Genomic DNA, 230,686 nt, shown 5'->3' on the forward strand with positions numbered 1-230,686 from the left:
AAGAGCTTTCGACTCCCCCAATCTGTTGGATGACATACTGAGTGCAATGATTACAGATGACAGTCCGTACGCGGCTATGCGCAGACAGTTTGTACATAGCTGGGCGACTGAGGAAGCACCTGAGGCCCCGCAAACGAACAAACTACTCCAACAACTGAGGTACCATCGGGGAGTGGTGACCGGAAGCCTTGTTGCCAGCCTAGAGGATTTGAAACTAGCGGCGGAACGACTAACTACTACAACCGCGGCGATGGAGTCTTATTCTGTACTGGACGAACACATATCAACTGACTTCTACCGTCAAAGCCGATTTGTCGAACACTTCCAATTAACCAACATCAGGTCATGCGAAAACGTGAGCCTAAAGACGTCATTGGGCGCAGGGGGCTCAGGGACATGGCTGGTTTTACTGGGTGAAAATGGCACCGGAAAAAGCACAACCTTACAAGCCCTTGCATGTGCGTTGGCGGGACAGACCGCCGTTGACGCCCTCAATATCAAGGCGTCTGACCTACTCCGCAACGGATGCGAAACTGGTACAGTAAGTGTACAGCTGACAAGTTTCTCCAAACCCATTGTCATGACGCTTAACTCGGTGAACGACAGCATTACAATAGATCCTCCAGAACCCAAAATTATGGTACTGGGGTATGGTGCTACCCGGTTACTGACTCGGAACGAGAATGTACCCCCCCTTCGCTCTTCAGTTCACATTGCCAACCTGTTTAATCCGCTTGAACGCCTAAGTAATGGGCGACCCTGGCTGTATGAAACAGATAAACAGGAATTTAACCGGGTGGCGCGTGCTCTTTCAGCTCTCCTACCTCGACCTGATGGAGCACAGTTTCTTCGTGAGAATAACCAGATCGTCGTAGAGTCAGCCGGCGTTCGTGACACCTTGGAAGCGCTCAGTAGCGGATACCAGGCCGTGCTCGCCTTGGCGTTGGATATCCTGAGCGTCTTGCGAAGGGGTTGGGAAGATGCCTCATCAGCTGAAGGTATAGTACTGATCGACGAAATTGACGCCCACCTCCATCCACGCTGGAAAATGCGCATCATCCAGCGCCTACGGGAGGTTTTTCCTCGTCTGCAGTTTATTGCCACAAGCCATGAGCCGCTGACACTGCGCGGTTTGGATAGAGATGAAGTAGCCGTATTGAAACGTTCACTGACTGGCTCAGTGAAGATCATAACGGCCGAAACCGATGATTTACCTTCCCCTCGACACATGACAGTCGGCCAGTTACTGACCTCTGACTACTTCGGCCTGCACTCAGCAGAAGACCTCGAAGTGGATACGCTGTTTGAGGAGTATTATGGGCTGTTAGCTGCAAGAGAAAGAAGCGCCGCAGAGGAGACGCGACTTGACGAACTCCGTGAGGAACTCGAGTCGGGGCGGCAATTGGGATTGACTGAGCGTGAACGCTTGGTATTCGAAGCTGCGGATGCCTACATTGCTGAGCGGGTGGCCAGGCGGCAAGCATTACCAGAGCAGATCAGAATCGGCGCACAAAACCGCCTGCAACAGTTATGGGCAAACCTGGATGAGACCACTGAAACTGAGTCGCCCCGACAACTGGGGAACGATGGGGACGTATCTCAATGATCAGGGTTGAACGGGCGAATTGTCCGCCTAGTTTGAGTGGGCCAGACTCGAAAGGCTATCGAGAACGCGCCGCTGCAATCCTCGCTCAGGCAACAGGTCAAAAAATAAAGTTCAACGCTTACAGAGAATCTGATGTCGTTCTTGCGCTGCGCGAAATGTTCAATAAAAAATGTGCCTACTGCGAGTTCAATTATGCTGCAGGCTCCTCCGAAGATATTGAGCATTTCCGCCCAAAAGGTGCCGTTGTTATCAATGGTCAGCTCACCAAACCCGGGTACTACTGGTTAGCTGCCGAATGGAGCAACCTCCTGCCATCGTGCATCGACTGCAACCGCAAGCGCTCCAAAGAGTTCGTGGTTTCCAATCAAACGTCATCAGGAAAAGCCAACCTGTTTCCAATCGTGAATGAAACGCACCGGTGGCGCAGCCATACCGTTACCAGCGCAAGCGAACAACCCTTGTTGCTCAACCCTTGTGATGATTATCCTGACCAGCATCTGGAGTTTCTAAGTGATGGTTTGGTACGACCAGCAATCGATGCTGCCGGCCAAGCCAGCGTCAAAGGAGAGACTTCGATAGAGGTCTTCGGTCTGTTGCGCGACGATCTTGTCAAACAACGAGGAGCCAAGCAGCTCATGATAAGAGCTGCGATCGAACGAGCCCTCGAGGCCGCAGAGATCGCCGAAGAAACTGACGATGGTCCTAGAAAACAGAGAATGATAAAACTGTCTGAGAGACTGCTGATGGACGCCCGTGCTCACTTGAACAAGCAAGAACCTTACCTGGCAGCGGGCGAGGCGATATTCCGTGAGTATGGAATTCCCCACATACCCTAAAATTGATTCCTCAAATAAACATCCTACGTTGAGAGGCGAAGTGAGCGACAACTATCAACTTGAGGAGCTTTCGACCCCTTGAGGCCAAAGAGGCCAAAGAGGCCCACATGAAGCTGGGGCATATCGGTAACTGTCAATGGGCCGTGGGCCGACTCAGACGCTCAGCCCCCGTCATGGAGTGGCAATATAACGCAGCTGATTACGCAGTGCCCTTGGAGCGTAAATCTCAGATCCGTGCGGCTCGTTCCATTTGTGCGCGGAGAGAACCACTCCGTACGCACCTTCCAAATCAGTCCCTCCGGATGAGTGCCTGTGTGCCGAGTCCCTGACAGCCAGGGATAGAACGAATCAGTGCCTCCGCGCAGGCTAATCATCCACTTCAAGGGTGGTTGTCTACAGAAATATTGGTGCTCGGTCTGTCGGCATGGCAACCACCGCGCCTAAAATGGCTGCTTTCTCAGATGCCCCCTTCAATGGAACTGAATGATGCTCCCCGAAATTGATTTTTTCGAGATCCGCTTGCACCGCAACTCGCAAAGTGCTGCATTTGAAGAACTATGCTGCCAGTTAGCTGGTGATGAACAGCTCACCTCTGAGGTTGTCGGCTTCAATCGGAAAGGACCAGGAGCTGACGGCGGCATTGAATGCTTCGCGCTGCATTTGGACGGCTCTGAGACTGGTTGGCAGGTTAAATACTATCGAGACATGGCCTCAGCGATCAGCTCGCTGGATGAATCGTTGGACAAAGCGTTGACTACGCATCCAAATATGACCCGCTTCATCGCATGTTTTCCCATCGACCTAGCCGACTCTCGCAAGCCTAACGTAACAACCGCCCTCAGCCGATGGGAGAGCTGGCGAACAAAACGCATAGCTGCCGCTGAGGCCGCGAATCGGCGCATAGAGATCGAGCGATGGGACGCCTTTGAAATCAAAAAGCGATTGACCGCTTCGAACCCAGCGTCGGCTGGACGCGTCCTGTACTGGTTTCATCAAGTCCTATTCACGTCTGATTGGTTTTCCGAAAAATTTGAGCGCAGCAAAGCCGGGCTTGGACCGCGTTACAGCCCGGAAAATCACGTAGACCTGCCAATCCGCCGAGTGATCGAAGCAACCGCTCTGGATCCTCGCCTCTATGAAGAACTCTCTGCATACAGCAGATCCATCACGCGGATGATTACTGAAACACAGACAGTCGAGGCTGATGTGCTCGCAGCTTGTGATGCAGCCATCCAAGCGTTGAATGAGGGGGCCAATTCGCGTAGCAAATCTGTCTCAGTTGCAAAACTACGAAATTTGGTGAAATCGGCACACGAAGCCACCATACGTTGGCATCACGCAGTCAGAGACTCATCGCCGCTCGGAACGCCAAACTCGCCAGTTGAAGAGATTTCAAACCTGCTATCGGTGCTCAACCACATTGCGCGAAATTTGGCGAAGGAACACTGGGATCACGTTGACACCCGCGCGCTACTGGTGATCGGAGATGCCGGTTCAGGCAAATCGCATTTACTCGCAGACGTTTGCGAAGGCGCTGTCAACAATGGGCGACCAGCAGTCTTAATACTCGGTGGGAAGCTACCTGACGGTGAACCATGGGAAGAGATCCTCAAAGACCTAGCAATCTCCGAGCCTCGCCAACCCAACCTCTTTTTAGGGGCACTAAACGCCGCGGGTGAAGCTGCGGGCACCCGCGCGTTGTTGATGATTGACGCAATCAACGAGCGGAACGGCCGAGCAATCTGGCCAGACCGCTTAGCTGGATTGATCCATGATGTAAGCCAGTTTGAGTGGGTGACTCTGATTCTGTCATGCAGGTCCACGTATCAATCGCTGATAGTGCCAGATGAGCTTGATTCCAAGAAGCTGCCGAGAGTGACGCACGAGGGGTTTTCGGAGCGCCAAGCTCGTCAATATTTGAAGAGGCGCGGAATTACACTGGCTGAGGAGCCGCACTCCATCGAGGAATTGCGGACGCCGCTTTTTTTGAAAACCTGCTGTGATGCTTTGCTCCTGGAGGGCGGAGAAGTGCTGGCGACCAGCTTGGGCGGCGTCACAGCGGTGTTCAAACTCTACACTGACGCGGTTGTGAAGCAGGTTACTAAGCATATGGGGTTCCAGCCACGCCGTGGCCTGGCTGAACGAGCGATCAATTTGCTCGCCGATGAGATGGCGCAAACAGCTCGGGAAGATATACCTGCCGACCGCGCATATGAAATTATCGATAGCGTATTCACTTCCGGTGATGCCGATTCAGATCTGCTATTCCAGCTTGAGAATGAGGGTTTGCTGAGTATCGAACCTTCTCAAGATTGCGATGATAGGGATGAGTATCGCTTCACATTCCAACGAATGAGTGACCACGCGATTGCGCACAGCCTCCTTCGGTGCAGTGTGATAAATGGAGATGCTTCGACCGCGTTTTCAACCGACACAGAGCTGAGGCGCGCCATTCAAGACGACTCTTCCGATATCGCACCTGGCTTACTAGAAGCCCTCGCGGTGCAGTTACCAGAAAAATACGGTGTTGAACTTCTGGACATGCCAGACTTGGCACCTTTGTGGTTCGTAGACAACGCATTTGAAAAAAGCCTACTCACTCGAAATCCGAAGAAATTCAGTGATCGAACGTGGGTACTAATCAATGAAGTCGGAGGCGTGCAGCTTCGCTATGAGACAATCATCGCCGGATCTACTGACCCAACCCTGGATCACAACGCCCATTACCTCGACAAGGAATTGCATGCCTCTTCGTTACCAAAGCGAGATGCGACTTGGTCGACACACATCGCCCAAGATAGCGAACACACGGTACGATTAATCGAATGGGCTCGAGGAGCAGACCAAGATCTTATCCACAAAGAACGGGCAACACTGACAGGTGTCCAGCTTTGCTGGTTCCTCACCACACCAAATCGAAATGTGCGCGATACCGCCACCAAAGCTTTGGTAGCTCTTCTAGCCTCTCGACCGGTGCTGGCGAAAACTTTGTGGTCGCGCTTTAAGAATGTGGACGATGCCTACGTCACCGAGCGGCTGCTGGCATCGATTTTCGGTGCAGCATTGCAGGGGTGCTGGGGCCGCGAAGACTTGTTCAAAGTGGTTCGCGAGATCCATGCAGATGTGCTCAGCAGCGCAGATCTTCTTCCCAACGCCCTTTCCCGTGATCATGCGCACGGCCTAGTTGACTACGCCGATCACTTGGGCGCCCTTCCTGATGGATTTGACATCCGGCCCTCCCCTCAATTCTCCGATGGCGCTTGGCCGATTGAATATGTCACCGAAGCTGAGATTGAGGGCTACAAGCGATCGTACAGCAGAGGATCAAGACACTCGGATGAGATCGTAAGCTCTACCGTCAATGATGGTGACTTTGCACGATATCAGCTCGATTATGCAGTGCGTTGCTGGAGCATGGGCCATAGGAGATCAGGATTCATCCCCACAGCGAACGAGCTTGCTGATAAATGGTACGAAGGCTTCCGCATACAAGCATCAACGGAAATGCTGGCGGCTCATGAAAGGCTAGCCCTCGTAATGTCAACGACAAAGGACGCGCCCTATTGGGAAAATCGCAACAAAATTGATCAAGCCAAATCCTCGTTCCGTGACGCGGTCGGAGAAGACTTGTACGCGCAATGGAGTGCGGAGGCATCTGTATGGCGGCAAGGGGGCATGTATCAAAGTTTTGGTAGAGGACGTGAGAAGCCCGCAGAGTTCAATCTAGCCTGGGCACGGCGCTGGGTCTGTAAGCGTGCACATGACCTTGGGTGGTGCGAAACGCTGCACGGTTCCTTCGATGCCTCAATCCACTCGGAAAGGAATGAACATACCGTCGAACGCATTGGAAAAAAATATCAGTGGATTGCGCTGTACGAACTCTGCGCGAAACTGGCGGATAACCTCATTCCGCTGCCGGATGAAGATAATGAGGCTGACATCAAGCGGCTGCGCAACATAGATCCATCGCTTTTGGTCGATCAGACGGAGGACGATGGCTGGCGCCATTTCGAAGACCCATGTTTTTGGACGCCTGAGGGACCAGATCTGAAGAAAATGTCAGTGGATCAGGCCCTGGAATGGCTTAACGATGATCATGACATTTTTGATGAGATTGAAAATGTGGAGGTTGCAAACCCTGCCGACAAAACGAGCTGGTTGGTGCTTAATGGCTTTCAGCTTTGGCGGGCCAAAGAGGGACAAGCTGAGAGAGAGGCTTGGCGTAGGCTTGCATGCTTCGTCGTCCGTAAGAGTGATCTCAAGGACACCCTCACGCTAATGCACGGTCTCCATTTTCAGGGTAGTGGAGATATCCCATCGGCATCGAGCGGCGGGCTGCGTTCTTACCTCGGCGAGCACCCGTGGGCGCATCGCAAAAGCGAATGTCCCACAAATGATGGCTGGGTGGAGGGATGGTGCCCCCAAGGCATCAGGAACAAAGGAGTCGCAGTTCGCCCCACGACCGCCGGTTACCTAGCGGAATCATCAGGTTACGACGCGTCCGTCCAGACGAACGTGAACCTTAATCTGCCTGCTGCTTGGCTGATGGACGCGTTGAGCCTCCGATTAACAGATGGCCTAACCATCAAGTACGTTGATGATAACGGTACCGTATGCTTCATGGACCCGTCAGTGAGCATGACCGGTCGCAGCGCTGCCCTTATTGACCGCGATTGTTTCTTATCCCTTCTGGACAAGGAGCAGCTCGTGGCGATCTGGGCTATAGGTGGCGAAAAAAATGTGTACGGCCGACCGGGTGCAGAGGGATTTGGCGGAAGAATGACGTATTCGAGACTTTTCTATTCCGACGGCAGCGAGATCATCGCTTCGGAACGGTACCGCACATTTGAAGCAGCCGATGCCGCTCAGATCGAAGCTTTGAGTGAATCGACCTCAGTTTAGTAGATGCTTATAAGTATACTTCTGGCCGGTTAGCGACCCTGTACGACGACTGATCCATTCTTGTCCTCCCTCAACGCGGAGGACAAGCCTTGAAAATTACTGTTGCCTACAACCATCGCGCTGCTCCGCAGCCATAGTAACTACAGGGGCCAATCGTTTAGGGAAATGCCTAGCTCTCCGCCAAATCCCGCTATGGCATTACACTGAAAGCCATCCGAATCCATCTTGGTCTCTCTCAGAAATCGCCACTTGCGATCGCTCCCAAACCTGATGCAAATGGGGGCAAAATTGGGGCATATTTTAACTTTTTCTGCCTGAAAATATTGTTCTAGAGCCCAGTCAAAATGTTCTTCGGCTTGCCTGAGAGCTTATGATCCGCACGTTGAGAGCAAAATTTTTATGTACTTAAACCAATCCCTCTCGGTACTCACCTCCAGGCTCACGTGTTGAGGTGCTCTACCGAGCAGAGACGCTGCCCAACGGCGAGGCGGATATGGCGATCACACGAATGAGACAAGCGCTGGGGCTCGAATCGTAGATTCCGATCGGCTTTCACGAGTCGCCTACTGCTGCGGCTCGTGAAGTTCTCGCCATGCCTGCCACCACAAACCAGTAACCAACTCAGTACGTAGGCCGTGTCAGTGCCTTCTTCTGTCAGATCGCTCCGAAATGGTTACTCCTGCATCATCCACTCCCGAGGCATGTTGCCCTGCTGCCGTCCATTCATGGAACACCAATCATCGAGGCTAGTGGGCAGCGAGATCATCCGGAACTCATTGGGCGCGAGCGCAACCTTGTAGACCGGGATGTCGATTTCGCTGCAGATGTTCAAGATCTCAAGCGCATGTGCATCCGAGATTTTAGCACCGAGATGAACAGCCTTGAGGGGCGCTCGACGGTTGAAGCCTTTGACCTCTATATCGCCATCTGGAATTACCCAGCGCCATTCACGTTCGTATTGCCAATCGACAGCCTTGCACAACGATGCAGCAATGCCAAAAAGCTCGTTGTAGTCCTTGCCCAAGCGGTGAGCTTTGAGGATATGAGTGATGTCGAACAGCTTTTCTGTGTAGGCGACCGGCCAGAGTGTGAGGGTTGGAAGCTCATTCCGATGAAGGCTTGTGAAGTCATACTCCATGGCAAAACCGGTGTGGTTATGGCCATAGTGACTCCACATCAGCACCGAGTCCAAGCGCTCACTCAGGCTGCAGATTTTATAGCTGCTTTTGAGCTGATCAATGAGATTGGGGAGCTGCCCAGCTTGGTGATTCGGCGCCAAAACCCCAACTTCGTGAATCCATTGATCAACATTCAGAGGGCATGGCTCTTGAGCCAATGCCAGTGCTACTACCGCTGCAATGGGATCATCGGACACAAGAGCGGTGGCGACCTGCTCATCGCTGAAACCAAGTTCATCGAGTTTTTCCCACGCAGCGAGCTTACGGTAATTTATCCAGAACGCCGTGTCGTATGGGTCGTTGAACTCATTGGCCACGCTCAGATAGAGGGTTTTCTCAGCCAAATTCTTGAATGCGTGATCGCCGCATTTTCTGATTTTGAAAAGCCTATTGGGCGTGTGCAGAGTTTTCCCGTTGACTAGCTTCGGGATGTCCATATCGCCAATGGTCGCTGACGCAAAATTCTCAATGAAATCTCTTACCCAATCCCTATCCACACGAATTCCTTTGTCTACGTGGCTCGCTTGAGCCGGAGAAATTACCACATCTAGAGCCACGCTCACCCTCACCGCCCGGTATAATCCGGGCCATGATTTCTCTGCCCGATGACCTTCCTGATGATCCTGTCTTGCTCAAGCAACTGCTGCTTGAAGCGCTCCATCGCCAGGAGGAATCGGCCCAGGCTTATCAGACCCACATCGTCGATCTGAAAGAACAGATCAAGTTATTGCGCGACCGTCTGTTTGGGCGCAAGTCCGAGCAAACCGTTGAGCCCAATACGCCGCATCTGGCGTTGTTCAACGAGCCTGAAAGCAAATCCATGCCGTTGGTTGGTGGCGCCGATGAAGAAGTTGTTGAGCCGACACCACGCCGTGGTAAACGCAAGCCGTTGTCGGCTGATCTGCCGCGTATCGAAGTCATCCATGAACTGCCCGAACACGAACTGACCTGTGCGTGCGGTTGCCGCAGACATGCCATCGGCGAAGAGACCAGCGAGCAACTGGATATCGTGCCGATGCAGATCCGCCTCATCAAACATATCCGCAAGGTCTACGGTTGTCGGGGCTGTGAAGAGGCCCCGGTCTCGGCAAACGCTGGCTCGCTGGATTACTCAGTGCAGCGAACACTTCCAGCCGCTGATCAATTTGATGTGTGACCGCCTGCTGGAAAGTCCGGTGATTCACTGCGATGAAACCCGCGTCCAGATACTGAAAGAGCCAGATCGAGATCCGACCAGTCAATCCTGGATGTGGATGCAAGCCAGCGGTCCGTCGGATCGAAAAGTTGTGCTGTTTGATTACACATCCAGCCGTGCGCAGGAGGTGCCGCTGCGCTTGCTGGACAGTTATCGCGGTTATGTCATGACCGATGATTACGCCGGTTATAACGCCTTGGCGTTGCAACCGGGCGTGGAACGTCTGGCGTGCATGGTCCATGCACGACGCAAGTTCGTGGACGCACAAAAAGTACAGCCCAAGGGTAAACCGGACGAGCAAATATTGCGCTGACGATGATCAACAAGCGGTACGGCATCGAACGCGAGCTCAGGACGTCAACGACGAACAGCGGTTTATCGGTCGTAAGGAGCGAAGTCTGCCGATCCTGGCGCAACTGAAAAGCTGGTTGGATAAAACTCAGTCGCAAGTGACGGCACAGAGTGCGCCGGGCAAGGCGGTGCATTATCTGGCGAATAACTGGAGCCGGCTGGAACGCTATGTCGAAGCGGGTTACTTACCTATCGACAACAACGCGGCTGAAAGAGCGATCAAGCCGTTTGTCATCGGGCGCAAGGCCTGGCTGTTCAGCGATACCGTCAACGGTGCCACCGCCAGCGCAAATCTACAGCCTGGTCGAGACCGCCAAGGTCAACGGCCAGGAGCCTTATACGTGGTTGCGCCACGTACTGGAACGGTTGCCGCACGCCTCGTCAGTAGCAGACTACGAAACCCTGCTGCCGTGGAACTGCTCGCCAGAAATGCCCCGGTAAACTGTTATCCCACTATTGGGCAGGTGAGGTTAGTGAATCGCATACATCAGATTTTGGCTTGGAATGTGGGCTTCATGGCGCGCTTACGATTGTTCAGGGCTCCTGCTCGGCAGACGAGTATGAGGAAACCCAGTTCCAGCTGGCGAGCATCGAGCAGGCATTGTTTGCCGGCTATACGGTTTAATCAGGTGGGTGATCAATTCCGCGACACCGGAACCTTAGCATGCCAGTATTTCGGTATCGCAGATTGTCAGGATTGCAGATTCAAGAGCTGGTGATAAAACGTGACCGGAACTTGATTCAGTAGCCGCACCTCTTTGTAGTAACGAATGTGAGGACTGCTTCGGGTCAAGATCCTCGCAAGCGACGAATGAGTCCCCCGTTCAAATCCATCATAAGAAAGACTCTGAATAAACTTGCAATATCTATCGGACAAGTTCGCAAAATTAGCAGCGGCAGCATAGACAATGATAAGTACCGTGCTGCAACCAACCGAGTTATAGAGGTGAATCCTGTTCATGTGCTCGCGGATAACGTTTCGCTCAACCGCTTTCAGCCTAAAGGCCTCTATAAGGGCTATATATCTGTCGCCCTTGTCCATTATCCAGGCATCTACTTCTCCGACCTCATCACCTGACGCAGAACTGCCGCTACGGGACTGGTCGCGAACCGTCCAGCCAGCGAAATTCATGCGATGGCGCATCAACGAGACGAGCCAGTCATTGATTGAGTTCTCTTTTACGAGAGAACTCACCTTGGAAGGTGTCACTTTATATGAACGCCTCAAATGCATGCGCCGTAACAGCAACTCCAACCCAATGTGGTCAATCACATCAAGCAGATATTCGTCTAGAGTACTGGCACTGTTACTGAAAATTTTTACTTGATCAACGGCTTGCATATTACAAATACTATGCCATGCATTTAGCGAATCTGCCTCCGATGAAAAAAGGCCATTGGTGCCCAGAGCAATCGTACTTGCCTCAAATAACTCGCCCTCGAAGCTCGAAGCCCTTTTGTCTATTTCTTCCGGTAGATTCTTATGAAGCCGTCGCACACGTTTCATGCGGTCGAGCGCTTCACCTGTGCGCCCGACATATTTGAGATACTCACACCTTAACAATGAAATTTCAACGTTGTCCTGCTGTTGAATAGAGGCCACACTCCAGAATCTCTCGAACACCTCCAGGTTAAGTATTTCAAGACTTAGTTTCAGAATATAATAGAGATCCATATTTTCCAGCGAGGATAACTTGAGGTTTTCATAGGCACGCACCCATCGCTCACAGTACAAGCGCCTCTCGATATTACCGCCGGTTTTTGCTTTTTCGAGCGCCGCCCTGACAAGCCCGCTCATCTCCCTGATTGCTCGTGGCCGGAGCGACATGTGCTCAAAACGCCGAAGCGCACTTGACACATCAACATCTATCTCAGCGGTCGCCAGGAGATATTCGCAATAACGCTCGACTTCTGATGCGTGCATATCATCGCTACATCTCAACGCCTTCAATTTTTCGAATCGCTCGACAGCAGACAGACTAGCGTCGTCAAAGACCTGTTTGAGTTGAATTTGCGCGGACAAATTGTTTAACCGTGTGTCATGCGATTTATGGCTACTCTTCCTCGCATACTCAATATAATAGCTCGCCATTTCGTGCTGACCATTATTGGCTGCCATGGTAATCAACTCGTAAATTTGCGGCATCCAATGAAGTTTTTCGGACACAGCCGCTCTATTGGATATCTCCGCTTCGATCAGCGCTTTACGCCTCGGCGCCTCGGTTCTTTCAAGCAATGTAAATATCGCCGTCAGTGGAACGTGCTCGCTCGAAACGAGCTTCACTAAGCGATCAAACATGCTGTCTTGAAATAGATTGGCTGCCGCGCAGATCTGTTGCCACACTCTAAGCGGACTGTGCTCAGAATTGTCTATGAAGTAGTCCAGCGCGCCCGAGTAACGACCATTACTAAAGCCAAATTTTTCAACTATTGAAACTATTTCACCTTCGCCACCGGATACGCTCTCCAACTCCGTTTCGGCAGCATGCAGCGTCAGCAGCAACCTCAGGTGCATTCTGACACCCGCGATAAAACTCCTCAGCTTATTGGGGTCATCGCTCACGTCATCTATGCACAGGTCTTCGAACACATAAATCAACTTCGCCTGTTGACCTTTTGGCAAATTGCGATATAAACAGGCCCAATCAAGCTCATCGAAAGCGACAGGAGCCTCGCGCTCATTGCACTTTTTCTTGACCAATGTATTCAGCACCGTCAAGTAACTTTTTGCCAACTGCGTAGAAACAGATCGAAGCACGGATGCCTTATTACCCTGCATGCCTACAGTTGCTCTCAGCATCCAAAAAAGGGCAATCCACTCCCCTAGCGGGACTTGGCCAGGTATTTTATTTCTTTTCTCCAGACGAGACTTGAGAATTCCCATGAACGGCTCAACGTTATGTGAAAACAGTTGAGCCTGCGAACCCGAGCAATCCACATAATGAATGGACATGATCGCTTTATTAAAGGAGGGTAAACAGGTATCGTCAATGGATTTTCCATGCGAAGAACCGCATAACTCACCCTCTACAAACCACGCAATAGCTTCAGCTAAATTTTCCAGCCCGCTCATCACTTGCGCAGCATTCAAATAGTCGGAATAGGAGTCAACGTATATCTCTAACGCTTGAGTCCACAGAAGATTTTTCCAGATCTTGTCATAGGCAACCTTTGACGAATTCAGCTGACGGATTCGCTTTATATTCCCATAAATCTCGATCAGGCCAATGTGATTAGTGGGGAAAAACGAAAGCAACATGCACAGATATTTTTTATCTATTGCAGACTCAAGCAACATCCCGATCAGTCTTGGCAGTTTCGGCGCACACTCAAGCAGCTTTTTGGCCAAGGGAAAACTGCTATCTTTACTGTACAGATTATTCTCGTTTCGAATGATAGTGGCAACCAGGCTCCCACTTATTTCTCCACCGCTATGGTTTCCCCATCGCGTGGTATCGGCCCACCATTGAGCCTTTTCATATAGAGAGTCATCTTCGCCTGCAGGATCCAACAAGCCTTTGATCAACCCCAGATCCAATTGATCGGGATGCTTGCGTCGGCCTGCTCCTTCACTGCTGGCAATTTGTCGCACGCCACGCTGGGCAAGCACCACATCTACGGCACATACGGACCAGTCATCATTCAGGGATTGGTCGTTCAATAAATAATCAACACCTGCTTTCAGGAATTCTTCCTTATCGATCTCAGGCCTATCAAAGGCTAAGTCAAAGATGTAATTCCACCCCGTCACCAACCTCATTTTCAGGGTATAGGTCGCGAACGCTTCGTCTACAGTGCAGTGGTCTAATTTCCCCGGACACCTCGATAGGTGGAGAATGCATCTATCGAGGATTTTTTCATGACTGGCAAACGCAGAACATTCGACGACAGCTTCAAACTGCAAGTGGTAAAGATGATCAAGGACCAGGGACTGGCCGTTCCGCAGGTCTGCCGCGACCTGAATATTGGTGAGACCGCCGTCCGGCGCTGGGTGCAGCAGTACGAGGCTGAACAGCTGGGAGATGTCGGAATCGGCAAACCGTTGACTGCTGAGCAACAACGTATCCGGCAGTTGGAGCAGGAAAATCGCCAGCTCAAGATGGATAACGATGTATTAAAAAAGGCTACCGCCTTCTTTGCCCGCGAGCTGAAGTAACGTATCGCTTGGTTCGGCAGCTGCAACAGAAGGCTTATTCGGTGGCGCATGTCTGTCGGCTGCTGGGCATCAGTCGATCCGGGTTCTACGAAGCCAACAAGCGTGCTGAAGTGCCAACATCAATTTGTCCCATGGCTCTGCAACTCAAGGCATCGTTTGCCGCAAGTGGCGGCTGTTATGGCAGTCGTCCGTTGCGTAAAGTGTTGCACGCCAAGGGCATGGAAATAGGCCTTTATAAAATTCGTCGCTTGATGCGTGCCAACGGTCTGCGTTCGGCTTGGAAGCGTAAGTTTGTGCATACGACAGATAGCAACCACGACCTGCCGATTGCTGAAAATGTGTTGAATCGCCAATTTGAACCCGACGCAGTAAACAAAGCTTGGGTGGCAGACATTACCTACATCCGGACCCGAAGCGGCTGGTTATACCTGGCCGTGGTGCTGGACTTGTTCTCACGCAAGATAGTCGGCTGGTCCATGGCCCCGAACATGCCGGCTGAGCTGGTGTGTAGTGCAATGCAGCTGGCGATTGCTCAACGTCAACCACCACCGGGTCTGGTCGCCCACTCGGATCGTGGCAGCCAATACGCGAGCGCAAGCTACAGAGCGCTGTTGGCAAGAAATGAAATGCAGCAAAGCATGAGCCGTAAAGGTAATTGCTGGGACAACTCAGTGATGGAGCGCTTCTTCCTGAGTTTGAAAATGGAGCGGGTATGGCGGCGCGATTACGCCAACCACGCCGAAGCGATACGTGACATCACTGAATACATCGTTGGGTTTTACAACAACGAGCGGCTGCACTCGAAACTGGGATATCTGCCACCGACCGTTTACGAACGGGCAATGGCGTCTAAACCTCCTATCGAGGTGTCCGGAATTAGTTGACCACTACAAGGATCGAATTTCCCGGGAACTCTGAATTCGTCCCCTGTATCCAGAACCAATCGCGAGTAGTACCAGTAGCCTGCGTAACCTCCTCCAGAGACAGTAGACAGGATATCGACCTTCTTCATTAGCCCAGTGGTGTGCATGCCTTGAAGCACCCCCATTGCAAAACTGGAAGCTTTGGTTCCTCCTCCTGCCAATGCTAAACCGAGGTTTGGAGGTGCTCTCCTACCTGCCCCTTCTCGTTCATTACGAAATAAGTAATCCATATGAGCCAACTCGAAATAGCCGCTCTTGACCTCATAGCGAGCATTTTTCTTCAACCAGTCATCTTGCGTCGGAACTGCAGCACACCCGGATAGGAGAATGAAATACAACGGAACGTAGACGCTAGGGACTTTGCACATTGCGGTAAGCATCCTTCCATGGGGGATGCGCAGAGCATAGATGAAAGTTTGCGTCATACACTGAGCGCGAGGGCTTAAACAAATAGACACCTCGGGCCTTTGGCACACCAGCAAAATACGCTCGCTTGGTAGATTGCCGCCACCAGGGGCGGACCATTACTCTGCCATATCAGCAGCTGCTGCTCTATGTCTAAGGATCAAGGATGAACCACTCTCTTCTACCGAAACCTGGTGCGTCGCTTCGTTCACTCATAACCTCCACTGGATATCGGCCTCACTTTGTTCAGCGCGGTACCGTGAAAGACCTGGATGACCAGGCTTTGGAGGCGCGCAGAGGAAGGAACTATGACTTGCTAACGCAGAGTGCAGAGCAATGGATCGCAGCGATAGACAAGGACGGCGACCACGAATGGCGGCACCTAGTGCGTTCAGGTTGGGCGCGTTATGCGATGGTCCTCAGGTACATGGCCCGCCAGGCAGATACCCGCACACTCAGACGACCTGCTCGGCTGATTGCCTTAAGGCTTGTGCTCGTTGAAATCGCAGCGATCATCAAACGAGCGACGGCAGAAATTCCTTCGATGCACCGCACCCGCTGGTGGGAAAGCCCTTTTGCTCATTGGTTGCAGGCGGCGCGGGCCCAGACTGGGCTGCCGGCGCGTCTGATCCGCGACCAACTCGGCAATCACCTCGACGTAGACGTGCGGACACTTGAGCGTTGGCAAAATGGTGAGCCGATCGGCAAGCTGAGTTGGCCCTACTTGGAGGCAGTGCGTGCAGCCCTCCAAGGCTGCTCGCTGAGTGAGGCACAAACCAAGCGCCTAACCGGCTGGCTCGCTATGGTCGTCTGGGTACAGTCCTTCAGCCAATCATTACGCAAGAAAGTAAGCGCCATGGTCGACCAACTGGAATTGCCCAAGCTGCGAACCCTTGATCAGGTTATCGAGGATCTGCACGGCACAGCGGCGCCGTTTGACGACGATCTGCTGCCGCTGGTTGGTCCTGTAGTCGCACGTCTCAATCAACTGCTTAGAGACGCCAAACAACACCGCGATGCCATCGAACAACGCCTTAGCTTGCTCCACTCCGTGTGTGAGGTCGGGGGGCCAACTGCAGCAGCGGAATATCGGCCACTGTGGTTGTTGATGACTGCGCGGTACTTCGCCAGGGTCGAACGCAAAGAGCAGGCGCTGTCCTACTTTGAGCAAGCTCATCAGGCCGCCTGGTGGCGCGGCGGGCCAATCCAGCACGATATCCTTCGAGAGGCACTATGCTATGCGGTAGGGGTTAACGATAAGGTTCGCTCCAACCAGTACTGGGACGACTTGTACCTGCTCGGTTTGAATTCGGGCCCTAAATCTGAGCTGGACAACCAGCATATGCGACGGCTATCGCGAGAATTCAACAGAGTATTCGCACCGCTCAAAGCCGTAAAGCGCATCTCCGCGCCCTATCGCGGCATTGTTATGGACCAACCTTTCATGCTGTCAGCGAAGGACCTGGCCAACCCCAATCGAATCAGCGCCGAAGCGGAAGGCAGTGTTCGCTACAGCGTATTTATGAGGGCGATCATGTTCGGGACCCTGGCGGACGTGAAAGCACTGGTAGCGAAGGGTGCCAGCATGGACAGAGTGGTCGAGGAGTCAGGCGAGCATCCGCTTGTTACCGCCTTGCGAAGAGCCGAAGACACTAAAGACCTTGACGTAGTGAGGTACCTGCTGACCCTACCGATCGAGTCAAAGACGATTAACCTTGAAGCATCAACCCGCCGGCAGACTGCACTATGGCTGGCTATAAACATCGGCGATCCCGAGATCGTCGTGTCTCTACTTGAGAAGGGCGCCGACCCGGCGCAGGCCTGCTACACCTCTCCGAGTTCACTCATCTACGCCATGGGCAAGCTCGCTGATTGCCTATTGCCGGATATGGTTCATCAGCGAGAGGCCTATCTTGCAGGGCGAACACCTACAGACATCTACGATGCCAACGCGCGTGCGATTTTCGACATCGAGCTGGCTCCCAACAGACAGGCGCAATATGCGTTCCTTAACAACCCGATCGCTGCAAAGTTCCACCAGGAAGTCATGGATCACTATCGAGGCGAGGCGCCGGCCCGGCGGGCAGTAGTGATGGCCTTGCTGGCTAACGACGCGGATCCGAACTGCCGCTATCCAGACACGAATGGCCACGAGGGTTACTGGACGCCCACACTCAACGCAGCACAACTGGGGGATTTGGCGGTACTTAAAGCCATGATCAGTGCAGGTGGTGACCCCTGGCTATCCTTGGATAACGACTCGCCGCTAGCACAAAAGGATGCCCTCTGGGCTGCGACACTCTACAAGCAGGACCATGTTGTCCAATACCTCATGGGGCACCTGCCGAGCCGGACCTAAGGCCCCCGGGCATTTTTCCATTTTTCTTTCTCTTTCCTGTCGAGCCCCTCCCCCCGTCTCTGCAGCATCGTTCGCGCATCCAAACGCAGTAGAGGCGGCACCATGCACTTGAGCAACGACAAAAGTATCAACCAATTGGCCCAGGACCTGTTGAAACAGGGATGGACGCTGATCAAGGGGCGCCACGGCAAGCTGGTCCCACCGTGCGGCCGCGGGCTGGTCATCGTACCCGGCACACCAGGTGACCACCGAGCCTTTCTGAACTTTCGCCGTGACGTGCGGCGGCGCCAGCATGGCCACGCAGAACGGTATCAACATGACTCCCATGGAGTTCAGCCATGAAACCAGTGGTTCTGGTATCGCTGGACTGGCGCCGCCCTCAGGATGGCCGTACCGGCCTTGGCATCGCCTCCATCGCCGCTGCCCTGCAAGCCGCGGGTGTTCCGTTGAAAATCGTTGATGCCCAGGTGAATAGCACCAGCTTCTCGCTTGAGCAGGTTCAGAGCCAGCTCGAAGAGGCCATTTGCGAGGTGGGGCAACCTTGCCTGGTCGGGTTTGGGGTCTATGTATGGAACGACGATGTAGTGCTACAGCTGACACACCAGATCAAGCGGCCCGGAGTGGGCGTGGTGTTAGGGGGGCCGCAGATCTCATACATGAAGTGTGGCGCGCTGGAGGCGGCGTACCCGCAGGCAGATGTTTTTGTACGTGGCCAGGGCGAAATGGCGATGGTCGCGCTTACCACCGGCGGACCAACGGTGAGCTGCGGTATCCACATGGCCGACACTCCTGACCTCGGCGGTAAAGCCGATCACGACTTGCTTGTTCTGCCCTCCCCTTGGCTGTCCGGTACCGCGCCGCTGCAGCGAAACATCCGCTGGGAAACTCAGCGCGGATGTCCATTCAAATGCTCGTTCTGCCAGCACCGCGAGCCCGGTGTCAGGCTAATAAACCAGACATTCCATCAAGACCGCCTCGATCGCGAACTGGCCCTTTTTGCAGCTCACGGGGTTGAACGGATATCGGTGTTGGACCCAATCTTCCACGCAAATCCACAGCGTGCCATCGATATTTTGGAGCAGGCAAAGACCGCGGGGCTCACGGCGCATCTCGCCCTGCAGTGCCGCTTTGAAATGTGCACTTCTGCATTCCTGGACGCACTGGATGGCCTATCCGTGACCTTGGAGTTCGGCCTGCAGACCACCATCGAAGGTGAGTACCGGGCGATTGGTCGCCCCAACCGCATGGATGTGGTGGAACGGACAATCCGCGATCTACAGGCCCGCAGTCTGGACTTCGAGGTGTCCTTGATCTACGGGCTGCCGAACCAGACCTACGACTCTTTCCAGCAAAGCGTCGACTGGTGCTTGCAACAGCAAATCCCGCGAGTTCGGGCCTGGCCACTTATGTTACTGCGCGGCACGCCGCTCTACGAGGAACGAGAACGTCACGGCTTTGTGGAGCGAGGCGATCAGCACATACCCATCGTAATCGCGAGCAACAGCTTCACCGAAGCGGATCATGCCCGGATGGAGCACATTGCCCGCATGCTTGAGCGGAGGAGCTGACATGGCTGCATTCATTGCGTTGGAGGGGTTGGATGGTGTGGGCAAGTCCACACTGGTGAAGGGGCTCGCTGAACACTTCGCCGGCGTGGCCATGAGCACCCCCGGTGATGCCCTTGCACAGGCCAGGCCTCATGTACTCACCGCCTTTGCCCATGACGAATTGGCAAAGGCACTGTTCTATGCCGCCAGTGTCTCCAGCCAAGGTAATGCAGCGCGACGGCAGGTCGAACAAGGGCACTGGGTCGTGATGGACCGTTACTGGGCCTCCACCATTGCTTACGCGAAAAGCCGCGGCGTGGTTGCTGACTTAAAGAGCCTTTCAAGGCATTTTCCCGTGCCCGATCTGACAATCCTGGTGCACCTTGACGAAGATGAGCGCCGAGCACGGCTATTCAATCGTGGCGCGACACCTGAAGATCTAGAGACGTTGAACCTAGCTTTTCGCAACCGAGTGTTTGCTGATCTGCAAAATCGTTGCGACGGTATGGCCGACGTTAGCGGGCTAGGTGTAGCAGATGCCGTTCGCAAGCTGGTGAGCTACATAAACTCGACACTATCGTCACCTCCGGTCGACGCGGCGAGCGCGCCTTCTAATTGACGGAGTTTCAAGCCCAGTGAATGGCAAGGCTTCTGAGTTTGCGAGCGGAATGCTCGGTAGTGTGTTTCGAGGAACAAGAGCCTCGGTCGCGGTGTGAGTTGAAAGATCCGCTTCCCGTACTAGCGCGTGTAAGCAGGGTTCTTGAGGATGTCGGCGCCACGCTTTCTTTGAGACCTACCTGGCCGGACCGAACAACCGATGTCTGGGTGCGAAGCCTTCGCAGATCGGCCCGCAGCAGCTCGAACGCTTACGCTGAAAATTTTGAAGTCAGCGCTGTGATTAAATGGGTCGCTCAAGGCTGGCCTCGCGATGCTGCTGGTACGCCATGACCCAAAGCCGTAGCGAGGTGAGAGCTATCTGGAACTGGTCCGGTACATGCCTGACCCCCCTGCTTCGGTTGATGAAGGCAAGACCAGAAACACGATGTTCAACTTTGCGTACCACTTCAATGCTGAACAACCGCTCCTAAGGCGCTTTCCGCGGCCAGGCGCCTGGCATTACGCTCCTGCTGCCGACGGACACGCAGATCGATGCCCCTAGCAACCATCCAGTGCCCTGGCGACATCACGCAGAGCACGAGCATCTCGCAAGTCAATTTCAGGATAGGTGTTGAGAAACAGACCCGACAACTGCGCTTAAGAATATCGACTTATTACTCATATCCTCTTCCGAACGACCAAGGACTCGCCAAATACGGGTTGCTCATCCAGCATACGGAGGCGCACTGAATACCAGCCACTGCCACACTGGAGTCCGTCGGAGATCGCCATTCGCGATCGCTCGCACACCCGATGTGAATGGGGGCAAAACTGGGGGCACAATTAGTTTATTTCAGGCTAAAATCACCGATCTAGAGCCTAGTCAAAATGTTCTTTGGCGACCCTGAGAGTCTTTAGGGGTCGTCGGGCAGGCTGTTCGGCTGATCATTTCTGCCTTTCCACAAGCCATGGAGCTCCATTCACTTCCAGTGGTTTGCTAAATTGGGGGCACATCTGAGGGCATGCATTGGATGGTTTGAAAAGGACGCCCCCAGGGCTTGCTCAACGTCCCGAGAATGCCACATTAGTAGCTATCTGGAATAAATGCACATGTCGGTCCTGCGTATAGCTGTTGTAGTTGGATGCATTTGGGTAGGTTCGGTGTTGGCAGCGGAGCCGACCGAAAAAGTCGTGCGGATTGCACAACTCGTGATAGACCCTGCTCAATTGGCGGCTTACCAAACGGCGGTCAAGGAGGAAATAGCTGACTCTGTTCGCCTTGAGCCAGGCGTGCTCGCGATTTATTCGGTGGCGGAAAAGGACCACCCGAACCGCCTTCACTTCTTCGAAATCTATGCAAACGAAGCGGCCTACAAAAGCCACATCGCATCTGCCCATTTTCAGAAATACGTGAATACGACAAAGTCGATGATCGTGTCCAGAACGCTTATCGAAACCGACCCGGTGCAACTCAGCGCACAGCAAGGTCAATGATTGGGCAATTATTTGCTCGGATTGTGCAATCAGGCCCGCAGGCACAGCTCTATAGTTAGCCGTTATTAAGAGCAAGCTGCTGCTCACACATTCCGGAGAGCTGTCCTATCATGAGCGTCCTCACCATCAATGGCCGTGAATACACGGTTGACGTAGATCCCAGCACCCCCATTCTCTGGACCCTGCGTGACACCTTGGGGATGACCGGCACTAAGTTTGGCTGCGGCGCGGCGCTGTGCGGCGCCTGCACTGTTCATCTGGATGGTCAGGCCATTCGATCCTGTGTGACGCCAATAGCAGCGGCCGAGGGTCGCAAGATCACCACCATCGAAGCGGCGACAAATGGCAGCGACCTGGTCGGTGCTGCCGTGCATGAGGCTTGGGTCAAGCACGACGTGGCGCAATGTGGCTACTGCCAGAGCGGTCAAATCATGAGCGCGACGGCTTTTCTAAAAGTCCAACCCAAAGGCAAGCAACCCACCGCTGCCGAGATCGATTCAGCCATGGCGGGCAATATTTGCCGCTGCGGTACCTACGCCCGTATTCGCGCGGCGGTGGCGGATGCCGCCAAAGTCCTTGCCTGACCGGAGCTCACCATGCTGAACGAAATCTTTTCCCAAGAGCTTCCGCGTTCCCTGCAACACCTACTCGAACGCGACCAAGCCGACGGTGCCTTCACACTTCCACGCCGCAGTTTCCTCAAAATCGTCGGGATTGGCGGCCTGGCTCTGGGTGCCTTTCCGCACTTGGCGCTGGCGCAGGAAGCCACTGGCGGTGACGCTGCGCTGCTCAAACCGAGTCAGCAACCCTCTGCATTCGTGCAGATCGACTCCAGCGGACAGGTCACTGTAACGATCAACCGGCTGGAGTTCGGTCAGGGCGTTCAGACCGGACTGCCGATGATTCTCGCTGAGGAACTCGATGCCGACTGGAGTCTCGTGCGTAGCCGCAACGGCAATAACAACACGGCCTACCAGGACCCGGTCTTCGGCATGCACCTCACCGGCGGCTCCAATTCGATCAAAAACAGCTACACCCAGTACCGCGAACTGGGGGCGCGCGCTCGGGCCATGCTGCTCGCGGCAGCGGCCGCACGCTGGAACGTGGAGGTCACGCGCCTTAGCACTCAAGCGGGCATGGTGCTTGGCCCGGCAGGCCTTAAAGCGAGTTACGGGGAACTGGCAGAGGCTGCGATGGCGTTGCCCGTGCCCGACAAGGTCACGCTCAAGGATCCCAGGGATTTCCGCATCATTGGCCAGGCTACTACGCGCATCGATGCCAAGGCCAAGAGCAGTGGTCAGCAGGATTTCGGCATCGACATGCACTTGCCCGGACAGCTCACTGCCGTCGTTGCGCGCCCACCGGTGTTCGGTGCAAAAATCGCCTCTCTGGATGACAGCGCCGCACGCGCAATTAAGGGGGTAAAAGCCGCGTTGCGAGTACCTCTGGACGGCGGCGCCGAAGGTGTCGCGGTGATTGCCGATGGCTACTGGCAGGCGAAGCTTGGACGCGACGCATTGAAGCTGCAATGGGACCTGGCCACCGTCGAGAAGGTAGACAGCGAACAGCAACTGATCCAGTACCGGGCGTTAGCGGGTCAACCGGGCTTGGTCCACTTTGACGCCGACATGGCACCGCTTGCTACAGCCAAGCATCAATTGGAGGCAGAGTTCGTATTTCCCTACCTGGCTCATGCGCCCATGGAACCGCTGAACTGCACCGTGCAGATTTCCGATAAGGGCGCACAACTGTGGGTTGGCACTCAGTTTCCGGGGGGGGACAGTGCCGCAGCGGCCAAGGTACTGAATCTGAAACCCGAGCACATTCAAATCAACGTGCAAACGGCCGGCGGTGGTTTTGGCCGGCGTGGCGTGCCCACCAGTGATTTCATCGTGCAGGCGTGTGAAGTCGCTAAAGCCGCACGGTCAGTTGGGCTGAATGTTCCCATACGGACTCTCTGGAGCCGCGAAGACGATATCAAGGGCGGCTATTACCGCCCCATGCACCTGCATCGCGCGCATATAGGCTTTGACGACAGCGGCACGGTGGTGGCGTGGGACCATGCCTTGATCGGGCAATCGATCCTTACCGACACGATGTTTGGAGGCCAGATTAAGAACGGCATTGACCCGACGGCGACAGAAGGCATGCGTGACCCTTATCCCCTACCGATGCGGCTGACAGTCCACCATCCCAAGCTCAACGTACCCGTGCTGTGGTGGCGCAGCGTGGGCTCTACCCACACGGCCTTTGTGATGGAGACATTGCTCGACGAGATTGCGCGAACGACGAAGCAAGACCCGGTGGCATACCGAATGAAGCTGTTTGGCGAGCAAAGCCCGCGCCATCGCGAAGCGCTGCAATTAGCGGTGGACAAGAGCGGGTATGGCAAACGTCAACTGCCTGCCGGACACGCGTGGGGCGTTGCGGTCCATGAGTGTTTCAGTTCGGTAGTGGCTTATGTGGTGGAAGCCTCAGTGCAGAACGGTCGCCCGGTGCTGCACCACGTGACCGCCGGTGTCCATTGCAACCTGGTCGTCAACCCACGCAGCGTTGAGGCCCAAGTGCAAGGCGCGGCGCTGATGGGCTTGTCGATGTGTTTGCCAGGCAATGCCATCACCCTGAAAGACGGCGTCGTGCAGCAAAGCAACTTTGCAGACTTCAGCGTTCCGCGCATCACCGACATGCCCGAGTTCGCGGTCCATATAGTGCCAAGCGCCGAACCGCCCACCGGCATGGGCGAGCCTGGCTTGCCGGCACTGGCCCCCGCTTTTGCAAACGCCATTGCCAGTCTGACGGGTAAGCCAATACGCGAACTGCCTTTCAAGCTGGCATAAATCGACGAAGCGAAGCCAGACCCCGTCAACGTCACCCAGCGGTTCGAGGTGGGGGCGTTGGCCGGGAGAAATGAGGGGGGTTATGTGCCTGCCAGTGGATACGTGCGAGGGAGCCGAACAGGACGCTGCAAACGTCCTGGTTAGAGGCTCCTCTCACACGCCACTGATTCCGTCACAGGCGAATCCGCTTGATGTCGCGCTGAGGTGGTTCTCCGAACAGGCGACGGTATTCGCGACTGAACTGCGATGAGCTTTCATACCCCACCAGCCCGCCCGCACTGCTTGCATCGATATTTTGGCTGAGCATCAACTGGCGAGCCGCCTGTAGCCGTAATTGTTTCTGATACTGCAGCGGGCTCATCCCGGTCACGGCCCGAAAGTGTTGGCGAAACGTGGAAGGACTCATGTGCGCTTGTGCCGCCAGATCATCCATACGCAATGTCTGGCGGAAATTCACTTTGAGCCAGGCTAATGTCTTGGCAATTTGCTGGCTCGGTGAACCGGCAGCAATCACATGCAGCAGCTGCGGGCCATGGGTTCCGTTTAACAGCCGGGCAATGATCTCTTCCTTGATCAGCGGAGCGAGGGGCTCAATCCAGTGGGGCTCTTTGAGCAGGTCCACCAAGCGCCTCAGCGCATCCAGCACCCCCACATCCAAAGGCTGTACGGTCACGGGACGAAACGCGTCATCTCGCATACGCTGCGATAACCCCATGCGCTCGGCGACCTGCATCACGGTGGCGCTGTCGAGTGCCAGCATCATGCCGAGGAATGGCTTGAGCACGCTGGCTTGAGTGACATGGGAAGTGACCGGGAGATCGACACTGGTCACCATCGACTCGCCGGGTGTATAGGAGAGGACTTCACTGCCGACGATCACCTGCTTGCCGCCTTGCAAGGTCACGCCAATTCCCAGGCCGTAGATACAATGCATGGCCGCCGTAACGGCTTTACGCCGATGCAGGCTCAGACCGGGAATGTCGGTAATGCGGTCACCATCGCAAGGAACCAACTGGCTGACCGATTTAGCGAGACGCGTGATGTCAGTCATGACTTGGTCGTTTGACACATCGCTATTCACATTCAAATCCCAAAAAAACCAGACTTAGAGATGGGCACGGCTCACGCCGTTACTCACCCGAACAATGTCGGCCATGACCGCAAGTGCGATCTCTGCCGGGGTCTTGCTTCCCAGTTTGAGTCCGATCGGCGCATGGATGCGATCAAGCGCATCGTCGTCCAGCCCGCCGATTCGTCTGACCCTTTCCATGCGCTTTTCACTGGTGCGCCGGGAGCCCATGGCGCCGATATAAAATGCGGGTGTCCTGACGGCTTCGAGCAAGGTCAGGTCGTCAAGTCGAGGATCATGAGTCAAGGCGACAATAGCCGTCGCTGCATGGCATCCGCCTTTTGAAATATAGCTGGCGGGCATCACCTTCATTAGCTTTACGTGTGGCATGGCAAACGTTGAAGTCAGTTCTTCACGCGGGTCACACACGATCACTTCATAGCCCAGGGAGCATGCAAAACTGGCACAGAACTCGGCCACCGGTGAGAGGCCTGCGACCAGCAGGCGTCGGGCCGCCCCCACGCGAATGCGCACTTGATCAGCGTCTACAGCGACAGTGGCGTCGACACTCACACCGACCTCAATGTGTCGACGGCACGTTCCAAGGGCGATATGGCGAACCAACAGATGCTGCCCCTGCAGCGCGCGCAGCAACACCGCGAAGTGCTCCTGCGCGGCGCAACCAGGTTCGAATTTTTCTACCAGAACATCCAGAACCCCGCCGCAAGGCAACGCCCGCGACGGTGGCAATCCACTCTCGCCATAACGAACAATCTGGTTGAAGTCGTCAAACTCATGTCGACCAAGCCGTTGCAGAAAGTCGTCTTCCACGCATCCACCCGACAGCGAGCCACAGAACGCACCGGACGATAACGCGACCAACATAGACCCAGGGCCACGCGGCGCAGAGCCAAAGGTTGCCAGGACCGTACACAACCACACTTGATGGCCTTGCTCGATCCACTTGAGGGCTTGCTGAATGACCTGCACGTCAAGATTTTGCATGGTGGGTCTCAAACCGATACTTCAACGAAGACCAACGCCTTTTAGGCGGACGGAAGATCAACCTCAGTATGGGTCTTCGAATCTGGCGATAATTGCCTGATCAAACGACAATATTGCCTATTTTGATTAAAGACTTGGAGGTAGCGCGCTTGTAATCCTATGTTTCAGCGATTTCAACTGCTCAAACTGATGAAGGGCATTGCCGCATTCGGTGATGTGCACGAATAACCACCCGCAAATGCCCTGCCCGTCAGTATCAGGCACCGCCAGCCAAAGGCGTGATCCTCACGGTTGCGGCACGTGCTCGCTCACCGATCATGGGATCCAGGTAAGGACTGGCCCTGTACTTGGCACGGTAGGCGTCATCGATACGTCGATTAACGTCACCAGTGACGGCTTCAAAGTTGACCTTGCGCGTCATACCCGCGGCGATAATCTGTCCTGCCTTTTCGCGGACGGCGGCCTTGTACCAGCGTGAGGCGGTTCCACTGTAGGCACGTACGTACAGCGCGCCGTCCACTTCAACACACACCCCGCAGACCTAGATATTTCAATATATTTCAGAAATGAAAGCTGCCCGAATCAATCAGAACGCCTGACACCTACAGCGCATAAAAAATGTAGTCAGTTGGCAGCTGGTCATCAAACGCCAAGCCCACCTGGTGAAGCTGCTGGCGCAACGCCGGAGCATCGACGCGGACCTTCCAGTTAGAACGAGCAGGCCCCACTTTTCCAGCATCGTAGCGGGCAATCGCCTCGGCGAGCTGCAGTCGATCTGGCGAGTACACCGCCAGCGCATTTCCTTTCCATGCAGCCACGTTCAGCCCCAAGGTTTCACACAGCGCAATTTTTGCCTGCGCATCCTCTCTGTCAGCCTGGCGGGAGCGTTCAATCTGATCAGCAAGAACCGGATCAAAGATCCGATCTGTAAACAACACCTCACCCTCCTCCCAGACTTCGGGCGGGCAAATCTTGTTTTCCGGATCAAGCGCAATGAACGGATTGATCTCCGCCGGATATATACGGCACACCAGCGGCCGCTCTTCGTAGATACCGCAACGACCGTCATCGCCGAGGCTTTGGCATTGCACCAGCGCATTGCCCGCAAACACTGCAACGGCCCGCACATGGGAATTACCGCAAGGCACCTCGACTGCGCGTCCTGCGGCGTGGGCAAACTGTTGCGGCCCAGCAGTCCAGATGGATTGCTCAAACGCCTCCAGTATGATCGCGACCTCATGCCCTCTTTCCAGCCACTGCCTTGTCTCGTTCAACGTCAGTGGAACCAACCGCCCTTTGCAGCAGATCCCGCAGCCATTGCACGCAAACCGGATGCTGTTGTTTTGCATATCGCTACTCGCCTGTATGTTCGACTTTCCACAGAAACACCCGCCACCTGCCTACAGCGCAGGCAGGTCTTGAGGCACCTTGGGAGTATGTGAAATGCAGAGCGGTTGTGTTTGCTCGATCGAGTGGCATCTTTGCTCGATTCAAGCGATCTCAAATACGGGAGATTGAGGAGCGGCGGGAGCTACTCGTCGAGTGGGCTGGGCCTCCACACTGACGTCGATTCAGAACGCTACTTCAGACGGGGCAATCCCACACATTTCAGCGAGCACTTGCACCACTAAAATGTGGTCGCCGCGTTGTGGCAAGCCGGACACCGTCACAACGCCGACACAGCCGCACCCTTTGACCTGGATAGGAAAGCTGCCTCCGTGGCAGGCGTAGTCGCGTGACGGCAAGCCCATCAGCGCCTCCAGAGGCTGCCCCTCCTCTTCACACGACAAGCCCACGCCATAGGAACTTTTACCCATCATCTCGACAACGTTTCTTTTACGCCGCGCCCAATCAGCATTGCTTGCAGCAGTACCCGGCATGGCGTAAAAAAATACGGTTTCACGGGCAAGCCTGATCTCGATGGCCGTAGCCACCGCGGCTTTCTCACAGGTTATCTTGAGACGCTCGCCCAATGCCCAGGCCGAGTTTTTATCGAACGTCTCAAATTGAATAACGTGTTCCTGCAGCGCAATGCGCAGAATATCTCGCTGCCTATCCGTAGCCATATGCTGATTGCCTTTCTCAGGGTGGGGCTGGTGTCAGAAATGAGCCTAGAGCCCATGTGGCTGAGGCACGCTGACTGAGGTTCGCAGCTGCGCACCACGGCCAAATCTACGTTACGGTGCGCCCTGGAGCTTGAACCAACCCGTGGTGGCCTCGATTACGCCCCACAGTTTTGGCGGAATTGCGATCTGCGAAACGCGTGCCGGGTTCAGCGCCGTTTGAATCTGATCGTCGTGGCCTTTTTCTGCCAGTTCCACCCAGTCAGGATTTATGACAAGGCCCTGTCCAACCGCGACGAGCGACAGGCCGAGTTCAAGCGCTTCCTCGGCTTGGCGGGGCGTCTTGATCTGCCCGGCGGCAATCACTGGAATGCGTCCGTCGACATGATCCAGAATCACCTTCGCCGTGGTCTGGTCGCCCTGTCCGTCGACAGGCACCGTTTCCAGCACGCTTCCCAAGGAGACGTGGAGATAGTCGATACCGCTTTCGATCAGTCCATCGACAAGCACGCAGGTGTCGTCGATGCGCAATCCATTTTCGCCAGATTCATCTGGCGAAATGCGATAGCCGAACAGGAACGGTCGATCAGCGTGTGCCTTGATGACTCGATGAACCTCCTGAACAACCGCCAATGGAAAACGCAGACGGTTCTCTAGTGAGCCGCCCCACTCGTCATCGCGCTGATTGAACTTTGGAGAAAAGAAGTTCTGGATCAGAAATCCATGGGCGCCATGCAGTTCTATACCATCAAATCCTGCCTCGATGGCACGACGCGTCGCCTTACCAAACGCCTGGATAACGTCGTGGATTTCTTTCTTGGTCATTGCGCGCGGGGTAGCGGAAACGCTGAACGGCCCTGCGTCAATACTCACTGCACTGGCGCTGACAACGTCCGGCACCAACTCCAAAACGGCCTTGTTACCTGCGTGGAACAACTGCAGCACTGCCGTTGCACCACCGCTCTTCGCGGCCTTGGCCAATCGCTTGAGACTGGGAACGAATGTATCGTCGAACGCTGCAAATTCGTCGGTGAATCCAATACCGTTGGCGAGCACGTGCGTGCAACCGGTGATCACCAGACCGATACCGTTTACCCGACGCTGGTAGTAAGCAATTTCCTCGTCGGAAACAGTACCGTCCGCGTTGCCGGCCCACGTTGTCATGGGGGCCATCGCCACACGATTGCGCAACTCGATTCCGTTTTCGAACACAAACGGCTCGAACACCTTACGCGTAACCTGATTCATTTGAGTACCTGATACAAATGGGTTGATCAATGACGCCCTTCTCTACCCCGCGCCAAAACGCGCCGGGTGGAGGAAAATCGCTACTGGACGTCTTCAGCGGCTTTCACATTCTGACGGTCACTGGGTGACGTCGACGGCACGCATATGCATTGGGCTCATTCGACCACCGTGCACTTTTAGCTTTGCCAGAGCTGCATCCATTTCCACCAGTTCGGCGGCCGTCAGCTTCACGCTGACGGATGCCAGGTTCTCTTGAAGGTGATCGAGCTTGCGCGTGCCTGGAATCGGGACGATCCAGGGCTTCTGCGCGAGCAACCACGCCAGCGATATCTGGGCAGGAGAGGCATGCTTTTCCTGTGCGAACTTCCTGAGCAAAGTAATGATCGGCTCGTTTGCTGACAGGTTCTCAGGCGTGAATCGTTCAAACCCGGAACGTAAATCGGTGTTGGCGTCGAACCGTGTACTGCCATTCAGTGTGCCGGGTAAAAAGCCCATGCCCAGCGGGCCCCAGCACACGAAACCGATACCCAGTTGTTCACAGGTATCAAGTACTCCGTTGTGCTCGACGCTTCTCTCCATGACGGAGTATTCGGTTTGGACCGCAGTCACACGCTGAACGGCATGCGCTCGGCGAATGGTGCTTGCACTTGCCTCCGAGAGACCGAAGTGCAACACCTTGCCCTCTTTTATAAGGTCCTGGACCGTACCCGCAACATCCTCGATCGGTACGTTTGGATCGACTCGGTGTTGATAGTAAAGATCGATACGGTCGGTGCGCAGCCGCTTCAGCGAGCCCTCAAGCACCTTCCTGATATGTTCCGGGCGGCTATTGAGTGCGCCGCCGGCATCCATGTCGAAACCGAATTTTGACGCGACAACTACCTCGTTACGAAACGGGGAAAGCGCCTCACCTACCAATTCTTCATTGGTGTACGGCCCATACACTTCGGCCGTATCAAAAAAAGTGACGCCCTGTTCATGGGCCGTGCGGATGACCTTGATGCCCTGCTCTTTGTCTGCAGGCGCCCCATAATTGGCGCTGATGTTCATGCACCCGACACCGAGTTCCGAGACTTCCAGCGAACCAAGCTTGCGCTTATTTGTGACCCGCACTCCGCTCACTGAGCCGCCAGCGCCTTTTGCGCTATCCGGTGAGGCTGCCCAGGACAGCGGTGCAACACTCAAACCGGCCCCAACGACCGCCCCGCCAATCAAAACGTTACGGCGACTGAAACCTGGATGATCCTGGAATGCGTTTTCTGATGTGCCTCTATTATCCTGCTGCATGATCGGGTCCTATCTGTAAATTGCTGCCATGGGATAGACATTGGTTAAACCCGTCGATACCCCGGGTGAATCCTGGTTTCAGTATGCGGCGCACCTGCCGGGATCATTTGCCCGTTTTGTCGGCATCACTGCCTATTCCAAGGATTCTTCTGAGCATTTCAGACAGTCAGCGGACCGCGCGGTCGTTTACAGAGGGTGAGTCCGTAGCCTGATAAAGCCGCTGATTGACGAGCAGCATGACTCTACGGCTGCCGGCCGCGCAGTTGGCAAGTCATCATCGAACGACAGGATGCCCTAGGCCCACCTCGGCACCGATGGCGTGCGTCGACCCGCCGTTTAAATTCGTTGCTTTAGGCAGTATTTCAAACGAAGTCTGCAACCCGTCAAACAACCATAGAGAGACAATAATTCCTCATACCGGAGGCAAGCAGACGCACGTTCGACTGTCCTCGGCCGTTACACATGAGGAACATCGCACGGTGTCCTGCTCATTGCCGGAGCGCTGCGCCCTACCTCACGTTCAAAGAGGCACCACCGATGAGCAAAGTATGGTTTATCACAGGTACAACACGCGGCCTGGGCACCGAAATCGCTAAAGCAGCGCTTGCGGCAGGCGATAAGGTCGTGGCTACAGGCAGAGATGCGCAGGCGGTGATTCAAGCTGTAGGTCACCACGACGAACTGCTTGCAGTGGCGCTGGATGTGACGGATGAAACACAGGCAGCGGCAGCAATCAGGACTGCCGTTGAACGTTTCGGCAGGGTCGACGTTATTGTCAATAACGCGGGCTACGCCGTTCTCGGTGCCCTGGAGGAACTCTCCGACTTCGAGGTTCGTGAGCAGTTCGACACGAACGTGTTCGGACTGCTGAACGTGACCCGAGCGGCATTGCCCGTGCTTCGCGCACAGGGACAAGGCCACGTGATCAACACTTCCTCTGTGGCTGGCTATCACGGTGGTGTGGGGGCCTCGGCCTATTGTGCGACCAAATATGCGGTCGAGGGCATCACTGAATGCCTGGCACTTGAGGTTGCACCCTTGGGTTTACACGTGACTGTTGTCGAGCCCGGGTATTTCAGAACCGAGTTCCTCAGCACGAACTCCGTACGATTCGCGAAGCAGGTCATTGAAGATTACGCAAAGAATCCAGCCGGCTCGCGTGAAGCGGTCCTAGCGGTACATGGCAAGCAAGCCAATGATCCGAAGAAGCTGGCGCAGGCCCTGATTATCTTGGCCCACACTGAAAAGCCTCCACTGCGCTTCACCGCTGGCAGCGACGCTATCGGCTATTTAGAAGACGAACTTCAGAAGCGTCATGAGGAACTGGCGGCGTGGCGTGATCTCTCGGTGTCTCTCGCTCACGACTGATATCGTACTGTCCAACGCGGGGCTCTGAAAGGCATTCGGTTCGCCATTCAGTTTTTGCCCGCCCCGCGCATTGCCATTTCATGGTGGGTTGTTATCAAGTCATAACCGCTCAAGTCTTGGCAGGCGCCAACTCAGACCGCCGCGCACCGCGAAAGGCAAACATGAACACCAGCACCACACCCAGGGAAAAGAACGCCGGGAACAACCAGATGCTCTGCCACTGGTGACCCGCAGGGGTGGCGTAGTAATCAGAGACATGGCCCGCGACCCAGAAACCGATCAGCATGCCAACGCCGTAGGTGGCCAGGGTAATCAGGCCCTGGGCCGAGCTTCTTCCCGAGGCCGCGCAGGCCTTCCGTTTCATTGGGGGCAAAAATGGGGGCATCACTAGTTTTTTACAACCTGAAACCACCGCCCTAGAGCCAAGTCAAAATGTTTTTTGGCGACCCTGAGAGTCTTTAGGGGTCGTCGGGCAGGCTGTGCGGTTGATCATTTCCGACTTTTCATAGGCCATGGAGATCCATCCATTTCCAGAGGACCGGTACATTGGGGGTATATCTGAGGGCATGCTTTGGATGGTTTGAAAAGGATGCCCCCAGTCTAAGATCAAACTGGACGGGCAGCGTATTCCGCGCCGTGGTACTGGCCGATGGCAAGCCCGCGCCCTTTGCCGAAGTCGAGATCGAATACCTCAACCACTCCGTCGATGTCGAGAACAATGCTTTCGGCCAGCAAGACTACGTCACGGCACCGCAAGCCTCGTTCAAGGCCTTGAGTACCTACACAGACGACCAGGGCGTACTGATCATCGGCCTGCCCCGGGCCGGCTGGTGAGGTATTGCAGCGCTCAATATAGGTAACAACAAAACCTACAAGGGCAAACCATTGTCCCAGGATGCGGTGTTATGGGTGCAAGCGCGGGACATGAAGTAAACGACGTGCAACCACAATGCTTCACCCTGTCCCTATGACAAATGATGATATCGATACGGGTAATCACTTTAGGTTCAGGCAGCACTCGACATTAGCATCTCCATTCACTTCAGCCCCCTGGGCGTCGCTGTTTGGCGGCGCACTCATCGGCGTGCCAGCAGGCCTGTTCCTCCTGCTGAACAGCCGTACTGCCGGTATCAGTGGCCTGCTGGCCTCACCCTGGGTCTGGTCGAGCGCTCCAAGCGCCTGGATGCGGCATTTGCCGGCCAAGCGCCCGACCGCGAACGCTGGTTCCCGCTGGAGCAGCCGGACGCCGCACGCGGCTATCAGATGTTCGCCCTGCCCTACGCTGGTGGCGGCGCTTCGGTGTATCGCCAATGGCAACTGCCTGGGCCTTGGAAGCTGTGCCCGGTGCAATTAGGGCGCGAAAGCCGCATCGCCCAATACGGCGCTGCCTAGCTCAACGCGACCGGGTTCCGGCGAAGGAACCCTCAATCGCCAAAGCGTTGAAAAATCCAAGGCAATTGCTCGGGTTGGTAGCCGTTGATCTTTTCTCCCACCGAGATAAGCGCATTGTTGACGCTGCGTGGGGTAGTGCCCATTCCAGGTAGTTTTTCCGCCGTAACTCGGCAGGCCTGCGCTTTGCTGAGTCCCTGGTCATGGTGAAGATCCCAGGCGAATAGCCCTCGAATCAACGGCGCAACGCTGGTGAGTGTCTTGAACAATTTATGCGCCTGTACAGGCTCGAATAAGTCGACAAAATCCGTGGCCGGCGACGGTTCGTCGAGCAAGCGTTGCAGTCTGACGTAATCGCCTTTTGCACGGGCATCCGCTAAACGCCGTGCACGAATCATTCCTCTGCCGGAATAAGCGGCGTTCACGATTTCCCTTCTGGATGGCGCTGGAGTTTCGGAGTCAAACACCACAATTACACTATCGGTGACCCGTTTGCCGTTGATGATCACTTCATCCACGTCAGTGGTGAAGCTCCTGACACTGCGATTGGAAACAGGGATGGGAGACTGCCCGGGGCGGTTATAGAACGTATGGACCTCAATCATCCGTGGCGGCTCATGGTCCTCGTCCATTCGGCTCTGCTTGCCATGGTATGAGAACTTTCCGGTGGTGATACCCATTTCCTCACGCCCGGCTGAAGAGTTGATGAATACCCACCAATCCCACATCAGCTCAAGTTCGTTTTCTACGGCCAGGTCGGCAAGTCGGAAGCCCCGCGTGAACTGCAACCTTGACCAAACTTCATCAATCTGGCTTTCGAAGCGATTCATCGTGTCCCGCAACAACTGAGCCTGGTGTTCGTCATCAGCCCCATCAGCCGGGTCGTACTGCCACTGAAACGCGTCCAAAAGGATCGCAGCCCCCCTTATGCCTTCGATGGGCTCATCCATCACTTGGCCGGGGGTATCGATGGCCTGGGCTATTTGATCATGCAATTGAACAAGCATCCGGTGTGCATCCCCGGTTACCAAGCGCTCTTTGCGCTTAGCGAGCTCAATCCAGAACAGTTTGTCCCACTTGTCCTTTGTCTCGACTTCGTCATCCGTGTATTCGTCTGTTCGCATAAATCACACCATGCTGGGTGCTACCCAGGTTGGGATGGCCGATAAGCAGCAGAGTGAATAACCTGCAACCGGCTAGCTCACTCAAACTCCAAATCCGGGGTTTACAAGGGGCTTGCGTACAGAAGGAGCGGCCCAAGCCACGCCTTCTCCTCACACCATCAACATGACGCGAGTCGAATACAGAGGTCCCTATGTTTGGTTTTTTCTCAGGCATCCAGAAAGAAATAAATCGCGGCTTTTACGGCCAGCTTGCCCGGCGTGACCAAGACGCTTTCTTGCAACATCTCTATGACAAAGGCTACTCAGTCCCGGAGATCAGCAAAGAAATGGCGGTCACTGCCCCCAACATTTACAACCGCATCACCGCGCATCGCGGGCGCGGCCCACAAGCCAATTGAGCCTGCTTGGCCGACCAGGTGAAACCACGGGCTTGCGCCTCGAAAGCAAGCCCGTATCCCCGCGCGCTTGCGCCTTAACGCCTCAATCAGGCCCGGCAAATGATTGGGCGCAGCCAAGCATCGCGGTTTCTGGTGCGCAACCACAGGTGGACCTGCGCGTGATCGGCGTGTTGTGGCTCGGCATCGACGGCAATCAGGCAGTTCCCGACATCAATCGCTTTACCCATCAAAATATCGCGTTTGATCAGGACCGTGTCACCATCCCCCGGTAGTTCGTAGCAACCGTCGAGGGTCGACACGAACCACTGGCGCTGGAACCGGGTGATGCCCAGAGGCTCACCGGGTACTTGTGCAATGGTGCGGGTCACGTCACCCGCAACGCTGACGACCGAACCGCCCGCCGCAATGGCCCACAATTCCCCTCTCGGACCTTCGACACCGGCAATCATATTGATGAACGCGCCGGCCTCAGTCGGCCATGGTCCATCAATTCGCTGCCAGGTCCCGCCCACCGGCCGACGCAGGATCAGGCCCGCATACCCCAGCGCGTATATTGCGTCTTGCGTCTGGACAATGTTGTTGACACCACCCAGCGTTCCGACAACGTGATCGTCGTGTTCAAGGCGAGCAACATGGCCCGATGTCCAACGATACAACCGGCGGCTGAACGTACCGATCAACAAGCCATCGCTCGCCCAACACAGGCATTCAGCAAGCTCGACGTTCTGGCCATCCGTGGCCACATAACCCAGTGTGCGGGAGTACCACTCATCGCGCGCGTTGAGCTGTGGATGGGGCGTAACCTGCCGCCATCCAGCCACCTGTCCAAGGTCGGTGTTGGTGATCAGCTCATCTTCGCTAGTGATCGCCCAGACTTGGCCGTCACTATCACTGACGATGGCCTGGATGGCATCTGGCACCCAAACCTGTGGTTGCAGGCGTAAATGCTCACCGTCCAGTTCCCCCCTGATAATCCAGGACGATGTATGACCGCTTTCGTCCGACACGTGTACGGCAAACCAGGGCACCCCGGCGGCCATTGTCAGGTCGGCAAGCTGGTAGCGCCGGGTGCCATGGGCGGGTGTTGATGGGTTTATGTTGTCGCTCATGTCACAGGCACCGGTTGTTGGGTCACTGTAGAAGGTACGTCGTAGAACAAAGGCAACTCCCTGTCCATGGGCCAGCCGGCCGCCGTGTAAAACTCACGCGCCTCAATCAGGAGCACCATGGCGACAGCGCGGCCGACACTTTTGCGTTCATTCCACGTCATGAATCCTGCCTGCGCCAAGGCAAAACCTTTGACGTTGAAACGTTTGAATTCATCCGAGTTGGCAAGGCCACTGTTCCTGACGGCCACATCCACACCCAGATCCGCGGTGGTATAGACATGGGTCATCCACTCAAGCACATGCTCCAGGTACTCGCCAGTCGTTGGGTTTTTCGCGGGCAGTGTCGGATCGCCGCGCAGCCGTTTGCGTGTGTGTTTCTGGGCGTCCGTCACAAATTTATGCTGCGATCCTCTGTTCTGTGAATCCTGCATAAACGTCGCGTAGCTCTGGTCAAGGCTGAAAGACTGCCCCCTGTGCAGTGACCCTCGCAGTGCCTTGTCGGGGATCAAGTGATCGGCATCGTAGCCACGGTAGATATTCAACACCTGGGCGTTGGCCGCGGACTTGACCTGGGAAATGATTTTGTAGCCGCCCGCCAAGGTGGGCATGCGTAGCAGTTCACGCATCGCTTGCTTGGTGCTGGCATCGAGCGCGTCGGTGCGCCAGTCGAGCCCATTGATTTTATTGGCCAACGCGACCGCGGCTTCGATTTCCGCACGCAGCACGTCTGCCTGTAGCGGGTAGGCCGCTTCAATGACGCTGGGCCGCAGGTCCGATACACTGTACGCCGGGTTGGACAGGATTCTGGAAATCACCTCGCGCGCTTCACGCTCACTCAGTGTGTGCCCATCAGTACGCGGGTAGGTAATGCCCGCGACGTCGAATGAGTCAACGAACGTGTGCTGTTGCGCTTGGTGCGCAGCGACGAACGCTGCCTGGGCAACTGCGTCCGAGGGGTCGCGCAATGCGGCCTCATAGGCGTTTCGCATCAGGGTCATGGTGGCAAAACTGCTATTCATCGGCAGTGCCCTCCGCGCGCGTGTTCGACGTATTGCCACGTACCAGATCATCGATGTGCTTGCCGAATGTCGAGGGCCTACCGTGTCCACGCGCTTGCATCCACGCCAATAAATGATCGACTGTCGGCTCAAGCAGCGAGCGGGTGCGTATGCCGTGGTCTTGCACTATCACTTGCAAGCGAGGGCTTTGCTCATCGAGCACTGCCTCCATCTCTGCCGACGCCCAATTGCGCGTGTGCTGGTGCAGGCCATCGGGGTCCAGCGCAAACCAACCTGGGTAGCTGCCCGGCTTGCCTGTTATCACCTCGACACCAATTTCAACCTGCCGGACAGCCGGTTTACCCGGCCACGTCAGGGGGTAAATCCGGCGTACAGTCTGAAACTGTCCATCTCGCAGGGAAGAGGCCAACATCAGTTTGGACATCAGGTCGTAAAGTTGCCGCTGCCTCGGGGTAAGCGCGGCCATCTTGGGGCTGTCGCCCTCCAGGCTGATGTCCAGAGGCACCAGTGCTCCGTGGGCACCGCTGCGGCCGCCGTCCGAAACCGGGTGGGCTTGCGCGCCAGGCGCGGGATCATCATCGTGCTGCTCGGCCTCAGCGGGTGAAGGCGAACCGGCAGGCGCGCCCCACGTATTCAGCTCGACGGCGGGCTGCAGGGAAAACAGCGCGACCTCAGCGCCTTGCGCATCGACCGTTGGTGCATGGGGGCCCGCAACCGGCTGCGCGCCGCACTGATCATCAAACTGCGCCGCCCAGGTGTGCACGAACGCAAGGTAGTCCGCCTCCCCTGCATCCGGCAATTGGGACAGGTGAGTCAGCGCATCGTCGAAGGCCATCAACAACGCATTGGCGCTGATTGTGTTCAGCCAAGGGTTGTTCAGCACCTTATCTGCCTGGCGCCGTCCGGACTCGGTCAGGAACAGGCGCCCCTGCGCATCCAATGCAGCCCAACCATTGTCGTTCGGTGCTGACTCGGGCTCGTCCTGCCCCTCGCGCATCTCATACAGTTTTTGCAACGTGCTCATGGTGCTCGACGGCATCCAGCCAAATCGCCTGAACGCCTCTTGCAGGATCAGGTTAGTGCCCAGGCTTTGAGCAGGTGCCAGCAGCAAGTCCTCATGCTCGAGCAGGCAAGGTGTCGGTGAAACCACCGCGTCGCTCAGTTGGTCGATCAAGGTGTGAACGCTCTCTGTGCGGTCACTGCCCCACGCGCGCCAGGCTTCGCTGCCGCGCCGCACCATCAAGCGAGCCGGCACGAGGGTATCGTTCACTTTCAGGTTTATCGCGACACCCAACCGTTTACCGGGTAACCCCGGGGAGTCACCATGGCCCGCCAGTACCCTGAGCAAGGGCCCTTTGACCCGTCCGCCCCCGACAATACCGTGACGCATGTAGACCGAGCCGATGAGGTTGTCCAGCACCCGCTGGGCAATGGCTCCATATGCCAAGCCCATATTCAAGGCCCGGCAAGCGCTGCCAGCTCGCTCGTCGGCGGTAGCGCCCTCGACCTGTACACACCGACCCTCCTCAAATGATCGGGCCATTTCGGGGGTGGTCAATGCATAAAACCTTACCCGACGCACCCTCTGGATATGCATGAACCACGGTGCTTCCTTGAGTACCTGGATCATGTGCCAGGCGATCGCTTCGCCTTGGGCATCATCGTCCGTCCCCAACACCAGCTCAGTGCATTGCAGTAAACGGCTGCCGGTATTGCGTAGGGACGCCGCCAGGTCACTGCCCTCGCGCTCGCTCAATTGCCAGTGCGGTTTGAGCCCATCACGCCAACTGATCGCACCGGGGCCTGGGAGGTCACGAATATGACCGCCACAGCCGAACACCTGAGCACCGCCAGGTACCAGTTCTTGAATGATTTTCGCCTTGTGCAAGGATTCGACAACCATCAGCGTGGCGGGACCGAGCTTGCACGCTGGCACCCGCGGAGCGCAGGTGAGCCGCTCATGCTCTGGCTCACGCACACCGGCCAAGCATCGTCCAACCACAGCCGAAGGCAAATCATTGTGCGGGTCCATCGCCTGCTGGGAAAAAAACAGATCGGAATGGCCAAACATAATGAAGCTTTTCTGCGCACGACTGATCGCTACGTTGAGCAGGCGCCCATCGTCACGATCGATAAACACCCGCTCACGATGATTGGTATCGGTTCGACGGCTGGCGCGGCTTTCCCGATTCACGGCACTGAACAACACCACAGGTTTCTCCGCCCCTTGAAGGGTATGAACCGTGCCGATGGTCAAACGCTCACTCAGGTCAGCGTCATCAGGGTCGAGTTCTTCGCGCACCCGACGCTTTATCGCTTCGACCTGGCCTCGAAATGGCGTGACGACCGCGACAAGTTTTTCCAACCCTATCGGCTGCTCCGGGTGGCCTTCGACCCTGGCGGCCCACTTCGCCAGGCGCGGTCCGTGCTCTTTAAGCCAGTCCACGATGGCCTTGGCTTCTCCAGGGTTGGACCATGAGTCGCCTTTGCAGGGCTCATCGTTCGGGCCACCGGTCTGATAGAACCCGAGCGGCGGTAGCGGGAACGTTGCCTTCATGCGTTTGCGCAACTGCATTTCAGCTTCGCCCTCGAGCAAGGGCAACTCGGCATCCGCGAACAGTCCTGCCAGCGGGTTGGGCACTTTGGGTTCCAACTCTTTGCTGAGCAAGCCGCCCTCGGCATCACGGTCGTGATCGTGGTACAGCAAATCGATACACACATTGATGATCGACTCTGCACAACGGTAGTGCTCACGCAGGAGCAGCCCGTCCCGTAGCCGTCCGTCCGGCATGGCCTCGGCAAACGATGCCCCGGTTGCGGCAAGCTTCATGATTGAACCCGTGGCGGAGTCCGCGCCACGCACGAGCAAGGCGCCCAAAGACGACGGATCGGCCCAACGGTCCTGCACCTGGCGCGCATCGACCTCGGGTGTTACCGAAGACACGGGGGAGAGCTGCTTCATATCGCCGACCACCACGGCTTTTTTAGCCAGGCTAAGCACCGGCACACCCAGCTCCGGCGCAGCTTGCCCCGCCTCATCGATAATCAGTAAATCCAGGAACGCGAACAGCGGCCTACGGCCCTCTCCCAGTAACCGTGGGGCGCTATGCAAGGTGGCGACAATGCACGGAAACAGCATGGCTGCGTGCCTGAGTGCGTTCTTTCGGCTGCCAGGCTCGGGGGTTGCGATCACACTGGCCAGCCAACGCGTCTCCCAGTAACGCGCGGCCAACTGGAAAATAATCGGCCGCCACACCACGTCCAGCAATTTCTGCTGCTGCGCCTGGCGCGCCTCGGGGGTTGCCGCCACACGCAAATCCGCGAGGATGTCGATGGCCCAGGAAGATGCCCATGCCTCACTGGGAAAGCGCGCAGCCAGTTCACCGGGCTCGATCAACGCGTCGATGTCAGCCTGGCGCTCGATTGCCGAGGCCAACCCACTGCGCAATACCTGGGTCAGCGTGTTCAGGTGCTCGCAGAGGGTCGACGCCGTAGGCGTTGTCGAAGCACTCTTCTGCATGAGATAGATAAAACGCGTGGCATCACTGACCTGATGTTTCTGCTCAACGCTAAACAACGCATTGAACAACTCTGGCAGCTCGCGGAAGGCATCTTCAAAGTGCCGCGCCAAAGCAAGGGCTGCCGCAACACCGTCTTCGTACGATTGCTTGAGGCTGGAGGACCCGACGCCCAAGATGCGCAACTGCTTTTGCCGGATCTCAAGCGTGGTGAACTTGCTGCGATGGGTTTTCCCCTTGGCCTTGGACGGTGCGCTGGCGGTGAAACCCAATAGTGGCTTGCCCGTAGGGTCCAACCAACGACGTGCCAGGGCATGCTTCCTGCCTACGGCACCGTTGAACGTGCCCATCACATTCTCGACACTCTGGTTGGTCGCCCCGCACACAAACGTGACGGGGCAATGTTCGCGGTTATCATAAGCCGCCAACACCCATTGGTTGGCGATCATCGCACGCAGCATGGCCGTCTTCCCGGTGCCCGGCGGCCCACTGACCGCAACCACCCCGACCTGCTCACCCAACCGGCCGAGGGCGTGCAATGCGCGGCGCTGCGATTCGTTCAAGGGGTCTGCGCCGCGATTGACGTCTGGCTTGTCGAGGTGTGTGGCCTTATCGACCATGGCCACGTGCCGGATCGTCACCTGCGGCGCTGCCATGCCGCCTGCCTGGACAGCCGAACGGTGTCGTCCGGCGCCTATGAGCTGCTCCAGTGCGCCGATGGACGGCGCATTGGGGATCGCTTCATAGATGTTGGCGAGCGCACGTGTTGCATAGCCAGGCTGTCGCGGCACCGCAACCCATTGCCCCGTGATCGGCGCCATTCCCATCTCAACCCCATCCGCTTGAACGTGGGCGAACAAGGCAAAACAGGCGTCGACATAACCGCTCAAATTGGCGCTTTGGCTCAACGTCGCGAAAAATAGCTTGAGCTCGTCGCGATAGCAATCGAAGTGGCCAATGGCCGGCGGCAGGTCGTTGGCCGCCATCAATGGCTGCGGTTCAAGCCATTGGCGGACCACACGCGGTCGGCAATCGTTGGGATCGCGTGGTAGGCATATTTGGTTTTTGTCGTTCAGGTCGAAAGGAAACCAGAACGCGATATTCAGCCGGTCGGGCTTGAGGCGTTTTTTTTTCGCGCCCGGCGCAGGCTTTTTATCCGGGTCGGGCCACGTGACCTGGACCTCATTGCTTGATGAGGTGGTTTGATGGAACACCAGCGCCATGGGAATACGCGGATCGTCATCCGGCTCGTCCGCCTCCTGCGCACCCTCTGCGTCGTCCTCTGAGGCCTCAAGTGCCTGCGCTTGCTGTTTTCGCCGGGCCTCTGCGGCACGCTCAGTGAGAATGCCCAGTGCCAGCGCCCGACGCTTGCCGAAACCGAGATTGAAGTTGGGCCAGGCCAGCCCCGCGAAATTTGTCACCGGGATGCGGACATCGGTGGCTTGCAGGCCACCCAAGTCATCGGCAATCAGCGCTCTGTGCCAGTAGTCCAGCACATTCGCGGGCAAACTCCCGACGGGTCCTGCCTGAGGGTCGACCTCCATCGAGTGCAGAACCTGTTCCTTGGAAACCGCTACAGCAGCAAAATCCTTGCGCAACCGCTTGCTCAAGTCCATGAGACGCCTAAACATTTCTTACACCCTATAAATCCGAACTGCATACGAAGAATGGCTCGTAGCGGCCAACAATGATGGCCCATTGCCTTGGTCGCTGCAATTCAAGCCGGGCACGTATAGTTAACGAGTGACCTGTTCAATGCTATACAACTCGTGTTTAGGTCAAACGCACCGTCAACCACCCGAGACTTTCCCCGCCCATGCACGGACGCCCCCTCCTCATCGCCCTATTCTTCACCGGTACTGCCATGGCTGCAGAACCCTCCCGCTACACCTACGACGAAGCCCCCACCGATGGCTTCATGTACGCCGTGCGCTATCAGCAAGCCAAACTGGCCTGTGGTTCGCTGCCCGAAGATCTCGAGGCGGACTATGCTAAAGCGATGCGGCTGACTGGCGAGGCCAGCCCTGCGTTTAAAGCTAGCTATGCACAGCGCTTGGCAACCCAGCCAAAGTGGAGCAAACCGGCGTCGCCTGAAGAACAGGCGCTTGCGTGCGAACAAAGCCAGCACACCTTGCGCGTAACGGTGCAGCTCGCCCGGCAATGGTTTCCCGGTGGCTGGTAGCCACGTGTTTTAACCCATTGATCGGCCCATTGATCGGCATAGGTATCTACACAACAATTGGACCTGACCAATCCCGAAGCCCTGGCTTTTGATTTGGCTTTTGATCTTAGGCGCCCCGTTAACCACGCTGGCCGAACGCAGGCTAGGCGAGGTGCCGAGTGGTGGGGCAAGAGCATTTGCTTACTTTTGCGCTTCTCAAAAGTGAGCCGCCGTAAGGACGGAACCCATATCAGCCATCACCTAAATAACGGATATGTACTCCGACCAAAAAGCTCCAGCGCCATACACACAGCTATCGCAGGCAAGCCAGCTCCCACATGAGAGCGATGTACACCCAAGAAAACCTAGTAGCATGATGGGCCGCCTTCGCGAGCAAGTCGAATCGTCGCACCGCCGCTCCCACAGGTCCGGCGTAACACTCAAAGTTGTGTAGATACCTACCCACTGATCGGAGGTCCACGATGAACCCACACAGCACCGCCCTTGTCCTGATCGAGTTCCAGAACGACTTCACCACACCCGGCGGGGTGTTTCATGATGCGGTCAAAGACGTCATGCGTATTGGCGACATACTGGCCAACACTGCAACCACGGTGCAGCAGGCGCGCAAGCTGGGCGTGAAGATCATCCATTTGCCGATCCAGTTCGCCGAGGGTTACCCGGAGCTGACCACGCGCGACTATGGAATATTGAAGGGTGTGGCTGATGGCAGTGCTTTTCGCACCGGCAGTTGGGGGGCCGAGATCACCGAGGCTGTGGGCCGTGAGGCCGGCGATATCCTGGTGGAGGGCAAGCGTGGGCTGGATGGTTTTGCGACGACGGGGCTGGACCTGGTGCTGCGCAACAACGGCATCCAGAACCTGGTGGTGGCAGGTTTTCTGACCAATTGCTGCGTCGAAGGCACAGTGCGTTCAGGCTACGAGAAGGGCTACAACGTGGTCACCTTGTCCGACTGCACGGCAACCTTCACCAGCGAACAGCAGCAGGCCGCCGAGCAATTCACGCTGCCGATGTTTTCCCAGGTGCTGCAACACACACAGTTCCTGGAAACCCTCAGCCGTTAAGGGTGATTCCCGAATAGACCGGCGCAGGCACCTTGTGCCGGCGCGGTCGCTGTTGCCAGGCAAGTTGCGCTTGCGCCCGGGCGACGGCTTCCAGGACTTTGTGCGCCCATTGTTCATCATCCGGACGCACGACAACCACACGAAAACCGTGGTCGTAACCTTCGATTTGCACGCCTTCGGAGTCGTCCACGTGCAGGTCGATATCAAAGGCGGTCGGCAGCTTCGAAGGCGCGTTCGACAACCCGCGTGCAGCCAGCGCATGGCCATTGCGCAACGGCTCACCCAGCCAACGGTGCACACATTCCGGCAGCTTGCTGTCTTCAGCGGCGCTGTGGTGCGGCTGGCAGGCCAGGGTGTCATCAATATCAAACGAAATACGCACGCGCTGTTGGTTGAGCACGTTCTTTACGGTGTCGAGCGCTGGATTCCTTCCCATCATTGGCCACCCTGGTACACGGGCGCCGGTGTGTCCCTGAGGAAAAATTGCGCCGGGTCAGGGGCGTTATCTTCCAGGAACGCTGGATATTTTTTCTTGATCTTGGGCAATTCGTACAAAGCCTTCACACCATGCTTGGCGGAGTTGCGAATAACCGAGGACGGGTTGAAGTAGCCCTCGGCGTTGTCCAGCGTCAGCACAAACGGTGGCAGCCCCGCATGACCCTGGTACACATCCGAAACAAGAAACAAATCGATTGCACGCAGATGGAAGGCTGCTGCCGACGCATTGCAGCATAAAAATACTGCAACGCAACGCCGAGGCAGGATGAGGACTGTCACAAGAACATTAAATACTGACTTCAGGGCGTACACTGAAAGCTAGCCAAAGCCACACTGGTGTTTATCAGGAATCGCCATTCACGATCGCTAGCACAGCCGATGCAAGTGGGGGCACAAATGGGGGCACAACTCTTTTTTTTCGACCTGAAATAACCGTCCTAGAGCCAAGTCAAAATGTTTTTCGGCGACCCTGAGAGTCTTTAGGCGTCGTCTGGCAGGCTGTTCGGCTGATCATTTCTGCCTTTCCACAAACCATGGAGCTCCATTCACTTCCAGTGGATTGCTACATTGGGGGCATATTTGAGGGCATGCTTTGGATGGTTTGAAAAGGATGCCCCCAGCCTGAGGCCAAGCAGGCTATTGATGAGGATGGGTGGACTGAGGGAGATATGAACCCTCGACCCTACCCCGTAAAAACAACCGAAACGCATCGAGTCGTCGAGAGCTACTCCGCTTCGCTACATTTACCCGGCGAACCGTCGCATTCATTAGAATCAAGCGTTTTACTTTCCTTATATTTATCTATGAATTTCTTACTTTCCGCCCCCCAGTCATTTTTATGCAAGAACCAATCATCCGAGAGCGCAATATGAGTGAGATTCCGCATAGCCCTATCGAAATCAGAGAACAGATCATCGACGACATTCAATGGAAGTTCAACTCTAACCAGATGAGAGCTGGTCGCAGTTCACGGTGCCACCTGGAGCTCTGGCGCAGTGCACCCAACGCCCAGTGATCCAAGTGATGAGCAAGCACTTAGCAGTGGTAAGGCCAGCAATGAAACCAGTTTGTATTTCAGCGACCCTTGCATCTAACGCCCCTTAAAAGGGCGCGCAGCTTAAAGCGCAATGGCGCATCACACTAGCTTGCCTTTTAAAGAAGGTGTGTCCAATCATGGCTGAAATCCGGCAGCGCTCATGCGCTGCAAGCTGCCAGGAACATCCGTGGTCTCGTATCTTCCCTGAGAGACGTACGAAAGATCTCGAAACGTTCCAGACAGTCTTTGAAGCGAAGTTTCAATTATGGCCAACTGGCACCACTGCCCTTCTCTCTCCTTTCGCTTCAGCAATGAACTCCGCTTCCCAGCTTCATTGCATGCTCGGTTCTTGGCGATCTTAAATTTTATTTAAAATCAAAATACTCAATCATCATTCTCATTGGCGTCATCATATCCACTTTCAAGAATCCCAGCACCTCAAAAAACCATGAAAGATTATCTCCCATTACAGAAACATCATCTTCATCATTTGACAGCAGGCAGATAGCTAGCCGCGCCAGTAATACGTCCTTATCTTGAAAGTCACGTATTGCGCCTTTCTCATCGATTTTCGCCCACCAAACCGAAGCCTCGGCCTTACAGGCTTCAATTGGGATCTTGCCATTTACATAGTCTTTTGCAAGACGCAAAGGATCATTCTCACAATCAGAGAATTTGATACCCAATGCATCCACAACCTTGACCAAAAATCCGATCTGTTGCTTAAGCGCTTCGCGATTGTCAGATGGCCGAATAATCGCGCCAACGTTATATTTCTTAAAATCAATTTGATTCATACGACGTTAACCTTGAAATGTTGTAAAAGGTCGGCACACGAGGAGCAAGGAGCCTTGTTTGTGCCATGACCATTTCCGGAACCACCAATATTAACGGTCCGAATGGTTCCTCCAGCAGGATCAATGCCTGCATTCATAGCTTTATCCAAGCAAACCACCTCTGCGCATCCGCCGTGCCATTGGGCGCGTTTATCTGCTGGCGTACCCATCAGCCCCGCCGTTACCTGGGAATTATGCGGCACTTCTTCACCGCTTACACCCGTAATAACGTGGTCTCCTTGGCGAAACTCAGATGCCGCCCCAGATGTTTTCCCTCCTGCTACCGCTGCGTCTGCTGCACCCTCGGCAGTGTTGGTTTTTTTGGAGCCAGATGTAGTGCCTTTTCGAGACAGTCCCAAAGCATCGGTCCAACCTGTCGGATTCGGTGCGTACTGATAAAGGTTCAACCCGGCATCGTAACTGAGCGGATCCTTACTGATGAACCGCCCTACCGTGGGGTCATAGTACCGATGTCGGTTGTAATGCAGTCCCGTCTCATGATCATGATATTGGCCCTGGAAGCGTATAGGGTTCATCACCCCATTCTGCCGCGCCCATCCTGAGTGCTGTTCCGTCGCCTGCCCCCATGCCTTGTATTGCGCAGCCCAAGCCACGCTGCCTTGATAGTCAGTCAGTTCTTGGGGCGTACCTAAGTGATCGCACTGATACCAAGCCAACGCATCAAACGGTAACGCGCTAGCCTTGTGATTCCACAGCGGATCTTCATCAAGGCTGTATTCACCACTGTAGTCCGGCTGGCCCATGAGGTTGATCGGTGCGTGGCGCACAGCTTGAGCGACCGGGACGAAGGTGCCTGGTTCGAATATGTAGTGAACCGTTCGACCCGGTTCACCATCGGCCTGCGCTGAGCTACTTTCCCAGGCGAGGTTGTCGCCGTCCCACCCATACAAGGTGAAACCGCAACCCAGTTCTCGCTGTTTGCGAGCATGCTCATTACGGTTCCAGAGCGAACCAGCTTCCGGACGCTGTTTGTAGTGTGCAAGGGAGTTTTTGCGCAGGCGCCGCCCCAAGGCGTCGTAAGCAAAATCGACGGATAATCTTGAGTCCTCGAAATGCACCAACCGATCAAACAGATCCCATTGCAGGTCACTGCGCTGACCGTTATGCCAACGCTGGATCTGGTTGCCGCGCTCGTCATAATCGTAGTGGGTGCCAGCGTACTCACGCAGCAGGTTGTCGACTAGCTTGCTTCGCGGTGGCGTTAAATCCAGTGGACGGCGAATTTCATTCGTTTTTTCGTCAAGTAGGTTACCTGCCGGGTCAAAAGCGAACGTTTCTACGCCTTGACGTGTAGTCGCGCTAAGCAGACGACCGACCGGATCATAACGATAAGTCAGAGGGCCACGGCGGCTATCATTGATGTCGGTCAGTTGGCCTACAGCATCGTATTTGTACTCGCGCTTGAGCAGGGTAGATTTGTCATCGCTGCGCCCCAAAACCTGTTCCTGCAAGCGCCCTGCCGGGTCCCAGCTTTGGGTCTGCAGTAGATGGTTACCTTGATGACGGGCAATTTCGCGGTGTAAATCATCTCGCTCATAGCCGACCAGTTCGTGCTCATCCAGGCGCATGCCCAACAAGTGACCGCTGCCGTAAGTGAGCCAACTGACGCGATGCCCGTCCGGGCGAATGGTGGCTACACGCTGGTTGAGCAAGTCGTACTCATGCTGCCAAATCGCGACAGTGGCTTTTTCAAGACCGAGGTAATGCTGGTGTTCGCGCAGCAAATTACCCGCTGAGTCATGGAACCAATGCAGCAGACTGTCGGTGTTCTTGGCCAATACCAAACGACCGTTACCATCGTAAGCGAAGTTCTCGACTTGTGATTTTTCCCCCAAAGTAGCGCAACGTTCAGTCAAGCGCCCCATCGGGTCAAAGCTCATCGAAATCACACGTTCGCCATTGACCGATTGTGCCAAGCGCCCCGTGACAGGGTCGTACTGATAGCGTGTGCTCCGCCCATCAAAGCCGCTTTCTTCCAGAATGCGACCGACCGGGTCGTAATTAAAATGCGCGCGTTGCTCGTTTTCGTTTTCCAGGGCCGTTAACCGACCGAGACGGTCCCAGCGATAGCGCAAGGTTTGCTCAGCGGCGTCGACGCGTTCGGCAATCAGACCAGCAGCGTTGTAGCTCCATGTCGTGCAGCGATCCAGTCCATCAACATGGGCCAGCAAACGACCTTCAGCGTCGCGCTCAAAACGCTCCTCAGTCTTGTCCGGGTGCTTGATCAGCACCACTTGCCCGGCCTTGTAATCGTATTCGGTGGCGTTTCCGGCAGCGTCAGTAAAGCAGATCATCTGCCCAAATTCGTTGTACTCCCAGGCGCTGGTCTTGCCTGAGCAATCAACGTATTCAACTACTTGCCCGGAATCGTTGTAGCCCAAGGTCTTTTCGTTGCCGTTGGCATCTTTGATCGCCGTAGGCAGACCTGACTTGTTGTAGGCGTATTCGGTTTTGTTCCCCAGTGGGTCGATGGCTTCGACTAGATTGCCCATGTCGTCATAAGCCCTTTGCCACTGGCCACCCTCGGCATCACTGATCTTGATCAGCTTATCCTGGTCGTCATAGGCGTAATGCATGACGGTATGATCGGCGCGGGTATGCTCAAGCAAATTACCGCGATCGTCATAACGGTAACGGTTGGTGCTGCCATCGGCTTGTACGTGGCGCACGACGTTTTTTGCGTCGTCACGGAAAAGCCATTCCGAGCGTCCGTCAGCATGGCGAATGCGGTAGGTGTAGCCAAGGATGTCGTAGTAGTGCCAAGTTTCGTTGCCGTGGGCATCGGTGACGTAGGTCAGACGAATGTTCTCGTCCCACTCCAAACGCGTGTCGAAACTGCCATCATCGGCCCATTCACGGATGGCTTTCGCGTTGGAGCCCTGCCCGTCCCACTCAAGGTTCATACCTCGGCCGGTACGGTCGGTGTAACGAGTGACCAGGTGATGCTGATACTGATACGACCAGGCCGAACCGTTCTCATCTTGCCCCTGAGTCAAATCGCCATAAGCGTCGTACTGATAGGCGCACAATTGGCGATGCGGTACGCCGTCACGAATTTCCCAGATACCGACCAAGCGGCCTTGACCATCAAGCATCGTGCCCAGGTGCGAATGCACTTTGCTGATGTCGTTTTCCTGATACGTGATCAGGTCTGAGAGTACCGACTGCTCGCCATGGCGATGCTCATAATGCAGCATGACCCCGGCGCCATTGCGCCGCGAAATGTTGGTCAGCACATAGCGTTGGCCAAGGCGTATGTAGGTATCCTTGCGCTCAAAACCGCGGCACAGTAACAACTGATCTTCGCTGGCACGAATCAGCGTGACGTTCTCAATGGCGTCGTAGTGGAACAGACCGACTTTGGGTAAAGGATAACTGTGGTCGCGACCGTCAGCGCCGTAGAACGTCAGGCCATCATCCACGCAATCAAATCGTGTGGTGAATTCGCTGATCCAACGCGCACCGAGCTCGCTATGGTCGAATGCCCCCAGGCGAGAATTGTAGGTGCGCGTCCACTCAAGAGGAAAAGGACCCGGAAGGCTGAAATCGGTATGGCTGAGGCTTTCAGAACCCAGAGCAAAATTGATGCTGCGACGAGTGCTGGAGCAAGCGCAGTTTTTATCCGGGTTGGGCGCATGCGCTGCCGCAGCCTGTTGACCGGTGGCGCCTAGGCCGCCCTCTGAGGCGGTGTGATTCGCCTTACTGGTCTTGTCCGGTTGAACGCCCGCACTCTGGCCGTGGGCATTACGTTTACGCCAAAGAGTGACGGCAGTGGAGAGGGTCAGCAGTAACCAGCCAATAGAGTTCTGAACTGACTCATCATCGAGCTTGCTCAACTGACTACGTAATTCAGGCCCCATTGCGCGGAGTTTTGCTGTCTCAGTGACCACCCGTTTCTTCACATCATCAGGTAGCAGATTATCCGCCGCACTGTTGGCCAAGCCCTTGCCTGCAGCCTTATACGCACTGGCAGCCGCTCCGAATATATTGTCGATCGCCGCGAGTGGATCGTTCAGAAGTTGGTCGCCAGCGGTGCTGAGTTTTTGACTGGCGGCCTGCGCGTCGCCTTTGGCGTCGAGTTTACCGTTGGCAACCGTTTCCAAGCCTTTGGCAATCTCGTTGATGACGTCTTCACCGAGCTTGCCGGCGTCCGCCAAGATACCGGGTAGCTTGCCTTTGGCTTGTGCGACAAAGTCATCGAGAGTACCAACGATGGATTCGTTCAAGTGCCCTATCAAGACCTCAATGACCGATGAACTAAGCAGTACTTTGCCGGAGGCTTTCATCTCCTGACGCACAAGAAACAGCGTTGGACGCAAAGTCATGCGCGCCGCCGCCATCGCCGGTGGCAACGGCAACACACCGATCAGGTTGATACCCAAGCTCGCCCAAGCAAGCAGATCTCGTTTCTGCGCATTCGACAAAGTAACGATGTCACCCAAAGCGTCGACCAACGCCATGATGTTACCCACTACGGGCAGTGCTCCGGCAACGTTTTTGATTCGGTCAAGCGTGACCACACCACCACTAGCAGACTGTAGCCATGCATCAAATGTCGCTGCACTGCTTGCGACATCCTTGATGTCGATAGCATTGAGTGGAACGATGGCTACCTGGGGTTCACGTTTGTTTGCAACAGCAATATCAGTTGTCATGAAAGCGTCTTACCGGCCAACAGGCTGGAGTTTCGAAGATGTATTGAAAGGCGCGGGTCCTCGTCGAGTTCGCGATTCGAGATCGCAGCCTCATGAGGCCGAAGCAATAATTTGGGTGATTCAACTAACAACCGCGCCTTTCGGGCCACTGGCAATAAGCACAGCACCGCAGGCGGTCTTCATGCCATCCAACGCGATTGGCGTGCCATCGACGGTGTAGGTGCTGCTGCCCTCGGCAATCGGGAAAATCCCCTTGCACAACGGGCAACTGACCTTGTGACCGACCCCGGCAATCGGCTTGCCATTGAGGTCGGTTTGAGAGAAGGCTTCGAGCACCTTGCCACCGTGGGTGGTGGAGTCCCCCAAACGAATAGCGTCTTTCATTGCGTCACTCCTTTGACTGAAATCGTTTCCGTTGTCATGACAGCATCTCACCCGCCAACAGGCCCGGGGTTTTCAAGGAAGGTTTTGGCAGACTCGGTGCAGGCAGGCTCGGCAAATTGCCCGCCTTGCTCGCCGCCCCCAGAATCCCCGACGCACTCGGCATTGCCGCACTCGCCAGCTTCGGCAACCCGGCTACACCGCCCTGCACCACACCCTTAACCTGCTGCGCCGTTTGCATCGCACTCATCCCTGTTTGCGCCATGTCCTTACCCTTCTCCAACATGTCCCAGCTCTTGCTCGGCAACACCTGTGCGACCATCGCCTGCACTTGGCTCGGCACGTCTTCGGCCCCCGGCGGATTCAACGGCCATTCCGGCTTACCGATGTAACTGCCATCGCTCCAGGTATCCGCCGGATCCTTGCCGAACAGCACACGCGCCGGCCCCGGCGCAGCGCCGGCGACACTGGCGAAACCCTTGCCGTCGAGCTTGCCCTTGATGCTTTTGCCCAGCGCATCGATGACTTCGTAATCGCCGTCCTTGATGCCCTGACGTCCGGCGTACTGGTTGAACAATTCCAGATTGCCCTTGCCCGGTTTCGGCGGTTCCGGGAACACCCCGGCCAGACTTTTCGCGCCGGTGTAGGCGAAATTCGCCGCGTGTGCGGTGTACGGGCCGCTGGTGGCGTGGGTGATGCCGCCGGCGTTGGCGGTGATGTTGAGTTTGGCCAGCAAGTTGATGCTGTCCTTCAGCGCCCGTACGTCGATGTCGCCGGAGGCCGCGACCAGACGCCAGCCCATGCTTTGCACGAACAGGCGCATGCCGCGACTGGCACTGGCCAGCAGGCGTTTGCCGATCGACAGACTGGTGTGGCCGGTGCTGCTCAGCGCCAGGTGTTCGCCGGTGGCGATGTGGCTGGAGCGCGGCGTGGTCAGGGCGATGCCGGCCGGGCTGGCGAGCACCAGATGCGGTTCGGTGAACTCGGGAAATTCGTTAGCGGTGAGGTTCGCCGGGCCACTGCCAAGCACACCTTGGTGCTGGGCGTGCAAGGCCTTGGCGACGTCGTCCTGATCGCCGGCCTCCTGAGCCTGAAGCTCTTTAGCCTGAGTGGCGAAACCGTCCTGCTGATCGCTCGCAGCGGCGAGGCGCTCGGCGGTTTCCGGCAGGTCTTTGTGGTGCTTGGATTCGTTTGGACGCGGCTCAGTGGTGATCAACAATCCGGCGCCGGCACGCACCGCACCATGGCGGTCGGTGCGCAACTCGAAACCTTCGCCACGCGGCTGACCGCCGCTCGGACGCGGATGGGTCAAATAACCGAGGTTGATCGCACTGGCACCGTGATCACTGCGCAGCGCAATGCTGATCTCGCTGGCGGTGTCGTCGATACGCAGTTCGTTGGCGCGGCTGCCCTTGTATTCCTTGCTCTTGACCGTGGCGAGGGTCTTGAAGTCCGGCAGTTTGTACGGTGGCAGATTCGCGCCGTGATACAGGCAACCGGTAATCAGCGGCTGATCGGGATCGCCTTCAAGGAAGGTGATCAACACCTCCATGCCGACCCGCGGGATGTTGATCGAGCCAAAGGTTTCGGCGGCCCAGCTCGACGCGACACGCATCCAGCAACTGGTCATGTCGTCGTGCTTGCCTTCGCGATCCCAGAAGAACTGCACCTTCACCCGGCCGTACTGGTCGCAATAGATCTCTTCGCCTTCAGGGCCGCAGACCACCGCGCTCTGGGTGCCGAGGACTTTCGGTTTCGGGTGATCAAGCGGCGGACGGTAAGGCACGTCCCACGGGATGGCGCTGAAGCGGTTGCGGTAGCCCTGGTGGAAATCGTCCTTGAGGTCGGTGGTGTCGCTGGTCACCGACTCTTCGAGCACCTGCGGCTGTTTGCCTTCGTGGAAGATCTCGGTCAGCAGCCACAGGTCGTTCCACGTCGGATTGGCGTGCTCGGTCAAGGCGAGGAAATGCCCGGTGACCAGGATAGGCTGGTCGCTGTTGCCCTCGGCCAGACGATAGTCGCTGCGGTGGCGTTCCAGCGCACGATTGGCCAGATGCCGGCCACGGTCGCGATCAACGAACCGGCCCGGGTAGTCGTAGTCTTCCAGATCCGGCTGAGCCGAGCTTTTTGCATCGCTTTCCAGCTCGATCTTCGGCTTGATGAAGTCGTAATCGCGCCGTGTGGTACGGCTGGTGCGGGTGGCCAGACGCAGACCGAAGCGCTTGACCACTGGTTTGTCGGCGACCAGTCCGGAGTCCTGCTGATAGGCCACTGGCGCCAGTTTCGGGAACACTGTCTGGTCATCGCCGAAGGTCAGCTTGTGGCCGCTGGACGTGTGCTGGAAGTGGTAGTGAATCCCCTCCTCCTCGCACAGGCGCTGGATAAAATCCAGGTCCGACTCGTCGTACTGCACGCAGTAAATGCGCTCGGGATAAATCGCGCTGAGCTGGAAGTGGTAATCGCTGGCGAGGATGCCGTGTTCTTCCAAGACCTTGCTGATGATCTGCTGCACGGTCATCTGCTGGAAGATGCGCTGGTTGACTCGATGCGCGAGGTAGGCCAGTTGCGGGCGCAGGGAAATTTTGTAGCGGGTCAGGCGCTTGCCCGCCTCGCCCTGGGCGATGCTGTAGATCAGCCCGTGAATCCCCGTGCCGCTGGGCGAAAGCTGCAGGAATGCAAGTTTGTGCAGCAGGCTTTCGAGGTTGATCGAGGCCTTCTCACTGACCAGTTCCAACTCGAACTCGAAGGGGGTGTTAAGCGCCTCTTTCCCGGTGAACGACAGCACCTGGAAATCGCTGTCCGCGCCATCGATGGTCAGATTGAAATGAGGCTGATTGGCCGGTGAGAACATCCCTTGTTCCTCGCGCAATGCTGCGACGGGCGCCATTCCATGAAGCGTGGCGCACGCAAAAAATTCTGTAGGTCAAAGCCGCCCCGGCCAGCCGCACTGGCCGGGGCGGTACAACAATCAGTCGCGATTAAACGACTGGAGCACGCCAGTCATCGGAACCCGAAGTACCGGATACTTCGTGGGTCCAGGTGATTTTGCGGTAGGTGAACTGCACTTCTTCCAGGTGGGTGAAGTGGGCGTTCGACGGGTCCTGGCAGTTGTGCATTTTGTTGTTGATGGCGACGATGATCGCGTCTTCCAGTTTGGTGGTGTAGTAGTGCTCTTGAGTACCTTGAGCCGAAGTGCGGTACCACTGGATAACGATTTCGCTCATGCGCTCGCCGGAAGTCAGCGCTGCTTGCAGCAGTGGCGAAGCCTTGTCGTAGACCTTGGTGATGACCACTGGCTTGTGCACACGCTGACCGGTTGGCTGACCGGATTGTGGGTCACGCGGGATGATCACGTCGTGGGTAAAAGCCTGAACCATGACCTGGTCTTCATGACCTTCCTGGTAGGTGTTGCCAACGGAGTCGGCGGTGAATGCGCCGGTAACCGACATGTACGCTGGTGTTGCCATGGGAGGTGCTCCTTGCTGTATCAGTGGATGAGTCATAGGTGAAATCACCTAAGAGACGGCCATTTGCCATCAAATTACATGCCAACTTTTTTTGGGCCTTATAAACCGGGGCTTGCGAGCGTTTTCCTTGCGAAGGCTGGGATAAATCCGCAGAAAATAATCGAAAAGTGTGCAAGAAGTTGCGCACTTGGCTGGAGACCACGATCTACTTGGGCTGTAGCGATTTATCGAGCCAAATATGCGGAACAAGTGCGCAAGAAGTTGCGCACTTTCAAAAAAGGCCCCCCACACATCAACGGATGAAATATTGATGGTGCCAGGGCATAACTGAATCGCTCTTGGTTTCGTAGACGCCTCCAAGCCCAGTAAACCAATTACAGGGATGCAAATATTAGGTCGAACACAGCCGATCGGAGTTGCTGTTCTCGACCGAGAGCGGATTAGCTGGTCCTTGATGAGCCCTGCCCCCTCCCGCCAGATCCGATGAGGAGTTACACTGAAAGCCATCGACGACCACCCTGCTCCGCCTCAGAGATCGCCAATCTCGATCGCCCGCATATCCCACGCTACGGGGGGCAAAACTGGGGGCATATTTTAGTTTTTCCGACCTGAAAATACTGCCCTAGAGCCTAGTCAAAATGTTCTTTGGCGACCCTGAGAGTCTCTGAATGGGCTGACGCGTCAGCCCATCTGATCAAACGCCTGAGCCAAATCCGCACACAGATCCGGCGCATGTTCGACCCCGATGTGCAGACGAACGAGATTCAGGGTTACGTTTTCTCATTCGAGCGTTTCCCTGGCCATTGGGCTGAGTACCAACGGGGGCTGCCACGCCCGCATTTGTTCCTGGGTGTGGGCGCCGATGCATTGGTGTCGGATTGCTTGCAGGCGAATATCGAATGCCACTTGGGCATCGTCGGGCCGAGCTCGTTTGATCTCCATCCTTTGAGTCTCCTTATTGAGCATATATTGCGTAGCAACCTGTTCAAGGGACGAAGTCCGCCTGCGATCTGATTCTTGATTCAATTAATGGTATTTTCGGCAAATGAACATACTCCGCAGCGTCATTTGTTTCGCAATACTTCTCTGCACTGGCTGTGCAAAAACGGCCAGCATTCCACCCGCCGACCTCACGTTATCGTCTTTCGGGCTTGGCCCCAGCAATTTGTTCACTGCCCGCTTTAGCTCCACTGTGGATTTGCAGAGCGCTTTCAATGACTACGAAAAGTCCAATCAACTCACACCTACCCTGATCTGCTCTCTCAATCGAGACATGGAATTTTCATCGGAGCATTCAATAGATATAAAAGCCGAAGGACGGGTGACCGCGAACAGTAAAGCCAAACCCAATTACAAGTTTTCTTCCGAGCTCATCTTTTACTACACCAATCCGAATGGGACTCAACGCGACTTGGATGACTATGACGCCATCAAGCCCCTGCTTGCGTCGCAAATTTCAATTCCATGCAAAGTCCGCATCACCGCCTATGGGTATAAAGCCTATTACACTAATACGTTACTCATCCCCTCCAGGCTCATGATTGAGCAGATGTTTAGATAAACATCGTAAAAGACTGGGCGATTGAACACGACGCTCAGGACTTGCGGTTGATCGTCTGGCCGTTCAATGTACGCGCTGCGCGGATGTACGCCGAGTTCGGGTTCGAGAGCCGCGCGTTCGAAATGGGAGTGCGCCTCACGGCGGATCGAAGTTCTCCATCAGTTGATCCAGTCAAGGAAGATGAAAACAATGAAAAAAGCTTTCGCCCCCCTGCTTCTGATCTGTCTCTCCGCCCACGCACTCGCTGATGGCAACCCTATCGGCTTCCAGTCCTCGACCCTGCCAGACGCGCACAACGAGCGTGCGCTGGAGATGGTCGTCTGGTACCCGAGTGCAACCTCTGCCAAACCGCAATTGATCGCCGACAGCCCGGCGTTCGTTGGTGCCCTCGCCGTACGCAATGCGCCAGCGGCTGCCGGCGAACATCCGTTGGTGGTGCTCTCCCACGGCTTCCGTGGCAACTGGGGCAATCAGGATTGGCTGGCCAGCACACTCGCCCACCGAGGCTACATCGTCGCGGCGGTCAATCATCCGGGCACCACCACCAGGGATCGCAACCCTGAAGCGGCCGCCCAGTTGTGGCAACGACCTGCCGACGTGAGCCGGGCCATCGATGCGGTCATGGCTCAGCCGGAACAATTCGGCGCGGTCGCGAAGCGTCGAATTGCAGTGGTCGGTCATTCCCTCGGCGGCTGGACCGCGCTGGAAATCACCGGAGCACGCTTCGATCCCGAGCGGTTTGCCCAAGACTGCAAGGCGCATCCGCAGTTGGCCAGTTGCCGCGTTTACCAACAGATCAACCCCGGCAGCATCCCAGAGTCAAAGACTCGATTAAGCTCTGACCTGAGCGACAAACGCGTCACCGCCGTTGTCTCGCTAGACTTGGGCCTGTCACGCGGGTTGACCGATGCGAGCCTCGCGGCGCTGCCGGTTCCGGCACTGGTGATCGCGGCGGGCGTGCCTTCTGAAGACCTTCCCGCGCAGATGGAGTCCGCCGACCTGGCCAAACGGCTGCCGCATGCCTCGACGCGCTACGTCGAGATCAGCGACGCCAGCCACTTCAGTTTCTTGTCTCTGTGCAAACCGGGCGCGGTGAAGTTGCTCGAATCAGAGGCGCCGGGGGACGGCATGATTTGCCTGGATGGCGACGGCGGGCGATCGCGTGAGGTGATTCATCAGCAAGTGACGTCGCTGATTACTGAATTTCTGGGTCCGGCACCTCGTAATGAGCGGTAGCCTCACGTCGGTAGGTTTTTGACTATCGTATTCCAGCATATCGACCTGCCGAAGCTGCCGAAACAGGCTTTTCCCTATTTCGGCAGGCCATAACTGTGCCCACTAACTGCCGGGCTACCACGCAGGCGAGTTCGTCCAACGCTCCGTAGGTGATCTGTCGGCCACTGATGGTCAGCGCAATCTTGTCCGGCATTCGCTCGGCGTGGTCTTTTACATAGTCATGGAACTGTTTCATCTGGCCACCTCGCTACCATCCGCCAAGGTTGACGACGAAGCGCCGTCTACCCTGTTCGCCTGTACGGCTTCGTTATCCTTGGGGACGAGCAGCACAATGGCCCCCACGATCACTTCGAAAATCCCGGCACCGACAATCACCAGGCCGGTTTCAAAACGGGCATACAGCGCAGCACCGCAGGCACCGGCAATCAGAATCGACGCACCCAGCGTGGCAAAGCGCAGCCTTGCCAGCCCGGCGATTTCGCTTTGCCTGAACCGGGTTTGAATGAGCAGAATGAATGAGATGTCGATCAGTGGCCCGCCGAGTGCCGCAAGACTTGCGCCGACCATCATCCCCGTCAAGACGTGTTCCGGTGGCAGGTACAGCACGGCCGCACCGATGATCGCGATGCCCAAGCCGTTGACCACGGAGCCGAAGGTAAACCCGTGATACAAGCGACGGATCTGCAGATTGCCCACAACAAAAATGGAGATCAGGTTCCCTGCCCCGTATGCCCCCATGATCAGGCCGTAGGCAGCAAAACCCTGTACGCCGAATCCCTGGATATCGTATTTGACGACGGCCAACGCCATGCCGATCGATATACCCACGCTCCAGGCGACATTGCCCAGTCCCGCACACACATACACCGCCTGCATCTGGCTGCGTCCCGCAAGACTTGTCCAACCGGCGGTAAATCCGGCACGCCGGCTTGTTGCCTTGACAGGTTGGCGCGGCAACGCTTTGCCCAACTTCATGACCGCCCACGCAGAGATCAGGAAGGTGATGCTGTTCAGGGTAAACAGATGCTCGATCGGAATCAGCAGCGTAATCGCCGCCGCCAGCATTGGCCCGATCACCCGGGCAACCCGGATGATCGCATCGAACAGCGCGTTGACCGATTGCAGCTGGTCCGGCGCCGCGGCAATCCGCGGAAGACTGGCGCGCAGCGCCGGCTCGAACAATGAGTTGACGATCATCATGAGCATGAGCGGCACCGCCAGCATCCACAGACTCATGATGCCGAGCCCCCAAGCCAGCACCGGAATCAAGGCAAGCCCGGCCCGCGCCAGGTCGGCGCCGATCATCGTGCGACGGTGGTCCCAGCGCTCTGCCCATATCCCCCCCAGCAAAGCACCTGCCAACGCGGCGGCACCGCGTAAAGCACTGAGCCAGCTTGCATCGGTTCCTGCGATCTGTACCGCCATCCAGGCGATGGCTATCGCGAAGAGTTCGTCACCGATCGAAGAGAGCGCCAACCCTCCCCACAGCAAGGCTACGGGCCGCTGAAGCAACGGCCTGAACAATTTCATATCATCAACTCCGCACGGTCACTCAACAGTCTGAAAAAAGCCTGTCGTCTCGTTACTCGCTGGTTGGAAACGACTGGCCCGTCGAACAGGCAGTCCATTTCGGGACTCAGTACGAAGAGGCACTCTGATTGTTTATAGAGTGGCGCTCGGTGCCTGCGAGGGGAGGATTGAAAACGCTGACCAGAATAAGGTCCGTGAACTTTCCACCACGCAGATAGTGACGATCATGTTTGTCCAGAACGTACATATCTCCCGGACGGATTGCATGGATGGTGCCCTCCATGTCTTCGATTTCGCCCTCACCACCGATGCAATAGCAAGCCTCGAGATGATTGCGATAATGAAGCAGCGATTCCGTACCGGCTCGAACCACCGTGTGGCAAATGGTGAAGCCGACTCCGTCCTGCTCTGTCAGCAGGCGGTGGCTAGTGCCGGATCCCCACTCGACGAAAAAGTCGGTTTTCTCGACATCGCGAATGCTACGAACAAACATATTCAGTTCCTTTTGAATAGTTGGACTGACCGCTTCATAAGTGCGAGGCAAACACAGCGGCCGCGTCGGTAAACGCTAAACAGGTAACGCAGAGGCAGACTTGCGCACAGCAAAATGTTCGACAGTTCGCTTGAGGCGCCCACTCTAGGGAGTAGCGCTGTCTTTCGTAAGTCAAATGAAAAACCAACCCTGATCAAGGACAAATCACAATCAGATAACAGGATGCTTTCCTACAGGAAATGCAGGAAATCTTGTCGAAGGACGTGCCTGTGGCACGCATGCCATTACGGCAGACCAGTCACTCCCTGGCCCGGTTGTTGCTCCTGAAGAGGCCTGATCCTACGTAGAAGAATTTATGGGTGTCAACGGGCTTTTTCCGACTTTTTCAACGCAGGCGACGGCACATTCGAGGTCCACACGCTTAGGTAGACTCTCCGAGCTGGCGCTTTCCTTGACGTAAGAGGCCGTATGCGTTTCAAGCCAATCCCTTACACTCCCTGCAACACTGATTTGTCATCATTTCATTTGATAGCCCACTAATGGAAGGTGCATGCTAGAGGGCTCGCTTTGAGCTTATATCATTCCGAATGATAGTTACCTTTGCTTCATTCGATTCGTGCCATACAACCCCGCCAAGCATCATCCGTCCATTCTCAATAAATTGGCGGATGCTTCCATGGAACAGTCACTCAAACATTTGCGCTTCCCCTTGGCCCTGTTGGCCGTATTGGTGATGAGCGCCTGCGGCAAGACCCCGGACGCTGCCGCCACCATGCCCGCGGCCAAAGTCAGCGTGGCCAAGGTGCTGGAACAACCGGTCAACGAGTGGGACGAATTCACCGGGCGCCTTGAAGCGCCGGAAACGGTAGAGATTCGTCCACGGGTTTCCGGGCAGATCGATGACGTGGCTTTCACCGAAGGCGCGCTGGTCAAGAAAGGCGATCTGTTGTTCCAGATCGACCCGCGTCCATTCCAGGCTGAGGTCCGCCGCCTCGAAGCCCTGGTTGCGCAAGCTCGCGCCACGGCCACCCGCAGCGAAAACGAATCCCAGCGCGGCGAACGCCTGCGCACCAGCAACGCGATTTCCGCTGAACTCGCCGACTCGCGCACCAGCGCGGCTCAAGAAGCCCGCGCCGCCGTCGGCGCCCTCCAGGCACAACTGGACCTGGCCAAACTGAACCTGAGCTTCACCCGCGTGACGTCCCCGATCAACGGCCGCGTCAGCCGTGCGGAAATCACCGCCGGCAACCTGGTGACCGCCGATACCACCGCGCTGACCAGCGTGGTCTCCACCGACAAGGTCTACGCCTACTTCGACGCCGACGAGCGTGTGTTCCTCAAATACACCCAGCTCGCCCGCCAGGGGCAACGCGGCGCAACCACGCCGGTTTACCTGGGCCTGTCCAATGAAGACGGCAACCCGCACCAGGGCCAGATGAACTTCGTCGACAACCAGGTCAACCCGAAGACCGGCACCATCCGCGGTCGTGCGGTATTCGACAACAGCGACGGCACCTACACCCCGGGTCTTTATGCGCGCCTGAAACTGGTGGGCAGCGGCACCTACTCCGCGGTGTTGATCAACGACGAAGCGGTCGGTACCGACCTGGGTAAAAAGTTCGTGCTGGTGATGGATGCCGACAACAAAACGGCTTACCGCCCCGTCGAGCTGGGTCCGAAAATCGAAGGTTTGCGCATCGTGCGCAGCGGCCTGAACAAAGACGACACCATCATCGTCAAGGGCTTGCAACGGGTTCGCCCTGGCTCACCGGTCACCCCAGAAGTGATCCCGATGGCCAGCAAGGAAACCCTCGCGGCCCTCGCTCAACAACGACAAGCGCTGGAAGCCAGCAACCTGCCTCAAGTCGCACCTGCCAAGGTCGCGCCGGGCACGGTTGTGAAACTGGCTGCTGCGACTCCACGCGGTTAAGGGACAATTACTCCGATGAATTTTTCCCAATTCTTCATTTCACGGCCGATCTTTGCAGCGGTACTGTCGCTGCTGATCCTGATCGCCGGCGCCATCTCGCTGTTCCAGTTGCCGATCAGCGAATACCCGGAAGTGGTGCCACCGACCGTGGTGGTCCGTGCCAACTTCCCGGGCGCCAACCCTAAAGTCATCGGTGAAACCGTGGCCGCTCCTTTGGAGCAAGCCATCACCGGCGTCGAGAACATGCTGTACATGTCCTCGCAGTCCACCGCTGACGGCAAGATCACCCTGACCATCACCTTCGCCCTGGGCACCGACCTGGACAACGCGCAGGTGCAGGTGCAGAACCGCGTGACGCGGTCCGAGCCGAAACTTCCCGAGGAAGTGACACGTATCGGTATCACCGTCGACAAGGCATCGCCCGACCTGACCATGGTTGTGCACTTGACCTCGCCGGACAAACGCTACGACATGCTCTACCTGTCCAACTACGCCTTGCTCAACATCAAGGATGAGCTGGCGCGTCTGGGCGGTGTCGGTGACGTGCAGCTGTTCGGCATGGGCGATTACTCGTTGCGGGTATGGCTCGATCCGAACAAGACCGCTTCGCGCAACCTGACCGCCACCGATGTGGTCACCGCGATTCGTGAACAGAACCGTCAGGTCGCCGCCGGTGCCCTGGGCGCTCCGCCTGCACCGAATGCCACGGCGTTCCAGCTGTCGGTCAACACCCAAGGCCGTCTGGTTTCCGAGGAAGAGTTCGAGAACATCATCATTCGTTCCGGTGAAAATGGTGAAATCACTCGCCTGAAAGACATCGCTCGCGTCGAACTCGGCTCCAGCCAATACGCCCTGCGCTCGTTGCTGAACAACCAGCCAGCAGTGGCGATTCCGATCTTTCAGCGCCCTGGCTCCAACGCGATCCAGATCTCCAACGACGTTCGGGCGAAAATGGCCGAGCTGAAGAAGAACTTCCCGGAAGGCATGGACTTCAGCATCGTCTATGACCCGACGATCTTCGTGCGCGGCTCCATCGAGGCGGTGGTTCACACCCTCTTCGAAGCGCTGATCCTCGTTGTGCTGGTGGTGATCCTGTTCCTGCAAACCTGGCGCGCCTCGATCATCCCGTTGGTGGCGGTGCCGGTTTCGCTGATCGGTACGTTTGCCGTGATGCACTTGTTCGGCTTCTCGTTGAACGCCCTGTCGCTGTTCGGACTGGTACTGGCCATCGGTATCGTGGTCGACGATGCGATCGTGGTGGTGGAGAACGTCGAGCGAAACATTGGGCTGGGATTAACGCCCGTAGAAGCCACCAAGCGTGCGATGCGTGAAGTAACCGGCCCGATCATCGCGACGGCACTGGTGTTGTGTGCGGTGTTTATCCCGGCCGCGTTCATCTCCGGCTTGACCGGACAGTTCTATAAACAGTTCGCCCTGACGATTGCGATTTCGACCGTGATCTCGGCCTTCAACTCGCTGACCTTGTCGCCGGCGCTGGCCGCCGTGTTGCTCAAAAGCCATGACGCACCGAAAGACCGTTTCTCCAAAGTTCTGGACAAGATCTTCGGTGGCTGGTTGTTCCGTCCGTTCAACCGCTTCTTTGACAAGGCCAGCCATGGCTATGTCGGCACCGTGGGCCGGGTTATCCGCAGCAGCGGTATCGCCCTGCTGCTGTACGCCGGCTTGATGGTGTTGACCTTCTTCGGTTTCTCCAGCACCCCGACCGGTTTCGTACCCGGCCAGGACAAGCAATACCTGGTGGCCTTCGCGCAACTGCCGGACGCCGCGAGCCTGGACCGTACCGAAGACGTGATCAAGCGCATGTCCGACCTGGCCCTGAAACAGCCTGGTGTGGAAAGCGCGGTGGCCTTCCCGGGCCTGTCGATCAACGGTTTCACCAACAGCCCTAACGCCGGCATCGTGTTCGTCACCCTGAAGCCGTTCGACCAGCGTAAGGACCCGAGCATGTCCGCCGGTGCGATTGCCGGTGCATTGAACGGCCAGTACGCCGGGATTCAGGAAGCCTATATGGCAATCTTCCCGCCGCCGCCGGTACAAGGCCTGGGGACCATTGGCGGTTTCCGCCTGCAGATCGAAGACCGGGGCAACCTGGGCTATGACGAGCTGTACAAAGAAACCATGAACATCATCACCAAAAGCCGCAGCGTGCCGGAACTGGCCGGTCTGTTCACCAGTTACACGGTGAACGTGCCTCAAGTCGATGCCGCCATCGACCGGGAAAAAGCCAAGACCCACGGCGTGGCCGTCAGCGACATCTTCGACACCCTGCAGATTTACCTGGGTTCGCTGTATGCCAACGACTTCAACCGCTTCGGTCGCACCTACCAGGTCAACGTTCAGGCCGAGCAGCAGTTCCGCCTCGAATCGGACCAGATCGGTCAGCTGAAAGTGCGTAACAACCGAGGCGAGATGATCCCGCTGGCGACCTTCATCAAGGTCAGCGATACTTCGGGCCCGGACCGCGTGATGCACTACAACGGCTTCATCACCGCTGAAATCAACGGTGCGGCAGCCCCCGGCTACAGCTCCGGCCAGGCCGAGAAAGCCATCGAGAAACTGCTCAAGGATGAACTTCCGAACGGCATGACCTACGAATGGACCGACCTGACCTACCAGCAGATTCTGTCCGGCAACACGGCCCTGTTCGTGTTCCCGCTCTGCGTACTGCTGGCGTTCCTGGTGCTCGCGGCTCAATACGAAAGCTGGAGCCTGCCACTGGCGGTGATCCTGATCGTACCGATGACCCTGCTGTCGGCCATTACCGGGGTGATTGCCTCGGGCGGCGACAACAACATCTTCACCCAGATCGGCTTGATCGTACTGGTGGGACTTGCGTGTAAGAACGCGATTCTGATCGTCGAGTTTGCCAAGGATAAACAGGAAGAAGGCCTCGGCCCGCTGGCAGCGGTACTGGAAGCTTGCCGTCTGCGTCTGCGGCCGATCCTGATGACCTCCTTCGCGTTCATCATGGGTGTTGTGCCTCTGGTCTTCTCCAGCGGTGCCGGTGCCGAAATGCGTCATGCCATGGGTGTGGCGGTGTTCTCCGGGATGCTCGGGGTGACCTTCTTCGGTCTGTTGCTGACGCCGGTGTTCTACGTACTGATTCGCAACTTTGTGGAGCGCGGTGAGCAACGCAAAGCGGCCAAGGCGCTGAAATTGGAAAAGCAACTGGAGGCGCAACAATGAGCCTGAAAGCCTTCCTGCCGAGCCTTCTGGTACTGGCACTGAGTGCCTGTGCCGTCGGCCCGGATTACAAAACCCCAGCCACCGAGGCGGCCAACATCACGGCCGCCACCGATGGCAGCGCCGGTCAGAAGAACTTCGACCGCGCCCGTTTCGAAGGCATCTGGTGGCAGCAGTTCGAGGATCCGACCCTCAATCAGCTGGTGACGCAATCCTTGCAAGGCAACCGTGATTTGCGCGTGGCCTTTGCCCGCTGGAAAGCGGCCCGGGCGATTCGTGATGACGCCAGCAATGACGCCATGCCGACCATCACCAGCCGCGCCAGCAGTGATTTGGCCAAAGGGCAGATTCCCGGCCAGACTACTAAACGCGTCAGCAGTGAACGCTATGACCTGGGCCTGGACATGGCCTGGGAACTGGACTTGTTCGGTCGCATCCAGCGCAACCTGGAATCCAGCGACGCTGAACAGCAGGCGGCCGAAGCCGATCTTTACCAACTGCAAGTCACCATGATTGCCGAACTGGTGGACGCCTATGGCCAACTGCGCGGCGCGCAGTTGCGGGAAAAGATCGCCCTGGCGAACCTGAACAACCAGCAGGAGTCGCGCAAGATCACCGAAAGCCTGCGTGATGCCGGTGTCGGCGATCAACTGGACGTGGTCCGCGCCGATGCACGCCTGGCGTCTGTCGAAGCCAGCGTGCCGCAGTTGCAGGCCGAACAGGTGCGTCAGCGCAACCGCATCGCCACCCTGCTGGGTGAGCGTCCGGACAAACTGACCGTCGACCTGAGCCCAAAAGACTTGCCGGCAATCGCCAAGGCCCTGCCAATCGGTGATCCGGGCGAACTGCTGCAACGGCGTCCAGACATCCTCAGCGCCGAGCGCAAACTGGCCGCCGCCACCGCCCGTATCGGCGTGGCCAAGGCTGATTTGTTCCCACGGGTCAGCCTCAGCGGCTTCCTCGGCTTTACCGCCGGGCGCGGTTCGCAGATCGGCTCGTCGGCAGCCAACGCCTGGGCACTGGGCCCAAGCATTACCTGGGCGGCGTTCGACCTGGGCAGCGTGCGCGCCCGTTTGCGCGGCGCCGATGCTGAGGCCGAAGGCGCGCTGGCGACCTACGAGCAGAAAGTGTTGCTGGCCCTTGAGGAATCGGAAAACGCCTTCAGCGATTACGGCAAACGTCAGCAGCGTCTGATTTCGTTGATTCGTCAAAGCGAATCAAGCCGCGCCGCTGCCGACCTGGCCGATATTCGCTACCGCGAAGGCACCGTGGACTTCCTCGTGCTGCTCGATGCTCAACGTGAGCGTTTGGCGGCCGAAGACACCCAGGCCCAGGCCGAAGTCGATTTGTATCGCGGCATTGTCGCGATCTACAAAGCCCTCGGCGGCGGCTGGCAGCCAGAGACGGTCGCCAGCAAGTAATGATTTAAGAGCCCCTTTGGTTGGCCGCAACCCAACCAAATTTTTTGCCCCGCGCCTCATTCGGTCGCGGGGCTTTTTTTTGGCTGCACACCATAGCGCAAACACCACAATCCCTTGTGGGAGCGAGCCTGCTCGCGATGACTGACTGACAGGCGACTTGATGTTGGCAGACAGACCGCTATCGCGAGCAGGCTCGCTCCCACAGGGGGTTAGTGGGAAGCCTGGTTATTTCGGTGTTCCTCAACGGTTACGGTGGCGGTGGTCCCGGCACGCAGGCGGTTTTTAGCGACATAGTCGGCGTCGATCTGAATCCGCACCGGCACCCGTTGTGCCAGCTTGACCCAGGTGTAACTCGGGTTGATGTTGGCCAGCAGGCGACTTCCCGGGGAGTTCTCGCGGTCGGCAATCGCAAAAGCGATGCTTTGCACGGTGCCGCCGAAAGTCTCGCCGCTCATCAACTCGACCCTGACCCGGTCGCCCTCCTCGATTCGCGGCAGCTTTGTTTCTTCAAAGTAGCCGCTGATATAAAACGAGTCACTGTCCACCAGTGCCAACAACGCCCCCCCGGCAGTGGCGTAATCCCCCTGACGAGTCAGCAGGTTGGTCACGTAACCGCTGACAGGCGCTGCGACCCGCGTGCGCTGCAGGTCCAGTTCGGCCTGGGTCAATGCGGCGATCGCCAGCTGCACATTGGCGTGTGCCAGGCCCAGATTGGCCTGATTGCGCAACAGCTCCGCCTGAGCCACAGCCACTTCGGTACTGGATTTTTCCCATTCTTCGCCGGAGATCGCGAAGCGCTGCTTGAGGGTTCGACGGCGATGCTCTTCGCTTTGCCGCTGCCTGAGCAGCGCTTCGCTGGCGACAATCGTAGCTTCAGACTGGCCAAGCGAGGCTTTCGCGACTTCCACCGAACGTTTGGCATGCTCCACAGCCAGCATGTAACGAGCCGGGTCGATCTCCAGCAACAACTGGCCCTTCTCAACATGCTGGTTGTCTTGAACACCCAGGCTGACGATGCGCCCCGAGACATCGGCGGACAACGTCACCACATCGGCGCGAACCCGTGCATCCCGGGTCCAGGGTGCGCGGGTGTAATGCTCCCAGGCGAACCAGCCGAGGATGAAGGCCAGCAATACCACTGCCAGGGTCGCGAGTCGGGCAAGGATCGTCTTCAAGGCATCAGGCTCCCATCACCAGGATCAGGGTCGCGCATACGCAGGCATATAACGCGCCTTCGAACAGGGCTTCATGCCAGACGAACCGCAGCACGCCAAAGCGGCGCAAGATCCAGTCCAGCAGCAGGAAAATCGGCAGGGCCAGCAGTAAAGCCTGAGCAATCGGCGGCAAGTAGACGCCACCCAATTCAAAATCAATGGGCAAGGGCTGGCGCTCCTTCCGTTTGGGCGGGTTGAAAGTATTGGCGATGTCGCTCCAGAAACGACACCACGATCAACAATGCCACGCGCATCCTGAATACCGACCACAGGTGTTCATGAACGTCCAAATGCAAGTCGTCCATTTCATCGCCCAAGACACGCAAGTTTCCGAGCAGCTGCTCGAGGTCAATCCCGGGGCGCCCGGCGATCAATCGTCCGGTCTCCCGGACGGCAGCCAGCAAACGGTTTTGCTGGTCTGTGCTCAGCAACGTGTTGCTTTGCCCCTGTTGCCTGAGCTGGTTCAAAGCCACACCCAGTGCCATACACCCGAGGCTGACTTCGAACAGCTCGCTGGAATGCTTGTCGTTGGTAGCCGGCAATAGCCCCAGCATCATGGTCAGGCGATCGACCATGCGGCTTTCAAACGCAAATTGCTGTTCATCGGTGGCCGGCGTCTTCAGCAAAGCGTAGACCTGCTCGCAGTTTTCATTGAACAGCCGGTGTATCCGCAAAACGGGCCTGAACGGAAAGATCAAGGCGTAGACACTGAGCGCCAGCGCGGTTGCGCTGATATACGCACCGGCAAACTCGAACCACGCAATGGCACTGTTTTGGCCAACTCCTGCGTTTTGCGGGCCCAGCAACAGCATTGTCGTCAGTCCAAGACCAATGCCTGTGCCCGTGGTTGACGGACTGGACAGCCCCACCGCGACGGCATACAGCAATGGGGCAAGCAACAAGGCGAGTAACTCGAAGTCACTGATCATCGGTACCAGCATGAACAGATAGAGCGCCGACACCACCAAGGCCAGACCCAGCCCCCTGGCAAAGCTTTGCGCGGCCAGCAACGGCCGCGGAAAAGTCGCCATCAGCGAACAGAGAATCCCCACCACAATCATGCCGCCACGGGCACCATCCCAAGCGGTCTCGATCCAGATCAGACCGGCCACCAGCAACGCGGCAAATGCCCGGATTGCATTCATTGCCGCTAATGTGAAGTCCAGATGCAGCGGATTTTCCTGGCCACGGAACACGCAACTGGCTTCACGCCCTTCCTGGATCGCGTCGCTCAGTTCCAGAACCTGCCCCAGCTGCTCTAACATCCGTGCCTGCTCCCAGCGCAGTGCCCAGGCCAATGAACGCAGGGTGGCAGGCATCGTCTCGGTGAGTTGTTCGGCCTTGTAGGCCTGGTCATCGAAGCGCTGTTGCAGTGCGGCGAAATGGTGCCGTGCCTCGCTCGACAGTGAACGCCCTTGCAGGGCCAACTCATCGAGAAACGCCAGTTCTTCGGCGCGCAAACGTTGTATCTCTTCCGGCAACGCGCCTTCCCAGCGTTCAGTGAGCAGTAGCCGCTGGTGACGCAAGGCCGTCAACCGCGAAGTCAGCAGCACCAGTTGATTGCCCAGCAGTTGCACCAGACTATTGGCGCTGCGCAACCGTGGCGCATCGTAATATAAATGCCGACGTACCCCCTCCAGAGCGCTGATTGCACCGAGCAGCTGCATCTGCCGCCGATGGAAATCGGCCTCACTTTCTTCGGTTCGGATGACGGCGGCAGCGTGGGTCGCGAGCAGCTTGATGACCTGATCGATCTTGGCGAAGTAATCCCGCGCCACAGCTTCCGGCCGCGCCGTGAGAAGGCTGACCACGCACACGCAAGCCACCGCCAAAAGCGTCTCGGTCACACGAGTGACCGCCAGCAGAAACGTGCCGTCCTGATCGGGCACCGCCAGCAGCGCCACGACTACCGCCGTGTACCCGCTCAGAACAAATGCCTGGGAACTGGTGTAGCGCAACAGGGTGCCGCCGGCGGTACAGAATGCCAGCCACAAGGCCAGGGTGATGATGAAGGGCAGCGGCGCCTGGTGAAAGATCGCCATGATCAACACCGCCACCACCGCTCCGAACGTGGTGCCGATGACCTGGCCAAAGCTTCGGGCCAGGGCCATGCCACCCAATGGTTGGCTGACAATGACCACTGCCATGATCGACCACTTGGGTTGCTCAAGGTCGAACAGGAAGGCCAGATACAGCGTCAGCAGGCCGGCCACAATGGTCCTCAGGGCGAACAGCAGTACCTCTCGCCCAGGGTTGAGGATCGCCTTGAAGTATTGAAGCAGCGGTTGCATGGGGGCACTCATCGAGTCATCTCCTGCAAGCGTAGTCATTGCTTCAGGGCCTCGACAGGTTTCAGTGTCGACAAAACCTGTAGGTCGATTCGCCGATGGGCACGCTTATTTTGATAGACCCTGTCGATTACTCTGTCAGCCATACCAATTGGAGAACGATCTGCCATTGTGCGTACGCTGGTGCGCGAAGTGCTGGCAGCGCTGGGGCACACCGATTTGCCACCCGCTCTCGAACCCGACGACTACGTGCTGAATTGAGTCAGGGTTTGACTCACAGCCCTGCCTGACCGAAGCTGGTGACTTTGCAAAAGCCCGCCAGCTCCCGGATTCCTGCATGCCTCAGTCCCGCCGCTATCTGCTCCTCAGCCTCTGCGTACTGCTTGCCCTCGCCCTCGCCTGGTTTTTCCTGCGTAGCACGACACCTGTGGTGCCGGAGGCAATCAGGCGCGGCTACAGCGAAGCGCTGACCCAGGCACGCGCGGGGCAACCGGGAGCGGCGCGGGTCCTTTACCAGCAATTGAGCCGCCCTGACCTGTCAGCCAAGCGCCGCGTCTGGCTGCATGCCGAACTGCCCAACTACCCCAGCCCCCAAGCTCTGAAACTGGCGGATGCGGACCTGCAACATCCATCGGCGGATGTGCGCATCGCGGCCATCAAAAGCGTCGGCGGGCTGGTGCCCAATGGGCAACGCAGTCTGTTGCTGGGGCCCTTGCTCGATGACAGCGACCAAAGCGTCCGGTTTGCGGCGGTCAACGCCTTATTGGGCCTGTCCCCGGATGAGCTGGGGTTGTATTTCGGGCCGTTGGAGCAAGCCATCGACGCTTGGGAACAGGTCCTCAAGCGTCAGCCGCAAAGCGCTGAAACCCAGTACCAACTGGCGCGTCTGCATTTGCACAATGCCGAACTGAAGGACGCGCAGCAGGCACTGGAGCGCACCTTGCAACTGGCGCCCGGCAACCTGCCGGCGCTGGTGATGCAGATCGAAGTGCTGGATAGACAGGGCCAAAGCGATGCCGCCAGGCAGTTGTTGGCGAAGCAGTTAAAGGCCCAGCCCGATTCGGCCTACCTGCAACATGCGTTGGGGCTCTGGCTGCTGCACCACGGGCAAAGTGAGTTCGCCCTGCTCGGGCTGTCCAAAGCTGTGGAACTGGAGCCGGACAACAAGGACTACCGTTACGACCTGGCCACCACGCTGCATGGCGAGCAGGAGCTGGAAGCGGCGCAGAACCAGTTGCAGGAAATCGTCCAGCGCCACCCGGCCGATCGCAAGGCGCGCGTGCTGCTGATCAACTACTGGAAGGAAAGCGGGCAGTTGCAGAACGTGCAGATCCTGTTGGCGCAGCTGGAGCAGCTCAATCCGGATGATCCGGCGTTGCAGCAAGGGCTTTAGATCAAGATCAAAAGATCGCAGGCTGCGCCAGCTCCTACAGGGCCGTGCGGTCAGGATTGATCCGTGCGACGCAGCCTCAGGAGAGCATCTCCTGCATGATCTGCTGCAACACATCCAGATCGAACGGCTTGCCCAGGATTGGCGCTTTGCGGGTGATCGGGCTGTCGGTCTCGCGGATTTCCTGCGGGTAACCGCTGATAAAGATCACCTTGAGCTCCGGTCGCAACTTCACCGCAGGTTCGGCGATCTGTACGCCAGAAATTCCGCCCGGCAGGCGGAAGTCGGTGATCATCATGTCCAGGTGCGGCTTGCTCGCCAGAATTTCGAAGGCTTGCTCGCCGTTTTCGGCTTGCAGCACCCGATAACCCTCACCCGACAAATAAGCAGACAACACCATCAAAATCGAAGGGTCGTCCTCGACGATCAGTACCACATCTTGCGCATCTTCACTCATGGAAAGCCTTTGTTCGGTCAATTGCTGCTGATACGACCGTATGGTCACACAGAGGTTGCGTTTATCGGGCTGTTTTCCTGCAGCGGCAGACAAACGCGAAACAAGGCGCCTTCGCCAATCCGGCTCTCGACAGTGATGGAGCCGCCATGGGCGGCGACAATCTGCTGCGAAATAAACAGCCCCAGGCCCAGGCCCGCCACAACGGTCTTGGCGGAAACCCGCTCGAACTGCTGAAAAATGCGCTGCTGATTCTCTTCACTGATCCCGATACCGCGATCCTGAATCTCAACCCGCGCTTGCCCGTCGTGATTGTACACGCGTACGTCGATCGGATTCCTGGCGCCATAACGCAACGCATTGGTCAACAAGTTGGAAATCACTTGTTCGATACGGAACTCGTCCCAGCTGCCCACCACAGTCTGGTCGGCGGTCAAGGTGACCGATGAGGCTGCGGCCTCGACCTGGGGTGCGAAGTTCTGCAGTAGATTCTTCACCAGTTGCACCAGGTCAAACCGACTGGGGCGGATCGACAGCTTGCCGGTGCGGATCCGTGACACATCGAGCATGTCTTCGATCAGGCGGATCAGGCTTTTGATCTGCCGCTCGTCGCGATCGACCATGGCGTGCATCTTGTCCAGGGTGAACGCCGCGGCGTTCGCCCGCGCCAGATGCATTTTGCGCAGCTGGGTTTCCAGAATCAGGCCATTGAGCGGCGTACGCACCTCATGAGCGACGATGGACATGAAATCGTCACGCATGCGCACCGCTTGCTCCAGCTCATTCCGGGTGGTTTGTAACTGTTTGAGCAGCGCCTCCTGCTCACGCCGACTTTGCTCCAGCGCTTCGACCTGCTGCTTCATCGCCTTGCTCTGGCGATACAGGTCGACGAAGACATTGACCTTGCTCTTGACCGCGTGAACATCCAGCGGTTTGTACAGGAAGTCCACGGCCCCGCTTTCGTAGCCCTTGAACGCGTAATTCAGCTCGCGGCCGGCCGCACTGACGAACACAATCGGGATGTTTTTGGTTTTTTCCGTGCCGCGCATCAATTCGGCCAGTTCAAAGCCGTTCATGTCCGGCATCTGCACATCGAGAATGGCCATGGCGAATTCGTGTTGCAACAACAGCGACAACGCTTCGTCAGCGGACAGGGCTTTATAGACGATACGGTCCTCACGCCTGATCAAGGCCTCGAGCGCCAGAAGGTTCTCCGGCAGGTCGTCGACGATCAGCAATTTGGCCTGAATGTTACTTGGCATGCGATTCGTTCCAGCTCGACAAGCAGACGGCCGAGGCGCCGATCACGATGACCTCTACAGAAGACAAACCTGCACTGTTCATGATTTGCGGTAGATCCGCTCTGGTTTGACCAACGGATCAAACTGATTGCCGTAAGCCGAGAATTCCAGGGTTTCCTTGCTGCCCAGTGCCAGAAAACCCCGGTGACAAAGGGATTCGTGAAACAAGCCAAAGGCGCGATCCTGAAGTTTTTTATTGAAGTAAATCAATACATTACGACACGAAATTAATTGAGTTTCCGAGAACACACTGTCGGTGGCCAGGCTGTGATCGGCAAAGGTCACGTTGTCACACAGGCTCTTGTCGAAAATGGCGTAGCCATAGGCCGCCGTGTAGTAGTCGGCGAACGAACGCTGACCACCGGCCTGCTGATAGTTGTGAGTGTAGGCCCGGACATTCTCCATGGAAAAAATCCCCTGCCTGGCTTTATCCAGCGAGCGCGGGTTGATGTCAGTGGCATAGAGGATGGTGCGCTCCAGCAAGCCTTCTTCGCGCAGCAGAATCGCCATCGAATAGACCTCCTCGCCGGTGCTGCAACCGGCGATCCAGACCTTGATCGACGGATAGGTCTTGAGCAGTGGCACCACTTCCTGACGCAGGGCGAGGAAGTGTGAAGGGTCGCGAAACATTTCACTGACCGGGATCGTGAGCAATTGCAGCAGTTGCATGAACGCGGTCGGGTCGTGCAGGACCTTCTCTTGCAGCGCCGAAATGGTATTGCACTCCAATTGGCTCAACGCATGACTGACCCGACGCTTGATCGACGCGCCGGAGTAATCGCGAAAATCGTAGCTGTACTTGAGGTAGATCGCCTCGATCAACAACCTCAACTCGATTTCGGGATTGCGCTCCATTAGATGCGTTCCATCTTCGGTAACCACACTCTAATCAACGAAAAGAGGCGATCCAGGTCGATGGGCTTGGCCAGATAATCGTTTGAGCCGGCCTGCAAGCAGCGCTCCTGATCGTCCTTCATGGCCTTGGCCGTCACTGCGATGATCGGCAGCTTGCGCCAGCGCGGGTCCTTGCGGATTTCGAGGGTGGCTTCGAAACCATCCATTTCCGGCATCATCACGTCCATCAGCACCAGGTCGATGTCCTCGACTTCATTCAATCGCTCGATCGCTTCACGGCCATTGCGGCCAATGACCACGACGGCGCCCTTTTGCTCCAGTGCACTGGTCAGGGCGAAAATGTTGCGTACATCGTCATCCACCAGCAGCACTTTGCGCCCCTCGAAGACCTTGTCGCGGCTGCGGGCGGTCTTGAGCATCGTTTGGCGTTCATGGGACAACCGCGATTCGACTTTGTGCAGAAAGAGTGTCACTTCATCCAGCAACCGCTCGGGCGAGCGCGCGCCCTTGATGATGATCGAACGTGAATACTTGCGCAGCTCGGCCTCTTCGTCCCGGGTCAGGTTGCGCCCGGTATAGACGATCACCGGCGGGAACGAGCAGATATCCTCGGTGGACATGCGCTTGAGCAAGTCGTTGCCGAGCATGTCCGGCAGCTTCAGGTCGATGATCATGCAGTCGAAAATCGTGGTGCGCAGCAGGTCGAGTGCATCCTGCGCCAGGCCGACGGCTGTGATCTCGATGTCTTCGTCGCCGATCAGTCGGGCGATGCTGTCGCGCTGCACATCATCGTCTTCGACCAGCAATATGCGTTTGACCTTCTGGGTCAGCCTGGCTTCGAGGCGGGCAAACACATCCTTGAGTTCCTCGCGCGTGGTCGGCTTGATCGCATAACCGATGGCGCCCATGTGCATGGCGGTCTCGACGCGGTCTTCGACCGAAATCACGTGAACCGGAATATGCCGGGTTTCGGCCTGTTCTTTCAGACGCTGCAATACCGACAGCCCGGAATGATCCGGCAGGCGCATGTCCAGCAGGATCGCATCGGGAATGAATTGCCTGGCCAGGTCGTAACCTTCGTCGGCGCCGTGGGCCACCAGGCACTGATAACCCAGTTCATGGGCCAGATCGTAGAGAATGTGCGCAAAGTCCGGCTCATCTTCCACCACCAGGATGCAACGAGTGGCGAATGGCGCGTTGTTGCGATCATCGTCGAAGCGCGGAATGTCGACGTCGGCAACCAGCGGCACAGGCGCGGCAACCTCGGCGCTTTTCGATATAAGAGCCGGCACGGCCACCGGTGTGGCTTTCATCGTTTCGACAGGCGTATCGCCCGGTTCGACGTAGTGCTGCGGCAAGACCAGGGTGAACACGCTGCCCTGCCCAGGCGTGCTGGTCAGGCTGATGGAGCCGCCCAGCAACTTGGCCAGATCACGGGAAATCGACAGGCCCAGGCCGGTACCGCCGTAACGACGGTTGGTGGAGCCATCGGCCTGACGGAAAGCTTCGAAAATGCTTTCCTGCTGCTCGGGAGCAATGCCGATCCCGGAATCGCGGATGATAAAGGCAATGCCGTCGCCCGGCACAGCGGCGACGCTCAGGCTGACGGTGCCCTTTTCGGTGAACTTCACCGCGTTGGACAGCAGGTTCTTGATCACTTGCTCCAGACGCTGGCGGTCGGTGAACACCAGCAGCGGCGCATCGGCCTGCAACTGGACCTCAAAATCCAGTTTCTTGTCTGCGGCCAACGGCTGGAACATGCCATGCAGACCTTCCACCAGGCGCTCGACGCTGGTGTTCTCCGGACGCACGTCGAGCTTGCCGGCCTCGACCTTGGAAATGTCGAGAATGTCGTTGATCAGGTTGAGCAAGTCGTTGCCGGCGGAGTAGATCGACTCGGCGAACTTGACCTGCTCGGCGCTGAGGTTTTCCTGCGGGTTTTCCGCCAACAGTTTGGCCAGAATCAGCGAACTGTTCAGCGGCGTGCGTAGCTCGTGGGACATGTTCGCGAGGAATTCGGACTTGTACTTGCTGGAGCGCTGCAACTCTTCGGCACGCGCTTCGAGCTCAACCTGGGCCTGATTCAATTCGGTGTTCTTCAGGTCCATGGCATCGCGTTGCTCGGCCAGTACCTGCGCCTGTTCGGCAAGTTGCTCGTTGGTTTGCTCCAGCTCGATTTGCTGAGCTTCCAGGTGAGTCTGGGACTCCTTGAGAATCCGCGATTGCCCTTCCAGCTCTTCGTTGGCGGTCTTGAGCTCTTCTTGCTGAACCTGTAGCTCTTCGTTGAGTTGCTGGGTTTCGGCCAGCACCTCCTGCAAGCGCTGGCGATAGCGAGCCGCCTCTATCGAGGTGCCAATGTTGGCGCCAATCAGTTCAAGCAGTTCGACGTCACGATCCGTCAGCGGCCGCAGGAACCCCAGCTCAATCACACCGTTGACCCGGTCATCGTCGCTGGTCGGCGCCACCAGCACGCTATGTGGCAAACCTTCGCCCAGGCCGGAGCTGACTTTGAAGTAGTCGCCCGGCACGTCATCAAGACGAATCAGGCGCGCCTGTTGCGCCACCTGGCCGACAATGCCTTCACCACTGTAAATCTGCTGTTCAAGCGCCTCCTGTTCCCGGGAGAAACCATAAGACGCAATGCGCTTGAGGCCACCATGCTCCTCACGGACATAGATCGCCGCGACGGCAGTGCCCAGATATTGTGCGCAGAACTGCAGAATGTTGCGCCCCAACAGATTGAGGGATAACTGCCCCAGGACTTGCTCGGCCAGTTCGGTCTGGCCGTTGCGCAACCAGGCTTGCTGCTCCAGGCGCTGGGCGCTGGCCTGTTGCGCGGCGAAGTTGGCACTGTAGCTCTGGGACAGGTTGAGCAAATCCCGGCGGCCAATGTAGGCCAGCAACCCGCTGATGCCGGCCACGAACAACAGATAAAGGGCGATGCTCCAAATCGTGGTACGACGCACTTCCTCGTTGCGCGTGGCACGCAACTGCTGCTCCATGTCGATCACGTCTTCGAATTGCTTGCGAATCTCATCGGTCAGCCGCTTGCCGCGTCCGGCCTTGATTGCGCTGCGGTAGTCACCGCTTGCGCGCTGCAAATCGATCAACGATTGCGCGTAATTGGCCCATTCCGTGTGCAAGGCCTGGAGCCGGTGCAGGCGGTCGGTCTGGACCGGGTTGTCTGCGGTCAGTTCGAGCAAGGTATTGAGGGCGACCTCTATTCTTGGCTTGGCCGTCTCATAGGGCTCAAGAAAATGCTCGTCGCTACTGAGCAGGAAGCCGCGCATTCCGGTTTCCAGATCAACGGTCAGCTTGATCGCCTCATTGGCATTATTGATCACCCGGTCGGTGTGCTGGACCCACTGGATCACCGACAGCAGGTAGGTGATCAGCGAAATGAAGAAAACCGCGCTGACAACGCCGACACCCAACGGCAGGCTGACGTTGCGGCTCAGGAGTTTACGGAATCGTTGCTCTTCAACCGAAGACGCTGAGGTCATGGGGTAGCCTTGTCGAACTGTTGAAAGCCATCGAGTCTGCCCCAAAACGGCCGAGCCGATCCATTTTTCTGACATGCTTTTCGGCAAAATCCTGCATTTCACTGCCCTGGCGCAAAGGAGCGGCTACTCTGTGCGGCTCTTGTGCGGCTATTGTTTTTTGTAGCGCGTCGGGAACTTGTAGTGATCCGTCACTTACTCCTGCAAAAAACCCGGCGATTTCGATCGACGCCATCGCAAATTCAACTTTTGAGAGCCCCACTATGCCCACCAACGCTTCCACCATTCTAGTCGTCGAAGACGATGCCATCGTGCGCATGCTGATCGTCGATGTGCTGGAGGAGCTGGAGTTCCGGGTGCTTGAGGCCGATGGCTGTGAAAAGGCGCTGGAGTTCATCAACGACGAAGACCAGGACATCGATCTGATGATGACCGATGTCGGCTTGCCGGTGATGGACGGTCGTGAATTGGCCAAGCAGGCGCGCCTGCTGCGTTCCGAATTGCCGATCCTGTTCGCCAGCGGCTATGCCGAAAGCATCGAGGTGCTTGACGGCATGTATTTCATCGGCAAGCCATTCTCTATCGATCAGTTGCGGGACAAGGTCAAGAGTATTTTGCCCTCTCTCCCTTTATTCACGCCTGACCAATAACGCGACTCAAGCACTCGGGCGTTTGCGTTTAGCCTCCTGCCGCTCTCGGAAAGCGATGATGTCATTGACATCCACTTTAGCCGGTGGTCGTGCAGGCGTCGGAGTAGTGTCTGGCACAGGCGGCACGGCTTCCTGCTCGGCCACCGCCTCGTTACCAAAATCGACGCCAGCAAGTCCGTTGATATCAGTCAGCGGCTGGCGGAATTTATTTCCCACGTCTCGACCACCGCCTTTCAATGGATTGATCTCACTCGCCATGATCGCTCGATTGATCGCTTTGGGGTTGGGAGTGAACCTCCCGGTCTTGTCATAGGCGCCGAGAATCAAGGCAGGCGGTAGATCGACGGCATAGTTGATTTCCAAAGGAGGCAGTTGTTTCAACCCGGAGTCGGGGCGAAACGCTAGTTCGGTATTGGCGTACAGATGGAATCCCTCCAACTGACGAGCATCGACGAAATAGGTGTAGCCGCCTTTTTGGCCACCATAGACAAAGGCACCTGCGCCGTCTTTTTTGTAAAAAGCCGAGGTCGAAATCCCGGCGCCATCAAGATCGAGTGCATCGTGAGCACCTCCATAGCCACCTTTGAAGCCGTTGACCTGGTTGAGATCCCTGATTGGTGTGCGTTGGGTAAACCCTTTTTCAAAGATTACCTTCGGGTCGCGCATGTCCCCGCGGAACACGAAACCTTGATAGACAAAACCCTTTTCCGGCCCGGAAAGTCTCACCACCTGTGAGTTCGTCGCGAGGGACTGCGCCACATTAGGCCCGCCCGCCAACTCTGACAGATAGCCTGCGACAAGCACCCCCTTACCTGCCTCCGGTATTTCTTTGCCAGCAGTACTCGTCAACTGATGGCTGATGCTGCCTGCGGGTCTGCGCACCAACGAGGGTCTGTTGCTGCGCTTAAGCGTTTCGAGCACTCGGCGGCTGATGTTTTTCTTGGCCGCGATGGAAAGGGCTTTACCCAAAAGTTTTTCCGCAATGGGGCCGGCGAGTTCAGACAGAACTCCGATCGCTGCGTTGATCCTCAAACGTTCCGCCTCGGAAGGGTCATCAGAGATTTCGGCACGGATCAGATCAGTTGCCGATGCCCCGATTCCCAACAGGAAGGGAATCAGCATACGAATCGGTGCAGACACCCAGGCCGCCGTTCCTCCAGTAGGGATCGAAACCGCGAACGCAATGCATTGCAGCAGATACCCGGCAACTTCCAACGCAATATCGGTCATACGCTCGGCGTGGGTTGATACCAATGTATCGATGTCCGCCAACGCTCGTTCGATCTGCCGGTCGAAAAGGTCTTTGCCAATGTCAGTGCTGGATCGAAATACAATCTCTCGATAGTTTGGGCGCGTCGCGAACAGGGGAAATTCCATTCCTCGATATTTGAAATCACGGATGTAAGGTTTTTGTTGCGCGCTCAACGGAACACCCTTCAGCAGACGCTTTTGCAGTTCCGGATGGTTTTCCAGAAACCTTCCGCGTTCGTCATGCCCGGCGGGAAATTCGATGGCAGCACTGTCTTCGCCCAGAAAAAACAACACGCCGCGACCCAGATTGCTGCGCCCGAGAAACACGGCGTTATCGACCTCAAGATCCGGATCGCTGTGCAAGTTAAGAAGGCGCGCAGGGATCAAGCCTTTGAGATACTCAAAGGCAATCATCCTGTCTTCCATTGAGCGAGCGTCACTCTTGATGAACTCTACGACCAGCTTGTTGAGTTCGGCTTTTTTTAACAGTCGCCCAAAAGCGTGCGCCGCAGGATGCTGTAAGCTTTCGGCAACATACTTTTTGAAGTCAGCCTGATAGTCGGCCCCCTCAAAAGTCTTTACAAGCTTGGCAGGATAGTAGGAAGGCCATTGTATTTCAGAGTACCCACTGTCTTTGAGCACACGATAATGATAGCCGGTGCATAGCTCTGCCAATGTAAATGTTCTCTCCTTCCAGTTGGCGGGATCTTTTTCGGCTTTAAGCATGTCACTGCGATTGGGTTGCTTAGCCTCTATATATTTAATCAGCACTTCTGAATCATGCTTTATCCGCGACCTGTTTTTTTCGTCAGGCACTAGCGCTTGCACAGTCTCATCAATGCGATCACGAATAAAATATGCAGGATCAAAGCTGGCTGGGTCAGCGACGACCGAACAGCCATGCAATATTTCATCACTCAGATCGTTCACATTAACACCATCAACATCTCTTTCATCGAGCGAACCGATTTCGAATGTTCTGGCTTTCGCCATTGGCACAGGCTCTTCCTCCTCCAGATCACTTAGAGGGTCCAGCAGCCATAGAAGCGAATATTGATCTTCGGCATCATCGCAAATACCAGGTAAATCCATTTTCATCACTTATTCCTGCGAGCAGCAACAAAGCACGAACTGCACTTTTCCATTACTGCAAGCCAGGCACAAGCGTAATCATCCCCAACCAAACAATAAACCGTGGAGATGTTATTAATATTTACAACGCAACCAAAAACCTTAGTTGTATTTTTCGATCTGCATGCAATGACGATAAAAAAACGTACTGTTCGCAACCGGCGACAGCGGCGCTTCAGTTAAAAAACAATAACTCAGATTTCCCAACACTTGAAAAATACACTTACACAGAAATTCTTGATAAACGCAAGACAACAAAAGAGGATCCACCAAACATAAAACCCAAAACAAATGGATTTATCATGACCCACAAGCTTGCAAACTCTCCAACTCAAAGATACTTGTCCAGATCTATTCCCTATACCGCCACTCAAGACAATCACATTCAAAGCGACAACAATGAACGAATGGAGGTTGTATATAAGCTAAATCAGCGCAGAGAAAACCTTACCCCGTCGCAAGCAATCACGCTGGAAGGCGCCACCGTCTCCCTGGAGTCCGGGTCGACGCTTGAAGACGCTCTGCAACCCGGCAGGGAACTGCTGAAAAAAATGTCCGAACAAAGGGCCTTCAAAAAACTAATGGCCACCCTCAAATTTCCCGAGCACTCACTATTCGAAGTCACTTCCGAAGGTGAAATAAGCGCAAGGTATTCAGGCAAAACACTTGGCTTTGCGAACGCATTCAAACTTGCACCGGATCTGAAAGATGATCTTCATGCATTGGTTGAAATGGCGCAATTGACCGGTGGTGCCATCTCTCTCGCTGACCACGTCGAGTTGGCGCAATGGCTGAAATTCCATGGTTACACCATTCCCCGAACCGCCGCCGAAGGTTCCAGGCTGACAGCATTCATGGAGTCGAAGCCTCCAGTGAGCCCACCGCTTGGCAACTTTTGGGAAATGATCAAAGCCGGGGGCGACAATTCAGTCACTCTTTCTGCGGTTCAACGCAGTGAGTTCCGCAAACTCATCACCAGTTACATCAAGGATCAGTCGCTACTGGAGCATCTGTCGAATAGCATTTTTGGCGGGCGGTCTACCCCCTTCAAACGCTCGGAGGCTGAGGACGTTCTTGAAAAACTGACGTCCAGTCCCATCGCCTTTGACTGGGCCAACGCCTTCGTGCGGGATCTGGGCTGGTATGGAGCGCAGGAAAACCAACCCCAACCCGATGAGTCGCTCAAGCAAATGGTGCTGACTTCGCTCTTGCTCAATCTTCATCCGGGAGTCGGCGAACAAGAGCCTCGCAATCATGTGGCAGGTTTCAACTTATATGCTGTCGAGCACATAGAGAAATCCTTCGCCGATGTCCAAACGGAATTCGAAAGGCACCTGATCGAGAACCACCGGATTAGCGAAAAAAATGCGGCACTGGCCGCTCACCTGTTGCTGGCAGAAGCAGCACCGGAATTTCTGGTAAGAGATCTGCCTCCCACCCTGTCATTGGGCACGCCGCAATGGGTCGAATTCTGCCGGATCGTCGCGGTGCAGGAAATCATTGCGCCGGGATCGACGCGCTCGATGACTTATGCGCAGCTACACCAACTGTCGAAGTTTGACGGAGTCTGTGAGTCGCGAAAGACGCTCGACGCTCTGGCTGCCGTGGATCCGGTGATTGATTGGGCGTTACTCAACAAAATCGTCACGCCGGATGACGTAGAGAAGTCGGTCACGGACTCGCTTGAAGTGGCATTAGGTGCGTACGCCCGACATGCAAAGACGCTTGCCGAAACGGCCGAAACATTGTCTCGCCCTCTGCCGACTCGCAAAAGCGTCGCACTGGACATCCTCACGCAGGTCGCCAAAGGATGCACCTATCTTGAAAAAGACGTCCTTCACCAGAAGAAGAATCGACCGCAGCAGGACATTTTCGCCACCCCGTTTCCCGTATCGCCCGTAGAACTGCACATGTCCAATGATCTGGCGACCGGTGACTGGGATCTTAAGGATGGCGAAAGCATCTACAGAGCGTTTCCCCACATGCTCCCAAACCTGATTGCTCCTGATGGTGAGTTCTACCGTCAGTTCAATCGCGACTATGTGACCCATGTACAAGCAATGAACATGCATGTGAAGCAGGCGTTTTCATCAATGCCACTGCCCGATCGGACACGCCTGCTAAAAGGCAAGGTGACGATGTTCGCCGTAAGGCCGTCAGTCGCGAAACTCCACTCGATCACCAGCCTTCCCACGAATCCCATAGCGTCGACCATTGACGCGATCCTGAAAGTGACCGGGCGCAAACCGACGGAAAGTCATAAGGAAATAGATGAGGCAAAAGGTCGCTACGGGGTAGTCATCTGTTCACACTTCGAAGGTCGAGTGACGTGTTACGAATTATTCACCTTGCACGGAACCTGCCGTGAAAACACCAGGCTGGCAGCGCTTATCCAAGAGGAAAACCTTTTAAGCACAACCGTTCGCAGCAGTGAGAACAACTACTCCGCTCCCGCGAAGGTGCTTCAGCTACCCACGAACATCGAGTGTTATACCCATGGGGTCACACCCGGCCTCGTCAACATCAGTTCTGGTGTGATCGAAAAAATCGGTGAGTTGTCAGCGCCTCCACTGGCGCCAGAAATCAACGGTTATTACCAGAGTTTCTATTCGACAGAGTTCGACTCATTGGTGAACTTCGTCCTCAAGCACAGGCCAATCGCGACCTACGATGAATTGGTGAGAGAGTGCTGGGGACAGACCAGGATGGAGGCATTGCGCGCAAAACGGGAAAAGGATCTGGATACGTTTCTCAATTTTGTCGTGCCCTTCAAATCCTGTATCGAAGACCTGAGCTCAGACGATCTGGATCGACAATTGCAAGGGGCGGCAGCCTGTACTTTAGAAGCCGCGATGACCGTTTTGTTAGTCGTCGGAGCCGTCGCTCAGATTGCCAGCCTGGCCGCCAAAAGCATGAGCATTGCTACCAAGGCCAGCAAGATCGCTTCGACGGGATTCGGATTGGTAAGTAACCTGTTCAATCCGCTGGACGGAGCATCCGACCTGCTTTTACATGGCGCAAAACTGTTGCGCAAAACGTGGCGCAGCAGCGTGGCCGCCCTGGATAACGCGATTTTCGACGCGCGTAAATGGTCGGGCGTAACGCCACACCGCCAACTGGCCGCAACTGTCGACCCTGACACTATTCGCCTTGGAACCTGGCGTCCCGCGCAAACTTCCCAGGATACCTTCCAGGTATGGGGTATACGCCGTAATGACGAATGGTACGCGCTGAACCGATCGGGCGAGCCTTGGGGAGCCAAACTGAAGGGCTTTGAATTCAAACTTAAACTTTCCACCCCACACTGGCATAAAGTCATGCCTAAAAGCTACGCTCGCACAGTTATCAAGGAAGGTTTACCACTCGCCAGCAGAAGAGTAGACGACGCCATCAACGTATTGAATGACCCAACGCTGATTCAGGAATCGAATGCGGTTCTTGACCTTCTGCTTGCGAATGACTCTGCCGCAACCCGAAGTACTTACCGCGACTACCTGCTTGCAGTCAAAGAAGATCTTTCAAATATCAAACCCGGCAACTTCATCCTCGACAGCGGTAAAGACAGCGACGCAGTAGCCGAGCTGCATTGGGGGCTCTACAACGATTGGAAGACCGGCAACAAGGCGAAAAATACCAATCACGAATTCATCCGGGTATACAGCAACAACTTCAACGAAGCTTATCGCAGGGATCATTTCAACCCAGGCACCACTGCCGATACTTTCGTTCATGAGGTTTTCCACGGCTCGCCGAAAACCAAAGATTTCGCCTACGCCGAACACAGCGGAATATTTCAGCGTGGCTCTCAGCAATTGGACGTAAGTCCGCTTCTAAATCTCGCCAACGGCAAGTTATCCATGGGTCTGCCGAGTTTTCCAAATACCAACTACAACCGCGGCACAGCGTTTAAGAATGCCGACTCGTTTGCATTGACGACATCGCTGCTAAGTCAATTAAAGACCAACAAGCAAGCGTATCAGCAGAATATAGCGACCATGAAAGCGGCACTCAAAAATGCCGACCATGGATACATCAGCGGGCAGACACTGGTAAAAATCAACATTCTTTGAATTTCAGACGTACCGAGTTTCTGAAACAGGGCGCATGCGACCACTACTGTACTGTGGTTTAATTGCGCCCTTTTTTGTCCCCTCGCTTGCTGCAAAGGATCACTGGTCATGACTCAGCCTCCCGTCACCAAAGTCCTGGTCATCGGTTACGTCTGGCCCGAGCCCCGTTCTTCAGCGGCCAGCGGGCATGTGATGCAAATCCTCGAGACTTTTTTGCAGCAAGGCTGGGACATCACCTTCGCCAGCCCAGCAGGCCCCGGCGAGCACAAGGCCGATCTGACCGAGCTGGGCATCCGCGAAGTGCCGATCGAACTCAACAACAGCAGTTTCGACACCTTCATCGGCGAACTGGCGCCGGACATCGTCCTGTTCGACCAGTTCATGATCGAGGAGCAGTTTGGCTGGCGCGTCGAAAAGCGCTGCCCCGACGCCTTGCGCGTGCTAGAGACCTCGGACCTTCAAAGCCTGCGGCATGCCCGGCATCAGCGGCTCAAGGAGCGCTTGAAGGCCAGTGACGACGCCAACGATTTCAGTGAGTTATTCGCCCCTGCATTGCGTGAAGAATTCGAGCTCATGGCCGATACCGATCTGGCGAAACGGGAGATTGCCGCGCTGTATCGCTGTGACTTGAATCTGATGATCTCCGAAGTGGAGATCGAGTTGCTGGTCGAGCAGTTCAAATTGCCCCGCACCTTGTTGCACTGGTGTCCGCTGATGGTCGATCCACCGAGCGTGCCACCGGTAGCCTTTGAACACCGGGCGCACTTCCTGAGCATCGGCAATTTCCGTCACGCCCCCAACTGGGATGCGGTGCTCTGGATGAAGAATACGATCTGGCCGCTGATCCGCCAGCAACTCCCCACTGCGCAGTTACACATCTATGGCGCCTATACGCCGCCGAAAGCCACAGCACTGCACAATGCGGCCCAGGGTTTTCATGTAATGAACTGGGCAGAAGATGCATTGCAAGTCATGTCTGCAGCCAGGGTGTGCCTGGCGCCCTTGCGCTTTGGTGCCGGCATCAAGGGCAAACTCGTTGACGCGATGCTCACAGGCACGCCAAGTGTCACGACACCCATTGGTGCAGAGGGCATGCAAGGCGATCATCCGTGGCCCGGTGCTGTTGCTCAAAGTGCCCAGGCGTTCGCGGACTGCGCGGTTCAGTTGTATAAAAATGAATCGGACTGGAGACAAGCGCAGTTATTAGGGAAAACACTGCTGACCGACCGCTATCAACAATCAATGCATGGCGTGGCACTCGTTGAAAGACTGCGCGATTGCCTACAACGCCTTCCCCAACTAAGACGGGACAACTTCACCGGCAGCATGCTGCGTCATCACTCGCACAAAAGCACTCAATATATGTCGCAATGGATTGAGGCAAAAAACCGAACTTTATAAACCTCAAGCTTCATGACTTACATACTTGGCATCACACCAAACCTGGCCGACACCAAAACAATCAATTAAAACTTCCTGCCTGCGCCACTTCACCAACTAAAACGGTGGCGCTTTTAATTATCCACGCAGGAACACTTACATGAATAACGATAAACCAGATCACTTCTCGCCCCATAACTGGATGACAGTAACACCGGCCATTGACAACTTATCACTGTTGGAACTTACACTGCCCGGCACTCACAACGCCGGGAGCGACTGGAAAGCCTCCTACCCGCTGCTGAGCCCCCCTCGTCACTGGCTCGCGTGCCAGCACGATTCTTTTTATGCCCAGCTTCGCCATGGCTCCCGAACGCTCGATGTCCGTTTGATCTGGGAACCCAAAGCCGTGGGGCTCGGAAAGTTTCGTGTTCACCACAACGGCCATCGCAACTCTCGAACACTCGGTGAACTTATAACCGATATCAAAGCGTTTCTCGGCCAGAACCCCGACGAGTTCATTATCGTAGACTTTCACGAATTGCAAGGTGACTCATTCGATTTCGCTTACTTCAACGCCACGATACTTCAACTGCTGGGAGATCAAATTATTCCAGCACAAAATCGGCATCTCAGCCTGGGCCAACTGAAAGAGATCAGCGCGAAACAACGCGTATTGGTCGCTGCGCCGCCAGACAGTGCGTTGGATCGACGCGTATTTCTCGAGCGAATCAGACACAGGTGGATCGGCAACACCATCGTCGGCTCCGCTGACCTGCAGCAATACATTGTCGAGGTGCTGAAATACCCGCCAGGTACATGGGCACCATGGTCGCTTTCCGCCACCAGCTACAGTGTGCTCGGCGGGCCAGTCGACATTCACACAGAGCTCGATAAATGGTTTGACCCTCAAAACAGCGACTGGGCGATAAAGTGCAACATCATCAACGTCGACTTTATTGAAGAGAGCAAAATTGTTTCCTGCTGCCGAACCGTCAACCTGAAAAAAGCCAGCCAGAAAATCAACTAGCCATCGCAATATCAGGTGGCCATATTTGTGGATATATTTCCATGGCTGGCAATGCTGCCGTGCACTTCTATGCTGGGTCATGAAACGGATGGGGCATGCAGCCACATCCACCCCGTGAATTTCTTCGGCCCACGGATGGGGCGAAGTCAGCGACAAGGAACTGTCATGACCCGCAGCACTGCAATCACGTTCGACAAGCAGAAGTGGATGAGCAACGTACCGGATATCGACCGGTTGAAGCTGACCGATATCGTCTGGCCCGGCACGCACAATGCCGGCATGGACAAAAGAGCCCCCAACCATGAGGTGGTGATCGGCAATTGGACGACCTGCCAGAACGATTCCTTTGCCTGGCAACTGGCCAACGGGGCGCGGGCGTTCGATATCCGGCTCGGTTGCGTCGCCGGCCCGGAAGTACCGGTTTTCTACTTTCATCACAACGGTTATCAGTCCCACCGCATCCTTGATGAGCTGGTCGACGCGGTGACGACATTCCTCGATCAAAATCGGGACGAGTTCATCGTGCTCGACTTCCACCAGCTGGGTGATGGGTCGAAGCCTTTCGACTACAAGCAACTCAATGATTTTCTGATGCGCCGCCTGGGCACGCGTCTGATTTCTGCCTCGGATGGATTGATTACTGTGGAACAGCTCAAGCGCGTCAGTTCGAAGCGCCGCATTGTCATGGCAGCACAGATGAAACCTGGGCTGGACAGTGAGTATTTCTGGCCGCGAATTCCTCACAAGTGGAATGGCAAGGTATTCAGCGACACCAGCGATCTTCAATCCCATATCGAGACCACCCTTGCAGGGGCTCCTTACGAGACTTTCCTCTGGTCGTTGTCGGCGACCTGCTACTCGGCGCTGGGCGGTCCGCAGCACATCAAAAACCATATCGATGACTGGTTTCATTCTTCCCGCGACAGGGTCACCCGGTGCAGCATCATCAACACCGATTTCTTTGACGAGTCGCAAATCGTCCGCTACTGCTGGATCGCCACCAGCATGAAAGCGGTTTATGGCCATAGATTGCATGAACGGCCATTAGCGATAGTCGCGGCAGGCTGGCACAGCAGGCGCGGAACGAGGCATGATCCGCTGGCGATAACAAGAAAAGTGTCCTGACATGACCCGAACAGCCCGCGTGACAGACCCCTCCTACGAGTTGATGGATGACCATAACGGGTTGTCCATCATCTACCGCCAGCACGGCTTTCCCTGCCCGTTGGTGCGCTGGCATTTCCATAAGGAATACGAGCTGCACCTGATCGTCGCCAGCTCCGGCAAGGTATTCATCGGTGACTACATCGGTAACTTCTACCCGGAAACACTGTTCCTGACCGGCCCCAACCTGCCCCACAACTGGATCAGCCAGGTGGCCGAAGACGAAGTGGTGCCCAATCGCGACATGCTGGTCAACTTCACTGACGAGCTGTTCGAAAGCGGCCATCAGGTGTTCGCCGAACTCAAGACCCTTGCGCCCTTGCTGGAGCGCGCACAGTACGGCATCGAGTTCCGCTGCAAGCGCACCATCCGCCAGGCCATGACCTTGATGCAGCGCATTGCCGATACCCAGGGCATGACCCGGCTCGGGTATTTTTTCATTCTGCTGGAGTTGCTGGCGACGTCCGATGACTATCAGTTGCTTTCCGGTGCCACGACCCCGCAATTGGCCGATGAACACAATATCGACCGTACCAACCGGGCGGTGGATTACATCTTTGCTCATTACGCCCGGGAACTGCCTCTGGAAGAAGTCGCCGAGCACTTGGGTCTGACGCCGACCTACTTCAGTCGCGTGTTCAAACAGGCCACCGGACGCTGCTTTATCGAGTTCGTCAATCGCCTGCGCATCAGCAAATCCTGCGAGCTGCTGGCCGATGGCAACAAGCCGGTGACTGATGTGTGTTTCGAGTCGGGCTTCAACAATATTTCCAACTTCAACCGGCGTTTCCAGCAACTCAAGGGCATGACGCCGTCGCACTACCGGCGGTTGGTGGTGCAGCGGCTGACCGAGCAAAACCTGGGTTAACGCAATCCATGTGGGGGCGGGCTTGCTCGCGAAGGCGGCGTGTCAGGCGGCTTCGATGTTGAATGTGCCGGCCTCTTCGCGAGCAAGCCCGCTCCCACAGGTGGTGCACCTTAAGTACAGGTTTCAAGCCTAAAACCTGTACGAATTCAATTGATGCAGACGGCTGAAAAGCCGTGCCATGCACCTCTGCCCCTCAACCTCAGTGCAAAATAGTATCGATCACAGTGCGATGGATGATTTGTCAGCTCATCGATTGAAGGCTGTAATCAGTGCACATTCTTCCTTGCGCAGGAAGACACAAAAACAATAACTGTCCTTCTGTAACCCGCCCGGTGCAGAAAAGGAGTGCACGATGCAACCTTCTGTAAAAGCTCTGCTTGCTCTTACCTGCATGACCCTCAGCAGCGTCAGCCTCGCCGCCCAGACCCTGACCATCGCCACCGTCAACAACAGCGACATGATCCGCATGCAAAAGCTCTCGAAAACCTTCGAGGCCGAGCATCCGGATATCAAGCTCAATTGGGTGGTGCTTGAAGAAAACGTCCTGCGCCAACGCCTGACCACCGACATCGCCACTCAGGGCGGGCAGTTCGATGTGTTGACCATCGGCATGTACGAAGCCGCACTCTGGGGCGCCAAGGGTTGGCTGGAGCCGATGAAGGATTTGCCGGCCAGCTACGCCCTCGACGACGTCTTCCCTTCTGTGCGTGAAGGCCTGTCGGTCAAGGGCTCGCTCTACGCCCTGCCGTTCTACGCAGAAAGCTCCATCACCTATTACCGCACCGACCTGTTCAAGGACGCCGGGCTGACCATGCCCGAACGTCCAACCTGGGAACAGATCGGCGAATTTGCCAGCAAACTCACCCATAAAGATAAAGAACAGTACGGCATATGCTTGCGCGGCAAGGCCGGCTGGGGCGAAAACATGGCGCTGATCACCACCGTCGCCAATGCCTTTGGCGCACGCTGGTTTGATGAGAAGTGGCAGCCGGAATTCACCGGGCCCGAGTGGAAGAACGCGCTGAACTTCTACGTCGACACCATGAAAAAATCCGGCCCGCCGGGTGCTTCCAGCAACGGCTTCAACGAAAACCTCGCGCTGTTCAATAGCGGCAAATGCGCGATCTGGGTCGACGCCAGCGTTGCCGGCTCGTTCGTTTCCGATAAAACCCAAAGCAAGGTCAGCGACCACGTCGGCTTTACTTACGCACCGCACCAGACCACCGACAAAGGCTCGGCGTGGCTCTATTCCTGGGCGCTGGCGATTCCGACCAGTTCCAAGGCCAAGGACGCGGCGAAAACGTTCAGCGCCTGGGCCACTTCCAAGGAATACGGTGCCCTGGTCGCGGAAAAAGACGGCATCGCCAACGTGCCGCCAGGCACTCGCGCCTCGACCTACACCGAGGCCTACATGAATGCCGCACCGTTCGCCAAGGTGACGCTGGAATCGCTCAAGGCAGCCGACCCGAGCAAGCCGAGCGCCAAACCGGTGCCCTACATCGGCATCCAGTTGGTGACCATTCCTGAATTCCAGGCCGTGGGCACCCAGGTCGGCAAGCTGTTTTCGGCCGCGTTGATCGGCCAGACCACGGTTGACCAGGCCCTGACCGCCGCCCAGTCAACCACCGAACGTGAGATGAAGCGCGCCGGTTATCCCAAGTAACCAGCGCAACCCGCTCCCGCCTTCTGTGGGAGCGGGCTTGCCCGCGATGACGGCCTCACATTCAACATTTTGGGTGACTGATACACCGCCATCGCGGGCAAGCCCGCTCCCACATTAGATCTTCATAGGTCTGCATGAATCGGTTCTGATCGCCATGAATACTTCAACCACTGTCAAAGCTCACATCGACATCCCCCAACCGGTGCGTAAAAGCCGGTTGACCAACCCCGGCTGGTTTCTGGTCAGCCCCTCGGTGGCGTTGTTGCTGCTGTGGATGATCGTGCCGCTGGGCATGACCGTTTACTTTTCAATGATCCGCTACAACCTGCTCTACCCCGGTGAAAACCAGTTCGTGGGGCTGGAGAACTTCAGCTACTTCCTCAGCGATTCGGGTTTCCTGCCCGGCGCCACCAACACCCTGTTGCTGGTAGGCAGCGTGCTGCTGATCAGTGTGGTGTTCGGCGTGTTGATCAGCGCGTTGCTGGAGGCCAGTGACTTTCTCGGTCGCGGCATCGTGCGGGTGATGTTGATTTCGCCGTTCTTCATCATGCCCACCGTCGGTGCGCTGATCTGGAAAAACCTGATCTTTCACCCGGTCTCGGGGATTCTCGCCTACATCTGGAAGCTGTTCGGCGCGCAGCCGGTGGACTGGCTGGCACACTACCCGCTGCTGTCGATCATCATCATTGTGTCCTGGCAATGGTTGCCCTTCGCGATTCTGATTTTGATGACCGCCATGCAGTCCCTCGACCAGGAGCAGAAAGAAGCCGCGCGCCTGGACGGTGCAGGTCCCATCGCGATTTTCTGGCACCTGACCCTGCCGCACCTGGCCCGGCCGATCGCGGTGGTGGTGATGATCGAAACCATCTTCCTGCTGTCGGTGTTCGCCGAAATCTTCACCACCACCAACGGTGGCCCCGGTTACGCCTCGACCAACCTCGCCTACCTGATCTACAACCAGGCGCTGGTGCAGTTCGACGTCGGCATGGCGTCCGCCGGTGGTTTGATCGCGGTGGTGATTGCCAACATCGCGGCCATCGTGCTGGTGCGGATGATCGGCAAAAACCTGACAGACAAAGCCTGAGGCCTGCGCCATGACTCTTCAACAATCCCGTCGCCTGCAAAGCCTGCTGCTCGGCACTCTGGCCTGGGCCATCGCGATCCTGATTTTCTTCCCGATATTCTGGATGGTGCTGACCAGCTTCAAGACCGAAATCGACGCGTTCGCCACGCCGCCGCAGTTCATCTTCACGCCGACGCTTGCGAACTACCTGCACATTAACGAGCGCAGCGATTACTTCAGCTTCGCCTGGAACTCGGTGGTGATTTCCTTCAGCGCCACGGCCCTGTGCCTGCTGATCGCGGTGCCGGCGGCCTACTCGATGGCGTTCTATGAAACCCAGCGCACCAAAGGCACGTTGCTGTGGATGCTCTCCACCAAAATGCTGCCACCGGTGGGCGTGCTGATGCCGATCTACCTGCTGGCCAAGAGCTTTGGCCTGCTGGATACGCGAATCGCGCTGATCGTGATTTACACCCTGATCAACCTGCCGATCGTGGTCTGGATGATTTACACCTACTTCAAAGACATCCCCAAGGACATTCTCGAAGCCGCACGTCTGGACGGCGCCACGTTGTGGCAGGAAATGGTCCGGGTGCTGCTGCCGATCGCCAAAGGTGGCCTGGCTTCCACGGTGTTGTTGTCGCTGATCCTGTGCTGGAACGAGGCGTTCTGGTCGCTGAACCTGACCTCGTCCAAAGCCGCGCCACTGACCGCATTGATTGCCTCGTACTCAAGCCCTGAAGGTCTGTTCTGGGCCAAGTTGTCGGCGGTCTCGACCCTGGCTTGTGCGCCGATCCTGATCTTCGGCTGGATCAGCCAGAAACAATTGGTCCGCGGCCTGTCGTTTGGCGCCGTGAAATGAATGTCCCCGGATCCTGATCTGACACAAAACCCTGTGGGAGCGGGCTCGCCCGCGATGACGTCGGCAAATTCAACCTGGATGTCGGCTGCTAAATCGCCATCGCGGGCAAGCCCGCTCCCACAAAAAGCTCACCAGGCGCAATTGAATTAACTCAAGCGGAGGCCCCCATGGCCAACCTGAAAATAAAAAACCTGCAAAAAGGCTTCGAAGGCTTTTCCATCATCAAGGGCATCGACCTGGAAGTGAACGACAAGGAATTCGTGGTATTCGTCGGCCCATCGGGTTGCGGCAAATCCACCCTGCTACGGTTGATCGCCGGCCTTGAAGAAGTCAGCGGCGGCACCATCGAGCTGGACGGCCGCGACATCACCGAAGTCAGCCCGGCCAAGCGCGACCTGGCGATGGTGTTCCAGACCTACGCCCTGTACCCGCACATGAGCGTGCGCAAAAACATGTCGTTCGCCCTCGACCTGGCCGGTGTAGCAAAAGCCGAAGTCGAGAAAAAAGTCGGCGAAGCGGCGCGCATTCTGGAACTCGGGCCGATGCTGGAGCGCAAGCCGAAACAGCTGTCCGGCGGTCAGCGTCAGCGCGTGGCCATCGGCCGGGCCATCGTGCGTAACCCGAAAATCTTCCTGTTCGACGAACCGTTGTCCAACCTCGACGCCGCCCTGCGGGTGCAGATGCGCCTGGAACTGTTGCGCCTGCACAAAGAACTGCAAGCCACGATGATCTACGTGACCCACGACCAGGTCGAAGCCATGACCATGGCCGACAAAGTCGTCGTGCTCAATGGCGGCAAGATCGAGCAAGTCGGTTCGCCACTGGACCTGTATCACCAGCCGGCCAATCTGTTTGTCGCCGGTTTTCTTGGCACACCGAAAATGGGCTTCCTCAAGGGCAAAGTCACCCGCGTTGACAGTCAAAGCTGCGAAGTGCTGCTGGACGCCGGCACCCGCATCACCCTGCCGCTGAGCGGTGCCAACCTGAGCGTCGGCGGCGCAGTGACGCTGGGCATTCGCCCGGAACACCTGGAGCTGGCGCAAGCCGGCGACTGTACGCTGCAAGTCACCGCCGATGTCAGCGAACGTTTGGGCAGCGACACCTTCTGTCACGTCCTGACGTCTTCCGGCGAAGCCCTGACCATGCGGGTTCGCGGCGATCTGGCCAGCCGTTATGGCGAAACCCTGAGCCTGCGCCTGGACGCCGGACACTGCCATTTATTCGATGCCAACGGTGTGGCGCTGACCCGCCCTCTGCGCGCCGCAGCCTGATTCGAGAGCCTGTGATGAAACTGAATAAACACAACCTCAACCACCTCGCCCCCGAGGTGGCCCTGCCCGCCTACACCCTGAGCGACACCCGCCAGGGCATCGCGCACATTGGCGTCGGCGGTTTCCACCGCGCGCATCAGGCGTATTACACCGACGCCTTGATGAACACCGGCGAAGCATTGGACTGGGCCATCTGCGGGGTCGGCCTGCGCGCCGAAGACCGCCGCGCCCGGGACGATCTGCAAGAGCAGGATTACCTGTTCACCCTGTTCGAACTCGGCGATAGCGACGACAGCGAAGTGCGGGTCATCGGCGCCATCCGCGACATGTTGCTGGCCGAAGACAGCGCCGAGGCGCTGATCGACAAACTCGCCAACCCCGAGATCCGCATTGTCTCGCTGACCATCACCGAAGGCGGTTACTGCATCGACGACAGCAACGGCGAGTTCATGGCGCACCTGCCGCAGATCCAGCACGACCTCGCTCACCCGAACGCGCCGAAAACCGTGTTCGGTTTCCTCTGCGCCGCGCTGGCCAAACGCCGTGCGGCCGGCACGCCCGCGTTCACCCTGATGTCCTGCGATAACCTGCCGCACAACGGCGCGGTGACCCGTAAAGCCCTGCTCGCGTTCGCTGCCCTTCGCGATGCCGATCTGCGCGACTGGATCGAGAGTCATGTGAGCTTCCCCAACGCCATGGTCGACCGCATCACACCGATGACCAGCACCGAACATCGTCTGCAACTGCACGACAAACACAGCCTCGACGACGCCTGGCCGGTGGTCTGCGAACCGTTTGTGCAGTGGGTGCTGGAAGACAAATTCGTCAGCGGTCGCCCGGCCTGGGAAAAGGTCGGCGTGCAATTCACCGACGACGTCACGCCTTACGAAGAGATGAAGATCAAACTGCTCAACGGCAGCCACCTGGCCCTGACCTATCTGGGCTTTTTGAAAGGTTACCGCTTCGTTCACGAAACCATGAACGACCCGCTGTTCGTGCGCTACATGCGCACCTACATGGACCTGGACGTAACGCCGCAACTGGCGCCGGTGCCGGGCATCGATTTAACCGAGTACAAAAACACGCTGGTGGCGCGCTTCTCCAATCAGGCGATTGCCGATCAGCTGGAGCGGGTGTGTTCGGACGGCTCATCGAAGTTTCCAAAGTTCACTGTGCCGACGATCAATCGTTTGATTGCCGATGGCCAGGAGACCAAGCGTGCGGCGCTGGTGGTGGCGGCGTGGGCGCTGTACCTCAAAGGTGTGGATGAGAATGGCCACGCCTATTCGATTCCCGATCCGCGGGCGGCATTCTGTCAGGCGCTGGTGGCCGATGATGCGTTGATCACTCAGCGGTTGCTGGAGGTTGAGGAGATTTTCGGGACGGCGATACCGCGTTCTCTGGAGTTCGTCGAGGCGTTCGAATGGTGCTGTAACAGCTTGCGGGAGGTTGGGGTGGCGCGGACGCTGGAGCGGGTATTGGCGTAAGAATGGTGGTCAATTGACCGCCGTCATCGCGAGCAGGCTCGCTCCCACATTAGATCGTTGTCGAACACAAATCCTGTGTCCTCTAAACATCTCCTGTGGGAGCGAGCCTGCTCGCGATTGGGCTCACTGATATCGACCTGACGATCCAAGGATCTTCCATGGCAAACCAACAATTATTCCTGGGCATCGACTGCGGCACCCAAGGCACCAAAGCCGTCATCCTCGATGCGCATAGCGGCCAGGTCCTCGGCCAAGGCGCCGCCGTCCACAGCCTCTTCAGCGGTGCCAGCGGCCGTCGCGAACAAGACACGGCCCAATGGCTGGAAGCCTTTACCCTCGCCACCCGCCGCGCGCTGTTTGCGGCGGATGTGGACGGTCAGGCCATCCTCGGCATCGGTGTTTCCGGCCAACAACATGGTTTGGTCCTGCTCGACGATCAAGGTCAGGTACTGCGCCCGGCCAAGCTCTGGTGCGACACCGAATCCACCCCGGAGAACGACCGCTTGCTCGCCCATCTGGGCGGCGAAAAAGGCTCTCTGGAGCGCCTCGGCGTGGTCATCGCGCCTGGCTACACCGTGTCCAAACTACTCTGGACCAAAGAACAACACCCGCAGGTGTTCGCCCGGATCGCCCGCATTCTGCTGCCCCATGACTACCTCAACTACTGGCTCACCGGCCGCAGTTGCAGCGAGTACGGCGACGCCTCAGGCACCGGTTATTTCAACGTGTGCACCCGCCAGTGGGACTTGCAACTGCTGCGCGACATCGACCCCACCGGTCGCCTGCAAGCCGCACTCCCGGAACTGATCGATGCTCACCAGCCCGTCGGCACAATCCTGCCGAGCATCGCCGGGCATCTGGGCATCAACCCCAAGGCGCTGGTCTCCAGTGGCGGCGGCGACAACATGATGGGCGCGATCGGCACCGGCAATATCAAGCCCGGCGCGATCACCATGAGCCTTGGCTCCTCGGGGACGGTTTACGCCTATGCCGAGCAACCGAATGTCAGCCCGGACGCCTCGGTCGCAACGTTCTGCTCCTCCAGCGGCGGCTGGCTGCCGCTGATCTGCACCATGAACCTGACCAATGCCACCGGGGCGATTCGCGAGTTGTTCGAACTGGATATCGAACCGTTCAACGCCTTGGTCGAGCAAGCGCCGATCGGTGCCGAAGGCGTGTGCATGCTGCCGTTCCTCAATGGCGAGCGCGTTCCCGCCCTGCCCCATGCCAGCGGCAGCCTGCAGGGGTTGACCATGACCAACCTGACCCGGGCCAACCTGTGTCGTGCCGTGGTGGAAGGCGCCACCTTCGGCTTGCGTTACGGGCTGGACCTGCTGCGCAAGAATGGTTTACAAAGCCGTAGCATCTGCCTGACCGGCGGCGGCTCGAAGAGCCCGGTGTGGCGGCAGATCGTCGCCGACATCATGAATACGCCGGTGATTTGTACCGAACACAGCGAAGCCGCGGCCCTTGGCGCAGCGATTCAGGCGGCGTGGTGCAAATCCTGGGCAAACGGGCATGAAGACAGCCTGGCCGACTTGTGTGAGCGCTGCGTAACGCTCGATCCGGCCAGTGAAACCTTACCGATTGCAGAAAATGTACTGGCCTGTCAGCAGGCCTACGAACGCTATCAACAGCATGTCGCAACCCTTTAAAGAGCGAAAACTATGTATCTGGTGTGTGGTGAAGCGCTATTCGATTTCTTCAGTGAAGACGATGCCAGCGGCCTGGCGTCCAAAGTGAATTTCAAGGCGATTGCCGGCGGCTCGCCGTTCAACGTGGCGGTCGGTTTGCGCCGCTTGGGCGTCGATGCCGCGCTGTTTGCCGGGCTGTCGACCGACTACCTCGGCCGACGTTTGCAGCAAGTGCTGCAGGATGAAGGTGTGCGCCCGGACTACCTCGTGGACTTTGCCGCGCCGACCACGCTGGCAATGGTCGCGGTCGGCGCCAATGGTTCACCCCATTACAGCTTTCGTGGCGAGGGTTGCGCTGACCGGCAATTGAAGCTGGAGCACCTGCCAGAACTGGGGCCTGAAGTCCGCGGCTTGCACATCGGCTCGTTCTCGTTGGTGGTGCAACCGATTGCCGATACCTTGCTGGCGCTGGTTCAGCGGGAAAGCGGCAAGCGCCTGATCAGCCTCGACCCGAACGTGCGCCTGAATCCCGAGCCAAACATCGAGTTGTGGCGTTCGCGGATTGCCACCCTGGTGGAGCTGGCCGACCTGATCAAGGTCAGCGATGAAGACTTGAGCCTGTTGTACCCCGAGCAAGATCCGCAGCGCGTGATCGAAGGCTGGCTGGAGCATCGCTGTCAGTTGGTGTTCCTGACCCGTGGCGGCGAAGGCGCAACGGTGTTCAGCCGTCGTCATGGTTCGTGGTCAGTACCGCCTGTCAATGTAGTAGTCGCCGACACCGTTGGCGCCGGCGACACCTTCCAGGCGGCGCTGATTGCCTGGCTCACCGAGCAGCAACTGGATTCGGTCGACGGTTTGCATCAGTTGAGCAAGGAGCAGATCGAAGCCATGCTCAGGTTCGCCGTTAGCGCCGCCGCCCTGACCTGCAGCAAGACCGGGCCGGATTTGCCATATCGGCGGCAGTTGGGCTGAAATCCGCGCCCCACATGCCTCCTCTGCCATTGCAGGCCCTGAATTCAGGACCTGCCGTGGGTGCTATATTTTTCGTCTCTTATATTTTCTAGATATATAGTTATTACAATTTAAAAATACACCCTGCAACATCGAGCCAGGCAAAAGACAATCGGCTATTGACAACTTTATATTTCCTACTCCAACAATAAAATTTATAACACTTCATAATTGCAGTTATTCCAAAAAAATAAATACAAGCAATTGACTGCACCAACGACTTCAACTCCTTGATCTCTTCCACCTTTCCAGCACCACTGTTTCTGATTCCATATCAGAATCCTATCTTGTTGAATTATATTAACAAAACAGATGGTCACAGCAGGTTTCTGCCGAGTCAACCCAACTGTCGCAGAAGAGGAGACTGGTTAATTAAAAATAACCTGACAGTCACTTGACCGTTACTTGCCTTCAACTAATATCTTTTCCACGCACAGCGCAGGTAAGGATAATTGTTGTGCGCCATCCTTATACCCCCACAACAGGAAAAGGAACTCCAACATGGAAAGTGTCGCTATCTCAGCTGCCCAAATTAACTGGAACGGCGGACAACGCATTACGCTCACCGCAGGTGATACAGCCACCTGTACCGCGCTTAGCCCCGGCCAGCTTTATGGCATCTTTATCTACAACTCTGCTCAAAATGACACCAATTCAACTGTCTCCGTAAACTGGAGCAATAGCCTGCCGCCCGTACAGATCACAGTCCCTGGCACCACGGCCAATGCAGGCCTGGCATCATTGGGTTTTGTCTCGGGCACCGATACTCAAACCATTTCGGTTTCACTGCCCAGCAACAGCGGTAAGTCACAGGTGGAAATCTGGCTGGGAAGTGTCAGCATGCCGACCAATACATCGGGGCTGACCAATTATCCGCTGCCGGCCGATGGTGAGCAGCATCCGTTCAACAAGTACTCCCGTTACTATGCGGTACCTCCCTCGAAATGGATGAACCTGACGATCACCAGTACCATTACACAGTTCCTCTCCTGCCAGTTCCGTGAGGCGCAAGCGACCGTGTTCGTCGTCAATGAGACTTCAAACGGCCTCCTTGCCAATCAGGTCACCAACATTGGGCCTACTGCCAGTGCGGCTGGGAACGTCAAGATCGTTTACTCGCAGATCCAGAGCATTACCAACAATCTGCAAGGCGACGGTACGCAATGGGTGTGGATGGATGCGGACAGCACGCAAAACTCTCAAAGCGCGACCATTTCCTTGCAATCGCTTTGAATTTTCTAGCTGAGTAATAAAGGAAGGCCCCACTCTGTGGGGTCTTCCTTTTATCTGGCGTAACGACCAATCGCCTCAAGAAATGCCCGTATTCATTGCGCAAAACCTCGGTTATAGGGGAAAGCCTGATACCCGTCAGCCCCCGGACCTACGGCATTTCAGCCTTGAACGTGGCACTTTAATGCTTCACCATCCGCGCCTGCTTTTTCAAAGGACGGAACTCAAGGCATGCTGGACGCGAACGCAACCCATATTTCCCTCACGCTCGAAGGCGTTTCCGTCGACCTGCAGGTGCTCAGTTTCGTCGGCCGCGAAGCCCTCAACCAGCCGTTCTGTTTCGACATCGAACTGGTCAGCGCCCGCCCCGACCTGAAACTCGAAGAGCTGCTGCACAAGCCCGGTTGCCTGACCTTCGGCGCCACCGGCCAGGGCAAGATCCATGGTTTGGTCTACCGCATCGAGCAAGGCGATTCCGGCAAAAGTCTGACCCGCTACAGCATCAGCCTGGTGCCGCAACTCGCCTACCTGCGACACAACCACGACCAGCAGATTTTCCAGCAGTTAAGCGTGCCGAAAATTATCGCCCAAGTGCTTGAAGCCCGGGGCATCCTGGCCGACGCTTACAGCTTCCAGCTCGGCGCGATCTACCCCGAGCGCGTGTACTGCGTGCAGTACGACGAATCCGACCTGCATTTCATCCAGCGACTGTGCGAAGAGGAAGGCATTCACTTCCACTTCCAGCACAGTGCCAGCGGCCACAAACTGGTGTTCGGCGATGACCAGACGGTGTTCCGCAAACTCGCGCCAGTAAGCTACCAGCAAGACTCCGGCATGGCTGCCGAGAAGCCGGTGATCAAGCGCTTCAACCTGCGCCTGGAAACCCGCACCACCCGCGTCAGCCGCCGCGACTACGACTTCGAAAAACCACGCCTGCTGCCAGAAAGCGCGGCCAAGAGCGCGTTCGCCCCGGACCTCGAAGACTACGATTACCCCGGCCGCTTCACCGACCGCGCACGTGGCAAGCAACTGGCAACCCGCGCCCTGGAACGCCATCGCAGCGACTACCAACTCGCCGAAGGCAAAGGCGACGAACCGACCCTGGTCAGCGGCCACTTCATGGCCCTGAGCGAACACCCGCGCGCCGAGTGGAACGACCTCTGGCTGCTGCTGGAAGTCATCCACGAAGGCAAGCAACCGCAAGTGCTCGGCGAGAACATCACCAGCGACGTCACCGACAGCAAGGACGACTTCCACCAGGGCTACCGCAACCGCTTCCTCGCCACCCCGTGGGACGCGCATTACCGCCCGGCCCTGGAACACCCGAAACCGAAAGTGCTGGGCAGCCAGACCGCCATCGTCACCGGCCCGCCGGGCGAAGAAATTCACTGCGACGAATACGGCCGGGTCAAGGTTCAGTTTTTTTGGGACCGCGACGGCCAGTCCGATGACAAAACCAGCTGCTGGCTGCGCGTCGCCACCGGCTGGGCCGGCAACGCCTATGGCGGCATCGCCATCCCGCGAGTCGGCATGGAAGTACTCGTCACCTTCCTCGAAGGCGACCCCGACCAACCGCTGATCACCGGCTGCCTGTACCACAAGGAAAACGTCGTCCCCTACGACCTGCCGGCCAACAAAACCCGCAGCACCTTCAAGACCCTGAGTTCGCCGGGCGGTAAGGGCTACAACGAGTTTCGCATCGAAGACAAAAAAGGCGCGGAACAGATCTACCTGCACGCCCAGCGGGATTGGGATGAAAACATCGAGCACGACCAGAAAATTCGTGTCGGCAATGAACGGCATGACACGGTTGAGGCCAATGTGTTCAGCGAGTTCAAGGTGGAAGAGCATCGCCTCACGCATCTGGACCGCAAGACTGAAGCACGAGCGGATGATCACCTTACCGTCGGTGTGACTCAGCATCTGAAGGTGGGGACGGCTCAGTTTGTCGAGGCGGGGCAAGAGATTCACTACCACGCTGGGGAGAAGGTGGTGGTTGAGGGTGGCATGGAGCTGACGGCCAAGGCTGGCGGGAGCTTTGTGAAGGTTGATGCGGGTGGCGTGACGATTAGTGGGGCTGAGGTGAAGGTGAATTCTGGTGGCGCTCCTGGCGCGGGTACGGGAATCCAGATTCTCGCTCCGATTATCCCGGGAGCGGCCGCAGCCGCTATTTCGGGGCAACTGTTGAGCCCCCCACCGGTTGGAAAACTCAACGCCACCGCCGATTCGACACCACCTGCGGTGGAAGAAGAGCTTGAAGAAGAGGAAGAAGAAGTCGAGGTGGAAGACATCACCTTGCGGGTTGGGGTGTTCTTCGATGGGACGGGCAACAACCGAACCAACAGTGAGCGTGTCTTCGGTTGTTTTGCACCTGATGTAAACCTGCAGGACATGGCTGAAGAGATTCGCAAGTACTGCGCCTCTTACGGTTATGACGGTAAGGGAAGTTCCCCGGATAACAGTTACGGGAATGACGTCAGTAACGTCGCCCGGCTGTATGACCTTTATGAAGACCACTCGAACATAGCGAGGCCAATCGATGCCAAGACGGCCAGCCTGCGAGTTTACGTGGATGGGATAGGTACCAGCAGTACTGCCGAGGATTCCACCTTTTCGCAAGGCACCGGTATAGGCGCGCAGGGCGTCAGGACCCGAGTCGAAGAGGCACCACAACTTATTCTCAACGCTATCCGAGCCTTTCAAGAGAACAATCCCGATAAGCGCGTCGCTAAAATCGAGTTCGATATTTTCGGGTTCAGCCGTGGCTCCGCAGCGGCAAGGGATTTTGCCAATGAGGTATTGAAGGGTAACCAAAGTATCCTCGCCAAAGCATTGCCGATGGGCGCCCCAATATTGGCGGATAGCTTTGCTTGGAAGCCACATACCGATGTGTCCATAAATTTTATTGGCGTTTACGACACCGTCGCGGCCATTGCCAATCCGCTGGTGGGGGACTGGACTGGTAACAACGCCGACAACCCTGGGATCAACATCATTTTGGCCCCAGACGCGGCTAAGAAAGTCGTCCAGTTAGTCGCCCGAAATGAGCGCCGTTATAACTTCGCCCTCAACAGTCTTGGAGCGGCGGATATTGTCTTGCCTGGCGTGCATTCGGACCTGGGTGGTGGTTATTTACCCAAGGCAGTGGAGCGCGTCCTGCTTAGCAAACCACGAAAAAGCGAGGTTGAAGAGAAAGTCCACTTTGCTGAGGCCAACAGTTACAAGCTTGCCCAGCAGGACTTGAGACAGCTTCAAGATCAACTGGCCCAATATCACCTTTCGTTGGAGGTTCGGACTTGGGAGGTACCGTTTCGTAGTACTGACAAGGACAATCGCAAAAACATGAAGCACGTTTATGCCGCAGTCAGCAGCCAGCGCGAAGTCCGCAGTGATTTGTCCTTGATCTACTTTCGGATCATGCGCGAATTGGCCGTGGAAAACGGGGTACCGTTTGGCGAGATTGACGAAGGCGAGCCGCGACTAGCACTACCTGCGGAACTCGTTCCCATCTCCGAAAAACTGATGGCTTACGCTCAGGGCAAAAGTAAAACAACTGGACTGACTTGGCAGGAGGAAGAACTGCTATTTCAGCGGTATGTTCATATCTCCGATAACTGGAACGCTGCTAAAAATCGAAATAATAGCGATCTGAATATTGTCTTCATTAATCGACCAGACGAAAACTCTGTGCGCACGGTGCATCCTAATGAGTAATTTTATCCGTATCGCTCTTGTCGTTTTTCTGCTCAGTGGTTGTACTGTCGCCAGCAGCCAGTCAATGCCCTACAAGTCCTGGGACCTGGGGTTCTCGGCCCCCGACTACATGGAGGTTTGGATCGAAACAGCCGATGTCGTCGATATTCAGGAACAGGTGTATCCACGTGCGGTGAGTGGCGTCGCGTCAATGCAAGCGCCTCCTAACAACGCTGGCGATCCACGAGGCTGGCCAAAAAAAATAGCCATCGGCGGTGGCAAGCGTGTGACAGGGGCCGACTTGCCCAAGCAGATCTATGTCCGTTGGCAGTCGCTGGCCGAACCGCAAACCTATCTGATGGTGATTAAAATCCCCGAGACGACTCGGGAGCTCATGCGCAAGGGTGAAAAAGCTTTCTGCGCTGCCGATGGCAAATGGATCACCGGATATCGTCAGTCAATCGGTATAAGGCTGATTCCCGGAGGTATTGCCAGAGTCTGGGTAGGCGGTCCTTGTATGACATCCATTGAAGTGACGACGGTAAAAGCCGTGATTGATCCGCGTGGCCCGTATGAAGGTAAATCTGGAGGTCACTACCGGCCCCTTTCAGCGGTTTCCAAAGCCTATGTCGAGAAGTTTGGCGTGCCGTATGGCTCCTGGTAGCGAGAGTGTTCGGCACTCCTAATGAGTAATTTCCTACGTATCGCCATAGTCGCGTTTTTGCTCAGCGGTTGCTCACTCGTTGATAGCCGTTCTTTGCCGTATGACGCATGGCGCCTGGGTTTCTCGGCACCCAATTACATGGAAGTCTGGATCGAAACAGCTGACGTCATAGATATTAAAGGCCAGGTCTATCGACGAGCCATGACGGCGTCTCTGCGATACAAACACCTCCCAACAACTCTGGTGACCCCAAAGACTGGCCTGAAAGACCTGGCTGGGGTAAGGGTAAGTACGTGACGGGAGCGGATCTGCCGAAAAAGATCTATGTCCGCTGGCAATCACTAGTCGAGCCGCAAACTTACCAGGTGGCTATCGACATACCCGAGTCGACCAGGGAGCTCATGTGCAAAAAAGAAAAAGTTTTTTGCGCTTTTGATGGCAAATGGATATCAGACTACCGTGAAGCGTTAGTCGTGGGCCTTGCTCCTGGTGGCATTGCCAAAGTCTGGGTACTCGGTCCCTGCCTGCCGCCAATCGAAGTCACACGGGTACAAGCCGAGGTTGATCCGCGCGGGCCCTATGAAGGCAAATCAGGGGGAGAGTACGACACGCTCTCCGACATATCCAAAGCCTATGTCAAAAAGTTTGGCGTGCCGTATGGCTCTTGGTGACTAGACATGCTCCTGCAGACAATTAGCTAACAGGAGCCTGAAATGCTTCCTGGGAGAACCTCATCCGATTCCGCCTTAAAATCAGGGTTTGGTGTCAGATCGCTTGAGGCGTGGAGGTGCTCAGCTTCGTCGGCCGCAAAGCCCTCAACCAGCCGTTCTGTTTCAACATCGAACTTGCCTGCGATAGCATCGCCTCGGTGTACCTGACATACCGAGGCGCCTGTATCGCGGACAAGCCCGGCTCCCAGCGCCCGTCCGGTATCTATTACCGCAAGATCAAGGATTGCTCCGCGAAGCTTCATGCTGCTCCCAACTCAATGCAAATCTTGAGGGATATGGTGAAATGAAAAACCTTCTGTTCAGCGTTGGACTTGCCACATTCTGTATTCAGGCATTCGCAGCTCAACCTCAGTTAAATTCAGTCATCAACTGCGAACTGGCCGGACCAAATCATACTGCTTCACTGTTACGCAGTTCACCCATTGAAGACTCTTATGTCTATAAAATCCGCCACGACAAACAAACGAGATTCATGTACGACGAGTCGACCGAATCGCGGGGAAGCGAAGTGCAGTGGCAGTGCACTTCCGGCGAGCAATATCTAAATGCACTCGTAATTTCTGGCGAGTTCACTTCAAACTTTATACAAGGAGTTTTGTTCTATTTCGACTCAGGTGACGGAAAAATAGAACGAATCGATTTCGCTGAAAGAAATCGTCCTCGCTGGATAAAAATATCCGGAAATGGACCTGAAGTTATTTTTGAGAATACGGGCAATGAAAGCTCGCACAAATATTTGAGCTACGGAAAAAACGGTGCCCATTTTGAGTTTGACAAACTTCCAGTGACTTCAAGTGAAAATGTTGAAAAGCTAATTGAACTGAACAACTTTAAACCGTGATCTGCATGTGAAGGTCGGCACGGCGCAGTTTGTCGAGGCGGGGCAAGAGATTCACTACCACGCTGGGGAGAAGGTGGTGGTTGAGGGTGGCATGGAGCTGACCGCCAAGGCTGGTGGGAGCTTTGTGAAGATTGATGCGGGTGGCGTGACGATCAGCGGGGCTGAGGTGAAGGTGAATTCCGGGGGGGGCCAGGTTCCGGCACCGGAATCGGCATCCTCGCCCCGCTGATTCCAGGCCTCGCCGCTGCCGACATCGCCGGTCGCCTGATGAAAGAAGCCAAGGCCAATCCGACCTGGCTGGACAAAGAAAAAACCTCAAGATTTCTGAATGATTATTGCAAACAATGGTATCCAGCATTCAAACAAGCACCTTGACATGACACTCACCTGCAAGGAGAGGATGGAAGTTATATTGGTTATTGGGCTATCGAGGCCGGGGCAATCGCTTTTTTATTTGACATAGACGACAGCAAACTCGACCATATGGTGTATCCGAAAGACTTGGTCGAATATGCTAAAAACCACAGTAAGGTTACTGCCTCCAGATAGGATCCTGATGAATAAAAGACAAGAACCCTTCAGTCACAAGCTCTACGAAAACTTCCTTAAAGAGCATGATGAGCTCATAGAATTTTTTAAAACAAATCAATTCAAATCTGACTCTGCATTAGAGGAAGCCTCTCAACGTGCAAAATACTTCCAGACTCTATCTCTAGACAAGCTGCTCGCAACTTACACCGCTGGGGAGAACATCGACTCCCTTATTCCCCTGCTTGAAGACTTGATTGAAAAGTACGAAGTTCGTCAGAAAGCCCTGGCAGCGTACCAAGGCGTCCCGAATATCTCGCCCCTCGCAATAGATAACTGGCCAAATCAATACGAGGAAGCCGTCCAAGTGATCAGTTTGTGTGTCCTATTGCACCGCACCGATTTGCTTTCGCGCTTCGTCAAACTCATAGACGAAGCGGGTTATGCGGGTGACGACACTCTTTACGAAGACTTACTGAAGAAAGTATTGCCTGACCGGCACGATGTCGATGAGTGGTATCACGACGTGTATACACCACTCATTCAAGCGATCTATAGCGACAGTAAAGGAGAAGCGTCAAAACTACTGAAAAAATATTGCCAACAATGGTATCCAGCGTTCGAGCAGGCTCCGTGGCACGACACTCACCTTCAAGGAGAGGACGGAGTCTACGTTGGCTATTGGGCCTTTGAGGCCGGTGCGATTGCCTTTCTATACGGCATAGACGACAACACCATCGATCATATGGTTTATCCAAAGGACTTGGTCGAATACGCTAGAGGGATAAAACCTTGATTAAAAGACAAAATTTTTTTAGTAAAAACCACTACAGAAACTTTCTTAGAGAACACGACGAAGCCATAGAGTTCTTTAAGACAAACACGTTTCAATCAGACTCGCCCGACGAAGAAGCGACTATTCGCTCAAGATTTCTTCAGCGCCTAGCACTTCGCAAGTTGACGGCGGCATACACAGCGGGAGAAGAAATACCGTCTCTCGTCCCTCTGCTTGAAGACCTGGTTGGCAAGTATGAAATCAGGCAGGAAAAACTTGCAAAGTCTGAACAATCCCCTGGAATATCACCACTCTCGATAGACGACTGGCCGCACGAATATGAAGAGTGCGCACAAGTTATTGGTTATTGCATCCTGCTACATCGAAAAGACCTTCTTGGTCGATTTGTAAAACTCATAGACAATGCCGGCTATGCAGGCGATGACACGCTATATGAGGATTTACTTTGCAAGGTACTACCTGATCGACATGATATAGATCAATGGTATCACGACGTCTATTCGCCGTTAGTGCAGGCCATCTATGCAAAGACGAAAGAAGATGCCACCGGTTATCTTGAAACATATTGCAGCGAATGGTACGACGCATTTACACAGGCACCATGGCATGACACCCATTTACAGGGAGAAGGTGGCAGCTATGTTGGGTATTGGGCTATAGAAGCGGGTGCAATAGCGTTTTTATACGACATCGACGACAGCAAAATCGATCACATGGTTTACCCCAAAGATCTGGTTGAATATGCCAGGAGCCGCGCAAACACGTAAACTCTACCCTCTTCAAGAAACGGATTTCGGATTCAACGCCATGGAATTGCAATTCACCATTACTCCCGAGCACACCGAGATCAGGATCGGCGAGCTGCTGGAGCGCGAAATGCTCAAGCATGATCAACAGCAGGCCCGACTGTTGAGCTATGTCGCACGCTTGCAGGATCGTTTGCTCGCGCCCCTGCTGTTTGTCCTGTGCCTGGCCGGCGGCATGCTGGCGATCTATTTCCCCGAGCGTCCGCTCACCCCCCAGAAGATTATTTCGATGGTGCTGTACGGAGTGATCTTTATGGTGGTCTGGTGGTTCTTCTCCGGTCGACTGCTACGCCGCCTGCAAGCACGTCTCGCCGCCAGTCATGCCAAGCCACGCACGACTTTTCGCATCACGAACCGGCACCTCATCGAAATCAAATTGCGCAATAACCTCAGGGCCGCTGAAGGTGCTTATCGGCTGCTGTTCGACGATGAGGGCTTCAGCCTGATCAATACCAAAGGCAGAGGCGCCAAAGGCGAGTTGGCCTGGGGAAAGATCGTGCGCCTCAAGGAGACGCCCGACTTCTACTCCGTGGCTTCTGCCGAACTGGATCGTAAGGGCAAGTTTTATCACATCCCCAAACACAGCGATGTCATGGACGCGGACCAGTATCAGAAAGGCTTGAAGCTGTTTTTAAGCCGGGTACCCGATTCGGTCATTTGACGGTTGGCAGGTCTTGAACGTTGGGCCAGCAAATAAATCTCTGCCCTTTAAAAGTTGCCGCCATGAACAAACGACAAAAATTCTTTAGTGAATATCAGTACAACAAGTTTTTGAAAGAACATGACGATGTGATTGAGTTTTTCAAGACAAACACCTTTCAGTCTGACTCACCCGAAGAAGAGGCGACACTTCGCTCAATGCATTTCAAGCAGTTGGCACTGGACAGGCTTTTAGCTGCTTACACGGCAGGTGAGGAAATCGTCTCTCTCATTCCTTTGCTTGAAGATCTCATAGAAAAATACGAAACCAAACAAGCCAGGCTGGCGGAGTACCAGCGCAGTCCTGACATATCGCCGCTCGCGATAAGCGATTGGCCCCACGAATTTGAAGAATGTGTACAAGTCATAGGCTTCTGCGTTCTGCTGCATCGCATTGATTTACTTCAACGCTTTGTATTGCTGATAGACCGTGCAGGCTATGCTGGCGACGATACGCTCTATGAAGATCTGCTGATCAAGGTGTTGCCGAACAGACACGATGTGGACCAATGGTTTCACGCGGTCTACTCACCTTTGATTCGGGCCATTTATGCAGACAGTAGAGAGGACGCTGCCCATTATCTTAAAAAATACTGCACGCAATGGTATTCCGCATTCAAACAGGCGCCTTGGCATGACACTCATTTACAGGGAGAGGATGGGAACTACGTCGGTTACTGGGCGGTAGAAGCAGGAGCTATCGCATTTCTATATGACATCGACGACAGCAAAATCGATCACAGGGTTTATCCCAAAGATCTCGTTGAATATGCCCGACACCAAAAAGCCTCAAATGCATCGCCCTCAGGCATTTAGCTTCAAAGCCTGCCCCACAGGAAGCAGGCATGTTCCAATAGGCGTCAAGCAGGCGCTTTCCAGCCCAACATCTGCTGCTGCGCAACCTACAACAGATCGCAACCGTCCTGCGTCAACAGATACAGCGCATGGGTTATGTGCGGAATGTCCTGCACATCACCGTTTTTGAAACACTGGCAATGAAGCGTTTCCAGTAAATTACTGGAAGCACGAATCCGCTGTAGAGCGGCTTCAAGAATGTCTTGGGGATTGGCCTGGGTGTCGATGCCCATGGGGCTTGAATCGGTAACGCTGCTTTTGATTGAGCGATAGCGATCGGGAAATGGATTTATCGTTGGCATAGTAATTAATCGCCAGCACCGTGACCAAACGTGGAGCCGGCTGTGCACAGGCCTGGTCAACCGCTAACACCCAAACGGCTCGCTCGAAAGCGTCCTGCACACAGCCACCATTGCAACGCACTACGAGACGTAGAAGTCCGCAGAGCGAATGATGCACAGATATGTGCAGTGTTAGTCAGGTGACCAACCTGTTCGCTGATTTTGCAGCGACGTAACCGCTGGAAACCAGCCGGCGAAAGACGACAACACGCCCGAGCCTGTAGGAACGGGACGAAGCTTTCTTAGGATTTATTACGACTCACGGGCAGTAATGTAGGACCCGACAACCGAAGGGATTCACCCCGAATGCAAACACCATGGACGTACGCCATCGCGGCCCTGCTAGCCGCCCCGGCCTATGCACAACCGCTCCAGACCATCCTCACCTGCCCTTTAGCCGACAGCACACACGTCTCGCTGCTGGCTGAATCGGATGTGGAAGGACAACGTTTGTTCATAGAACTCGACGGAAAAACCCAAATCGCTTTTACCGACATGCCCAAATCCGACTTCATCGGCCGGATTGTCCTAGCAAAGTGTGCTGCCTCCAGTTTGATTTTCGCCCTCGAATACGGCTCGCCGTATATGAAAGGCGTGGTTCTGCGCAAGAATCCAGTCAGCCACACGGTCGAGCGAATCGATTTTGCCGAGAAGGCGCTGCCGCGCTGGCTGTATCTTGGACGAGAGCAGATCCGGCTGGTCATTCCTAATATCGGGTATGAAGTGTCGGCGAAGTTTCTGGTCTATGACTATGTCGCTGGAAAGGGTCAGCTGGAAGGACCCCCTGGTATAGAGACGCCTCCAGATCGACGTGGATTCAAGGTTGTGCGCCTCAAATAGCAACACCCATTAGCCCGCTACTTAACCTTCGATTAACCCCACGGTCCAAAGCTTTACTGGACCGCACGCCCTCAGTTGCTTCTGACGCCCAGTGCGGCAGTTTCGACGCTCTTCCGTCGAGCTGACTTCCTCTGCACTGGAGACTCATCATGAACACGCGAACACTACTGATCACCACCGCCCTCGCCTGCGCCGCGTTCGCCGGTTTCGCTCAGGCCAACGATACATCGTCGTCCCAGGCCGTGCCCTATCGCTACGGTATGCCGTTGCATGTGGGCAAGGTCATTTCCATGACCGAACCGTCGACGCTGGACTGCAAAGTGATCACGGCTGACATGAAGTACGTCGATAGCACCTCGGGCAAGCCTGCGGAAATCACCTATCGAAGAATGTCTGACGCGTGCAGTTATCAGAACTGACAGAGGGTTCTGATTCGGCACTGGGTGGTAGGCCTGCGAGGAATCTGACGCTATGCTCTGGCGTTCTCTCACTGCCGCAAGGATTCGCCATGCAGTTCTCGTTTCGCACGCTGTCGACGTTCACCGCCGCGCTTTGTTTTCTGCTGGCGCTGGTCTGGGGTTTGATGCCGCAAGGGTTGCTGGCGATCTGGAGTATCGAGTATTCGTCCGCGGCGGGTTTTGTGGCCAGGCGCAGTGCGGTGCTGTTCGGCGCGTTGGGGGTGATGTTTTATCTCGTGCGGCAGACACCGCCCTCGGCGGCGAGAAGCGCCATGTGCAGCGGCTTTATGGTGGGCTGTTTCGGTTTGGCAGCGCTGGGCTTCGGCGAATGGCTCAATGGTCATGCCGGGCCGGGTATTTTGCTGGCGATCCTGGTGGAGTTGGCGCTGGGCCTGGGGTTTATCCAGACCCGGCGCGTGTCGGTCGAACTGGGTGAAACGGCCGGTTAATGGGCTTTTGACGTTGGGTGCAACAGCTGGCTGTGCGTATTGTGCTCAAGGTCGGTGCGTAACTCGGCGATCAGATTATTGATTTCCCGACATCCGTTGAGGCGATGGGCGTCTATGCCGGTGACGCACAGGTCGAGATGGTCAGTCTCGCCGTCCGAGAACACTTTGACGGTCATCGACAGGTCCGGCGACAGCGTGCATTGGCAGCGTTTCGGAAGAAAACTGCTTTCAACGATATTGCGTAGTTCCAAGGCAGAAAGAAACATGGCCACCCTCTCGGTAATGTGAGATTGCCAATCAAAAATCAATGTCGATCGGAGCTCAGATCGCCCGTTCTTTTTTGCTCCGTGCGGGTCTCATCGTTCCAACGTCCGACCGTTTTCTTGTTTCAGCGCTGACTCAATAAGCATGGCGGTCAGCTCAAGACAGCTTCAGCATAAAACATGCCCAGAATTTCGCTCTGCACCTCGTCGGCGAATCAAGGATTGGCGAGGATGGCTATAAAGCGACTCGTGCAAAATGCAAGAAAGGACTTTTTCCAAACCTGCATTTTGCATACACCCCGATGTCGGGTCTGCATTGACTGAGGACGGCAGTAAGCATGCGGTCCACTCATCCAGTATCCGCTGACTCCACACACACGCAAGGCCCCATAATGGGTGCTTTGCCCCATAACACGACCGTCGGGCTGATAGTTGCTCTACGTGCCCAAGGGCGTCGAAGTGAGCCTTTTTTTGCGTCCGCTGCCAGCCTGCTCCTGGCGCCTGGGCCTCCTCACGCCAGGGCGCCGTTCAACGCGGCACGCTCGGCCACATGCCGCAAGCTGTCGAAATTGATATTCGCGCCGGAGTCGATGGCCACCAGGGTCTGCCCCCGTGCGCCGGTGCGTGCCACGTACTGCTTGATCCCGGCCACGGCCAAGGCGCCGGAAGGTTCGGTGATCGAGCGGGTATCATCGTAGATGTTCTTGATTGCGGCGCAGAGTTCGTCATTGCTGACGGTCAGCACTTCATCGACGCAAAACCGACAGACCTCGAAACCATGGGCGCCGATCTGAGCGACGGCCACGCCATCGGCGAAGGTGCCGACGGTTGGCAGCACAACTCGCTCGCCGGCCTGTAAGGCCGCCTGCAAACAGGCGGAATGTTCCGACTCGACGCCGATGATGCGCACTTCAGGGCGCAGGTATTTGATGTACGCGGCGATGCCGGCGATCAAGCCGCCCCCGCCCACCGGAATGAAGATCGCGTCCAGCGGCCCTTGGTGCTGGCGCAGGATTTCCATCGCGACGGTGCCCTGCCCCGCGATCACGTCCGGGTCGTCGAAGGGCGAGACAAAGGTGCGGCCGGTTTGCCACGCGAGGTCCAGCGCGTATTCCAGGGCAAACGGAAAGCTTTCACCGTGCAACACCGCATCGGCTCCCCGGCTGCGAACCCCGAGCACTTTCAGTTCCGGCGTCGTGCTGGGCATGACGATGGTGGCGGCAATCCCTAACTCCCGGGCCGCCAACGCTACGCCTTGGGCATGATTGCCCGCCGAGGCGGTGATCACGCCACGGGCCTTCTGTTCGTCGCTCAGGTGCACCAGCTTGTTGTAGGCGCCACGGATCTTGAAGGAAAACGTCGGTTGCAAATCTTCGCGCTTGAGCAGGATCTGATTGCCCAACGCCTCGGACAAGGCCGGTGCCGCTTGCAGCGGCGTGCGCACGGCGAGTTCGTACACCGGCGCGGCGAGGATCTTTTTCACGTAGTGCTCAAGCAAGCGCTGCTGGGCGGGGGTGCTGCTCATGGTCGTCTCCTTAACGGTATCCGGGTTTACGCGGTCGCGCGGGTTGCGTGCGCCGGACAGGTTCAAAACCCAGGAGACAGAAAGTAAAAACCCGCCTCTAGGGCGGGTTGGGTGCTGCAGTCGTGAGCTAGCCCGCCAAATAAGGAATGGCGGTAATAATGCTTGGCTGGCAGCGCAATACGGTGGAAGTCATGGCTGGAAATTAGCCGGACGCTGATGGCAAGTCAATGGCCAATTTCCAACGACCGCCGTAGGCTGGCAGCTCAAGAGGCCTGATCCAGAAGTTGTTGTGCTGTCAGATCGCCCAAGTCACTTCGCCAGACGCTTGAGGCCGATCACCATCACTCCCGCCCCCAGCATCATCGCCGTCAGAAACAACGGATAAGAAATCCACCACGGCGTGCCGGCGGTCATCATGCTGAATTCGGACATGCCGCCAATACTCGCAATCAGGTTCAACGGCAAAAACACCACGTTGATCAGGGTCAGTTTGCGCAGCAGGTTGTTCATGCTGTTGTTCATCAAGTTACCCCGGGCGTCGATCAACCCGGAGAACACCGTGGAGTAGATTTCCGCCTGTTTGTAGCACTGGTTGTTTTCGATGATCAGGTCGTCGATCAAACCAATGGCTTCAGCACTGAAGTGTTCCTTCGCTGCATGATTACGCAGCCGGGTCAGGACCGCGCCGTTGCTGTGAATGGCGTTGATGTAATAGATCAGGCTTTCGCTGAGGTTGAACATCTGGATCAGGTGCTGGTTCTGCATCGAGGCGTTGAATTTTTGCTGCAACTCCCGGGCAACCATCTTGATCACCTTGAGGTGGCCCAGATAGTGATGAATGTTGTTGAACAGCAGGTCGAGCAACACATCCAGTGGCGTCTTCAGTGACTGCCGCGTGCCGAGGCCGCTGAGCGGCGAGTCGTCGGTGGCGATCACCAGCAGACGCCCCGGGGAAAACAGCAAGCCGCAGGACGACACTTCGAAGGCCAGGCTGCCGCCACCGGAGTAGTTTTCCGGACGCTTCCAGATCAGGAACAGGTTGTCGGGGTGGAACTCGATGCGCGACACCTCATCGGGGTCCAGGGCGGAGGCCAGGGCGTGTTCATCGAGCTTGAAATGGCTGTGCAACAAGTCCCGCTCCGCCGCATCGGGGTTACTGAACAGCACCACCTCGGCGTCCAGCCGTTCGACCGCTTGCAGCGCGCCGTGGCTCAGTTCAAAGCTCTTGATCATCGGCCGCTCACCAGGCCTGGCCGCGGCGTTTGAGCTCCAGCCGACGGACAAACTCTTCCAGCACCAAGGAATACAAATCGTCCTGCAAGTAGGCGTCTTCGATGCCGGCGTCCATGTTCGGGTTGTCGTTGACTTCGATCACCACCACTTTGTCACCGGACTGTTTGAGGTCGACGCCGTAGAGGCCGTCGCCGATGAGATTCGCGGTTTTCACCGCCAGCTCAACCACCGCTCGCGGCGCTTCGTGAACCGCCAGGGTGCGGCATTCGCCGTTGATGTCCTGGCCTTTGGCCTTGTGGTTGTAGATCTGCCAATGGCCCTTGGACATGAAGTACTGGCAGGCAAAGATCGGTTTGCGGTTGAGCACACCAATGCGCCAGTCGTATTCGGTGTAGAAGAACTCCTGAGCCAGCAGCAACACTGAGTGCTCGAACAGTTCGGCAGTCGCCTCGAGCAAGGCTTGCTGGCTTTCGACTTTAATGACGCCCTTTGAGAAACAACCGTCGGGTATCTTCAGCACCAGTGGAAACCCCAGACGCTCACCTACCCGCTCGAAATCTTCCGGTCGTTCCTTGTAGAGGATTTCAGTGGCGGGCATGCCCAGCTGATGGCTTTTGAGCAAATCAGTCAGATACACCTTGTTGGTGCAGCGCAGGATCGACGTCGGGTCATCCATCACCACCAGACCTTCGCTCTCGGCCTTTTTCGCGAAACGATAGGTGTGGTTGTCGACGCTCGTCGTTTCGCGGATCAGGAGCCCGTCGTATTCGGCAATTCGGGCGTAGTCCTTGCGTTCAATCAGCTCGACGTCGATGCCTAGCGTCTTGCCGACCCTGACGAAGTTGTCCAAAGCCTTGGGATTGGAGGGCGGCAATGCTTCTTGCGGATCGTGCAGAATGGCCAGGTCATAACGGGCCAATCGCCTGGAGCGCGGCATGCGCCAGATCTTGCGACTGAAACTGTCGAGCGCATTAGCGAACTGATCTTCCTGATCGTCACGCAACTTATGCAAGGCGCCAAACTTTACACCTTCGATGTGCCAACCGTTAGTTCGTCGAAACTCAACTAGCAATATCGGACAAGGAAAAACCTCAAACAACTGTCGAGCCAGATCCTGTAATGGCTCGATAGCGGTTTTGCCGAAGTAAAGTGTCAGGGTAAACCCTTCGGTATCGCTGTAAAGGTGATGACTGAGGGCCTTTTCCAGGGTTTTATCCAGATCATCCAGGGCCAGGCCATACAGGGATTTTCGGGTCAGTTCGCTGATGGTCCGCACCGACGGAATAACCTTGTGCCCCCGAGCTTCGGCCAGCAGCGAGCAGTAATAGCCGTGCCCGAGGTACTTGTAGCTGCGGCACAGGTTGATCACCTGAACCCGCTTGCCCTGCTCGTTGTCGCGGGTCTGTTCGAGGTATTCCTGGGCGGTGACGATGTCTTCACTGGGAAAGTAGGAGGCCCAGTCTTCCTTGCGTTCGACGATGATCATCAACTGGCTGGAAGTTCTGATCGAGGTATTTAAATAGTTTGCAGAAGTTATTGCCGTGGGCAACGTTTGCTCAGATACTTCGCGCCAATGACCTTGTACCGCTGACATAGTGATTGATCCATTGAAGAACAAGACCTTTCCTATTAAGCACGAACTTTTTCGAAAGTCTCGTTTCGTTACGCAACTTTTACGGCGGTCATATGAATACTGTTTTTCGCCTGGCGGTCATTGAAGATTTGCCGGCACTGCTGGAACTCGAACAGCAATGCTTCACCACGGATCGGCTCAACAGTCGCAGCTTTCAATGGATGATCACACGGGCTCATGGGCAACTGCTGGTGGCCCAATGTGGGGAGCTATTGCTGGGTTATGCGGTGGTGCTGTTTCACCGGGGCACGTCACTGGCGCGCCTGTACTCGATTGCGATTGCCCTTGATGCTCGCGGCAATGGACTGGGCAAACAATTGCTCGAACGTGTCGAGGCCTGCGCCCTTGAGCATGACTGCGCCTACTTGCGACTTGAAGTGCGCATCGACAACCCGACGGCGATTGCGCTGTATGAGCGCAACGGTTACCGGCGTTTCGCATTGATCCATGACTATTACCAAGACCATGCCGACGCGCTGCGGCTGGAAAAACGTATCCTCCAGCACCGCGATTCGCGCAACATCAAGGTGCCTTATTACCCGCAGACCACCGAGTTCACCTGTGGCCCGGCCTGCCTGCTGATGGCCATGGGCGCGCTGCAAGACGATCGAGCGCTGGAGCGTGGCGAAGAACTGCAAATCTGGCGCGAGGCGACCACGGTGTTCATGACGTCTGGCCACGGTGGCTGCAGCCCTCAAGGCCTGGCGCTGGCGGCGTGGCGGCGTGGCTTTCGGGTGCGGCTGCAACTGAGCATGGCCGGGCCGCTGTTTCTTGACGGCGTGCGCGATGCGCATAAAAAAGACGTAATGCGCCTGGTACACGAGGCGTTCACAACGCAGTTGCAAGCCACCGACGTGGAGCGAATGATCGGCGGACCACTGGATCTGCCACGGTTGCTGCACGATGGCGGACAGCCGCTGGTACTGATCAGCAGCTATCGCCTGACCCGCTCCAAGGCGCCGCACTGGGTGATCGTCACCGATTGCGATGAAGAGTTCGTCTACCTGCACGATCCGGATGTGGATCACAGCCAGCATCGTCAGCCGATGGACTGCCAACACTTGCCGGTCAGCCATGGGGAATTCGACAAAATGTGCAGTTTCGGACGAGGCAAGCTGCGGGCTGCGGTGATTCTCTACCGGCGTGAGTAAACCTGTGGCGAGAGAGCTTGCTCCCGCTGGGGTGCGAAGCGCCCCCCACGCAATCGACTGCTTCGCACTCGAACGGGAGCAAGCTCCCTCGCCACAGGTTATGCGTTTTACTTCAGGCCAACCTTGTATAGCCCCCCGTCATCTTCATCGGTCAATACATACAGATACCCATCCGGCCCCTGCCGCACATCGCGAATCCGTTTGTTGAGCTCACCGAGCAACCGCTCTTCGTGAACAATTTTGTCGCCGTCGAACTGCAGGCGGATCAGTTCCTGGTTCACCAGTGCACCGATAAACACGTTGTGCTGCCAGGCCTTGAAGCGATTGCTGTCGTAGAAGGCCATGCCGCTGAGGCCAGGGGATTTTGCCCAGACATGGTGTGGGCCCACGGTGCCTTCGGCGGTCTCGCCCTTGGCCTCCGGGATCGGCAGGCCGGAATAGTTGATGCCATGGGTTGCTATCGGCCAGCCGTAGTTCTTGCCTCGTTCGATAATGTTGATTTCGTCGCCGCCCCGGGGGCCGTGCTCGTTTTCCCAGAGTGTGCCGCTCCAGGGGTTGAGCGCCGCGCCTTGCGGGTTGCGATGGCCGTAGGACCAGATTTCCGGGCGCACGCCTTTTTGCCCGACGAAGGGGTTGTCCTTCGGCACCTTGCCGTCCGGATAGAGCCGCACGACCTTGCCTTGCAGTTTGTCGAGGTCCTGCGCCGTGGGCCGGTCGTTATTCTCGCCCAGGGTGATGAACAGATAACCGTCGCGGTCGAACACCAGCCGCGAGCCGAAGTGATTGCCGACCGAGAGTTTTGGCGCCTGACGGAAGATCACGTTGAAATCCTTGATGGCCGTCAGGTCTTCCGACAACCGTCCGCGACCGACCGCCGTGCCGGCCTTGTCGCCCTCACCGCCCCCTTCGGCGTAAGACAGATAGACCATGCGGTCTTGCTTGAAGTCGGGCGACAACACCACATCGAGCAAACCGCCCTGCCCCTTGGCCCAGACCTGAGGCACGCCGCTGAGCGGGGCCGAGAGTTTGCCGTCGGCGCCGACCACCCGCAGGTTGCCGGGCCGTTCGGTCACCAGCATCCCTTGGCGGTCGGGCAGAAACGCCAGGGCCCAGGGGTGTTCCAGCCCCTCAACGATCGGCGTGACCTCAAGGGTGCCCTGCTCGCTTTTCAAAACCAGGGGCGGCGCCCCGTAAACGGGCGCCATGGCTGTAAACAACACGCTGGTACAGAAGGTGGCCAAGAGGGTTTTACGCAACATGCACGATTCCTTTTGTCGTCAAAATGGCGGGCAAGACCTCTGCCCTGCCGTTCAACGGTTGCTGGTGTCTGCGTCCCGATGAGGCGGGTTGGGAATGAATTTCGGTGGGCTGGCCGGCGCCGGTCGATCCTGCGGATAGCGATTGCCGATACCGCCGTTATCGAGGGTTGGCGGCCGTGGCACAGGCGCCGTGTTCGGCCCGCGGATCACCGGGATGCCGGGTTGCGTGCCTTGCATGCTGTTGGGATTGGCCCGGCGGATCGGGCTGTTGTAAGGATTGTTGTTGGCGCCGCCCGGCAAGTTCTGGGCCAGCAGCAACGGCGAGGACGGCGCTGCGGTGTTTGCCAGCGCCAAATGACTCAGCACGCCACTCAATGCCAGCGCAATGACACCGAACACACATCGGTTCATGGAGACCTCTCAAAATGAGCGTGCGACGCTTCATGGATGAATAGCGCCACGCTACGCCTGGGGTTCGGATTTGTTAACCAAAACCTCTTCCAGAAGATGTAACACGAGTTGACCGCACCGCCGATCCGCCCGCAGCACCGGGCCGCAACCGACTGAAACTTTTGCCCTTGGCCACAGGTCACCTGAACATCAATCCACTGACGAGAGCACGGCGATGGCACGGGCAATCTGGAAAGGCGCGATCAGTTTCGGTCTGGTGCACATCCCCGTGGCGCTGGTCTCGGCAACGTCTTCCCACGGGATCGATTTCAACTGGCTCGACAGCCGCAGCATGGAGCCGGTGGGCTACAAGCGCATCAACAAAGTCACCGGCAAGGACGTCACCCAAGCGCACATCGTCAAAGGGGTCGAGTACGAAAAGGGCCGCTACGTGGTGCTCAGCGAAGAGGAGATTCGCTCGGCCCATCCACTGTCGACCCAGACCATCGACATTTTTGCCTTTGTCGACAGCGAACAGATCCCCCTGCAGAACATCGACACGCCCTACTATCTGACGCCAGATAAACGCGGTGGCAAGGTCTATGCGCTGTTGCGCGAGACCCTCAGCCAAACCGACAAGGTCGCCCTGGCCCGCGTTGTGTTGCATACCCGCCAGCACTTGGCGGCGCTGATGCCATTGGAATCGGCCATGGTCCTGGTGTTGCTGCGCTGGCCCGCCGAGGTTCGCAGCCTGGCTCAACTGGAACTGGGCAGTGACGTGACCAGGCCGGATCTGGCCAAAGGTGAACTGGAGATGGCCAAACGGCTGGTGGAGGACATGAGCGCCGACTGGACGCCTGAGGAGTACCGCGACAGCTTCGAAGACAAGATCATGGCGCTGGTCGAGAAGAAGGCGAATGAAGGCCAGATCGAAGATGTTGAAACGGCGACGGGTGAAGAGGCGCGTAAAACGGCGGATGTGATTGATCTGACCGAACTGCTCAAACGCAGCCTTGGCGGTAAGGGCACCGGTAAAACGGCCAGTAAAGCCAAAACGACCACAGACAAAAAAGCCACGAAGCATTCTCGTGGCTGACCGGTCACTGAAGTATCCATCGTTATGCGGTGAGAATATTGGCCTCTTCGCGAGCAGGCTCGCTCCCACATTGGTTCTGTGAACGACATAGATCAACGGTGGGGGCGAGCCTGCTCGCGATGGCGTTATGCGCCGCAACGCAAAACTCAGATCAAAACAAAAATCGCCAACAACCCAGCAAAAATCGCCCACTTCTCAAGGTAGTAACGGGTACGGTTACGCTTTTTGAGCGCTTTGCCCCGCAGGCGAACCTTGTAGATTCTGGTGAACAAGCGGTTGATGGCACCGGTCTTGTCGCCCGCATCGTTCGGCGCGCCCGCGGCCGCCATCACCGTACGGCTGAACCAACGGTTGAACGCCGTCGCCCAGCGATACTTCATCGGCCGTTCGACATCGCAGAACAGGATGATGCGGTTCTGCCCGGTGGTGTTTTCAGCGTAATGAATGAACGTCTCATCGAACATCACCGCTTCGCCGTCGCGCCAATGGTAGTTCTCACCATCGACGTTAATGTAGCAACCGGCATCGTTCGGCGTTTCCAGCCCCAGGTGATAACGGTACGAACCGGCATACGGATCGCGGTGCCGGACCAGTTTGGAACCCGGTGGCAACTCGGCGAACATCGCCGCCTTGATCGAGCCAATGCTTTGCACCAGTTCAGTGGTGCGCGGGCAGAGCTTGGCGGCCGACGGGTGACTGTCGCCGTACCACTTCAGATAAAAACGCTTCCAGCCACTTTTGAAAAACGAGTTGAAACCAACGTCGTCGTACTGATTCGAACGCTTGATCTCCCCGGCCTTGAGCAAATTCCGGCCTTCGGCGCGAATTTCTTCCCAATGAGCCTGCAAAGGGCTCAGGTCGGGAAAGTCCGCCGGATCGAGATAAGGTTTGCTGGGGATTTTCGAGAACAGATATAGAATGCAATTGATCGGCGCCAGAAACGTCGAGTGGTCGCTCAGTTGGCGACCCAGCTTATGGCGTACCCGACCGCGCAGATGGACATAGGCGATGGATAAAACATAAATAGCGGCAATGATAAGTTTCACGGAAGTCGTCACACGTTAGAAGTGAACAAACTGCGTCCCGATGGCGCGTTCTTGAGCCATGCCGACCGTCGGCATGGGTACGAAAGATGGCATTCTAGCCACAGTTTGTAACCAATAGTTAACCTTCAACTGTGAAAATGTGTCCACTGATGCCGCCAAAACGCCCGTGCGGCCTTAACGCCCTATCGTTTAAAGAGCCAGACCAGTACAATCGCCGCCAAACATTACGCGCCCCCCTTGGTTGATGACGGGATAAACCCCGCCTCAGCGCACTTCGACTCGGGCCAAGCGCTCCACATGCTGCTGTCCACTTATTGCCAGATGGACCTTCCGCTTCTGACCGGGATGTATTTCCCGTGGTCGGCATTGTCGGAAACGGGTACTGAATCGGTACTGCCGCAACCCTAGCTACTCTGAATGCTCCGCAGGATAAACCTTTGATTTCTACAGCTAACATCACGATGCAGTTCGGCGCCAAGCCGCTATTCGAAAACGTTTCGGTCAAATTCGGCGCGGGCAACCGCTACGGTCTGATCGGCGCCAACGGTTGCGGCAAGTCGACTTTCATGAAAATTCTCGGTGGCGACCTCGAGCCGTCCGGCGGCCAGGTCATGCTCGAGCCGAACGTGCGTCTGGGTAAATTGCGCCAGGACCAGTTCGCCTACGAAGAATTCACCGTGATCGACACCGTGATCATGGGCCACGAAGAGCTGTGGAAGGTCAAGGCCGAGCGCGACCGCATCTACTCGCTGCCGGAAATGACCGAAGAAGACGGCATGGCCGTGGCCGAGCTGGAAACCGAATTCGCCGAAATGGACGGCTACACCGCCGAATCCCGTGCCGGCGAGTTGTTGCTGGGCCTGGGAATCGGCATCGAGCAGCACTTCGGCCCGATGAGCGAAGTGTCGCCGGGCTGGAAACTGCGCGTGTTGCTGGCGCAGGCGCTGTTCTCCGATCCTGAAGTGCTGTTGCTCGACGAACCGACCAACCACCTGGACATCAACACCATCCGCTGGCTGGAAAACGTGCTGACCCAGCGCTCCAGCCTGATGATCATCATCTCCCACGACCGTCACTTCCTGAACAGCGTGTGCACCCACATGGCTGACCTGGATTACGGCGAACTGCGCCTGTTCCCGGGCAACTACGACGAGTACATGACCGTGGCGACCCAGTCCCGCGAGCAACTGCTGTCGGACAACGCCAAGAAGAAAGCGCAAATCTCGGAACTGCAATCGTTCGTCAGCCGCTTCTCGGCCAACGCCTCGAAAGCCAAGCAGGCCACTTCCCGCGCCAAGGCGATCGACAAGATCCAACTGGCCGAGGTCAAGCCTTCAAGCCGTGTGAGCCCGTTCATCCGTTTCGAACAAACCAAGAAGCTGCACCGTCAGGCGGTCATCGTCGAGCGCATGGCCAAAGGTTTCGACGGCAAGCCGCTGTTCAAGGACTTCAGCTTCCAGGTTGAAGCTGGCGAGCGCGTGGCGATCATCGGCCCGAACGGTATCGGTAAAACCACCCTGCTGCGCACTCTGGTCAATGAACTGACCCCGGACGCCGGCACCGTGAAATGGACCGACGCCGCAGAATTGGGCTACTACGCCCAGGACCATGCTCACGACTTCGAAGACGACTGCAACCTGTTCGACTGGATGGGCCAGTGGACCCAGGGCGGCGAGCAACTGGTGCGTGGCACCCTCGGCCGCATGCTGTTCTCCAACGATGAGATCCTCAAGTCGGTCAAGGTCATCTCCGGTGGTGAGCAAGGTCGCATGCTGTTCGGCAAGCTGATCCTGCAAAAGCCGAACGTGCTGGTGATGGACGAACCGACCAACCACTTGGACATGGAATCCATCGAGGCGCTGAACCTGGCGCTGGAGAACTACCCGGGCACGCTGATCTTCGTCAGCCACGACCGTGAGTTCGTATCGTCCCTGGCCACCCGCATCATCGAGTTGAGCGCCGATGGCGTGATCGACTTCAGCGGCACCTATGACGACTACCTGCGTAGTCAGGGTGTGTTGATGTAAGGCGGCTTCTGGCTGCAAGCTTCAAATGAAAAGCCCTGTCCTGGTGACGGGGCTTTTTGCATTTCAGGGCCAAAACGCCTTGGTGTTGAGACCATCGCGAGCAGGCTCGCTCCCACAGTAGAGCTCCAGTGAACATAAATTCTGCGTACGCCGTTATCCAATGTGGGAGCGAGCCTGCTCGCGATGAGCCCTCACAGGCGATGTAAATGCTGAAGGCCAATGCTGATCTGCAATCCACATCGTTAGCCAGCTTCCTTTTATTTCCCACCCGCGCCATGATGCAGTTCTCTTACCGCCGCCCGCGAACGAGCTCTCATGTCAGTGCAGCAACTGCCCCCGCAAAGCGCCACGGCGATCACCCAGCAGATCGTTTCCATCGTGTTCTATACCTTTATTGCCTTCCTCTGTATCGGCCTGCCGATTGCCGTGTTGCCGGGGTATGTGCACGAGCAGTTGGGGTTCAGCGCCCTCGTGGCGGGGCTGACTATTGGCTCCCAATACCTGGCCACCCTGCTCAGCCGGCCCATGGCCGGGCGCCTGTCGGACAGCATCGGCACCAAGCGGGTGATTGTTTACGGGTTGTCGGGGATTGTATTGAGCGGCGTGCTGACACTGCTGTCGACCCTGCTGCACAGTTTGCCGTTGTTGAGCCTGATCATCCTGATCGCCGGCCGGTTATTGCTGGGGATCGCCCAAGGATTGATCGTGGTTGGGACGGTCAGTTGGTGCATGGGTCAGCTCGGTGCCGAGCACACGGCGCGTTCAATTTCCTGGAACGGGATCGCCTCTTACGGCGCCATCGCCATCGGCGCGCCGCTGGGCGTAATGATGGTCGCTGAACTGGGGTTCACCAGCCTCGGGATCGCGTTGTCGTTGCTGGCCTTGATGGCGCTGCTGCTGATCCGCAACAAACCTTCCTTGCCGGTGATTCGCGGCGAGCGACTGCCGTTCCGTGCGGTGTTCGGGCGTATTGCGCCCTTCGGCGCGAGCCTGAGCCTGGCGTCTATCGGTTACGGCACCCTCACCACTTTTATTACCCTGTATTACGTCAGCCGTGGCTGGACCGGCGCCGCGTATTGCCTGACGGTGTTCGGGGTCTGTTTCATTCTGTCGCGGCTGTTGTTCATTTCCAGCATCAGCCGTTTCGGCGGCTTCACCTCGGCTATCGCCTGCATGAGTATTGAAACCGTGGGGCTGGTCCTGTTGTGGCTGGCGCCCTCGACGGCTTATGCCTTGATCGGCGCGGGCCTGACCGGGTTCGGCCTGTCGCTGGTCTATCCGGCGCTGGGGGTGGAAGCGATCAAGCAAGTGCCCGATTCCAGTCGCGGAGCGGGCTTGAGTGCCTATGCGGTGTTTTTCGATCTGGCACTGGCGATTGCCGGGCCGCTGATGGGCGCAGTGGCGTTGAACCTGGGGTATGCGTGGATATTCTTGAGTGCGGCGTTGTTGTCGGTAGCTGGACTGGCGTTGACCTTGCTTCTGAAGCGCCGGTCGATGGCCTGACACCTGCAGTCCCTTGTGGGAGCGAGCCTGCTCGCGATGGCGGCAGGACATTCAACCAAGTAGTCGCCTGTCAGACCGCTATCGCGAGCAGGCTCGCTCCCACAAGAGCTCCGGGGAATTTATTGATCTGCGGTTTGCATGCCGGCCCGGCTCGGTTTGCCCAAGGCATGGGAAAAGAAACGTCCGGCTTCGGAGATCAGGTTGCGGTGAATGTCCTTGCGGTCGACGCCGTCGGCATCGGTGCACAGCGCCGGCATGGTGGCGATCTGTTCTTCGTTGCACGGCGCCAGGAACACGAAGTGCCCTGCCCCGGCCAGCAATTTGAAATCCGGTGCGGTCGGCAGTTTGCGCGCCAGGGCTGCAGCGTTTTTGTCGAACGCCACCAGTTTGTCGCCATCGCCGCTGTATAGCAGCACCGGCACATGCACGTCGGCCAGGGTGTGACGGCCGAATTTCAGACTCAGCGGCGCCATCAGCAGCAAGGCATGCACTCGCGGGTCTGGCACCGGCTGCAAGTCATCGCGGTCGACGATCAGTTCACCTTGCGTGTTGCAGGCATCGTGATCATCCGGGCGCTCCTGGCAATAACGGCGCAGACGATCCAGGTCCGGCGTAGCTCCGGACAGAATCAACGCCGTCTCACCGCCCGCCGAATAGCCAATCACCCCGACTTGATCGGCATTGACGAAGGGCGCGAGCATACGGTCGCCCAACGTCGCGGTAATGGCTTCGGAAATCTGGATTGGCCGCCCGTAAAGGTTGCTCAAGGTGCCGAGACGGCTGTGGTCTTTGGAGTTGTCGCCGGGATGGATCACCGCCACCACCACAAAGCCCTTGCGTGCCAATGAGGTGGCGAGGTCGTGCAAGGCCAGCGGGGTTCCGGTGTTGCCGTGAGAGAGCATCAACATCGGGAAGCGTCCGATGGCGACTTTGGTGTCTTCACCGGCTTCGACCGTGTAACCCTCGAGCTTGCTGGAATGCTCCCTCTCACTGGACGGGTAAAAGGCGATGGCACGCATCGGCTTCAAGTCCAGCGGATCGAGGAACGTCATCTCATGGAAGCCGACGCTCCAGTGAGGATGCGGCGCAGGCGCGGCGTGCACTGAATTCAGGCTGCCAAGCAGGCAAATCAGTAGCGTTGCACAAAGACGCACCATGGGATGCCCCACCTATATTACCTGACCGCAGATATTAACCCTCGACTGCATAACCCGGGCCAGAAACTGATCACCGCCAGAAACAAAAAACTCCGTACCTGGCCATCACGATGACCAGAATACAGAGTTTCAGGGGTATTGCCTGAGCTGTTTACGACTTTTACGCAAGCCTTACGCGGCAGCGAACAATTGCTCGCTGATCTGCACGTGGGCGTCGCTCATGGCTTTGGTGCGCACGTCATCACCGTAGGCCAGGCCATGGGCGCGGACGAACTCGATGTCGGTGATGCCGAGGAAACCGAACAGCACCTTCAAGTAGTCTTCGTGAGCAGTGCCGGTCGGTTGGCCTACATGCAAACCGCCAGACGTCGAAACGATGACCACTTTCTTGCCGCCGCACAGGCCTTCAGGGCCGGCTTCGGTGTAGCGGAAGGTCTGGCCGGCCACGGCGATGCGGTCGATCCAGGCCTTGAGTTGAGTCGGGATGTTGAAGTTGTACATCGGCGCTGCAATCACGACGGCATCGGCGGCGATGAATTCGGCCAGGGCCTGCGCGCTCAGCTCGGCTTCATGCTGTTGCGCGGCGTTGCGCAGTTCAGCGGCGGTACCGGCGGCGACCAGGGTGGTGGCGGAGAAATGGCTGATGGCATCGGCGGCCAGGTCGCGGTAAGTCACCACAACGCCAGGCTCGGCGGTTTGCCAGGCTTTGACGACTTCACCGCTCAACTGACGGGAAGCCGAGTTATCACCCAGAATGCTCGAATCGATATGCAGTAATTTCATGTGGGATCTCCAAGGTGAGGATCGCCACCCGGCGATCTGATGGAGACAATCCTACCGACGAAACCAATAGCTGATTAGTCGGCAACAATGCGATAGTTTGTCCTACTGATAGAACAGTTGGATTTAAATCATGCAAGACCTCAACGACCTCTACTATTTCGCCAAGGTGGTCGACGCCGGTGGCTTCGCGGCGGCCGGGCGTTTGCTGGGGATTCCCAAGTCCCGATTGTCACGACGCATCGCCGAGCTGGAAGAACGCCTGGGCGCGCGCCTGCTGCAACGCACCACCCGCCAACTCAACCTGACCGCCGTGGGCGAGCGCTACCTGCGGCATTGTCAGGCCATGCTGCTGGAAGCCGAGATGGCCGACGAAGCGGTGGCCAGCATGTCCAGCGAACCCCGGGGGCGACTGCGGGTGTCCTGTCCGGTGGGGTTGGCCCACCACATCTTGCCGACGGTGATCAGCAGCTTTCTGGAGAAATGCCCTCAGGTTCAGTTGGAGGTCATGATGCTCAACCGTCGGGTCGACCTGGTGACCGAAGGCGTCGATGTTGCCTTGAGGGTGCGGGAACTGGGCGATGAAGATCCCTTGCTGGTCACCCGCCGCTTACGTCAGGCGCAGACCGTCATGGTCGCCAGCCCGGCGTTTCTTCGTGAGCGGGAGATCAAGTCGCCGGACGATTTGAGAAACGTGCCGATACTGGGTGCCCTGGAAGCCGATCGCCTGGTACATCTACGTATGCTCGACCAGCAGGGCAAGGCCTGTGACATGACGTTCGAAGCCCGATTGGGGATCGAGGACTTTATCGTGCGCAAGACTTGCACCTTGTCCGGGCTGGGCTTCACCATATTGCCGATGATGTATTGCGAGCAGGAACTGGAAAACGGTTCGCTGGTGCAATTGCTGCCCGACTGGTCATTGCCGGGCGGCTGGTTGCAAGCGGTCTACCCGCATCGACGCGGGGTGATGCCGGCGGTGCGCGCCTGGATCGACCATTTGATCGAATCATTCAATGCCTGTGGGGACCGACTGCTATGAAGGCAAGACCAATGAGCGAAGAGGACGTCGCGCAATTCTGCCTGGGGCTGCCCGGCGCGCGGGAAGATTACAAGTGGGGGGGTGTGCGGGTGTTCTCGATTGCCGGGAACAAAATGTTCGCCTTGCAGAACCTGCGGGGACAGTCCCTGGCCTTCAAGGTCGACAAGGACCTGTTCCTGGGCCATTGCGACCGGCCAGGCATTCACCCGGCGCCGTATCTGGCCCGGGCTCAGTGGATCATCATGGAAACGCCCTACCCGCTGGGCACCGAAGAACTGCGAGGCTTGCTGCAACGTTCCCACCAACTGGTGGTGAGCAAGTTGCCCAAGCGCACGCAGGTCGGCTTGCTGCTTTAAAGACCTTAGAACAGCGCGAGCAGATGAGCGCCCAGAAACAGCTGGTCGATCCAGAACACCTGATGCATCAGCACGATGAGCCAGAACACCAGCTGAAACGAAACCTTGCGGGTCTTGTGCCGAAATACTTGCTGGGCCAGCAAGGCGCCCGGCCAACCACCCGCCAGCTCCACCGCGTGCAAAACGTTCTCCGGCGTGCGCCAGCTGTCGGCGCGGGCCTTGTGCTTGTCGCTCCAGTACAGGAAAAACGCCAGCACGCTGACGATGCCGTAGGCCGCCAGGGGAATCACCGATACCCCGCGCAACCACAGCGACACTGAACCAAACAACGGCACTGCGCACAGCACAGCGAACACCAGCAGTTTCAGTCGTGGGTGCTGAATCGCTCCCCCGGACTTGCGCCCGGGGTTGTTGCGTGCGGCGAAGTCGTTCATGGCTTGGCGGCGGTCCAGTCGACCCAGCCGAATTGCCAGGTCGCCAAGATCACCAGGCCGAACACAATGCGATACCAGGCGAACGCCGCGTAGCTGTGGCTGGCGATGAACTTGAGCAAGCCGCGCACGGCGATCATCGCAAAGATAAACGCAGTGACGAAGCCGATGGCGAATACCGGAAAGTCCGCTGGCACAAACAGATGACGGTATTTATAGCCCGAGTACACCGCCGCGCCAACCATGGTTGGCATGGCAAGGAAGAATGAGAACTCGGTGGCCGTCTTGCGCGACAACCCGAACAGCAAACCGCCAATGATCGTCGAGCCGGAACGCGAGGTCCCGGGGATCATCGCCAGGCACTGGGCGAAGCCGACTTTCAGGGCCTCTTTCCAGGTGATGTCGTCGACGCTTTCAGCATGCACGACATGCTGACGGCGTTCGGCCCACAACATGACGATCCCGCCCACGACCAATGCAGTGGCGACGGTAATCGGGTTGAACAGGTATTTGTGGATCAAGTCGGCGAAAATCACCCCCAATACCACCGCCGGCAGGAAGGCGATCAACAGGTTCGCGGTAAAGCGTCGAGCGCTGGGCTGCGTCGGCAAACCGATGACCACGTCGAAGATCTTGCGGCGAAACTCCCAGACCACCGCCAGGATCGCCCCGAGCTGGATGATGATGTTGAAGGCCATGGCCCGCTCACCGCCAAAGTCGAGCAAGTCCGCCACAATGATCTGGTGCCCGGTACTGGAAATGGGCAAGAACTCCGTCAGCCCTTCTACCACGCCTAAAATCAATGCCTGCAAGGCTGTCCAAAGATCCATCAATCCCCCAAGAAGCCATGCCCCCAGGCATGCCCCGTTAATAATTTGTAGAACGTTACCCACGATCAGCGTCCGCTGAAGGCCCGCGCGCACAAGATCCACACAAAACCGTAAAAATTCTGTGAAAAATCGACTTGGACTCAGGTTTTTCCGTGCGGGGCCGAAATCCTATCAGACAAGCCTCATTTACGCTGCCGCGTAATAGGACCTGAGTCGGATAGGCCCGATCAGCAAAGTATGGTTGGATGCTGGCGATCGTTTATAACAAGAACAAAAAACTGGAGTAGCCGCGTTATGAACAGCTTGCGCAGTGTGTCGATCAGCCGACGCTTGTGGCTTATCTTGATCGTGGCCGTGGTGATGCTATTGACGTTGGGCGCGTTGATGCTCAAGCAGATTCACGACGACCTTTATCAGGCCAAGGCCCAAAAGACCCAGCATGTGGTGCAGACCGCCAGTGGCATCCTTACCTACTACCACGGCCTGGAAACTGCCGGCACCCTCACCCGTGACGCCGCGCAAAAGCAGGCACTGACCGCCGTGCGCGGTTTGCGCTACGACCAGAATGACTACTTCTGGATCAACGATCTGACGCCGGTCATGATCATGCACCCGACCAATCCGAAACTTGAAGGCCAGAACCTGTCGACGATCCGCGACCCCGACGGTTTCGCGCTGTTCAACGAGATGGTCGCCATCGCCAAGGCCAAGAGCGCCGGCATGGTCGACTATCGCTGGCCGAAACCGGGTGCCAGTGCCCCGGTAGAGAAAACTTCCTACGTCAAACTGTTCGAGCCCTGGGGTTGGGTGATCGGCTCGGGCGTGTACATCGATGACATGCAGGCCGAGTTTTATGCTCAGGTCTGGAAGGCGTCTTTCGTCGGCCTGGTGATAGCCCTGATCATGGCGCTGCTGGTGATCATGATTGCCCGCAGCATCGTGCGCCCGCTGCAGGAAACCGTGAACGCCATGGCCAACATCGCCAGCGGTGAAAGCGACCTGACCCGCAGCCTCGATACCCACGGCCAGGACGAAGTCACGCAACTGGCCCGGCACTTCAATGCCTTTACCACCAAACTGCGCTTGGTGATCGGTCAGTTGCAAGTGTCCGCCGGCGCACTGGGCCAGTCTTCCAGTGAATTGGGCAACGATGCCGCGCAGGCCCAGCAACGCAGCCAGCAGCAATCTCAACAAATGGAACTGGTGGCGACCGCGATCAATGAAGTGACCTACGGCGTGCAGGATGTGGCCAAAAACGCCGAGCACGCGGCCAGTGAAATGCGCAATGCCGAGTCCCAGGCGCAGCAGGGGCAGGTCAATATCGATGGCAGCTTACAGCAGATCGACAAGCTGTCTTCGACCATCGATCAAGCCGTCGAAGTGATTCGTACGCTGGCTGCCGAGAGCACGCAGATCGGCAGTGTCCTGGAGGTGATCCGCTCCATCGCCGAGCAAACCAACCTGCTGGCCCTCAACGCGGCCATCGAAGCCGCCCGGGCCGGTGAGCAGGGTCGAGGGTTTGCGGTGGTCGCCGATGAAGTGCGGCTGCTGGCCCAGCGCACCCAGAAGTCGACGGCAGAAATCCAGTCGATGATCGAACGCCTGCAAAGCCATTCCGAAGCGGCGGTCAAGGTGATCGGCGACAGCAGCCGTGCGTCACAACTGACCATCGAGCAGGCCGGTCTGGCCGGCGCCAGCCTGAATGCCATCGGCCAGGCCTTGCGCAACCTCAACGGGTTGAACGCCTCGATTGCCAGCGCGACCTTGCAGCAGGCCCATGTGGTGGAAGACATCAATCAGAACGTCACCCAGGCCGCGGGGTTGTCCCACAGCACGGCATTGGCGGCCGAGCAGTCGAGCGTGGCCAGCGTTCACCTCAAGGAACTGAGCGAGCAGTTGAACGGGCTGCTCACGCAGTTTCGGGTCTGATCACTTTCAGTAGGGGCAACTGACCCGGCCAGTTCGGAACACCAGTCGCCCCATCGCGAGCAGGCTCGCTCCCACACTTAATCGGCGTTGCTCATTTCTTGTGAGCATCACTGAGCCAATGTGGGAGCGAGCCTGCTCGCGATGAACGATAACGCGGTTTTTCCGGGTACAATTCGCCCCCCTCATTTCTACGACACCAAGGAACCTCCATGTCCGGGCTTGAACTGTTTGCCGCCGCCCTCGGCGTGATCGCCGTCTGGTTGACGGTCAGACAGAACCCCTGGTGCTGGCCAATCGGCCTGGTCATGGTGCTGCTGTATAGCTGGATTTTTTTCGAGGTGAAGCTGTATTCGGACATGCTGCTGCAAGTGATCTACGCCGCCTTGCAGCTCTACGGCTGGTGGCAGTGGACCCGTGCGGGCGCGACGCATGACGGGCGGCAGGTCAGCCAGCTCGATGGACAATCGATAGCGCTCGGTCTGGCCGTCGGCGCGGTCGGCAGTCTGCTGCTGGGGGCCGCGATGGCCCACTGGACCGATGCCGCTCAGCCCTGGCTCGATGCGGCGTTGACCGGTTTCAGCCTGGTGGCGCAGTTATGGATGGCGCAAAAACGTCTGCAATGCTGGCCGCTGTGGATTGCGCTGGACGTAATCTTCGTCGGCCTGTTCATCTATAAAGCGCTGTACCTCACCGCCGGCCTCTATGGGGTGTTCGCACTGCTGGCGGTGCAAGGCTGGCGGACGTGGCGCGCCGACCCGGCATTGCGCACATGAAAGTGCTGGTACTCACGGGCCCCGAATCCAGCGGCAAGAGCTGGCTGGCCGCCGAACTGCAACAGCAATTCGGCGGCGCTCTGGTGGGCGAATACGTACGCTGGTTCATTGAGCAGAAGGCGCGAGACACTTGCCTGGCCGATATCCCCGACATCGCTCGCGGACAGCTGCAATGGGAAGATGACGCCCGAGCTTTTCAGCCGCCGCTGCTGATTCTCGACACTCACTTGCTGAGCAATATGTTGTGGAGCCAAACCCTGTTTGGCGATTGTCCGGCCTGGCTCGAACAGGCGTTGCTGGCTCGGCATTACGACCTGCACTTGCTGCTGTCTCCCGAACTCGTCGACTGGACCGACGATGGTCAGCGGTGTCAACCCGAACTGGATGAGCGCCGGGCCTTTTTCAACGCGACCCATGCATGGCTGGAGCAGCATCGACAGCCTGTTCAAGTGATTCAAGGCCATTGGACTGAACGCCGGGCCCAGGCGTTGCAAGCCGTTACTTTGCTGCTTGGGCGCTAATCAGAACCTGTGGGGAGCTGACGGGCACTGGCCAATACCCCCAGTATTTGTTGCAGTATTTTTGCAAATGCGTCCGTTTCTGAAACACACCTCCCCTCTCGAACAGCCCGTTTCAACCCCATTCATCATCTTGTCATGCCATGTGTTAACGCGCTGGTACACCACAGCGCAAACCCTTGGATCCAGAGCTTTACCTTCCCTTCAGCCCATTGCAGCACCCTGCGTTGTCTCAGACCTGAAACAGCTCAATCATCGATCCACTGCGCTTGATCGATAACCCTTTGAATCAAAACAATTATCAAAAAGCGGCACGGCTTTCGCTCTCTCCTTCACAAGGCTGACTAGGGCCAGCCCCCAACAAAGAAGGAATAGCCGCCGTGGGGACTTTTCATAAAGGCTTGACGCGCCTCTTGCTGCTCGGATGTGCCGCCGCTTCAGTGCTCAGCCTCGACGTTCAGGCTGAAGGCAATGGCGTCATCGTTCTCACCCGTGATGTACAGCCCCATGCCATCGGCAGGCCGGCCTTCCAGAAAGACCCCTACCCGACCACGGTCAACGCCAACCCTTCGGAGCGTGTCACCTCGACGCTCAGCAACACCGAGTTGAGCGATGGTGAGTTCGCCAGCGTGGCCAGCGGTTCGTCCATCAGCAACAACGTCAATCAGAACGGGAGCGTTCCCGGCAGCCTCAATGTCGTCACCAACCCCAACGGCATGCCCGGCATGAGCGTTGGTCACGGGGGCGGCAGCGGTGGCGCGATTTCGGGAACCATCAACCATGCCATGAGTTCCGGCCTCGCGCCGTTGGGCAGACTGGCGGGAGGTCAATGACATGAGTCGTTCCCCGATCCTGCTCGCCCTGCTCGTCAGTGCCAGTGTCAGTGCAAGCGCCATGGCCGACTCCAGCGTTCCGGTGGTCAACACCGCCAACATCCAGGATTCCGGCGCCCAGTACAAAGGCAACTTCAACGTCAACCAGGCGGCTGGTGATCAACAGCAACAAACCAATACCCGCGCCATCGCCATCGGCACCGATGCCTCGGCGACCACACGCGTGATCCAGAAACTCGACACGCCCGCCAACCCGTCGATGAACGCGACGGCCACCATCGGCGGCACCTCTTTCAGTCATGGCAACGGAGCACTGGGCGTCAACCAGGGCGCCGGGGCCAACAACCAGATGGCCAACGCAATGCGCATCAGCATCAGTGCTGCGCCGCAAAGCGTCGACGATAGCGCCCTTTCTCAACAGAACGTGGCGTTGCTACCAAGCTCAGGGGCAACTGACGCTTCAAAAGGCAGCCGCCAGGTCGTGACAAGCGACCAGGCCTTCACCGGCAGCCGAGGAGTGATTCAGGTGAACCAGAGTGCCGGGGTGGGGAACCGAATGGCTAACACCCTGAGCATACGGGTCTCTGACTGACCCGAACGCAGTGCGATTAGAAAGTAACCAACACTTAACCAACTAATAAGCACGGAGAATCACCATGAAACCCACAATGGCTCTCAAGCCTCTCGTCTTCGCCCTGGCAGCCGTCATGGCGATGGCTGCACAAGCCGGCGATAACGATCGCGGACGCGGTCACGGCCACCACCATCACGGCCCCAAAGGCCCAACCTGGGAACAGCAACTGTCAATCGACTCCGCCGCCAACGCCTATGTAGGGGACACACAGGACAGCAGCGGCAACTCGGTACTCAACCAAGGCACCAAAAACACTGCCAATGCCGACGACTCGCTCAACAGCTCCAATGGCAATATGGGCGCCAACGTGGCTGCCGGTGACGGCAACCAACAAGACAACGCCGCCGCGCTGGCTACCGCCGATGAAAGTTTCATCTTCGGTTCTGCCACTGCAACGTCCTACGCGTATCAGTACAACACCGACAACTACGTCAAAAACCGCTCTACCCAAAATAACGCCACGCTCGACAATGCGGGCAACAACGGCTCCGGCAACATTGGCATGAACGTGACTGCCGGTAACTTCAACCAACAGAAAAACAACCTGGCGATTGCCGTGTCCGGCGGACGCGTAGCAACAGCCTCGGCTGACGCGTATCAGGAAACCACCGGTCTGAATGTGGACAACAAAGCGGACCGGACCCACGTCGTCACCACCCTCACCGACACTACCACCTCCACAGGCACCTTCAAGGCCAAAGGTAGCGGTACGATTGAAGACGAAGGTGGCTGGGATAGCAGACGTCGCCACGATGACGACAAGTTCAAATTCACAGCAGTGGGCACCTTCGATCTATCTAGCGTCACCACCCATCAAGTGCTGACTCCAGACGGCTGGAAAAACCCTGTGGTGAACAACGCCAGCATGACCGGCTCGATGAACGGCTTCTCCGGCAACGGCGGCGCCAACGTATCGGCGGGTGTGGGCAACCAACAAAGCAACTCGCTGTCCATCGCTGCTGGCTGCAGAGCCTGCCTGTAATCGCGAGCGAAATGAAAGCCCCGGCAACGGGGCTTTTTTTCCACGGTTCCGCAAAGGCGTATCGATCATGCGTACGACAGCCTTTTTCGCCCTGCTATGTCTGTGTGGCCTGACTCAGGCGGCCCAGATGCCGGTCGCTGCCTTACCTGGCGGCATGCTGGTTTATAAGCAGGTACAAAGCGTGCGTGAGCGCAAGTTCAGCGACATCGTCGAACAGAAAACCGATTTCAGCTGCGGCGCTGCCGCACTGGCCACGGTGTTGCGCCAGGCTTACTGGCTCGATGTCGATGAGGAACACATCATCAAAGGCATGCTGGTCAACGCTGACCAGAACCTTGTTCGTACTCAAGGTTTCTCCATGCTGGACATGAAGCGCTACATAGAAGCAATCGGCATGCGCGCTCGTGGCTACCGGATACCGCCCGAGAAACTCGAAGCGGTGACCATTCCGGTGGTGGTACTGATGGAAATTCGCGGCTACAAGCATTTCGTGGTGTTGCAGCGGGCGGACAAGGACTGGGTCTATATCGGCGACCCGGTGCTTGGGCACAAACGCTATCCCCATGATGACTTTGTCAAAGGCTGGAACGGCATTGTCTTTGCGATCGTGGGTCCCGGTTACGACAAAACCAATGCATTGCGCAGTCCACCGGAACCGCTGACGGCCAAGAACAAGCTGGATACTTTCAACCCGGTCAAAGATGCTGAATTGATGGACTTTGGCTTCATACAGAGCGACTTCTTCTAACTCGCCAACTGATGATAGTGAGGGCTGGACGCCCCGGGAGCTGCAAATGAAAACCTCATACTGGCTGGCCGCCGCTTGCCTGGCAGCAAGCGCATCGGGTTACGCCAATGCAGGATTCAAACCCATCGAACTCAAGGACCAGGAGCTCGCCGAGCTACGCGGTCGTTACGTCATGCCGGGGCGGATCATCAGCTTCGGTATTATCATGAGCACTACCTGGCGCAATGCCAGTGGCGACCTGATCGGGGCGACGACGGCCATGCAGATCCAGGCCTCTACCGTAAAACCCCAATTTTACGTGTCGACCATCAAGGAAACCGGTAACGGCAGTAAGCCGCTATCGGGCACCGGAAATGTGATCGGTGGCGCGGGACTGACCACCACCCAGGGTGTCACCCAAAGTGTGCGCGCCGCCGGTGACGGCAATACCGCTTACAACAATGTCGCCCTCAACGTCCAGGAGGCCAACCAAGCGCCGGCGCCGAATCCCGTCCAGGGGCAGGCACTGGGGAGCGGGCAAACCATTACCGACAGCAATGGCGCCGGCAGCGTCGCGGTGTCGGGCACCGGTGGTGGCGTGCAAATGGCCATCCAGGCCAACAACAACCAAGGCACGGCCAGGCAACAGGTGGCTCAGGGGGGGCTGGTGCAGAACACCCGGCTTCTGGGCAACAGCAACAGGGTCAATAACCTGACGCAGCTTAATGTGGTGCTGAATAACAATGGTCGAAATGCCGGAGCAGTCAACTGCAATCTGAGTCAACTCAATGCACTACGCAGCATGGGATATTGAACTACGCTGATGTTCGATCATTGGGCTTCATGGGGAAGGGCTTATCATGTATCGGTCAGTACCGCTGCGCGCGATCGTTTGTCTGAGCACTTTGTTCCCGTCGGCGCTGCTGCAAGCAGCGCCCGATGCGGACGTAGCGGCTTTGAAACAGGAGCTTCTGGAGCTCAAGCAACGATACGAAGTACAACAAAAAGCCCTGGCGGTACTCGAACAACGGGTCCGCCAGGTAGAGGACCAACCGGCGGCGGCACCGCCTAAACGCCTGGCCAAGTCGCCAGCCGACATGAAAGGCAACCAGCAAGTGGCCACAGGGACGGGAGCGGCTGCGGCTTCAGGAGGCGCCGCCGGCAGTGGCAGTTCCTATGGACAATCCCTGGCCGATGATTCTCAACCGGCACAGAGTGTGTCCAACCTGTATGACGAGGCCAGCGGGTTCTTCGGCGGTGGCAAGTTCAGCCTCGAAACCGGGCTGACCTACTCGCGTTACGATACCCGTCAGCTGATCCTCAACGGCTTCCTGGCACTGGACTCGATCTTCCTGGGTAACATCAACCTGGACCGGATCAAGGCCGATACCTGGACGCTGGACCTCACCGGTCGTTACAACTTCGACAATCGCTGGCAGTTCGACCTGAACGTACCGGTGGTGTACCGCGAATCGACCTATCAGTCCGGCGGGGCCAACAACGGTGCGGCGGGCGTGACCAGCGAAGAAACGGTCACTCGGGATCCGACGCTGGGCGACGTCAACTTCGGCATCGCCTACAAGTTCATGGACGAGTCGATCAACACCCCGGATGCGGTGCTCACCTTGCGCGTCAAGGCGCCGACCGGCAAGGACCCGTTCGGGATCAAGCTGCGCCAGACCGACGCCAATACCAACCTGTTCGTGCCTGATACCCTGCCGACCGGCAACGGTGTCTGGTCAATCAGCCCCGGCATCTCGCTGGTCAAGACCTACGATCCGGCAGTCTTGTTCGGTAGCCTTTCTTACACCCATAACTTCGAAGAATCCTTCGACGACATCAGTTCCACCGTTAATCAGAAAGTCCCGGGCAAGGTGCGCATCGGCGACAGCTTCCAGATCGGCGCGGGTATCGCGTTCGCCCTGAACGAAAAGATGAGTATGTCGTTCTCGGTGTCTGATCTGGTGCAACGCAAAAGCAAGCTCAAACAGGATGGCGGGGATTGGGAGTCCGTGGTATCCAGCGACGCGAACGCCGGCTACTTCAACGTCGGCATGACCATTGCGGCCTCCGACAACCTGACCATCGTCCCCAACCTGTCCATCGGCATGACGGACGATGCCCCGGACTTTTCCTTCAGTCTGAAATTCCCGTACTACTTCTGAGCGCTTCACCCCAATGGAAAAGGCCCGCTGCGATGGATGTCGCAGCGGGCCTTTTCGTTTCACCCGCCCTAGCGGATCTGGTGCTTGTGCAGCAATCGGTAAAAGGTCGGCCGCGACACGCCCAGGACTCGGGCGGCGACGCTCAGGTTGTCGCTGTGCCGGTTCAATACATCGCACAGCGCCTGGCGTTCGGCGCGGGTCTTGTAGTCTTCAAGGGTGCCCATTGGCGTAGCGATGGCGTGTTGACTGATCAGCCCCAGGTCTCGCGCCTCGATCTGCCGCCCTTCGGCCAATACCAGCCCACGACGTACACGGTTGGCCAATTCGCGGACATTGCCCGGCCAGTCATGCTTGCCCATGGCGATCAGCGCGTCTTCGCTGAAACTGCGAGGACGACGACCGGTTTCATGGCTGTAAAAGTGGGAAAAGTGGTTGGCCAACATCAAGAGATCGCCATGACGCTCACGCAGCGGCACGGTGACCACTTGCAGGACGTTCAAGCGGTAGTACAAATCTTCGCGAAAGCGTTTCTTCTCAATGGCCTCCTCAAGATCGACGTGTGTCGCCGCCAATACCCGCACATCCACCGCAATAGGCTGATGCCCGCCGACACGCTCGATGTGTTTTTCCTGCAGAAAGCGCAGCAGATTGGCTTGCAATTCCAGGGGGAGATCACCGATTTCATCGAGAAACAGCGTTCCGCCGTTAGCCGCTTCGATCCGCCCGACCTTGCGCTGATGGGCACCGGTAAAAGCCCCCTTCTCGTGACCAAACAGTTCGGACTGGATCAAGTGCTCGGGGATCGCGCCGCAGTTGATCGCCACGAACGGGTTGCTGTGACGCTGGGACAGTCGATGCAGGGTTCGGGCGACCATTTCCTTGCCGGTCCCGCTTTCGCCGCGGATCAGCACCGGAGATTCGGTGGGCGCCAGTTTGCTCAACAGTTTGCGCAGCTCGCGAATCGGTTTGCTGTCGCCGAGCAGCTCGTGTTCAGGCTGATCGATATGAACCGTGCCCTGGCCACGCAGGCGCGCCATGCCGAACGCTCGCCCCAGAGTGACCTGAACCCGTGAGACATCGAACGGCAAGGTATGAAAGTCGAAAAACCATTCACAGACGAAGTCCCCGACATTCTGCATTCGCAGGACTTCCTGATTAAGCACGGCGATCCATTCGGTACCGCTACGGGTGATCAGTTCCTTGACGGCCTCCGGGCGCTCCAGATGAAAGGGCTGCAAACGCAACAGGCCGACGTCACAGGTTCGTTCGGCGGCGTTTTCCAGGGTACAGCTGTCAACATCCCAACCCACAGCGCGTAAACCCGGCAGCAAACGGTGACAGTCGTCGCAAGGATCCACTACTAACAGACGTCGTAAGGCAGGCGCTTCGATCATGACTGTTCCTTGGCGCCAAATTATTGGGAAATATTATCAAAAACAGTCATTTGGCGGACTTGGCTGTAACACTAGCAAAATATTGACGCGGGCTTGTATCGATTGCTTATAGGGTCGTTGGCCTATTAGTTATAAGTATTTATTTGGTTAGTTGCCTAACGAGTTGAACCTTTCATTCAGCTTTCAGAAACAGTCTGAATATCGAAGCCATGAAAGAAAGTTGAAAATTCTTTTGATTGTGTGTGACCCAACCCCGGGTTGCGGGCATCAGTACAAGTAACCAGCCGAACGGTAAGCCCAACCGACGGCACATCACTTGATTGGGCATACAGAGAGAAGATCCCATGAACGCCCCGCTCCGTATCAACGAAGCTCTTTTGATTGCCGACCGCGCATTCCAACCCTTTCAATGCGTGGCCTGGGCACCACAAGACGGTAATGGCGAGCTCAGCCTGACCGTCATCGATCGCACTAACACTCGCATCAGCCGCAAACAAATTCCAAGCAGCGCCTATTCCGATCCGGAGCAACTCGCACACTTGCTGGAACAAGCCCGCGCCGAGCTGAGCGAGGAAGGTTACACGCTGCAATCGTGGTCCATGCCGCACTAAGCGTTTTCGCGGATTACCGCTCGGTAATCCGCGTCCCCTCTTCCCCCCTTAGTTGACGTTTTTTTACAGTCACCCCCCATCTGTTTCATCTTCTAACTCGTCAGATTACTTGGCAGGCTTGTCAGTGGTTCGAAAAGACACTGTTCTGGCACAAAACGCCCTGCCTCCTGAGAGTAATGGCAGTTGTGCATCAGCGCATTCAGGGATTGAATGTTCAGCTCATGCAGTCACCCTCCGGGCACCCGGACAAGGACGACTGGCAAGGAGATGCGTGCATGTCACTCCAGACTGCTTTTGCCTTACCTGCAACCGTCCATGGTGCAGGGCAACTCGATACGCGTTTCGCTGTCACCGGCAAAACTCAAGTGTATTTCGCCGGCAGTACTTCCAGCATGGCCAATGGCGTCGCGATTGACCACGCTGGCCGCTTGCTGGTAGCGGCAAAGGTCGGCACGCCAGGTGGCAGCCGCTTTGGACTGGCCCGCCTGCTTGAGGACGGTTCGGCGGATCTGGCATTCGGCAAACAAGGCAGCGTCATCGGGCAGTTCGCCCACGGCTACGAGGCTATGGCGGGCACGGTGCGGGTGCTGGCCGACGGGCACATTCTGGTGGCCGGTCTGCACTATGAAAATGCTCACCGTACGCTGCCCGCCCTGGCGATGTTTGATCCGCAAGGCTGCCCGGTCCAGGGTTTTGGTGAGCATGGCCGCTGCGTGGTGCGCCTGCCGGGGAATCTTTCCCAGGGCGCTCGCGACGCCTGGTTGCCGCCCGGTGTACCGGGCACCGAAGCCTGTGATGCCTGTGTGCAGGACGACGGTCGAATCCTGCTGCTGGCCAATCATCGCTTCGAACTGGCCGATCACGTCGGCATGCTGATACGGCTCAACGCCGACGGCTCGCTGGACAGCACTTTCAACGGACGCGGTTTCGTCATGGTCCGGCACTTGCTGATGAACACCTGGCTCAACAGCCTGATGGTGCAACGCGATGGCCGAATCCTGGTCGGCGGATCGATCAATTTTCCCGAGGAGGGTTTGCTGGCGCGCTATCACACCGATGGCCGGCTGGACGACGGTTTCGCCGTGGAGGGTTTCATGACCTTCAAAGTACAGGGCCAAAGCGCTCAAGTCTGCCAGATCGTCCAGCACGAAAAGGGTCATTTGCAGTGTTTTGGCAGCAGTCGTGACCCGATGCACTGCCTCGCATTAAACGTTCACAGTAACGGCCGACCCGACATTCGCTGCAATCGTGGCCAGCCAAAACTGTTGCAGGTTGGCCACAGCGGCTGCCAGTGGACCGCCGCCCAGGTACAGCCGGACGGCCGCGTGCTGACCGTCGGTGCGACGGTCGGCGGGGTCGAAGCCGACTTCATTCTCGCCCGGTATTTACCCAATGGGCCGTTGGACCGCAGCTTCGCCAATGGCCTTGGCTGGGTTCGCACACGCCTGAGTCGCGGTCCGGACACCGCCACTTCATTGGCCGTGCAGGCCGACGGTTGCATCGTCGTCGGCGGCCATTCGCTGGACGGAAACTACCGCGCGGTCGTCGCGCGTTATCAACACTAGGCCGACATCTTATTCTTGAACTTGATCTTCCCTTGCGCTTACGGCAAGTTGCGCGCTTCTTAATACAAGGAGTAGCCGATGTCCGGCTCAATGGCCCAAGCCTTCGCGCACAACTTTCTCGGGTACTCACCCCGCTGGTACAAGGCGAGCATTGTCGGTTTCCTGATTCTCAACGCTCTGGTGTTGTGGACGATCGGCCCGGTGGCGGCCGGTTGGCTGTTGGTGTTGGAGTTCATCTTCACCCTGGCCATGGCGCTAAAGTGTTACCCGCTGATGCCCGGTGGGTTGCTGCTGGTCGAAGCACTGCTGCTGAAAATGACCACGCCCCAGGCGCTCTATGACGAGTTGGTGCACAACTTCCCGGTGATCCTGCTGCTGATGTTCATGGTGGCGGGCATTTACTTCATGAAAGACCTGCTGTTGTTTCTGTTCTCGCGCCTGCTGCTGGGGGTTCGCTCCAAGGCGCTGCTGGCGTTGATGTTCTGCTTCCTGTCAGCGTTTCTGTCGGCGTTTCTCGATGCCTTGACCGTGACCGCCGTAATCATCAGTGCGGCCGTGGGGTTTTATTCGGTGTATCACCGCGTCGCCTCGGGCAGCGATCCGCGTCATGACAGCTCATTCTGCGATGACCAGCACTTGCCCACTCTCCACCATGCCGACCTCGAACAGTTCCGCGCCTTCCTGCGCAGCCTGCTGATGCACGGCGCGGTCGGCACTGCGTTGGGCGGTGTGTGCACGCTGGTCGGCGAGCCGCAGAACCTGCTGATCGGCCATGAAATGGGTTGGCACTTCGCCGAGTTCTTTCTGAAGATCGCTCCGGTGTCGTTGCCGGTGCTGGCAGCGGGCCTGGTGACCTGCGTGCTGCTGGAGAAACTGCGCTGGTTTGGCTACGGCACGCTGCTGCCGGACAACGTGCGTACGGTGCTGGCCAACTACGCCGCCGAAGACAACGCCGAGCGTACTTCGCGTCAGCGCGCTGCGTTGCTGGTGCAAGGGGCGGCAGCGCTGATTCTGATTGCCGGGCTGGCGTTTCACATTGCCGAAGTCGGCCTGATCGGTTTGATGGTGATCGTGCTGATCACCGCGTTTACCGGCATCACCGACGAGCACCGCCTCGGCAACGCCTTCAAGGACGCCATGCCATTCACCGCGCTGCTGGTGGTTTTTTTCGCGGTAGTGGCGGTGATTCACGATCAGCAACTGTTCACGCCGCTGATCCAGTGGGTGCTGGCACTGCCGGCCGATCAACAACCGGGCATGTTGTTTATTGCCAATGGCTTGCTGTCGGCCATCAGCGACAACGTGTTCGTGGCGACCATTTACATCACCGAAGTGAAGCAGGCGTTCATCTCCGGCCACATGAGCCGCGAGCACTTTGAAGCCCTGGCGATTGCGATCAACACCGGAACGAACCTGCCGAGCGTGGCGACGCCCAATGGCCAGGCGGCGTTCCTGTTCCTGCTGACCTCGGCGATTGCACCGCTGATTCGCTTGTCGTACGGGCGGATGGTGTGGATGGCGCTGCCTTACACCGTGGTGATGGGGATTCTTGGTTGGTACGCGGTGAGCTACTGGCTGTAACACTCGCCAAATATGGGAGCGGGCTTGCTCGCGAAGGCGAAGTGTCATTCAACATTCATGTCGACAGACAGACCGCTTTCGCGAGCAAGCCCGCACACATTTGGTTTTGTGTCGTTACCCGGGGAGGATGTATCGCTCGATCGCCAGGGCCGCGCCGTCTTCGGTATTGGCCCCGGTCACCACATCGGCCTGACGCTTCACCGCTTCTTCCGCCTGCCCCATGGCAATCGACAACCCAGCCCGATGAAACATCGCCGGGTCATTGCCGCCGTCACCGAGGGCAGCGGTCTGTTCCAGCGGTACACCGAGAAACTCGGCCAGTGTCGCCAGCGCCTCGCCCTTGTTGGCCTGCATTGCGGTCACGTCCAGATAGACCGGTTGTGAACGCGATACCTGCGCCTGCCCTTCGACATTGGGCAGCAACTGCGCTTCCAGTTCGATCAGCAGTTCGGTGTTGTTGCTGGCGGCGACGATCTTGTCGATGCGGGCCAGGTAAGGCTCAAATGTCTCGACCACCACCGGCGGATACCCCAGGCCGTGCTGCTCTCGCGGGACCATCGGACCGTTCGAATCCTTTAACAGCCAGTCACCGCCACTGAACACCCAGACTTCAATGTCCGGCTGATCGGCAAACAGCGTCAATGCTGTCAGCGCTGCGGTTGCCGGTAAATAATGCGCAACCAGCAAACTGCCGTCCGGGTTGACGATCGTGCCGCCATTGAAGGCCGCCGTCGGCAGATCGACGCCCAGGGCTTCGATCTGCTGCAACATGGCTTTGGGCGGACGCCCGGTGGCCAGGCTGAACAGTACGCCGGCCTCGCGCAAGGCGCGGACCGCCTCGATCGTGCGCTGACTGAGGCTGTGATCGGGCAGCAACAACGTGCCGTCCATGTCACTGAGCAGAAAACGGATGGGTTGTTGCGTGACGTCACTCATCCGAGGCTATGCCAGACGCGACCGTCGCGGGTCAGCAGCTCGTCAGCGCTCTGTGGCCCGTCTTCGCCGGCCGCATAGCTCTGCAACGTCGTGTCCTGCTGCCAGGCGTCGAGGAACGGCTGCACGGCGCGCCAGCCGTTCTCGATGTTGTCGGCACGCTGGAACAGCGTCTGATCGCCGGTCAGGCAATCGTAGATCAAGGTTTCGTAGCCGGTGGACGGCTGCATTTCAAAGAAATCCTTGTAGGCAAAACCCAGCTCGATATTGGCCATGTTCAACGCCGGCCCCGGCCGTTTGGCCAGCAGGTCGAACCACATGCCCTCGTTGGGCTGGATCTGGATCCGCAGATAGGTTGGCTGCAACTCTTCGACCTCGGTATCACGGAACTGCGCATACGGCGCCGGTTTGAAGCAAATGACGATCTCGGTGTCGCGCACGCTCATGCGCTTGCCGGTGCGCAGGTAGAACGGCACGCCGACCCAGCGCCAGTTGTCGATCATCACTTTGAGCGCGACATAGGTTTCGGTGGTGCTGTCGGGTGCTACGTTGGTTTCCTGACGATAACCGGGCAGCGGATTGCCATCGATCTCGCCGGCGGTGTATTGGCCACGCACCGAGTTGGCGCGCGCTTCCTCGGTCGACCAGGGGCGGATCGCGCCGATGACTTTGGCTTTTTCGCCGCGTACCGCATCGGCGCCAAAAGCGGCTGGTGGTTCCATGGCCACCATCGCCAACAATTGGAACAGGTGATTGGGCACCATGTCCCGCAGGGCGCCTGTGACCTCATAAAAACTGCCACGGGTTTCCACGCCGACGGTTTCGGCGGCGGTGATTTGTACGTGGTCGATGTAATGGTTGTTCCAGAAGGCTTCGAACAGGCTGTTGGAGAACCGGCTGACCAGAATGTTCTGCACGGTTTCCTTGCCCAGATAGTGATCGATCCGGTAGATCTGCTTTTCCGTCATCACGTTGAGCAAGCACGCATTCAAGGCTTCGGCGGTGTACAGGTCGGAGCCGAAAGGCTTTTCGACCACCACCCTTCTGAACGCGTCGGGGGTTTCTTGCAGTAATCCGGCAGCGCCGAGACGCCGCACCACTTCGCTGAAAAAGCGCGGTGCGGTGGCCAGGTAGAAAATCGCGTTGCCGGTGCCGCTGGCGGCGATTTTCGCCGCCAGCGCGTCATAGGTGCGTTCATCCAGAAAGTCGCCCTGGACGTAGCTGATGTGTTTGGCCAATTTGGCCCACAACGCCGGATCAAGGGCGTGATCGCCCTTGCCGACCTTGGCCGCCACTTCCGCCCGAATGAAATCTTCGAGCTTTTTGGCGAAGGCTTCGTCACTGATGGCGTTGTGATCAACGCCGATGATCCGCAGTCCATTCCCCAGCAAACCGTCGCGACTCAGGTTATACAGCGCCGGCATCAGCAGGCGCTTGACCAGATCACCATGGGCACCGAACAGAAACAGCGTGGTGGGCGGTGCGGGTTCTGCCTTGGATTTCCTGCGGATCACGTGGGTCATTTTTTCGCAGTCTCCACATGGCCGCCGAAGCCGAAGCGCTGGGCCGAGAGAATCTTGTCGCCAAAGGTGCCTTGTCCGCGCGAACGGTAGCGGGAGAACAGCGAGTTCGACAGCACAGGTACGGGCACCGATTGCTCGATGGCGGCCTCGATGGTCCAGCGGCCTTCACCGCTGTCAGCCACGGAGCCTGAATAGCCGTCGAGTTTCGGATCGCTCGCCAGGGCGTCGGCGGTCAGGTCGAGCAGCCAGGACGACACTACGCTGCCACGACGCCAGACTTCAGCGATGTCGGCAACGTTGAGGTCGAAGCGCTGATCTTCGGGCAGATTGGTGCTGGCCTTGGTCTTGAGAATGTCGAAGCCTTCGGCGAAGGCCTGCATCATTCCGTATTCAATGCCGTTATGGATCATCTTCACGAAATGCCCGGCGCCGGCGGGGCCTGCGTGGATGTAACCGCGCTCGGCGCGATCGTCATCGGACTTGCGGTCCTTGGTGCGTGGAATGTCGCCCAGGCCCGGGGCCAGGGTTTCGAACAGCGGGTCGAGACGCGTAACGGTCTCGGCATCGCCGCCGATCATCATGCAATAACCACGCTCCAGGCCCCAGACACCACCGGAGGTGCCGACGTCGATGTAGTGCAGGCCTTTTTCCGACAGGGTGTTGGCCCGACGGATGTCGTCCTTATAGAAGGTGTTACCGCCGTCGATGATGGTATCGCCGGCTTCAAGCAAGGTGCTCAGGGTGTCGATGGTGTCTTCGGTCGGTGCGCCGGCGGGCAGCATGACCCACACTGCACGCGGTTTGGCCAGGCCGGCGACCAGGGCTGGCAAATCGGCGACGCCGGTGGCGCCTTCTTCGGCCAGGGTGTCGACAAAGGCGGTATTGCGGTCGTAAACAACGGTGGTGTGGCCGTTGAGCATCAGGCGCCGCGCAATATTGCCGCCCATGCGGCCCAGTCCAATAATCCCGAGTTGCATGTACTGATGCTCCCTACTACAAATAAAGTGTGTCAAAGGTTATAGCCCAACGCGACTAGTGAAAGTTAGTCCAGAGCGGCGGGATGAAGTTTCCGGGCATTGTGCCCGATCCTGATTGATAACGTCGGGAATCGCACCGAAGACACAACGACCATGAAAAATAAAAAAGTTCCCTTCAGGAGCAAAAGAAATCAAAATCGGCGCCGATAGTAAGTGAGCACCCGATTTCGGGAGCCGACTTACAGTTGATACCGCCATTTGCGAGGTGAGCAATGGGCACCGTACATACAGCACTGCCAGCACAAACCCTTTACGTCACGATCCGTCGCGATGAACTGCGCCAGTTGAAAGACGAGCGCGATCAGTTGAAACGGGAAGTCGCGCAATTGCGCCTGCTGACCCAAGGCAATCAGGCTCAGCCCTTGCCCGTCACCCAACGTGCTCCCCACGCCTGATCCCCTCGCTTGAATCGGAAACGGCCGCCGCTGTTTCCGATCTGCTGAAACCTGCCAGCTCCGGCAACTCACAAAGTTTTCACATCTGCTTGTTGATACTCCGGCTCATTGTGGCCGCTCGGTATCCGGGCGGCGTTTGTTCGTCTGCGACAAGGAGAGTGCCGACGGCCGAAGTGATCATCCGGCTGGAGTGTTGAATGGCTTTGTTTAAACGCAGCAAAACGTCTGCGAATGGTTTCGACTGGGCAGGATTTCTCTGGTTATTTCTGTTCTTCTGGTATTTTTCCGGCATCACCCAACTGCTGATTCAACTGACGGGCACCTCCGGTTTTAGCGGGTTCCGCCAGGCCTTTGTGATGAGTGCCGTCTGGCTGGCGCCGATGCTGTTGTTTCCCAAACAAACCCGTGTGATGTCCGCGCTGATCGGCATGGTGCTGTGGGCCTGTTCGATGGCCAGCCTGGGTTATTTCTTCATTTATCAGCAGGAATTTTCCCAGAGCGTCATCTTCATCATGTTCGAATCGAACGTGTCTGAAGCCGGCGAGTACATGACCCAGTATTTTGCCTGGTGGATGGTGCTGGCGTTCCTCGCCCACACCGCGTTCGCGTATTTCCTTTGGACCCGCTTGCGCCCGGTGTACCTGCCACGCGCCCAGGCGCTGATTGCAGCGACGGCGATTCTGCTGGCCGTGATCGGTTACCCACTGATCAAGCAGACCGCGCGCACCGGCAGCCTGGCGGACGGCTTCGAGAAATTCGAAACCCGCATCGAGCCCGCGGTGCCGTGGCAAATGGCCGTGGCCTATCACCGTTACCTCGAGACCCTGGTCGGCATGCAAGATATGCTCGACAGCGCCAGCAAGATCCCGCCCCTCAAGAACCTCACCGACTCGATGGCCAACCAGCCGGCGACCCTGGTGCTGGTGATCGGCGAGTCCACCAACCGTCAGCGCATGAGCCTGTACGGCTACCCTCGGGAAACCACCCCGGAACTGGACAAGCTCAAGGACCAACTGGCGGTTTTCGATAACGTCATTACCCCACGCCCCTACACCATCGAAGCGTTGCAGCAGGTGCTGACGTTCGCTGACGAAGAAAATCCGAACCTCTACCTGACGACGCCGTCATTGGTCAGCATGATGAAACAGGCGGGTTACAAGACTTTCTGGATCACTAATCAGCAGACCATGACCAAACGCAACACCATGCTCACGACCTTCTCCGAGCAGGCAGACGAACAGGTGTACCTGAACAACAACCGCAACCAGAACGCCGCCCAGTACGATGGCGATGTGATCGAGCCGTTCAACAAGGCGCTGGCCGATGCAGCGCCACGCAAACTGATCGTCGTGCATTTGCTCGGCACGCACATGAGTTACCAGTACCGTTATCCGTCGACGTTCAACAAGTTCACCGACCGCAAAGGCGTTCCGGACGGCGTGCGTGACGATCAGGTGCCTACGTACAACAGCTATGACAACGCAGTGCTGTACAACGATTTCGTGGTGTCGAGCCTGATCAAGGACTACGCCAAGGCTGATCCGAACGGTTTCCTGCTGTACCTCTCCGACCACGGCGAAGACGTCTTCGACTCCGCTGACCACAACACCCTGGGCCGCAACGAGAACAAGCCGACCGCGCCGATGTACACCATTCCATTCATGGCCTGGGCTTCGCCGAAATGGCGTGAAAACCATGACTGGAGTTTTGCCGCTGACCTGGGTCGGCCGTACAGCAGTTCCCAGCTGATTCACACTTGGGCTGATCTGGCCGGCCTGAACTTTGATGAACTGGACCGCAGCAAAAGCCTGGTCAGCGACAGCTTCAAGCCTCGGCCATTGATGATCGGCAACCCTTATGAGCGTGAGCAGCGGCCGTTGATCGATTTCAGCCTGATGAAACCCAAGGTCGCGCCTGCCACTCCGGCGGTCGTTCAGCAGTAAATCTTTGAGGGGGGCAGAACCTGTGGGAGCGAGCCTGCTCGCGAAGACGCCGGTACAGTCAACATTGATGTTGCCTGAACCACTGCTTTCGCGAGCAGGCTCGCTCCCACAGAGATTGCGGATTGCGGACTAAAGCGCTTTGGTCCAGAACAGCATCCGGCCGTGCGCCGGGTCGAACATGCCTGGCGAAAAACCGAATTTGCCATAAGACGCCTGAGCCACTGGATTGCCTTCCAGCACTTCCAGGGTGATTTTGCAGCAGCCGCGCTGGCGTGCGATGTCCTCGACCTTGTGCAGCATCTTCTGGCTCAGCCCCAACCCGCGAAACTTCGACACCACAACCACATCGTGCACGTTGACCAATGGCCGACAGGCAAAGGTCGAAAAGCCTTCGAAGCAATTGACCAGCCCTGCCGGCTCACCGCCGACAAACGCCAGTACGCTGAAGGCATGGGGACGTTTGGCCAGCTCCCCCGGCAGTTGTTGCAATCTATCGACGGGTAACGGGTGACCGCCGCCCATCGGGTCTTCGGCGTAGTGGTTCAATACAAGACAAATCGCCTCGGCATGCACCGGGTTGGAGTAGCTGGCCTGAAGCACTAGAATTTCTGCGGATTCCATTTCCACCCTCGATCACACATAAAGTTGCCCCAGCTCGCCTCTTGCGCACTGAAAGGTCCTGCGACCTTATCGCGAGCGCCGGGGTGCCGACAACCGGATCCTCTCGCCCCGTTGCACCTCCTCCCGGGCATCAAGTCTGGGCAAAACGTTTTAGCTGCATTTCCTGCAAACGGCTGAGGGTGCGGCGGAACGGGAATTCCAGATAGCCCTCGGTGTACAACGCCTCCATCGGCACCTGCGCTTCGAGGTACAGCGGCACCTTGCGGTCATAGCATTCGTCCACCAGGGCGATGAACCGCCGCACGCCGTCGTCATGCACCGACAACTGGGGCAACTCGCGATCCCCCGCCGCCACTCGCTCGACACCGTCTTCAGTGCCACGGGCGATGCGCCCTTCACGCTTTTGGGCGCTGAGGTTGGGTACCTCACTCAGCACAATAGCGGTGAAGGTGTCGCACAGGGCCATGAAGTCCATGGCGGCAAAAGGCTGCTCGCAGAGTTCGGCGTAGCGGCACCAGAGCACGGTTTGACTGGCCTGCATGACACTGACCGAACGGTAGCCGATCTTCACCGGATCGCTGGACAGCGACTGGCCGACGGTCAAGGCCTTGAACACTTCGCCGAGGGCGACGGGCTGACCCGGCACGTTCACCCAGTAACGCTGCACACCGGCGCCAGGGTGCAGACGATGATCTTCCCCGCCATCCACCGCAATGACCTGCATGTGTTGCTTGATCGCAACAATGGCCGGCATGAATCGGTCGCGGTTGAAGCCGTCGGCGTACAGCTGATCCGGTGGTTGGTTGGAGGTACACACCACTACCACGCCCTGCTCGAACATCACCTGAAACAGACGCCCGAGAATGATCGCGTCACCGATGTCGTTGACGAACAGCTCATCGAAACACAGCACCCGTACTTCCTGGCTCAATTCGCGCGCCAGCGTGTTCAACGGGTCGGCGGTGCCGGTCAATTGAAAGGAACGCTGATGGACCCAGCCCATGAAGTGATGAAAATGCTGACGCCGAGCCGGGACGCGCAGGGTTTGGTAGAACTGATCCATCAACCAGGTCTTGCCCCGCCCGACCGGCCCCCAGAGGTACACGCCGGTGATCGGCGTGCGGCCTTCATGCAAGGCTTCGTGGCATTTTTGCAGCGCCCACACGGCGTGTTCCTGGGCTTCGTCCTGGACGAAGCCCTTCTGCTCGATGGCGTGTTGCCAGGCGCTTAAGGGAGAGTCGACATTCATGCGCGGCAGTATAGGCAAATCGCAATTCATGTGGGAGCGGGCTTGCTCGCTCCCACAAGTTTCGCACCGGGTTACAGAGAGATGTCCAGCCGGGCGATCTTGCCCTGTTCATTGAGGCGGAACGTGTAGCGCAGTTCCAGCGGGCTACCGGGAAAGGTGCCGGAGATCAGGTTGTGGACCAGCACTTTTCCGGTGCGCAGCTGAACGTCGAGCACCTCGACCCGGGGTTGGTAACGTTGTGCGGTGTCTTGCATCCATTGAGCAATGGCTTGCGTGCCGACTTGATGCTGCCCCTCATCGAACACATTGGCATTCTCAGCGAAAAAACTGGCGACCCTCGACGTGTCGCGAGCATTGGCGGCAGCAATGTAGGCGGCGATGGCAGGGGCCAGTGAAGAGGCTGGACTGGACATGTTTACGGCTCCTTGTGAGTTGATTCTGGAGCCATGCTAAAACAAGCCTGTGTCAGTTCTTGTCAGGAGTGAAACGCCCTGCTTCGTCCAGTTGCATCTGCTTGCGCCAGGTGCGCAACAGGTCGCTGCGCCGCCCCGGATAACGTTCGCCCTGTTCAGTGGCGGCCGAGATCCGGTCGGTGCGAAACGTGCGATAGGCGCTGCGTAACTCACACCAGGCGACAATGATCCGCACCTCGTTGAGAAACCCCAGGGCCAGTGGCCAGATCAGCCGCTGACTGGGCACCTGATTGGCGTCCGCGTAATCGAGGTGCAGCTTGGCCTGATCGCGGATGGCCTGGCGAAACACATTCAAGGGCACGGCATTTTGCGGGTAGCCACAACCTGGTGGGCCCGGCAACACCGTCGGGTTGCGCAAGGCATCCTGGGCCGTCGGGTCGAGCACCGCGGCGATTTTTGCCAGGGCATCGGCCGCGGCTTTGCTCAAGACCTCATCGCCACGCTGATCCACGTAACGCAAACCGAGCACAATGGCTTCGGTTTCATCGGCATTGAGCATCAAGGGCGGTAGAAACAAACCGCTGCGCAACACATAACCGATCCCCGCTTCGCCAAAGATCGGCGCGCCGAGCGCGGTGAGTTCCGCGATGTCGCGGTACAGCGTGCGCTCGGAAATCTCCAGTTCGCTGGCCAATGTCGCGGCAGTCACCGGACGACTTTTGCCCCGCAGCACTTGTAACAAGGTCAGTAAACGAGTGGTTCGTGACACGGTCGGCAGGCTCTTTCCTGAAAAGTCGCCGGAGCTTAGCAGAGGCTGCTGCCAGAAACTGGCAGGAGTGATCTCGCTCCAAGAGCCTGACACAGCCCGCTCCCACATTTTGGTTTGCGCGTTAGCGATCGACCTTGTGTTTAACCGCATACAAACACGTCCGTGCGTTGTGCGCTATCGTGCTGAATATCTTCCTGCCCGAGAGCCTGTCCATGCGCAGATTAATCATCCTGTCCTTCCTGCTGCTCTCCCTCAGCGCCTGCGCCCTGTTCCCCAGTCGCGATCCGCTGCACATTAACGTGGTCGGTATCGAGCCGCTGCAAAGCCAGGAACTGGAAGTGCGTTTCGCGGTAAAACTGCGCGTGCAAAATCCCAACGAAACCGCGATCGCCTACAACGGCGTGGCGCTGGACCTGGAAGTCAACGGCCGACCACTCGCCTCCGGCGTCAGCAACCAGTCGGGCTCGATCCCACGGTTCTCCGAAGCAGTGTTAGTGGTGCCGGTGAGCATTTCGGCGTTCACGGTGCTGCGTCAGACCCTGGGGTTGAGTCAGACGCAGACCCTGGACAATCTGCCCTACGTACTGCGCGGCAAGCTGGCTGGCGGCGCGTTCGGTACCCTGCGTTTTGTCGATCGCGGCAAGCTCAGCCTGCCGGGTTCGACCTCCGGCACCTGGTAACGCCCCGTTATGTAACGGGGTCGATCACCTGCGTCACACAATGCTTGAGACCTTCTATGTGCCAGTTGGCCCACAGTCGGGTTTTGCCGTTGCCGCCCTCATCCGGCTCTATCGCCAGCCAGTTTCGAGCGGCAATCAGGTAACGTCCCCTTGTGCCGATGGGCAACATGGTTCCGGTGATGGCGTAGTCGATCTGTTCCTGGTGCCCGCCAATGGACTCCAGAAATTGCACCGCCAGCACCGGCGGCGAAGGATGCACGACCCCGGTCGAAATCAATTGGTAGATCGTTCCTGCACCATCGACGTTATGCCGGGACAACTTCGATTCGATCACACAGGCCCCGGCCACATGAACATCACCGGACACCAGCGTGACCTTGCATGACTCGGCATTGGCGAAATCCAGCAGCCGCATGATCAGCCGCTTGCGTTCGTCTCGGTGGGGCTGGCTTCGCCAGTGGTCGCGCAAATCGTCCTCGAGTTCCTGTTGCCCCGACATCAGGTCCAGCGCCTTTTCGGCCGCCTGCAAATCAAGGTAACCCACGGGAATACTCGACATCAGCAACAGGTGCTTGTGCGCCTTGAGCTTGTCCAGCCAGGCATAAATCGCATCCCAACTGAGGGGCGAAATCACCCGTGTCTGTTGAGCCCGTGGAGTCGTCAAGTCCGGCGCGCGTTCGCTGCGCAGGTCGGGAACCAACAATGCCAACTCGCCCAGGCCGGTGAACCCCAGGTGAAAGCCGTCGGCGGTACCCGGAATCGCGCAGGGATGCGTATCAGCGGACGGTTTGAGGTGCGGATGGGTCTGGATCAGTTGCTGCTGGAAAATCCTGAAATAGCGTTTGGCCGTGGCAAACAGCCCCTGGAACACCGGACTTGAATGCAGCATCTCATCGTAGGAACCCCAGCCGTCGATGATGTCATGGTCATCCCACATCATCACCGTCGGGATGGCGCTGAATAGCTTCGCGACCTCAGGCTGTTTCCAGCACTCCAGGTAGAGCCTGGCGAAAAACTTGTCCAGATCTGCTTCGATCACCTTGGTGTAGACGGCCTTTTGACGATCGGCGAAAGGTTTGGCAAACCATGCTTTCATGGACGACACACTGCTGCGCATGTCGTCGCTGTAAAGCTGATCGCCACCCATCAACAGCAGGTGATAGGGCTTGCTTTGATGAACGCCCCACATGTGCTCCCAACGCTCGTTGTTCCTGTCCACCTTCTCCATGTCCTTGGGGTCCGAGAAGCCGTTGCACGACACATACGCGATGCGCGGCGACTGGCCCTTGGCCGGAACGACAAAGTTGGCCTCTGCCCCTTCTATGTAGATCGTGTAAGTGGTGGCAACGGCTTTGTCTTGCGGTGCTTTGAAATCAATGCGCCAGACGCGGTGCTGAGGATTGAGCAGCGGGATATCGGCGGTGGCCAACGGTTTGCCGGCAGTGACACCCTTGGGCACCTTCACGCTGGGCGATGCCCCGCCCAAGGGTAGAACCACCAGAGCCGACACGTTATAGACACTACTGTTGATGCCACGAAACTGCAGAATCGGGCCGAGTAACACACTCATGGGCAGTCCATCCATTGACGGGGGTATAAACGCCTAGAGACTAGACGACAATCACGCCCCCACCCGATTTATGTGTTGAACCGCACGCCCGGTTTGGCTCGCTCATCCACCGTCAACTCAAACACATCCGGGCGCGCGTAGTGCCCGACCACGTCGTAGTCGTATCGGGCGCGGATCAAATCATCAGTGTCGATTTCAGCGGTGAGCAAACCCGCCTCGCCACGCAGCGGCCCGGCGAGAATGTCGCCCATGGGGCCGACAATCACACTGCCACCGGCAATCAACGGGCGCTGCGCCGGCCAGTTGGCGATGTCCAGGCCCAAGGCTTGCGGTGAGTCTTGCACCTGACAGGCGCTGACCACAAAGCAGCGGCCTTCATGGGCGATGTGGCGCATGCTGACCTGCCACATTTCCCGCTCGTCCACGGTCGGCGCGCACCAGACTTCCACGCCTTTGGCGTACATCGCAGTACGCAGCAACGGCATCATGTTTTCCCAGCACACCACCGCGCCGATTCGCCCGACCTGGCTGTCGATGACCGGCAGAGTCGAGCCATCGCCCTGGCCCCAGATCAATCGCTCGGTGCCGGTGGGCATCAGCTTGCGGTGTTTGGCGACCAGCCCGGCCTGCGGATCGAAGTACAACGCGGTGCAGTACAAGGTGCTGCCCGCGCGTTCGATCACACCGATCACCAGATTGGCCCCGGTGCGGGCCGACAAACCGGCCAGGGCCTCGGTCTCGACACCGGGCACGTCGATGGCGTTGGCGAAATACCGCGCAAACGCTTCACGACCTTCCGGCAGTCGATAACCCAGTTGTGTACCGAAGCCCTCGCCTTTGGGGTAACCGCCGAGCAATGCTTCAGGCATGACCACCAGTGCGGCGCCGGATTCGATAATGGCGTTTTCCCAGGCAAGAATCTGTTCCAGGGTGTCGGCCTTGCCGCCGGGCAAGGCACCGATTTGCAGTGCAGCAACGATGGACTTGGGCATCGCGGTAACTCCGTCAGTAATGAGGTGTTGCTCATTCTCCGGCGCCACAGGATCATGAATAAAGCCCTGCTCACTGCTGAATGATATGAATCAAATGAATATCGCCTGCGTCGATCTCAATCTGCTCAAAGTCTTCGAAGCCCTGCATGAGGAATCCAGCGCCAGCCGTGCCGCGCTGCGTCTGGGTGTGACGCAATCGGCGGTCAGCGCGGCGTTGCGCCGATTGCGAGAAGTGTATGGCGATCAGTTATTCGTGCGCACGGGTCGAGGTCTTGCGCCGACGCTCAAGGCCAATCAGCTGAAACCGGTGGTCAGCGATGCACTGAATAAATGCCGGCAGAGCCTGGCGATGGTCGATCCGGCGGCCCACCATTACGACGGACGCTCAGTGACGGTGGGTTTGTCGGATGATTTCGAAATCGCCTACGGCCGCCGATTGATCGAAGAGATCGCTCGCTGTGCGCCGAAACTGCGGCTGATCTTTCGCCAGACCCATAGCCAAATCGTCGCCCAGGCCTTGATGGAGCGCAGCATTGATCTGGCAATCACGGCAGGCGGGTTTGCCGAGCGTTTGCTCAGTCGTCAGGTGCTGGGTGAAGGGGGTTATCTCTGCCTGGCGGATCCCCTCAGCCTGGCCGATGGGCAGCAGACCCTCAGCCTTGAGGACTTCGTCGCCCGCGAGCACATTCTGGTGTCATCGGGCGGTTTTATCGGGATTACCGATGAAGGTCTGGCGGCGTTGGGATTGAGTCGGCGGGTCTGCGCATCGACCACGCACTTTGCCGCGTTGCCGTATCTGCTCAAAGGCAGTCAGGCGGTGGCGACCATTCCGGCCCATGCGGCCCAAAGTATCGCCGCGCTCAGCGGGCTGGTGCTACTGCCCTGCCCTTTGGCGCTGCCGCGTTACCCGATCGAACTGGGCTGGCGCACCAGTACGCAGCTCGACCCGGTGGTGTTGAAAGTGCGCGAGGCGATTGTCGCGATCTTTTCCCACCCGTAGGAGCCGAGTAGTGTCAGGTAGAAACTTATTTAGCGGCCATCAGGCGATTGACTTCACTGCGCACCATGTTCGCGAACTCCGGGGGCGACATACCGTCGAGTTCGGAACGCACCCACTCGGCCCATTTGCCTTTGCGCTTGGCGCGTTCACCGAACAACCGCGCGGCTTCGCCCTTGGCTTTGCCCAGGTTGTTTTGCCAGAGTTCGAACAGACGGGATTTTTCATCTTCAAGCGCCGCGCGCTCGGCAAGGGGTTTGTCGGCCAGATTGAAGCTCATGGGAGTTACCTGCTGCGTAAAATAGGCGACATCTTACACTGTAGGAGGAAATGTCCTGTGCTGGATTTTTCTTCAGGGTTGAGTCACCACGCAAAATGGCTGCAACTTTTTCAGCCGCGTCAGACTCCATTGTTCACTGTCCATTCACCTGCAAGGAGTACTCCAATGGCCCGCAAAACCGCCGATCAAGTCGCCGAGGATCAAATCAAGGATCAAGTCTTCAGCGAACTTCAGGCCCTGATCGAAGAGTCGGAAAAACTGCTGAAAAGCAGCGCTTCACTGGTCGGTGAAGAAGCTGACACCCTTCGCGGACAAATCGCCCAGAAACTCCAGCAGGCCCGAAGTTCAGTCTCCAGTGTTCGTGACCGGACCCAACCTGCGGTCGACGCCACCGAAATCTACATCGGCGGTCATCCTTGGCAAACCGTGGCCATCTCCGCCGGATTCGGTCTGGTGGTCGGGCTGTTGTTGGGCCGACGTTGAACCTGTGGGAGATTCTATGGTTGAGGGGAAGCCCTCAACCGGCTTTTGGTTGGTATTCGCTCTGCCCTTTCAGCAGAGCGAATACGATCCGAGCAAGCTTGCGAGCCAGTATCACCAGCGCCTGAGTGGTGCTGAAGCCTCGAGCTCTTTGCTCTTCGTAAAAGCCTTTCCAGGCGGGCGTACGGCTGGCCGACATGGCTGCATTGTGCAAAAGCCGGCGGGCTTCCGGGTCACCTCGCTTGGTCAGACTCCGACGACCATCCTTTTGTCCTGACTTCGACACGCGCAGATCCATTCCCAGGAAGGCAATAAAGGCATCCGCGTTTCTGAAGTCGCCCCGCTGAAACGCCGTGAGCAAGCGGGCTCCGGTCAAAAAACCAATGCCTTCAACTTTCACGCAACGCTTCAACTGACTGAGCAAGCCGGCTTCCTTCAGATGATCATTAATCGTCTTTTCGACCAGCGCCTCAAGCTGCTGCATGGATTTCACTTGCTCGGCGAAAGCTGTCTTCAACAGCGGCTCATTCGCCCAGCTTTGCACCAGGCCGACCCGCGCCTGAACCAAGGCTGCGCGACGACGGAAGAGGCTCAGGAGCTGGCGGTACAGCGGTGATGGCGGGGTCCACGGATGAAGATCATCACCTTCGTTCTTCAGATAGCGAGCGAGCAGCCTGGCATCCAGCGCATCGGTTTTGGCACGGATATTCACCCCTTTGCGGTAATGGCTGAGTTCATAGCCACCCACCATGTAAATCGTGCAGCCGGCCTCATAGGCCAGATCAGCGAACTCCAAGTGATAGATATTGGTCGATTCAATAGCTACCGCGACTGTCCCTGGCAAGGCCTTCAACCACGTCTTGATGGCTGCTTTGTTGTTGGGAATCTCTTCAAGCAGGTCAAGTTCGGCGTGATAGATCACCAGTTCGTTCTTGGCGACATCCACACCTACGATCGGCTGTGTGACAGAAACCGGCATTGCCATTGTATTTCCTCCGGGATATGGTTTTGAACACTTGAAGGGCTCACCCAGAGGCGCAGGCTTGTTCCTATCGTCGGTCTAGCCAGATGCATTCTTTATCGGCGCTTGGGTGAAAGGAGGAGGGGCGAAATCTCCCACGGATCTGTACTGCGTCAACAGTCAGAATCGGGCTTTGTCCCTCCTCCTCCCTTCAAGTCCTACCATACAAGCGGGCTTGCTCGCGAAGGCGGCGGCACAGTCAACATTGATGTCGCCTGACACACCGCTTTCGCGAGCAAGCCCGCTCCCACATGGATTGCGTTTGACTCTCCAGGGCTCAAAGCCCCGCCAATTCCCGCAGATTCGCCAGCGTCTGTACATCGAGCGAGATGCCTTGAGCACCAGACTTGGCGCGCTGCTGGTGACGCCGATCACCCGGTAAACGCTTGAGCCCCACACCGTGCATCTGCCGGACCAGTTCCTGGCTGCGTTCGGCGAAGTTCTGCCCCGCCGACTTGCTCGGATCGATCACGATCAGCAGTTGACCGGTCCAGGGGGTTTTGGCACCCGGATGGTTCGACCAGTCGAACTCGAAAGAAAAATTGCCGCCGGTCAACGCCGCCGCCAACAGTTCCACCATCATCGACAGCGCCGAACCTTTATGCCCGCCAAATGGCAGCAAGGCGCCACCCTCGAGAATCGCTTTCGGGTCCTGGGTCGGCTGGCCCAGGCTGTCCACACCCATGCCTGCCGGCAAGCGCTCGCCTTTGCGGGCAGCGATCTGTACATCGCCATGGGCAATGGCGCTGGTGGCGAGGTCGAAGACGATCGGATCACCGTCGGCCCTGGGCGCGGCGAAGGCAATCGGGTTGGTTCCGAACAGCGGGCGATCGGCGCCGTGCGGCACCACGCAGGTCATGCTGTTGACCACACTCAGTGCCACCAGCCCTTCTTCGGCAAACGGCTCGACGTCCGGCCACAAGGCGGCGAAATGGTGGGAATTGCGGATGGCCAACACCGCAATACCGGCGCTGCGGGCTTTTTCCACCAGCAATGGCCGCGCCGCCGCGAGGGCCGGCTGGGCGAAACCATTGCCAGCATCGACCCGGACAAACCCCGAGGCCACGTCCTCGACCACCGGCACGGCCTGACCATTGACCCAGCCGCTCTTCAGCGTCGACACATAACCGGGAATGCGGAACACACCGTGACTGTGAGCCCCGTCGCGTTCGGCACCGGCGCAGTTGAGGGCCAGGGTTCTGGCGACGTCGGCTGAGGTGCCATGGCGCTGGAATATCTGCTCGAGCAATAGAACGAGCGCGTCGAAATCGAGGGTTTGGGTGTTCGAGTTAACGGCCATTTCAGGCGATGCGGTCATCTGAAGCTCCGGTTTTATTATTGGGTATGGGCAACAGGTCAAACGAGGTTGCGGGCAACCCGAAAAAGTCGTCGATTAAGCGCTGTTTTACCGGCGTCCTGTCAAGCCTCCAGCAAAGGATCGAGTCAAGCAATATGTACCGCACCCGGGCTTTGCATTGGCCCTACTGTTTTCCCTCGACCCAGCAACCTGCGATCACCATTCATCGCAGCCCATCGAGGACAAACCATGACTGCTCCCCCGCTGCCGTATTTTTTCGACGAGGCAGAACGTGCATCCAATGCAAAACAACCCGGCGAGCGCGAGAAAGCGCTGAACTTCACCCTTGATGACCTGAAATGGTTGAAGGGTGGTGTTTATCTCGCCACCCACGAGGCTCGCACAACCCAAAAGGCTGCGATGCAGATAGATCGGCTGATGTTGCAGATGTCCGCCGGACCCGACATTCCATTGGCCGGTGCGTTTTGCATGAGTCGTCCCAACAAAAGCGAAGTCATCCTCTATACACCCTGGAAAGGCCTCGTCAAATTCGCCGACATGACCGACCTCACAACGCAACTCGAGAGATGGCTGAGCCAGGCCAGCGACCAGCAGGCGCTGCTGCGTTACCTCTCCATCGAACAGCGTTCGACTGCATCGGCAACCACGGGCTTGACGGTGTCGACGCAAAAGATCGAGGGGGCGGCGTTTCAGGACCAGGAACAGACCCTCGACCGCAACCAGGCGCAGAACATCCAGACGATGCTGGCCGAACTGGTGAAAATGCCATCGCTGCAGTCGATGCTGGACGAGACACTCAAAATCGCCCTGGCCAAGCGTTTTCCCAAACTGGACCAGCGCCGTACACAACTGGACAGTTATATCGACAGCGCTTCTCCCGCCTCCGATACCACCCACCCGCAAAACCGGCGCAAGCTTTCTTCGCTGTCTTTGAGCGATGCCCTGCTGCACGTCTACCTGACCAATCAGTGGCCGGATGGCGATATCAGAACCTTCTCCAACCCAGGCCACGGTGTGAGCAACCACGCTGACAACCAGGCCTGGGAACGCGAGATAAAAGAGATCGCGCAAAGCTTCACACCCCGCCTGCAGAGTCTGCTCGAAACCTTCTGGAATGCCCCCATGAGCGGCGGGCAGTCCCGTTCCGACTTTTTCGCCGAGAGCCTGCGAGATACCTATCATGTGGATCTTCTGCTAAAGCGTCAGCAAGGTATTTTGACCACCGCTGAATATCTGGAGTTGATGAGCGTCAGCGGAGCCGAGCCTGCCCCAGAACTCCCGCTACGGGTCGAGAAAGTACGCGTCAGCGCGCTCTACAAACATTATGTAGAGCTCGCGTCCACCTTTATGAGCGGCAACTCGGACACCTTGGGCTACCTGTACACCCACTCCTCAGGCATCCAGGCCAGTACCGATCTTGCAGCGATAAAAGACACGGCGCTGGCCATGCTCAGAAGCGAGGGTCACGAGGACAATCTGCTCAATTTCATGTCCCTCGACGAACGCGACACCTTCCTTTCGCTTGAGCCGCAGGAGCGGCTGATCATTGGAGAACCGATTACCGGCCAAGTATTTGAGCAACTCATTGAAGATGTCCGCGCCAAGCAACTGCAGAACCTGACATACGCCCTGAGCCGGTACCGGGAAAGCGAGGGCACGCTCAATGTACATGCGTTGCTCGACAAGGCGCTGGATGTACGAGGCCTGATCGACAATCGCCTGTTGACCGGCGATGCAAACGGCCGCTGGAGCACCCGGGCCGATCAGCGTTGGAGTGCGCGACCGGCCACCGTGCGTGCAGAATCAGCAAAAGAACAACTGGCAAGTCTCTCCACCGTCAAGCAGGCACTCGAGCATCAGCTTGATCAACACCCGTCCATTTCGGTTACAACGTTCGCGGCGGCACAAACCCTCGCTCGTTCGTCTCTTGAGCAACTGCAACCCAAGTTTGTGCATACCTTGAGCACCGCATTGCGTAGCGAGCACAAACTGCTGGGCGTCGCCCGCGCGCTTGGGACGACGGAACTGGCGATGATCAAAACACTGTTCGAGACGCCGGTCCGGCTGCAACGCGGTGCTCTGAACGGGTTTCTGCCGGATGTCTTTTCCCTGGCACTCAAGGCCGACGACACCAGTGACGTGCTCAAGCTCGCCAGTTGTTTTGTACTCACCGAGCGCGGCGGTCAGGACCCGACCCACTCCGGCAAGGCGATTCTATGGACCCCTGCCTCGGGATTCGAAGCCTTTACTTCCCTTACCCCGCTGCTGACAGCATTCAAAAGACGTTTGCAGAGCGAGGACGATCGCCCAGCGATTCTGGAGAATCTCGAAAGAAGCCAGCGAACATCAGGGCGTACCTTTACCCTCGCGCCATTACAGCTGATTCATGAGGATTTTCTGGATCACATACAAAAACCATTCGTTCGGCTGGATCAAATCTCGGTCGAACGCGCCTTGGCCTCCTCACTGCCCGCACCGATTCTGAAAAATCTACTGAACCTGGTGGCATTGCACACACCGAAGACAGGGCTACGTCGGGCAACAGACCTCGCACGCTCTCTGGCGACCCAACAAAAACTTCCGGTATGGTTGGCCAAAGCGTCCATACAGGATCAGGTACTGCATGCAGAACTGCTTCAGCAATACCTGAACAATGCCAAGGACGATAAGGATTACCTGACCGGCGTGCGCTCTCTTGAACGCACGGCACAGTTCGAGTTGAAAAAGTTACTCAAGGCCGATCGACTGGACATTGATCCGGACAACGTTCAAGTGCAGGTTGCCTCGCCCCTAACGTCTGGCGCAGAGACGCTGACGCTGTCGGCTTTTGCATTGACTCACTTTCATGAACTGGACAATGCCGACTTCAAGCTGGTGTCACTCACCTCCACCGCCGTCCCGGCCAAAATGGACAAGCGTTACATCAAGAGCCTGATACGAAAGCTGGATGTCGGCCAGCTTCAGCAAAAAATAGTGACGGCAGCGTTTGCCGAAACCAATACGAGTGCGAAAGCCTCCCGGCAGCTGTTCGCCGCACAATTACCGTGGCAACTGTTGCACTACGCGCATTCGCTAAAACTGCAGGAACGCCTGAGCGAAACCGGGTTCGACTTCATTCGGCAAGTCATGGACATGCCCGATGCAATCGCCCGCGAGGCCGTCGACGGTGCGAATGCGATAATCCGTCCACTTGAGATCCTCTACGGTAAAGGTCTGTCGTCGATCAAAGTACCAGGCATTTATTTGATCGGCCCCAAACCGAACACGGCGGGACCACAGGTGCTTATCGCGCCCTATAGCCCTGGCCATGGAGTGAAGGAATATGAAAACGAACATCTGTTGCTGACGGAGCTCAAGTCACAAGGCCCACTGCAGAGTTGGGTGCGCAACAGTCTGTCGCATACTGACCGCACGCATTACGACAGCCATGTGACCAGTACGACTGCGTCCGGCGAAGTCAGTCTGGCCTCCAAACCCATCAGGGGCGATCTGTTCAAGCACCTGTTCAACGCAAATGTCGAATGCCTGGCGCGACTGCTGGGCACCCAATCCTTGAAGGACGCTCAGGGCGACTGGGAAACCATAAAACGCGTATTGGGTGACGCTCCTGAACAAGCCTATACGTTCCTGCTGGGCAAGCTGGCCTACCCGATTGTCGTGTGGCACAGCTATCGCGATATCAAGGAGTCTGCAGAGGACCTTCAACAACACAAATGGGGGCCGGCGATAAAGTCCTTTATCAGCGGCGTAGCGCAACTGGCGATGTTGCGCCAGTCAATGGAAAGCCAGGCAGAACCCTCGGCGGCGGCAAGTGAGCCTTCCCCCCCTCCAACCAGTGTCAACCTTCAATGGCGGGACATCGCCATTACCGATCCGGTACGCACAGGGTTGCAGAGCCGCGAGCACATTGATGCCGACCTCGGCTCAATGACCCGGGACGCCACCCTTGGGCTCTACACACACCCGACCACAAAGAAAAAATACGCTCCGGTTGAAGGAAAGGTCTATCCACTCGAAAAACGCGGCAAGCGCTGGCGCATCAGTAGTTCGGGCAGCGATGGCCCCTATGTCGTGCAGAACGCTTCAAAGCAGTGGGTGCGGGAGCCGGAGGACACGCAGGCTCGCCAGTACAGTTTAAGCAAGCGGCTTAAAACATGGTCCGCTGTCCGGGATGGGATGAACGTCGAAGCCAATGGAATGGCCGAAATACGCAGGCTCTTCCCTGTACGGGCCCGGCTGATCGATGAAAGCCTTGACTTCGCTACCACCTATGCCTGGAACAGCTTCCGCAACTTGCAACTGTTGAAAAAAACAGGCGACACAGAGACACCGGTCCATCAACTGATCAAGAGATTTCTAGATGTACCGGCGATATTGCCCGCGCATGTGGCGAAGATAGAGAAAGTCGTAGAAGAAATCCTCAGTGCCCTGGTGGACCCGACGCTCAGGAACGAGAAGTCGAAGCGCTTTGTTACTGGAAGAGTTCATGAACACCGGGACATTACATTTGGCTTCACGATCCCTGCCGACCAGGAGAAAAAAATCTATCTGGCAGAGAAGTTTTTTATGCCCTATCTGGATCACTACCGTAATTACCTGACCGATGCCTCTTTCCCGATCCGTGCTCACGCCCGTGCAACGACGTTGATCCACGAGCTGTCGCATGTGATCTGTAACGCGGAGGATATCGTTTATTTGGATTGCGGCAGACCGTTTGTCGATCTGATTGATACCACCACGACCCGTGGCGCCAAGCTGAGCAGGACGTTGACGCAGGCTCAGGAGGCGCTTTCAAACCATACGCCTTTATACGAGCTGTTCACCGTTTTGAATGCCGAAACAAACGTGTGGGAAGACTTTGGTAAAACCAGCCATGAGAACACCGATTATCTACATCAGCAGATTTTGAGCCTGACCGGCAAAAAGACATTGGCCGAAGCACGCACGCATTTCAAAAAGGATACGACGGCGAGACTGGCGGTCCAACTGGCCAACGCTGACTCCATCGCCTGGCTTATCACTCATTTGGGACGCCAGCTTCACGTCGACACGCCCTGAAACGCGGTGACAGGGCACTGGCGCAACGTCAGTGCCCTGTAAAATAGTTTCGACTTTGATGGGGAAATGCCATGACGGTTGTTCTCGCAGACTTGCCCTCAAGGTTAGAATGCAGGAAATCAGGATGAGTCAATGACCGACCACTCTCTCTCGCAAGCCCAATACGACGCCATCACCGATGCCGCTGCGCACTGGTGTATGCGGCTGCACGCCATCGACTGCACGGCCGAAGAACGCCTGGCGTTCGAGCAATGGCGTGATGCTCATCCGCTGCATGCCTTCGAGTACGAAGCCATGCTGGAGATCTGGGATGTTGCGGGGGATTTACCGCGTCCCGAATCCGCCGCGCCGGCTGTTCGGGTCAAACCGACAACGCCCTGGCGCGCCTTCGGTATTGCCGCCACCGTCTGCGCCCTGGCGCTGCCACTGGCGGCGTATACCGGATGGAACCTGGGTTGGCTGCCCAATGCCTATCAGCATTTCGAGGCGACCGAGAATGTTCGTCAGGTCACGTTAAGCGACGGCAGTCAGGTTGAACTGAACCTGGGCAGTGAACTGACGTTCAGCAATTACAAGGATCAACGTCGTGTCACGCTGAAAAAAGGCGAAGCCTTCTTCAGCGTCAGCCACGACCTGCAGCACCCGTTCATTGTCAGGGCGGGCGACGGCAGGATTCGCGTCACCGGCACCCAATTCAATGTCTGGATGTATGAAGACCAGGTCCGCGTGAACCTGATCGAGGGTTCCGTGCTGGTGACCAGTAACGATGCCCTGCCCGGCGACGGTCTACGCCTGGAACCTGCGATGCAGGCACGTTACAGGCACGGCGACTTCACCCCGCAAATCAGCCAGACCTATGCCAACGATCAGTCGCTGGCCTGGCGCAGCGGTAAGCTGGTGCTTGATAATCTGGCGCTGACCGACGCCCTGCCGTTGATCAATCGTTATCTGAACAAACCGGTGATGCTTGCAGACCACAGCACCGGTTCGATTCGCCTCGGCGGTATCTACAACATCAAAGAACTCAATAACCTGGTGGCTTCGCTGCCCAAGGTGCTGCCGGTCTACCTGACCCGCAACCAGGACGGCAATCCGGTCCTCAACTCGATGCCTCAACAAGCCCCAAAAAGCTGAAGGCCGACACCCTGAGGGGTGCGGCCTTCACTTTTTCATTTCAACGCTGTTGCTGTTACTGCGCGGCGATCTTCCCCACCTTTTCGTCCTGCTCGCGGATCGTCTGAGCCTGGTACTGCGGATCAGCCGTGATCTGCTGCTCGGTGAACGGCAACACACTCAACTGTTTCTTCGAAAAGGCCTGTGTCTGGTCCCGGGAATACTTCGACGCCGGGTCGCTGGACAACGAGAATGCCAGCAACCCCTGAACCTGCGGCCCCTTGTCATCGAACGTCACCACCTGCAAATAACTGGTGCCACTGACGACTTCGCGTTTGCCGTCGGTTCTCGGCACGCTTTGAATGGCGTTATACACCCCCAGCGTGCCCGGCCCACCGTGGATCGGCGTTTGCTCCCTGCCACTGCTGGCCACCTGGATATCGCCCCAGCGGCTGTCAGCCTTCAAGCCAAGGGTTTTGACCTTTTCTACCGAGGCCAGCATCGCCGTCCGGACCGCTTTGGCGACTTCCGGCCGTTCGATTGCCAGGCCACGCGGGGTGTGTTGCGGGTCCTTCGGATCGAACGCTACACGCCAGAGGTCAGGGATTCGCTGCAACGGCACCATGACATTCTGAAAGTGCACAAAGCCCAGCCCACTGTCCAGATTCACACGGTGATCCCACGCCTTGAGGCTGGCACACAGCGGCGTCAGCGTCGGCGCATCGGGGCCGAGGTCCGCGGCACAGAATTGCAGCAGGTCCGGCATCACCAGGGCGGCCTGATACACCTGATCGTCCATCACCATGTGTTGCAGATCCGCCGCAGCGACAGGGCCGACCTTGTTCAAACTGCTCAGGCGCTCCAGTGCGAAACGCGAACGCAGCCCCAGTGGCTGGTTGTCCTGACTGATCAACGGCGAGAAACCGGTGAGCGGTTGTGCCGGGTTGGCCATCCAGGCCGAATCGTTGGAGTGCTGCACAAAATCCTTGCGCAGCAGTTGCGGCAATTTGTCTGCCGCATAAATACCTTTTTGCGCGGCGTGCGGGTCGATGTCCCAGGCGCAGGCGCTGTTGGAGCCATCGAGCAGGATCATCTGTAATCCGGCCCGTGGATCGCTGCATTTTGCCAACTTGTCGGCACTGACGTTCGGCACCACCGACAGGTTCATGTAAAGCGTCTGCCCCTGATCGTCCACCGCCAGGGTATTGACCCACGGGATCCCCTGAATCTTGTGCACCGAGGCCTGAAAATCCTTGAGGCTGGCGGCACGGTTCATCGCGGACCACTGCTGCAAGACACGGTCGTTATCCAGGTTGGCATCGCGCAGGCTGTAGGCAAACTGGTTGTTCCAGTCCAGTTTTCCGGGCCATTGAACAATCGGGCCGAATTCCGAGCTATAGACCACATGGGAAATCTGCCGGGTGTGGCCATCGGGTTGCTTCACGTTGACTGTCAGCGTCTGCTTTCTCATCGGCAAGGACTTGCCATCCAGCAAGTAACGGGTCGGGTCCTTTGGATCGAGTTGCAGGCGATACAGGGTGAAGTGCTTGGACGAATCCACGGTGTGGGTCCACGCCAGGTGCTGGTTGAACCCGATGTTGATCATGGGCATACCTGGCAACGCAGCGCCCATGACGTCCAGTTTGCCGGGAATGGTCAGGTGCATCTGATAGAAACGCATCCCGCCCACCCAAGGGAAATGCGGGTTGGCCAGCAGCATTCCGCGGCCGTTGAACGAGCGCTCACTGCCGACCGCCACTGCGTTGCTGCCGCGATCCAGAGCGAACCGTTGCAGGCGCGAAGCCGCCAGCTGGAACGACGCCGGTTCGCCTGCCACATGAGCGACGGCTTTAGGCGGGGTGGCGCCGGCCAACGCTTCGGCAAACTGCCCCACGCCGCCTTCGACCAGCAGACGGCGGGTCAGCTTGACCACGTCCTGGGGGGTAATCGCGCGCACCCATTCCCCCTGGCATTGCTGCGGCAACCCCTGCACCCGACGCTCTGCCAACGAACGGTTGTAACCCGCCACATAACCTTCGATGAGCTCACGGACTTCAAGCGTTTGCGCCTGCCAGAAGGCGGAGACAGCCAGTGGCGTGTTCAGCCAGCTGAAAAACAGATCGCTGGCCAGGTTCCCGCGCTCTTCGACCGTCAACAGGTCCGGGCCAAAATACCGTGAACGCTCGCCATTGACGGTGACGATCTCATTGGCCAGCAAGCACAGATTATCCTGAGCGTAGGCATAGCCGATGCCGTAGCCGAGCCCACGCTCGTTTTCGGCCCGAATATGTGGCACGCCGAAACCGGTTCGACGAATGTCGGCCGTCGCTTGCTCTGGCTGGCTACGCGCGTTTGCCGCAAGACTCAGCCCCAGAAACACACCCGCAAGGCTCAACCTTGTTAACTGCCTGGAAATAATCACGCTCGCTCCTGATCGAAAAGACGTCTGACACGCAATGCGCCTCCCCTGAAAACGAAGCAAGCGGCAAAAATTTAAGCCTTTCAGGTCGCCCCACGCCCATCTCACGGGTTGCTGACGTAACGGCGACAAATTTTCTACATACGGTTCTTCATTATTTCCCTGCTCGTTCGTCTTATTGGTTAAGAGCATCCATCACATTGTCCTGATCAGGCTCTGAAAAGGAGTTTTTGCATGTACAACCCGCAACTGCCAACGGACGGTAGCCATGCGCCAAAGAACACCTCGATGGGTTCCGGCGTTTTCAATCAACAGACCGAACGCCACGGCAACGAACGGATCAGGTTTCTGCTCAAAAGCTTTGGCCTGCGAACCAGCCTGATTCGCCTGAAAGTCATCGACGCCTTGCTGACCGCCGCCGAAAGCGACCGCAGCCTGGGCGTGCGCGGCGTGCACAGCCACTTGCTGGACCTGGACATTCCCCTGTCCTTTCTCAGTGTCCGCGAAGTGTTGAAACGCTTGTGCGGTGAAGGCGTGATTACCCTCAACCCAGACAAAAGCTACAGCCTGCATCCACAGGCTGCCGCCGTCCTTTATAGCGAGCCATCCGGCCGGGGGGCGTCGCTCAAGGCTTGACCTTGCGACGCATCACGCCATTGATGACCACCACGACCACCGCCACGCCAATGGCGATGTACTGGAACAGCTTCTCTGTGATGATCCCTGCGTTTTGCAGCCAGGAGAGGCCGAACATGATCCCCAGTACCACCAGGGAGATCAGAATCGAGTATTTCAAACGTTGCGACTGGGTCATTGCGGGTTCCTGAACCAAAAAATGTATCCGGTTTGCATCCGGTTGCTTACCAAGCCTCTACCGTTGCGTGGGAATGAAGGGCTGCAAACGGGTCTCATGTTACAGCCGATGAAGAGTTTTGACTTCATTGCGGCGATAACCATGAGGATTTTTAAAATGCTCCGTCGAATCACACTGCTGATTCCCCTGCTTGCGCTCCTGACCTTGAGTGGCTGCATCATTTTCCCCCACGGCGGCTGGCATGGCGGCCACCATTATGACCGTGGCGGACCGGGCTACTATCAGCATCGTTAACGTTAAATTACTTTCTTTACGAGTGAAAACTTACCACTCGCCGAAGAACTTATCCTACAAGCCGTGTACAAATGCCTGCTCTATAGCGGGCATTTTTCTTATAGGACTATTCTTATTCGACTGTAATTTTATTTACAGAGCCCCACTCTTTTTTCCCCTAAACTTCCAGCCAGACACATAACGAAAGATATGGAAACTTTTAGCCTCAAATAAGCCCATGAAATTATTCATGGACCATGACTACTCTTGGCCTGCTGCCTTATCAAACTTCCAGCACCAACAGGAACGTCATGCACAAGCCTTTGATAGATATAAGCCCGCCTCGATTACTTGGGTTTTGTCTTGTAATCACTCTTTTCGAACTTCTGACTTATATGGCCAGCGATATGATCATGCCGGCCATGTTGACTGTAACCCATCAACTGGATGCCACCCCGAACCACGTTCCTTATGCCTTCAATCTTTACTTGATTGGCGGCATTCTTCTGCAATGGCTTATCGGTCCGCTGTCCGATCACTTCGGTCGTCGCACGATGCTGCTCATCGGTTGTGCGGTGTTCTCTCTGGCCTGTGCCTCAGCTTTCCATGTGCAGAGCATCCTTGCCTTCAACGGCTTGCGCCTGATTCAGGGCATGGGGTTGGGATTTGTCATCGCTGTCAGTTATCCAGCCCTGCAAGAAGTTTTCTGCGAAGCCGACGCGGTAAAAATCATGGCGTTGCTGGGGAACGTTGCGCTGCTCTCCCCGCTGCTCGGCCCCCTGCTCGGCAGCCTGGCACTGGAATGGCTTTCCTGGCGGGAGTTGTTTTTAGTGTTGGGTGTCGGCGGCGCGACGGTCTGGCTCGGGCTTTACCTGTTCATGCCGGAAACCGTGGGCACCTTGCGCCAGGACGGTCAACAATTGGCTGCTGTGCCCTTTGAATGGGGCGGCACCGTGCGCCGATACGCCGCCTTGCTCACCAACACGCCATTCCTGAGCGCTGCCGTCGCCCTGGGACTCATGAGCCTGCCGTTGATTGCCTGGATCGGCTTGGCGCCACTCTTGCTGATCCAGAGCCAGGGGCTTTCTCCTCTGCAGTATGGCCTGTGGCAAATCCCGGTATTTGCGGCCGTCATTCTCGGCAATCTGATACTCAACCGATTGATTGCCAACACTGAACTGCCCCAACTGATCCGATACGCGCTCTGGCCATTTTGCGGCGGGCTCATTGCCTTGGTCGCCATCACGTTCACCGGCGCTTCAACGGTACTGCTGATCAGTGGCCTGTCGATATATGCCATCGGTCTTGGCATGAGCAATGCTGCGCTGTACCGGCTTGCCCTGTTTTCCAGCGACGACAGCAAAGGCCTGGTCTCGGCCATGATCGGCATGCTCTCCATCGCCGTCATGGGTAGTGGCGGCTCGATTCTCGCGGCACTGGGTGCCGCTGACAGCCTTGAAGCCTTCGCCCTGATGGCCGGTCTCATGGGGCTCTTGTGCCTGTTGCCCTTGCGACTGTTTCTGCGGCGCTCTCACATCGCGCTGGCCGTCTGACACCACCCAATAGGTCTTTTGATGATCCATCTCCCCCACACCGATGCGCTTTGCGCGTTAACGCAACCCTATTGTCTGGACTCCGTGCCGGAAGGCCTGTTCGACCGGGCCATGGGCGAAATCAGCCTGTTTCATTGCCATCACACGCCTGGATACGAACGCTGGCTGAACGCCAATGATCTCGATGCCCACGCCCTGGAGACACTGGATGACTGGTCAAGGCTGCCACCGATTTTTGCCAATTACTTCAAACGTCACTTGGTGTTCGGCCCTACAGGCGAAGACGCGCTGGAGCTGACATCGTCCGGCACCAGCGGCCAGAAGAGTCGCATGCGCTACGATCATCGCAGCATGGCCGCGGCACAAGGCATGGTAAGCCACATTTTCCGGCATTACGGCTGGGATACCCCGGACAGCCCCTGCAATTACCTCCTGCTGAGCTACGAGCCCGAGTCTGCCATCACGTTGGGAACGGCCTACACCGATCAGTTTCTTTGCAGCTATGCCCCCGTCAACCGAGTCGTGTACGGCTTGCGCGTCACCGGCAAAGGCCACGAATTCGACCTTTTCGGTGTGATTCGTGCCTTGCAGGAGTTTGCCGAAGAAGGATTGCCCGTTCGCATTCTCGGTTTTCCGGCGTTCCTTTCCCATGCGCTTCAACGCATGGAGGACACCTGTGTGGCCGATTTGCAGTTGCCTGCCCAGTCACTGGTGTTTCTGGGGGGTGGCTGGAAAACCCAGGCAGCACAGGAAATTCCCCTGCATCGGTTGTATGCCCGAATCAACCGGCAATTGGGTATCGACCTGTCCCGCTGTCGGGACGGTTACGGCGCCGTAGAGCATGCCGTGCCCTATATCCAGTGTGCCCACCATCATTTTCATGTGCCGATTTACTCGAAGGTTTTCGTGCGCAACCCATCCTGTTTCACGGTCCAGCCATACGGCCAGCGTGGCTTGCTGGAGTTCGTCTCACCGTACATTTCGTCCAGCCCTGCCCATGCTGTGGTCATGGGCGATCTGGCGTCATTGCACCCCGGCACAAGTTGCGGATGCGGCCTGACGACCGATTGGTTCGAGTTGCATGGACGTGCCGGCACCACCACCAGTCGCAGCTGTGCCATGGCCGCTTCAGAACTGATCGGAGGCGTTTGATATGTACCTGATCAATGGCCAGTTGCGTGACGACGTCACCCCGGAAAGCGCCCTGGAACTCCTTCGGAAATCATTGCCTCGACTGCTTTCTTCACCGATCGATAGCGACACCGTCATCGAGTCCGCCGCTCACTTTGCCACGCAGTTGCAAACTCGTAGCCTGGATCTGTCCCTCGACGATGATCAATACCAGGGGCTCATCGATTTCTGCCAACGCAGCAACCTGAGCACTAAACTTGAGCGGGAACTGGGCCAGCAACCGCGTTCGCTGCGACGCATCGATTACCGCCAGCCGAGCTTCGAAAGCTGGCATCCGTTGGGGCTGGTGGTGCATATCACCCCGGGCAATGCGCCGATGCTGGCGTTCTGCGCGATCCTCGAAAGCCTGTTGGCCGGCAACATCAACTGGCTTCGCCCCAGCTCCAGCGATCAGGGTTTGACCGCGCGGTTGCTCGCCGCGCTTGCGCGGTGCGACACCAGCGGCAGACTGGCCGAATTCGTAGCGGTTCTGCCGGTGAACACCTCTTGCATCGCTCAACTCTGCGCCAAGGCCGACGGGGTATCCGCCTGGGGCGCAGAAACGGCGCTTAAAGCGATCCGTCAGCAAATCCCGGCCGGCTGTCGCTGGATCGATTGGGGTCACAAGGTCAGCTTCGCCTATCTGTCACCTGACGCGGCGACCCCTTCGGCGCTCGATGCGTTGGCGGATGAAGTCTGCCTTCTGGATCAACAAGCGTGCTCCAGCCCTCAATGGGTGCTGGTGGACAGCAACGATCCGGTGGTCCTGCGCGACCTGGGAGAACGTCTGGCCGAAGCGTTCAAACGCCGCGCCCTCCACTGGCCGGCGTTGGTGCCGACAGACCAGGAAGCTTCGGAAATCACCACTCGCACTGCCATGGCGCAGCTCGATCAATGCTTCAACCATCAGACCGGTCAGGTGTGGGCCGGTCCCGGATGGCGTGTCATCTGGGAGCATCACCAAACGCTCGCGCCGTCGCCGCTGTTTCGTACGATTCTGCTCAAACCAGTGCCGCGGTCTCTGCTCACCGAAACGCTGCAGCCCTGGCGCGCTGTCCTGCAAAGCTGCGCGTTGATGTGCCCCTCGGCAGAAACCCCCGCGCTCGTTCGAACATTGGTCAATGCCGGCGTCAGCCGCATTGCGTCTTGCGAGTCGATCCATGACGGCTACGCCGGTGAGCCCCACGATGGCGTCTACGCACTGTCGCGCCTGAGTCGCCGTCTATCGGTGAGTTTGCCCCCGGATGTCTTGACGGGCCGTGCAACGCTCGATCCGGTTCCGCCTGCCCCCGACAGGGCCCATGGCCCGATCATGGACAAAGACGCCTTCACGACCCAGCCAATCGGCCCAGAAGCACAGCTGTACTTCCGCTCCGGCGGTAGTAGCGGGACCCCGGCCCTGGCCGGTTTCAGCTATCGCGACTTTCAACGGCAAATGCGTGCCGCAGCGGATGGCATGTTCTGCGTCGGGCTCGATCCGTCACAGGACCGGGTGATGAACCTGTTCTACGGCGGCAGCCTCTATGGTGGTTTTTTCAGTTTTTCAAACATTCTCGAGCAGATGGACGTTGTGCATTTGCCCATGGGCGCGCCCCAGGACGATGACTTTAGCGAAGTCGCCCGACTGATCGTGGAGCAGCGTGTCAACGTGCTGATCGGCATGCCCAGTACGCTGCATCGCTTGTTCCTCAAAGAGCAGGCCCGACTTCACGCCTATGCCGGTATCGGCAAAGTATTCCTTGGCGGCGAGCATCCGGGGGAGGCCAGCCGGCGTCTGATGGAAAGCTGTGGGGTGTCGACGATTCGCTCCGCCCTTTATGGCTCCGTCGATGCAGGCCCCCTGGGGCACGCCTGTCGGGCGACGGCGGACGGCGTGTTTCACTTGATGTGCGAAACCCAGCATCTGGAAATCGTTCAGCTCGAACAGGATGTGCCGGTGCAGGCCAATGAGATCGGCCGCCTGCTGTTTACGTCCCGCGCCCGGCAAGGTCAGCACGTGCACCGATATGACATCGGCGACACCGGGCGCTGGATACCTGGAGCCTGCCCGTGCGGACTGGAGACGCCACGATTCGAACTGCTGCAACGGCACGGCAAACTGGTGCGGATTGGCACGGAATTCATTTCCCCTTCGGCGCTGGAACACAGCGTGGCAATACCGATTCAAATTGTTCTGGACCACACCGCCGACGGGACCGAACGAATGCGCGTTCTAGCGGATGCGGACCCCGCCTGGGTACACGAGAGGCTGCTGACTCACGAAGCCTTGGCGAATGCGGTGAGTTCTGCACTTTTAGTTGTGGAAGTGACAGCGTGCGCCGAACACTCATTCACCCGAAACAAACACAGCGGAAAAAATCCATTAGTTATCGACCGACGAAAATAAAAACAAACAACGTTAGCTATGTTCTTTTAATCAAGATGCCTGATATAAAAAAGAGATCCCAGTGAAATCAACCTGCTTGTTTGAACAACTAGTTCGTCATGTACGACAACACTCAAACTTTTACGGCAAACACCTGAAACATTTGCCCACGGAAGGTTTTACTTTAAAAAACTTACCATTAACCCATGCGGCCGACTATTGGGCCGGCAGCAACGATTTGGGTCATTGGCCGGTTCTGACCGCAAACGTCGACGATGCGCTGGTGTTTAAAACCGGAGGTTCGACCAGTCAGGGCAAGCTTGCGGTTTACTCCTACGAGGAATGGCAAACACTGGTCAGTACCTTCGGAAGCAGTCTCTCCTCTCAACTGAACAAGGGTGACCGGATCGCCAATCTGTTCTTTTCAGGGGATCTCTACGCCAGTTTTCTGTTTATTCACGACGCCCTGGCCCATGTCGGGCAATCCATCTGTGAGTTTCCGTTTACCGGAGACGTCGAGCTGGACGTACTGGCAGATGCCATCGCACGACACCGGATCAACGTTCTGGCCGGAGTGCCGGCACAGTTACTGCGATTCGCGGCCTACCTGGCGCAGCATCGGCGGGTGTTATGTGGGGTCGAGACGCTGCTGTATGGCGGCGAAAGCCTGTTTGCCCCGCAGTTGGCAATCCTCGGCGAAGTGTTCCCCAACGCCCGCATCGCCTCCATTGGCTATGCCAGCGTAGACGCCGGACTCATAGGCGCCAGCGATCGCGACTGTGCATTGGGCGAGCATCGGGTATTCGAACAGCAAACCCTGCTGGAAATCGTCGATGAACACACCGGTGAAGTGATTGAAGAATGCGATCGCACCGGGTTGTTGGTACTGACCAACCTGACACGCCGGCTCATGCCGCTGCTGCGCTATCCGGTGGGCGACCGTGCCTGTTGGCGTGAACCGACCGCAACCCCGAGGCGTAAATTCGCCCTCAAGGGACGTAGCGCTCACAGTCAACGAATACGAGTAGGTGTGCTGTCGCTGTTCACCGAAGAAATACACGAGATCGTTCAGCGTGTAGCGCACAGCGAGCAATGGCAATTGCTGATCGAACAGGCCGGCCCCAAGGATCTGTTGAGCGTGAAGTGGGTGCCCGAACCTCAGTTACAAACCGTCGAGCCGGTGCGTCGCGCATTGTGTGAAGCGCTGCTTGCCCGCTACCCCGCCATCGACGACCTGAGCCACGAAGGTCTGCTGGAGTTGCGGGTGCTGCCCTGCGCAACCACAGACCTGGAGCTTCATCCTCGCTCGGGCAAACAACTGCGGGTGCTGGATTTGCGAGTGTATGACGTTCCCTCACTGGAGTTCGCGTGATGACCCGGTTGATAGTTCGCGCCTACCGTCCCTCCGACGCCGGTGCGGTGAGCCGGTTGTTCCGAGAAGTCTACGGCGATCATTACGCTCAGCCAGATGTCTACTTGCCGGACATGATCAGTCAGCACAACGCCGAGGGTCGCTGGCAATCGATGCTGGCCGTGGACGACGCCCGCGTCCTCGGGCATGCCGCGTTGCGACTCGAGACGCCTTCGAATACCGCGGAGCTGGCCCTCAGCGTGGTGCATCCCGCCGCCCAGGGACAGAGTCTCGCAACCCGTCTGAGCCGCGAGTTACTGAGGCAGTCAGGTACTCTGGGGCTCAAGAGCGTCTCGATCAAGCAAGTGACCCACCACCCCTACACTCAACGCATGGCAGAAAAAATCGGCTTCTACAGTACAGGACTGCTTCCTGACTACGTCCCTTCGCCATTCGCTGAACCACTGCCGGAAACTATTGTGATGGGCTGTCACATGATCGACGGACACACCCGTCCTCTCCCCGACATCCCTTGGCCCGAAAGCTGCCGGACGTTTATGCAGCACCTGTGCTCGGTGTTCGGAACCCATCAGGACAAGGCGTCACCACCGGCGATGCCCTTGCAAATCAAGCAACACCAACATCGGTACGACATTGTGATTCAGCGCTTGAACAGACACTTGCTCGAGCAGCTCTGGCGACTGCCCAGTCACTGGCTGCTCTCGGCCAGACTCGAACTGTCCCGGTACTTCGCCCGGGATCTGCGCAGATTTTCGGCGCTGGGCTTCGCCTTCACCGGCCTGATGCCCATGCCGGGCGACAATGGCTGGTTCGCCCTGTTTCATCGAGGTGCCCAGTCTCGATCCCTCAACCTGCACTGCCCACACATGCAACAGTTACATGACGACTTACAGCTGAACGCCAATACCACGAGCACACACAGTAGCGCCAAAGCACTGAATGCAGTGCGCTCAGCCGCTTGAGTCCTTTCTATAAAAACCATTAGCCGACTGCGTGCAGAGCTCCACCATCCAGTCGACGAATACTCGCACCCGCCGGGACAACTGCCGGTGAGGAGGATAGAGCGCCGTCAGCGGCATACCTGGTGGCGGCACATCCTTCAGGACCTCGACCAAGCGCCCCTCCTTCAACTGGCGGGCAACGTGATAGTACGGAGCCTGGACCAAACCATATCCCGCCTCACACGCCGCCAGATAACCATCGGCGCTGTTGACCGAAACGTGCTTGGGCAAGTCGATCAGCCGCCGCTGGTCATCGACTACAAATTCCATTCCGTAGCGTTTGCCAGTGCTATTGGAAAAGTATTCCACCATCTGGTGATCCTTCAGATCCTCCAGACACAGCGGCGTCCCGAGACGCTGCAAGTATTCCGGGCTGGCACAGGTGACTTGATCCAGCGTGACCAGCGGCCGCGCCACCAGTGAGTCGTCAAGGGGCGAGCCCCCCCGCAACACGCAATCGACGCCTTCGCGAATCAGATCCACAGGCCGGTCATTCAAACCGATCTCCAGCTCGATCAAGGGATACCGGGCTGTGAATTGCGGCAATGCCGGGATCACGATCAAACGCCCCACCCCCGCCGGCATATCCACTCGCAGCAGACCTTTGGGGTTGTGACGAGCAGCGGAAAATACGGCCTCGGTCTCATCCAGATCCGCCAGCAACCGTACGCAACGCGGGTAATAGGCGGCGCCATCGAGCGTCAGGCTGATCTGCCGGGTGGTGCGTTGCAGCAGCTGCACGCCCAGATGCGCCTCAAGTTGCTTGATCAGAATGGTCACCGACGCCCGGGGCAATTGCAGGCTGTCCGCCGCTTTGGCAAAGCCGCCCAGTTCGACGATTCGGGTGAACACACGCATGGCGTTGAAACGGTCCATTGCTTTGGCTTACCGGCTGATTATTTAGAAAATGCAAATAGTGATAGCAGTTTTAGCCGGTTTATCTTGTTTCTGTCGAGGTCAACAATGGGATTTCAATTCACAGGGAGCTGATGTCATGCAAACACGTCAACTGGGCAAAAACGGTCCGCAAGTGAGCGCGATCGGACTGGGCTGCATGGGCATGACCGATTTCTACACCACGGGCGTGGACACCCGCGAAGCCACGGCAACGTTGCACCGCGCGCTGGAACTGGGGATCAACCTGCTCGATACGGCAGACATGTACGGCCCACATACCAACGAAGAGCTGATCGGCAAGGCCATTGCCGGCAAGCGTGACCAGGTGTTTCTGGCCAGCAAGTTCGGCATTGTCCGTGACCCGTCCAACCCCGGTGCACGGGGCGTCAACGGTCGACCGGAATACATTCGCGAGGCGATTGACGGCACCCTCAAGCGCCTCGGCGTGGAAACCCTGGATTTGTATTACCAACACCGCATCGATCCGCGGGTGGCCATCGAGGAAACCGTCGGCGCGATGGCAGAGCTGGTGAAGGCCGGCAAGGTGCGTTACCTGGGGTTGAGTGAAGCATCGGTCGTCACGCTGGAGCGAGCGAACAAGGTTCATCCGATCAGCGCACTGCAAAGTGAATATTCGCTGTGGAGCCGCGATCAGGAGGAGAACGGTTGCCTGGCCGCGTGCCAGCGCCTGGGCATCGCCTTCGTCCCATACAGCCCTTTGGGTCGGGGCTTTCTCACCGGGGCACTGAAAAGTCCGGATGATTTCGCGGCGGACGACTACCGTCGTTTCAGCCCGCGTTTTCAAGGGGAAAACTTCGCGAAAAATCTGTTGCTGGTGCAACAAGTGCAGGGCCTGGCCGCAGAAAAAGGCGTGACTGCCGGCCAACTGGCACTGGCGTGGGTGCTGGCCCAGGGCGACCACCTGATCCCGATTCCGGGGACCAAACAGCGTAAATACCTGGAAGAAAATGTCGCCGCGCTGGACGTGAAGCTGAGTCGCGAAGAATTGCACGCTCTGGAGGCAATATTCCCGGTGAACGCCACCGCAGGCTTGCGCTATCCGGAAGAGGTCATGAAGTTGCTCGACCGGTAAGTGGTCCCCGGCCCTGTGGTGAGGGGGCTGGCGATGCGGAACCTGCGGGAGCGGGCTTGCTCGCGAAGACGGCAGCACAGCCAACATTGATGTCGCCTGACACACCGCTTTCGCGAGCAAGCCCGCCCCCACAAGGGTTTACTCAAGGCTGTATTACCCGGAAACAATCTCGTATCTCCTCTCGGCTGAAAAGGGTCAAAATGCATCTTTTTTGGCCGCAACCCGAGACGAAATCCCCATGCGAACCCACCTGCGTCTGGCCGCCCTGAGCGCCCTGTTCATATCCTCCCTGGCCCAGGCCGCCGACTTGATCCCCATCGAAGTTCACCGCGATGCCAACTGTGGCTGCTGCAAGAAATGGGTCAGCCATCTGGAAGCCAACGGCTTCAAGGTTGAAGATCATGTCGAAGCCGACATGAGCCAATTCAAACAACAACACGGCGTTCCGCCTCGCCTCGCGTCCTGCCACACCGGCTTGATCAACGGCAAATTCGTCGAAGGCCATGTACCGGCCGAGCAAGTGCTGGCCTTGAGCAAGCGTGACGATCTGTTGGGGGTTGCCGCCCCCGGCATGCCCATGGGCTCGCCCGGCATGGAAATGGACGGCATGAGTGATGCCTACCAGGTGATCGGCCTGAAAAAGGACGGCACTGACGTGGTGGTGGCGGACTACCCTGCCCATTGATGTTGGGTGCCTACATCGGGCTGTTTCTCGCGGCGTTCGGTGCCGCGACCCTGCTGCCCTTGCAGTCCGAAGCGGTGTTGGTGGGGCTGTTGCTCAGCGGCCAGTATGGGCTCTGGTCGCTGCTGGCAGTGGCAACGCTGGGCAACGTGCTGGGCTCGCTGCTGAACTGGTGGCTGGGGCGCGGCATCGAGCGGTTCCGCGACCGACGCTGGTTTCCAGTCAGGCCTCGCCACCTCCAGCAAGCCCAAAAGCACTATCAGCGCTACGGTCATTGGTCCTTGCTGCTGAGCTGGGTGCCCATCATTGGCGACCCACTGACGTTGGTGGCCGGCGTCATGCGCGAACCGCCGGGGCGTTTCCTGCTGATCGTGACCCTCGCCAAGGGCGCCCGCTATGGTGTGCTGGCCCTGGCCACGCTGGGCTGGATGGGTTGAACGCGGCCTGGAAGACTGGAAAACCCTCGGCGTGCCATATCGCACGGTTGATCAATGGTATGAGCGCGAGCTGAACGTGACCGCGCAAGGTATCCACGACTACCAACGCACCACCTATTACGATGGCCGCTGGAAGCCCGAGTTTGACCGCTGGGTGGACATGTACGCAGGCCTGGCCAAAGGACCGGGCAAAACAGCGGTAGCGTGGAACTCGGCACTGATTTACGACATGATCTTCACACAACCGGTGTACTACGAGTTCAAGGACCTGAAAGTGCCGACCCTGCTGCTGATCGGCACCTGCGACACCACAGCCATCAACAAGGACATCGCTCCGCCCGAGGTCAAGGCGAAAATCGGTCATTACGACGTACTCGGCAAGCATGTGGCGAAGCTGATCCCGCAGTCGACCCTGATTGAATTCCCGGGCCTTGGCCACGCGCCGCAGATGGAGGAACCGGCGAAGTTCCATCAGGCGTTGCTCGACTGGCTGAACAAAACCAATCCCGTTCGTTGATGAGGTAAGGCTGATGGCGGTGAAAATTGCGGTGATCGATGACTGGCAGGGCGTAGCTCGCGACGTGTTGGACTGGTCGGTGCTGGACACCATCGGGGAGGTGAGTTTTATCCATGACTACCCCGCCGACAACGAAACCCTGGCCGAGCGTCTGGGCGCATTCGAGGTGATCTGCGTGATGCGCGAGCGCACCCGGTTCGACGAAGACCTGCTGCGCCGCTTGCCCACACTCAAACTGCTGGTGACCGGCGGCATGCGCAACGCCGCCCTGGACCTGAAAGCGGCTGCCGCGCTGGGTATCCAGGTCTGCGGCACCGACAGTTACAAACACGCCGCGCCCGAACTGACCTGGGCGCTGATCATGGCCGCGACCCGCAACCTGGTGAATGAAGCCAATGCCTTGCGCGCAGGTTTTTGGCAACAAGGCCTGGGCGGTGACCTGCAAGGCAAGACGCTGGGGATCCTCGGCCTGGGCAGCATCGGTCAACGGGTCGCCCGGTTCGGTCAGGTGTTCGGCATGCGGGTAATTGCCTGGAGCGAAAACCTGACCGCCGAACGGGCTGCCGAAGTCGACGTGACCTACGTCAGCAAGCAGGAACTGTTCGAGCAAGCCGATGTGTTGTCGGTTCATCTGGTGCTCAGCGACCGCAGCCGAGGGCTGGTGGACGCTCAGGCATTGGACTGGATGAAACCCACGGCATGGCTGGTCAATACTGCGCGCGGGCCAATTGTCGATGAGTCGGCGCTGATCAAGGCGCTGCAGAAAAAACGCCTGGCGGGCGTTGCTCTGGACGTGTTCGAACACGAGCCGTTGCCCCGCAATCATCCCTTTAGAACGCTGGACAATGTGTTGGCCACACCTCATGTCGGGTATGTCAGCCGGCAGAACTACCAACTGTTTTTTTCGCAGATGATCGAGGACATTCAAGCCTGGGTGGCCGGGGCGCCGGTTCGGATTCTGAACTAAGACCGCGTTATCGTTCTTCGCGAGCAGGCTCGCTCCCACAGGGGTTTTGTGTTCGGTGCAGAGCAAATGTGGGAGCGGGCCTGCTCGCGATGAGGCCCTCAAACCCACCACCACTTCCTGCACCCTGCGCACTGCAATGGTGCAAAAACCTGTTTCACCGCGCCCATTTCGGTGACTTCCCGGTGCCGATTTGACCCACACCCAAAAACAAACCTGCCCTTCGTCGGTGCGCTTCCCCGCAAGGCCCCGTGCTTGCATCTTCTCTCAACCGATTGTCGAACAATCTCCCCAGTTGACGAGCCCCGCTCTAGGTTCTGGCCTAGACTCATTTTCGCGGGGTAAAACCGGCCGGTCATTCGGTGAAAAAAATCGAAACTTTTGATGCCGGCTTCGGGTCAGGTTAAAGGTAGGGCCACAGCGACTGGTGCATTCCTTGCAACAGCCACTCCACCCATTCTGCTTCAGCGCATGGGCAGCGTTTGCTCACCGATGCGTAGCGCGTTTGCGCCCGGTCACGGATTTGGCCACGAACACCATTTGTGCCCGGCCTGGAATTAGATCAACAACACGGGGAGATCCATATGATCAGTACGGCGTTAGATATTCAGGGAGAGCGTGCTCATCAGCAGGTCGGCGAAACGAACGCCGTGGAGGCTCTTACCGCCAAATCGGTCAGCGTACCCGTCACCAAGACGCTGGCACCGGTAGCCAGTCAAAATCCCAACAAGAAGAAAGTCCTGTTCGTCACCTCGGAGATTGCCGATCTGGTGAAGACCGGTGGCCTGGGCGACGTTTCCGCCGCGCTGCCACGAGCCATGGCTCACTTGCACGACGTCCGGGTGTTGATCCCCGGTTACCCGCAAGTGCTGAACAGCGAAAATCCGATTCATATCATCGGTGAACTGGGCGGGCACGCCGCGTTGCCGCCCTGCAAGATCGGGCGCATGGACATGCCTGACGGCCTGGTCATTTACGTGTTGATCTGCCCTGAACTGTACGAGCGCGAAGGTTCGCCCTACGGCGCCAACAACGGCCGCGACTGGCCGGACAACCATATTCGTTTCGCCCGGCTGGGCCTCGCCGCAGCCGATATCGCCGCCAACCTCGCACAAATTCACTGGTGCCCCGACCTGGTGCACGCCCACGACTGGCCTGCCGGCCTCGCGCCCGCTTATATGCACTGGCGCGGGCAACGCACCCCGACCCTGTTCACCATCCACAACCTGGCGTACCAGGGCGTGACCAGCCTCGGCTCGTGCCCGGAACTCGGTATCCCCCTGCATGCCTTGCAACAGGAAGGCATGGAGTTTTACGGCAAGATGTCGTTTCTCAAGGCCGGCATGGCCTATTCGAGCCACATCACCACCGTCAGCGCCACCTATGCCCAGGAAATCACCACGCCGGCCTTCGGCTGCGGCCTCGACGGCTTTCTCGCCGCCAAGACCCAGCAAGGTCTGCTCAGCGGGATTCCCAATGGCATCGATGAAAGCTGGGACGCCGCTACCGATCCGCACCTGTTCCACCCTTTCGGCATCGGCGATTGGGACGGCAAAGCGATCAACGCGACGCACGTTCGCCGACTGTTCGGCCTGGAAGACTCCGAAGGTCCGCTGTTCGCCGTGGTCTCGCGGCTGGTCTACCAGAAAGGCCTGGACCTGACCGAAGCGGTGGCCGAATACATCGTCGCCAATGGCGGGCAGATCGCGATCATCGGCCGTGGCGAACCGGAAGAAGAACAAGCCATGCGTGAGCTGGCGTTGCGCTTCCCCGGGCAAATCGGCGTGCACATCGGCTTCAATGAAACCGACGCCCGCCGGATGTTCGCCGGCAGTGACTTCCTGCTGATGCCTTCGCGTTACGAACCTTGCGGCCTGAGCCAGATGTACGCCCAGCGTTTCGGTTCATTGCCGGTGGCGCGCAATACCGGAGGCCTGGCCGACACCATTGAAAACGGCGTGACCGGTTTCCTTTTCGACGAATCCACCGTGGAGAGCTACCGCGAAGCCCTGAGCCGCGCGTTCAAGGTGTTCGCCTTCCCGGGCCTGCTCAACGCCATGCGCTGCCGGGCCATGGCGGCGCCCTTCAACTGGTGCAAGGCGGTCGAACCCTACGCCGAACTCTATGAACAACTGGTGGCTAAAGCGCTGGGCAAATCGGGCAAACAGTAAGAGGTTTTCAACGATGCCGTTACGGACCCTTGAGACCTGGCCCCACGGCGCAATCATGCTGGACGCAGAGCACACGCGTTTTGCCTTGTGGGCGCCAGATGCGTTTTACGTCAGTCTTGAACTGGAAAACGGACAATCCCTGCCGCTGCTGCCTCAGGCCGATGGCTGGTTTGTGATCAATACCCGCTGCCCCGCAGGAACCCGTTACCGCTACAACATCGATGGGGAGCTTACGGTGCCGGACCCAGCCTCCCGCGCCCAGGCGGGCGACATCGGCAGCCACAGCGTGGTGGTCGACCCCCTCGCTTATCGGTGGCAACACAGCGCCTGGCAGGGTCGGCCATGGAATGAGGCGGTGATCTACGAGCTGCACGTCGGTGCACTTGGGGGGTTCAGCGAGGTCGAGCAACATCTGGCGCGCCTGGTCGAGCTGGGCATTACTGCCATCGAACTGATGCCGCTGGCGCAGTTTCCCGGCGAGCGCAATTGGGGCTATGACGGGGTTTTACTTTACGCGCCTCAGGCCTCCTACGGCTCCCCCGAACAACTCAAACACCTGATCGACACGGCCCATGGTCATGGCCTGGCGGTGATTCTCGACGTGGTCTACAACCACTTCGGCCCGGACGGCAATTACCTGCATCGCTACGCCCAAGGCTTTTTCCGCGAAGACCAGCACACCCCGTGGGGCGCGGCCATCGACTTCCGGCGGCGCGAGGTGCGCGACTTCTTCATCGACAACGCGCTGATGTGGTTGCGGGAGTACCGCTTCGACGGCCTGCGTCTGGACGCGGTGCACGCCATCGAAGACCCGGACTTCCTTCAGGAGCTGGCGCAACGGGTTCGCCAGCAAACCGACACGGCGCGGCACGTGTGGCTCATGGCGGAAAACGAGCACAACCAGGCCAGCCTGCTGGAGCAAGGTTTCGACGCGCAGTGGAATGACGACGGCCATAACGCCCTGCACGTTTTGCTCACCGGTGAAACCGACGCCTATTACGCCGACTACGCCGAAAACCCCACCGAACAACTCGCCCGCTGCCTGAGCCAGGGTTTCGTGTTTCAGGGCCATATCACCCGCCACGGTACGCCACGCGGTGAGCCGAGCGGTCACTTGCCGCCCACGGCCTTCGTGCTGTTTCTGCAAAACCACGACCAGATAGGCAACCGCGCCTTTGGTGAGCGCCTGCATCAACTGGCCCGGCCTGATGCCCTCTACGCCGCCACCGTATTGCTGCTGTTGTCGCCGATGATTCCGCTGATGTTCATGGCCGATGAGTTCGCCGCCGAGCAACCGTTCCTGTTCTTCACCAGCCACCACGGTGAACTGGCGCAGTGGGTGCGTGAAGGTCGACGCAATGAGTTCGCGGCCTTCAGTACCTTTGCCGACCCGCACACGCGCGAGCAAATACCCGACCCCAACGCGACGCAGACCTTCGAAGCATCGCGGCCGAAGCTGACCGCCACCCGGCAATCGCCGGTTTACGCCCTGTATCGCCAACTGTTGCAGATCCGCCATCGGCACATCATCCCGCACCTGCCGGGCGCCCAGGCCCTGGGTGCGCAGGTACTGGCCGAGGGCGCGGTGACGGCACGCTGGCGGCTGGGCAATGGCAGTCAGCTGCGCATTGACCTGAACCTCAGCGACGCGCCCGTGGTCCACACCCCACAGGCCAACGCGACGCGGCTGTTCGAATACCCGCCGCAATCGGCCGACCTGTTGGATCAGGGCACACTTGCCCCGCATTGCGCGCTCGTCAGCCTCACGGCCGCAGCCCCTTTGCTACCCCCGGATGGAGAGCGCCCATGAGCGATGCACAACTGGAAATACTGGCCGGCCGAGCAGGCTTGGCCGTCGACTGGATCGACGCCAATGGCCGCCCACAAAAAGTCGCCCCGGCGGTGCTGCGCTCAGTGCTGGCCGGGCTTGGCCATCCCGCCGACACTGCCGAGGAAATCGACGCCAGCCTGCTGCAACTGCAGCAGGTGCAACAAACCCGGCACCTGCCACCGCTGCTGACCTGCGACGTGGGCGTCGGCCTTAATCTGGCCCACTACTTCGCACCGCAAACCCCGTGTGAAATTCATCTGGAAGACGGCTCACGGATTAACTTGAAGCTGGATGACAACGCTGTTTTGCCCGGGCTGGTGCCGGTGGGTTATCAGCACGTCAGCATCGACGATCAATCCTTCACCCTCGCGGTGGCGCCCGAGCGCTGCTACAGCGTCGGCGACGCCGTTGACAGTCAAAACCCGCGTGCCTGGGGCCTGAGTGTGCAGTTGTACTCGCTGCGCCGTCCCGGCGATGGCGGTTTCGGCGATACCCAGTCCCTCGAAGATCTGGCCCGGGTGGCCGGCGAACGGGGCGCCGAAGCGTTGGCGATCAGCCCGCTGCACGCGATGTTCAGCGGCGACACCCAGCGTTACAGCCCTTACTCGCCATCCAGCCGTTTGTTCCTCAATAGCCTGTACGCGGCGCCCGGTGCCATTCTCGGTGAACGCGCCCTGCGCACCGCGATCGACGCCACCGGCCTTGGCGCTGAGCTCAAGCACCTCGAAGCACTGCCGCTGATCGACTGGCCCACCGCCGCCGAAGCCAAGCACCGCTTGCTCGAAGCCTTGTACGAAGGGTTCACCCACGGCGAACACCCCTTGCATGCCGACTTCAGCAGCTTCCGCCATGCCGGTGGCGAAGCGCTGGAAAATCATTGCCGCTTCGAAGCGATTCAGGAAGCCCGTGCGCAGCGCGGTGAAAACCTCGACTGGCGCGCGTGGCCCGAGCAATGGCGTGACCCGCGCAGCACCGCTCTTGCGCATTTTGCCGAAGAAAACTCGTCCCGCATCGGCTACTACGCGTTCTGCCAATGGCTGATTGCCCGCAGCCTGGAACGCGCCCAGGCCGCCGCCCGCGGTGCCGGCATGGGCATCGGCCTGATCGCCGACCTCGCGGTGGGCGCCGACGGCGGCGGCAGCCAGGCCTGGAGTCGCCAGGACGAATTACTCGCCTCCCTGACCGTGGGTGCGCCACCGGACATCCTCAACCGCACGGGCCAGGGCTGGGGCATTTCCGCGTTTTCCCCCGAAGGCCTGGTGCGCAACGGCTTTCGCGCGTTCATCGAAATGCTGCGGGCCAACTTCGCCCATGCCGGCGGCCTGCGCATCGATCACGTCATGGGCCTGCAACGACTGTGGGTGATCCCCAACGACGCACCGCCCAGCGACGGCGCCTACCTCTATTACCCGGTGGACGACCTGCTGCGCTTGCTGACCCTCGAATCCCATCGGCATCAGGCCATCGTTCTCGGCGAAGACCTCGGCACCGTACCCGATGGCCTGCGGGAAAAACTCATCGCGCGCTCGATCCTCGGCATGCGCGTGCTGCTGTTCGAACAGGACAACACCCACTTCAAGCCGATTCTCGACTGGCCGGACAACGCCCTGGCAACCACCAGTACCCATGACCTGCCGACGCTCAATGGCTGGTGGCATGGCCGCGATATCGATTGGAGCGCTCGCTTGGGCCTGACCGACGCCACGGGTGAAATCGAATGGCGCCACCATCGCGAACGCGAGCGCGAAGGTTTGCGTCGGGTATTGAGCCAGGACCCGCAGAATTTTCGCGAAGAGTCCCATGAAACCGATCAGGTGCTCGACGCCAGCGTCCGCTTCCTCGGCCATACCCGCGCGCCGCTGGTGTTGCTGCCGCTGGAAGATGCCCTGGGTATCGAACAGCAGGCCAACCTGCCCGGCACTACCGACAGCCATCCCAACTGGTCCCGCAGGCTACCTGGCGACAGCGAAGCCCTGCTCGATGATCCGGACGCCGCCCGCCGCCTGGAACTGCTCGCCTGCGCGCGACTTCAGGCGGCCGAGCGTGACCAATGAAGCAACCGCTCAACCCACCGCTGCGGGCGACCCTGCGGCTGCAATTTCATAAAGACTTCACCCTGGATCAGGCGATCCCGCTGGTGCCGTACTTTGCCAGTCTGGGCATCAGCCACGTCTACGCCTCGCCGCTGCTCGCCGCCCGCGCAGGCTCCATGCATGGCTACGACGTGGTGGACCCGACCACGGTCAACCCTGAACTGGGCGGCGAAGCTGCCTTGCGCCGTTTGGTCGCTGCGTTGCGCGAACAGCACATGGGGCTGATCCTCGACATCGTCTCCAACCACATGGCCGTCGGCGGTGGCGATAACCCCTGGTGGCTCGACTTGCTGGAATGGGGACGACTGAGCCCTCACGGCGAGTTCTTCGACATTCAATGGCACTCGCCCGACCCGTTGATGGAAGGCCAGTTGCTGCTGCCCTTCCTGGGCAGCGATTACGGCGTCGCCCTGCAGAACGGCACCCTGCCCTTGCGCTTCGATGCCCGGCGCGGTGCCTTTTATGTCGAGCACTACGAACATCACTTCCCGATTTGCCCCACGAACTACGGCGAACTGCTCAAGACAGATGATCAATTGCATGCCGAACAGGCTGAGCGGCTCAAATCCCTGGCGGACCGCTTCATTACCTTGAGCTATCAGACCGACGCCCACAGTCTGGCGATTCCACTGAAAACGGAGCTGCGGGCACTGGCCAGCGATCCGGCCGTTCTGCACGCCATCCAGCGCACGCTCGGCACCTACGACTCGCTCAACCCCGAGGGCTTCCAGCGTCTGCACACGCTGCTGGAACGCCAGAGTTATCGCCTGGCCAGTTGGCGCACCGCGGCGGACGATATCAACTGGCGGCGCTTTTTCGATATCAACGAACTGGGTGGCCTGCGCGTCGAACGTCCAGCGGTGTTCGAAGCGACCCATGCAAAAATCTTCGAGCTGGTGGCCGAAGGCCTGGTCGACGGGCTGCGCATCGACCACATCGACGGCCTCGCCGACCCGCGCGGTTACTGCCGCAAACTGCGGCGCAGGGTCGATCGCCTGTCACCGCAGCGGCACCTGCCGATCTACGTCGAGAAGATCCTCGGCGAAGGCGAAACCCTGCACCGCGACTGGTGCGTCGATGGCAGCACCGGTTACGAATTCATGAACCAGTTGTCGCTGCTGCAACACGACCCCGAAGGCGCCCGGACCCTGGGTGAGCTCTGGAGCCGGCACAGCGAACGGCCCGCCGATTTCCGCCAGGAAGCGCAACTGGCGCGCCAGCAGATTCTCAACGGCTCGTTGGCCGGGGATTTCGAAAGTGTCGCCCACGCCCTGTTGCAAGTGGCCCGGGACGACCTGATGACGCGGGACCTGACCCTCGGCGCGATCCGTCGGGCCTTGCAGGAATTGATCGTGCACTTCCCGGTGTACCGCACTTACATCAGCCCCTTGGGCCGCTTTGCTCAGGACGAGGCGTTTTTCCAGCAGGCCATGGACGGTGCAAGGCAAACCCTTGGCGAAGCCGATTGGCCAGTGCTCGACTGCCTGGCCGGCTGGCTCGGTGGCCAACCCTGGCGCAAGCGCCCAATGGGCCGCCCACGCAAACTGCTCAAGCATGCGTGCGTGCGCTTCCAGCAACTGACCTCACCGGCGGCGGCCAAGGCGGTGGAAGACACCGCGCTCTATCGCTCGGCGGTGCTGCTGTCGCGCAACGATGTCGGCTACAACACCGAGCAGTTCAGTGCGCCGGTTTCCGACTTCCATGCTACCTGCGTTAATCGCCTCGCCGAATTCCCCGACAACCTGCTGGCCACCGCGACCCACGACCACAAACGCGGCGAAGACAGCCGCGCGCGGCTGGCGGTGTTGAGCGAACGCAGCGCCTGGTATGCCGAACAGGTCGAACAATGGCGAAACCTGGCCGGCGAACTGCGCACCGACCCCGGCGCGCCCTCGGCGGGCGATGAGCTGATTCTCTATCAAGCGATCCTCGGCAGTTGGCCACTGGAACTGCGCAGTGACGATCAAGTGGCGCTCGAGGACTACGCCAAACGTATTTGGCAGTGGCAACAAAAAGCCCTGCGCGAAGCCAAGTTGCAAAGCAGCTGGAGCGCGCCAAACGAGGCGTATGAACAGGCGACCCACGGGTTTCTCGAGCGTCTGCTGCTGAGCCCCGAAGGCCAGCCATTGCGCAAGGCCATCAGTGCAGCGGCGCAGAGCATTGCCGCACCGGGCGCGCTGAATGGATTGGCGCAAACCTTGCTGCGAATGACCGTGCCGGGGGTTCCGGACCTCTATCAGGGCAACGAGTTCTGGGACTTTACGTTGGTCGATCCAGACAACCGTCGACCGGTGGATTACGCCAGCCGCCAGCAGGCCATGCACAAACGGTTGGAGCTGCCCGATCTGTTGGCGAACTGGCGTGACGGGCGCATCAAGCAAGCCCTGGTTGCCCAGGTGTTGAACCTGCGCGCCGAGCATGTCGAGCTGTTTCAAAAAGGGACTTATCAAACCCTTGAAGTGATTGGCGGCCAGGCTCACCGGGTACTGGCGTTTGCGCGGGAATGGCAGGGAAAACGGGCTATCGTGATCGTACCGATACGCTGTGCCGAACTGCTGGAAAACAGTGCCGATCCACAGGTTGATGCGCCCCTGTGGGGCGATACCCGAGTCAAATTGCCATTCGCCGCCCCTGAAGAAAATCTGAAGGGACTTTTTGCAAGCGTCGCAGTCACAAAACACAGGGAACTAATGGTCAGCGCCGCGCTGGGGGCTTTCCCGGTCAATCTCATTATCCAAACGACCCAAGCTTGAGTTCAGTCCAGGAGCATTGCGATGAGTACCGACGATAAACGCATCCGCGAATTTGCCTATCAAATCTGGGAATCCGAAGGCAAACCCGTTGGCCAGGAAAAACGCCATTGGGAAATGGCCTGCAAGCTGGCCGAAGCCGAAGCACTGGCGCCCGGCAAGTCAGCGAAAGCGACCGGCAGCAAAAGTGTCGGCAACAAGTCCGCTGCCAGCAAGCCCGACGGCAAACTGGTCAATGCCAAGGGCATCGAAGCCACACCCAAAGCCCGTGCCAAGCCCAAAGCCAAACCCGCCGCAGCTTCGGCAGTGACTCCGCCGGGCGAAAAAGCCACCGTAAAAAAGCCTCGCGCCGCGCGTAAACCGCCCGCGGTCTGACGCTTCACGGCCTTGTCCTGATTGACTTCGTGGCGAGCCCTCTCGCCACCGAGAGCGCATTCGCCCTCAAAAAAACGTTGCAGGAGCAGCTATGACCAGTCCAAAGAAAACCGCGCCCGAACCTCGTGCCGAGGCTTCGCGAATCCGTGAAGGCTTGCCCTTCCCGCTAGGCGCGACCTGGGATGGCCTGGGGGTCAATTTCGCGCTGTTTTCGGCTAACGCGACCAAGGTCGAACTGTGCATCTTCGACGATGCTGGCGAGGTGGAACTCGAACGTATCGAATTACCGGAATACACCGACGAGATCTACCACGGCTACTTGCCCGATGCCCACCCGGGCTTGATCTACGGCTATCGCGTGTACGGTCCGTACGACCCGGCCAACGGTCATCGTTTCAACCCAAACAAGCTGCTGATCGATCCCTACGCCAAACAACTGGTCGGCCGATTGAAATGGTCCGAAGCGTTGTTCGGCTACACCATCGGCCATCCTGACGCCGACCTCAGTTTCGATGAACGGGACAGCGCGCCCTTCGTGCCCAAATGCAAAGTGATCGACCCGGCTCACACCTGGGGCCACGACCATCGGGTCAGCGTGCCGTGGGACAAGACGATCATTTATGAGACACACGTACGCGGTTTCAGCATGCGTCATCCCTCCGTCCCCGAGAACCTGCGCGGCACCTTCGCCGGGTTGATGGTCGATGACGTGCTGGAACACATCCGCAAACTCGGCGTGTCGACCGTGGAATTGCTGCCGATTCATGCCTTCGTCAATGACCAGCATCTGCTGCACAAAGGCATGACCAATTACTGGGGTTACAACAGCATCGCCTTCTTTGCCCCGGACCCACGCTACCTGGCCAGCGGCAAGATCGCCGAGTTCAAGGAGATGGTCGCGCACCTGCACGAGGCCAATCTGGAAGTGATCCTCGACGTGGTCTACAACCACACCGCCGAGGGCAACGAACAAGGCCCGACCCTGTCCATGCGCGGCATCGACAATGCCTCTTACTACCGCTTGAGACCCGACGACAAGCGCTACTACATCAACGATTCCGGCACCGGCAACACCCTGGACCTGAGCCACCCGTGCGTGCTGCAAATGGTCACCGACTCCCTGCGTTACTGGGCCACGGAAATGCACGTGGACGGCTTCCGCTTCGACCTGGCGACCATTCTTGGCCGCTACCACGACGGCTTCGACGAGCGTCACAGCTTCCTCGTGGCCTGCCGTCAGGACCCGGTGCTGCGCCAGGTGAAAATGATTGCGGAAGCGTGGGATTGTGGCCCCGGTGGCTATCAAGTCGGCAACTTTCCGCCGGGTTGGGTTGAGTGGAATGACAAATTCCGCGACACCGTGCGCGCGTTCTGGAAAGGCGACGACGGCCAACTGGCGGACTTCGCCAGCCGCATGACTGCCTCCGGCGAGATGTTCAATCAGCGTGGCCGGCGGCCGTATGCCTCGGTGAACTTCGTCACCGCCCACGACGGTTTCACCCTGAACGACCTGGTGTCGTACAACGACAAACACAACGAAGCCAACGACGAGAACAATCAGGACGGCAGCAACAACAACCTGTCCTGGAACCATGGCGTCGAAGGTCCGACCGACGATCCCGAGATCAATGAACTGCGCCAGCGCCAGATGCGCAATTTCTTTGCCACGTTGCTGCTGTCCCAGGGCACGCCGATGCTGGTAGCCGGCGACGAATTCGCCCGCACCCAGGAAGGCAACAACAATGCTTATTGCCAGGACAGCGAGATCGGTTGGGTCAATTGGGACCTGAGCGAAGACGGCAAGGCCCTGCTCAAGTTCGTCAAACGCCTGATCAAACTGCGCCTGACCTACCCGATCCTGCGGCGCGGGCGCTTCCTGGTGGGCAATTACAACGGAGACATCGGCGTCAAGGACGTGACCTGGCTGGCCCCGGACGGCAGCGAAATGTCCAACGAGCAATGGGAGGAAGGCCACGGTCGCTGCCTGGGCATGCTGCTCGATGGCCGCGCCCAGGAAACCGGCATTCGCCGCAAGGGTGCCGACGCGACCCTGCTGCTGGTGGTCAACGCCCACCATGACATCGTCAATTTCCTGCTGCCGGAAGTGCCTGACGGCGGTTTCTGGACCTGCATGATCGATACCAATCAACCGTCGATTCGAGGCCAGGAACACTTCGAATTCGGTCGCCAATACTCGGTCACCGGCCGTTCGCTGCTGCTGTTCGAATTGCAGCATGAGGAAGAAGAGTGAAAACGAGGCAATCCCTGTGGGAGCGAGCCTGCTCGCGAAGGCGATGGCACATGCGGCATTGATGTGACTGACAGACCGCTATCGCGAGCAGGCTCGCTCCCACAGGGTTTTGCTGATTTTTTGCGAACCCCGACACAGCCAGGGTTAAAAAAACCGCATCAGACCAAAGGCTGGGGCGACGAATAGCGTTTCATGGGCAATACTCTGCCCGCGGCAATCCAGGGTTCGGAGCGCTGCACATTGCTATCTACCCCGCCTTCACGGGTTTGCCAGGCTTGCTCCCCCGCAAGCATTGCGCATGACTGAGGGCAAGACTGAACAAGGACGTAGCGCCTATGAAAACAGTTTCCATCAGCGAAAACAGCTTGCCCGCGCAGATCTGGAACAGCGCCGCGCAACTGGACAACATTCCCGTCATCAACACCGAAACGCTGGTCCCGGCCGGCGCCCGCGCGGTGGTGATCGCCCCGCATCCCGGCGATGAAGTGGTGACCTGCGGTGGCCTGCTGCAACTGCTGTGCGTCCTCGGTCATCCCCTGCAATTGATCTCGATCACCGACGGTAGCGCCAGCCATCCAGGCTCGCGACAGTGGTCGGAAAAACGCCTGAGCGTGTTCCGCCCCCAGGAAAGCGTCGAAGCCTTGCGCCGGCTCGGGTTGCCGATGCACAGCCTGAAGTGGATTCGCGGCGGCTTCACCGACAATGCGCTGGCCGAGCGGGAGTCAGAGTTGACCCAATTCATCGTCCGCTACCTGCGCCCCGGCGATGTGGTGTTCAGCACCTGGCGCCAAGACGGCAATGTTGACCACGACGCTGTCGGCCGGGCCAGCGCCCGGGCTGCGGCCCTGGTCGGTGCGACGCTCAACGAAGTACCGGTCTGGGCCTGGCACTGGCCGATGCGCGATCACGGGCTGATCCCCTGGCATCGCGCGCGCAAGGTGCGCCTCGACACCTGGACCGTCGCGCGCAAAAGCCACGCCACCTACGCCTACGCCAGCCAACTCGACGGCGAACCGGCGATCGGCATCGCCCCGATGTTGCCCCGGGTGATTCTGGAGCGCATGCGGTTGCCGTATGAAATCGTGTTTGTCTGAATGACTCGAAGATTTTTCTTGTGGCGAGGGAGCTTGCTCCCGCCGGGCTGCGAAGCGGCCCCAAAATCATTGCGACTGTTGCGCAGCCGAACGGGAGCAAGCTCCCTCACCACAAAAGCACCCTTGCCACAAATCACGCTGAACTGCTCGCCCACGCATCAGTCGCATAGATACAGCAGCCCTGATTCAGAGGAGTGAACGTGACCAGCGATGCCGAACGCCAAGCCGTCGAATCAGTGCCATCGAACACGCCCCCGGCGATTCATCGACTCAGAGTGCTGACGGTCAACACTCACAAGGGCTTCACCGCCCTCAACCGACGCTTCATCCTTCCGGAATTGCGTGAAGCGGTACGCAGTACGTCGGCGGACCTGGTGTTTCTACAGGAAGTGGTCGGTGAGCACGACCGGCATTCCTCCCGTTACAACGACTGGCCACCAACCTCGCAATACGAGTTCCTGGCCGACAGCATGTGGAGCGATTTCGCGTACGGTCGCAACGCGGTCTATCCCAACGGCCACCACGGCAATGCCCTGCTGTCGAAATACCCGATACGCGAATTTCGTAACCTCGATGTCTCGATCACCGGCCCCGAGCGGCGCGGGTTGCTGCACTGTGTGCTGGATGTGCCGGGCCATGCCGAGGTGCATGCCATTTGCGTGCACCTGAGCCTGTTGGAAAGCCATCGACAACTCCAGCTCCAGTTGCTCTGCCTGTTGCTCGAATCGTTGCCTGACGATGCTCCGGTGATCATTGCCGGCGACTTCAACGACTGGCAGTTACAAGGCAACGCCGCCCTCGCCCGACGCGACTACCTGCATGAAGCCTTCGAACGCCACCATGGCCGGCCGGCGAAAACTTACCCGGCGCGGTTTCCCCTGCTGCGCCTGGACCGGATCTACCTGCGCAATGCCAGCAGTCATGAGCCGCGCATACTCGGCTACAAGCCCTGGACGCACCTGTCGGATCACTTGCCGCTGGCGGTGGAGGTGCGCCTTTAACACCGTCAAGCGACAGGCGCCAGGAACTGCCGCGCCCAACAGAAAAAATGACCGTAATAACGTGCCGGACTTGCTCATGAATTTTGCACGGGTGATCCGTCGCGCAACCGATAGCCCACTACCTAACACGTCTGGAGTGCACCTTTCAGAATGATTTTTCGCACAAACAACAACTTAGATCTGCGCCAAAAATCAGTCACTTACAGAACCAAAATTAGCAATACCACTTATCGGCCATTTTCTTGACGCGACGCCATCGGTCTTCTTAGCTAGTCCTTACTACCCCCGGAAATCCATCAGGGGCAAGCCTCCAGACACCCGTAAAAACGGGCGGGTCGGACCTTGCCTCAATCCATTCGGTCGCCCCTCATTCGGGGTAGGAGAGACGCCACAGCGAGATACGCATGCGATTGCAAGGCAGACCCCCATGAGAACTTCATTCACCCCACAAGAGATAAAAATTACTTTTTGCGTTGTCTCGGGTTCATTCCTGCTGTGCTCATCCATGGAGGTGCGAGCATCGCCCGCCGAGGATGAAACAACCCTCTGGTACAGCCAGGAACCGCCGACACTCACCTTGCCCTTCGGCTTCGCCACCTATCCCGACCGTTTACACAACTCACGCCTGACGATCGAAGACACTGCGCCTTCGGCCTGGGACTACGTCTATGGGGCGACATCGCGGCAGGCCCAAACCGATTATCTGGCCCAGGGCACAATTCCCGGCGCCAGCGAACTCAAAGGCCCGGCGCTCCTGACCGTGCAAAGCGCCAGCGGCAATACTCAACGGGTCGGACTGATCGGCGGCACCGCTCAATTCCAGGGCAACGACAACGGCCTGCTGACCAGCCGCGCCCTCGCCGACCCCGGTAATGACACGCTCAACCTTCAAGGCCAAAGCCTTGGTGCCTATTGGAGCTTGACCGGGCCGCAAGGCTGGCACGTAGATTTGTCGGCCAGCGGTGGCCGGGTCAGCGGTTACAGCCGCAACGACCAGGGCGCGCGGCAAGCCGCCGAGGGCAGCGCGGTGACATTGTCGGTGGAAGGGGGCTTCCCCATCGGCCTGAGCGATAACTGGGTGGTCGAACCCCAGGCGCAGTTGATCAATCAACGCATCACGCTGGATACGCCGTACGCCGGCTCCGGCAACGCCTCGTCCAGCGACGTGAACGCCTGGAGCGGACGGGTCGGGGCACGCTTGAAAGGCACTTACGATATCAACGGCCTGCCGGTCGAACCCTATGTGCGGACCAACCTGTGGCACACGGTGTACACCGGCAACACCGTCAGCCTGGATCAGGTCGACAAAATCAGCAGCAGCCGCAGCTCCTCGTCGGTGGACGTGGGTCTGGGGCTGGTGGCCAGAGTGACACCTTTGGTCAGCCTGTATGTCAGCGCCGATTACAGCAGCAATGTGGATGACAATGATTTGAACGGGTTGATTGGCAGCCTGGGTGTGCGGATGCGGTGGTGAGAGTATGCCTTCAAGACGTGCTTTGTTCGGACCGGCCTCTTCGCGAGCAGGCTCGCTCCCACATTTGAAATGCATTCCTCTGTGGGAGCGAGCCTGCTCGCGATAGGAGCGACGCGGTGTTAAATCAACCCTCCGGACGCAGGATCAACACCGCCAACGGCGGCAAATTCAACACCAGCGAAAGGGCCTGCCCATGGCTCGGCTCTTCCTCGGTGAACACCCCGCCACCGTTTCCATAATTGGACCCGGCATAAGTGTCGGCATCGCTGTTGATCAACTCGACCCAGCGCCCGGCAAACGGCGCGCCGATGCGGTAGGACTGACGCGGCACCGGAGTGAAGTTGGCCACCACCAACACCGGCCTGCCCTCCTTGCTCCAGCGCAGCCAGGCGTAGACGCTGTTGATCGCATCGTCGCCGATCAACCACTGGAAGCCTTGCGGGGCATCGTCCTGATCGTGCAGCGCCGGCTCTTCGCGATACAGCCGGTTCAGGTCACCGACCAGTTTGCGCACCCCCTGGTGTTCCGGGTATTGCAGTAAATACCAGTCCAGTTGCTGATCGTGATTCCACTCACGCCACTGGCCGAATTCGCAGCCCATGAACAACAGTTTCTTGCCAGGATGCGTCCACATGAAACTCAGATAAGCCCGCAGGTTGGCAAACTTCTGCCAGCGATCGCCGGGCATCTTGTCGATCAGCGAGTGCTTGCCGTGAACCACTTCGTCATGGGAAATCGGCAGGATGAAACGCTCGGACCAGGCATACACCAGGCCGAAACTCAGCTCGTTGTGATGATGGGCGCGGTATACCGGATCTTGCTGAATGTAATGCAGCGAATCGTGCATCCAGCCCATGTTCCACTTATAGGCAAAACCCAGTCCGCCCTGTTGCGTGCTCTGGCTGACACCCGGCCACGCGGTGGACTCTTCGGCAATCACCAGCGCGCCCGGTGCTTCCAGGGCCACTACATCGTTGAGATGGCGGACGAAATCGATGGCTTCCAGATTTTCCCGACCGCCGTGACGGTTGGGCACCCACTCGCCGGCCTTGCGCGAGTAATCGCGGTACAGCATCGACGCCACCGCGTCGACCCGCAGGCCATCGACGTGGAAGTGCTTGAGCCAGTGCAACGCCGACGCCAGCATATAACCGTGCACCTCGGTGCGGCCCAGGTTGTAGATCAGCGTGTCCCAGTCCTGGTGAAAACCCTCCATCGGGTTGCCGTACTCATACAACGCAGTGCCGTCGAACTGTGCAAGGCCGTGGGTATCGGTGGGGAAATGCGCCGGCACCCAATCGAGGATCACGCCGATCTCGGCCTGGTGACAGGCGTTGACGAAGGCAGCGAACTCATCCGGCGAGCCGTAACGGGCGCTCGGGGCGAATTGCGACAGCAGTTGATAACCCCATGAGCCACCGAACGGATGTTCCATGATCGGCATCAGCTCGATGTGGGTAAAACCCAGCTCCTTCACATAAGGAATCAGCCGCTCGGCCAACTCGGGCCAGGTGTACTGACGGGCGACTTCGCCCAGGTCATCCAGCTCGCATTGCCAGGAACCGGCGTGCAACTCGTAGATCGACAACGGTGCACTGGTTCGCTGACGCTCGCCCCGTGACTGCATCCAGGCCTGGTCCTGCCAGTCGACTTTCAGCGGTGAGGCGACTTTCGACGCGGTGTCCGGCGGCAGCGTGGTGGCGAGGGCCATCGGGTCGGCCTTGAGCGGCAGAATGCCGTGAGTACCGAGGATTTCGTATTTGTAGGCCTCCCCCGCTTGCAGGCGCGGGATGAACAGTTCCCAGACACCGGTAGGATGGCGCAGCCGCATCGGGTGCCGGCGACCGTCCCAGTTGTTGAAGTCACCAACCACCGACACCCGTTTGGCGTTCGGCGCCCATACGGCGAACCGCACGCCATCCACGCCATCGACCGTTTTCAGCTGCGCGCCAAGGCAACCACTCAGATCACGGTGATTACCCTCGGCGAACAGGTACAAGTCCATCTCACCGAGCAACGGGCCGAAGCTGTAAGGATCTTCTGACGTTTGTTCGCCGCCGGCCCAACGGGTACGCAGCAGATAGGGTTGCGCCCGATCGAAGTGGCCGACAAACAGCCCCGGTGTCTGGGTCGCCTCAAGATGGCCGAGCTCTTCCCCGGAGTCCTTGGCCAACACCTGCACGCTTAACGCGTCCGGCAGATAAGCGCGAATGAATTGCCCGCCAGCGCCATCGCCATGGGGGCCGAGTATTGCAAAAGGATCGTGATGTTCGGCACGCACCAGCGCGTCGATGTCCCGCGCCCTGGGCAACATTGCCTCTTTAGCGTGACCCTGTTCCTTGTTCGAGAAACTCATGACTACTCTCCACCAAGATCGGAAAAGGGTTTAAGCCCACTCAATAGTCCATATAAACCGTGCAACGGCACGGGCAGCCAAGTGGGGCGATTTTCAGCCTCATAGGCCACCTCATACGCCGCCTTCTCCAGACCGAACAACGCCAGCGCAGCGTCCTCGCCTTCAGGATCTTGCCATGCATGAGCAAGACTAGCTGCCGCCAGCCGATAAGCGTCGACAAATGATTGTCGCGCCTCTTTCAAATAACGCTCGGCGACGCGTTGACGCGCCATCCGGGCGTCGGGGGTGTTGTCGACATTCTGCACATTGATCATCATCGCCGCGGCGTAATCGAAGGAGCGCAACACGCCGCTGACATCTTTATAAGGGCTGTGTTTGCCCCGGCGTTCATGCAGCGGTCGCGCCGGTTCACCCTCAAAGTCGATCAGGTAGGCATCGCCCTTGATCACCAGCACCTGCCCCAAATGCAAGTCGCCATGGACGCGAATGCGCAAGCCGCCAGTCGCCTTTTTCCCCAATTCCTGAACATGACTGAGGATGGCTTTTTTGTTATCCAGCAATCGACCGACCAATGCCTGGTCCACCGCGTTCAGTTCGGTTTGATGCTGCTTGAGCAACTTCAGCGCGTGCTCCAATTGCGCCGTCACATCCTTGGCCGAGGCCAGGGCATCTTTCTGGGTAGTGGCCTGTGGCGCAAAATCCGGGTTGGCACTCGGGGCCGCCAACACCTGATGCATTTCCCCCAGGCGCTGGCCAAGCATGCCGGCGAAATCCTTCAGTTCGCCGAGGGCGTTGTAGTGCTGCTCCTGCTCGGACACGGCATCGGCGAGTTCGTCGCGAAGCGCCCGTTCGAGGTTGTTCTGCGTCCATTCCCACGCATCGCCCTGATTACTCAAATAGCCTTGGGCAATCATCAACAGCGTGTCCTCGCCCGCCGCATCGCGACGTATCACCGCCCCCAGCAGCGGCGAAATATTGGCAAAACCGGCGTGGGTCAGGTAGGCGCTCATTTCCAGTTCCGGGTGCACGCCTGACGCGACCTTGCGGATCAGTTTCAGCACCAGACTGCCGCCGATCACCACCGAACTGTTGGATTGCTCGGCGGACAGGTAACGCACCTGCGACTCGGCGCTCAGGCCCAGTCTGGCCAACTCTTCGGTAGGCTCGAAACGGATCTCGCCACCATCAGACGGCAACACCGTGCCGGCCTGCATTCCCTGCAACACCGCATGAACAAAGCTGTCGAGGCTGAAGGCGTCGGTGATCAAGCCGACCTGCCGACCGCGCCGGACCCTGGCCAGCGCCAATTGCTGCGGCAACGCCGCGCCGACCTGCTCCTCGGAGATAAAACCGAATGGCAACTGATAGCGGCTGGTCTGACCGCCGCTGGTGACATCGATTTCACCCAACAGCACTGGATGCTGCGGGTCGCCGAAGCGCACGCCGTAGGCGAGGTTGACGCTATCAATGGTGCCGTCCTTGCCAGCGAACCAGCGACGGTTCTGCAACCAGTTCGGCAGAATGCTCTGCTCCAGCGTGTGGCGGGACGGCGCTTCAAGCAGCTCTTCCATGCGTTCCTTCAGCACCAGGGTGGTGAAGTCCGGCAGGCTTTGCGCTGGCTCCACGTGCCAGCTCGGCATTTGGTTTTCCGCCGCCAGGCCGAACCAATAGAAGCCGTAAGGCGCCAGCGTCAGCAGGAAATTCAACTGGCCGATCGGCGGGAATGCATTGCCGCCGAGCATCTCCACCGGAACCATGCCGACGTATGCCGACAGATCCAGTTCCGCCGCTTGCGCGCTGCGGGACACGTTGGCCACGCACAAAATAATCTCGTGTTTGCCGTCCGGACCGGTGAATTCGCGGGTATAAGCCAGAATCCGTCGATTGCTCGGCGAGAGCATCTTCAACGTCCCGCGACCGAAGGCCTTGGACTGCTTGCGTATCGCGAGCATGCGCCGGGTCCAGTTCAACAATGAATGAGGGTCGCCAGCCTGGGTTTCGACGTTGACCGACAGGTAGCCGTATTGCGGGTCCATGATCGGCGGCAACACCAGGCTGGCCGGGTCGGCGCGGGAGAACCCGCCGTTACGGTCGATCGACCACTGCATCGGTGTGCGCACACCGTCGCGGTCGCCGAGGTAGATGTTGTCGCCCATGCCGATTTCATCACCGTAATACAGGGTCGGCGTGCCGGGCATCGACAGCAGCAGGCTGTTGAGCAATTCCACGCGGCGACGATCGCGCTCCATCAACGGCGCCAGACGCCGGCGAATCCCCAGGTTGATCCGCGCCCGACGGTCGGCCGCGTAGTAATTCCACAGGTAATCGCGCTCCCGGTCGGTGACCATTTCCAGGGTCAGCTCATCGTGGTTGCGCAGGAAAATCGCCCACTGGCAGTTGGCGGGAATTTCCGGGGTCTGACGCAGAATGTCGGTGATCGGGAAGCGGTCTTCCTGGGCCAACGCCATGTACATGCGCGGCATCAACGGGAAGTGAAAGGCCATATGGCATTCGTCGCCGTTCTGGCCGCTGGCATCGGTGTTGCCAAAGTACAGCTGAGTGTCTTCCGGCCACTGATTGGCCTCGGCCAGCAACATGCGGTCGGGATAGTTTGCGTCGATCTCGGCACGGATCTGCTTGAGGACATCGTGGGTTTCGGGGAGGTTTTCGTTGTGGGTGCCGTCGCGCTCGATCAGGTACGGGATCGCATCCAGGCGCAGACCGTCGATGCCCATGTCGAGCCAGTAACGCATCACCGACAGCACCGCTTTCATGACCTGCGGGTTGTCGAAGTTCAAGTCTGGCTGGTGGGAATAGAAACGGTGCCAGAAGTACTGACCGGCCACTGGGTCCCAGGTCCAGTTGGACTTTTCGGTGTCGAGAAAGATGATGCGGGTGCCGTCGTATTTTTGATCGTTATCGGACCAGACGTAGAAGTCGCGGGCCGCCGAACCGGGCTTGGCCTTGCGTGCGCGCTGGAACCACGCGTGCTGGTCCGAGGTGTGATTGATGACCAGTTCGGTAATCACCCGCAGACCGCGTTTGTGGGCCTCGGAAATGAAGCGTTTGGCATCGGCCATCGTGCCGTAGTCAGCGTGCACGCCACGGTATTCGGCGATGTCGTAGCCGTCGTCACGTCGTGGCGAGGGGTAGAACGGCAACAGCCAGATGGTGTTGACGCCCAGATCGGCGATGTAATCGAGTTTGGCGATAAGGCCGGGAAAGTCGCCGATCCCGTCATTGTTGGAGTCGAAAAAAGACTTAACGTGAACCTGGTAGATCACCGCATCCTTGTACCAGAGCGGGTCCTTGATGAAGGTGGCTGACCTGGGTTTCTTCGCCATTTGAAACTCCTGTTAATACTAGAGAACGCCTTGGCCGAGAGCGTGGGAACGATCATGACGGTGCGGTAATCCTCCAAATCCCGAACGGCAGATGCCACGGTTCGATCCGCATGAACTGGTACTTGCCGTGCCAGGTCCAGCGATGGCCGCTCATCAAGTCTTCACCCTGGGTGCTGGCGTCGTCAGGCAGGCCCATTTCCCACAGCGGCAATTCGAAATTCGCTTCCTGGGCGTTGTGCGGATCGAGGCTGACGGCCACCAGAATGAAATTGCTGCCATCAACGCTGCGTTTGCCGAAGTACAGAATGTTGTCGTTCCAGGCGTTGTAGACCTTCAGGCCCAGGTGCGTGTGCAACGCCGGGTTCTGCCGACGGATACGGTTGAGCTGGGCGATTTCGGCAATGATGTTGCCCGGCGCGTTGTAATCCCGTGGGCGGATTTCGTACTTCTCGGAATTGAGGTACTCCTCCCGCCCTGGCACCGGCGCCGCTTCACACAGTTCGAAACCCGAATACATGCCCCACAGCCCGGAGCCCATGGTCGCCAGCACGGCACGAATCAGAAAGCCGGCACGCCCGGACTCATGCAGGAACGCCGGGTTGATGTCTGGCGTGTTGACGAAAAAATTCGGCCGGTAGCATTCCCGCCATGGCGACTCGTTGAGTTCGGTGAAATAGGTCGCCAGCTCGGTCTTGGTGTTGCGCCAGGTGAAATAGGTGTAGCTCTGGGAGTAACCGACCTTGCCCAAACGCGCCATCATCGCCGGCGTGGTAAAGGCTTCGGCCAGGAAGATCACCTCGGGGTACAGCGCTCGCACATCGGCGATCAGCCACTGCCAGAACGGCAACGGTTTGGTGTGAGGGTTGTCGACGCGAAACAGCTTCACGCCCTCCTCGACCCAGCCCACCACGATGTCCCGCAACTCGGTCCACAGGCTGGGAATCGCGTCCACGGCATAGAAATCGACGTTGACGATGTCCTGGTATTTCTTCGGCGGGTTCTCGGCGTATTTGATCGTGCCGTCCGGCCGCCAGTTGAACCAGCCCGGATGTTGTTTGAGCCACGGGTGATCCTGGGAACACTGAATCGCAAAGTCGAGGGCCACTTCCAGCCCATGCTCGGCGGCGGCCGCGACCAGCCGGCGAAAGTCCTCGCGGCTGCCCAGTTCCGAGTGAATCGCCTCATGCCCGCCCTCTTCGCTGCCGATGGCGTAAGGGCTGCCCGGATCGTCAGGGCCGGCGGTCAACGAATTGTTCGGGCCTTTGCGGTAGCTGCGGCCGATCGGGTGAATCGGCGTGAAGTACAGCACGTCGAAGCCCATGTCCTGGATCATCGCCAGCCGCGTATGCACATCGTTGAAGGTGCCGTGACGGGCCGGGTCATTGGTGATCGAGCGCGGAAACAACTCATACCAACTGGCGAACTGCGCCAACTCCCGCTCCACGTCCACCGGGTATTCAGGGCTCAGGCTCAGGAAGGGACGATGGTCGGCCCGGGCCATCAAGTCCGCGCTGCGTTGGTGCAGAAACAAGGCGACCTGCTCGGTTTCGAGCAGACCGGACAGCTCATGGTGCAACGCCGCCAGTCGTTCGCTGAGTTGGCCGTCGCTGCGTTCGGCCGCCTGCTGGACGTGAGTGCGCCCTTCCTGCAACTCCAGGCTGACCGAGACGCCAGCAACGTGCTTTTTTTCCAGCTCATAACAAAAGCTGGCGTACTGATCGATCCAGGCTTCGAGACAGAACGCATAGCGGCCCTGCTGCTCGACACGGAACTGGCCCTGCCAGCCGTTATTGCCCAACTCGGCCATCACCTCGCTCTGCCAGGTGTCGTCGCCCTCGGCACGCCAGCGAATGCGCACGGCCAGTTTGTCGTGACCGTCGGCAAATACCTTGCTGGTCACCACCACGTCCTGGCCGACCACGGCTTTAACGGCGAATTGCCCGCCATCGAGGGCCGGCATGGTGTTTTCGATCACGATCCGCGGCAGCAGTAAGGCCTGCGACAGCGGTATATGGGGGTTGTAGCTTAGCTCTGTGGGTTTTTCAGCAGTCATCGAGCATCTCTCCTTTACGCCCCAAGGACGCTCTTGTGTCTGGTTGTCATTCACGCGAAGCAGTCTGCCCCAATATGAACTCACATAAGTTCCGAGCCACAGGCGCCGGCAAAGTTCAGAGGCAATTGCCAGTCTTTCCGGGAATCAAGTCCTCTGGGCACGGGTCAACCCACTTAAGCACGACTCACGCCATCTGCCACTGTAGACGGTCGTGAACCCATGAACCGATGGGCGGGGTGCGGTCCTTTTACAGCAGGGTGCCCGCCATTAATCGGTTGCACAGAACGATAACCGACAGATGGGTCCTAACCCTTAAGAATCCGTAGAAAAGGGACACCCCCATGAGCGTGCGCATCGACAACCAGACCTGCTTTTTCATCACCGAGAACAGCGAAGAAATTCGTCTTTGCCCCGATGTCACCATCATCACCGACGGGGAAAAATCCATGTCGGCGGTCGACCTCGACGGCCAGCGCTTCTACATCACCGAAGCAGAAGCCGATGCATTGACCGTAGCAGGCGCCGTGGACGGTCGCCGGCATTTGAAGGCCACGGACAGTGATTCGGTGATTTGACTGACCCGCACAATACACGCCGCAAACACCTGCCACAGGCGTTTGCAGCCCGCCCTTGCAGGTGCATCAAGTTGTCGCAGGCGGGTGCGGGCAATCCATCTGATCCGCTTTTTATTGAGTTAGCTGAGTCTGTTATGCAAACAGATCGCTGGTCATAGTGCTCAGGCCTGATGGAGGCTGATGAGCGAAAGACCATGAGCAATAGAATCCCCGTCCGAACCGTTGAGCCTGCCTCATTTATAAAAAGCAATGAGCCCTTGCGTCCAAAGATAAAGGCCAAGTCCAGCGACAACCTGATCCACACCCGCAGCTTCACCGGTTTGTTCCGCACCCTGCGCATGAGCGGCGCGGGGTTTCTGTTTCTGCTGTTCTTCGGCACGGTGTGGCTGAACTGGGGTGGTCGCCAGGCGGTACTCTGGGACCTCTCCGAAAGCAAATTCCACATCTTCGGCGCGACCTTCTGGCCACAGGATTTCATCCTGCTCTCAGCGCTGCTGATCATCGCCGCGTTCGGTCTGTTTGCGATCACCGTGTTCGCAGGCAGAGTCTGGTGCGGTTACACCTGCCCGCAGAGCTCCTGGACCTGGATCTTCATGTGGTGCGAAAAAATCACCGAAGGCGAACGCAACCAGCGAATCAAGCTGCAAGCCGCTCCCTGGGGCCTGAACAAACTGCTCCGCCGCTCGGCCAAACACACCTTGTGGCTGGCGATCAGCCTGCTCACCGGCTTGACCTTTGTCGGCTACTTCACGCCGATCCGGCCCTTGGCCGAAGAACTGCTGACCTTGCAAATCGGCGGCGTCAGCCTGTTCTGGGTGCTGTTCTTCACCGGGGCCACTTACATCAATGCCGGTTGGCTGCGCGAAGCGGTGTGCATGCACATGTGCCCGTATGCGCGGTTCCAGAGCGTGATGTTCGACAAGGACACCCTGACCATTTCCTACGACGTGGCCCGCGGTGAAAACCGTGGCCCACGCAAACGTGAGGTGAAACCTGCCGAGGTCGGACTGGGTGATTGCATCGACTGCCAATTGTGCGTGCAGGTCTGCCCGACCGGCATCGACATCCGCGACGGCTTGCAGATGGAATGCATCGGTTGCGCCGCCTGCATCGACGCCTGCGATTCGATCATGGACAAAATGGGCTACGCCCGTGGGCTGATCAGCTACACCTCGGAGCATCAATTGCAAGGTGGCAAGACCCACCTGCTGCGCCCGCGGCTGATCGGTTACACCATGGTGCTGCTGGTGATGATCGGCGCCCTCGCCCTGGCGCTGGTGGAACGGCCGATGGTGTCGCTGGACGTGAGCAAAGACCGTGGCCTGTTCCGCGAGAACAGTGAAGGCCAGATCGAAAACATCTACAGCCTGAAGGTCATCAACAAGACCCAGCAACGTCAGGATTATCAATTGACGCTGGTCGATGGCGACGGCTTCCAGTTGCAAGGCAAGACCGAACTGAACCTGGCCCCCGGAGAGATCGTCGACGTACCGGTGTCGGTGGCGATGACCACGGAACGGCCGAGCAGCAGCTCACAGACGATCAGTTTCAAGATTGTCGACAGCGATGAGCCGGACATCTACAGCGTGGCCAACAGCCGGTTTGTTGCACCGATGAACCGTTGAGCCTTTAAGATGCAGTCCTTTGTCAGATGCGGTCCCCTGTGGCGAGGGAGCTTGCTCCCGCTGGGGTGCGAAGCGCCCCCAAAATTTTACGACTGCTACGCAGCCGAGCGGGAGCAAGCTCCCTCGCCACAACAGTGCACAAACTTGAATAACTTCAAACCGGGCCTTCGATGAAACGCTACGAAAAATTCGCCGACGACATCGCTGAACTGATCCGCTCCGGCGTTCTCGGCCCCGGCCAGCGGGTGCCGTCGGTGCGCTACGCCAGTCAGACCTACGGCGTCAGCCCGTCCACGGTGTTCCAGGCCTATTACCTGCTCGAACGTCGCGGCCTTATCCGCGCCCGGCCGCGTTCCGGCTACTTCGTCAATGCGCATGCACCGAGCCCGTTCTCGGAGCCGGTGATCAGCAGCCAGGTCAACGAGTCCACCGAAGTCGACGTCAGCGAGCTCGTGTTCTCGGTGCTGGACTCGATCAAGGACCCGACCACCGTGCCCTTCGGCTCGGCCTTCCCCAGCCCCACGCTGTTCCCGCTGCAACGGTTGTCCCGCTCACTGGCCAGTGCCGCCCGGGAGATGGACCCGCGCATGGTGGTCACCGACATGTCACCGGGCAACCCGCAGTTGCGCCGACAAATCGCCCTGCGCTACATGGTCGGCGGGCTGATGCTGCCGATGGAAGAACTGCTGATCACCAACGGTGCGCTGGAAGCACTGAACCTGTGCCTGCAAGCCGTGACGGAGCCTGGCGATCTGGTGGCCATCGAAGCCCCGGCGTTTTACGCCAGCCTGCAAGTGCTGGAACGGTTGAAACTCAAAGCCGTGGAAATTCCCGTCCACCCGCGAGACGGCATTGACCTCGGCGTATTGGCGCAAACCCTGGAACGGCATCCGATCAAGGCCTGCTGGTGCATGACCAGTTTCCAGAACCCCATGGGCGCGACCATGCCCGAGGCGAAGAAGCAGGAACTGGTGGAGCTGCTGCGCAGCCATCAGGTGCCGCTGATCGAGGATGACGTTTACGCCGAACTCTATTACGGCCAACAGGCGCCAAAACCGGCCAAGGCTTTCGATACCGAAGGGCTGGTGATGCACTGCGGTTCGTTCGCCAAGAGCCTGGCCCCCGGTTACCGCATCGGCTGGGTCGCCGCCGGGCGCTATGCGCAGAAGATCGAACGCCTGAAACTCATGACCTCGCTCTGCGCCTCGATGCCCGCCCAGGCGGCCATCGCCGATTACCTGCAACACGGCGGCTACGACCGACACCTGCGCAAACTGCGCTACGCCCTGGAAGAACAGCAAAGCGCCATGCTCGCCGCCATCGCCCGCTACTTCCCGGCCCAAACCCGCGTCAGCCAACCGGCCGGCGGCTACTTCCTGTGGCTGGAGCTGCCACCGCAGATGGATTCGCTGAAGTTGTTCCAGATGGCATTGGCGCAAGGGATCAGCATTGCCCCAGGGCCGATCTTTTCACCGACCCAGCGGTTCAGGAATTGTATTCGGTTGAATTACGGCAGCCCGTGGACTGAGGATTCGGAAAAGGCAATGGAGACGCTGGGGAGGATTGTGCGGTCGTTCTAAAGGCTCAATGGCGTCTGAGCTATCGCCTTCGCGAGCCCGCTCCCACAGGGGTCGGTGGTGTTCACAAATGATGTGTTCACCAACGCCCCCTGTGGGAGCGGGCTTGCTCGCGAAGAGGCCAGATCAGACAACAAAGAATCTTAACGATTAACGCCCACCACCGAGGTCGACGAAAGTCCCGGTCGCATACGACGCTTTATCCGACAACAACCACACAATCGCCTCCGCCACTTCATCCGGCCGCCCACCGCGCGCCATTGGTATTGCCGACTCAAGCTTGCTGACCCGGTCCGGATCACCGCTCAAGGCATGGAAATCGGTGTAGATGTAACCTGGGCGCACGGCGTTGACGCGAATCCCCTCGCCCGCCACTTCCTTGGACAGGCCGATGGTGAAGGTGTCCAGCGCGCCTTTGGACGCGGCGTAGTCGACGTATTCGCTGGGCGCGCCCAAGCGAGCGGCGACCGACGATACGTTAACGATGCTGCCGCCCTGCCCGCCGTGTTTGGGCGACATGCGCAAAATCGCGTGTTTGGCACAGAGGATCGGTGCCAGGACGTTGGTTTTGAGGATTTTCAGAATACGGAACTCAGACATTTCGTCGATCCGCGACTTTTGCCCGACGGTGCCGGCGTTGTTGACCAGTGCGGTGACGCGGCCCAGCTCGGTGTCCACCCGGTGAAACAGTCCGATCACTTCGTCTTCGATGCTGACGTCGGCGCGCACCGCGATGGCTTGGGCGCCGAGCGCACGTACTTGCTCGAGCACACGTTGTGCCGCCTGTTCGTCGGACTGATAGTTGATACAGATCCGATAGCCAAGCTCTGCGGCCAACAGGGCCGTGGCGGCGCCGATTCCGCGGCTGGCGCCGGTGATGACGATGACTTTGTCCATGCTGGCTTTCCCCCATTTGAAGCGTAAGCAGTCGGGGCCAAGGATAACCGCCATCGGCGGGTTTTGCATGGGCCTGCGTCAACCCTGTGGCGAGGGGGCTGCCCCCTCACCACGGGGGTCCATCAGCTGGTAGTCAATTGCTCCCCGCGGTGAATGTCGATCATGAAGCGATCGGCCGGCAGCGGGTGCCCGAGCAGGTACCCCTGCAACGAGTCGCAGCCCAGCTGAGTCAGGAAGTCTTGCTGGACATCGGTTTCCACCCCTTCGGCCACGATTCGCAAGCCCAGCGCCTGACCAAGGGCGACGATGGCCGAGACGATAGCCGCGTCGTCGCTGTCGTGCTCCAGATCGCGGACGAATCCCCGGTCGATCTTCAGCTCATTGGCCGGCAAACGCTTGAGGTACATCAAACTCGAATAGCCGGTACCGAAGTCATCGATGGACAGGTCGACGCCCATTTCCGAGAGTTCCTGCAGCACCGTCATGCTCGCATCGGCATCGTTCATGGCGGTGGTTTCGGTGATTTCCAGGGTCAGGCTGTTGGCTGGCAAATGATGAGTCGCCAAGGCTTTGGCAACGCTCTGGACCAGCCCTGCGTGGCAGAACTGCAAGGACGACAGGTTCACCGCGATGCGCCAGTCGGTGTAGCCGAGCACGTACCACTCGCGCATCTGACGGCAGGCTTCATTGAGCACCCACTCGCCAATCGCAATGATCAGCCCGGTCTTTTCCGCCAGGTCGATGAACGTGTCCGGCAGCAGCATGCCCTCGGTCGGGTGCATCCAGCGCAGCAACGCCTCGGCACCGACAGGGCGACCGTTGGCGGCATCGAACTTGGGCTGATAATGCAGGCAGAACTGCCCGTGCTCCAGCGCCGCGCGCAGATCCTGCAGCAGCTGCAATTGCTTGCGGGCGTTGCTGTTCATCGAGGCGTCGAAGAAGCTGTAGCCGTTTTTACCGCCGCCCTTGGCGTGATACATCGCCGCGTCGGCGTTCATCAACAGTTCCTGAGCGCTCTGGCCGTTGCCCGGATACAGGGCGATGCCGACGCTGGCCGAAATCTGCAAGTCATGTTCGGTCACCCGGAACGACCGCGCGATCAACCCGACCTGGCGTGCGGCGAGGTTCAGCGCATCGTTCGGCTCATTCAGGCGCACCAGCAGCACGAATTCGTCGCCGCCGATCCGCGCCAGGGTGTCCTGGCTACGCAAGTCTTCACGCAGGCGCAGTGCAACTTCGCGCAACAGCTGGTCGCCCATGTGATGGCCGAACGCATCGTTGACCGGTTTGAAGCCATCCAGATCAATGAACATCAGCGCAAAACAGCCACCCTGATCCTGCACTTTCGACATGGCCTGATCGATACGGTCGGCGAGCAGCATGCGGTTGGGCAAACCGGTCAGAGTGTCGTGCAGGGCCAGTTGAGTGAGTTCGCGGTTGGCCTCTGTCAGCGAGCGGGCGAGGTCAGCGGTGCGAGCCTCCAGGCGCGCATCGAGGATCGAGGTCAGCAAGGCGATGCTCAATACCGCCAGAGTGGTGATCAGCACCAGGCTGTCCAGACCCTTGCCGTTCAAGCCACGGATGGCCGCGCCACAGAAACTGCCGTCGGCAAAGCGCGCCGCGGCCATGCCGGTGTAGTGCATGCCGACGATGGCGATGCCCATGATGATCGCGGCACCGCCACGGATCAAGCGAACATACGGTGCGTGCCGACGCAGGCGGAACGCGATCCATAACGCCGCGCCCGACGCGCCGACGGCAATCAGCAGCGATGCACTAAACAGGGCGGGGTCGTAATCGATGCCCGGCTGCATGAGCATGGCGGCCATGCCGGTGTAATGCATGGCACTGATGCCAGCGCCCATGACCAGTGCGCCGAACGCCAGTTGCCAGGCTGGCAGTCGTGGCTGACTGACCAGCCACAGGGCAAAGCCGCTGGACAGGACTGCGATCAACAGCGACAGCGCCGTCAGGGTGGCGTCGTAACCCAGATCGATTGGCAATGTGAAGGCGAGCATGCCGATGAAATGCATCGACCACACGCCGATGCCCATCGCAAAAGAGCCGCCCGCCGTCCATAGATGCACGGCTCGGCCCGTGGCCGTGGCGATGCGGCCGGTGAGGTCGAGCGCAGTATAAGAGGCCAGTATCGCCACGCAGAGCGATATGAAAACTAATGTAAGGGAATAGCTACCGATGAGCATGGGACTTCTCGCAACGCCCCCGCATCCGTTCTCGGGGAGCAAAGTCGGAGATTGTACTGATTCCGCGGATGAACGCACTCACAAAGTAATCAAAAGGCCATCAAGTCGATGAAACGTTTGTGTAATCGTTGCACAGGGTCGCAATAACGATAGGGGCCGGCAAGTCAAGCCCGTTCCCACAGGTTTTGCACCTTGACTGGCTGGTATCAGGGCAAGCCCGCCACAGAGTCGGGTTATTGCTTGTCGCTCACTTGAAGCTGCCCGTCCCACCCGCCGCCCAGCGCGGCAATCAACTGCACGCTGGCGATCAAGCGGCTCTGCAACAAGCTCAGTACGTTACGCTCGTTACTCAACGCCGTGGCCTGAACCACCACCACGTCCAGATAAGCGATCAACCCGGCCTTGTACTGATTCCGGGTCAAGCGAAGGGACTCGCGCGCCGCATCCAGTGCTTCCTGGCGCACGACGGCTTCGTCTTCCAGCACCTTGAGCTGCACCAGGTAATTTTCTACCTCGCGAAAGCCATCGAGCACGGTCTGGCGGTATTTGGCGACAGTCTCGTCGTAGGCCGCTTCGCTGCGGTCGACTTCCGCCGAGCGCTGGCCGCCGTCGAACAGGGTCATGGCCAGTTGCGGGCCGACCGACCAGAAGCGGTTCGGCAGGCTGATCCAGTTGGCGTAGGTGCTGCTGCTATAACCGCCGTTCATGCTCAGGGTCAGGTCCGGGTAATAGGCAGCCTTCGCCACGCCGATGTTGGCGTTGGCGGCCATCACCGAGCGTTCGGCGGCGGCAATGTCCGGGCGGCGTTCCAGCAACTGCGAAGGCAGGCTCAGCGGCACCTGCGGCAATGCCGGGATGTCCCGGGTTTCGGCCAGGCTGAATTCAGCGGGCGGCAGGCCGATCAGCACGGCAATGGCGTTCTCGAACTGCGCGCGCTGCCAGATCAGGTCGACCCTCTCCGCCTGAGTGGTTTTGAGCTGAGTGGTGGCCTGAGCCACCGCATCCTTGCCGGAGACACCGGCGCGGTACTGGTTCTCGGTCATTTTCAGCGAACGCTGATAGGCCTCGACTGTCGATTCCAGCAGGCGTTTCTGTTCGTCGATCACCCGAAGTTGCAGGTAGTTCTGCACCAGCTCTGATTGCTGGCTCAGGCGCATCGCTGCCAGGTCGGCAAAGCTCGCCTCGGCGTTGGCCGTGTCGGCTTCCAGGCCTCGGCGCAATTTGCCCCAGATATCAGCTTCCCAACTGACCCCGGCCTGTGCCGAGTAAGTGTCACGGATGCCGCTGGAGGAACTGCTCAGGCTGGAACTGCTGCTGCCGGTGCCCTGGCTGGAGCGGTTCTTGCTGACGGTCAGGTCCACCGTCGGGAAAAACGCCCCCCGGGCACTGCGCACCAAGGCTTGAGCCTGGCGGTACTGGGCTTCGGACTGGGCGACGGTCTGGTTGGCGCTGTTGAGTTTTTCAATCAGACCGTTGAGCTGCTGATCGCCATACAGCTCCCACCAGGCACCGCGCGCCAACGAATCGCTGGGGTTGGCCTGACGCCAGCCGGCCGCCTCTTTGTACTGCGCAGGTGCGGCGGCTTGCGGGCGCTGGTAATCCGGGCCGATGGCGCAGGCGCTGAGCATCGCCACGCACAGCGACAGGCTCAGCAAACGCGAGCCTCGGGCCGTGATCAGCGGTGCAGCCAGGTTGAGAAGCGAACGGTCAGTCATAGCGGAGTTTCCAGAGCAGCATCGGTACGCACCCCACGCCAATGGTTGAAGCGATGGCGCAGTTTGTCGAGATAGAGGTAAACCACCGGGGTGGTGTAAAGAGTCAGCACCTGGCTGAAGACCAGCCCGCCGATGATGGTCAGGCCCAGCGGCTGACGCATTTCCGCCCCTTCGGCCCGGCTCAGCAACAACGGCAAGGCGCCGAGGATTGCTGCCAGGGTGGTCATCAGAATCGGCCGCAAACGTTGCAAACAAGCGCTGCGGATCGACTCCAACGGTTCCAGGCCTTGGTGCCGCTCCAGTTGCAGCGCCAGGTCGATCATCAAAATGGCGTTTTTCTTCACCACGCCGATCAGCAGAAACAGCCCGAGCAAGGAGATCAGGCTGAACTCACCGCCCAGCACATAGATCGACAGCAGCGCGCCGACCCCGGCCGACGGCAAGGTCGAGAGAATGGTCAGCGGATGAATGTAGCTTTCATACAACACACCCAACACCAGATAGACCGCCACCAGCGCGCCGAGAATCATCCACGGCTGGCTTTTCTGGGCGGCGGCAAAGGCGTCAGCGGTGCCGGCCATTTTCGCGATCACATCCTCCGGCAGACCCACCTTGGCAATCGCCCGCTCGATGGCGGCGCTGCCCTGCTCCACCGTCACGCCTTCGGCCATGTCAAAAGCAATGCTTTCCGAAGCGAACTGGCCTTCGTGGCTGACCCGGTCGTCTTCCAGGCTGTTTTCGTAATGGGCGATGGTCGACAACGGAATCCGCGCGCCGTCAGCCGTGATGACTTTGACCTGATTCAGGGTAATCGGGTCCTGAGCGTATTTCGGATTGACCTCCATCACCACCTGATACTGGTTGAGGCTGTCGTAGATCGTCGAAATCTGCCGCTGGCTGTAGGCGTTGTTCAGCACTGCCGTGACCATGTCCATGTCGACGCCCAGACGCTTGGCCTGATCGCGATCGACAATCAACGTCACTTGCTGGGCGCCACGGCCTTCGCGCGCATCAATCGCCGTCAGCTCCGGCAGCGCCTTGAGGGCGACGACGACTTTCGGATACCACTCGCGCAACGCACCGAGATCGCCGCTTTGCAGAATGTAGGAATACTGCGAGGTGGTCTGTTCACGGCCGCCGCCAAATTGCAGGTCCTGATCCGCCATCAGCATCAACTGTGCACCGGGCACCTTGGGCATTTCCTTGCGCAGGCGCTCGATGACTTTCTGGGCGGACAGGTTGCGTTCCTTGATCGGCTTGAGCCGTACCAGCATGAAGGCGTTGTTGGTGCCGTTGTTGCCACCGATGAACCCGGCGACACTTTGCACCGCTTCGTCCTTGAGCACGGCGCGGCGGAAGATTTCCATCTTCGGCTGCATCACGCTGAACGACAGCCCATCGTCGCCGCGCACGAAACCGATCAACTGGCCGGTGTCTTGCTGGGGCAGGAAGGTTTTAGGAACAACGACATACAGCGCGATGTTGACGCCAATTGTCACGAACAGGCTGAGCAAGGTCAGCCGACGGTGACGCAGCACCCAATCAAGGCTGGTGGCGTATTTGCCGACCATCCACTCGTTGGTCCGCTGGCTCCAGCGTTGCAGGCGGTTTTCCTGACCCGGCGTGTGCGGCTTGAGCCAGCGGGCGCAGAGCATCGGTGTCAGCGTCAGCGACACCAGCAACGACACCACGATGGCCGCCGCCAGGGTGATGGAGAACTCGCGGAACAGGCTTTCAATGATCCCGCCCATGAACAGGATCGACAGGAACACCGCCACCAGCGAGACGTTCATCGACAGCAGGGTAAAGCCGACTTCCTGGGCCCCGAGGTACGCGGCCTTCATCGGCGGCACGCCCTTGTCGATGTGCCGGGAAATGTTCTCCAGCACCACGATGGCGTCATCCACCACCAGCCCGGTGGCCAGGATCAGCGCCATCAGCGACAGGTTGTTCAGGGAGAACCCGTAGAGGTACATCACCGCAAACGTGCCCACCAGCGACACCGGCACCGCCAGGGTCGGAATCAGCGAGGCACGGAAGTTACCAAGGAACAGGAACACCACCAGAATCACCAGCGCCACGGCGATCAGCAGGGTCATTTCCGCTTCATGCAGGGTGGCCTTGATCACCGGCGAACGGTCCATCGCCAGGTTCAGCTTGACGCTGGCCGGCAGCACGGCCTGCAACGCCGGCAACTGCGCCTTGATTTCGTTGACCGTCTCGATGATGTTGGCGCCGGCCTGGCGGTTGATCACCAGCAACACCGCCGCGTCATCGTTGAAGAACCCGCTGTTATAGCGGTCCTCGACGCCGTCGCTGACCTTGGCCACATCCTTCAGGCGCAGGGCCGCGCCGTCCGCGTAGTGAATGATCAGCGACTCGTAATCCTTGGCCTTTTCCAGCTGATCGTTGGCTTGGACCTGCCACAGCCGCTGGCCGTCTTCGACCGACCCCTTGGGCCGGCGCACGTTGGCGTTGGCGATGCTGGTGCGCACATCGTCCAGCGCCACGCCGTACTGGTTGAGCGCCTGAGGTTCGAGTTCGATGCGCACCGCCGGCAACGAGCTGCCACCGATCTGCACTTCACCCACGCCCTGCACCTGGGACAGGCTTTGGGACAGAATGGTCGAGGCCAAATCGTAGAGCTGGCCTTTTTCCAGTACATCCGAGGTCAGCGACAGCACCATGATCGGTGCCTGGGACGGGTTGACCTTCTTGTAGGTCGGCATGCTGCGCATGCCGCTGGGCAGCAGGTTGCGCGAGGCGTTGATTGCCGCCTGCACTTCCCGCGCCGCGCCGTTGATGTCGCGGTCCAGGTCAAACTGCAAAATCACCCGGGTCGAGCCCTGGCTGGAACGGCTGCTCATGGTGTTGACCCCGGCGATGGCGCCGAAGGAACGCTCCAGCGGCGTGGCCACGGTCGAGGCCATGACCTCCGGGCTCGCGCCGGGCAAACTGGCCTGAACCACGATCACCGGGAAATCCATCTGCGGCAACGGCGCCACCGGCAACAGACCGAAGCTCACGCCGCCCAGCAACATGATCGCCAGGCTCAGCAACATCGTCGCGACCGGGCGCTTGATGAAAGGTCCGGACAGGTTCATGGCTGCTCTACCGGGTCCACGGACTCGGCCTTACGGCCCCAGCGCCGCCCGAGACGATCGAAGTACAAGTAAATGACGGGGGTGGTGAACAGCGTCAGCACCTGACTCACCAGCAAGCCACCGACCATCACCAGACCCAAAGGCTGGCGCAACTCCGCGCCGGAACCGGTGGCCAGCATCAGCGGCACCGCGCCGAACAACGCGGCCAGGGTGGTCATCAGGATCGGCCGGAAACGCAGCAGCGCTGCCTGATAGATCGCGGTTTGCGGGTCCATGCCCTGATTACGTTCAGCCTCGAGGGCGAAGTCGATCATCATGATCGCGTTCTTTTTCACGATACCGATCAGCAGGATGATGCCGATGATCGCGATCATCCCCAGATCATTACCGCTCAACAGCAACGCCAGCAAGGCGCCGACCGCCGCCGAGGGCAAGGTCGAGAGGATAGTGATCGGGTGAATGTAGCTCTCGTAGAGCACGCCGAGCACGATGTACATGGTCACCACCGCCGCCAGAATCAGCAGCAAGGTGCTCGACAGCGACGCCTGGAACGCTTCGGCCGCGCCCTGGAACTGGGTCTGCACGCCAATCGGCATGCCGATGTCTTTCTGCACCTGATCGATGATCTGCACCGCATGCCCCAGCGCCACGCCGGGTGCCAGGTTGAATGACATCATCACCGCCGGGAACTGGCCGATGTGGGTGATCGCCAGTTGCGCCTGACGCTCCTCGACATGCGCCAGGCTGGACAGACGCACCTGCCCGCCATCGGTGGTCTTGACGTGAATCTGGTTCAGCGCATCCGGGCCGATCTTCTCGCCGGACTGCGATTGCAGCACCACGCGGTACTGGCTGGCCTGGGTGTAAATGGTGGAAATCTGCCGCTGCCCGAAGGCGTCGTACAGCGCGTCGGTGATGTTCGACACGGATACGCCGACCCGCGACGCCGCATCGCGGTCGATCACCAGATAAACCTGCAAGCCTTTGTCCTGCAAGTCACTGGCGACATCGGTCAGTTCCGGCCGTTGGGCCAGCGCTTCCACCAGACGCCCGCTCCACAGGCTGAGCAACTCGGCATCCGGCGACGACATGCTGAACTGGTACTGCGTGCGACTGACCCGGTCCTCAATGGTCAGGTCCTGCACCGGCTGCATGAACAGGCGAATGCCGATCAGCTTGTCCAGCTCCGGTTGCAGGCGCGCGATCACGTCGGTGGCACTCAGGTCGCGCTGGCTGTGGGATTTGAGGTTGATCAGCAGCCGACCGCTATTGAGCGTCGAGTTATCGCCGTCGACCCCGATGTAGGACGACAGGCTCTCGACCGCAGGGTCGGCGAGGATCACCTTGGCCAGTTGCTGCTGGCGCTCGCTCATTGCCGCGAAGGAAATCGACTGCGGTGCCTCGGAAATCCCCTGGATAACCCCGGTGTCCTGCACCGGGAAGAAGCCCTTGGGCACCACCATGTACAGGAACACGGTCAATGCCAGGGTGCCAATAGCCACCAGCAGCGTCAGCGGTTGATGCTTGAGAACCCACTTTAACTTGCGCCCGTAAGCCGCGATCATCCAATCAATTGCCGCGCCGCTGGCCCGGTAGAAACGACCTTGCTCTTCCTCCTTCGGCTCACGCTTGAGCAACCGCGCGCACATCATCGGCGTCAGGGTCAGGGATACCACCAGGGAAATCAGGATCGCCACCGCCAGGGTGATCGCGAACTCGCGGAACAAGCGCCCCACCACGTCCGCCATGAACAGCAGCGGAATCAGCACCGCGATCAGTGACAGGGTCAGGGAAATCAGGGTGAAGCCAATCTGCTTGGCACCCTTGAGCGCGGCTTGCAGCGGGCTGTCGCCCTCTTCGATGAATCGGGAAATGTTCTCCAGCATGACGATCGCATCGTCCACCACGAAACCGGTGGCGATGGTCAGCGCCATCAGGGTCAGGTTGTTGACCGAGAACCCTGCGAGGTACATCACGCCGAAGGTGCCGATCAACGACAGCGGCACGGCCACCGACGGAATGATCGTGGCGCTGGCCCGCCGCAGGAACAGGAATGTGACCATCACCACCAACGCGATGGCGATCAGCAATTCGTGTTGCACGTCGGTGACCGAGGCGCGGATGGTCTGGGTGCGGTCAGTGAGCACCGTGACGTCGAGGCCGGCCGGCAGGTTGTCGGTGATGCTCGGTAGCAAGGCCTTGATCCGGTCGACCACCTCGATGACGTTGGCCCCAGGCTGACGCTGGATATTCAGCAATACCGCCTGATTTTCATTGGCCCATGCGGCGAGGCGTTCGTTTTCGGCGCCGTCGACGATTTGCGCCACGTCCTTGAGCCGCAACGGCGCGCCGTTTTTGTAAGCGAGGATCAGGTTGGCGTAGTCCTTGGGGGAAGTCAGCTGATCGTTGGCGTCGAGCATCGACACCCGGGTCGGGCCGTCGAAGTTGCCCTTGGGCTGGTTGACGTTGGAGGCGCCGATTAACGTGCGCACGTCCGACAGGTTCAGGCCGTTGGCTGCCAGCGCTTCGGGGTTGACCTTGATGCGCACTGCCTGACGCTGACCGCCGGCGATGCTGACCATGCCGACACCGCTGATCTGGGCGATTTTCTGCGCCATGCGGGTGTCGACCAAATCATTGAGTTTGGGTAACAGCATGGTTTTGGAGGTGATGGCCAACGTCAGCACCGGGGTGTCCGCCGGGTTGACCTTGTTGTACACCGGCGGCGCCGGCAAGTCCTTGGGCAGCAAATTGGTCGCGGCGTTGATCGCGGCCTGCACCTGCTGCTCGGCGACGTCCATGTTGATGTCGAGGCTGAAACGCAGGGTCAGCACCGAGGCGCCACCGGAACTGGTCGAGGCCATCTGGGTCAGGCCGGGCATCTGCCCGAACTGACGTTCCAGCGGCGCGGTCACGGCGCTGGTCATGACATCCGGGCTGGCGCCGGGATAGAGCGTCATGACGCGAATGGTCGGGTAATCGACCTGGGGCAATGCCGACACCGGCAGCAGCCGATAAGCAATCACGCCGGCCAGAATAATGGCCAGCATGCTCAGGGTCGTGGCGACCGGGCGAAGGATGAACAGCCGCGAGATGTTCATGCGCCGCCCTTTTTCGCCTTGTCGGTGGTCGTCGCGTCAGGTGCAGTGGCGGCCGACTTGCCTTGCAGGTGTTCGGTCGGGGTGGTCGGCACATCCTTGCTGTCGTTGACGACTTCCACTTCACTGCCGTCCTTCAGGCGGTCGGTGCCTTCCAGTACCACTCGATCACCGACGGACAGTCCTTCGGTGATCACGGTGTTTTCACCGTCACTGGCGCCGACTTTCAACTGACGGATCTTGACCTTCTTGTCGCCGTCCAGGGCATACACGAACGTGCCGTTGGTGCCGAACTGAATAGCGGCCGAAGGCGCGAGCACCACGTCTTTGAGGGTGTCGGCCAGCAGGTGGACGTTGACGAACTGATTGGGGAACAGCGCTTGATCGCGGTTCTCGTAGCGGGCCTTGAATTTCAGGGTGCCGGTGGTGACGTCGATCTGGTTGTCCAGGCTCTGCAACACCCCAGTGGCCTGCAATTTGGTATCACCACGGTCCCAGGCTTCGGCGGGCAGTTTGGCGCCGGTGCGATAGCGGGTCAGCACGACGTCCAGGCTGTTTTCCGGCAAGGTAAACGCCACGCTGATAGGTTGGGTCTGGGTGATGATCACCAGCGCCGTGGTGTCGTTGGCCGCGACGAGGTTGCCGACGTCCAGCTGACGCAGACCCACACGCCCGGCGATCGGGGCGCGGATCTTGGTGAACTCCAGATTGAGCTTGGCGTCGTTGACTGCCGCCTGATTGGTCTTGACCGTGCCCAGGTACTGGCCGACCAAGGCTTCGGCGGTGTCCAGGGTTTGCTTGGCGATACTGTCTTCGCGGTACAGGCCGCGATAGCGCTCGACATCGACCTGGGCGTTTTTCAGTTGTGCCTGATTCTGCAACAAGGTGCCTTCGGCCTGGAGCAAAGCGTTCTGGTACGGACGCGGGTCGATCTCGGCCAGCAGGTCGCCCGCCTTGACCATTTGCCCTTCCTCGAAATAGACCTTGACCAGTTCGCCACCGACGCGGCTGCGCACATTGATGGTGTTCAGCGCCGTGACTGTGCCCAGCGCCTTGTAATACAGCGGAAAGTCACCTTTGACCGCCGGCGCCACCCGCACCGGGACCGGCCCGCTCGCCCCGCCGAACCCCGGACGCATCCCCCCCGACCGACCGGTGTGCCCGGCAACGGCTTTCTGCCCTGCGCTCTCCTTCGGGCTGCTGCCTGCGGGCCAGAATTTCCAGCACAGGCCGGCGATGACCAACAGGACCAGCAGGCCGAACAGCCAGTGACGGGGATTGCGGGAAGCGGAGGATTGCATGGAATGATCAACCATTGGGCGCGTGCGCTTATTTCTACGGGAGGCTGAACGATAAGCACTGGCGGGTATTAAGCAAAGCGCCTTTACCGGCAATTTACCTTTGGCTTACGTAACAGGAGGTTTATCTAAGACACTGAAGCACAAATGAAAACGGCCTGGACAGAGGGGGCGTTCTCAATTAATTACCCCCGCCGCGCCGGGTCTGCTGTTGTGCAGGGCAAGGCGCGAGAAGCGTGGTTTGGTCATTCCAAATAAGCTTCGAGCAACGCAGCCCTGCACAACAGCAGGCCCGGCCCTTCGGGTTGTGCCTTAAAGCGGGCCAGGCTGCGTTGCAGGCCTTGGAAAGGGAACAACCATTCCCAGCGGCCTGCGCCTTGCCTGGCCCGCTTTAAGGCGACAACGCGGCGGGGAAATTAACTGAGAACGCCCCCTAGGCCGTTAACAATTGTAAAAGTAGACTTATTTCAGAACGGCAAGTGCTGCATCGTAGTTCGGCTCTTCAGCGATTTCCTTGACTAGTTCGCTGTGCAGCACGTTGTCGTTTTCGTCCAGCACCACGACGGCACGGGCGGTCAGGCCTTTGAGCGGGCCATCGGCAATCGCCACGCCGTAGTTCTCGATGAACTCGGCACCGCGCAGGGTCGACAGGTTCTGCACGTTTTCCAGGCCTTCGGCGCCGCAGAAGCGGGCTTGGGCGAACGGCAGGTCAGCGGAGATGCACAACACGACGGTGTTGGCCACGTCGTTGGCCTGGGCGTTGAACTTGCGCACGGAGGTGGCGCAGGTTGGGGTGTCGATGCTTGGGAAGATGTTCAACACTTTGCGCTTGCCGGCGAAGCTCGCCAGGGTCACGTCGGACAGATTGCCGGCAACCAGGGAAAAGGCTGGCGCCTTGGAACCGGCTTGTGGCAATTGGCCGTTGACTTGAACCGGGTTGCCTTTAAGAGTGACTTGAGCCATGAACGGAGTCCTTCTGAACGTTGTTGTAGAGAGTTTTGACGAGGCCGAAGTTAACCACGAAATTGTCTGACGACCTATGCCCAGACACAAATTGTGATGTGTTGTCGCGCAAACTGGATACAAGCATCCCAACAAAGCTTACAAACACTGCATAACCCTGTGGGAGCGCATACATGCCGCACTATCCGAGCAACCGCAACATATTGCGGTGCCGCGCCACGAAAATCCGCCGCATGTAGGCATTCACCAGCAACCCTTCACTCAAAGCACCGCCAATCGCCGCATAGGTCACACGGTCGCTAAAATCCTACCTATCCCCCTACAGGGATACGGGGTATCAGGCCGGTTCTTAGCGATCTCTTTTAGCCGCGTTGTCGATTTGGCGCCTGGCCATTCGACTAGGTAGTGAGTCACTCAAATCCAACGGAGACAAGACCATGCGATTCATGATCATTGTAAAAGCCAGCCCCGACTCCGAGGCCGGCGTGATGCCCAGCGAAGAACTGATGACCGCGATGGGCAATTACAACGAGGAGCTGGCCAAGGCCGGCATCCTCATCGATTGCGATGGCCTGCAGCCCAGCAGCAAAGGCGCCCGTGTGCGTTTCTCGGGAGATAAACGCACAGTGATCGACGGCCCTTTCATCGAAACCAAAGAGCTGATCGCCGGCTATTGGCTGTGGCAGGTGAAGTCGAAAGAGGAAGCGATCGAGTGGGTCAAGCGCTGCCCCAACCCGATGCCGGGTACAGAAGCCGAGATCGAGATTCGCCAGGTGTTCGAAGCCGAAGATTTCGGTGCCGAGTTCACACCGCAGTTGCGGGAGCAGGAAGAGCGAGTGCGCGCACAGGCGAAGAAGTGCTGAAGCACACCTGAAACACCAGGCATACCGTAGGAGCTGCCGAAGGCTGCTCCTACGCGCGGTTCAACATTCAACAATGATGTTGACTGACAATCCGACTTCGCGAGCAAGCCCGCTCCCACAGGAGATTGTGTTTGGCAGGCAAGCCAAGGCTCACTCGATGTTTCTTGTTCCCTTCATCAGACGTTCACATAGGCGCAATACATTAGTGCGGATTGATTAACGCCTCATCAATCCGCGAGCCGAATACGTGATGTTGCCTGTTATCGAAATGGAAGCAGCTTTAAAAAACGGAACTCCAAAGCCCCCTGATAGTTGGGTGGAAAAAAATAAAACAGGGGTTTACAGGCTCTCTAATGACGTTGAGATCAACGTTCGATTTTTATCTCCAACGGATATTCCCTCGCTGCTTGAACTAGAGCAAAGGAAATGGGAAAGCGATCAGCGCGCCGATGTCTCCATGCTGGCATCCCGGGTCGCCTCCTTCCCTGCATTGAGTATCGGCGCTTTTTGCACGCGCACGGGGACTGCGCTGGCGTCGTTGTTCATGAAACCCACCCGGCACGACATCATCAGCAAGTGCCCGACGTGGCAAGACTGTGCGAGAAAGCAGCATGGCGATGAGTCCGCAAAAACCGGTGTGCTGTTTGGCATCAGCCTGAGCAGTGTTGATCCAAAAGCGGCGCAAGCGATTTTCGAGTTCTTTTGGCCCCATGCGCTGAAGGCGGGATGGTCAGACATCTATCTTGGCTCGCCGGTCCCGGGTCTTCGTAACTGGATCTCGAAGAATCCCGATATTCCGGTAGCGCAGTATGTGCGAGGTGAACACAAGGGCCTGCCGCTGGATCCGCAACTGCGGTATTACTTCAAAAAAGGCTTTCGCAAGATCGTCGCCATCAAGGACAACTACTTCCCCCATGAGCCTTCGCTGGATTTCGGCGTGCTGATCCTGGGTAAAGTGCCACTCTCCGGCCTTTCCTTTATCTGGAAGAGAGTCCCGCTGCCTTGGCTGCAGCGCATGAAAAAACTGCTCTTCGTGTATTTGTGAACGCCTCTCTAACAGTAGAAAACGCAGCACCTGCGCTCGGCCGCGACAGGCGTTTCTGGCGACTGGCGTTTTCTTACTTTGGCTCGGGTCTGAGGAGGCTGTCGAATGTTTAAGCACGCAAAACCTTTGGGTAGTGTCTGTAGCAGCTGCCGCCAGGCTGCGTCCGGCTGCGAAGCGGTTGCAAAGTCAGGCGCTGCGGTATTGCAGACAAACCGTGCAAGCAGGACTTGCGACTGCTTCGCAGCCGAACGCAGCCTTCGGCAGCTGCTACAGGCCGCCTTTCATTCATCGCGCTCCAACCTGCCCAGCTATCTGTTCCTGGCACTGTGTGTCTTGAATACGGCGGCGATCGCCTGGCTGGCTGCGCACGAGGCGTTCGGATGGCTGGCCATTGCTCCGCTGATAGTGATCCAGGCGATCCTGATGATTGGTGTTCAGGAGATCAAGCATCAGTCTGTGCATCGTCAGTTCCTCGTTGGCACGCGTCTCAATGATGCAGTGGGTGTGTTCGCGGCGGCCATTTTCGCCGCCAACTTCGTGGGCTACCGCTACTTTCACCTCGAACACCATCGCAAAACCTGCCAGGCCGATGATCCCGAAGGGCTGATGTACGAACAGACATGGCGAACACGCCTGATCAGCCTGCTGGGTGCCGTGGAGCAACTATGGATTACCGTCACCACCAATATTATTTCCCGACGCTACACGCCCCCGCGCGCGATCTGGCGCTGGCGCTGGAACAACGCCTTGATCGTCGTATTCGTCGCGGTGCTGGCGTTAGGCATCTATGAGGTGCCTCGACAAGTCGTATGCGCCTATCTGCTTCCGTATTGCATTTTTGCCTGGCTGGATTTCTGGCTGACGCAGGCCGAGCACTATGGCGTATCAATCTCGGCTCAAGGCTTGCGCCGCGCGCCCTCTGAAATCACGACGGATTTGTATCTGCCAAAGCCACTGTCCTGGCTTGTCCTGCATCGCTCGCTGCATCGCACTCACCATGACGCGCCGGCGACCCGCTGGTTCCATGCGCACGCTCAATCGATAGTTCTGGCCAAAAGCAAGCCAGGCAGCGTGACAGACCTACCCACCTTCTTTGCGACCTGGATGCGACTCGGCCCCCGACTCTGGAAGTAAGCGATGACAAACACAACGATCGAACCACGGCACACAAACACTGCCGAGGACAGGCACCGCATCAACACTGTGGAACGCGACAATAGCGGCGAAGCCGCCCTCTTCAAGCCATTCTGGAACGACACATCGATCAAAACCTACCTGTTCGATGCCTGTTCGGTACTGCTGCCTGCCGGTGAACAATTCGTGATTTCGGTGGTGGAGTCATCCGCTTTGCGCTTGCAACAAACGTCGGCGCTTGCCGAACGCTCGCGCAGTTTCGTGGCAGAGGAGCGGTCCCACCAGCGAGCGCACAGGCTGTACAACCAGCAACTGGAAAATCAGGGGTTTGAAGTCAAGAAGTTCGAGCACATGATCGAAAAGGATCTCGAGGCCCTTCGATCGAAATTGTCACTCAAGGCGCAACTGGCGTTGGCTGCCGCGTTCGAGCACGTGACAGCCGTCATGTCCACCGCCGCCTTGCGTAGAAACGGCTTGCTCTCGATCAAGGAGTCGCCGCAGACACGCCTATGGCGGTGGCACTGCACAGAAGAAGTCGCCCACCAGCACGTCACCACGGATCTGGCGCGGGCGCTGGGCATACCCTATTGGCAGCGGATCTTCTATTTCCTGGCGGCATCGGGGCTCATGGCGTTCGATGTCATTCGCCACATGCACAGTTTTGCCCGCCTCGACATCGCCCGTGGCCGCGTCAGCTCGAAGGAAGTACGGCGTGCTGCGGGCCGCTTGCTGTTGCGCGATGGCGCCAATCTGGCGTCGATGGCTATCGGATGGGCCGCCTACTTTCTTCCGCTGAAACGAAGGGATTAGTTCGATAAAAGAGCGGCATGATCAGACGGTTGACGCGCCAACCACCTGCTAGAGTAAAAAAGCCGCCATTTGAAAAACGACCACTGCATTCCCCTTGGTTTCGGCGGCAATGGCCAACCACCCTTCACGCTGTTGGCCGGACTGAATGTCACCTTCAGAAAATGAGGAAACGTCTATGAATGGTTTGCTTCGCGCTGCAGCATTCAGCCTGATGGCGCTTTTCGCAAGTTGTGGTGTCGGGGCTCAGACAGTGCAAAGTCATGCGGCGCCGATTGCGCTCACCGTCACACCGGCCGATATCCAGGGGGATAGCCAAAGCGCAAGATCGTTCCCATGCCTGGGAACGATCTTGCGCGAACAATAAGCCCACTTTACTTGGACTTGAACTTTACAAGCGACTGATTCAAGTCCGAAGCCCAACCATCGATCACGTTTTTCACGTCATCGGCCTTCATCACCTGAGCTTCGTTCTCCAGCGGTTTGCCGGTGCCCTTGCGCACCACCTGGGCGATGACTTTGTTGGTGCTGCCATCGAGAAACACCGCTTCGGTGGCCAGATTGGTTTCCTGATCACGTATGCCGCTGGCAGTGCTGACTGCCGCCGCTACCAGGGCGATCGGGACCACTTCATAAGGTTTGAGGCCTTCGGTCTTGCTGCTGACGGCGGTAATCGCCGCACGCACCACGATCACGCCAGGGCCGGGGCCGCTGGCCAGTGGCAGGGATTTACCCAGTTCGCGCTTGAGCGCCTGATCGTAGTAGCTGGTGATACCGTTCAGCGTGGTCTGAGGGATTTTCACTGTCGGTTGCGGTTTAGGATAGATCTGGGTCGGCTCGATGTAGGCACTGGTGTATTTGTTGATGTTGAGCTTGGGATCGACCCAGCGCATCACCACGGCGCCCGATGGTGATTTGGCTTCCTTGAGTTGACTGTAGTCCTTGAGAAAGCCGGAGTACTGGTCTGGCTCGACGACTTTGCTGGCGCAACCCACCACCCCGATCGACGCGATGCACAGTGTGCTCATCATTAACGCAAGCTTCATGCTTTAACTCCTGTCAGAAGGACGGCAACGGTATTGCCTACGGGAGTTACAGGTATAGCTAATGCCCGGCGTTTTTGTATCAAAAATCACAATGCGGCAATATTCAAAGGCCCCTTCGCGGGCAAGCCCGCGAAGACATCAGCTCAAACAACACAGAACCTGATCCGCAAAAGTCTCGTCAATCACCACGAAGACCCGCTTTTCGCGGCCAACTCCCGTCGACTATTGGCCCGCATCGCCTTGATCAACGACACCGTGCCCACCAGGATAATCACGGCGCCGAACAGGAAGTCGATGGTGTACAGCTGGAAGTCGTTCAGCGGCCCCACCAGAAACACCCGGATCGCACCGATACTCACCAGCGTCGCGAGAAAATCGATGCCCGGCTCGTCGCGATAGAACACATGCAGCAACGGCAGGCACATCACCAGCAACAACAGCAGCACAATCACCTTGAACGAGCCTTTGCGCTCGACGCTGAACGCGCATTCGTTGGCGCCGTAGGGCTTGTAGTCGTCCTCGCTGATCAGCGAGTTTTTCTCGTTGATGTACTCGACACGGTTGTACTTCTGGATGGGTGTGAAGGTGTTGGACATCTCCATATTGGTGGTGATGTGCCTGAACGTCAGGTCAGTGCGTTCATTGCCCTTGAGGATGTACAACACCGGCTTGTAGCCGTAGCGATAGGTGTCGAACGGAAAGTCCGTCGCCCGCCCCTGGACGCCGATGGGTCTGGACTCAAGTTCGGCGTAAGCACTTTTGTTGACCGAAGACAGGTTGCGACTCAAAGGTTTGATCTTGACCTGTTCCATGAAAATCGGTGGGATGCTGTAGAACAACTGCATCGGTTCCATGCGCAGCCGCAGTTCGTTGCGGCCGAGGTCATAACGATCAAAGGTTCGTTCAGAGACAACCACCGCGCCCGAGAGCATGAACTCGCCGTGAACGTTGTTGGTGATGCGTAGCGACAGTTGATCCTTGCCTGACCCGCCGGTATCGCTGGCCGGCGGCGTGCCGCACCAGGCGTAGCTGTCGAAGATGTCCCCGAGCTGGCCGTTACGGTTCTCTTTCAACACATAAAAGTAACCGCCCCACAGGGCCAGCATCAGTAACAGCGCTATCAACCCTAAAATCTTCTTGCCCGCGCCCAAACCAGACTCCTTTCTTTACCGACTCCTTATGAGGCCCGGACTCTACCAAAATGCCATCACTGCCCCAAGCAAAAATACCCGGACAAGGAAGATCCCTATGATGAGGGCCCTGTCCCAGTCTGTTAAGGTGCGAAACCTGGGGGATTGCGCTTGACTGACGGGTATCGGGATCTTCAACGCCGCCGAAACAACGGCCGCGGCTCGATCACCGAGCGTCCATATAACACGCTCATCCCGGCCAGTCCCTTGAGCGCATCTTCAGCAGATTTGTCTTCGCGCACGGCAAAACTGTCGAAACCGCATTGGCGCATGTGGCTGAGTTGATCGCGCAGCACATCGCCAATCGCGCGTAATTCGCCTTGCCAACCGAAACGCGTACGCAACAGATAGGCCTGGCTGTAGGCACGTCCGTCGCGAAAACTCGGGAAATCCAGGGCAATCAGCGGCAGGTCGGGAAACCATGGGGCCAGGTTTGTCACTTCGTCGTTGGGAGCCAGCCAGACGCCTTCGAGCGCTGATGTCCTGTCGGCATTCAACGCCAGCCACTGGGGTAACGGCAGTATCAGCGGTCCGGCCGGCAACTGCTCCGTTGTTTCACGAATCAGCTGCCACGGGTCGTCGCGCACCCACTCGGCGCCGCCGTCTTGCAAACGCAGCAGATTGTTCATGCCGACACCTCCAGCATTTTCGGGTAGACCCGCTCCTTGAAGGGCTCCAGACCGATGCGTGCCAAGGTATCGACGAACAGTTCCTCACTCTCCCGGTAGCGAACGAACGTGCCAATGATCCGTTCAATGACATCGGGCACTTCGGCGGCGCTGAAGGAGGGGCCGATGACTTTGCCCAACGCGCTGTTCTTGCCCTGGGCGCCGCCGAGGGTGATCTGGTACCACTCACTGCCGTTTTTATCGACGCCAAGAATGCCGATGTTGCCGATGTGGTGATGGCCGCAGGCGTTCATGCAGCCAGAGATGTTCAGGCTGATATCGCCCAGGTCATGCAGGTAATCCAGATTCTCGAAGCGCACCTGAATCGCTTGCGCGATGGGGATTGATTTGGCGTTGGCCAGCGCGCAGAAATCACCGCCCGGGCAAGCGATGATGTCGGTCAGCAAGCCGATATTGGCGTACCCCAGGCCTTGCTCGCAGGCCAGACACCACAGGGGATAAAGGTCGGTCTTGGGCACGTCCGGCAAGACGATGTTCTGTTCATGGGCAATGCGGATTTCGCCGAAACCAAACTGCTCGGACCACTGGGCCACCGCTTCCATTTGCTCGGCCGTGACATCCCCCGGTGGCGCGGCGATGCCCGGTTTGGTCGACAGCACCACGCTGGCGTAACCCTGCACCTTGTGCGGTTGAACGTTGCGCGCCACCCAACGGGCGAACGCCGGGTGCTCGGCCAGGCGTGTGCCGAAGTCCAGGTCGGTATCGGCCAGTGAATGGTAGTCGGGTGGCACAAAGGCACTGGCGACACGCTCATATTCGACATCGGTCAACTGCGCCGGGCCGTCCTTGAGGTATTGCCACTCTTCCTCCACTTCCTTGGCGAAGGCTTCGATACCCAAGGCTTTGACCAGGATCTTGATCCGTGCCTTGTACTTGTTATCGCGCCGCCCATGGCGGTTATAGACCCGCAGCACCGCCTCGACGTAAGACAGCAGGTGCTGCCACGGCAAGCCCTCGCGAATCTGCAACCCGAGGATTGGTGTGCGCCCCAGCCCGCCGCCCACGATCACCCGCAACAGCATTTGCCCGCTGTCATCGCGATAAAGATAAAGGCCGATGTCATGCATCATGATCGCCGCGCGGTCCTGCTTCGCCGAGCAGATGGCGATCTTGAATTTGCGCGGCAGGAACAGGAATTCCGGGTTGATGGTCGACCATTGCCGCAGGATCTCCGCCAGCGGACGCGGGTCCATCAGTTCGTCCGCCGCGACGCCGGCGAAGGCTTCGGTGGTGATGTTGCGCACGCAGTTGCCGGAGGTCTGGATCGCATGCATTTCCACCTGGGCCAGGCGCTCGAGGATGTCCGGCACCTGGGTCAGTTCGATCCAGTTGAACTGCATGTTTTGCCGGGTGGTGAAGTGGCCGTAACCACGATCGTAATCCCGGGCGATGCTCGCCAGGGTGCGCATTTGATTCGCGCTCAGCGTGCCGTAGGGAATCGCCACGCGCAGCATGTAGGCATGCTTTTGCATGTACAGGCCATTCTGCAAACGCAGGGGCAGGAACTCTTCTTCACTCAGTTCCCCGGCGATAAAACGTTCGACCTGATCGCGAAACTGCGCAACACGCTCGAACACCAGGGCCCGGTCATAGTCATCGTACTGATACATGTGGCTGCCACCTCATCAGGATTATCGGGCTCTGTGGCTAATGCCAGTCAGTCAAGGATTTGAATACCGCAATCCATGTGGGAGCGAGCCTGCTCGCGATGACGGTTGCACATTCAACACATGTGCTGCTTGTCAGTCCGCTATCGCGAGCAGGCTCGCTCCCACAAGGTCTGCGCCTTAACTGGTCGGCATCAGGCTCTGCGGCTCGTTCTTGAGGTGGCGACTATGCACCTACGGCGCAGCACGTTACAGATTCAGCTAAACACTAAAAAACCGTATCAGAACGCGGCGTATGGCCGCAGGATCGCATCGCATCTGATCCGTATAAACTCGGTTTTTCTGAGACTGTTTTGTTTCCGATGGGGTTTCTACAGTTCATGGCATGCCAGACCGGGTGGCCTGGCAAGACTTTGCAACCGTGGAAGAACTGACCATGAGCACAGCAACAATCGGACAGCCCTATAACTATAAGGTCGTCCGCCAATTCGTCGTGGCAACCGTGGTATGGGGTGTCGTCGGGATGGCGATGGGGGTATGGATCGCTTCGCAACTGGTGTGGCCCGAGATGAACCTCGACCTGCCGTGGACCACCTTCGGCCGCTTGCGCCCGCTGCACACCAGCCTGGTGATTTTCGGCTTTGCCGGCAGCGCGCAATTCGCCGCCAGTTATTACGCGGTGCAGCGCACCTGCCAGGTACGGCTGTACTCCGACAAGCTCGCCGCGTTCACCTTTTGGGGCTGGCAATCAGTGATCGTGGTGATGCTGATCACCCTGCCGCTGGGCTACACCACCACCAAGGAATACGCCGAAATCGAGTTCTCCGGCGCGGTGTGGATGACGGTGGTCTGGGTCGCCTATGCCATCGTGTTCTTCACCACCGTGGTGCAACGCAAGACCCATCACATCTACGTCGGCAACTGGTTTTTCGGCGCATTCATCGTGGTGATCGCCATGCTGCATGTGGTCAATCACCTGTCGATTCCAGTGGACTGGTTCAAGTCGTATCCGGTGTACTCCGGGGCCACCGACGCCATGGTGCAATGGTGGTACGGGCACAACGCGGTGGGGTTCTTCCTCACCACCGGCTTCCTCGGGATGATGTATTACTTCGTGCCGAAACAGGTCGGGCGGCCGGTGTATTCCTATCGCTTGTCGATCGTGCACTTCTGGGCGCTGATCACCCTGTACATCTGGGCCGGCCCCCACCACTTGCACTACACCGCGCTGCCGGACTGGGCGCAGTCGCTGGGCATGGCGATGTCGCTGATTCTGCTGGCGCCGAGCTGGGGCGGGATGATCAACGGCATGATGACGCTCTCGGGCGCCTGGCATAAGTTGCGCACCGACCCGATCCTGCGCTTTCTGGTGCTGTCCCTGGCCTTCTACGGCATGTCGACCTTCGAAGGGCCGATGATGGCGATCAAAACGGTCAATGCCCTCTCCCACTACACCGACTGGACCATCGGCCACGTTCACGCCGGCGCCCTCGGCTGGGTGGCGATGATCACCTTCGGCGCCATTTACCACATGGTTCCGAAAGTCTTCGGCCGCACGCAAATGCACAGCGTGCCGTTGATCAACCTGCACTTCTGGCTGGCGACCATCGGCACCGTGCTGTACATCGCCTCGATGTGGGTCAACGGCATCACCCAGGGTTTGATGTGGCGCGCGATCAACGACGACGGCACGCTGACCTACTCGTTCGTCGAAGCCTTGCAGGCCAGTCATCCGGGGTTTGTGGTGCGTTTTGTCGGCGGGATGTTCTTCCTCAGCGGCATGTTGCTGATGGCCTACAACACCTGGCGCACAGTGCGGGTTTCGAGCGTTGAAATGGCCGAACTTGAAGCGCAGATCGCCTGAGGCAAGGAGCCTGACATGGTTGAGATGGCGTTGAATCTATTGGGTGTTTTGGGGCTTTGGCTGGTGGTTGAATACTGCCTGAAACACCAGACCGCCGAGAGCCTGGACGATGCCAGCCTGATCCCGTTTGCCGATGACCCCGAAGTGGCGCGGCGGGTGGAATTGGCCACGGGCAAAACCGTGAACGCGGTGGTACCGGAAGAGGTGAAGCCAGGTTGGGGCAACCTCGAAATCTGAGGCACA

At 58.0% G+C, this 230,686-nt stretch carries 174 protein-coding genes and 12 pseudogenes (1 of these 186 running past the window's edge); 109 read left to right on the forward strand and 77 right to left on the reverse strand.

All coding sequences use genetic code 11. The features are described 5' to 3' along the window. From QMK51_RS14580 to QMK51_RS14590, 3 genes are all read left to right on the forward strand, one after another. A protein-coding gene (locus tag QMK51_RS14580; RefSeq protein ID WP_320390657.1) for an AAA family ATPase crosses the window boundary here: on the forward strand, window positions 1-1,606 show its 3' portion. 620 nt of this gene lie to the left of the window's left edge; the window shows 1,606 of its 2,226 coding nt (coding positions 621-2,226); the start codon falls outside the window, past its left edge; the stop codon is at window positions 1,604-1,606. Further along, window positions 1,603-2,442, forward strand: coding sequence for a retron system putative HNH endonuclease (locus QMK51_RS14585; RefSeq protein ID WP_320390658.1), 840 nt, complete (start codon window positions 1,603-1,605; stop codon window positions 2,440-2,442). Before QMK51_RS14580 ends, QMK51_RS14585 begins: the two co-directional genes overlap by 4 nt. 483 nt (window positions 2,443-2,925) lie before the next feature. Next, window positions 2,926-7,344, forward strand: coding sequence for an ATP-binding protein (locus QMK51_RS14590; RefSeq protein ID WP_320390659.1), 4,419 nt, complete (start codon window positions 2,926-2,928; stop codon window positions 7,342-7,344). 673 nt (window positions 7,345-8,017) lie between these two features. Here QMK51_RS14590 and QMK51_RS14595 read toward each other — a convergent pair. Continuing rightward, on the reverse strand, window positions 8,018-9,085 hold the full coding sequence (locus QMK51_RS14595) for a DUF2971 domain-containing protein (RefSeq protein ID WP_320390660.1): 1,068 nt from the start codon (window positions 9,083-9,085) through the stop codon (window positions 8,018-8,020). 26 nt (window positions 9,086-9,111) lie between these two features. Here QMK51_RS14595 and tnpC point away from each other — a divergent pair. Beyond that, window positions 9,112-10,509 (forward strand): annotated as a pseudogene (tnpC, locus tag QMK51_RS14600) (IS66 family transposase). Window positions 10,510-10,759: 250 nt separating this feature from the next. Here the strand turns inward: tnpC and QMK51_RS14605 are convergent. Then, window positions 10,760-13,819 carry a hypothetical protein gene (locus QMK51_RS14605; RefSeq protein ID WP_320390661.1) on the reverse strand — a complete coding sequence of 1,020 codons (3,060 nt, stop codon included), beginning with the start codon at window positions 13,817-13,819 and terminating at the stop codon, window positions 10,760-10,762. Window positions 13,820-13,927: 108 nt separating this feature from the next. Here QMK51_RS14605 and QMK51_RS14610 point away from each other — a divergent pair. From QMK51_RS14610 to QMK51_RS14645, 8 genes are all read left to right on the forward strand, one after another. Further along, window positions 13,928-15,108, forward strand: a protein-coding gene (locus tag QMK51_RS14610) for an IS3 family transposase (protein ID WP_258696059.1) whose coding sequence is annotated in 2 segments (ribosomal slippage) — window positions 13,928-14,192 and window positions 14,192-15,108 — 1,182 coding nt in all. Because the reading frame shifts where the segments join, the coding sequence is not laid out codon by codon here. Between the two features lie 610 nt (window positions 15,109-15,718). Next, window positions 15,719-17,911 carry an ankyrin repeat domain-containing protein gene (locus tag QMK51_RS14615; protein ID WP_320390662.1) on the forward strand — a complete coding sequence of 731 codons (2,193 nt, stop codon included), beginning with the start codon at window positions 15,719-15,721 and terminating at the stop codon, window positions 17,909-17,911. 102 nt (window positions 17,912-18,013) lie between these two features. Further along, on the forward strand, window positions 18,014-18,253 hold the full coding sequence (locus QMK51_RS14620) for a hypothetical protein (protein ID WP_320390663.1): 240 nt from the start codon (window positions 18,014-18,016) through the stop codon (window positions 18,251-18,253). Next, window positions 18,250-19,479 carry a B12-binding domain-containing radical SAM protein gene (locus QMK51_RS14625; protein ID WP_320390664.1) on the forward strand — a complete coding sequence of 410 codons (1,230 nt, stop codon included), beginning with the start codon at window positions 18,250-18,252 and terminating at the stop codon, window positions 19,477-19,479. Before QMK51_RS14620 ends, QMK51_RS14625 begins: the two co-directional genes overlap by 4 nt. A 1-nt stretch (window position 19,480) precedes the next feature. Continuing rightward, on the forward strand, window positions 19,481-20,077 hold the full coding sequence (locus QMK51_RS14630; protein WP_320390665.1) for a dTMP kinase: 597 nt from the start codon (window positions 19,481-19,483) through the stop codon (window positions 20,075-20,077). Window positions 20,078-21,165: 1,088 nt separating this feature from the next. Then, window positions 21,166-21,549: a putative quinol monooxygenase gene (locus tag QMK51_RS14635; protein ID WP_064677642.1), complete on the forward strand. Its 384-nt coding sequence runs from the start codon at window positions 21,166-21,168 to the stop codon at window positions 21,547-21,549. 110 nt (window positions 21,550-21,659) lie between these two features. Then, window positions 21,660-22,133, forward strand: coding sequence for a (2Fe-2S)-binding protein (locus tag QMK51_RS14640; protein ID WP_320390666.1), 474 nt, complete (start codon window positions 21,660-21,662; stop codon window positions 22,131-22,133). A 12-nt stretch (window positions 22,134-22,145) separates the two neighbouring features. Continuing rightward, a complete protein-coding gene (locus QMK51_RS14645) occupies window positions 22,146-24,386 on the forward strand; it encodes a xanthine dehydrogenase family protein molybdopterin-binding subunit (RefSeq protein ID WP_320390667.1) in 2,241 nt (746 codons plus the stop codon). Between the two features lie 172 nt (window positions 24,387-24,558). On the opposite strand, the gene QMK51_RS14650 is transcribed toward QMK51_RS14645, so the two are convergent. The 7 genes from QMK51_RS14650 to QMK51_RS14680 all read right to left on the reverse strand — a co-directional run bounded on the left by QMK51_RS14650 (window position 24,559) and on the right by QMK51_RS14680 (window position 31,058). Beyond that, complete coding sequence (locus QMK51_RS14650) at window positions 24,559-25,437, reverse strand: AraC family transcriptional regulator (RefSeq protein ID WP_320390668.1); 879 nt, start codon at window positions 25,435-25,437, stop codon at window positions 24,559-24,561. Between the two features lie 54 nt (window positions 25,438-25,491). Beyond that, complete coding sequence (locus QMK51_RS14655; RefSeq protein ID WP_320390669.1) at window positions 25,492-26,460, reverse strand: XdhC family protein; 969 nt, start codon at window positions 26,458-26,460, stop codon at window positions 25,492-25,494. A gap of 256 nt (window positions 26,461-26,716) precedes the next feature. Next, complete coding sequence (locus QMK51_RS14660) at window positions 26,717-26,980, reverse strand: DUF2255 family protein (RefSeq protein WP_320390670.1); 264 nt, start codon at window positions 26,978-26,980, stop codon at window positions 26,717-26,719. A gap of 82 nt (window positions 26,981-27,062) precedes the next feature. Continuing rightward, the gene (locus QMK51_RS14665) at window positions 27,063-27,809 is read right to left on the reverse strand and encodes a YkgJ family cysteine cluster protein (protein ID WP_320390671.1); all 747 of its coding nucleotides are present in this window, start codon (window positions 27,807-27,809) and stop codon (window positions 27,063-27,065) included. Window positions 27,810-28,031: 222 nt separating this feature from the next. Further along, window positions 28,032-28,526, reverse strand: coding sequence for a heme-degrading domain-containing protein (locus QMK51_RS14670; protein ID WP_320390672.1), 495 nt, complete (start codon window positions 28,524-28,526; stop codon window positions 28,032-28,034). A 111-nt stretch (window positions 28,527-28,637) separates the two neighbouring features. Beyond that, window positions 28,638-29,771, reverse strand: a complete 1,134-nt coding sequence (locus QMK51_RS14675; RefSeq protein ID WP_320390673.1) for an NADH-dependent flavin oxidoreductase — start codon at window positions 29,769-29,771, stop codon at window positions 28,638-28,640. Between the two features lie 117 nt (window positions 29,772-29,888). Beyond that, the gene (locus QMK51_RS14680; RefSeq protein ID WP_320390674.1) at window positions 29,889-31,058 is read right to left on the reverse strand and encodes an aldo/keto reductase; all 1,170 of its coding nucleotides are present in this window, start codon (window positions 31,056-31,058) and stop codon (window positions 29,889-29,891) included. 537 nt (window positions 31,059-31,595) lie between these two features. On the opposite strand from QMK51_RS14680, the gene QMK51_RS14685 reads away from it, so the two are divergent. After that, on the forward strand, window positions 31,596-32,426 hold the full coding sequence (locus QMK51_RS14685; protein WP_320390675.1) for an SDR family NAD(P)-dependent oxidoreductase: 831 nt from the start codon (window positions 31,596-31,598) through the stop codon (window positions 32,424-32,426). 109 nt (window positions 32,427-32,535) lie between these two features. Here the strand turns inward: QMK51_RS14685 and QMK51_RS14690 are convergent. Further along, a pseudogene (locus QMK51_RS14690) lies at window positions 32,536-32,760 on the reverse strand (MFS transporter); the annotation flags it as partial. A gap of 212 nt (window positions 32,761-32,972) precedes the next feature. Here QMK51_RS14690 and QMK51_RS14695 point away from each other — a divergent pair. The 3 genes and pseudogenes from QMK51_RS14695 (at window position 32,973) to QMK51_RS14705 (ending at window position 33,818) form a co-directional block, all read left to right on the forward strand. Beyond that, a complete protein-coding gene (locus QMK51_RS14695; RefSeq protein ID WP_320390676.1) occupies window positions 32,973-33,260 on the forward strand; it encodes a DUF4198 domain-containing protein in 288 nt (95 codons plus the stop codon). Between the two features lie 133 nt (window positions 33,261-33,393). After that, window positions 33,394-33,576 (forward strand): annotated as a pseudogene (locus QMK51_RS14700) (YeeE/YedE family protein); the annotation flags it as partial. Window positions 33,577-33,689: 113 nt separating this feature from the next. Further along, a complete protein-coding gene (locus QMK51_RS14705; RefSeq protein WP_320394588.1) occupies window positions 33,690-33,818 on the forward strand; it encodes a hypothetical protein in 129 nt (42 codons plus the stop codon). Window positions 33,819-33,850: 32 nt separating this feature from the next. On the opposite strand, the gene QMK51_RS14710 is transcribed toward QMK51_RS14705, so the two are convergent. Further along, window positions 33,851-34,939 (reverse strand): hypothetical protein, encoded by a 1,089-nt coding sequence (locus QMK51_RS14710; protein WP_320390677.1) that lies wholly within the window; start codon window positions 34,937-34,939, stop codon window positions 33,851-33,853. A 191-nt stretch (window positions 34,940-35,130) separates the two neighbouring features. On the opposite strand from QMK51_RS14710, the gene QMK51_RS14715 reads away from it, so the two are divergent. Next, window positions 35,131-35,337 (forward strand): hypothetical protein, encoded by a 207-nt coding sequence (locus QMK51_RS14715; RefSeq protein ID WP_320390678.1) that lies wholly within the window; start codon window positions 35,131-35,133, stop codon window positions 35,335-35,337. An 86-nt stretch (window positions 35,338-35,423) separates the two neighbouring features. On the opposite strand, the gene QMK51_RS14720 is transcribed toward QMK51_RS14715, so the two are convergent. From QMK51_RS14720 to QMK51_RS14730, 3 genes are read right to left on the reverse strand one after another with little or no spacing between them, the layout of a single operon-like run. Further along, the gene (locus tag QMK51_RS14720) at window positions 35,424-36,446 is read right to left on the reverse strand and encodes a hypothetical protein (RefSeq protein WP_320390679.1); all 1,023 of its coding nucleotides are present in this window, start codon (window positions 36,444-36,446) and stop codon (window positions 35,424-35,426) included. Beyond that, the gene (locus QMK51_RS14725) at window positions 36,443-37,465 is read right to left on the reverse strand and encodes a hypothetical protein (RefSeq protein ID WP_320390680.1); all 1,023 of its coding nucleotides are present in this window, start codon (window positions 37,463-37,465) and stop codon (window positions 36,443-36,445) included. The genes QMK51_RS14720 and QMK51_RS14725 overlap by 4 nt, the downstream gene beginning before the upstream one ends. Continuing rightward, on the reverse strand, window positions 37,458-42,614 hold the full coding sequence (locus tag QMK51_RS14730) for an AAA domain-containing protein (RefSeq protein WP_320390681.1): 5,157 nt from the start codon (window positions 42,612-42,614) through the stop codon (window positions 37,458-37,460). Before QMK51_RS14730 ends, QMK51_RS14725 begins: the two co-directional genes overlap by 8 nt. 233 nt (window positions 42,615-42,847) lie before the next feature. On the opposite strand from QMK51_RS14730, the gene QMK51_RS14735 reads away from it, so the two are divergent. Next, complete coding sequence (locus tag QMK51_RS14735; protein ID WP_057010989.1) at window positions 42,848-43,165, forward strand: hypothetical protein; 318 nt, start codon at window positions 42,848-42,850, stop codon at window positions 43,163-43,165. Window positions 43,166-43,626: 461 nt separating this feature from the next. After that, a complete protein-coding gene (locus tag QMK51_RS14740) occupies window positions 43,627-44,229 on the forward strand; it encodes a cysteine hydrolase (RefSeq protein WP_071488379.1) in 603 nt (200 codons plus the stop codon). Here QMK51_RS14740 and QMK51_RS14745 read toward each other — a convergent pair. The 8 genes and pseudogenes from QMK51_RS14745 to QMK51_RS14780 all read right to left on the reverse strand — a co-directional run. Continuing rightward, window positions 44,219-44,665 (reverse strand): hypothetical protein, encoded by a 447-nt coding sequence (locus QMK51_RS14745; RefSeq protein WP_320390682.1) that lies wholly within the window; start codon window positions 44,663-44,665, stop codon window positions 44,219-44,221. The two genes, QMK51_RS14740 and QMK51_RS14745, sit on opposite strands and share 11 nt — an antisense overlap. Beyond that, a pseudogene (locus tag QMK51_RS14750) lies at window positions 44,665-44,883 on the reverse strand (hypothetical protein); the annotation flags it as partial. The gene QMK51_RS14745 and the pseudogene QMK51_RS14750, both read right to left, overlap by 1 nt. 1,245 nt (window positions 44,884-46,128) lie before the next feature. Continuing rightward, window positions 46,129-46,560: a hypothetical protein gene (locus QMK51_RS14755; protein ID WP_258695894.1), complete on the reverse strand. Its 432-nt coding sequence runs from the start codon at window positions 46,558-46,560 to the stop codon at window positions 46,129-46,131. Next, window positions 46,557-51,275 carry an RHS repeat-associated core domain-containing protein gene (locus tag QMK51_RS14760; RefSeq protein WP_320390683.1) on the reverse strand — a complete coding sequence of 1,573 codons (4,719 nt, stop codon included), beginning with the start codon at window positions 51,273-51,275 and terminating at the stop codon, window positions 46,557-46,559. Before QMK51_RS14760 ends, QMK51_RS14755 begins: the two co-directional genes overlap by 4 nt. A gap of 120 nt (window positions 51,276-51,395) precedes the next feature. Continuing rightward, window positions 51,396-51,659 (reverse strand): PAAR domain-containing protein, encoded by a 264-nt coding sequence (locus QMK51_RS14765; RefSeq protein ID WP_258695896.1) that lies wholly within the window; start codon window positions 51,657-51,659, stop codon window positions 51,396-51,398. Window positions 51,660-51,693: 34 nt separating this feature from the next. After that, window positions 51,694-54,507 carry a type VI secretion system tip protein VgrG gene (locus tag QMK51_RS14770; protein WP_320390684.1) on the reverse strand — a complete coding sequence of 938 codons (2,814 nt, stop codon included), beginning with the start codon at window positions 54,505-54,507 and terminating at the stop codon, window positions 51,694-51,696. 127 nt (window positions 54,508-54,634) lie between these two features. Then, window positions 54,635-55,123, reverse strand: coding sequence for an Hcp family type VI secretion system effector (locus tag QMK51_RS14775; RefSeq protein ID WP_320390685.1), 489 nt, complete (start codon window positions 55,121-55,123; stop codon window positions 54,635-54,637). Window positions 55,124-55,951: 828 nt separating this feature from the next. Next, window positions 55,952-56,065, reverse strand: a pseudogene (locus QMK51_RS14780) (GNAT family N-acetyltransferase); the annotation flags it as partial. Between the two features lie 103 nt (window positions 56,066-56,168). Here QMK51_RS14780 and QMK51_RS14785 point away from each other — a divergent pair. Further along, window positions 56,169-56,684, forward strand: coding sequence for a hypothetical protein (locus QMK51_RS14785; protein WP_320390686.1), 516 nt, complete (start codon window positions 56,169-56,171; stop codon window positions 56,682-56,684). Window positions 56,685-56,873: 189 nt separating this feature from the next. Continuing rightward, window positions 56,874-57,920, forward strand: a complete 1,047-nt coding sequence (locus tag QMK51_RS14790; RefSeq protein WP_320390687.1) for an alpha/beta hydrolase family protein — start codon at window positions 56,874-56,876, stop codon at window positions 57,918-57,920. A 22-nt stretch (window positions 57,921-57,942) separates the two neighbouring features. On the opposite strand, the gene QMK51_RS14795 is transcribed toward QMK51_RS14790, so the two are convergent. The 3 genes from QMK51_RS14795 to QMK51_RS14805 all read right to left on the reverse strand — a co-directional run bounded on the left by QMK51_RS14795 (window position 57,943) and on the right by QMK51_RS14805 (window position 59,943). Further along, the gene (locus QMK51_RS14795) at window positions 57,943-58,155 is read right to left on the reverse strand and encodes a hypothetical protein (protein WP_320390688.1); all 213 of its coding nucleotides are present in this window, start codon (window positions 58,153-58,155) and stop codon (window positions 57,943-57,945) included. Then, window positions 58,152-59,450: an MFS transporter gene (locus QMK51_RS14800; protein ID WP_320390689.1), complete on the reverse strand. Its 1,299-nt coding sequence runs from the start codon at window positions 59,448-59,450 to the stop codon at window positions 58,152-58,154. The genes QMK51_RS14795 and QMK51_RS14800 overlap by 4 nt, the downstream gene beginning before the upstream one ends. Before the next feature lie 106 nt (window positions 59,451-59,556). Beyond that, window positions 59,557-59,943, reverse strand: a complete 387-nt coding sequence (locus tag QMK51_RS14805) for an ectoine synthase (protein WP_320390690.1) — start codon at window positions 59,941-59,943, stop codon at window positions 59,557-59,559. 676 nt (window positions 59,944-60,619) lie between these two features. Between QMK51_RS14805 and mexE the strand changes: the two genes are divergently transcribed. Genes mexE through QMK51_RS14820 form a run of 3 tightly spaced genes read left to right on the forward strand, consistent with a single transcriptional unit; the run spans window position 60,620 to window position 66,498 of the window. Next, window positions 60,620-61,873, forward strand: a complete 1,254-nt coding sequence (mexE, locus tag QMK51_RS14810; RefSeq protein ID WP_320390691.1) for a multidrug efflux RND transporter periplasmic adaptor subunit MexE — start codon at window positions 60,620-60,622, stop codon at window positions 61,871-61,873. Between the two features lie 15 nt (window positions 61,874-61,888). Continuing rightward, a complete protein-coding gene (locus QMK51_RS14815) occupies window positions 61,889-65,080 on the forward strand; it encodes an efflux RND transporter permease subunit (RefSeq protein WP_320390692.1) in 3,192 nt (1,063 codons plus the stop codon). Further along, entirely contained in the window at window positions 65,077-66,498 is a 1,422-nt protein-coding gene (locus QMK51_RS14820) for an efflux transporter outer membrane subunit (protein ID WP_320390693.1), read from the forward strand. Before QMK51_RS14815 ends, QMK51_RS14820 begins: the two co-directional genes overlap by 4 nt. Before the next feature lie 209 nt (window positions 66,499-66,707). Here the strand turns inward: QMK51_RS14820 and QMK51_RS14825 are convergent, their stop codons facing one another. Genes QMK51_RS14825 through QMK51_RS14835 form a run of 3 tightly spaced genes read right to left on the reverse strand, consistent with a single transcriptional unit; the run spans window position 66,708 to window position 70,015 of the window. Further along, window positions 66,708-67,673, reverse strand: coding sequence for an HlyD family secretion protein (locus tag QMK51_RS14825; RefSeq protein ID WP_320390694.1), 966 nt, complete (start codon window positions 67,671-67,673; stop codon window positions 66,708-66,710). A 4-nt stretch (window positions 67,674-67,677) separates the two neighbouring features. Further along, window positions 67,678-67,878, reverse strand: a complete 201-nt coding sequence (locus tag QMK51_RS14830; protein WP_038983381.1) for a DUF1656 domain-containing protein — start codon at window positions 67,876-67,878, stop codon at window positions 67,678-67,680. Further along, complete coding sequence (locus QMK51_RS14835) at window positions 67,868-70,015, reverse strand: FUSC family protein (RefSeq protein WP_320390695.1); 2,148 nt, start codon at window positions 70,013-70,015, stop codon at window positions 67,868-67,870. The genes QMK51_RS14830 and QMK51_RS14835 overlap by 11 nt, the downstream gene beginning before the upstream one ends. Window positions 70,016-70,162: 147 nt before the next feature. On the opposite strand from QMK51_RS14835, the pseudogene QMK51_RS14840 reads away from it, so the two are divergent. After that, window positions 70,163-70,261, forward strand: a pseudogene (locus tag QMK51_RS14840) (bestrophin); the annotation flags it as partial. Between the two features lie 76 nt (window positions 70,262-70,337). After that, a complete protein-coding gene (locus QMK51_RS14845; protein WP_258695908.1) occupies window positions 70,338-71,393 on the forward strand; it encodes a tetratricopeptide repeat protein in 1,056 nt (351 codons plus the stop codon). Between the two features lie 76 nt (window positions 71,394-71,469). Here QMK51_RS14845 and QMK51_RS14850 read toward each other — a convergent pair whose 3' ends face one another. From QMK51_RS14850 to QMK51_RS14870, 5 genes are all read right to left on the reverse strand, one after another. After that, window positions 71,470-71,847: a response regulator gene (locus QMK51_RS14850; RefSeq protein WP_320390696.1), complete on the reverse strand. Its 378-nt coding sequence runs from the start codon at window positions 71,845-71,847 to the stop codon at window positions 71,470-71,472. A gap of 44 nt (window positions 71,848-71,891) precedes the next feature. Further along, window positions 71,892-73,106 carry a hybrid sensor histidine kinase/response regulator gene (locus QMK51_RS14855; protein ID WP_320390697.1) on the reverse strand — a complete coding sequence of 405 codons (1,215 nt, stop codon included), beginning with the start codon at window positions 73,104-73,106 and terminating at the stop codon, window positions 71,892-71,894. 78 nt (window positions 73,107-73,184) lie between these two features. Further along, window positions 73,185-74,000, reverse strand: a complete 816-nt coding sequence (locus QMK51_RS14860; protein WP_258695910.1) for a CheR family methyltransferase — start codon at window positions 73,998-74,000, stop codon at window positions 73,185-73,187. Beyond that, the gene (locus QMK51_RS14865) at window positions 74,000-77,503 is read right to left on the reverse strand and encodes a response regulator (protein WP_320390698.1); all 3,504 of its coding nucleotides are present in this window, start codon (window positions 77,501-77,503) and stop codon (window positions 74,000-74,002) included. Before QMK51_RS14865 ends, QMK51_RS14860 begins: the two co-directional genes overlap by 1 nt. Then, a complete protein-coding gene (locus QMK51_RS14870) occupies window positions 77,481-77,735 on the reverse strand; it encodes a hypothetical protein (RefSeq protein WP_320390699.1) in 255 nt (84 codons plus the stop codon). Before QMK51_RS14870 ends, QMK51_RS14865 begins: the two co-directional genes overlap by 23 nt. Before the next feature lie 28 nt (window positions 77,736-77,763). Here QMK51_RS14870 and QMK51_RS14875 point away from each other — a divergent pair, with 28 nt between their 5' ends. Then, window positions 77,764-78,150: a response regulator gene (locus tag QMK51_RS14875; RefSeq protein WP_258695913.1), complete on the forward strand. Its 387-nt coding sequence runs from the start codon at window positions 77,764-77,766 to the stop codon at window positions 78,148-78,150. A gap of 6 nt (window positions 78,151-78,156) precedes the next feature. On the opposite strand, the gene QMK51_RS14880 is transcribed toward QMK51_RS14875, so the two are convergent. Further along, window positions 78,157-80,499 (reverse strand): hypothetical protein, encoded by a 2,343-nt coding sequence (locus QMK51_RS14880; protein WP_320390700.1) that lies wholly within the window; start codon window positions 80,497-80,499, stop codon window positions 78,157-78,159. A gap of 335 nt (window positions 80,500-80,834) precedes the next feature. Between QMK51_RS14880 and QMK51_RS14885 the strand changes: the two genes are divergently transcribed. The 24 genes and pseudogenes from QMK51_RS14885 (at window position 80,835) to QMK51_RS15000 (ending at window position 108,839) form a co-directional block, all read left to right on the forward strand. Further along, window positions 80,835-84,602, forward strand: a complete 3,768-nt coding sequence (locus QMK51_RS14885; protein WP_320390701.1) for a hypothetical protein — start codon at window positions 80,835-80,837, stop codon at window positions 84,600-84,602. A 108-nt stretch (window positions 84,603-84,710) separates the two neighbouring features. Beyond that, window positions 84,711-86,003 (forward strand): glycosyltransferase, encoded by a 1,293-nt coding sequence (locus QMK51_RS14890; RefSeq protein ID WP_320390702.1) that lies wholly within the window; start codon window positions 84,711-84,713, stop codon window positions 86,001-86,003. A gap of 139 nt (window positions 86,004-86,142) precedes the next feature. Further along, window positions 86,143-87,012 (forward strand): phospholipase, encoded by an 870-nt coding sequence (locus QMK51_RS14895; RefSeq protein ID WP_320390703.1) that lies wholly within the window; start codon window positions 86,143-86,145, stop codon window positions 87,010-87,012. Window positions 87,013-87,177: 165 nt separating this feature from the next. Next, complete coding sequence (locus tag QMK51_RS14900) at window positions 87,178-88,137, forward strand: phospholipase (protein ID WP_320390704.1); 960 nt, start codon at window positions 87,178-87,180, stop codon at window positions 88,135-88,137. Between the two features lies 1 nt (window position 88,138). Then, entirely contained in the window at window positions 88,139-89,044 is a 906-nt protein-coding gene (locus QMK51_RS14905; protein ID WP_320390705.1) for an AraC family transcriptional regulator, read from the forward strand. A 352-nt stretch (window positions 89,045-89,396) separates the two neighbouring features. Continuing rightward, the gene (locus QMK51_RS14910) at window positions 89,397-90,707 is read left to right on the forward strand and encodes a sugar ABC transporter substrate-binding protein (RefSeq protein WP_320390706.1); all 1,311 of its coding nucleotides are present in this window, start codon (window positions 89,397-89,399) and stop codon (window positions 90,705-90,707) included. A gap of 154 nt (window positions 90,708-90,861) precedes the next feature. After that, window positions 90,862-91,791 (forward strand): sugar ABC transporter permease, encoded by a 930-nt coding sequence (locus tag QMK51_RS14915; RefSeq protein ID WP_320390707.1) that lies wholly within the window; start codon window positions 90,862-90,864, stop codon window positions 91,789-91,791. A 10-nt stretch (window positions 91,792-91,801) separates the two neighbouring features. After that, window positions 91,802-92,632 (forward strand): carbohydrate ABC transporter permease, encoded by an 831-nt coding sequence (locus QMK51_RS14920; protein WP_140668699.1) that lies wholly within the window; start codon window positions 91,802-91,804, stop codon window positions 92,630-92,632. A gap of 167 nt (window positions 92,633-92,799) precedes the next feature. Next, window positions 92,800-93,903 carry an ABC transporter ATP-binding protein gene (locus QMK51_RS14925; RefSeq protein WP_258695919.1) on the forward strand — a complete coding sequence of 368 codons (1,104 nt, stop codon included), beginning with the start codon at window positions 92,800-92,802 and terminating at the stop codon, window positions 93,901-93,903. Window positions 93,904-93,917: 14 nt separating this feature from the next. Next, window positions 93,918-95,390 carry a mannitol dehydrogenase family protein gene (locus tag QMK51_RS14930; protein ID WP_320390708.1) on the forward strand — a complete coding sequence of 491 codons (1,473 nt, stop codon included), beginning with the start codon at window positions 93,918-93,920 and terminating at the stop codon, window positions 95,388-95,390. A gap of 158 nt (window positions 95,391-95,548) precedes the next feature. After that, on the forward strand, window positions 95,549-97,045 hold the full coding sequence (gene xylB / locus QMK51_RS14935; protein ID WP_320390709.1) for a xylulokinase: 1,497 nt from the start codon (window positions 95,549-95,551) through the stop codon (window positions 97,043-97,045). A gap of 12 nt (window positions 97,046-97,057) precedes the next feature. Beyond that, entirely contained in the window at window positions 97,058-97,996 is a 939-nt protein-coding gene (locus QMK51_RS14940) for a carbohydrate kinase family protein (protein ID WP_258695922.1), read from the forward strand. 540 nt (window positions 97,997-98,536) lie between these two features. Beyond that, window positions 98,537-99,268 carry a hypothetical protein gene (locus tag QMK51_RS14945; protein ID WP_258695923.1) on the forward strand — a complete coding sequence of 244 codons (732 nt, stop codon included), beginning with the start codon at window positions 98,537-98,539 and terminating at the stop codon, window positions 99,266-99,268. Between the two features lie 228 nt (window positions 99,269-99,496). Next, the gene (tssI, locus tag QMK51_RS14950; protein ID WP_320390710.1) at window positions 99,497-102,979 is read left to right on the forward strand and encodes a type VI secretion system tip protein TssI/VgrG; all 3,483 of its coding nucleotides are present in this window, start codon (window positions 99,497-99,499) and stop codon (window positions 102,977-102,979) included. Beyond that, on the forward strand, window positions 102,972-103,622 hold the full coding sequence (locus QMK51_RS14955) for a DUF2931 family protein (RefSeq protein WP_320390711.1): 651 nt from the start codon (window positions 102,972-102,974) through the stop codon (window positions 103,620-103,622). Before tssI ends, QMK51_RS14955 begins: the two co-directional genes overlap by 8 nt. Before the next feature lie 21 nt (window positions 103,623-103,643). After that, window positions 103,644-104,293 (forward strand): annotated as a pseudogene (locus QMK51_RS14960) (DUF2931 family protein). A 116-nt stretch (window positions 104,294-104,409) separates the two neighbouring features. Then, window positions 104,410-104,640 carry a hypothetical protein gene (locus QMK51_RS14965; protein WP_320390712.1) on the forward strand — a complete coding sequence of 77 codons (231 nt, stop codon included), beginning with the start codon at window positions 104,410-104,412 and terminating at the stop codon, window positions 104,638-104,640. Beyond that, a complete protein-coding gene (locus QMK51_RS14970) occupies window positions 104,637-105,194 on the forward strand; it encodes a hypothetical protein (RefSeq protein WP_320390713.1) in 558 nt (185 codons plus the stop codon). Before QMK51_RS14965 ends, QMK51_RS14970 begins: the two co-directional genes overlap by 4 nt. A 4-nt stretch (window positions 105,195-105,198) precedes the next feature. Continuing rightward, window positions 105,199-105,479 (forward strand): annotated as a pseudogene (locus tag QMK51_RS14975) (type VI secretion system tip protein VgrG); the annotation flags it as partial. A 39-nt stretch (window positions 105,480-105,518) separates the two neighbouring features. Beyond that, window positions 105,519-105,743: pseudogene (locus QMK51_RS14980) on the forward strand (PoNe immunity protein domain-containing protein); the annotation flags it as partial. A 7-nt stretch (window positions 105,744-105,750) separates the two neighbouring features. Further along, entirely contained in the window at window positions 105,751-106,518 is a 768-nt protein-coding gene (locus QMK51_RS14985; RefSeq protein WP_413817483.1) for a PoNe immunity protein domain-containing protein, read from the forward strand. Further along, the gene (locus QMK51_RS14990) at window positions 106,515-107,285 is read left to right on the forward strand and encodes a PoNe immunity protein domain-containing protein (RefSeq protein ID WP_320390714.1); all 771 of its coding nucleotides are present in this window, start codon (window positions 106,515-106,517) and stop codon (window positions 107,283-107,285) included. The genes QMK51_RS14985 and QMK51_RS14990 overlap by 4 nt, the downstream gene beginning before the upstream one ends. After that, window positions 107,260-107,985: a YcxB family protein gene (locus QMK51_RS14995; RefSeq protein ID WP_320390715.1), complete on the forward strand. Its 726-nt coding sequence runs from the start codon at window positions 107,260-107,262 to the stop codon at window positions 107,983-107,985. The genes QMK51_RS14990 and QMK51_RS14995 overlap by 26 nt, the downstream gene beginning before the upstream one ends. 62 nt (window positions 107,986-108,047) lie before the next feature. After that, window positions 108,048-108,839, forward strand: a complete 792-nt coding sequence (locus QMK51_RS15000; protein ID WP_258695939.1) for a PoNi-like cognate immunity protein — start codon at window positions 108,048-108,050, stop codon at window positions 108,837-108,839. Between the two features lie 86 nt (window positions 108,840-108,925). On the opposite strand, the gene QMK51_RS15005 is transcribed toward QMK51_RS15000, so the two are convergent. Then, window positions 108,926-109,180, reverse strand: coding sequence for a hypothetical protein (locus QMK51_RS15005; RefSeq protein ID WP_320390716.1), 255 nt, complete (start codon window positions 109,178-109,180; stop codon window positions 108,926-108,928). Between the two features lie 345 nt (window positions 109,181-109,525). Between QMK51_RS15005 and QMK51_RS15010 the strand changes: the two genes are divergently transcribed. From QMK51_RS15010 to QMK51_RS15020, 3 genes are all read left to right on the forward strand, one after another. Continuing rightward, window positions 109,526-110,059: a hypothetical protein gene (locus QMK51_RS15010; protein ID WP_320390717.1), complete on the forward strand. Its 534-nt coding sequence runs from the start codon at window positions 109,526-109,528 to the stop codon at window positions 110,057-110,059. Window positions 110,060-110,208: 149 nt separating this feature from the next. After that, on the forward strand, window positions 110,209-110,478 hold the full coding sequence (locus QMK51_RS15015; RefSeq protein ID WP_320390718.1) for a DUF2790 domain-containing protein: 270 nt from the start codon (window positions 110,209-110,211) through the stop codon (window positions 110,476-110,478). Between the two features lie 89 nt (window positions 110,479-110,567). Further along, window positions 110,568-110,966 (forward strand): hypothetical protein, encoded by a 399-nt coding sequence (locus tag QMK51_RS15020; protein ID WP_320390719.1) that lies wholly within the window; start codon window positions 110,568-110,570, stop codon window positions 110,964-110,966. Here the strand turns inward: QMK51_RS15020 and QMK51_RS15025 are convergent. The 4 genes and pseudogenes from QMK51_RS15025 to QMK51_RS15040 all read right to left on the reverse strand — a co-directional run bounded on the left by QMK51_RS15025 (window position 110,963) and on the right by QMK51_RS15040 (window position 115,473). Next, complete coding sequence (locus QMK51_RS15025) at window positions 110,963-111,232, reverse strand: DUF1652 domain-containing protein (RefSeq protein WP_258695944.1); 270 nt, start codon at window positions 111,230-111,232, stop codon at window positions 110,963-110,965. The genes QMK51_RS15020 and QMK51_RS15025 overlap by 4 nt on opposite strands. 526 nt (window positions 111,233-111,758) lie before the next feature. Then, window positions 111,759-112,754 (reverse strand): annotated as a pseudogene (ilvA, locus tag QMK51_RS15030) (threonine ammonia-lyase, biosynthetic); the annotation flags it as partial. Window positions 112,755-113,063: 309 nt separating this feature from the next. Then, window positions 113,064-113,987, reverse strand: a complete 924-nt coding sequence (locus tag QMK51_RS15035) for a magnesium transporter CorA family protein (protein WP_320390721.1) — start codon at window positions 113,985-113,987, stop codon at window positions 113,064-113,066. A gap of 7 nt (window positions 113,988-113,994) precedes the next feature. Continuing rightward, entirely contained in the window at window positions 113,995-115,473 is a 1,479-nt protein-coding gene (locus QMK51_RS15040; protein WP_258695946.1) for a RimK family protein, read from the reverse strand. A 200-nt stretch (window positions 115,474-115,673) separates the two neighbouring features. Here QMK51_RS15040 and QMK51_RS15045 point away from each other — a divergent pair, with 200 nt between their 5' ends. Then, the gene (locus tag QMK51_RS15045) at window positions 115,674-116,771 is read left to right on the forward strand and encodes a GNAT family N-acetyltransferase/peptidase C39 family protein (protein WP_320390722.1); all 1,098 of its coding nucleotides are present in this window, start codon (window positions 115,674-115,676) and stop codon (window positions 116,769-116,771) included. Between the two features lie 107 nt (window positions 116,772-116,878). Here the strand turns inward: QMK51_RS15045 and QMK51_RS15050 are convergent, their stop codons facing one another. Both QMK51_RS15050 and QMK51_RS15055 read right to left on the reverse strand, forming a co-directional pair. Further along, complete coding sequence (locus QMK51_RS15050) at window positions 116,879-118,030, reverse strand: PQQ-dependent sugar dehydrogenase (RefSeq protein ID WP_320390723.1); 1,152 nt, start codon at window positions 118,028-118,030, stop codon at window positions 116,879-116,881. A gap of 51 nt (window positions 118,031-118,081) precedes the next feature. Continuing rightward, entirely contained in the window at window positions 118,082-118,441 is a 360-nt protein-coding gene (locus tag QMK51_RS15055) for a hypothetical protein (protein WP_320390724.1), read from the reverse strand. Window positions 118,442-118,655: 214 nt separating this feature from the next. Between QMK51_RS15055 and QMK51_RS15060 the strand changes: the two genes are divergently transcribed. Continuing rightward, window positions 118,656-119,516, forward strand: a complete 861-nt coding sequence (locus QMK51_RS15060; RefSeq protein WP_320390725.1) for a Ku protein — start codon at window positions 118,656-118,658, stop codon at window positions 119,514-119,516. A gap of 146 nt (window positions 119,517-119,662) precedes the next feature. On the opposite strand, the gene lpxO is transcribed toward QMK51_RS15060, so the two are convergent. Next, entirely contained in the window at window positions 119,663-120,562 is a 900-nt protein-coding gene (gene lpxO, locus QMK51_RS15065) for a lipid A hydroxylase LpxO (protein WP_320390726.1), read from the reverse strand. Between the two features lie 437 nt (window positions 120,563-120,999). Here lpxO and QMK51_RS15070 point away from each other — a divergent pair, with 437 nt between their 5' ends. After that, complete coding sequence (locus tag QMK51_RS15070; RefSeq protein ID WP_258695952.1) at window positions 121,000-122,589, forward strand: ABC-F family ATPase; 1,590 nt, start codon at window positions 121,000-121,002, stop codon at window positions 122,587-122,589. Window positions 122,590-122,904: 315 nt separating this feature from the next. Beyond that, entirely contained in the window at window positions 122,905-124,092 is a 1,188-nt protein-coding gene (locus QMK51_RS15075) for an MFS transporter (RefSeq protein ID WP_320390727.1), read from the forward strand. A gap of 119 nt (window positions 124,093-124,211) precedes the next feature. Here QMK51_RS15075 and QMK51_RS15080 read toward each other — a convergent pair whose 3' ends face one another. Both QMK51_RS15080 and QMK51_RS15085 read right to left on the reverse strand, forming a co-directional pair. Continuing rightward, window positions 124,212-125,249 carry a dienelactone hydrolase gene (locus tag QMK51_RS15080; RefSeq protein WP_320390728.1) on the reverse strand — a complete coding sequence of 346 codons (1,038 nt, stop codon included), beginning with the start codon at window positions 125,247-125,249 and terminating at the stop codon, window positions 124,212-124,214. Window positions 125,250-125,420: 171 nt separating this feature from the next. Next, window positions 125,421-126,032, reverse strand: coding sequence for an FMN-dependent NADH-azoreductase (locus tag QMK51_RS15085; protein ID WP_320390729.1), 612 nt, complete (start codon window positions 126,030-126,032; stop codon window positions 125,421-125,423). 130 nt (window positions 126,033-126,162) lie between these two features. Here QMK51_RS15085 and QMK51_RS15090 point away from each other — a divergent pair, with 130 nt between their 5' ends. Together QMK51_RS15090 and QMK51_RS15095 are read left to right on the forward strand one after the other, a co-directional pair. Continuing rightward, on the forward strand, window positions 126,163-127,071 hold the full coding sequence (locus tag QMK51_RS15090) for a LysR substrate-binding domain-containing protein (protein WP_258695955.1): 909 nt from the start codon (window positions 126,163-126,165) through the stop codon (window positions 127,069-127,071). Continuing rightward, entirely contained in the window at window positions 127,068-127,427 is a 360-nt protein-coding gene (locus QMK51_RS15095; protein ID WP_258695956.1) for an MmcQ/YjbR family DNA-binding protein, read from the forward strand. The genes QMK51_RS15090 and QMK51_RS15095 overlap by 4 nt, the downstream gene beginning before the upstream one ends. Before the next feature lie 5 nt (window positions 127,428-127,432). On the opposite strand, the gene QMK51_RS15100 is transcribed toward QMK51_RS15095, so the two are convergent. Together QMK51_RS15100 and QMK51_RS15105 are read right to left on the reverse strand one after the other, a co-directional pair. After that, the gene (locus QMK51_RS15100; RefSeq protein WP_320390730.1) at window positions 127,433-127,861 is read right to left on the reverse strand and encodes a DUF1294 domain-containing protein; all 429 of its coding nucleotides are present in this window, start codon (window positions 127,859-127,861) and stop codon (window positions 127,433-127,435) included. Then, window positions 127,858-128,688 (reverse strand): undecaprenyl-diphosphate phosphatase, encoded by an 831-nt coding sequence (locus QMK51_RS15105; RefSeq protein WP_320390731.1) that lies wholly within the window; start codon window positions 128,686-128,688, stop codon window positions 127,858-127,860. The genes QMK51_RS15100 and QMK51_RS15105 overlap by 4 nt, the downstream gene beginning before the upstream one ends. A gap of 294 nt (window positions 128,689-128,982) precedes the next feature. Between QMK51_RS15105 and QMK51_RS15110 the strand changes: the two genes are divergently transcribed. The 9 genes from QMK51_RS15110 to QMK51_RS15150 all read left to right on the forward strand — a co-directional run bounded on the left by QMK51_RS15110 (window position 128,983) and on the right by QMK51_RS15150 (window position 137,249). Beyond that, window positions 128,983-130,617: a methyl-accepting chemotaxis protein gene (locus QMK51_RS15110; RefSeq protein WP_320390732.1), complete on the forward strand. Its 1,635-nt coding sequence runs from the start codon at window positions 128,983-128,985 to the stop codon at window positions 130,615-130,617. 209 nt (window positions 130,618-130,826) lie between these two features. Further along, complete coding sequence (pnuC, locus tag QMK51_RS15115) at window positions 130,827-131,390, forward strand: nicotinamide riboside transporter PnuC (RefSeq protein WP_320390733.1); 564 nt, start codon at window positions 130,827-130,829, stop codon at window positions 131,388-131,390. Then, window positions 131,387-131,911 (forward strand): AAA family ATPase, encoded by a 525-nt coding sequence (locus QMK51_RS15120; RefSeq protein WP_320390734.1) that lies wholly within the window; start codon window positions 131,387-131,389, stop codon window positions 131,909-131,911. Before pnuC ends, QMK51_RS15120 begins: the two co-directional genes overlap by 4 nt. A gap of 377 nt (window positions 131,912-132,288) precedes the next feature. Beyond that, window positions 132,289-132,741 (forward strand): hypothetical protein, encoded by a 453-nt coding sequence (locus QMK51_RS15125; protein ID WP_320390735.1) that lies wholly within the window; start codon window positions 132,289-132,291, stop codon window positions 132,739-132,741. Between the two features lies 1 nt (window position 132,742). After that, window positions 132,743-133,333, forward strand: coding sequence for an adhesin (locus QMK51_RS15130; protein WP_320390736.1), 591 nt, complete (start codon window positions 132,743-132,745; stop codon window positions 133,331-133,333). Window positions 133,334-133,397: 64 nt separating this feature from the next. Then, window positions 133,398-134,357, forward strand: coding sequence for a heme utilization protein (locus QMK51_RS15135; RefSeq protein WP_320390737.1), 960 nt, complete (start codon window positions 133,398-133,400; stop codon window positions 134,355-134,357). Between the two features lie 67 nt (window positions 134,358-134,424). Further along, window positions 134,425-135,105: a C39 family peptidase gene (locus QMK51_RS15140; RefSeq protein WP_320390738.1), complete on the forward strand. Its 681-nt coding sequence runs from the start codon at window positions 134,425-134,427 to the stop codon at window positions 135,103-135,105. Between the two features lie 46 nt (window positions 135,106-135,151). Next, the gene (locus QMK51_RS15145; protein WP_320390739.1) at window positions 135,152-135,898 is read left to right on the forward strand and encodes a hypothetical protein; all 747 of its coding nucleotides are present in this window, start codon (window positions 135,152-135,154) and stop codon (window positions 135,896-135,898) included. Window positions 135,899-135,944: 46 nt separating this feature from the next. Continuing rightward, window positions 135,945-137,249 (forward strand): hypothetical protein, encoded by a 1,305-nt coding sequence (locus QMK51_RS15150; protein ID WP_320390740.1) that lies wholly within the window; start codon window positions 135,945-135,947, stop codon window positions 137,247-137,249. A gap of 68 nt (window positions 137,250-137,317) precedes the next feature. Here the strand turns inward: QMK51_RS15150 and QMK51_RS15155 are convergent, their stop codons facing one another. Further along, a complete protein-coding gene (locus tag QMK51_RS15155) occupies window positions 137,318-138,643 on the reverse strand; it encodes a sigma-54 dependent transcriptional regulator (RefSeq protein WP_320390741.1) in 1,326 nt (441 codons plus the stop codon). A 344-nt stretch (window positions 138,644-138,987) separates the two neighbouring features. On the opposite strand from QMK51_RS15155, the gene QMK51_RS15160 reads away from it, so the two are divergent. From QMK51_RS15160 to nhaB, 3 genes are all read left to right on the forward strand, one after another. After that, window positions 138,988-139,254: a hypothetical protein gene (locus tag QMK51_RS15160; protein WP_320390742.1), complete on the forward strand. Its 267-nt coding sequence runs from the start codon at window positions 138,988-138,990 to the stop codon at window positions 139,252-139,254. Between the two features lie 275 nt (window positions 139,255-139,529). Further along, window positions 139,530-140,819 carry a hypothetical protein gene (locus QMK51_RS15165; RefSeq protein WP_320390743.1) on the forward strand — a complete coding sequence of 430 codons (1,290 nt, stop codon included), beginning with the start codon at window positions 139,530-139,532 and terminating at the stop codon, window positions 140,817-140,819. Window positions 140,820-140,897: 78 nt separating this feature from the next. Then, entirely contained in the window at window positions 140,898-142,400 is a 1,503-nt protein-coding gene (gene nhaB / locus QMK51_RS15170) for a sodium/proton antiporter NhaB (protein WP_320390744.1), read from the forward strand. A 114-nt stretch (window positions 142,401-142,514) separates the two neighbouring features. On the opposite strand, the gene QMK51_RS15175 is transcribed toward nhaB, so the two are convergent. The 3 genes from QMK51_RS15175 to gnd are packed head-to-tail and all read right to left on the reverse strand — an operon-like array spanning window position 142,515 to window position 145,833. Then, window positions 142,515-143,336, reverse strand: a complete 822-nt coding sequence (locus tag QMK51_RS15175) for an HAD family hydrolase (RefSeq protein WP_320390745.1) — start codon at window positions 143,334-143,336, stop codon at window positions 142,515-142,517. After that, window positions 143,333-144,856, reverse strand: a complete 1,524-nt coding sequence (gene zwf / locus QMK51_RS15180; RefSeq protein WP_258695973.1) for a glucose-6-phosphate dehydrogenase — start codon at window positions 144,854-144,856, stop codon at window positions 143,333-143,335. Before zwf ends, QMK51_RS15175 begins: the two co-directional genes overlap by 4 nt. Then, window positions 144,853-145,833, reverse strand: a complete 981-nt coding sequence (gene gnd, locus QMK51_RS15185) for a phosphogluconate dehydrogenase (NAD(+)-dependent, decarboxylating) (protein ID WP_320390746.1) — start codon at window positions 145,831-145,833, stop codon at window positions 144,853-144,855. The genes zwf and gnd overlap by 4 nt, the downstream gene beginning before the upstream one ends. Before the next feature lie 272 nt (window positions 145,834-146,105). Between gnd and QMK51_RS15190 the strand changes: the two genes are divergently transcribed. Together QMK51_RS15190 and QMK51_RS15195 are read left to right on the forward strand one after the other, a co-directional pair. Further along, window positions 146,106-146,288 carry a DUF6026 family protein gene (locus tag QMK51_RS15190; protein WP_008069248.1) on the forward strand — a complete coding sequence of 61 codons (183 nt, stop codon included), beginning with the start codon at window positions 146,106-146,108 and terminating at the stop codon, window positions 146,286-146,288. A 197-nt stretch (window positions 146,289-146,485) separates the two neighbouring features. Beyond that, entirely contained in the window at window positions 146,486-148,231 is a 1,746-nt protein-coding gene (locus QMK51_RS15195) for a phosphoethanolamine transferase CptA (protein ID WP_320390747.1), read from the forward strand. A gap of 129 nt (window positions 148,232-148,360) precedes the next feature. On the opposite strand, the gene QMK51_RS15200 is transcribed toward QMK51_RS15195, so the two are convergent. From QMK51_RS15200 to QMK51_RS15215, 4 genes are all read right to left on the reverse strand, one after another. Next, a complete protein-coding gene (locus QMK51_RS15200) occupies window positions 148,361-148,852 on the reverse strand; it encodes a GNAT family N-acetyltransferase (protein ID WP_258695976.1) in 492 nt (163 codons plus the stop codon). 130 nt (window positions 148,853-148,982) lie between these two features. Further along, a complete protein-coding gene (gene zapE, locus QMK51_RS15205) occupies window positions 148,983-150,101 on the reverse strand; it encodes a cell division protein ZapE (RefSeq protein ID WP_320394523.1) in 1,119 nt (372 codons plus the stop codon). A 71-nt stretch (window positions 150,102-150,172) separates the two neighbouring features. Further along, window positions 150,173-150,514: a nuclear transport factor 2 family protein gene (locus tag QMK51_RS15210; RefSeq protein ID WP_258695977.1), complete on the reverse strand. Its 342-nt coding sequence runs from the start codon at window positions 150,512-150,514 to the stop codon at window positions 150,173-150,175. 52 nt (window positions 150,515-150,566) lie between these two features. Beyond that, window positions 150,567-151,283: a helix-turn-helix transcriptional regulator gene (locus tag QMK51_RS15215; RefSeq protein ID WP_258695978.1), complete on the reverse strand. Its 717-nt coding sequence runs from the start codon at window positions 151,281-151,283 to the stop codon at window positions 150,567-150,569. 212 nt (window positions 151,284-151,495) lie between these two features. On the opposite strand from QMK51_RS15215, the gene QMK51_RS15220 reads away from it, so the two are divergent. Then, entirely contained in the window at window positions 151,496-151,963 is a 468-nt protein-coding gene (locus QMK51_RS15220) for an LEA type 2 family protein (RefSeq protein WP_320390748.1), read from the forward strand. A gap of 7 nt (window positions 151,964-151,970) precedes the next feature. Here QMK51_RS15220 and QMK51_RS15225 read toward each other — a convergent pair whose 3' ends face one another. After that, complete coding sequence (locus QMK51_RS15225) at window positions 151,971-153,533, reverse strand: alkaline phosphatase D family protein (RefSeq protein WP_320390749.1); 1,563 nt, start codon at window positions 153,531-153,533, stop codon at window positions 151,971-151,973. Between the two features lie 68 nt (window positions 153,534-153,601). Next, the gene (locus QMK51_RS15230; RefSeq protein ID WP_320390750.1) at window positions 153,602-154,525 is read right to left on the reverse strand and encodes a carbon-nitrogen hydrolase family protein; all 924 of its coding nucleotides are present in this window, start codon (window positions 154,523-154,525) and stop codon (window positions 153,602-153,604) included. Window positions 154,526-154,610: 85 nt separating this feature from the next. Here QMK51_RS15230 and QMK51_RS15235 point away from each other — a divergent pair, with 85 nt between their 5' ends. Beyond that, window positions 154,611-155,525 carry a LysR family transcriptional regulator gene (locus QMK51_RS15235; protein ID WP_258695981.1) on the forward strand — a complete coding sequence of 305 codons (915 nt, stop codon included), beginning with the start codon at window positions 154,611-154,613 and terminating at the stop codon, window positions 155,523-155,525. Window positions 155,526-155,550: 25 nt separating this feature from the next. Here QMK51_RS15235 and QMK51_RS15240 read toward each other — a convergent pair whose 3' ends face one another. Next, window positions 155,551-155,802, reverse strand: coding sequence for a hypothetical protein (locus tag QMK51_RS15240; protein ID WP_007937833.1), 252 nt, complete (start codon window positions 155,800-155,802; stop codon window positions 155,551-155,553). Between the two features lie 165 nt (window positions 155,803-155,967). Between QMK51_RS15240 and QMK51_RS15245 the strand changes: the two genes are divergently transcribed. Continuing rightward, window positions 155,968-156,285 (forward strand): DUF883 family protein, encoded by a 318-nt coding sequence (locus QMK51_RS15245; protein WP_320390751.1) that lies wholly within the window; start codon window positions 155,968-155,970, stop codon window positions 156,283-156,285. A 34-nt stretch (window positions 156,286-156,319) separates the two neighbouring features. Here QMK51_RS15245 and QMK51_RS15250 read toward each other — a convergent pair whose 3' ends face one another. After that, window positions 156,320-157,267, reverse strand: a complete 948-nt coding sequence (locus QMK51_RS15250) for an IS110 family transposase (protein ID WP_320390752.1) — start codon at window positions 157,265-157,267, stop codon at window positions 156,320-156,322. A 313-nt stretch (window positions 157,268-157,580) separates the two neighbouring features. Then, window positions 157,581-158,621 (reverse strand): Ldh family oxidoreductase, encoded by a 1,041-nt coding sequence (locus tag QMK51_RS15255; protein WP_320390753.1) that lies wholly within the window; start codon window positions 158,619-158,621, stop codon window positions 157,581-157,583. Window positions 158,622-158,849: 228 nt separating this feature from the next. Between QMK51_RS15255 and QMK51_RS15260 the strand changes: the two genes are divergently transcribed. Continuing rightward, on the forward strand, window positions 158,850-163,679 hold the full coding sequence (locus QMK51_RS15260) for a dermonecrotic toxin domain-containing protein (RefSeq protein ID WP_320390754.1): 4,830 nt from the start codon (window positions 158,850-158,852) through the stop codon (window positions 163,677-163,679). A 132-nt stretch (window positions 163,680-163,811) separates the two neighbouring features. Next, window positions 163,812-164,813: a FecR family protein gene (locus QMK51_RS15265; protein WP_320390755.1), complete on the forward strand. Its 1,002-nt coding sequence runs from the start codon at window positions 163,812-163,814 to the stop codon at window positions 164,811-164,813. Between the two features lie 55 nt (window positions 164,814-164,868). Here QMK51_RS15265 and QMK51_RS15270 read toward each other — a convergent pair whose 3' ends face one another. Further along, window positions 164,869-167,214, reverse strand: coding sequence for an acylase (locus tag QMK51_RS15270; protein WP_320390756.1), 2,346 nt, complete (start codon window positions 167,212-167,214; stop codon window positions 164,869-164,871). A 231-nt stretch (window positions 167,215-167,445) separates the two neighbouring features. Between QMK51_RS15270 and QMK51_RS15275 the strand changes: the two genes are divergently transcribed. Next, window positions 167,446-167,847, forward strand: a complete 402-nt coding sequence (locus QMK51_RS15275) for a fe2+ zn2+ uptake regulation protein (RefSeq protein WP_258695987.1) — start codon at window positions 167,446-167,448, stop codon at window positions 167,845-167,847. Here QMK51_RS15275 and QMK51_RS15280 read toward each other — a convergent pair. Beyond that, window positions 167,837-168,025, reverse strand: a complete 189-nt coding sequence (locus QMK51_RS15280) for a hypothetical protein (protein ID WP_223486845.1) — start codon at window positions 168,023-168,025, stop codon at window positions 167,837-167,839. The two genes, QMK51_RS15275 and QMK51_RS15280, sit on opposite strands and share 11 nt — an antisense overlap. Window positions 168,026-168,181: 156 nt before the next feature. Here QMK51_RS15280 and QMK51_RS15285 point away from each other — a divergent pair, with 156 nt between their 5' ends. The 6 genes from QMK51_RS15285 (at window position 168,182) to QMK51_RS15310 (ending at window position 175,720) form a co-directional block, all read left to right on the forward strand. Next, entirely contained in the window at window positions 168,182-168,319 is a 138-nt protein-coding gene (locus QMK51_RS15285; RefSeq protein ID WP_258695988.1) for a hypothetical protein, read from the forward strand. A gap of 290 nt (window positions 168,320-168,609) precedes the next feature. Beyond that, the gene (locus QMK51_RS15290) at window positions 168,610-169,851 is read left to right on the forward strand and encodes an MFS transporter (RefSeq protein WP_320390757.1); all 1,242 of its coding nucleotides are present in this window, start codon (window positions 168,610-168,612) and stop codon (window positions 169,849-169,851) included. Window positions 169,852-169,872: 21 nt separating this feature from the next. Further along, on the forward strand, window positions 169,873-171,003 hold the full coding sequence (locus QMK51_RS15295) for an acyl-protein synthase (RefSeq protein ID WP_258695990.1): 1,131 nt from the start codon (window positions 169,873-169,875) through the stop codon (window positions 171,001-171,003). A 1-nt stretch (window position 171,004) separates the two neighbouring features. Beyond that, on the forward strand, window positions 171,005-173,407 hold the full coding sequence (locus QMK51_RS15300; RefSeq protein ID WP_320390758.1) for an aldehyde dehydrogenase family protein: 2,403 nt from the start codon (window positions 171,005-171,007) through the stop codon (window positions 173,405-173,407). Between the two features lie 61 nt (window positions 173,408-173,468). Then, the gene (locus QMK51_RS15305; protein WP_413817484.1) at window positions 173,469-174,758 is read left to right on the forward strand and encodes a phenylacetate--CoA ligase family protein; all 1,290 of its coding nucleotides are present in this window, start codon (window positions 173,469-173,471) and stop codon (window positions 174,756-174,758) included. Then, on the forward strand, window positions 174,758-175,720 hold the full coding sequence (locus tag QMK51_RS15310; RefSeq protein ID WP_320390760.1) for a GNAT family N-acetyltransferase: 963 nt from the start codon (window positions 174,758-174,760) through the stop codon (window positions 175,718-175,720). The genes QMK51_RS15305 and QMK51_RS15310 overlap by 1 nt, the downstream gene beginning before the upstream one ends. Here QMK51_RS15310 and QMK51_RS15315 read toward each other — a convergent pair. After that, entirely contained in the window at window positions 175,709-176,635 is a 927-nt protein-coding gene (locus tag QMK51_RS15315) for a LysR family transcriptional regulator (protein WP_320390761.1), read from the reverse strand. The genes QMK51_RS15310 and QMK51_RS15315 overlap by 12 nt on opposite strands. Window positions 176,636-176,753: 118 nt before the next feature. Here QMK51_RS15315 and QMK51_RS15320 point away from each other — a divergent pair, with 118 nt between their 5' ends. The 14 genes and pseudogenes from QMK51_RS15320 to QMK51_RS15385 all read left to right on the forward strand — a co-directional run bounded on the left by QMK51_RS15320 (window position 176,754) and on the right by QMK51_RS15385 (window position 195,389). Beyond that, on the forward strand, window positions 176,754-177,749 hold the full coding sequence (locus QMK51_RS15320; protein ID WP_320390762.1) for an aldo/keto reductase: 996 nt from the start codon (window positions 176,754-176,756) through the stop codon (window positions 177,747-177,749). Window positions 177,750-177,987: 238 nt separating this feature from the next. Further along, window positions 177,988-178,434 (forward strand): DUF411 domain-containing protein, encoded by a 447-nt coding sequence (locus QMK51_RS15325; protein WP_258695995.1) that lies wholly within the window; start codon window positions 177,988-177,990, stop codon window positions 178,432-178,434. After that, complete coding sequence (locus tag QMK51_RS15330) at window positions 178,434-178,868, forward strand: YqaA family protein (RefSeq protein WP_320390763.1); 435 nt, start codon at window positions 178,434-178,436, stop codon at window positions 178,866-178,868. Before QMK51_RS15325 ends, QMK51_RS15330 begins: the two co-directional genes overlap by 1 nt. Window positions 178,869-178,872: 4 nt before the next feature. Continuing rightward, window positions 178,873-179,385: pseudogene (locus QMK51_RS15335) on the forward strand (alpha/beta fold hydrolase); the annotation flags it as partial. A 13-nt stretch (window positions 179,386-179,398) separates the two neighbouring features. Further along, window positions 179,399-180,352 carry a D-2-hydroxyacid dehydrogenase family protein gene (locus tag QMK51_RS15340; protein WP_320390764.1) on the forward strand — a complete coding sequence of 318 codons (954 nt, stop codon included), beginning with the start codon at window positions 179,399-179,401 and terminating at the stop codon, window positions 180,350-180,352. 581 nt (window positions 180,353-180,933) lie between these two features. Further along, window positions 180,934-182,520: a glycogen synthase GlgA gene (gene glgA, locus QMK51_RS15345; protein WP_320390765.1), complete on the forward strand. Its 1,587-nt coding sequence runs from the start codon at window positions 180,934-180,936 to the stop codon at window positions 182,518-182,520. A 13-nt stretch (window positions 182,521-182,533) separates the two neighbouring features. Beyond that, window positions 182,534-184,330, forward strand: a complete 1,797-nt coding sequence (treZ, locus tag QMK51_RS15350) for a malto-oligosyltrehalose trehalohydrolase (RefSeq protein ID WP_320390766.1) — start codon at window positions 182,534-182,536, stop codon at window positions 184,328-184,330. Beyond that, window positions 184,327-186,405: a 4-alpha-glucanotransferase gene (malQ, locus tag QMK51_RS15355; RefSeq protein WP_320390767.1), complete on the forward strand. Its 2,079-nt coding sequence runs from the start codon at window positions 184,327-184,329 to the stop codon at window positions 186,403-186,405. The genes treZ and malQ overlap by 4 nt, the downstream gene beginning before the upstream one ends. Then, window positions 186,402-189,197 carry a malto-oligosyltrehalose synthase gene (locus tag QMK51_RS15360; protein ID WP_320390768.1) on the forward strand — a complete coding sequence of 932 codons (2,796 nt, stop codon included), beginning with the start codon at window positions 186,402-186,404 and terminating at the stop codon, window positions 189,195-189,197. The genes malQ and QMK51_RS15360 overlap by 4 nt, the downstream gene beginning before the upstream one ends. Window positions 189,198-189,218: 21 nt before the next feature. Further along, on the forward strand, window positions 189,219-189,569 hold the full coding sequence (locus QMK51_RS15365) for a DUF2934 domain-containing protein (RefSeq protein ID WP_320390769.1): 351 nt from the start codon (window positions 189,219-189,221) through the stop codon (window positions 189,567-189,569). 91 nt (window positions 189,570-189,660) lie between these two features. Further along, window positions 189,661-191,820 carry a glycogen debranching protein GlgX gene (gene glgX / locus QMK51_RS15370; RefSeq protein ID WP_320390770.1) on the forward strand — a complete coding sequence of 720 codons (2,160 nt, stop codon included), beginning with the start codon at window positions 189,661-189,663 and terminating at the stop codon, window positions 191,818-191,820. Between the two features lie 335 nt (window positions 191,821-192,155). Beyond that, entirely contained in the window at window positions 192,156-192,914 is a 759-nt protein-coding gene (locus QMK51_RS15375) for a PIG-L family deacetylase (protein ID WP_320390771.1), read from the forward strand. A gap of 200 nt (window positions 192,915-193,114) precedes the next feature. Next, window positions 193,115-193,915 (forward strand): endonuclease/exonuclease/phosphatase family protein, encoded by an 801-nt coding sequence (locus QMK51_RS15380; protein ID WP_258696005.1) that lies wholly within the window; start codon window positions 193,115-193,117, stop codon window positions 193,913-193,915. A gap of 427 nt (window positions 193,916-194,342) precedes the next feature. Then, the gene (locus QMK51_RS15385) at window positions 194,343-195,389 is read left to right on the forward strand and encodes an autotransporter outer membrane beta-barrel domain-containing protein (RefSeq protein WP_320390772.1); all 1,047 of its coding nucleotides are present in this window, start codon (window positions 194,343-194,345) and stop codon (window positions 195,387-195,389) included. 124 nt (window positions 195,390-195,513) lie between these two features. Here QMK51_RS15385 and glgB read toward each other — a convergent pair whose 3' ends face one another. Genes glgB through QMK51_RS15400 form a run of 3 tightly spaced genes read right to left on the reverse strand, consistent with a single transcriptional unit; the run spans window position 195,514 to window position 203,142 of the window. Then, window positions 195,514-197,745, reverse strand: a complete 2,232-nt coding sequence (gene glgB, locus QMK51_RS15390; protein WP_320390773.1) for a 1,4-alpha-glucan branching protein GlgB — start codon at window positions 197,743-197,745, stop codon at window positions 195,514-195,516. Between the two features lie 2 nt (window positions 197,746-197,747). Then, the gene (gene treS, locus QMK51_RS15395) at window positions 197,748-201,089 is read right to left on the reverse strand and encodes a maltose alpha-D-glucosyltransferase (protein WP_320390774.1); all 3,342 of its coding nucleotides are present in this window, start codon (window positions 201,087-201,089) and stop codon (window positions 197,748-197,750) included. Between the two features lie 52 nt (window positions 201,090-201,141). Continuing rightward, the gene (locus QMK51_RS15400) at window positions 201,142-203,142 is read right to left on the reverse strand and encodes an alpha-1,4-glucan--maltose-1-phosphate maltosyltransferase (protein ID WP_320390775.1); all 2,001 of its coding nucleotides are present in this window, start codon (window positions 203,140-203,142) and stop codon (window positions 201,142-201,144) included. Window positions 203,143-203,483: 341 nt separating this feature from the next. Here QMK51_RS15400 and QMK51_RS15405 point away from each other — a divergent pair, with 341 nt between their 5' ends. From QMK51_RS15405 to mapR, 3 genes are all read left to right on the forward strand, one after another. Beyond that, window positions 203,484-203,717, forward strand: a complete 234-nt coding sequence (locus QMK51_RS15405; protein WP_320390776.1) for a DUF3203 family protein — start codon at window positions 203,484-203,486, stop codon at window positions 203,715-203,717. Between the two features lie 194 nt (window positions 203,718-203,911). Next, window positions 203,912-205,342 carry a cytochrome c oxidase accessory protein CcoG gene (ccoG, locus tag QMK51_RS15410; RefSeq protein WP_320390777.1) on the forward strand — a complete coding sequence of 477 codons (1,431 nt, stop codon included), beginning with the start codon at window positions 203,912-203,914 and terminating at the stop codon, window positions 205,340-205,342. A gap of 170 nt (window positions 205,343-205,512) precedes the next feature. Continuing rightward, entirely contained in the window at window positions 205,513-206,922 is a 1,410-nt protein-coding gene (gene mapR, locus QMK51_RS15415; protein ID WP_253554767.1) for a GntR family transcriptional regulator MpaR, read from the forward strand. A gap of 147 nt (window positions 206,923-207,069) precedes the next feature. Here mapR and QMK51_RS15420 read toward each other — a convergent pair whose 3' ends face one another. From QMK51_RS15420 to QMK51_RS15455, 8 genes and pseudogenes are all read right to left on the reverse strand, one after another. After that, window positions 207,070-207,816, reverse strand: coding sequence for an SDR family oxidoreductase (locus QMK51_RS15420; protein WP_258696012.1), 747 nt, complete (start codon window positions 207,814-207,816; stop codon window positions 207,070-207,072). 122 nt (window positions 207,817-207,938) lie between these two features. After that, window positions 207,939-210,020, reverse strand: a complete 2,082-nt coding sequence (locus tag QMK51_RS15425; protein WP_320390778.1) for a putative bifunctional diguanylate cyclase/phosphodiesterase — start codon at window positions 210,018-210,020, stop codon at window positions 207,939-207,941. A 233-nt stretch (window positions 210,021-210,253) separates the two neighbouring features. Next, window positions 210,254-211,735: an efflux transporter outer membrane subunit gene (locus QMK51_RS15430; RefSeq protein ID WP_258696014.1), complete on the reverse strand. Its 1,482-nt coding sequence runs from the start codon at window positions 211,733-211,735 to the stop codon at window positions 210,254-210,256. Continuing rightward, window positions 211,732-214,839: an efflux RND transporter permease subunit gene (locus QMK51_RS15435; protein ID WP_320390779.1), complete on the reverse strand. Its 3,108-nt coding sequence runs from the start codon at window positions 214,837-214,839 to the stop codon at window positions 211,732-211,734. Before QMK51_RS15435 ends, QMK51_RS15430 begins: the two co-directional genes overlap by 4 nt. Next, a complete protein-coding gene (locus tag QMK51_RS15440) occupies window positions 214,836-217,940 on the reverse strand; it encodes an MdtB/MuxB family multidrug efflux RND transporter permease subunit (RefSeq protein WP_258696016.1) in 3,105 nt (1,034 codons plus the stop codon). Before QMK51_RS15440 ends, QMK51_RS15435 begins: the two co-directional genes overlap by 4 nt. Further along, window positions 217,937-219,253 carry an MdtA/MuxA family multidrug efflux RND transporter periplasmic adaptor subunit gene (locus tag QMK51_RS15445; RefSeq protein WP_320390780.1) on the reverse strand — a complete coding sequence of 439 codons (1,317 nt, stop codon included), beginning with the start codon at window positions 219,251-219,253 and terminating at the stop codon, window positions 217,937-217,939. Before QMK51_RS15445 ends, QMK51_RS15440 begins: the two co-directional genes overlap by 4 nt. Window positions 219,254-219,697: 444 nt before the next feature. After that, complete coding sequence (gene tpx / locus QMK51_RS15450) at window positions 219,698-220,198, reverse strand: thiol peroxidase (RefSeq protein WP_320390781.1); 501 nt, start codon at window positions 220,196-220,198, stop codon at window positions 219,698-219,700. A 181-nt stretch (window positions 220,199-220,379) separates the two neighbouring features. Continuing rightward, window positions 220,380-220,502 (reverse strand): annotated as a pseudogene (locus tag QMK51_RS15455) (polyketide cyclase); the annotation flags it as partial. A 133-nt stretch (window positions 220,503-220,635) separates the two neighbouring features. On the opposite strand from QMK51_RS15455, the gene QMK51_RS15460 reads away from it, so the two are divergent. The 4 genes from QMK51_RS15460 (at window position 220,636) to QMK51_RS15475 (ending at window position 224,050) form a co-directional block, all read left to right on the forward strand. Further along, on the forward strand, window positions 220,636-221,061 hold the full coding sequence (locus tag QMK51_RS15460) for a YciI family protein (protein WP_258696019.1): 426 nt from the start codon (window positions 220,636-220,638) through the stop codon (window positions 221,059-221,061). A gap of 250 nt (window positions 221,062-221,311) precedes the next feature. After that, the gene (locus QMK51_RS15465) at window positions 221,312-222,106 is read left to right on the forward strand and encodes a hypothetical protein (RefSeq protein ID WP_320390782.1); all 795 of its coding nucleotides are present in this window, start codon (window positions 221,312-221,314) and stop codon (window positions 222,104-222,106) included. A 105-nt stretch (window positions 222,107-222,211) separates the two neighbouring features. Then, the gene (locus QMK51_RS15470) at window positions 222,212-223,240 is read left to right on the forward strand and encodes a fatty acid desaturase family protein (protein ID WP_320390783.1); all 1,029 of its coding nucleotides are present in this window, start codon (window positions 222,212-222,214) and stop codon (window positions 223,238-223,240) included. Window positions 223,241-223,243: 3 nt separating this feature from the next. After that, window positions 223,244-224,050, forward strand: coding sequence for a metal-dependent hydrolase (locus tag QMK51_RS15475; RefSeq protein ID WP_320390784.1), 807 nt, complete (start codon window positions 223,244-223,246; stop codon window positions 224,048-224,050). A 371-nt stretch (window positions 224,051-224,421) separates the two neighbouring features. Here QMK51_RS15475 and QMK51_RS15480 read toward each other — a convergent pair whose 3' ends face one another. From QMK51_RS15480 to QMK51_RS15495, 4 genes are all read right to left on the reverse strand, one after another. After that, entirely contained in the window at window positions 224,422-225,093 is a 672-nt protein-coding gene (locus QMK51_RS15480; protein ID WP_320390785.1) for a DUF3313 domain-containing protein, read from the reverse strand. Between the two features lie 182 nt (window positions 225,094-225,275). Continuing rightward, the gene (locus QMK51_RS15485; protein WP_258696025.1) at window positions 225,276-226,244 is read right to left on the reverse strand and encodes a hypothetical protein; all 969 of its coding nucleotides are present in this window, start codon (window positions 226,242-226,244) and stop codon (window positions 225,276-225,278) included. A 173-nt stretch (window positions 226,245-226,417) separates the two neighbouring features. Next, a complete protein-coding gene (locus tag QMK51_RS15490; RefSeq protein WP_223486764.1) occupies window positions 226,418-226,912 on the reverse strand; it encodes a DUF934 domain-containing protein in 495 nt (164 codons plus the stop codon). Continuing rightward, entirely contained in the window at window positions 226,909-228,582 is a 1,674-nt protein-coding gene (locus tag QMK51_RS15495) for a nitrite/sulfite reductase (protein ID WP_320390786.1), read from the reverse strand. The genes QMK51_RS15490 and QMK51_RS15495 overlap by 4 nt, the downstream gene beginning before the upstream one ends. A 433-nt stretch (window positions 228,583-229,015) precedes the next feature. Between QMK51_RS15495 and ccoN the strand changes: the two genes are divergently transcribed. Next, window positions 229,016-230,443, forward strand: a complete 1,428-nt coding sequence (gene ccoN / locus QMK51_RS15500; RefSeq protein ID WP_320390787.1) for a cytochrome-c oxidase, cbb3-type subunit I — start codon at window positions 229,016-229,018, stop codon at window positions 230,441-230,443. A gap of 15 nt (window positions 230,444-230,458) precedes the next feature. Next, the gene (locus tag QMK51_RS15505) at window positions 230,459-230,680 is read left to right on the forward strand and encodes a cbb3-type cytochrome c oxidase subunit 3 (RefSeq protein WP_320390788.1); all 222 of its coding nucleotides are present in this window, start codon (window positions 230,459-230,461) and stop codon (window positions 230,678-230,680) included. Window positions 230,681-230,686: the final 6 nt, after the last annotated feature.

This window comes from Pseudomonas sp. P9_31 (genome assembly GCF_034008235.1).
GTDB lineage: Bacteria > Pseudomonadota > Gammaproteobacteria > Pseudomonadales > Pseudomonadaceae > Aquipseudomonas.

What these genes read in the sequence shown, in the direction of transcription:
- QMK51_RS15045 (WP_320390722.1), top strand. Translation starts at nt 115,674, where the DNA reads ATGAATACTGTTTTTCGCCTGGCGGTCATTGAAGATTTGCCGGCACTG.
- QMK51_RS14895 (WP_320390703.1), top strand. Translation starts at nt 86,143, where the DNA reads ATGAATAACGATAAACCAGATCACTTCTCGCCCCATAACTGGATGACA.
- QMK51_RS14790 (WP_320390687.1), top strand. Translation starts at nt 56,874, where the DNA reads ATGAAAAAAGCTTTCGCCCCCCTGCTTCTGATCTGTCTCTCCGCCCAC.
- QMK51_RS15430 (WP_258696014.1), bottom strand. Translation starts at nt 211,735, where the DNA reads ATGACTGACCGTTCGCTTCTCAACCTGGCTGCACCGCTGATCACGGCC.
- QMK51_RS14845 (WP_258695908.1), top strand. Translation starts at nt 70,338, where the DNA reads ATGCCTCAGTCCCGCCGCTATCTGCTCCTCAGCCTCTGCGTACTGCTT.
- QMK51_RS14670 (WP_320390672.1), bottom strand. Translation starts at nt 28,526, where the DNA reads ATGGCTACGGATAGGCAGCGAGATATTCTGCGCATTGCGCTGCAGGAA.
- malQ (WP_320390767.1), top strand. Translation starts at nt 184,327, where the DNA reads ATGAGCGATGCACAACTGGAAATACTGGCCGGCCGAGCAGGCTTGGCC.
- nhaB (WP_320390744.1), top strand. Translation starts at nt 140,898, where the DNA reads ATGTCCGGCTCAATGGCCCAAGCCTTCGCGCACAACTTTCTCGGGTAC.
- treS (WP_320390774.1), bottom strand. Translation starts at nt 201,089, where the DNA reads ATGGCGAAGAAACCCAGGTCAGCCACCTTCATCAAGGACCCGCTCTGG.
- QMK51_RS15140 (WP_320390738.1), top strand. Translation starts at nt 134,425, where the DNA reads ATGCGTACGACAGCCTTTTTCGCCCTGCTATGTCTGTGTGGCCTGACT.
- QMK51_RS15085 (WP_320390729.1), bottom strand. Translation starts at nt 126,032, where the DNA reads ATGAAATTACTGCATATCGATTCGAGCATTCTGGGTGATAACTCGGCT.
- zapE (WP_320394523.1), bottom strand. Translation starts at nt 150,101, where the DNA reads ATGAATGTCGACTCTCCCTTAAGCGCCTGGCAACACGCCATCGAGCAG.
- QMK51_RS15230 (WP_320390750.1), bottom strand. Translation starts at nt 154,525, where the DNA reads ATGCCCAAGTCCATCGTTGCTGCACTGCAAATCGGTGCCTTGCCCGGC.
- QMK51_RS14905 (WP_320390705.1), top strand. Translation starts at nt 88,139, where the DNA reads ATGACCCGAACAGCCCGCGTGACAGACCCCTCCTACGAGTTGATGGAT.
- QMK51_RS15250 (WP_320390752.1), bottom strand. Translation starts at nt 157,267, where the DNA reads ATGGCAATGCCGGTTTCTGTCACACAGCCGATCGTAGGTGTGGATGTC.
- QMK51_RS14885 (WP_320390701.1), top strand. Translation starts at nt 80,835, where the DNA reads ATGACCCACAAGCTTGCAAACTCTCCAACTCAAAGATACTTGTCCAGA.
- QMK51_RS14720 (WP_320390679.1), bottom strand. Translation starts at nt 36,446, where the DNA reads ATGAGCGACAACATAAACCCATCAACACCCGCCCATGGCACCCGGCGC.
- QMK51_RS14785 (WP_320390686.1), top strand. Translation starts at nt 56,169, where the DNA reads ATGAACATACTCCGCAGCGTCATTTGTTTCGCAATACTTCTCTGCACT.
- QMK51_RS14865 (WP_320390698.1), bottom strand. Translation starts at nt 77,503, where the DNA reads ATGACCTCAGCGTCTTCGGTTGAAGAGCAACGATTCCGTAAACTCCTG.
- mapR (WP_253554767.1), top strand. Translation starts at nt 205,513, where the DNA reads ATGAAACGCTACGAAAAATTCGCCGACGACATCGCTGAACTGATCCGC.
- mexE (WP_320390691.1), top strand. Translation starts at nt 60,620, where the DNA reads ATGGAACAGTCACTCAAACATTTGCGCTTCCCCTTGGCCCTGTTGGCC.
- QMK51_RS15240 (WP_007937833.1), bottom strand. Translation starts at nt 155,802, where the DNA reads ATGAGCTTCAATCTGGCCGACAAACCCCTTGCCGAGCGCGCGGCGCTT.
- QMK51_RS14955 (WP_320390711.1), top strand. Translation starts at nt 102,972, where the DNA reads ATGAGTAATTTTATCCGTATCGCTCTTGTCGTTTTTCTGCTCAGTGGT.
- QMK51_RS15210 (WP_258695977.1), bottom strand. Translation starts at nt 150,514, where the DNA reads ATGTCCAGTCCAGCCTCTTCACTGGCCCCTGCCATCGCCGCCTACATT.
- QMK51_RS15165 (WP_320390743.1), top strand. Translation starts at nt 139,530, where the DNA reads ATGTCACTCCAGACTGCTTTTGCCTTACCTGCAACCGTCCATGGTGCA.
- QMK51_RS15235 (WP_258695981.1), top strand. Translation starts at nt 154,611, where the DNA reads ATGAATCAAATGAATATCGCCTGCGTCGATCTCAATCTGCTCAAAGTC.
- QMK51_RS15055 (WP_320390724.1), bottom strand. Translation starts at nt 118,441, where the DNA reads ATGAACCGATGTGTGTTCGGTGTCATTGCGCTGGCATTGAGTGGCGTG.
- QMK51_RS14910 (WP_320390706.1), top strand. Translation starts at nt 89,397, where the DNA reads ATGCAACCTTCTGTAAAAGCTCTGCTTGCTCTTACCTGCATGACCCTC.
- QMK51_RS15195 (WP_320390747.1), top strand. Translation starts at nt 146,486, where the DNA reads ATGGCTTTGTTTAAACGCAGCAAAACGTCTGCGAATGGTTTCGACTGG.
- QMK51_RS14615 (WP_320390662.1), top strand. Translation starts at nt 15,719, where the DNA reads ATGAACCACTCTCTTCTACCGAAACCTGGTGCGTCGCTTCGTTCACTC.
- QMK51_RS14800 (WP_320390689.1), bottom strand. Translation starts at nt 59,450, where the DNA reads ATGAAATTGTTCAGGCCGTTGCTTCAGCGGCCCGTAGCCTTGCTGTGG.
- QMK51_RS15385 (WP_320390772.1), top strand. Translation starts at nt 194,343, where the DNA reads ATGAGAACTTCATTCACCCCACAAGAGATAAAAATTACTTTTTGCGTT.
- QMK51_RS15330 (WP_320390763.1), top strand. Translation starts at nt 178,434, where the DNA reads ATGTTGGGTGCCTACATCGGGCTGTTTCTCGCGGCGTTCGGTGCCGCG.
- QMK51_RS15100 (WP_320390730.1), bottom strand. Translation starts at nt 127,861, where the DNA reads ATGAACGACTTCGCCGCACGCAACAACCCCGGGCGCAAGTCCGGGGGA.
- QMK51_RS15275 (WP_258695987.1), top strand. Translation starts at nt 167,446, where the DNA reads ATGTACAACCCGCAACTGCCAACGGACGGTAGCCATGCGCCAAAGAAC.
- QMK51_RS15470 (WP_320390783.1), top strand. Translation starts at nt 222,212, where the DNA reads ATGTTTAAGCACGCAAAACCTTTGGGTAGTGTCTGTAGCAGCTGCCGC.
- QMK51_RS14900 (WP_320390704.1), top strand. Translation starts at nt 87,178, where the DNA reads ATGACCCGCAGCACTGCAATCACGTTCGACAAGCAGAAGTGGATGAGC.
- QMK51_RS15175 (WP_320390745.1), bottom strand. Translation starts at nt 143,336, where the DNA reads ATGAGTGACGTCACGCAACAACCCATCCGTTTTCTGCTCAGTGACATG.
- QMK51_RS15300 (WP_320390758.1), top strand. Translation starts at nt 171,005, where the DNA reads ATGTACCTGATCAATGGCCAGTTGCGTGACGACGTCACCCCGGAAAGC.
- QMK51_RS15340 (WP_320390764.1), top strand. Translation starts at nt 179,399, where the DNA reads ATGGCGGTGAAAATTGCGGTGATCGATGACTGGCAGGGCGTAGCTCGC.
- QMK51_RS14710 (WP_320390677.1), bottom strand. Translation starts at nt 34,939, where the DNA reads ATGCGAACAGACGAATACACGGATGACGAAGTCGAGACAAAGGACAAG.
- QMK51_RS14735 (WP_057010989.1), top strand. Translation starts at nt 42,848, where the DNA reads ATGGCTGCAGAACCCTCCCGCTACACCTACGACGAAGCCCCCACCGAT.
- QMK51_RS14875 (WP_258695913.1), top strand. Translation starts at nt 77,764, where the DNA reads ATGCCCACCAACGCTTCCACCATTCTAGTCGTCGAAGACGATGCCATC.
- QMK51_RS15425 (WP_320390778.1), bottom strand. Translation starts at nt 210,020, where the DNA reads ATGCTCATCGGTAGCTATTCCCTTACATTAGTTTTCATATCGCTCTGC.
- QMK51_RS15365 (WP_320390769.1), top strand. Translation starts at nt 189,219, where the DNA reads ATGAGTACCGACGATAAACGCATCCGCGAATTTGCCTATCAAATCTGG.
- QMK51_RS15325 (WP_258695995.1), top strand. Translation starts at nt 177,988, where the DNA reads ATGCGAACCCACCTGCGTCTGGCCGCCCTGAGCGCCCTGTTCATATCC.
- QMK51_RS14590 (WP_320390659.1), top strand. Translation starts at nt 2,926, where the DNA reads ATGATGCTCCCCGAAATTGATTTTTTCGAGATCCGCTTGCACCGCAAC.
- tpx (WP_320390781.1), bottom strand. Translation starts at nt 220,198, where the DNA reads ATGGCTCAAGTCACTCTTAAAGGCAACCCGGTTCAAGTCAACGGCCAA.
- QMK51_RS14985 (WP_413817483.1), top strand. Translation starts at nt 105,751, where the DNA reads ATGAATAAAAGACAAGAACCCTTCAGTCACAAGCTCTACGAAAACTTC.
- QMK51_RS15475 (WP_320390784.1), top strand. Translation starts at nt 223,244, where the DNA reads ATGACAAACACAACGATCGAACCACGGCACACAAACACTGCCGAGGAC.
- xylB (WP_320390709.1), top strand. Translation starts at nt 95,549, where the DNA reads ATGGCAAACCAACAATTATTCCTGGGCATCGACTGCGGCACCCAAGGC.
- glgA (WP_320390765.1), top strand. Translation starts at nt 180,934, where the DNA reads ATGATCAGTACGGCGTTAGATATTCAGGGAGAGCGTGCTCATCAGCAG.
- QMK51_RS14665 (WP_320390671.1), bottom strand. Translation starts at nt 27,809, where the DNA reads ATGCAAAACAACAGCATCCGGTTTGCGTGCAATGGCTGCGGGATCTGC.
- QMK51_RS15020 (WP_320390719.1), top strand. Translation starts at nt 110,568, where the DNA reads ATGCAGTTCTCGTTTCGCACGCTGTCGACGTTCACCGCCGCGCTTTGT.
- QMK51_RS14755 (WP_258695894.1), bottom strand. Translation starts at nt 46,560, where the DNA reads ATGAATCAAATTGATTTTAAGAAATATAACGTTGGCGCGATTATTCGG.
- QMK51_RS15480 (WP_320390785.1), bottom strand. Translation starts at nt 225,093, where the DNA reads ATGAAGCTTGCGTTAATGATGAGCACACTGTGCATCGCGTCGATCGGG.
- QMK51_RS15400 (WP_320390775.1), bottom strand. Translation starts at nt 203,142, where the DNA reads ATGACTGCTGAAAAACCCACAGAGCTAAGCTACAACCCCCATATACCG.
- QMK51_RS15405 (WP_320390776.1), top strand. Translation starts at nt 203,484, where the DNA reads ATGAGCGTGCGCATCGACAACCAGACCTGCTTTTTCATCACCGAGAAC.
- QMK51_RS15265 (WP_320390755.1), top strand. Translation starts at nt 163,812, where the DNA reads ATGACCGACCACTCTCTCTCGCAAGCCCAATACGACGCCATCACCGAT.
- QMK51_RS14930 (WP_320390708.1), top strand. Translation starts at nt 93,918, where the DNA reads ATGAAACTGAATAAACACAACCTCAACCACCTCGCCCCCGAGGTGGCC.
- QMK51_RS15315 (WP_320390761.1), bottom strand. Translation starts at nt 176,635, where the DNA reads ATGGACCGTTTCAACGCCATGCGTGTGTTCACCCGAATCGTCGAACTG.
- QMK51_RS15130 (WP_320390736.1), top strand. Translation starts at nt 132,743, where the DNA reads ATGAGTCGTTCCCCGATCCTGCTCGCCCTGCTCGTCAGTGCCAGTGTC.
- QMK51_RS14770 (WP_320390684.1), bottom strand. Translation starts at nt 54,507, where the DNA reads ATGTTCTCACCGGCCAATCAGCCTCATTTCAATCTGACCATCGATGGC.
- QMK51_RS15360 (WP_320390768.1), top strand. Translation starts at nt 186,402, where the DNA reads ATGAAGCAACCGCTCAACCCACCGCTGCGGGCGACCCTGCGGCTGCAA.
- ccoG (WP_320390777.1), top strand. Translation starts at nt 203,912, where the DNA reads ATGAGCAATAGAATCCCCGTCCGAACCGTTGAGCCTGCCTCATTTATA.
- QMK51_RS15050 (WP_320390723.1), bottom strand. Translation starts at nt 118,030, where the DNA reads ATGTTGCGTAAAACCCTCTTGGCCACCTTCTGTACCAGCGTGTTGTTT.
- QMK51_RS14725 (WP_320390680.1), bottom strand. Translation starts at nt 37,465, where the DNA reads ATGAATAGCAGTTTTGCCACCATGACCCTGATGCGAAACGCCTATGAG.
- QMK51_RS15255 (WP_320390753.1), bottom strand. Translation starts at nt 158,621, where the DNA reads ATGACCGCATCGCCTGAAATGGCCGTTAACTCGAACACCCAAACCCTC.
- QMK51_RS14820 (WP_320390693.1), top strand. Translation starts at nt 65,077, where the DNA reads ATGAGCCTGAAAGCCTTCCTGCCGAGCCTTCTGGTACTGGCACTGAGT.
- QMK51_RS15445 (WP_320390780.1), bottom strand. Translation starts at nt 219,253, where the DNA reads ATGGTTGATCATTCCATGCAATCCTCCGCTTCCCGCAATCCCCGTCAC.
- QMK51_RS14625 (WP_320390664.1), top strand. Translation starts at nt 18,250, where the DNA reads ATGAAACCAGTGGTTCTGGTATCGCTGGACTGGCGCCGCCCTCAGGAT.
- QMK51_RS15295 (WP_258695990.1), top strand. Translation starts at nt 169,873, where the DNA reads ATGATCCATCTCCCCCACACCGATGCGCTTTGCGCGTTAACGCAACCC.
- QMK51_RS14760 (WP_320390683.1), bottom strand. Translation starts at nt 51,275, where the DNA reads ATGACAACTGATATTGCTGTTGCAAACAAACGTGAACCCCAGGTAGCC.
- QMK51_RS15310 (WP_320390760.1), top strand. Translation starts at nt 174,758, where the DNA reads ATGACCCGGTTGATAGTTCGCGCCTACCGTCCCTCCGACGCCGGTGCG.
- QMK51_RS14995 (WP_320390715.1), top strand. Translation starts at nt 107,260, where the DNA reads ATGCCAGGAGCCGCGCAAACACGTAAACTCTACCCTCTTCAAGAAACG.
- QMK51_RS15320 (WP_320390762.1), top strand. Translation starts at nt 176,754, where the DNA reads ATGCAAACACGTCAACTGGGCAAAAACGGTCCGCAAGTGAGCGCGATC.
- QMK51_RS15025 (WP_258695944.1), bottom strand. Translation starts at nt 111,232, where the DNA reads ATGTTTCTTTCTGCCTTGGAACTACGCAATATCGTTGAAAGCAGTTTT.
- QMK51_RS15135 (WP_320390737.1), top strand. Translation starts at nt 133,398, where the DNA reads ATGAAACCCACAATGGCTCTCAAGCCTCTCGTCTTCGCCCTGGCAGCC.
- QMK51_RS15220 (WP_320390748.1), top strand. Translation starts at nt 151,496, where the DNA reads ATGCGCAGATTAATCATCCTGTCCTTCCTGCTGCTCTCCCTCAGCGCC.
- QMK51_RS14940 (WP_258695922.1), top strand. Translation starts at nt 97,058, where the DNA reads ATGTATCTGGTGTGTGGTGAAGCGCTATTCGATTTCTTCAGTGAAGAC.
- QMK51_RS14765 (WP_258695896.1), bottom strand. Translation starts at nt 51,659, where the DNA reads ATGAAAGACGCTATTCGTTTGGGGGACTCCACCACCCACGGTGGCAAG.
- QMK51_RS15375 (WP_320390771.1), top strand. Translation starts at nt 192,156, where the DNA reads ATGAAAACAGTTTCCATCAGCGAAAACAGCTTGCCCGCGCAGATCTGG.
- QMK51_RS15495 (WP_320390786.1), bottom strand. Translation starts at nt 228,582, where the DNA reads ATGTATCAGTACGATGACTATGACCGGGCCCTGGTGTTCGAGCGTGTT.
- QMK51_RS15010 (WP_320390717.1), top strand. Translation starts at nt 109,526, where the DNA reads ATGCAAACACCATGGACGTACGCCATCGCGGCCCTGCTAGCCGCCCCG.
- QMK51_RS15000 (WP_258695939.1), top strand. Translation starts at nt 108,048, where the DNA reads ATGAACAAACGACAAAAATTCTTTAGTGAATATCAGTACAACAAGTTT.
- QMK51_RS15245 (WP_320390751.1), top strand. Translation starts at nt 155,968, where the DNA reads ATGGCCCGCAAAACCGCCGATCAAGTCGCCGAGGATCAAATCAAGGAT.
- QMK51_RS14805 (WP_320390690.1), bottom strand. Translation starts at nt 59,943, where the DNA reads ATGTTTGTTCGTAGCATTCGCGATGTCGAGAAAACCGACTTTTTCGTC.
- pnuC (WP_320390733.1), top strand. Translation starts at nt 130,827, where the DNA reads ATGTCCGGGCTTGAACTGTTTGCCGCCGCCCTCGGCGTGATCGCCGTC.
- zwf (WP_258695973.1), bottom strand. Translation starts at nt 144,856, where the DNA reads ATGACCCACGTGATCCGCAGGAAATCCAAGGCAGAACCCGCACCGCCC.
- QMK51_RS14945 (WP_258695923.1), top strand. Translation starts at nt 98,537, where the DNA reads ATGGAAAGTGTCGCTATCTCAGCTGCCCAAATTAACTGGAACGGCGGA.
- QMK51_RS15435 (WP_320390779.1), bottom strand. Translation starts at nt 214,839, where the DNA reads ATGAACCTGTCCGGACCTTTCATCAAGCGCCCGGTCGCGACGATGTTG.
- QMK51_RS15290 (WP_320390757.1), top strand. Translation starts at nt 168,610, where the DNA reads ATGCACAAGCCTTTGATAGATATAAGCCCGCCTCGATTACTTGGGTTT.
- QMK51_RS14655 (WP_320390669.1), bottom strand. Translation starts at nt 26,460, where the DNA reads ATGCAAAATCTTGACGTGCAGGTCATTCAGCAAGCCCTCAAGTGGATC.
- QMK51_RS15150 (WP_320390740.1), top strand. Translation starts at nt 135,945, where the DNA reads ATGTATCGGTCAGTACCGCTGCGCGCGATCGTTTGTCTGAGCACTTTG.
- QMK51_RS15465 (WP_320390782.1), top strand. Translation starts at nt 221,312, where the DNA reads ATGTTGCCTGTTATCGAAATGGAAGCAGCTTTAAAAAACGGAACTCCA.
- QMK51_RS14855 (WP_320390697.1), bottom strand. Translation starts at nt 73,106, where the DNA reads ATGCCAAGTAACATTCAGGCCAAATTGCTGATCGTCGACGACCTGCCG.
- QMK51_RS14730 (WP_320390681.1), bottom strand. Translation starts at nt 42,614, where the DNA reads ATGTTTAGGCGTCTCATGGACTTGAGCAAGCGGTTGCGCAAGGATTTT.
- QMK51_RS15490 (WP_223486764.1), bottom strand. Translation starts at nt 226,912, where the DNA reads ATGAACAATCTGCTGCGTTTGCAAGACGGCGGCGCCGAGTGGGTGCGC.
- QMK51_RS15080 (WP_320390728.1), bottom strand. Translation starts at nt 125,249, where the DNA reads ATGGTGCGTCTTTGTGCAACGCTACTGATTTGCCTGCTTGGCAGCCTG.
- QMK51_RS15035 (WP_320390721.1), bottom strand. Translation starts at nt 113,987, where the DNA reads ATGATCAAGAGCTTTGAACTGAGCCACGGCGCGCTGCAAGCGGTCGAA.
- QMK51_RS14970 (WP_320390713.1), top strand. Translation starts at nt 104,637, where the DNA reads ATGAAAAACCTTCTGTTCAGCGTTGGACTTGCCACATTCTGTATTCAG.
- QMK51_RS14850 (WP_320390696.1), bottom strand. Translation starts at nt 71,847, where the DNA reads ATGAGTGAAGATGCGCAAGATGTGGTACTGATCGTCGAGGACGACCCT.
- QMK51_RS15285 (WP_258695988.1), top strand. Translation starts at nt 168,182, where the DNA reads ATGCTCCGTCGAATCACACTGCTGATTCCCCTGCTTGCGCTCCTGACC.
- QMK51_RS14685 (WP_320390675.1), top strand. Translation starts at nt 31,596, where the DNA reads ATGAGCAAAGTATGGTTTATCACAGGTACAACACGCGGCCTGGGCACC.
- treZ (WP_320390766.1), top strand. Translation starts at nt 182,534, where the DNA reads ATGCCGTTACGGACCCTTGAGACCTGGCCCCACGGCGCAATCATGCTG.
- QMK51_RS15075 (WP_320390727.1), top strand. Translation starts at nt 122,905, where the DNA reads ATGTCAGTGCAGCAACTGCCCCCGCAAAGCGCCACGGCGATCACCCAG.
- QMK51_RS15145 (WP_320390739.1), top strand. Translation starts at nt 135,152, where the DNA reads ATGAAAACCTCATACTGGCTGGCCGCCGCTTGCCTGGCAGCAAGCGCA.
- QMK51_RS15260 (WP_320390754.1), top strand. Translation starts at nt 158,850, where the DNA reads ATGACTGCTCCCCCGCTGCCGTATTTTTTCGACGAGGCAGAACGTGCA.
- QMK51_RS14775 (WP_320390685.1), bottom strand. Translation starts at nt 55,123, where the DNA reads ATGGCAACACCAGCGTACATGTCGGTTACCGGCGCATTCACCGCCGAC.
- QMK51_RS15040 (WP_258695946.1), bottom strand. Translation starts at nt 115,473, where the DNA reads ATGATCATCGTCGAACGCAAGGAAGACTGGGCCTCCTACTTTCCCAGT.
- QMK51_RS15200 (WP_258695976.1), bottom strand. Translation starts at nt 148,852, where the DNA reads ATGGAATCCGCAGAAATTCTAGTGCTTCAGGCCAGCTACTCCAACCCG.
- QMK51_RS15105 (WP_320390731.1), bottom strand. Translation starts at nt 128,688, where the DNA reads ATGGATCTTTGGACAGCCTTGCAGGCATTGATTTTAGGCGTGGTAGAA.
- QMK51_RS14795 (WP_320390688.1), bottom strand. Translation starts at nt 58,155, where the DNA reads ATGAAACAGTTCCATGACTATGTAAAAGACCACGCCGAGCGAATGCCG.
- QMK51_RS15505 (WP_320390788.1), top strand. Translation starts at nt 230,459, where the DNA reads ATGGTTGAGATGGCGTTGAATCTATTGGGTGTTTTGGGGCTTTGGCTG.
- QMK51_RS15460 (WP_258696019.1), top strand. Translation starts at nt 220,636, where the DNA reads ATGCGATTCATGATCATTGTAAAAGCCAGCCCCGACTCCGAGGCCGGC.
- QMK51_RS14835 (WP_320390695.1), bottom strand. Translation starts at nt 70,015, where the DNA reads ATGAGTGCCCCCATGCAACCGCTGCTTCAATACTTCAAGGCGATCCTC.
- QMK51_RS15060 (WP_320390725.1), top strand. Translation starts at nt 118,656, where the DNA reads ATGGCACGGGCAATCTGGAAAGGCGCGATCAGTTTCGGTCTGGTGCAC.
- QMK51_RS14925 (WP_258695919.1), top strand. Translation starts at nt 92,800, where the DNA reads ATGGCCAACCTGAAAATAAAAAACCTGCAAAAAGGCTTCGAAGGCTTT.
- QMK51_RS15420 (WP_258696012.1), bottom strand. Translation starts at nt 207,816, where the DNA reads ATGGACAAAGTCATCGTCATCACCGGCGCCAGCCGCGGAATCGGCGCC.
- glgX (WP_320390770.1), top strand. Translation starts at nt 189,661, where the DNA reads ATGACCAGTCCAAAGAAAACCGCGCCCGAACCTCGTGCCGAGGCTTCG.
- QMK51_RS14680 (WP_320390674.1), bottom strand. Translation starts at nt 31,058, where the DNA reads ATGCAGCAGGATAATAGAGGCACATCAGAAAACGCATTCCAGGATCAT.
- tssI (WP_320390710.1), top strand. Translation starts at nt 99,497, where the DNA reads ATGCTGGACGCGAACGCAACCCATATTTCCCTCACGCTCGAAGGCGTT.
- glgB (WP_320390773.1), bottom strand. Translation starts at nt 197,745, where the DNA reads ATGAGTTTCTCGAACAAGGAACAGGGTCACGCTAAAGAGGCAATGTTG.
- gnd (WP_320390746.1), bottom strand. Translation starts at nt 145,833, where the DNA reads ATGCAACTCGGGATTATTGGACTGGGCCGCATGGGCGGCAATATTGCG.
- QMK51_RS14740 (WP_071488379.1), top strand. Translation starts at nt 43,627, where the DNA reads ATGAACCCACACAGCACCGCCCTTGTCCTGATCGAGTTCCAGAACGAC.
- QMK51_RS15095 (WP_258695956.1), top strand. Translation starts at nt 127,068, where the DNA reads ATGAAGGCAAGACCAATGAGCGAAGAGGACGTCGCGCAATTCTGCCTG.
- QMK51_RS14705 (WP_320394588.1), top strand. Translation starts at nt 33,690, where the DNA reads ATGTTCGCCCTGCCCTACGCTGGTGGCGGCGCTTCGGTGTATCGCCAA.
- QMK51_RS15225 (WP_320390749.1), bottom strand. Translation starts at nt 153,533, where the DNA reads ATGAGTGTGTTACTCGGCCCGATTCTGCAGTTTCGTGGCATCAACAGT.
- QMK51_RS14860 (WP_258695910.1), bottom strand. Translation starts at nt 74,000, where the DNA reads ATGGAGCGCAATCCCGAAATCGAGTTGAGGTTGTTGATCGAGGCGATC.
- QMK51_RS15015 (WP_320390718.1), top strand. Translation starts at nt 110,209, where the DNA reads ATGAACACGCGAACACTACTGATCACCACCGCCCTCGCCTGCGCCGCG.
- QMK51_RS14650 (WP_320390668.1), bottom strand. Translation starts at nt 25,437, where the DNA reads ATGACTGACATCACGCGTCTCGCTAAATCGGTCAGCCAGTTGGTTCCT.
- QMK51_RS14870 (WP_320390699.1), bottom strand. Translation starts at nt 77,735, where the DNA reads ATGGCGTCGATCGAAATCGCCGGGTTTTTTGCAGGAGTAAGTGACGGA.
- QMK51_RS15090 (WP_258695955.1), top strand. Translation starts at nt 126,163, where the DNA reads ATGCAAGACCTCAACGACCTCTACTATTTCGCCAAGGTGGTCGACGCC.
- QMK51_RS14645 (WP_320390667.1), top strand. Translation starts at nt 22,146, where the DNA reads ATGCTGAACGAAATCTTTTCCCAAGAGCTTCCGCGTTCCCTGCAACAC.
- QMK51_RS15155 (WP_320390741.1), bottom strand. Translation starts at nt 138,643, where the DNA reads ATGATCGAAGCGCCTGCCTTACGACGTCTGTTAGTAGTGGATCCTTGC.
- QMK51_RS14630 (WP_320390665.1), top strand. Translation starts at nt 19,481, where the DNA reads ATGGCTGCATTCATTGCGTTGGAGGGGTTGGATGGTGTGGGCAAGTCC.
- QMK51_RS15190 (WP_008069248.1), top strand. Translation starts at nt 146,106, where the DNA reads ATGGGCACCGTACATACAGCACTGCCAGCACAAACCCTTTACGTCACG.
- QMK51_RS15110 (WP_320390732.1), top strand. Translation starts at nt 128,983, where the DNA reads ATGAACAGCTTGCGCAGTGTGTCGATCAGCCGACGCTTGTGGCTTATC.
- QMK51_RS14880 (WP_320390700.1), bottom strand. Translation starts at nt 80,499, where the DNA reads ATGAAAATGGATTTACCTGGTATTTGCGATGATGCCGAAGATCAATAT.
- QMK51_RS14745 (WP_320390682.1), bottom strand. Translation starts at nt 44,665, where the DNA reads ATGGGAAGGAATCCAGCGCTCGACACCGTAAAGAACGTGCTCAACCAA.
- QMK51_RS14635 (WP_064677642.1), top strand. Translation starts at nt 21,166, where the DNA reads ATGTCGGTCCTGCGTATAGCTGTTGTAGTTGGATGCATTTGGGTAGGT.
- QMK51_RS14585 (WP_320390658.1), top strand. Translation starts at nt 1,603, where the DNA reads ATGATCAGGGTTGAACGGGCGAATTGTCCGCCTAGTTTGAGTGGGCCA.
- ccoN (WP_320390787.1), top strand. Translation starts at nt 229,016, where the DNA reads ATGAGCACAGCAACAATCGGACAGCCCTATAACTATAAGGTCGTCCGC.
- QMK51_RS15160 (WP_320390742.1), top strand. Translation starts at nt 138,988, where the DNA reads ATGAACGCCCCGCTCCGTATCAACGAAGCTCTTTTGATTGCCGACCGC.
- QMK51_RS14640 (WP_320390666.1), top strand. Translation starts at nt 21,660, where the DNA reads ATGAGCGTCCTCACCATCAATGGCCGTGAATACACGGTTGACGTAGAT.
- QMK51_RS15280 (WP_223486845.1), bottom strand. Translation starts at nt 168,025, where the DNA reads ATGACCCAGTCGCAACGTTTGAAATACTCGATTCTGATCTCCCTGGTG.
- QMK51_RS14815 (WP_320390692.1), top strand. Translation starts at nt 61,889, where the DNA reads ATGAATTTTTCCCAATTCTTCATTTCACGGCCGATCTTTGCAGCGGTA.
- QMK51_RS15120 (WP_320390734.1), top strand. Translation starts at nt 131,387, where the DNA reads ATGAAAGTGCTGGTACTCACGGGCCCCGAATCCAGCGGCAAGAGCTGG.
- QMK51_RS15005 (WP_320390716.1), bottom strand. Translation starts at nt 109,180, where the DNA reads ATGCCAACGATAAATCCATTTCCCGATCGCTATCGCTCAATCAAAAGC.
- QMK51_RS14620 (WP_320390663.1), top strand. Translation starts at nt 18,014, where the DNA reads ATGCACTTGAGCAACGACAAAAGTATCAACCAATTGGCCCAGGACCTG.
- QMK51_RS14890 (WP_320390702.1), top strand. Translation starts at nt 84,711, where the DNA reads ATGACTCAGCCTCCCGTCACCAAAGTCCTGGTCATCGGTTACGTCTGG.
- QMK51_RS15440 (WP_258696016.1), bottom strand. Translation starts at nt 217,940, where the DNA reads ATGAACATCTCGCGGCTGTTCATCCTTCGCCCGGTCGCCACGACCCTG.
- QMK51_RS14675 (WP_320390673.1), bottom strand. Translation starts at nt 29,771, where the DNA reads ATGAATCAGGTTACGCGTAAGGTGTTCGAGCCGTTTGTGTTCGAAAAC.
- QMK51_RS14920 (WP_140668699.1), top strand. Translation starts at nt 91,802, where the DNA reads ATGACTCTTCAACAATCCCGTCGCCTGCAAAGCCTGCTGCTCGGCACT.
- QMK51_RS14915 (WP_320390707.1), top strand. Translation starts at nt 90,862, where the DNA reads ATGAATACTTCAACCACTGTCAAAGCTCACATCGACATCCCCCAACCG.
- QMK51_RS14715 (WP_320390678.1), top strand. Translation starts at nt 35,131, where the DNA reads ATGTTTGGTTTTTTCTCAGGCATCCAGAAAGAAATAAATCGCGGCTTT.